The organism is Psychrobacter sp. 2Y5 (assembly GCF_051847375.1).
Lineage (GTDB): Bacteria > Pseudomonadota > Gammaproteobacteria > Pseudomonadales > Moraxellaceae > Psychrobacter.
In genome coordinates this window covers 1-167387 of record NZ_JBPYDA010000008.1, presented here as the reverse complement: position 1 = coordinate 167387, position 167387 = coordinate 1, and the positions used below count along the sequence as shown (strand labels likewise).

139 protein-coding genes, 3 tRNA genes, 1 rRNA gene, 1 pseudogene and 2 riboswitches are annotated in these 167387 nt (G+C 44.6%); of the genes and pseudogenes, 90 read left to right on the top strand and 54 right to left on the bottom strand.

All coding sequences use genetic code 11. The annotated features are described in order from the left end of the window. The first annotated feature begins 207 nt into the window (after positions 1–207). From rrf to ACS8E3_RS09840, 4 genes are all read left to right on the top strand, one after another. Positions 208–322 (top strand): 5S ribosomal RNA (gene rrf, locus ACS8E3_RS09855). 174 nt (positions 323–496) lie between these two features. Further along, positions 497–910: an OsmC family protein gene (locus tag ACS8E3_RS09850; protein ID WP_439243821.1), complete on the top strand. Its 414-nt coding sequence runs from the start codon at positions 497–499 to the stop codon at positions 908–910. Positions 911–923: 13 nt separating this feature from the next. Beyond that, positions 924–1388, top strand: a complete 465-nt coding sequence (locus ACS8E3_RS09845; RefSeq protein WP_439243819.1) for a flavodoxin family protein — start codon at positions 924–926, stop codon at positions 1386–1388. A gap of 36 nt (positions 1389–1424) precedes the next feature. After that, the gene (locus tag ACS8E3_RS09840; protein ID WP_439243817.1) at positions 1425–2069 is read left to right on the top strand and encodes a DUF938 domain-containing protein; all 645 of its coding nucleotides are present in this window, start codon (positions 1425–1427) and stop codon (positions 2067–2069) included. Positions 2070–2109: 40 nt separating this feature from the next. Here the strand turns inward: ACS8E3_RS09840 and ppc are convergent, their stop codons facing one another. Next, on the bottom strand, positions 2110–4878 hold the full coding sequence (gene ppc, locus ACS8E3_RS09835; RefSeq protein ID WP_439243814.1) for a phosphoenolpyruvate carboxylase: 2769 nt from the start codon (positions 4876–4878) through the stop codon (positions 2110–2112). Between the two features lie 136 nt (positions 4879–5014). Continuing rightward, positions 5015–5764 (bottom strand): dienelactone hydrolase family protein, encoded by a 750-nt coding sequence (locus ACS8E3_RS09830; protein WP_439243811.1) that lies wholly within the window; start codon positions 5762–5764, stop codon positions 5015–5017. A 438-nt stretch (positions 5765–6202) separates the two neighbouring features. Between ACS8E3_RS09830 and ACS8E3_RS09825 the strand changes: the two genes are divergently transcribed. Next, a complete protein-coding gene (locus ACS8E3_RS09825) occupies positions 6203–8290 on the top strand; it encodes a catalase (RefSeq protein ID WP_439243808.1) in 2088 nt (695 codons plus the stop codon). 257 nt (positions 8291–8547) lie between these two features. Continuing rightward, the gene (locus tag ACS8E3_RS09820; RefSeq protein WP_439243805.1) at positions 8548–9330 is read left to right on the top strand and encodes an MBL fold metallo-hydrolase; all 783 of its coding nucleotides are present in this window, start codon (positions 8548–8550) and stop codon (positions 9328–9330) included. Positions 9331–9413: 83 nt separating this feature from the next. Here the strand turns inward: ACS8E3_RS09820 and ACS8E3_RS09815 are convergent. From ACS8E3_RS09815 to leuS, 7 genes are all read right to left on the bottom strand, one after another. Continuing rightward, a tRNA-Lys gene (locus ACS8E3_RS09815) sits at positions 9414–9489 on the bottom strand. Between the two features lie 302 nt (positions 9490–9791). Further along, positions 9792–9867: transfer RNA gene (locus tag ACS8E3_RS09810), tRNA-Lys, on the bottom strand. Positions 9868–10320: 453 nt separating this feature from the next. Next, on the bottom strand, positions 10321–12330 hold the full coding sequence (locus ACS8E3_RS09805; protein ID WP_439243802.1) for a MacB family efflux pump subunit: 2010 nt from the start codon (positions 12328–12330) through the stop codon (positions 10321–10323). Positions 12331–12502: 172 nt separating this feature from the next. After that, complete coding sequence (locus ACS8E3_RS09800; RefSeq protein WP_439243799.1) at positions 12503–13888, bottom strand: efflux RND transporter periplasmic adaptor subunit; 1386 nt, start codon at positions 13886–13888, stop codon at positions 12503–12505. Between the two features lie 157 nt (positions 13889–14045). After that, positions 14046–15131 carry a DNA polymerase III subunit delta gene (gene holA, locus ACS8E3_RS09795; protein ID WP_439243796.1) on the bottom strand — a complete coding sequence of 362 codons (1086 nt, stop codon included), beginning with the start codon at positions 15129–15131 and terminating at the stop codon, positions 14046–14048. A gap of 110 nt (positions 15132–15241) precedes the next feature. Continuing rightward, positions 15242–15976, bottom strand: a complete 735-nt coding sequence (locus ACS8E3_RS09790; protein WP_439243793.1) for an LPS-assembly lipoprotein LptE — start codon at positions 15974–15976, stop codon at positions 15242–15244. Between the two features lie 63 nt (positions 15977–16039). Next, entirely contained in the window at positions 16040–18757 is a 2718-nt protein-coding gene (gene leuS / locus ACS8E3_RS09785) for a leucine--tRNA ligase (RefSeq protein ID WP_439243790.1), read from the bottom strand. Positions 18758–18945: 188 nt separating this feature from the next. On the opposite strand from leuS, the gene ACS8E3_RS09780 reads away from it, so the two are divergent. Beyond that, positions 18946–19311, top strand: a complete 366-nt coding sequence (locus tag ACS8E3_RS09780; RefSeq protein ID WP_439243787.1) for an arsenate reductase — start codon at positions 18946–18948, stop codon at positions 19309–19311. A 141-nt stretch (positions 19312–19452) separates the two neighbouring features. Further along, on the top strand, positions 19453–19812 hold the full coding sequence (locus ACS8E3_RS09775) for a hypothetical protein (RefSeq protein ID WP_439243784.1): 360 nt from the start codon (positions 19453–19455) through the stop codon (positions 19810–19812). A 97-nt stretch (positions 19813–19909) separates the two neighbouring features. Here the strand turns inward: ACS8E3_RS09775 and ACS8E3_RS09770 are convergent, their stop codons facing one another. The 11 genes from ACS8E3_RS09770 to ACS8E3_RS09720 all read right to left on the bottom strand — a co-directional run bounded on the left by ACS8E3_RS09770 (position 19910) and on the right by ACS8E3_RS09720 (position 36954). Then, entirely contained in the window at positions 19910–20140 is a 231-nt protein-coding gene (locus ACS8E3_RS09770) for a hypothetical protein (protein ID WP_439243781.1), read from the bottom strand. 32 nt (positions 20141–20172) lie between these two features. Further along, complete coding sequence (argB, locus tag ACS8E3_RS09765; protein WP_439243778.1) at positions 20173–21084, bottom strand: acetylglutamate kinase; 912 nt, start codon at positions 21082–21084, stop codon at positions 20173–20175. 116 nt (positions 21085–21200) lie between these two features. Continuing rightward, on the bottom strand, positions 21201–23111 hold the full coding sequence (locus ACS8E3_RS09760; RefSeq protein WP_439243775.1) for a phosphohexomutase domain-containing protein: 1911 nt from the start codon (positions 23109–23111) through the stop codon (positions 21201–21203). Positions 23112–23204: 93 nt separating this feature from the next. Continuing rightward, positions 23205–23669, bottom strand: coding sequence for a dUTP diphosphatase (gene dut, locus ACS8E3_RS09755; RefSeq protein WP_439243773.1), 465 nt, complete (start codon positions 23667–23669; stop codon positions 23205–23207). 104 nt (positions 23670–23773) lie between these two features. Continuing rightward, positions 23774–25177, bottom strand: coding sequence for a magnesium transporter (locus ACS8E3_RS09750; RefSeq protein WP_439243771.1), 1404 nt, complete (start codon positions 25175–25177; stop codon positions 23774–23776). Between the two features lie 52 nt (positions 25178–25229). Continuing rightward, positions 25230–27263: a UvrD-helicase domain-containing protein gene (locus tag ACS8E3_RS09745; protein ID WP_439243768.1), complete on the bottom strand. Its 2034-nt coding sequence runs from the start codon at positions 27261–27263 to the stop codon at positions 25230–25232. A 352-nt stretch (positions 27264–27615) separates the two neighbouring features. Then, positions 27616–28623, bottom strand: coding sequence for a porphobilinogen synthase (gene hemB / locus ACS8E3_RS09740; protein WP_439243765.1), 1008 nt, complete (start codon positions 28621–28623; stop codon positions 27616–27618). A 230-nt stretch (positions 28624–28853) separates the two neighbouring features. Further along, complete coding sequence (locus ACS8E3_RS09735) at positions 28854–30665, bottom strand: efflux transporter outer membrane subunit (protein ID WP_439243762.1); 1812 nt, start codon at positions 30663–30665, stop codon at positions 28854–28856. Further along, on the bottom strand, positions 30662–33943 hold the full coding sequence (locus ACS8E3_RS09730; RefSeq protein WP_439243759.1) for an efflux RND transporter permease subunit: 3282 nt from the start codon (positions 33941–33943) through the stop codon (positions 30662–30664). The genes ACS8E3_RS09735 and ACS8E3_RS09730 overlap by 4 nt, the downstream gene beginning before the upstream one ends. A 35-nt stretch (positions 33944–33978) precedes the next feature. Beyond that, positions 33979–35361, bottom strand: a complete 1383-nt coding sequence (locus ACS8E3_RS09725; RefSeq protein WP_439243757.1) for an efflux RND transporter periplasmic adaptor subunit — start codon at positions 35359–35361, stop codon at positions 33979–33981. 570 nt (positions 35362–35931) lie between these two features. Next, complete coding sequence (locus ACS8E3_RS09720; RefSeq protein ID WP_439243754.1) at positions 35932–36954, bottom strand: polyprenyl synthetase family protein; 1023 nt, start codon at positions 36952–36954, stop codon at positions 35932–35934. Positions 36955–37431: 477 nt separating this feature from the next. On the opposite strand from ACS8E3_RS09720, the gene rplU reads away from it, so the two are divergent. The 17 genes from rplU to ACS8E3_RS09635 all read left to right on the top strand — a co-directional run bounded on the left by rplU (position 37432) and on the right by ACS8E3_RS09635 (position 57407). Continuing rightward, complete coding sequence (rplU, locus tag ACS8E3_RS09715) at positions 37432–37743, top strand: 50S ribosomal protein L21 (RefSeq protein ID WP_439243751.1); 312 nt, start codon at positions 37432–37434, stop codon at positions 37741–37743. Between the two features lie 126 nt (positions 37744–37869). Then, positions 37870–38127 carry a 50S ribosomal protein L27 gene (gene rpmA, locus ACS8E3_RS09710; protein ID WP_439243748.1) on the top strand — a complete coding sequence of 86 codons (258 nt, stop codon included), beginning with the start codon at positions 37870–37872 and terminating at the stop codon, positions 38125–38127. A gap of 361 nt (positions 38128–38488) precedes the next feature. After that, the gene (gene lolA / locus ACS8E3_RS09705) at positions 38489–39190 is read left to right on the top strand and encodes an outer membrane lipoprotein chaperone LolA (protein WP_439243745.1); all 702 of its coding nucleotides are present in this window, start codon (positions 38489–38491) and stop codon (positions 39188–39190) included. Between the two features lie 794 nt (positions 39191–39984). Next, on the top strand, positions 39985–40596 hold the full coding sequence (gene ndhC, locus ACS8E3_RS09700; protein ID WP_439243742.1) for an NADH-quinone oxidoreductase subunit A: 612 nt from the start codon (positions 39985–39987) through the stop codon (positions 40594–40596). 152 nt (positions 40597–40748) lie between these two features. After that, entirely contained in the window at positions 40749–41417 is a 669-nt protein-coding gene (locus tag ACS8E3_RS09695; RefSeq protein WP_439243739.1) for a NuoB/complex I 20 kDa subunit family protein, read from the top strand. 112 nt (positions 41418–41529) lie between these two features. Next, positions 41530–43305 (top strand): NADH-quinone oxidoreductase subunit C/D, encoded by a 1776-nt coding sequence (nuoC, locus tag ACS8E3_RS09690; RefSeq protein ID WP_439243737.1) that lies wholly within the window; start codon positions 41530–41532, stop codon positions 43303–43305. Between the two features lie 169 nt (positions 43306–43474). Further along, entirely contained in the window at positions 43475–43984 is a 510-nt protein-coding gene (nuoE, locus tag ACS8E3_RS09685) for an NADH-quinone oxidoreductase subunit NuoE (protein WP_439243734.1), read from the top strand. Continuing rightward, positions 43981–45405 (top strand): NADH-quinone oxidoreductase subunit NuoF, encoded by a 1425-nt coding sequence (gene nuoF, locus ACS8E3_RS09680; protein WP_439243731.1) that lies wholly within the window; start codon positions 43981–43983, stop codon positions 45403–45405. Before nuoE ends, nuoF begins: the two co-directional genes overlap by 4 nt. A 10-nt stretch (positions 45406–45415) precedes the next feature. Next, positions 45416–48511, top strand: coding sequence for an NADH-quinone oxidoreductase subunit NuoG (gene nuoG, locus ACS8E3_RS09675; RefSeq protein ID WP_439243728.1), 3096 nt, complete (start codon positions 45416–45418; stop codon positions 48509–48511). Between the two features lies 1 nt (position 48512). Next, complete coding sequence (gene nuoH, locus ACS8E3_RS09670) at positions 48513–49556, top strand: NADH-quinone oxidoreductase subunit NuoH (RefSeq protein WP_439243725.1); 1044 nt, start codon at positions 48513–48515, stop codon at positions 49554–49556. Positions 49557–49610: 54 nt separating this feature from the next. Continuing rightward, positions 49611–50159, top strand: coding sequence for an NADH-quinone oxidoreductase subunit NuoI (gene nuoI, locus ACS8E3_RS09665; protein WP_439243723.1), 549 nt, complete (start codon positions 49611–49613; stop codon positions 50157–50159). Next, on the top strand, positions 50156–50863 hold the full coding sequence (gene nuoJ, locus ACS8E3_RS09660; protein WP_439243721.1) for an NADH-quinone oxidoreductase subunit J: 708 nt from the start codon (positions 50156–50158) through the stop codon (positions 50861–50863). The genes nuoI and nuoJ overlap by 4 nt, the downstream gene beginning before the upstream one ends. A gap of 98 nt (positions 50864–50961) precedes the next feature. Then, positions 50962–51270 carry an NADH-quinone oxidoreductase subunit NuoK gene (gene nuoK, locus ACS8E3_RS09655; protein WP_439243832.1) on the top strand — a complete coding sequence of 103 codons (309 nt, stop codon included), beginning with the start codon at positions 50962–50964 and terminating at the stop codon, positions 51268–51270. Positions 51271–51274: 4 nt separating this feature from the next. Then, on the top strand, positions 51275–53149 hold the full coding sequence (gene nuoL / locus ACS8E3_RS09650; RefSeq protein WP_439243719.1) for an NADH-quinone oxidoreductase subunit L: 1875 nt from the start codon (positions 51275–51277) through the stop codon (positions 53147–53149). A 1-nt stretch (position 53150) separates the two neighbouring features. Further along, positions 53151–54779 carry an NADH-quinone oxidoreductase subunit M gene (nuoM, locus tag ACS8E3_RS09645; protein WP_439243717.1) on the top strand — a complete coding sequence of 543 codons (1629 nt, stop codon included), beginning with the start codon at positions 53151–53153 and terminating at the stop codon, positions 54777–54779. Positions 54780–54782: 3 nt separating this feature from the next. Next, positions 54783–56261, top strand: coding sequence for an NADH-quinone oxidoreductase subunit N (locus tag ACS8E3_RS09640; protein WP_439243714.1), 1479 nt, complete (start codon positions 54783–54785; stop codon positions 56259–56261). A 324-nt stretch (positions 56262–56585) separates the two neighbouring features. Further along, on the top strand, positions 56586–57407 hold the full coding sequence (locus ACS8E3_RS09635) for a ferredoxin--NADP reductase (RefSeq protein WP_439243712.1): 822 nt from the start codon (positions 56586–56588) through the stop codon (positions 57405–57407). Positions 57408–57494: 87 nt separating this feature from the next. Here ACS8E3_RS09635 and ACS8E3_RS09630 read toward each other — a convergent pair whose 3' ends face one another. Further along, on the bottom strand, positions 57495–58280 hold the full coding sequence (locus ACS8E3_RS09630; protein WP_439243710.1) for a hypothetical protein: 786 nt from the start codon (positions 58278–58280) through the stop codon (positions 57495–57497). A 232-nt stretch (positions 58281–58512) separates the two neighbouring features. Between ACS8E3_RS09630 and ACS8E3_RS09625 the strand changes: the two genes are divergently transcribed. Together ACS8E3_RS09625 and ACS8E3_RS09620 are read left to right on the top strand one after the other, a co-directional pair. Then, entirely contained in the window at positions 58513–59469 is a 957-nt protein-coding gene (locus ACS8E3_RS09625; protein WP_439243708.1) for an energy transducer TonB, read from the top strand. A 51-nt stretch (positions 59470–59520) separates the two neighbouring features. Further along, on the top strand, positions 59521–60396 hold the full coding sequence (locus ACS8E3_RS09620) for a mechanosensitive ion channel family protein (protein WP_439243705.1): 876 nt from the start codon (positions 59521–59523) through the stop codon (positions 60394–60396). A 163-nt stretch (positions 60397–60559) separates the two neighbouring features. Here ACS8E3_RS09620 and ybeY read toward each other — a convergent pair whose 3' ends face one another. After that, on the bottom strand, positions 60560–61114 hold the full coding sequence (ybeY, locus tag ACS8E3_RS09615) for an rRNA maturation RNase YbeY (protein WP_439243702.1): 555 nt from the start codon (positions 61112–61114) through the stop codon (positions 60560–60562). Positions 61115–61247: 133 nt separating this feature from the next. Further along, a complete protein-coding gene (locus ACS8E3_RS09610; protein ID WP_439243699.1) occupies positions 61248–62366 on the bottom strand; it encodes a PhoH family protein in 1119 nt (372 codons plus the stop codon). Between the two features lie 434 nt (positions 62367–62800). On the opposite strand from ACS8E3_RS09610, the gene ACS8E3_RS09605 reads away from it, so the two are divergent. The 4 genes from ACS8E3_RS09605 (at position 62801) to ACS8E3_RS09590 (ending at position 66827) form a co-directional block, all read left to right on the top strand. After that, positions 62801–64099: a UbiH/UbiF/VisC/COQ6 family ubiquinone biosynthesis hydroxylase gene (locus tag ACS8E3_RS09605; RefSeq protein ID WP_439243697.1), complete on the top strand. Its 1299-nt coding sequence runs from the start codon at positions 62801–62803 to the stop codon at positions 64097–64099. Between the two features lie 62 nt (positions 64100–64161). Then, positions 64162–65442 (top strand): FAD-dependent monooxygenase, encoded by a 1281-nt coding sequence (locus ACS8E3_RS09600; RefSeq protein ID WP_439243694.1) that lies wholly within the window; start codon positions 64162–64164, stop codon positions 65440–65442. 30 nt (positions 65443–65472) lie between these two features. Further along, positions 65473–66222, top strand: a complete 750-nt coding sequence (locus ACS8E3_RS09595) for an OmpA family protein (protein WP_439243830.1) — start codon at positions 65473–65475, stop codon at positions 66220–66222. Next, positions 66219–66827, top strand: a complete 609-nt coding sequence (locus tag ACS8E3_RS09590; RefSeq protein WP_439243691.1) for an OmpA family protein — start codon at positions 66219–66221, stop codon at positions 66825–66827. Before ACS8E3_RS09595 ends, ACS8E3_RS09590 begins: the two co-directional genes overlap by 4 nt. 116 nt (positions 66828–66943) lie before the next feature. On the opposite strand, the gene ACS8E3_RS09585 is transcribed toward ACS8E3_RS09590, so the two are convergent. From ACS8E3_RS09585 to nadA, 4 genes are all read right to left on the bottom strand, one after another. After that, positions 66944–67855, bottom strand: coding sequence for a LysO family transporter (locus tag ACS8E3_RS09585; protein WP_439243688.1), 912 nt, complete (start codon positions 67853–67855; stop codon positions 66944–66946). A 326-nt stretch (positions 67856–68181) separates the two neighbouring features. Further along, the gene (locus ACS8E3_RS09580) at positions 68182–69153 is read right to left on the bottom strand and encodes a phosphatidate cytidylyltransferase (protein WP_439243686.1); all 972 of its coding nucleotides are present in this window, start codon (positions 69151–69153) and stop codon (positions 68182–68184) included. A 59-nt stretch (positions 69154–69212) separates the two neighbouring features. Continuing rightward, positions 69213–71090 (bottom strand): L-aspartate oxidase, encoded by a 1878-nt coding sequence (nadB, locus tag ACS8E3_RS09575; RefSeq protein ID WP_439243684.1) that lies wholly within the window; start codon positions 71088–71090, stop codon positions 69213–69215. A 1-nt stretch (position 71091) separates the two neighbouring features. Beyond that, positions 71092–72231, bottom strand: a complete 1140-nt coding sequence (nadA, locus tag ACS8E3_RS09570; RefSeq protein WP_439243681.1) for a quinolinate synthase NadA — start codon at positions 72229–72231, stop codon at positions 71092–71094. Between the two features lie 386 nt (positions 72232–72617). Between nadA and ACS8E3_RS09565 the strand changes: the two genes are divergently transcribed. The 4 genes from ACS8E3_RS09565 (at position 72618) to ACS8E3_RS09550 (ending at position 77162) form a co-directional block, all read left to right on the top strand. Continuing rightward, positions 72618–73622, top strand: a complete 1005-nt coding sequence (locus tag ACS8E3_RS09565) for an NUDIX hydrolase (protein WP_439243678.1) — start codon at positions 72618–72620, stop codon at positions 73620–73622. A 284-nt stretch (positions 73623–73906) separates the two neighbouring features. Next, positions 73907–74767, top strand: coding sequence for a carboxylating nicotinate-nucleotide diphosphorylase (gene nadC, locus ACS8E3_RS09560; protein ID WP_439243675.1), 861 nt, complete (start codon positions 73907–73909; stop codon positions 74765–74767). A gap of 178 nt (positions 74768–74945) precedes the next feature. Beyond that, positions 74946–75587: a MarC family protein gene (locus ACS8E3_RS09555; protein WP_439243672.1), complete on the top strand. Its 642-nt coding sequence runs from the start codon at positions 74946–74948 to the stop codon at positions 75585–75587. Positions 75588–75779: 192 nt separating this feature from the next. Continuing rightward, complete coding sequence (locus ACS8E3_RS09550; protein ID WP_439243670.1) at positions 75780–77162, top strand: NAD(P)-binding domain-containing protein; 1383 nt, start codon at positions 75780–75782, stop codon at positions 77160–77162. 157 nt (positions 77163–77319) lie between these two features. Here the strand turns inward: ACS8E3_RS09550 and ACS8E3_RS09545 are convergent, their stop codons facing one another. Beyond that, positions 77320–77922, bottom strand: a complete 603-nt coding sequence (locus ACS8E3_RS09545; RefSeq protein WP_439243668.1) for a LysE/ArgO family amino acid transporter — start codon at positions 77920–77922, stop codon at positions 77320–77322. A 266-nt stretch (positions 77923–78188) separates the two neighbouring features. Here ACS8E3_RS09545 and ACS8E3_RS09540 point away from each other — a divergent pair, with 266 nt between their 5' ends. The 3 genes from ACS8E3_RS09540 (at position 78189) to ACS8E3_RS09530 (ending at position 80324) form a co-directional block, all read left to right on the top strand. After that, complete coding sequence (locus ACS8E3_RS09540; RefSeq protein WP_439243829.1) at positions 78189–78959, top strand: hypothetical protein; 771 nt, start codon at positions 78189–78191, stop codon at positions 78957–78959. 70 nt (positions 78960–79029) lie between these two features. Further along, positions 79030–79647 (top strand): hypothetical protein, encoded by a 618-nt coding sequence (locus ACS8E3_RS09535; protein ID WP_439243666.1) that lies wholly within the window; start codon positions 79030–79032, stop codon positions 79645–79647. A 104-nt stretch (positions 79648–79751) separates the two neighbouring features. Continuing rightward, entirely contained in the window at positions 79752–80324 is a 573-nt protein-coding gene (locus ACS8E3_RS09530; RefSeq protein ID WP_439243663.1) for a hypothetical protein, read from the top strand. A 116-nt stretch (positions 80325–80440) separates the two neighbouring features. On the opposite strand, the gene rluB is transcribed toward ACS8E3_RS09530, so the two are convergent. Then, positions 80441–81358: a 23S rRNA pseudouridine(2605) synthase RluB gene (gene rluB, locus ACS8E3_RS09525; RefSeq protein WP_439243661.1), complete on the bottom strand. Its 918-nt coding sequence runs from the start codon at positions 81356–81358 to the stop codon at positions 80441–80443. A gap of 343 nt (positions 81359–81701) precedes the next feature. Between rluB and ACS8E3_RS09520 the strand changes: the two genes are divergently transcribed. The 35 genes and pseudogenes from ACS8E3_RS09520 to ACS8E3_RS09350 form a co-directional block, all read left to right on the top strand. Then, positions 81702–82775 (top strand): polysaccharide biosynthesis/export family protein, encoded by a 1074-nt coding sequence (locus tag ACS8E3_RS09520; protein WP_439243658.1) that lies wholly within the window; start codon positions 81702–81704, stop codon positions 82773–82775. 45 nt (positions 82776–82820) lie between these two features. Then, positions 82821–83249, top strand: coding sequence for a low molecular weight protein-tyrosine-phosphatase (locus ACS8E3_RS09515; protein ID WP_439243656.1), 429 nt, complete (start codon positions 82821–82823; stop codon positions 83247–83249). A 31-nt stretch (positions 83250–83280) separates the two neighbouring features. Further along, complete coding sequence (locus tag ACS8E3_RS09510) at positions 83281–85560, top strand: GNVR domain-containing protein (RefSeq protein WP_439243653.1); 2280 nt, start codon at positions 83281–83283, stop codon at positions 85558–85560. 119 nt (positions 85561–85679) lie between these two features. After that, positions 85680–86957 (top strand): Vi polysaccharide biosynthesis UDP-N-acetylglucosamine C-6 dehydrogenase TviB, encoded by a 1278-nt coding sequence (gene tviB / locus ACS8E3_RS09505; RefSeq protein WP_439243650.1) that lies wholly within the window; start codon positions 85680–85682, stop codon positions 86955–86957. 54 nt (positions 86958–87011) lie between these two features. Continuing rightward, positions 87012–88061 carry an NAD-dependent epimerase/dehydratase family protein gene (locus tag ACS8E3_RS09500; RefSeq protein ID WP_439243827.1) on the top strand — a complete coding sequence of 350 codons (1050 nt, stop codon included), beginning with the start codon at positions 87012–87014 and terminating at the stop codon, positions 88059–88061. Beyond that, positions 88055–89854, top strand: coding sequence for an ABC transporter ATP-binding protein (locus ACS8E3_RS09495; RefSeq protein ID WP_439243648.1), 1800 nt, complete (start codon positions 88055–88057; stop codon positions 89852–89854). Before ACS8E3_RS09500 ends, ACS8E3_RS09495 begins: the two co-directional genes overlap by 7 nt. A 91-nt stretch (positions 89855–89945) precedes the next feature. Continuing rightward, on the top strand, positions 89946–91010 hold the full coding sequence (rfbB, locus tag ACS8E3_RS09490) for a dTDP-glucose 4,6-dehydratase (protein ID WP_439243646.1): 1065 nt from the start codon (positions 89946–89948) through the stop codon (positions 91008–91010). Continuing rightward, positions 91000–91902 (top strand): glucose-1-phosphate thymidylyltransferase RfbA, encoded by a 903-nt coding sequence (rfbA, locus tag ACS8E3_RS09485; RefSeq protein ID WP_439243644.1) that lies wholly within the window; start codon positions 91000–91002, stop codon positions 91900–91902. The genes rfbB and rfbA overlap by 11 nt, the downstream gene beginning before the upstream one ends. Before the next feature lies 1 nt (position 91903). After that, the gene (gene rfbC, locus ACS8E3_RS09480; protein ID WP_439243642.1) at positions 91904–92494 is read left to right on the top strand and encodes a dTDP-4-dehydrorhamnose 3,5-epimerase; all 591 of its coding nucleotides are present in this window, start codon (positions 91904–91906) and stop codon (positions 92492–92494) included. Next, positions 92484–93386, top strand: coding sequence for a dTDP-4-dehydrorhamnose reductase (gene rfbD / locus ACS8E3_RS09475; RefSeq protein ID WP_439243641.1), 903 nt, complete (start codon positions 92484–92486; stop codon positions 93384–93386). The genes rfbC and rfbD overlap by 11 nt, the downstream gene beginning before the upstream one ends. Before the next feature lie 45 nt (positions 93387–93431). Next, positions 93432–94502, top strand: coding sequence for a DegT/DnrJ/EryC1/StrS family aminotransferase (locus ACS8E3_RS09470; RefSeq protein ID WP_439243639.1), 1071 nt, complete (start codon positions 93432–93434; stop codon positions 94500–94502). After that, positions 94499–95692 carry an ATP-grasp domain-containing protein gene (locus ACS8E3_RS09465; protein WP_439243637.1) on the top strand — a complete coding sequence of 398 codons (1194 nt, stop codon included), beginning with the start codon at positions 94499–94501 and terminating at the stop codon, positions 95690–95692. The genes ACS8E3_RS09470 and ACS8E3_RS09465 overlap by 4 nt, the downstream gene beginning before the upstream one ends. A gap of 64 nt (positions 95693–95756) precedes the next feature. After that, complete coding sequence (locus tag ACS8E3_RS09460) at positions 95757–96302, top strand: GNAT family N-acetyltransferase (protein WP_439243634.1); 546 nt, start codon at positions 95757–95759, stop codon at positions 96300–96302. A gap of 61 nt (positions 96303–96363) precedes the next feature. Continuing rightward, positions 96364–97395: a glycosyltransferase family 2 protein gene (locus ACS8E3_RS09455; protein WP_439243632.1), complete on the top strand. Its 1032-nt coding sequence runs from the start codon at positions 96364–96366 to the stop codon at positions 97393–97395. 179 nt (positions 97396–97574) lie between these two features. Continuing rightward, a complete protein-coding gene (locus tag ACS8E3_RS09450; protein WP_439243630.1) occupies positions 97575–98561 on the top strand; it encodes a phosphoribosyltransferase family protein in 987 nt (328 codons plus the stop codon). A 53-nt stretch (positions 98562–98614) separates the two neighbouring features. Beyond that, positions 98615–99703 carry a glycosyltransferase gene (locus ACS8E3_RS09445; protein ID WP_439243628.1) on the top strand — a complete coding sequence of 363 codons (1089 nt, stop codon included), beginning with the start codon at positions 98615–98617 and terminating at the stop codon, positions 99701–99703. Positions 99704–100048: 345 nt separating this feature from the next. Further along, positions 100049–101347: a DUF4910 domain-containing protein gene (locus ACS8E3_RS09440; RefSeq protein ID WP_439243626.1), complete on the top strand. Its 1299-nt coding sequence runs from the start codon at positions 100049–100051 to the stop codon at positions 101345–101347. 210 nt (positions 101348–101557) lie between these two features. After that, positions 101558–102556: a UDP-N-acetylglucosamine 4,6-dehydratase (inverting) gene (gene pseB / locus ACS8E3_RS09435; protein WP_439243624.1), complete on the top strand. Its 999-nt coding sequence runs from the start codon at positions 101558–101560 to the stop codon at positions 102554–102556. Further along, entirely contained in the window at positions 102557–103726 is a 1170-nt protein-coding gene (gene pseC, locus ACS8E3_RS09430) for a UDP-4-amino-4,6-dideoxy-N-acetyl-beta-L-altrosamine transaminase (protein ID WP_439243622.1), read from the top strand. Further along, the gene (locus ACS8E3_RS09425) at positions 103719–104603 is read left to right on the top strand and encodes an aldo/keto reductase (protein ID WP_439243619.1); all 885 of its coding nucleotides are present in this window, start codon (positions 103719–103721) and stop codon (positions 104601–104603) included. The genes pseC and ACS8E3_RS09425 overlap by 8 nt, the downstream gene beginning before the upstream one ends. After that, positions 104600–105499 (top strand): Gfo/Idh/MocA family oxidoreductase, encoded by a 900-nt coding sequence (locus tag ACS8E3_RS09420; RefSeq protein ID WP_439243616.1) that lies wholly within the window; start codon positions 104600–104602, stop codon positions 105497–105499. The genes ACS8E3_RS09425 and ACS8E3_RS09420 overlap by 4 nt, the downstream gene beginning before the upstream one ends. Beyond that, positions 105496–106251: an SDR family oxidoreductase gene (locus ACS8E3_RS09415; RefSeq protein ID WP_439243613.1), complete on the top strand. Its 756-nt coding sequence runs from the start codon at positions 105496–105498 to the stop codon at positions 106249–106251. The genes ACS8E3_RS09420 and ACS8E3_RS09415 overlap by 4 nt, the downstream gene beginning before the upstream one ends. Beyond that, positions 106245–106949, top strand: coding sequence for an acylneuraminate cytidylyltransferase family protein (locus ACS8E3_RS09410; protein WP_439243611.1), 705 nt, complete (start codon positions 106245–106247; stop codon positions 106947–106949). Before ACS8E3_RS09415 ends, ACS8E3_RS09410 begins: the two co-directional genes overlap by 7 nt. Then, entirely contained in the window at positions 106946–108076 is a 1131-nt protein-coding gene (gene pseG / locus ACS8E3_RS09405; protein ID WP_439243608.1) for a UDP-2,4-diacetamido-2,4,6-trideoxy-beta-L-altropyranose hydrolase, read from the top strand. Before ACS8E3_RS09410 ends, pseG begins: the two co-directional genes overlap by 4 nt. Before the next feature lie 16 nt (positions 108077–108092). Next, positions 108093–108740, top strand: coding sequence for a formyltransferase family protein (locus ACS8E3_RS09400; RefSeq protein ID WP_439243606.1), 648 nt, complete (start codon positions 108093–108095; stop codon positions 108738–108740). Further along, positions 108730–109800 (top strand): pseudaminic acid synthase, encoded by a 1071-nt coding sequence (gene pseI / locus ACS8E3_RS09395; RefSeq protein ID WP_439243603.1) that lies wholly within the window; start codon positions 108730–108732, stop codon positions 109798–109800. The genes ACS8E3_RS09400 and pseI overlap by 11 nt, the downstream gene beginning before the upstream one ends. Positions 109801–109888: 88 nt before the next feature. Beyond that, a complete protein-coding gene (locus tag ACS8E3_RS09390) occupies positions 109889–110788 on the top strand; it encodes a glycosyltransferase family 52 (protein ID WP_439243599.1) in 900 nt (299 codons plus the stop codon). A gap of 234 nt (positions 110789–111022) precedes the next feature. Further along, positions 111023–111871 (top strand): polysaccharide deacetylase family protein, encoded by an 849-nt coding sequence (locus ACS8E3_RS09385; protein WP_439243596.1) that lies wholly within the window; start codon positions 111023–111025, stop codon positions 111869–111871. Next, positions 111868–112686 carry a formyltransferase family protein gene (locus ACS8E3_RS09380; RefSeq protein ID WP_439243594.1) on the top strand — a complete coding sequence of 273 codons (819 nt, stop codon included), beginning with the start codon at positions 111868–111870 and terminating at the stop codon, positions 112684–112686. The genes ACS8E3_RS09385 and ACS8E3_RS09380 overlap by 4 nt, the downstream gene beginning before the upstream one ends. Then, positions 112679–113788, top strand: coding sequence for a glycosyltransferase (locus ACS8E3_RS09375; RefSeq protein ID WP_439243592.1), 1110 nt, complete (start codon positions 112679–112681; stop codon positions 113786–113788). Before ACS8E3_RS09380 ends, ACS8E3_RS09375 begins: the two co-directional genes overlap by 8 nt. Then, positions 113781–114983: a glycosyltransferase gene (locus ACS8E3_RS09370; RefSeq protein WP_439243590.1), complete on the top strand. Its 1203-nt coding sequence runs from the start codon at positions 113781–113783 to the stop codon at positions 114981–114983. Before ACS8E3_RS09375 ends, ACS8E3_RS09370 begins: the two co-directional genes overlap by 8 nt. Then, positions 114970–116058, top strand: a complete 1089-nt coding sequence (locus ACS8E3_RS09365; RefSeq protein ID WP_439243588.1) for a glycosyltransferase family 4 protein — start codon at positions 114970–114972, stop codon at positions 116056–116058. The genes ACS8E3_RS09370 and ACS8E3_RS09365 overlap by 14 nt, the downstream gene beginning before the upstream one ends. A 93-nt stretch (positions 116059–116151) precedes the next feature. Further along, complete coding sequence (locus ACS8E3_RS09360) at positions 116152–117330, top strand: hypothetical protein (RefSeq protein ID WP_439243586.1); 1179 nt, start codon at positions 116152–116154, stop codon at positions 117328–117330. Positions 117331–117555: 225 nt separating this feature from the next. Further along, complete coding sequence (locus tag ACS8E3_RS09355; protein WP_439243826.1) at positions 117556–118701, top strand: glycosyltransferase family 4 protein; 1146 nt, start codon at positions 117556–117558, stop codon at positions 118699–118701. Positions 118702–118852: 151 nt separating this feature from the next. After that, positions 118853–119440: pseudogene (locus tag ACS8E3_RS09350) on the top strand (sugar transferase); the annotation flags it as partial. Here the strand turns inward: ACS8E3_RS09350 and scpB are convergent. The 8 genes from scpB to mrdA all read right to left on the bottom strand — a co-directional run bounded on the left by scpB (position 119430) and on the right by mrdA (position 127342). Beyond that, positions 119430–119990, bottom strand: a complete 561-nt coding sequence (scpB, locus tag ACS8E3_RS09345; protein ID WP_439243584.1) for an SMC-Scp complex subunit ScpB — start codon at positions 119988–119990, stop codon at positions 119430–119432. The pseudogene ACS8E3_RS09350 and the gene scpB sit on opposite strands and share 11 nt — an antisense overlap. Before the next feature lie 42 nt (positions 119991–120032). After that, the gene (locus ACS8E3_RS09340; RefSeq protein WP_439243581.1) at positions 120033–120893 is read right to left on the bottom strand and encodes a segregation and condensation protein A; all 861 of its coding nucleotides are present in this window, start codon (positions 120891–120893) and stop codon (positions 120033–120035) included. Between the two features lie 25 nt (positions 120894–120918). Then, positions 120919–121986 carry a tryptophan--tRNA ligase gene (trpS, locus tag ACS8E3_RS09335; protein WP_439243578.1) on the bottom strand — a complete coding sequence of 356 codons (1068 nt, stop codon included), beginning with the start codon at positions 121984–121986 and terminating at the stop codon, positions 120919–120921. Positions 121987–122123: 137 nt separating this feature from the next. Then, complete coding sequence (locus ACS8E3_RS09330; RefSeq protein WP_439243575.1) at positions 122124–123215, bottom strand: LpxL/LpxP family acyltransferase; 1092 nt, start codon at positions 123213–123215, stop codon at positions 122124–122126. A gap of 311 nt (positions 123216–123526) precedes the next feature. Next, complete coding sequence (gene rpsI / locus ACS8E3_RS09325) at positions 123527–123913, bottom strand: 30S ribosomal protein S9 (protein ID WP_439243572.1); 387 nt, start codon at positions 123911–123913, stop codon at positions 123527–123529. 10 nt (positions 123914–123923) lie between these two features. Continuing rightward, complete coding sequence (rplM, locus tag ACS8E3_RS09320) at positions 123924–124352, bottom strand: 50S ribosomal protein L13 (RefSeq protein WP_439243570.1); 429 nt, start codon at positions 124350–124352, stop codon at positions 123924–123926. Between the two features lie 242 nt (positions 124353–124594). Continuing rightward, positions 124595–125314, bottom strand: a complete 720-nt coding sequence (gene rsmD / locus ACS8E3_RS09315; RefSeq protein ID WP_439243568.1) for a 16S rRNA (guanine(966)-N(2))-methyltransferase RsmD — start codon at positions 125312–125314, stop codon at positions 124595–124597. A 27-nt stretch (positions 125315–125341) separates the two neighbouring features. Beyond that, positions 125342–127342 carry a penicillin-binding protein 2 gene (gene mrdA, locus ACS8E3_RS09310; protein ID WP_439243565.1) on the bottom strand — a complete coding sequence of 667 codons (2001 nt, stop codon included), beginning with the start codon at positions 127340–127342 and terminating at the stop codon, positions 125342–125344. Positions 127343–127918: 576 nt separating this feature from the next. On the opposite strand from mrdA, the gene ACS8E3_RS09305 reads away from it, so the two are divergent. The 6 genes from ACS8E3_RS09305 to adk all read left to right on the top strand — a co-directional run bounded on the left by ACS8E3_RS09305 (position 127919) and on the right by adk (position 134879). Beyond that, positions 127919–129253, top strand: coding sequence for a hypothetical protein (locus ACS8E3_RS09305; protein ID WP_439243562.1), 1335 nt, complete (start codon positions 127919–127921; stop codon positions 129251–129253). Between the two features lie 250 nt (positions 129254–129503). Continuing rightward, positions 129504–131531, top strand: a complete 2028-nt coding sequence (locus tag ACS8E3_RS09300) for a heme lyase CcmF/NrfE family subunit (protein WP_439243560.1) — start codon at positions 129504–129506, stop codon at positions 131529–131531. A gap of 1 nt (position 131532) precedes the next feature. Further along, positions 131533–132126 carry a DsbE family thiol:disulfide interchange protein gene (locus tag ACS8E3_RS09295; protein ID WP_439243557.1) on the top strand — a complete coding sequence of 198 codons (594 nt, stop codon included), beginning with the start codon at positions 131533–131535 and terminating at the stop codon, positions 132124–132126. 32 nt (positions 132127–132158) lie between these two features. Beyond that, entirely contained in the window at positions 132159–132686 is a 528-nt protein-coding gene (locus ACS8E3_RS09290; protein WP_439243824.1) for a cytochrome c-type biogenesis protein, read from the top strand. Next, positions 132683–133963, top strand: a complete 1281-nt coding sequence (ccmI, locus tag ACS8E3_RS09285; protein WP_439243554.1) for a c-type cytochrome biogenesis protein CcmI — start codon at positions 132683–132685, stop codon at positions 133961–133963. The genes ACS8E3_RS09290 and ccmI overlap by 4 nt, the downstream gene beginning before the upstream one ends. A 262-nt stretch (positions 133964–134225) precedes the next feature. Further along, positions 134226–134879 (top strand): adenylate kinase, encoded by a 654-nt coding sequence (gene adk / locus ACS8E3_RS09280; protein WP_439243823.1) that lies wholly within the window; start codon positions 134226–134228, stop codon positions 134877–134879. Between the two features lie 120 nt (positions 134880–134999). Here the strand turns inward: adk and secB are convergent, their stop codons facing one another. From secB to rsgA, 4 genes are all read right to left on the bottom strand, one after another. After that, complete coding sequence (secB, locus tag ACS8E3_RS09275; protein WP_025647134.1) at positions 135000–135452, bottom strand: protein-export chaperone SecB; 453 nt, start codon at positions 135450–135452, stop codon at positions 135000–135002. Between the two features lie 58 nt (positions 135453–135510). Next, positions 135511–135774 carry a glutaredoxin 3 gene (gene grxC / locus ACS8E3_RS09270; protein ID WP_439243551.1) on the bottom strand — a complete coding sequence of 88 codons (264 nt, stop codon included), beginning with the start codon at positions 135772–135774 and terminating at the stop codon, positions 135511–135513. Between the two features lie 285 nt (positions 135775–136059). Beyond that, positions 136060–136512 (bottom strand): rhodanese-like domain-containing protein, encoded by a 453-nt coding sequence (locus tag ACS8E3_RS09265; RefSeq protein WP_439243548.1) that lies wholly within the window; start codon positions 136510–136512, stop codon positions 136060–136062. Between the two features lie 131 nt (positions 136513–136643). Next, entirely contained in the window at positions 136644–137747 is a 1104-nt protein-coding gene (gene rsgA / locus ACS8E3_RS09260) for a ribosome small subunit-dependent GTPase A (protein ID WP_439243545.1), read from the bottom strand. Between the two features lie 150 nt (positions 137748–137897). Between rsgA and orn the strand changes: the two genes are divergently transcribed. Continuing rightward, a complete protein-coding gene (gene orn / locus ACS8E3_RS09255; RefSeq protein ID WP_025647130.1) occupies positions 137898–138485 on the top strand; it encodes an oligoribonuclease in 588 nt (195 codons plus the stop codon). Positions 138486–138660: 175 nt separating this feature from the next. Here the strand turns inward: orn and gcvP are convergent, their stop codons facing one another. The 4 genes from gcvP to gcvT form a co-directional block, all read right to left on the bottom strand. Beyond that, a complete protein-coding gene (gene gcvP, locus ACS8E3_RS09250) occupies positions 138661–141561 on the bottom strand; it encodes an aminomethyl-transferring glycine dehydrogenase (RefSeq protein WP_439243542.1) in 2901 nt (966 codons plus the stop codon). Between the two features lie 140 nt (positions 141562–141701). Further along, positions 141702–142469, bottom strand: coding sequence for a nitroreductase family protein (locus tag ACS8E3_RS09245; protein WP_439243539.1), 768 nt, complete (start codon positions 142467–142469; stop codon positions 141702–141704). A 286-nt stretch (positions 142470–142755) separates the two neighbouring features. Next, complete coding sequence (gene gcvH, locus ACS8E3_RS09240) at positions 142756–143136, bottom strand: glycine cleavage system protein GcvH (protein ID WP_201557195.1); 381 nt, start codon at positions 143134–143136, stop codon at positions 142756–142758. Positions 143137–143256: 120 nt separating this feature from the next. Next, positions 143257–144417 carry a glycine cleavage system aminomethyltransferase GcvT gene (gene gcvT / locus ACS8E3_RS09235; protein ID WP_439243535.1) on the bottom strand — a complete coding sequence of 387 codons (1161 nt, stop codon included), beginning with the start codon at positions 144415–144417 and terminating at the stop codon, positions 143257–143259. 183 nt (positions 144418–144600) lie between these two features. After that, a riboswitch (glycine riboswitch) is annotated at positions 144601–144744 on the bottom strand. A gap of 63 nt (positions 144745–144807) precedes the next feature. Next, positions 144808–144929, bottom strand: a riboswitch (glycine riboswitch). A 270-nt stretch (positions 144930–145199) separates the two neighbouring features. Here gcvT and ACS8E3_RS09230 point away from each other — a divergent pair. The 5 genes from ACS8E3_RS09230 (at position 145200) to ACS8E3_RS09210 (ending at position 150292) form a co-directional block, all read left to right on the top strand. Then, on the top strand, positions 145200–145520 hold the full coding sequence (locus tag ACS8E3_RS09230; RefSeq protein WP_439243532.1) for a YcgL domain-containing protein: 321 nt from the start codon (positions 145200–145202) through the stop codon (positions 145518–145520). Between the two features lie 105 nt (positions 145521–145625). After that, positions 145626–146324, top strand: a complete 699-nt coding sequence (locus tag ACS8E3_RS09225; RefSeq protein WP_439243529.1) for a hypothetical protein — start codon at positions 145626–145628, stop codon at positions 146322–146324. Between the two features lie 253 nt (positions 146325–146577). Beyond that, a complete protein-coding gene (locus ACS8E3_RS09220) occupies positions 146578–147435 on the top strand; it encodes an AAA family ATPase (protein ID WP_439243526.1) in 858 nt (285 codons plus the stop codon). Positions 147436–147516: 81 nt separating this feature from the next. Beyond that, positions 147517–148758: a vWA domain-containing protein gene (locus ACS8E3_RS09215; RefSeq protein ID WP_439243523.1), complete on the top strand. Its 1242-nt coding sequence runs from the start codon at positions 147517–147519 to the stop codon at positions 148756–148758. A gap of 223 nt (positions 148759–148981) precedes the next feature. Then, complete coding sequence (locus ACS8E3_RS09210; protein WP_439243521.1) at positions 148982–150292, top strand: lytic murein transglycosylase; 1311 nt, start codon at positions 148982–148984, stop codon at positions 150290–150292. Positions 150293–150451: 159 nt separating this feature from the next. Here ACS8E3_RS09210 and ACS8E3_RS09205 read toward each other — a convergent pair whose 3' ends face one another. The 4 genes from ACS8E3_RS09205 to ACS8E3_RS09190 form a co-directional block, all read right to left on the bottom strand. Continuing rightward, positions 150452–151501: a glycosyltransferase family 2 protein gene (locus tag ACS8E3_RS09205; protein WP_439243518.1), complete on the bottom strand. Its 1050-nt coding sequence runs from the start codon at positions 151499–151501 to the stop codon at positions 150452–150454. After that, complete coding sequence (locus ACS8E3_RS09200) at positions 151498–152742, bottom strand: hypothetical protein (protein WP_439243515.1); 1245 nt, start codon at positions 152740–152742, stop codon at positions 151498–151500. Before ACS8E3_RS09200 ends, ACS8E3_RS09205 begins: the two co-directional genes overlap by 4 nt. A 50-nt stretch (positions 152743–152792) precedes the next feature. Continuing rightward, positions 152793–154061, bottom strand: a complete 1269-nt coding sequence (locus ACS8E3_RS09195; protein WP_439243512.1) for a glycosyltransferase — start codon at positions 154059–154061, stop codon at positions 152793–152795. Between the two features lie 104 nt (positions 154062–154165). After that, complete coding sequence (locus tag ACS8E3_RS09190; protein WP_439243509.1) at positions 154166–155815, bottom strand: glycosyltransferase family 2 protein; 1650 nt, start codon at positions 155813–155815, stop codon at positions 154166–154168. A gap of 663 nt (positions 155816–156478) precedes the next feature. Between ACS8E3_RS09190 and ACS8E3_RS09185 the strand changes: the two genes are divergently transcribed. The 5 genes from ACS8E3_RS09185 (at position 156479) to ACS8E3_RS09165 (ending at position 161507) form a co-directional block, all read left to right on the top strand. After that, positions 156479–157093, top strand: a complete 615-nt coding sequence (locus tag ACS8E3_RS09185) for a hypothetical protein (protein ID WP_439243507.1) — start codon at positions 156479–156481, stop codon at positions 157091–157093. Positions 157094–157146: 53 nt separating this feature from the next. Further along, positions 157147–158697, top strand: coding sequence for a Dyp-type peroxidase (locus ACS8E3_RS09180; RefSeq protein WP_439243504.1), 1551 nt, complete (start codon positions 157147–157149; stop codon positions 158695–158697). 43 nt (positions 158698–158740) lie between these two features. Further along, positions 158741–159889 (top strand): catalase family protein, encoded by a 1149-nt coding sequence (locus tag ACS8E3_RS09175; protein ID WP_439243501.1) that lies wholly within the window; start codon positions 158741–158743, stop codon positions 159887–159889. A 170-nt stretch (positions 159890–160059) separates the two neighbouring features. Continuing rightward, complete coding sequence (locus ACS8E3_RS09170; RefSeq protein ID WP_439243498.1) at positions 160060–161043, top strand: glutathione S-transferase family protein; 984 nt, start codon at positions 160060–160062, stop codon at positions 161041–161043. Between the two features lie 164 nt (positions 161044–161207). Continuing rightward, entirely contained in the window at positions 161208–161507 is a 300-nt protein-coding gene (locus ACS8E3_RS09165) for a DUF4298 domain-containing protein (protein WP_439243495.1), read from the top strand. Between the two features lie 32 nt (positions 161508–161539). On the opposite strand, the gene ACS8E3_RS09160 is transcribed toward ACS8E3_RS09165, so the two are convergent. From ACS8E3_RS09160 to ACS8E3_RS09140, 5 genes are all read right to left on the bottom strand, one after another. Next, the gene (locus ACS8E3_RS09160) at positions 161540–162154 is read right to left on the bottom strand and encodes a DedA family protein (RefSeq protein ID WP_439243492.1); all 615 of its coding nucleotides are present in this window, start codon (positions 162152–162154) and stop codon (positions 161540–161542) included. Between the two features lie 111 nt (positions 162155–162265). Beyond that, positions 162266–163255: a D-cysteine desulfhydrase family protein gene (locus ACS8E3_RS09155; RefSeq protein WP_439243489.1), complete on the bottom strand. Its 990-nt coding sequence runs from the start codon at positions 163253–163255 to the stop codon at positions 162266–162268. A gap of 366 nt (positions 163256–163621) precedes the next feature. After that, positions 163622–164440: a DUF5020 family protein gene (locus ACS8E3_RS09150; protein WP_439243486.1), complete on the bottom strand. Its 819-nt coding sequence runs from the start codon at positions 164438–164440 to the stop codon at positions 163622–163624. Positions 164441–165116: 676 nt separating this feature from the next. Next, positions 165117–166853 carry a BCCT family transporter gene (locus tag ACS8E3_RS09145; RefSeq protein WP_439243483.1) on the bottom strand — a complete coding sequence of 579 codons (1737 nt, stop codon included), beginning with the start codon at positions 166851–166853 and terminating at the stop codon, positions 165117–165119. A 379-nt stretch (positions 166854–167232) separates the two neighbouring features. Beyond that, positions 167233–167309: transfer RNA gene (locus ACS8E3_RS09140), tRNA-Asp, on the bottom strand. Between the last annotated feature and the right edge of the window lie 78 nt (positions 167310–167387).

Here is a 167387-nt window from a genome sequence, read left to right as displayed (position 1 = left end):
GAAGCGCAGCGATGCGTGTAGCTAACCTGTACTAATTGCTCGTTTGGCTTGACCATACAACACCCAAGTGGTTTGTAGCTATCTATAAGAACTTAGTTTTATAGTTAGACAAGCATTATATCGATATCACCTTTATCCTTGGTTCAGTTAGGATAAGTGATACTTAAGTCATTAAGTAAAACAAACAGACTCATATCTAACCCCTTTGCTGACGACAATAGCACGATGGCACCACCTGATCCCTTCCCGAACTCAGAAGTGAAACATCGTTGCGCCAATGGTAGTGTGGCTCCGGCCATGTGAGAGTAGGTCATCGTCAGCTCTCTATTCCTGAAAAGCCCCCTTAACTTAACTGTTAAGGGGGCTTTTTTTGGCTAAGATTTGTAGTGAATGATTGGTTTAAAGTGTTGTTTCATTGCCCAACGACTAGTCATTACTCAGTCATTCCATTACACTATTTCTATCTACGAATAAATTAGTGAAGAAGGAATATAAAATGACCACTTCAAAAGTAACCTACCAAGGTGACCTGCGTACTACTGCCATACATCTGCAATCAAATAATGAAATCATCACCGATGCGCCGACTGACAATCAGGGCAAAGGCGAAGCGTTTTCACCGACTGATTTGCTTGCTACTAGTTTGGCAAGCTGTATGTTGACCATCATCGGGATTAAAGCTCGTGATATGGAGATAGATATTGCTGGTACCACTGCTGAAGTCACAAAAATCATGACAACCGATCCGAGACGAGTTAGCGAAATACATATCATTATTAGCTTTAATCAGGATCTTGATGATAAAACTAAAAAGGTATTTTATAACACTGCGCTCAGTTGCCCAGTAGCCAAAAGTATTCACCCTGATATTACGCAAAATGTCACTTTTAGAACCGCTAAAACATTATAATATGGTAAACACTATGCCTGCTAAGACATTGTTAATCGTTGCTCATGCACCATCACGCAATACTGAGAAGCTAGCGCAAGCGGCCTATAAAGGCGCTAATCATCCTGATATAGATATCAATGTTATTCTAAAGTCGCCACAAGAGACGCAGCCTGAGGATATATTAGCAGCAGATGCTCTGCTGTTAGGAACCACCGAAAACTTATCTTATATGGCAGGACTGACTAAGGACTTTTTTGATCGCTGCTATTATCCAGTGCTAGAGCATAAACAAGGGATGCCATTTGCCTTGTATATTCGCGCCGGTTTTGACGGTACGGGGACTAAACTCGCTATCAAAACGATTATTACTGGTCTGCGCTGGAACCAAATTCAAGATACGCTTATTTTAAAGGGTGATTGGCAAGAGGCGTTTACGGAGCAAGTAGAAGAGCTGGCGATGACGTTAGCTGCTGGAGTGGAAGCCGGTATTTATTAGGCTAGTTTTTTAAAACGATTATGACAAGATAGTATTATGAACAAAAACAACTTAGGTAATACGGATATTAGTAGCCAAGATAGACTGCCATTTTCACAAGCGTGTGAGAATAATAAACAACCTATCTTAGACGTGCTACAAAAAGAATTACAAGACTCTACTCATGTACTAGAAGTAGGCTCAGGAACCGGTCAACATAGTGTACATTTCGCGCAAAATTTGCCAAACTTGCAATGGCAAACGAGCGATGTCATTGATAACCATCAGGTAATTCAAGCTTGGCATGAGCGTTATCCTGTACCTAATTTACACGCGCCGTTAGCGTTTGATTTGATGACAGATGCCATACCAATCTCGAAAAACAATAACCCTTACGACGCTATTTTTACTGCCAATACTTTGCATATTATTGCTTGGTCTTTGGTTGAGAGACTATTTGAGTTGGCTGGAGAGGTATTACCATTAAAGGGTAAGCTAATAGTGTACGGGCCTTTTAATGAACACGGACATTATACTAGCGCTAGCAATCAACGTTTTGATTTATCGTTAAGACAGCGCGATCCTAATAGTGGCATTCGGCATAAAGAAGATATTCTCGCTTTAGCAAAACAGCATGATTTTACCTTAGACAATGAGTATCAGATGCCAGCAAACAATCAGATATTAGTATTTAAAAAATAACCGCTACCTTATTTGGTGGCGGTTATTTTAATCTAAAAACTTAACCTGTATTACGTAGTCCCGCTGCTAAAGCATTGATACTACGAATTAAGGGATCTTCTACCGCGAGTTTATCTTCTGTCGTTTCTGGTTGTCGCATGCGTTTGAGTAGCTCGATTTGAATATAATTAATCGGATCCAAGTAAGCATTACGCCACTCTAGCGAGGCCGCCAAATCTTGCTGACTGGATAACAGTGACTCTTGATCTAGCAATGAGTTAAGATTTGCGTTGGTCAGTTCATGCTCATCAATGACTGCCTGCATTATTTGCTCGCGTAAGGTTTCATCCTCACATAATTGGCTGTATGCGCGGGCAATACTCATCTCAGACTTGGTAAAGGCCATTTCAATATTGCTGACAAAAGCACTGAAAAATGGCCAGTGTTCATTCATCTCTTGCATTAAACCTTCATCTTTTTTGACACTATCTAGGGCGCTGCCCACGCCATACCAAGCAGGAAGGGTAAAGCGAGCCAGCGACCAGCCAAACACCCAAGGTATAGCCCGAATGGTCGATTTGCTCGGTAATCCTTTTTTGCGATGAGCAGGACGTGAGCCAATATTGAGCAATGAAATCTCTTGTACGGGCGTGGCTTCAGAATAAAATTGATAGAAGCCTTCTGTATTATCAGTAAGTGCCCGATATTGCTTTTCGCCTGCATCTGCCAAACGAGAAAATAATGCTTCATAGCTATCAAGCTGTTTTGGCTGTGCGACAAACCGCGATGAGCTGGCCTTTAAAGCGCCAGTGATTCCCATGGTCAGTTCAAACACCGCCGTGTCTGGATTGGCATATTTGGCGTAAAGTACTTCGCCTTGCTCGGTAAACTTGATTTGTCCGTTTAGTGTGCCAGCAGGCTGGGCAGCAATGGCTTGATGGGTTGAGCCGCCGCCACGACTGACAGAGCCGCCGCGTCCATGAAACAGTCGTGTGCTAATGCCGTATTTGTTGGCAATATTGGTGATGGTTTGCTGGGCGCTATACAGCTGCCAAGCCGAGGTGATAATGCCGCCATCCTTTGAAGAGTCTGAGTAGCCAAGCATGATCTCTTGCAAGTTCCCTGAGTGCTCGAGTAGCTCACGATATAGTGGGTTTTCTAAAATCGTAGGCATGATCTTATCAATGTTTTTAAGATCTTCAATGGTTTCAAATAAAGGTGCAACGGGTAGGGCAGCAAATAAATGACCTTCATTATCGATGCCAGATAAGCCCGCAAAACGCATCAGTAGAAGCACTTCTAACAGTTGACTGGCGTTATTGGTCATGGAGATAACATAGCTACCAAAAGTATCCTCACCAACCAGTTTGCGCAATTTCGCCACAGAGCTCATCAAGTTAAGCTGTTCACGCGTCTGCTCGCTTAAATTATCACTATAAATAAGTGGTGTGCCAGATTTTTTTAGCAAACGCGTTAGCCATTCTTGACGTTCTAATTCGTTGAGATTTTGATAGTCAGGTAGGTTTGATGCATTAGCGAAGATGTCAGCGATAACCTCACCGTGATAGCCTGAGTCTTGGCGAATATCGAGAGATGCTAAATGAAAGCCGCAAGTTTTTACTAAGCGAATGGTATCAAGCAGTAAACCTTCGCTATGAGCCTGATCATGGGTGCTCACGCTTCGTCGAATAAGTCGTAAGTCATCTAACAAGGCCTGCGGTGTTGAGTAGGCATCTTCTGCGGCTTCATCCTCTGTCCCTTGGCTTTGGATATGTTGATTGGTGGCTTTTATTTTGGCAAGGATGAGGGATAATAGCCTTCTATACGGCTCGTTATCATAATCATCAGGGTTATAATAGAAAACTTTTTGATCGAGCTCACTGTAGTCTTCGATACGAGCATATATGTTTGCGTCAATATCGACAATCGTGTCGCTATGAATAAGCTCACGACGTAATTTTCTAATTAACACTTGATAATGACGCAGTACAGTATCGGCATGCATCAAGACAGCCATCTCCGTGGTCTCATAGGTAACAAATGGGTTGCCATCTCTATCGCCACCAATCCAAGAGCCGAAGCTGACAAAGGCGGGTAGGGGATAATCGGTGAGTTCTGGATAAACCTCGACGATAGCGTCTTTGGTATTGCGATAGACTTTGGGAATGGCGGTAAATAAACTGGCATTAAAATAGTGCAAACCGTTATTTATCTCGTCATAGACCAAAGGTTTGCGCGTACGAACCTCATCTGATGACCAAAGCAGATCAATGGTCTCTGCAGTTTTTTGTTTGGCTTGCTCAAAGGCTAGGCTACCTTCGGGATAGTCAATCATAGCATCCGTATGCTCATATAGCGTTTGCAAGATGTTCATGGTGGTGCGTCTACGTGCTTCAGTAGGATGAGCGGTAAAAACAGGAATAAATTTGAGATGATCGATGAGCTCTTTTATTTGTTCAGGTTCGATATTGCGTTCACGGCACTCTAATAAGGTGCGGCGAAAGGAGCCTTCCCAGCTTTGGTTAGACTCGGCACGCATGGTACGGCGCTGCTCACGTAGATAGTTTTCTTCAGTCAAATTTGCGAGGAAAAAGTATATAGAGAACGCACGAATGACATTTTTTAAGGTTTGATTGTCTAGTGAGGCAATAAGATCAATAAGCTGCTGTTTTTTCTCTTCATTATACTCGCGGCGTTCCTGAATAAAGCCTTTACGCAAGGTCTCAATAGTATGGACAGTATCTGCTCCAGATTGGCGAGCAATGGCTTCCCCCAAAAATGATCCTAACAATCTAATACGTGCCCGTAATACTTCATTCCTTGCTAACATGACTGTTTTCCTTACTTGTGATAATGACGATTAGAGTCAACAGACTTTATTTATAAATAAGGCTCGCAAACGAATCTACGAACCCTTGATATGGTTAATATAAAAGAATACACGAATGGTGCGACAATAATAAGCATCATTTATAGGTGTTGGCTAAAAAGTCTAAGTAACGACTCCAAGAACGCTGATCGGCGCGCGCATCATATCTATCAGGGTTATTAAAATCCGTAAACGCATGCACCGCGCCGCTATAAGTGATCATTTCATGCGGTACTTTACTGGCCTCTAAGGTTTTGCCAAGGGCGGTAAAGTCCTCTAAGGGAACCGCTTCGTCGGCCGTACCATGAAAGACTAAAATCTCTCCTTTGGTTTTATCATAAGATTGTCCGGTTGGCGTCTCAAGTCCTCCATGAAAAGGTACAAAAGCCTTTTGTTCAAATCCTGCTCTTGCAAGCTCAAGCGCAACGCCGCCGCCAAAGCAATAACCCATCGTTACGCCTTCGCGGACATTATTGCCTTGCGCCTGTCCTGTATTTAGAGCACCGGCAAGCAGGCGCCGCATTTTACTACGATCGTCGTATAGCTCGGAGGTGAGCCGTTTTTTGTCTTCAAGTTCGGTAGGGCGAATGCCTGCACCAAACATATCAGCCGCTAGTACATTATAACCCTCGCTCGCTAGCATATCCGCGCGCTTTTTCTCATAATCCGTCAAGCCGTCCCAATCATGAATTAGCAGTATAAAAGGAGCGTTAGGTGTATCCGCTTGCGCGTAATATCCTTGGTAAGGTTGGTTGTCTACTGTATAGCTGATATCTTGTGTAGTAATAGCAGCAGCGCTTTGACTAAAAACGAGCGTAAGAGCGCTGACTGATAACCCAATAAGCATAGTTTGAAAACAAGAGTAGCGGGAATGACTAGATTGACAACTATTATTCGATAACATAAGCGACCTCATAAGCGTAGTGAAGAAGGGTAAAAAGACTAAAGCATGTCCTCAAACGGTACTAGAGAGTGGTTAGAGGAAGTACTTAATAAACTAAAAATAACTCTGATTCTGTCATTCTTCGCAAACGGCAAGACAATATTATCTTATTTTATTGTTCGCAAAATTACGGAATGTTCAAAATCTGTTCCGTTGCTATGATTAAAATGACGATATGGCCTAAACAAACAGTCTTTTAATAAAGTACCACAAGCACTTTTTGATAGCTGCAAACTTTAACCAAATATCAACAGGTATTATCATGTAAAACCTAAGTAAGTTCCGTAGAATTAAATTTCGCTCTTATCAGAGTCTAATTCTTATAACTAGCTAGGATGCATGATGAAAACAAATATTGATCATACTGACCCCGCAAAAGACATGAACCCTGCCCGCGGAAATGGTGGCGAAACCCATCAGCGCGCAGACGATGACGCCAAAGCGCTTACCACTCAGCAAGGTGTGGTTATTGCTGATAATCAAAACTCTTTGAAAGCCGGTAGCCGTGGCCCGAGCCTTTTAGAGGATTTTGTATTACGCGAAAAAATCAATCATTTCGACCACGAGCGTATTCCAGAGCGTATTGTTCATGCGCGTGGTAGTGCAGCGCACGGTTATTTCGAGCTGACAGAATCGCTAGAAGAATACACGACCGCCAAAATTCTTACAGAAACAGGGAAGCAGACACCTTTATTTACTCGTTTTTCGACCGTGGCTGGCAATAAAGGCTCAAAAGATACGCCTCGCGATGTCCGCGGTTTTTCGGTAAAGATATATACCGAAGAAGGTAACTGGGATATCGTTGGTAATAATATGCCGATTTTCTTTATCCAAGATGCGATGAAGTTCCCAGATCTTGTCCATGCGGTAAAGCCTGAGCCGGATCGCGGTTTCCCGCAAGCAGCCTCCGCCCACGATACCTTTTGGGATTTTGTATCTTTAAGCCCTGAGACTATGCATAATGTTATTTGGCTGATGAGCGATCGCGCCATACCCCGTAGCTTTAGTATGATGGAAGGCTTTGGCATTCACAGTTATCGTCTGCTCGATAAAGACGGCAAAAGCACCTTTGTACGCTTCCATTGGAAGCCGGTGGCTGGAGTGCAGTCACTAACTTGGGACGAAGCGGTCAAAATCTCTGGCGCCGACCCTGACTATAACCGCCGCGATATGTTTGAAGCGATCAACAATGAGATGTATCCTGAGTGGGAGTTTGGCGTACAGCTCTTTACCGAAGAAGAGGCTAATGAGTTTCCATTTGATCATTTAGATGCGACTAAACTCATTCCAGAAGAATTAGTACCGGTAAAAATTATCGGTAAAATGGTGCTTAACCGTAATCCAGATAATTTCTTTGCAGAAACTGAGCAAGTGGCATTCTGTCCTTCGCATCTACCACCGGGTATCGATTTCAGTAATGACCCGCTATTGCAAGGTCGTCTGTTTAGTTATTTAGATACTCAGCTGTCGCGTTTAGGCTCACCAAACTTTGCCCAGATCCCTATTAATGCACCAAAATGCCCATTTGCTAATAATCAGCAAGATGGTCATATGCAGATGCAAGTACCAAAGACTCGGGTACTCTACGAGCCGCAAAGCTTAGATCCTACTCGTCCGCGTGAAAGCGTGAAGAAAGGTTTTGAGTCTTTCCATGAACAGTTGGACGATGGCGTCAAAGGCCGCGTACGTGCTGAGAGCTTCGCTGATCATTATAGTCAGCCGCGCATGTTTTATCGCAGTCAAACGCCTGAAGAACAGGCACATATCGCTTCAGCCTACGCTTTTGAGCTGGGTAAAGTGGATACCGCGCATGTCCGAGCACGAGTACTCAGTCATCTGATCAATATCGATGAAGACTTAGCTGACCGTGTTGCAACCGCGCTAGGAATGGAACTACCAGAAGCGGCTGAACCTGCAGCACCCGTACAAGATATGGATATATCTAAGCCGCTCCAAACGATTGGACGCACGCCTATCTCATTAAAAGGTCGCTTAGTCGGTATTTTAGTGGCTAAAGATTCAAGCCATGAACAAGTTAAGAGGTTTGAAGACGCAGTCAAAAAACAAGGGGGTATGGTAAAAATAGTAGCCCCTAGTAAAGAGGTTGAGCTGGATGATGGTACTCGCGTACAAGCTGATGAACGCATCGCTGGTGCGCCCTCTGTATTTTTCGATGCTATTGTCAGTATCATAATGCCAGAGCAAGCCAAAAAATTAGCTCAAGATAGCGCGACGCTTGACTGGTTTACGGATGCTTACGCGCACTGCAAAGCGATCGCTTACTGCGGCGCCACGGAGGAATTTATCTTAAGTAAGCTTCCAGTAGAAAAAGATAAGTTTGTCACGCCATTAGCAGAGCTTGATAGCTTTGTTGAGAATGCAAAATCTCGTCTATGGGAACGTGAGCCCAAGGTTCGTGATTTAGCTTAGTCTTATTAAGTAGTTATTTAAACGAAAAAACTCAGCCTAAGCGCTGAGTTTTTTACTTTATCAGCTTATAACCCTCTGAACGGTTCACTTTATGCGGTAATAAAAAGTTTGCTCACAAGCGTTCACTGAATATAGTTTATTACTTGAAACTGAACGCTATAATGGTAAGCAAATGAATAAGTAAAACTATGAGATAAGTCTTAGAATAAATAGTCATTAAAAATAGATCAGTAAATTGTAGTTGATTGAGAGTTGTTATGGATTTAACAAACATTGTAGCGATTGAAGGGTATATTCAGACCACTTATATGGCCGTTTATCCTGATAAGTTATTATTGCTTGATTCAGGATGTCGATGTGATGTCGATAACATCTTGGCGTACATTACCAATGTTTTAGAGCGTCCAATAGAGCAGCTGAAGGTTGTGATGGTTACACATATGCATCCCGATCATGCTGGTGGTGCTGAGCTATTGAAACAAAAAACGGGCTGTCAAATTGTTAGCGCCAAAGCTGAAAAACCTTGGTATCATGGCATTTTAGGTAGGTTTAAACATTTGAATGATTTGGGTTTGTTGTATTATGTCGCCAATAGACAAGGCAAATCTTTTACAAACGCTTGGTATGATCCTATTTTGAAAGCTGATATAACGGTTGGAGAGGGTGATAGTGTGCCCTGTTTTGAAGACTGGATAATTTTGGAGACGCCAGGACATACGGATCGTGATCTATCCTTGTGGCATCCACAGAGTAAACAGGCGTATACGGCAGATCTTATACTGAGTATGAAAGGTAAAATAGTGTCACCATATTTGATTACTTTACCTGATGCTTATCGAGCGTCTTTAAATAAAATCAGAGCATTAAAGTTAGAGAGTTTATTATTAGCACATGATAAAAGAGTCAAGATGAGTAATGAAGACTTCGCTCGATTAATAGAAAAAACACCAAATAATCCTCGCAAAACCTCATTAAAGAATATTTTGGGCACTGCTTTTCTAAGACTCAAATTCGCTCGTAAAAGAGTTAAAACCCCTTAGTCAAAGGCCCAACTGATAAGCAAGCAGTTGATAAACGAATAAAAAAAAGCCCCGCTACCAAAAGTAGCGGGGCTTTTGCAGTATGGTGGACCGACCGCGACTCGAACGCGGGACCAATTGATTAAAAGTCAACTGCTCTACCAACTGAGCTATCGGTCCTGAGCGAGGATAAAACGAAGCACTGCTTCGTCCGAGCGCAAGAGAATTTACATTTTCGTAAATTCTAAAAGCTACGCATCCAAACTAAGGGTTGCAATCATTCGCAAGAGAAAATCCTTTAAATAGGATTTTCTGAAAGTCTTGCTAGCAACTTAAGTCTAAATATTAAGTCTTCGCAAGAATAATTTCCTTAAAGGGAAATTATGTAAAACGTTAAGTTCTAAAAATGTTTGTTTTTAAAACTAAACTTATCAAGCTAATACCGAGTAGGGCAGAATACTTAATAAGAATACTACTGAAAATGGTGGACCGACCGCGACTCGAACGCGGGACCAATTGATTAAAAGTCAACTGCTCTACCAACTGAGCTATCGGTCCTGAGCGAGGATAAAACGAAGCACTGCTTCGTCCGAGCGCAAGAGAATTTACATTTTCGTAAATTCTAAAAGCTACGCATCCAAACTAAGGGTTGCAATCATTCGCAAGAGAAAATCCTTTAAATAGGATTTCCAAAAACCTTGCATCTAAACGCAACGTTATAAATAATGCTGCTTTTTTAGCTCTGCAAGAGAATTTTCCTTAAAGGGAAAATTCTAAAAACTTTGCTAGCAACTTAAGTCTAAATATTAAGTGATTCGCAAAGCTTTCTCTAATTCACATTTAGATAGTTTCTATCCCTAAACGTGAGAGCACATTATATATATTCCTGTGATAATTACAACCCCATGAGGAGCAAAAATGATGAATTGGGCGTAAATTTTATGAATTTTTTAAATCAGTCAACTTTATTAGAAATAGTTTTATGCTATCGCCTTGATAATAGACACCGAGCTAATCTCTAGAGAGCGCCTCCACAGGATCAAGTTTGGCAGCGTTACGCGCCGGCAAGAAACCAAAGATAACGCCAATTAAAGTTGAGCAGACAAAGGCCGCTACAATAGACGTCGTTGAATAAATTACCTTGAAGCTCTCGCCAGCGACGCTATTGATTAGCTCACCGATAGCAAAGGCGAGTCCAATGCCAAGCAACCCACCTAAGATACAAACCAGTATAGCCTCGATCAAAAACTGCTGCATGATATCGTTTTGACGAGCGCCAACCGCCATACGCACACCAATCTCATTGGTACGCTCAGTGACTGAGACTAGCATAATATTCATAACGCCAATGCCGCCGACGATTAAGGAGATAATAGCAATAGAGGAGATCAGTAGGGTCATGGTGCCGGTAGTAGACTCAATCGTTTGGCGAATGGAGTCTGAGTTACGAATACGAAAATCATCGGTACCGTGGCGACCTTCCATTAAGGTGGAAATCGCAGATTCAGCTGCCGATGAGGAAATACTATTATCAATTAAGGCGACAAAACGCTCAATATTGGGACTACCGACGAGCCGAGACATCATCGTAGTATAAGGCATGTATAGAGTAGGCGACTCTACTTGACTACCAAAACCACTGTTATTAGGCGCTAGCACGCCAATAATCCGGCCGGGCACGCTACCGATTAACACCACTTCGCCGATAGGGTTGTCATTATCGGCAAAAAAAGTCTGCTTAGCATTATCATCAATGATGATATCTTGCGTGCGTTTTAAGATGCTTTGTTCATCGAAACCTTGACCTTGAATTAAGGTCTCACCGCTAACGTCAAGGTAGTCTTGACCCACACCGCTTATGCTAGCTGCCTCTTCAATATTGCGATAACGCACGCTCATGTTAGTGTCGAGCTGTGGGCTGACGCTCACTACATAAGGCTGATCAGCGACCGCCTGCGCGTCTTGCGGCGTCAGATTATCATCATTGTACTGACGTCTCGGATCGCCCCAAGGGTAGCCATCCATCACGGTAATGGTATTGGTACCTAAGGAGCTGATGTTGGCCAGTATTTGCTCTTGTGAGCCTTTGCCTAAGCCAACAACTGAGACCACTGACGCGATACCGATAATAATACCAAGCATCGTCAATAGCGTACGCATCTTGTGCGCGCGCATCGCGAGCAACGACATTTTGAACGCTTCAAACAGTCGATCTATAAAGCTACTCAGCCTACCTTTACGATGCTTGTTGAGTATAGGTTCTGGCTGGACTCTACTATCAACTGCGGTCTGCTGATAATGCTTGGTGCGATAGTCTTCAATGATATAGCCGTCTTTTAGCTCAATGACACGTTCGGCCTGCTGAGCAAGACCGGGATCATGAGTGACCATGATAATGGTATGGCCTTGCGACTTTAGCTCGTGCAAGATGGCCATAACGTCTTCGCCCGATTTACTATCCAGCGCCCCTGTCGGCTCATCGGCTAAGATAATATCGCCACCATTCATTAGGGCGCGTGCGATAGACACTCGCTGCTGCTGACCGCCTGAGAGCTGGTTGGGTCGATTGTTAACCTTGTCTGCTAGGCCTAAATCGGCTAGTAACTTCTCTGCGCGATCGCTACGGGCTTGTCCGTCCATCCCTGCATAAACAGCCGGGACAGAGACGTTATCACGAGCGTTAATATCACCTAATAGATGATAGCGTTGAAAGATAAAACCAAAGTGCTCACGGCGCAGCTTAGCTAGCTCATCGGCATCCAAGCGACTAACAGGCTGTCCATATATTTGATACTCACCAGCGGTCGCTTGATCAAGACAGCCTAAGATATTCATCAAAGTCGACTTACCAGAGCCGGATTGTCCGATAATGGCGACCATCTCGCCTTGATGAATAATAAGGTCAATATCATGCAGCACACGTATCGTCTGCTCACCAGCACGAAACTCTTTAATCAGTCCTTTCACTTGCATTAACGGCACATTTGCTGCGCTATTGGCGTTGGTTTTTAGAGGATCCATGGGTTCCAAGACCTATAGTTGTCAAATCAATAGTTATCAAATCAAAAGCTCACTAACTCTCTAAGATTAGAGATCGTCTAATCTTTAGTGTAGGTACTATTTTGCTGAGCTAAAAGTGATGCTTAGTTATGATCAAGGTTGTTTTTAATAAAGGTTTAGTCATTATCAAGCGTTAAAAGGGACGACCACCTCTACCACCGCCATTAGCTGCTTTTTCTTCTCCTAAGATAACCTCATCGCCTGCTTTGAGACCACTCAGAATCTGCGCATTGACGCGGTTATTAATGCCGACGCTCACCGCTTGCTCTACTACTTCACCGTCTGCTTTCAATACGCGAACGCTTGCTCTGGAAGAGTCGATATCTCGATTAGAGTTATCTATAGCTTTATTATCTTTAGCCTCAACGTCTTTAGAGTTGTTTTCGGCTGAGTTAGTTGGTTTTCTAGCTTTGTTAGCAGGCTGTAGGGCAGCAGAAGGGACTAATAGAGCGTTTTCAGCTTCATTAACAACGATGTAGACCTGTGCGGTCATATCAATACGGAAACGGCGCTCAGTATTGGGGACTTCGATATAACCGACGTAATAGATCGCTGAATCAGTAGAGCTGGTGTCGCTAATGTTTTCTGGTGCAGGCTCAATGGCTTTAAGCACCGCATCAAACTTCTCATCAGGGTTGCCAATGACATTGAAATAAACGGGCATGCCCGCTTGCACGTTGATGACGTCCGCCTCAGAGATTTGAGCGTTGATGCGTACAGTCGATAAATCGGCTAAGGTCACGATAGTAGGCGCAGTTTGATTGGCGTTTACAGTAGTGCCTTGCTCGGTAGTGATAGAGACGACCGTACCGGACATTGGTGCGCGAATAGTGGTGTAGCTCAAATCCTCTTGCGCAGTACTAACGTTAGTTTGTGCTTTGCGTAAGGCGGCGCGTTGGCTGTTGATATTGGCTTGAGTTGTAGTAATAGCGGCTTTAGCGGTATCTATAGCGGCGCGAGCATTATCGACCGCGGCTTTTGCCGTTGCCACACTCGTGGCTTGGGTATCATATTCTTGTTGTGAGATGGCATCGATAGCGACTAAGCCCTTAAGACGCGCAAAGTCAGATTGTGTTTGCTTGTATTCAGATTGACGGCTGGCTAGATCAGCATAAGCGCTTTTTAAGCTGGCTTGACGACTCAAAAGCTCGGCTTGGGCACTTTGAATAGCGGCTTCACTTTGTTCAAGACTGGCTTGCTCATTGCTTAAATTGTTCTTTTGTGTGACTTGATCGATTTGGGCAATGAGATCGCCTTGTTTGACCTCATCTCCGACTTCGACATAAAGCCGAGTAACTTCCCCTGATACTTGCGCGCCAACGTCAACCGTGTTTAACGCTTTGACTTTACCGGATGCCATGACGTTGTTTTCGATATCACCTATTTCAGCGGTAGCGGTAATGTAATTAGGAGTCTCTTCTTTGGGTTTGAAAGTTCTGTAAGCCAGCACAATAAGTGCTAGCACAACTAAGGTGATAATGCCCCATTTTACAACTGATTTTTTGGTGATTTTGCGCATGCTCAAAGTCCACTTACAATCAAAACAATTTTGACTATAGTAAAGACTTCATTGATAAATTGAAATGGTTATTAGTTTGCGAAAGGTTAAGGAGAAGCGGGGTAGCTGCAACATAAATATTTATTAAAAAACTGTAGGTCGTTATTTTAGTAAGCCATCAAGTAGCAAACAGCTTTTTCCCCGACAGCTCAAGCGCGGCTTGTAATAAAAGCTCCCAAGCAGGCTGGCGAATTAACCCTTTAATCGCTTGATCACAGCGATAAAGCAGATCCGGCCACAAGGCGGTTTGCGCAGGGGAGTGACGTCGACAAGCTTGGCTATATAGGCTTTGCTTACTGCGCCAAATCCCTAAGCTTTGCGGATCTTGACCGTCCATTAGCGCCATGATTAGCCGCATGTCTTTACTGATGGCCCAAAGTACCAAAGTCGTTGGCTCGTCAGTGGCTTGTAGTTGAAACATAATCTTCGCCACTTGCGAGCTGTTACTCGCGAGCATAGCATCGGATAAGTCAAAAACGCTAAATTGCGCATCGCTGACTAATGCTGCTTGCAAGTCAGTGATATCTAAAGCTAGGTTTTTATGACTGGCTGAGTCGCTATTGTTTTTGTCAGTAGTAGGACTGAGACTGTCACTATCATTTCTCGATAACTGCGGCGCGAACAGATACGATAAGCGCCAAAGGGTTTGATAAGCGCTTAGCAGGTGATGTTCGGTGTGCGACATCAATAATTGCCAAGCCTCTTGCGAAAGCCGTAAGCCGAATTGCTCTGCTTGCACTTGTAATAGCTGCTGACGCGCGCGCTCATCGTATAAGTTACCATCGATAATCTGACCGTACTTGGCAAAAGGCGCAAACCACTTGCTGGCTTGGCTGCGTTTGTCTTGTTTTGGGGTTAACCATAACAAGCTGTGATTATGAGCACCAGATTGCGCATCGATAGCAAAACGCTCAAGCTCGCTAATGATGGCTTTATCAGGCTTATGGTTACCGGTGACAATTAAAGCGCTGGCATCATCGAATAATGATAAGCTGCTCAGCTCGGACAATACCTCTTGCCAAGACTTTACTGATATTAGCTCAATGCGTTTGATGGCATAGTTCTGCTCGCGCCAGTGGGGCCGCAGCGCGTCAATCAGCCATTGCTGAAGTAAAGGCTCATCACCGTGCGCCAGCCACAAGCCCGCCACTGCTACTGAAGGTTGCAGTAACTTAGGGTAGGCTTGGATAAAGGTCTGCTGCATAAAGATAAGCCATCAGTTGCTGATTCAAAGTGCTGATTCAAAGTGCTGATTCAAAGTGCTGATTCAAAGTGCTGATTCAAAGTGCTGATTTAAAATGCCAGTTTAAAATGCTAAGAGGTTGGGGGAGTAATCACTGTGGTCGATGGCGCTGAGCGCTCTAACATAGGTGCAGTTTGGTTAGTCTTGCTAGTATTGGAGGCTACTTTTGGTAAGCTGATAGCGACATATTGATCGGTAATACGGCGCGCTAAGCTATCATAGAGCCAATCGCGAATCTGATCGCCTTGTTGATCGTCAGTGCTGACCGATGCCTCATTATACTGATAGCTGCGCTCTACTTGGATAGGATTAGTCAAAGTCACCGGCTGTCCATTTTGATAAGTGTCGTAGGTCACATCAGCGGAGAGTACCAAACGTATCTCGGTCAAAACGCCTACTAGCTCATAGCGCCTAAAGCGTAGATTATCTACTTTTATTAGCGCAATTTTTTCGGCATCGATATTGTTGGCTTTGCTATTGGCTGCGTTTTCAATCATCGTCATACCATCGACGACGTCTACTCCCAAAGTCTCTAGGCGTCTATTCAATGGCAGCTTCAATGGGAAGGAGAGACGATTGTCTTCAATCACTACCGCTGTTTTTTGGACTTCAAAATTTAAGGGCGCATCAAGCCCGCGCAAATGAAAACCGCAGCCAGTAAGGCTAGTCGCTGTCGCCACTACAGTAACCATAGGTAGCACTGCTAGTAAAGAGGTGGCTAGTGTTTTACCAAGGCTTTTGCTTTTAGCAGGCGTACCCGAGCTGTTCTTACGTGCTGACTGCATTTTTTGCTGTTGATACGCCATAACCTTTATCCTTAATCGCTATAAAAAAGCCTAAAACGTCACCGGTAGATAAAAAACAATAAATTAGCCAACAACGACAATGTTAACTAATTTATTAGGGACAACGATCTCTTTTTTGATCTCACCGGTAAGAAACTTAGCTACGCTGTCAATACTGCGTGCCTGAGCCTTTAGCTGTTCAGGATCACTATTAGGAGCGACGTCCATTTTACCGCGCACTTTACCATTAACCTGCACCACCATAGTGATAAGGTCTTGCACTAAGGCACTCGCATCCATAGCAGGATAGCTCATCGTCAGCGTATTAACGGCCAACTGCTCAAGTAAATACTCGCCAGCATGCGGCGCATAGACGGAGAGCATAATGAGCAAGTCTATCAAAGCTTCGTGCTGCACTTGCAAGTCTTGCTCGCCATTGGCATTAAAACTAGTCAGCTCATTGGCAAGCTCCATCAGGCTCGATACTGGTGTATTCAAGGCCAAACGCTCGCCTAAGTCTTTATCTATTTTGCCAACCGTTTCATGGGTCTTACGCCGTAAATTTTTGGCCTCGCGGCTAAGACCCTCTGTATTTAGAGGCTGATTATTTAAAGTAACAAGCTCTAAATTAGCCGCGCTTAAGGCCTTAATATGATCATGAGCCAGACGCCAGACTTTTTTAACAAAGTTATAAGGACCTTTAAGCGCATCATCAGACCATTCAAGGGTTTGATCGGCGGGGGCCGTAAACAAGGTATATAAACGCACAGTATCCGCGCCGTACTGATCGATAGTAGTTTGTGGGTCGACGCCATTATTCTTCGACTTTGACATTTTCTCGATTTTGCCAATATTTACCGGCTTACCGTCAGCTTTTAAGATAGCTTTGATCGGTTGACCGCGCTCGTTATAGTCGATATCGACATCATCAGCAAAATAATAAGTGGTGCTACCATCGCTATTGATACGATTAAAGGTGCCCGCTAACACCATGCCTTGGGTCATGAGATTCTTGAAAGGTTCATCACCTGAGACTAAATTTTCATCACGCATCAATTTATGGAAAAAACGTGCATAAAGCAGATGCATCACCGCATGCTCAACGCCGCCGACGTATTGATCGACGGGGAGCCATTTGTTAGCGGCCGATTTATTGACCATGTGCTGGTTGTCATTTGGACTGGCAAAGCGCGCGTAGTACCAGCTTGATTCGACAAAAGTATCAAAGGTATCCGTTTCACGCTCCGCTGGATTACCACATTTAGGACAGCTGGTATTGACAAACTCAGGCATGTTTTTGAGCGGATTACCGCGACCATCAGGCACTACATTAGTTGGCAATACTACTGGCAAGTCTTGCTCTTCTACGGGCACCGTACCGCAGTGTTCACAGTTGACCATAGGGATAGGGCAGCCCCAATAACGCTGGCGGGAAACGCCCCAATCACGTAGACGGAACTGAATTTTTTTATTGGCAAGACCCTTTGGCTCAAGCTTCTCAAGCATCGCCGCAAAAGACTGCTCAAAGTCCATACCATCAAACTCGCCTGAGTTGACCAAAGTATTGCGCTCAGTGTAGGCGAGGTTAACCTCAGAACCTTCGGCTTCGGCCTCAGCTTTTGCGGCATCAAAATAACCGGCAGGGACGTCGATGACTTGTTTGATCGGTAAGTCATATTTAGTCGCAAATTCATAATCGCGCTCATCGTGAGCTGGTACTGCCATTACCGCACCTGAACCATAGCTCATAAGTACGTAGTTAGCGACCCAAACCGGCAACTCTTCTCCAGTGAGCGGATGAGTAACGGTTAAGCCAGTATCCATACCGATCTTCTCAGCTTTGGCAAGATCGGCTTCAGCAACGGAGCCTTTTTTGCAGAGCGCATTGAACTGGGCGATGACCTCATCATTTTCGGCAGCATATTTCGCTAACGGATGCTCAGCGGCAACGGCGACATAAGTGACCCCCATCAAGGTATCAGGGCGGGTGGTAAACACATCTAAGGTACTATCTTGCCCTTCAAGCTCATAAGGGAAGTGCACCTCCATACCGGCACTACGTCCAATCCAGTTGCGCTGCATAGTCAGTACTTCTGAAGGCCAATGACCCTCTAACTGATCCAAATCGTCGAGCAATTCATCGGCGTATTCGGTGATATTGAAGTAATACATTGGAATATCGCGCTTCTCAACCGGCGCGCCACTGCGCCAGCCTTTACCGTCGATGACTTGTTCGTTGGCAAGGACGGTATTATCCACCGGATCCCAGTTCACTGTCGCTAGCTTTTTATAGACTAAGCCTTTTTTGTATAGCTGCAAAAATAGCCACTGCTCCCACTGATAATATTCAGGGCTACAAGTGGCAAACTCGCGCGACCAATCGATCGATAAGCCTAATAGCTTAAGCTGCGCGCGCATATTATCGATATTTTCAAACGTCCATTCAGCAGGCGGCGTCTGATTGGCAATCGCCGCATTTTCTGCAGGCAGCCCAAACCCATCCCAACCCATCGGCTGCATGACCTCGAAACCCTTGAGACGATAATAACGGCTCAGCACATCAGAGATGGTATAGTTGCGCACGTGACCCATGTGCAGCTTACCGCTTGGATAAGGGAACATCGATAGCATATAACGGCTGGGTTTGTCGCTTGGCTCATTGCTGACTTCAAAACGCTTATCGGTAGCCCATTTGGCCTGCTGCTGCGTTTCGATCAGCTGCGGTTGATAGAGTGTATTATCGGCAGCTGGAGTAGCGGTATTATTAGGATTAGAGTGGTCAGAGGTTACAGCATGGTTCATAATTGGCTCGAAGTTAGACATTCTTATTAAAGTTTTGGAATTTAAGTTCTGAAAACAAATAATTAGTAAAATTAGATACGCTAGAATAGCGCAAATTGGAAAAAAATGCGATGGTCTAGGGTAATAATAGCGCAGTATTAAAGGACTAAGGTTCTAATTTTTGAGCGAATACCATATAAGGAATAACGATGAGTATCACTATCTATGGCATAAAATCATGCAGCACGATGAAAAAGGCTTTTATTAAACTGGACGACTTAAACATCGACTACACTTTTCATGACTATAAAAAACAGGGCATCGATAAAGACAGCTTGCAGCGTTGGGTTGATGAGTTAGGCATAGACAAAGTGCTGAATAAGCGCGGCACCACATGGCGAAAACTAGATGATGAGCAAAAAGAGGCTGCTGACGCTGATGTTCATAAAGCTATCGATCTATTGGTGGAAAATACCAGTATGATTAAGCGTCCTATCGTTGAAGGTGAGGTTGCTGGCAAGTCAGTATTGCTTTGCGGTTTTGACGAAGACGACTTTGATAAAGTATTTAAATAACAACACAATTTCTCCATCGCTCTCCATACGGTTTAGTGTATTCTAAACTGATAATTTAGCTGAATTAAGTTTGCTCAATTAAAGACTGAACTATTTTGCTAAGCTATCTTAACAAGGGCTTTATGTAATAAGGGGAAGGATATGAAAAAGCTATGGATGGTAGCGGCACTGATTACCGCGCCTTTATTAGTGACTAGTGTACAAGCGGCAGATACTTCTACCAAAGTGACTTTTGCTAAGGATAGTTACTGTGGTAGTTTTGCTGGTAATATTAGCAATGGTAAAGAGTTTCGCTTGTGGTTGATGCCGGATCAAAATTTAGTGATTCGTAACGTTGGTGACGATCAAATCAATGTCGCTTACGTCTCAGGTCCTAATGGCCGTTTGACTGGCGATCGTTATGAAAACGAAACCTCTTATATTACTGAGCGCAAAGGCAACCATCGGATGAAAGTTTATGGTAATAGCAGTTATAGCTCGATAGAGTTCTGTGCTTATTAACTTATTACTAAAACCGTTTGGAATTAAAAGCACCGCTACCATAAATGAGTAGCGGTTTTTTTGATGGAAATAAAAACAGTCTTAAATGAACAACCTATTAAAAGCGAAGCTCAGGCTTTATTACACCGACTATAAACCATATTAAACTAAAGCCCCAAATAATCAGCACGTAAAGCCGGATCTGTTCAGCATTCCAGTCGAGCGCGAACCACTCAATGAGAAAAAAGGACTTCCAGCCTTCTATCCACTTTGCGCCGCCATAGCCGATTATCCACCAACAATACAGGCTCTCAATAATGAAAAGCATACACCATAGGCCTAGTGACATAATAGAGCCATCCTTTATTGCTATTCCTAATATTAGCTCATCGCTGAATCGACTTCACGACTAATCAGCGTACCAACGCCTTCATTAGTAAAAATCTCGAGAAGCGTCGCATGGGGTACGCGACCATCGACGATAACCGCGCTTTTGACCCCACTGCGCACCGCATCTAGGGCACATTGAATCTTAGGAATCATACCGCCTGAAATAGTCCCATCCTCTATCATGGCATCTACCTTTTTCGGCGTTAGGCCAGTGACTACTTTACCATCACGGCCTAATACGCCTTTGATATTGGTGAGTAGCATCAGCTTCTCAGCTTGCAAGAATTCGGCCACTTTACCCGCGACCAAATCGGCATTGATGTTATAAGTATCACCATTGTCATCGACACCAAGCGGCGCAATAACGGGAATAAAGTTAGAGGAGATGAGCATATTAATCACGTCTTTATTGACGCTGACCACATCACCGACATAACCCAAATCTATGGGCGTCTCAATACCAGCGTCATTGGTCTTTTGCATGAGCATTTTTTTGGCTTTAATAAGGTTGGCATCTTTACCGGTCAGACCAATCGCTCTGCCCCCATGTTTATTAATCAGGCTGACGATCGACTTATTAACACCGCCGCCGAGCACCATCTCGACAATATCCATCGTGCTTTTGTCAGTGACACGCATGCCATCGATACGCTCTGATTTGCGTCCGAGCTCTTTGAGTAAAGTGTCAACTTGCGGGCCGCCGCCGTGTACGACGACTGGATGTAGCCCAACTGTCTTTAGCAGTACAATGTCACGAGCAAAAGAGCTTTCAAGCTCAGGATCGGTCATGGCATTACCGCCGTATTTGACGACGATGAGCTTATCGACAAAACGCTGGATATAAGGCAATGCTGTGGTCAAAACCTCTGCAGTGGTTTTGGCATCATTAAAATTAAGGGACATAAAAAACTCCTAAAAGGTAGCTCAAGCGATAGTCAGTTTAAAATAAGTCAGCTTAAATTATAAATTAAGCCTCCAAGTAGCATAGTATCGTTTTACAGCGCTATAGCGATAACGTGTCATTCTGGCTCAATAGCCGCAATTTGCTGAGCCAAGTGGCTATCAAATAGCTTGCACAAAGCGACGAATCGCGCTTGTACTTGTTGCAAATCCTTAGCGCTATCGCCAGCGAAACGTACGGTGAGGTTATGACTAGTATTGGACTCACGCAGCACGCCAAAACCATTAGCAAAATCTAGGCGTATGCCATCTATCAGTGATATCTGAGTATCCGCCGGTATTAGCTGCTGTGCCTGCTCTATGCTGATATTATAGAGAGCACTGATAGGAAGGTGGGTCTCAGTATTAGTACTAGAGCTATCGTTAAAACAGCTACAAGGCACTGGTTTTTTAGACAAATCTTTAGTTCTTAGCCTAGTAGCATCTGCCTTAGTGCTAGCGCGCTGCGCACTTGCTAAATCTTGTAAATAGCAGCAGTAAGCTATCAGATGCTCTAACACGGAAGCTTCACAAGCTTGTGTTTTAGGCAACGGCAGGTAGTGATCAGCGGTGCTAACTAAGTTAGGTAGGTTTTGGGTGATATCTGTCAAATCATAAGGCGGTAATACTGAGCGCAGCTCGCCCCACAAGTCGGTGGTCAGCATAATTTTATCCGTTTGCGCAGCAGTAGGGACAGCGGTAAAAGCTAGCCAGTGTAATAAGCGTAGTCCGGCGTACATCGCGTCATCATAAACGATAAAATAGCCATCATTAAAAATAAAATGACCCGATAACTCACCGGCAAAAATAGCTTGCTTCTGATCGGTTTGTAGTTGCTGGCGTAATAGGCTGCTGCCCGTTCTAGTCATGATCGGCTGAGCGCCTAGAGCGGCGAGCAGTTTGACTAAATGATGAGAGCATTTGACATCGAATAATACCGGCGGCGCAGTAAAGGCATGATCGTTACCACTAGCTTTATCGTCATCAGTAGTATTTTGCCTTGATTGCCGCTCAGAGATCGCCACTTGCGCTAATAAGTACAATAAATGATCGGGAGTGACGACTTTGCCGCTATTATCGACAATCATTAACCTGTCGCCATCGCCATCGAAAGCTAAGCCCATGTCTGCTGAGTTTACAATTACGGTTTGCTGTAACTCTGCGAGGCGATTAGGCTCTGTGGGGTCGGGATTGCCAGTAGGAAAACTACCATCAGGTCGATCATTAAGCATAATGACTCGCTGACAAAAGCGCTCAAATAAAGGCTTGGCAATATTGCTAGTCGCGCCGCTGAGACAGTCTATAACCAGGGTTAAATCTAGCTTGTTGTCTAGGTCTGAAGTAGTCTGAGAGACGTTACGCAGTAATAAGTTCTCTTTACTATGCTTGTGGTTCGAGACTCGCTTATCAGCTGGGTGAATAGCGTGTATCGCTTGTACCATCGTTTCGATATAAGTATTGGCGATCGTATCAGCAGGCAAGTCGGTAGTTGATATTTTATCTTGATGATGGCTATCAATCATAGCGTCAAGTTTATGATTGGCGAGTTGCTGATAGAGTGCTTGAATATCTGCATGACTAGGCGAGGCGTTATGAACCAGCCACTTAATCCCCAAAGTGTCTTTTGCAGAATGGCTGGCGGTGACCATAATGCCGTGACCATCATATTGCTGCGCCCAAAACGCGGCCATAGGCGTAGTGACTAAGCCTAGATTAATAACCTTTAGGCCGTTTGCTTGTAGAATACTCGCTACCGTTTGCGCTATACAGTCGCTACCGTGGCGCACATCATAGCCCACGATTACGGTAGGGCTAGACTGCGTCTGACTTTGAAGGTGGTTTTTGGAATTATGATGCTGAGTCTTATAAAGCTGAGCAAAAGCTTGCGTCAATGCCTGCACAAAACTTGGCGTAAAATAGTGGTGCGCGCCGCGAATATCATAAGCACGGAATAAGGCTTTTTGGGCAGCAAAAGGCGATAGGTGTTGCATCTTTTGACTCCCGTAGCTGTATTATGAGACTTATAATGATGAGTGGTAATACTGCTTATCTGTCAACTGCTTGTTTATCAACAGTACTGACGATTATTGACGACCTGAATGACCAAAGCCGCCGGCACCGCGCGCACTTATATCACTAAACTCTGTGACGACATCGAACTCTGGGCGCGCAACGGGTACCACAACATATTGCGCCATCCGCTCGCCGGGACTCAGCAAAAAATCCTCATTACTACGATTCCAAACGCTCACCATCAGCTCGCCTTGGTAATCGGCATCTATCAATCCTACTAAATTACCAAGCACAATACCATGCTTATGACCAAGACCTGAGCGCGGTAAAATCATCCCGGCAAAATTAGGATCAGCAATATAGACTGCCAAGCCGGTACCTACTAAATAAGTCTCACCTGCTTTGATGGTCAAAGGTTCGTCAATGCAAGCGCGCAAATCGATACCTGCTGAGCCGTCAGTCGCTCGCGTGGGCAGCGCAAAAGCTGGGTCATCAATAACTTTTGAATTTAATACTTTTACTTGCACGGTTTGCATAATTTGTCCTAATACTTTTATCAATTAACAGAGTTGTTTTTAAGTTTATGGTTGAATTCTTTATCAAGCTTGGCGGTTCGCTGACGCTATTAGGGTCTGTTGAGCTAAAGAATCAAAATACTAGCTAGTCCCAAGAATGACATAAAACCGACGATATCAGTGACCGTGGTCAAGATAACGGATGCGGAGAGGGCAGGGTCGATATTCATACGCTTCAGTATCAACGGAATACTAATACCAGAGACATTGGCAGCAGTCATATTGATAGCGATAGCACAGCCAATCACCGCGCTGATTTTGATATCCTCAAACCATAACTGCGCAATAAAGCCCATAATGACGGCCCAAATAATACCGTTTATCGCGCCAACCCACAGCTCTTTATTAAGAAGCCAGACTCGGTTGGAGCCCCCGATTTGACCCATTGCCATGCCGCGAATCACCACCGTCAAGGTTTGCGAGCCAGCGATACCGCCCATACTGGCGACGACTGGCATCAAAATCGCAAGCGCTACTACTTTTGCGAGTACGGCTTCGAATTGACCGATAACGGCCGCAGCCAAAAGCGCGGTGCATAAGTTAATCCCAAGCCAAATACTACGGCTTTTTGCACTATCTAAAATAGGTGCAAACAGCTCATCATCTTGACTGACACCTGCCAAGTTACGCATGGTGCTATCGACATCATCTTGAATGATCTCCATGATGTCTTCGCCGTTTAGCTGACCGACTAGCTCGCCAAACTCGTTAATCACGGGCGCAAAGCGAATATCTTCTGAGCGAAAAATAGCCGCTGCATCGGTAATATCTAAGCGATCATTAATGGTAATAGCGTTATCAATAAAGTCTACTACTAGCGCTTTTTGGTCATGTTTAATCAAGTCAACTAAGCTCAACAGTCCTAATAACTGCTGGCTTTGATCGACTACTAATAGCTCTTGGCTTTGATCATCGAGTAAGTCATCTTCGCCGCGTAGCCAAGCTTGTACTTCAGCCAAACTAATATCATCGCGCACCTGAATAATGTCAGGATCCATATAACTGCCCACTTCCCAATCGGCATAAGTATCTAGCTTATTGACTTGAATGCGGACGTCTTCGTCCAAGGTCGCCATGACTGAAGTACGCACGGTATCAGTAACCGTTTCTAAAATCTCAGAGATATCTTGCGCATCGAGATCTTGGGTGAATAGCGATATCTCTTTGGAGGAGATATTCTCCATTAAGGGCTGACGAGTATCGAAATCGAGTTCGGCTAGCACTTCACCTTTGAGGTCTTCTGGCACCTGCGCCCAAATCTGGTGCCGATCTTGCATAGGGAAGGACTCTAGCAAGTTAGCAATTTCGTACTCTGACTGTTTAGCGAGGAATTCAGCTATCTCTTCGGAAGCGTTTTTAGCGACTAACTCTTGCAAATATAGCAGCTTATATTCTGCGCTATATTCCAATGGATTATAGTCTGCCGGTAAGGTCGTTGCGCGTTCAGAGTTAGGCGTAGGGGCAGACATAGAGGTTCCAAAAGTGATGAAAAGTTAAAAAGACTAGTAAGGCCAAAAACCGTTAACGATTACCTAGCAGCGCCCGAATATTAGCCAAATACTCATCAGCGACAGCAGCAGGATCTTTGGTGGCTTTTTTCTTTTTCGCTTTAGCAGGCCAATCGATATGATCCTCAGGTAGCTCCTCTAAAAACCGCGATTCAGAGGTGACGCGCATCTGACCGCCGGCGCGGCGCTGCGTGGCTAACGTCAAAGTCAGCTCGCGCCGTGCTCGGGTAATCCCCACGTACATCAAACGCCGCTCTTCCTCTACCGTCTCGCTGATTATCGAGTTGCGATGCGGCAGCATCTCTTCTTCTAGGCCCATGATATAAACGTAATTAAACTCAAGGCCTTTGGCGGCATGCAAAGTCATCAGATTAACTTTATTGGTATTTTCTTCTTCTTGTTGCTGCTCGAGCATATCGAGCAAGACTAATTTGCGAATGATAGTATCAATCGTGCGGTCTTCGTCGTCTTCAGCGCGATTGATTAGCGACTGAATACTGGTATAGAGCATCTCGATATTATCCAGACGATTTTTTTCTTGCTGCGGGGTTTTCGCCTCCGAGCGTACCACATCGACATAACCGGTCTCGTCAATCATTTGTCGCACGATAGGTACTGGGTCAGGATGCTGGTCGAGCTCGCGAGTATAATGCTCAATAAAATCACCAAACTCTTTTAGGGTGCCATAAGCCTTGCTCGGTAGCACATGGGTTAGCCCGCCATGAGTACATGAAGCGAGTAACGAGATACTATGCTCCTGCGCAAATAGTCCAAGCTTCTCGAGAGTGGCTGGTCCCATACCGCGCTTCGGGGTATTAATAATGCGAAGAAAAGCACTGTCATCTTCAGGGTTTAATATCAGGCGCAGATAGCCCATGATATCTTTGATTTCACTACGCGCAAAAAAGGACTGACCACCTGATAGCTTATAAGGAATCTGTAATTGACGTAAGTTAGCTTCTAACATCCGCGCTTGAAAGTTACTGCGATAGAGCACCGCATAATCTTCCCACTCATTTCCAAAGCGTAGTTTATGAGTGGCAATCTCTTTGGCCACGCGCTCGGCTTCATCATCGTCATTGCGGCAGTTAATAATGCGAATCTTCTCGCCTTGACCTTTATCTGACCACAGCTTTTTTTCAAATAAATGCTCGTTATTGGTAATGACTGCGTTAGCCGAAGTCAAAATGCGGCTGGTTGAGCGATAATTTTGCTCAAGCATGACGATTTTGAGTTTCGGAAAATCTTCTTTGAGTAGCGCCATGTTTTCAGGTTTGGCACCGCGCCAAGCGTAGATAGACTGGTCATCATCGCCCACTACCGTAAAGCGCCCTTGCGGCCCTACTAGGTATTTAATCATTTCATACTGCGCGGTATTGGTATCTTGATACTCATCGACTAATAAGTAGCGAATACGGTTTTGCCATTTATCGCGTAGCTCACGGTTTTCACGCAGTATCTTAGTCGGCAGTACAATCAAATCATCAAAATCAACGGCATTATAAGCACGCAAATTACGCTCATAAAGCGCATATAACGTAGCAAAAATCATGTCTTCTGGATCATCGAGCGTTTCCATCGCTTGCTCAGGCTCGACCAGATCATTTTTCCAATCGGAGATCATCTTAATCGCTTTACCGACAAGTTCACGGCTCTCTGCGCCTGATAAGTTATCGCGCATCATCAGTTCCATCAGTAAGCGCTTACTATCGTCGCTATCCATGATAGAGAAGTTGCCTTTGAGCGGGGTATGAATCAGCTCATAACGCAAAAACTGAAGACCGAATTGGTGAAAAGTGGAGACAGTTAGCCCGCGGGTTTTTTCGCTGGGTAGCAGTTTACTTACGCGAGCTTTCATCTCACGCGCCGCTTTATTGGTAAAGGTTACGGCGGTAATACGCTCGGCTGGCGTGTTGCACTCTTCGATAAGATAGGCAATCTTGCGAGTAATCACTGAGGTTTTACCTGAGCCTGCGCCTGCCAATACCAGTAGCGGCCCTGATACATAGAGCATGGCTTCTTGTTGTCGAGGATTGAGTTGACTCATAGATTACCTTTTGGACAGGGGTTACGATCGCAAGATGGAATAGCTTTTCTAATTTTAGTAATGAAATTCGGTAGATAGCTGACAGGTGCTATCTAAATTAGGTGAGCTATTATAAAGCAAAAGCGCTTACTTTTGGGAGGAGGTGATGAAAGAAGCGTTTATATAGAAGTCTTTTTATATTCTATTTATTCATAATATTTTTTTATATGAAGTGGTTAAAAATGCTATTTTATAAGCATTTACAAGACTAATTGTAACAAAAACCTGAAAAACACTTAAAGGAATAGCGCTAACCGAAAAGAGTCAATTAGCGCTATTTCAATTTTGTTAGCCTTAATATTTAGACTTAATGTTAAGCGTTGTTCAATTGGCGGGCAGCCTCTAACGCAAAATAGGTCAAGATGCCATCGGCACCGGCGCGGCGAAAACCAATCAAAGACTCTAAGATTACCGCATCAGTGAGCCAGCCGTTTTGGATCGCTGCCATATGCATGGCGTATTCGCCTGAGACTTGATAAGCAAAGGTCGGTACGCCAAAGGTGTTTTTGACTTCGCGGATCAGATCAAGATAGGGCTGACCGGGCTTAATCATCACCATATCTGCGCCCTCATTAATATCCATCGCCACTTCGTGCAAAGCCTCAGCTCGATTGCCAAAGTCCATCTGGTATTGCTTTTTATGGCCACCTTTTAGGTTGCCGGCACTACCGACGGCGTCACGGAACGGGCCATAATAAGCAGAAGCGTATTTGGCCGAGTAGGCCATGATAGCGGTATTAGCAAAGCCTTCTGCTTCGAACGCATCGCGCATGGCTTTGATACGGCCATCCATCATGTCGCTTGGCGAGATGATATCTGCGCCGGCGCGTGCATGGACTAAAGCCTGTTTGACCAGTACTTCTACCGTCTCGTCATTGACGACATAACCGCTGTCATCGAGTAGACCATCTTGACCATGTGAGGTATAAGGGTCTAATGCGACATCGGTCATCACTACCATCTCTGGCAGCGCGTCTTTGAGCGCTTTCACCGCCCGTGCAGAGAGCCCATTTTCATCATAAGCGGACTTACCATCAGGGGTTTTTAGCGAGTTATCGATGACGGGAAAGATATCGATAGTCGTCACACCCTCTGCTAATAATTCTTTCGCATAATTAATGAGCAAATCGATTGATAAGCGCTCAACCCCTGGCATACTAGCGACGGCTTCGCGCTGATTACTGCCTTCTAAGACAAAAACTGGGGCGATAAAATGCTTGGGGTGTAGCTCTACTTCACGAATCATTGCACGCACATTATCGTTGTAGCGTAAGCGGCGCAGACGCGTTTCAGGGAATTGACGGTTAAAGGTATAAGACATTATTTTTCCTTATTTTATTGTAGGACTCATTATTTTTAGACATGACATACTTAAAGGTAGCACATAACAACAAAAAGCCCCACCAAGATGGCAGAGCTAATGGTATGAAAATGAAACATATAGCTATTTTTAGCTCAGACTTTGAATCCCAGTAGTTATAACTTGTAACGATAACTACTAGGATTTGCAGAGACTCTAAGTAATAAAATACTCTAAGTGATAGAAAAACTCTAAGGCTCTATAGTTTCAGTGACAGGCGCTTGCTCTACTGGCGTTTCCTGAATCAATACCCCAACCGCTGCATCTGTATCATTGTCATTATCGATATCAACAATCGCAGTCGGCTCAAACTCAGCAGTTGCAGGCGTTTGTGCTTGTTTGATAGCGACTGCTTCTGGTGCTGTCGCTACTCGTGCTGAGCTCGCCGCATCGATGGCATAAGCCGCTTGCGACTCAGCATCTTTTGTCAATACAGTACCGATTTGTGCCAAGTTAGTATATTGCGGAACCGGAATAGCGACAGGCGTATCGAGATTGGCACCGCCGCCAAGCGCTTGGTACAGCTCAATTTGACTGATGAGCTTTTGTAGTTCTAAATCTAGAATGCCTTGCTGAGTCGAGAACAACGAACGCTGAGCATCGAGGACATCTAGATAGTTTGAGATACCCGCTTTGAAGCGTGCATCAGCGATTTCATAAGTCTGATCGAAGTTATCTTGCAGACGATACTGCGCTGCCAGCTGCTCGCCTAGAGTTGCGCGAGTAGCAAGAACATCGGACACCTCACGGAACGCCGTTTGAATTGAGCGCTCATAGCTCGCAAGCGTCTGTTCACGCTCGACTTTTGCCACGTCGTAGTTAGCATCCAGGCGCCCAGCATCAAAGATAGGAACACTAATATTAGGACCAAATGACCAGCCAAACGCATCACTATCGAACAAGTCGCTCAAGCCATCACTACGGACACCAACACTACTAGCCAAGCTTATGGTTGGGAAATAAGCGGCACGGGCAACGGCGATATTTGCGCCAGCTGCTTTTAGATCATATTCCGCTTGCAAGACATCCGGGCGATAACGTAGCAGCTCACTAGGCAGACCAGCACTAAATACATCGTGGTTGGTGATATTGCTAACCGCAGGTGCCGGAATAAGCTCAGTGGGTACTGGCGAGCCTATCAAAAATTGTAGCGCGTTTCTTGAGGTCAAAATACTGCTTTGGGCACGTAGTACCGCAAGCTTGGCATTCTCTAGGGCAGCTGCAGATTGCAAGGAAGGCAATTTGGGATCGATACCCGCTTCAAAGCGTTTATCCGCGATGAATAAAGAGCGCTCACGGCTCTCAACGGTTGCCTCTGCTAGTTTGAGCTGTGCCAAGCTATAGCTTAAGTTGGCATAGCTCTGCGCGATATTACTAATTAGACTGATTTGAATAGAGTCTTTTGCTGCTGTCGTTGATAAAAATCTTTGTAACGCTTGATCTTTTAGGCTATCGATACGACCCCAAAAATCAAGCTCATAACTAGCAAGGCCAAGATTGACACTATAGCTATCCGTCGTCTGTCTACCGCCAGTACTACCAAAAGGCGTATCAACACGCGGGGAGGATTGACTTTGGCGTGAGTAGTCTGCTTGACCATTGATAGTCGGCAAATCATTAATATCAGTAATACGATACTGCGCGCGCGCTTTTTCGATGGCCAAACGAGCACTCTCGAAATCTTTATTATTGGCAAGGCCTAAGGCAATCAAGCCTTTGAGACGCTCATCGCTATAAAAATCCTGCCAGCGTTGACCGGCAATACTAGGTTGTTCAGAGGTACTGATAGTTTCAGCACCAAAAGCGCCATAAGCCTGCTCAATCGGCAAATTAGGCTCAGCAAGAACAGGTCTCGTATCTGCTTTAGGGATGGTATTACAAGCTGCCATACTCAGCGCCAGCACGCTCAATCCAAGCAGGCGCGATGATTTGCCAGTAGCTAGCAAATTTTTAAAGCGGATTGCTTTTACGGCTGAGTTAGAGGTTAAGAATAGAGAACTCATTGTGTATTATCTCCAAGGCTTACAGGCTGATAACTCTCAGAAGGAGTTAATGATTGCTTATCTTCGGTTGGGGCCGGCGGAGTAGGATCGTCATCACCGCCACCGTTGCCACCATTTGGATGGTTATTATCATCACCTTTGCCATTATGAGCTTCATTACCTTTATAAGGGAACATGCTGCGTACCCAAACGTAGAACATAGGGATAAAGAAGATACCTAAGAAGGTTGCGGTAATAACGCCGCCCACTACACTAGTACCAATAGCGTTCTGACTACCAGAACCAGCACCAGTTGAGATAAATAACGGTATGACACCAAGGCCAAAGGCTAGAGAGGTCATAATGATCGGGCGCAGACGTTGACGAGCTGCGGTCATTACTGCCTCTTTGAGACTATAGCCTTCTTCTTGGTGCTCTTTGGCAAACTCAATAATCAAGATGGCGTTTTTGGCGGACAAGCCTACCACGGTCAATAGACCGACCTGCAAGTAGATATCATTATTAAACCCTCGCAACCAAGTAAAGATGACCGCGCCTAAAACCCCAAGCGGAATAACTAGCAGAACAGAGAAAGGAATAGACCAGCTCTCATAAAGAGCAGCTAGACACAAGAAGACCACTAGAATCGATAGCGCATAAAGCATAGGAGCTTGCGCGCCTGATTTTTGTTCTTCTAGCGATAGCCCAGTCCATTCATAACCAATACCTTCAGGCAGCTGACTGATCATATTTTCCATAGCTGTCATTGCCTCACCGGTACTAAGGCCAGGCGCGGCATTGCCCTGAATGTTCATCGAAGGTAAGCTATTATAACGCGTCAAACGCGGAGAGCCTGATTGCCACTCGCTACTCGAGAAAGCATCGAAGGAAACCATGTTACCGGTGTCACCGCGCACATACCATTTGCCGATATCATCAGGGTTGGTACGGCTACTTGGCTCGCCTTGGATAAAGACACGCTTGATACGACCACGGTCGATAAAATCATTGATGTAGCTTGAGCCCCAAGCGGTAGAGATGACGCTATTGATACTGCCTAAAGACAGACCATAAGCGGCGGCTTGTTCTTGATTGATATTGACTTTGAGCTGCGGCGCATCTTCTTGACCATTAGGGCGTACGCCTGCTACATTTTCGTTTTGGCTGGCCATACCTAGCAGCATATTACGGGCTTCGAGCAGGCCATCATGACCGAGGTTACCCACATCTTGTATCATCAAATCAAAACCACTAGCATTACCAAGCTCGGTAATCGCCGGCGGTACGATAGCAAAGACTTGCGCCTCATTTAACTGAGTAAAGAAATAACCCATCGCTCGATCTGCTACCGCTTGTGCGGTATTCTCTTCGCCAGGGCGATCATCCCAATCAGTTAAGCGTACGAAGGCAAGCCCCATGTTTTGACCACTACCGGCAAAACTAAAGCCGGCGATGGTAAATACTGAGGCAATATTATCTGTCTCTTGGGTATCGTAATAGTTACTGACTTTATCGAGGACGTCTTGAGTCTGATCAAGGGTCGATCCTGCTGGCAGCTGCACTAAGGTAAACATAATACCTTGGTCTTCTTCGGGCAAAAATGAACCCGGAATACGCAAGAACACCACCGCCATAATACCGATGATAGCGGCATAGGCAATCAGATACAGCCACTTCAAGCGAATGCTTTTACCAACCGTCTTTTCATAAGAGCGGCTGAGTTTGAAGAAGCTACGGTTAAACCAACCAAAGAAGCCTTTTTGATTTTCATCATTGCCTTTTTCGTGGCTTTTGCTTCGTTTGAGCAAAGTCACACAAAGGGCAGGGGTGAAGATAAGAGCGACTAATGCAGAGAGCACCATCGCAGTGATCAGAGTAATGGAGAACTGACGGTAAATGACCCCTGTTGAGCCGCCAAAGAAAGCCATCGGTACGAATACCGCAGATAGAATCAGCGCAATACCGATAACGATCTTACTGATCTCGCCCATCGATTGAATGGTGGCATCCTTAATGGAAATATCAGGATCTTCTTCCAAAATACGCTCGACGTTTTCGACGACGACGATCGCATCATCGACCAGTAGACCGATAGAGAGTACCATCGCAAACATGGTCAAAACGTTGATACTAAAGCCTGCGATATAAAGCACGGCAAAAGTACCCAGCAAGACCACAGGAACGGCAAGAGTAGGGATGATAGTTGCGCGCCAGTTCTGCAGGAACAAGAACATCACAATAAATACTAAGCCGATTGCTTCGAGTAAGGTCTTGACGACTTGTTCGATAGATAAGCGCACAAACGGCGTCGTATCGTAAGGAACAACAGAGGTCAGGCCTGCCGGGAAGTTGGCTTCAAGCTCCGCCATACGCGCGCCCACCGCTTCACGGGTTTCAAGCGCGTTCGCTCCGCCTGCCAAGGATATCCCTAAACCGGCTGCTTCTTGACCGTTATACAGTGAGATAACGCTATAGTTTTCACTACCAATCTCCACATCTGCCACGTCACCTAGACGCACTTGCGCGCCTGAGCTGTCTGTTTTTAATAGGATATTTCTAAATTCTTCAGGAGTTTGCAGATAGCTCTGTACACTGACGGTCGCATTGATAACCTGCTGATCGGTGTCGGCTGGCGCTTGTCCTAGCTGACCTGCTGAGACTTGCGCGTTCTGCGCTCGTACAGCACTGACCACATCGGATGGCATCATGTTATAGCTACGCAAGCGCGCAGGGTCTAACCAAATGCGCATGGCATAAGAGGAGCCAAACACTTGGACTTCACCCACGCCTTCCACACGGCTGAGCTGATCGACGACGTTTGAGTTAATGTAATCGGCAATATCAGCGCGATCCATGCTCCCGTCTTCTGAGATAAAGCCTTGCACCATCAAGAAGCTGCTAGAGGACTTATTGACGTTGACACCTTGACGCTGAACAGCCTCAGGCAACGCGCTCATCGCGGCTTGTAGTTTGTTTTGGACTTGTACTTGCGCCGTATCAGAGTCGGTACCGTTCTCAAAGGTTAACGTCACTGACGCGCTACCGTTCGAGGAGCTTGATGAGGAGATGTACATCAGCCCATCAAGACCTTTCATGCGCTGCTCAATAATCTGTACCACAGAGTTTTCGACCGTTTGTGCGTTTGCACCAGGATAAGTGGCGCTAACAGAAACGGTGGGCGGTGCGATACGCGGATACTGCTCAATCGGCAAATTAATAACCGAGATTACCCCGATGAGCATGACCAAAATAGCCATGACCCATGCAAAAATAGGGCGATCAATAAAAAAACGTGACATAGTATATCCCTAGGTCTTCCTATCTTTGAATGGAATTAATTAGCGGTAGTAGCAGTGTCCTGCTCAGAAGTGTCATCAGCTACTGTTTCTGCAGCTTGCTGTGGCGTTTTGGTATTGGGTGCGTTTGCAGGTGCGGGAGCTCCATTAGCGTTTTCTAAGGGCTTGACCACCACCTCCTGCTCGGGCTTGACTTTAGAGCCGCCTATGACCACTAGCTTATCGCCACTACTTAAGCCATCAGTGACCACCCATTGACCATCATAAGTACCGTTAATCGTAACGGGACGGACTTGGATTTTATTATTTTCGTCAACGATATAGACTTGAGTATCGCCTTTAGGCGTACGCATCACAGCGCTCTGTGGCACTAAGGCTGCATTAGGAATGACGCTTTGAGTCAGACGCGCTGAGACATACATACCTGGCAGCAGCACATTGTTAGGATTTGGGAATATAGCTCGCAAGGTCACAGCGCCCGTGGATTGATCCACTTTTGCTTCCGATAGAGCCAACTTGCCACGCACCGGATACACAGAACCATCTTCTAGGACTAGCTCAACAGAGTTCATACCGGCTTGTGCTTTACCCTCAGCTATCTGCTGACGTAGCTGCAATAGCTCGGATGAAGACTGACTGATATCGACATAGATAGGGTCTAAGCGCGAAATCGTCACTAAAGGCTCAGCCTGACTAGCGTTGACTAAGGTACCGGCAGTGACGCTTGAGCGGTCACTACGACCGGTCAACGGCGCGCGGACGATAGTACGATTGAGATCTAAGGCACTAGCATCTAAGTTTGATTGCGCGGTTTTGATCCCTGCCTCAGCGCTTGCAATACCTGCTTGAGTTTGACCAACAGCAGCGCGAGCACTCTCTAACGCCGCTTGCGCCGTACGTACCTGAGTTTGCGCTTGGTCATACTGCTGCTTGGAGATAGCGTCAATCTCTACTAAGCCTTTTAAGCGTTGAAAGTCATTTACTGCTTGCGCTAATGACGCTTGGCGACTGGCTAATTCTGCCTTGGCATTAGCATTATTAGCGATGGCAGTTTGACGGTTGGCCTGTGCTTGCGCTACCGCCGCTTGACCACTAGTAATAGAGGTGGTGTAGTTGTCGGTATTGATACGATAAAGCGGCTGGCCTTCTTTGACGTTGCCGCCTTCACGAAACAGTACTTCTTCAATGACGCCGCTAACTTGGGGGCGCACATCAGCCGTCTGATAAGCGGCAGTACGGCCAGAGAAAGTCTGGACTTGAGGTACGGTATCGAAGCTGACAGTTTGGACGTTGACGACAGCGGGCGGCATCTGCTGCTGGGCGTTTTCACCCGCAGCGGCGTCTTCGTTTTTGTCACAGCCGACCAGTACTGTAGCCGATAGTACAGATGCTATTACAAGCGCAAGATAAGAATGCTTCATCAAGGTCCTCGGTAGAGTAGTAAAAATATAGGATAAAAGATATAGAAGTAGAGCGTATCATAACCAAAAAATAGCTTATTTTTCAAAGAGTAATAATAAACTGAATAGAAGTTTACAGCGAAAAATAAGACGCTATTGATAAGTAGGGCAGTACCGCTAGCTAAATATATGACGTCAAGTAAATTTAATGCGCTATTATAAACTATAGGGCTTACCCTACAGTCAAGCCAAAAAAAGAAGATGACCAGCTTTAGCTGTATGCGATCTCAGAAATCGTTTGCTATTAGACCTTGTAAATAAAAGCCTGCCTACAAAAATAGCTAACATAAGTATGCAACAAGTAAGATGTCAGAAGATTGTTAAGTTTTGTTAATTAACCTCAAAAGGATAGAGTTTATTAAACTTAGAATATACAGGTAGACGTCGCCACCAAAGCAAACATATTAGCAACCCTTAAATGTGACCGTTAATGTTAAAAGGGCTGCTTACGCTATTATAGTATTAGTGCAAGGAAGGTGGTTGCCAATACTAAAGCCAAAAAATAAAGCTAACTTCACCACAAGCTGTACCCTATAGTAATCGCGCGCTAGCCAACTCTGTCAGTTGGTACAAGCCTTGACGATAGCGATTATCAGGTAGAGTGCTTAACGCTTGCTGTGCCAATCTGGTCTCTTCTAAAGCCCGCTGGGTACAATAATCAAGTGACCCTGAACCCCGAACCAACTCGATAAGTTGTTTAGCATTCGGCGTTTTGCCTGTTTGTACTGCAATGCGCAACTGCTCATAACCTTGCTTATCACTGTCTTTGAGCAGCTCAAGCGCCTTGATAGTCGGTAGTGTTGGCTTACCTTCGCTAAGGTCATCGCCTAAGTTCTTACCCATCAGCTCACTATCGCCGCTGTAATCAAGCACATCATCGATGATCTGAAAGGCATTGCCAAAATGCTGACCAAAATCGGCTAAGGCTTGTAGATACTGCTCTTGTCCTTGCAAGATAGCCGCGCCTTGGGTCGCCATCATAAATAGGCGCGAGGTTTTACCGTCGATAATATTAAGATAGTCGGTCTCTGTCGCCGCTGGGTTGTGCTGATGTTGTAATTGAAGTACTTCACCTTCAGCGATATCACAAGTGCCGTCAGAGAAGAGCTGCAACAGCGGTAAGCTTTGAAACCCTACCAATAAGTTAAAGGCGCGGGCAATCAAATAGTCACCCACTAATACTGCAGTTGCGTTATCCCAAGTGGCATTAGCGGTTGGCTTGCCGCGGCGTTGACCAGATTCATCAATAACATCGTCATGTACTAAAGTGGCGGTATGCAGCATCTCAGTAATGGCGGCGAGATGCATCGCTTGTTCGCTTGGCGCATCGTTGAACATACGCGCGCACAGTAAGGTAATGAGCGGGCGCATACGCTTACCACCGGCATTAATGACATGCTGCGAGACACTCATCACCAGCTGAACTTTAGAGTTGAGACTACCAAAGACTTGCTTATCCATAATGTCAAAATCATTGGCAACAATACTTTGAATGTCAGTATAACTAGGCGCTTGAGAAGCAAGGTCTGAAGAAGCTAAAGAGGTGCTGGTCATAATAAAGAGTCGTATTTATTGGGTGGGTTTTAAGATTTGCCTATAATAGCACAGCCTATTTAGTTAATTGGTGACTAATATGTGTTATTGATTATAATGGATAGGCAGCAGATAACGCACTGCTTTTGATAAGATATCGTCATGCCTATGCAATACCTATAAAGTCAGCCTAATAGTAGGGGTAGATATTGGATAGGTATTGGATAAAAGAAGCTGTATGTAATTGATTCAATGAGTTATAATGCTGCTCTTGAGGCTGATAGTGCGCTTATCTTAAAGTCAATTAGACCATCGTTGTAGTCATTAAGTAATTATTAAGATGATAAAACAAAATGCGCGGTCCTAAAACAAGACAAGCGGCTTGCTTTTATCGCTAAGAAAACGTAAAATGACGCCTTTAATTTTTCCCTGTCGTGTTCGTTATTGAAGCGTAGGTATAATATCTACCACGGCACACGGGTTAAACGGAGTCAGACAATGTACGCAGTAATCAAAAGTGGTGGTAAGCAGCACCGTGTCGTAGCCGACGAATTGCTAAGAGTTGAATTGCTTAAAGCAGAGAAAGGCGAAACAATCAAGTTTGAAGACGTTTTAATGGTTGTTGATGGCGATAACGTGAAAGTCGGTCAACCAGCCGTTGATGGCGCAAGCGTAGAAGCGGAAGTGGTTGAACATGGCCGCGGCGAAAAAATCCGTATCATTAAGCACAACCGCCGTAAGCATTATCACAAAGAGCAAGGTCACCGCCAGTGGTACACCTTGTTAAAAATCAAAGCGATTAATGCTTAATTAGCTATTATCAGTTATTGATCGCTAATATCGATTATTGATCATAAATATTAATAGTACATAGCGCACTAAAAGCTTAAGAGTTATCACATCAGTGATAAGTCATATTAACAAGGAGAATTATCCATGGCACATAAAAAAGCTGCCGGCTCAACCCGTAACGGTCGTGACTCAAACCCAAAAATGCTTGGTGTAAAAATCTTTGGTGGTCAAACCATCACTGCTGGTAACATCATCGTTCGTCAACGTGGTACAGAATTCCACGCCGGCGAAGGCGTTGGAATGGGCCGCGATCATACTTTATTTGCACTAAATGACGGTGTGGTAAAGTTCGCAACTAAAGGTAAATTTAACCGTCGTTATGTGATGGTTGAAAACGCCTAATCATTAATATCGCCTGCGTCTTTTTGAGAAAAAATTCGCTCATGGTAAAATGATTAAAAATTCCCTATTGCCTATGTTGGTAGTAGGGTTTTTTTATGACTGGACTTTGATAATCAGCCATTGTATCGGTTACAAGCGTGTATGGCAGGCGTAGTAATTATTGCAAATCATGTCTAGGCGTGTAATAAAAAAACTGGCAGACTGTCTTCACTGTTTAATAGCGCTGCTCAGAAAACAGCTGCTCAAAAACATAAGTGTGCAAAATCAATGACAACACAAAAAAGAACAGTTGCTAGTAAGAATTATTATTAAAAACTAAATGATGACTCATTTTTATTTTATATATTTAGAGAGGATTATTATGATGACAGTTATCAAGCAAATCAAAAGCAAGCAGACAAGTGTAAAACAAAAATTAATGAGTGGGGTTTTAGCAGGTGTGCTAATGACCAGTTTGGGTGTAGCTGCGCCTATAGTCGCGCTGACCCAAACGGCGAATGCTGCTCCGGCCGATAGCCTACAAGCCGCCAAGCGTTTAAATAGCTTGTTGACTAATACCAAAAGCATGAGCGCTAATTTTTCACAAACCACAAAAGGCGCGAATAGCGGCACTTTTAAAGGCTCAATGAGCGTGCAACGTCCAAACAATTTTCGTTGGGAGACAAAATCACCTTCTCAGCAGCTCATCGTCGCTAATGGCAGCACTATGTGGGTTTATGATAAAGACCTAGAGCAAGCGACTAAGCAGACGGTAGATAGCCAAGTTGGTAATACGCCAGCGCTATTATTGTCAGGCGATCCTAGTAAGATTGCGCAGAATTTCAAAATCACTCAGCCTTATGCGAATAAAAACTACTACGTGCTCTATCCGAAAGCGAGTGATGCTAGCTTCAAAAACCTCTCTATGAGCTTTAGTGGTGGTAAGCCGGTGATGATGGTACTCAATGATAACTTGGGACAAACCACTTCTATCAAGTTTAGTAACATTAAACTCAACCCTAGTATGAGTAGTGGCCAGTTTAAATTCACGCCGCCTCAGGGTGTCGATGTCATTAACCAATAAACACTATTTATTGTTTGTGAGTTCATAAAAGTGTTGAGCTCATAGAAGATAACTATTATGTAGAAGGGGCAGACCGATGCAAGGTCTGCTCCTTTTTTATTGATTCGCTTCGTCACACTTGGCAGGTTGCAATTAAGGGGATTTGGTTTACAATACCGGCGTATTTCCAACGCTTAATCTAAGCTTTGGGCGGCCGTTGTTAAATAAAGATATAACCGGTTTATCCGTACTGTTGGTTGCAAGGCTCTGAGGTCTATGGATAGGGAAGTCGGCTAGGATAAACTAGCGCGTTTAAGGAAGAGGGTAAAAACGCTGTAACATAAATGGTGGATGGATTGATATATTTTGTAGCATATAAAATGACCGTGCAATGCAGTGAAAAACTGGCTTTTGAGCGTTGATATGCGTATAGTGTGTAAACCGTTTACGCCAGTTATCACGCCATTGTTGACCATAGGTAATGAGTTATTAAATCAATTAAATGTCGCAATATGATATTGATTTAATAAATTCACTTTTACTTTAGATAGAGGGTTGATGACCAGCTTTTGTCTGTGCCTATGGCTAGATAAATCTAAATTCTGTGTCTTCTCTCTTGACGTCAATAATCTTGATAATTGGCTATTACCAGCACAGTGAACCTGTGTTTTCGTCTGCGTTACGGTGCTTGATAGGATTGTTTGAGGATATAGGCTTTATTGCCTTAGTGGTTATCTTGGTTAATTAAAAGGTCCTTATCCTAACAGTTGTTCATCACGCCCTGACACTCGATTGGGTGAGGAGCAAGTATTATCATGTCTGCCTTTAGTTGGTCAGCAGTTGCCTTTATTTTAGCCGCCATCGGTCTGGTTGTCTTTATGTTGACCGTACCGCGCTTGCTTGGCGGGCGCTCAAAAGGCTTACAAAAAGAAGAAGTGTTTGAGGCGGGTGTTGTCGGAGCTGGCAATGCCCGCATTCGTTTGTCTGCCAAATTCTACCTAGTAGCGATATTCTTCGTTATTTTCGATCTAGAAGCCTTATATCTATACGCTTATTCGGTCTCGGTACGTGAAACGGGCTGGCTGGGCTTTGCTGCCGCTGCGATATTCATCGGGGTGCTCATCGTAGGTCTTATCTATGAGTTAAGCTTAGGGGCTATGAACTGGTCGCCTGCTGATAAACTGCGCAAAAAAGCACGCTTACACGCAGCGCCTGCGGGATTTAATCTGGCAGACATCACCAAGTTCAACGGTGTTGAGGAATTGATGGTCGATCCGACGGGTAAAGTGCCAGCGCAGTCGTCGGGTCAAATTAATGTCTCAAATAGTATTGAGGCTAATCGTCGTCACCTGCAAAATATTGATCATATTAATACCACCGGTAATGTCACTTCTGTGGATTTCGCCGCAGATAATGAATCCTCATAACGGTTTATGCGTGTTATTAATATGCCAGTGAGTTATCACGCTGAAGATAACTTGGGCATCACCCGCTATTTTTTAGCAGTCATAGTATTATAAGCTTGAGAGGCAAATAACCTTATAATCGCTTAGCTGCTCTTCATAAAAGGTTTTATGGTATGAAATATACACTAACCAAAGCCAATCCTGATGCAGATACCTATCCTGCTCAAACTCGTGAAACGGTCAATGATCCGTTAGAGGATGAGGTTCATAAAAATGTTTTTATGGGCCGCTTAGAGGATCTCGTGCATTCGACTGCCAACTGGGGCCGTAAAAACTCACTTTGGCCGTTTAACTTCGGTACGTCTTGCTGTTATGTCGAGTACGCCACTACTTTGACCGCGGTACATGATTTATCCCGCTTCGGTGCTGAAGTTATTCGCGCATCACCGCGTCAGGCGGATGTGATGATCGTTGCTGGTACCTGCTTTATCAAGATGGCACCGGTGATTCAGCGTCTATATGAACAGATGCTTGAGCCAAAATGGGTGATCTCGATGGGCGCTTGTGCTAATTCAGGTGGTATGTACGATATCTATTCTGTAGTGCAGGGCGTCGATAAGATCATTCCCGTCGACGTGTATGTGCCAGGTTGTCCGCCGCGTCCAGAGGCACTGATTCAAGGTCTAATGCTATTGCAAGAATCTATCGCCAAAGAGCGTCGCCCGCTAGGTATTCATGTCAACGATCAAGGAATTTATCAGCCGCAACTAACGGCTGAGCGTGATCGTAAGCAGGCGGATAGAATTGCGGTGAAAAATTTACGTAGTCCAGATAGTATTTAGCCCGTTTAATATACTTAGCACAGTTATGTTAGAACAGTTATGCTTGGCACAGTCTGGTTTTGATCAATCAGCTTCGCTCAAACGTTATGATTAATGAAGGAAGATATCATTCATGGTCACGGTAGTCGAAAACAAAAATCCTAAGATAAAACCGGTACCAGCCGTCATCAGAGAGCTGGAGCATAAGTATGCAGGCAAGTTTGTAGTGCAGCATACTGTTGATGAAATTCCAACGGTATGGGTTGCTCGCAGCGATGTGCTAGACATTTTGTTATTCTTGCGTAAGTTGCCGAAGCCTTACGTGATGCTCTTTGATCTATCGGCAATGGACGAGCGTCTGCGTCAGCATCGCGGTGATTTGCCAGAGAGCGACTTTACGGTGTTTTATCACTTGATGTCGCTTGAGCGCAACAGCGATGTGCGTATCAAAGTCGCGCTCAGTGAAGACGACTTGACTCTCCCTAGCGCCACCAAAATCTGGCCAAATGCCAACTGGTATGAGCGTGAAGTTTGGGATATGTTCGGTATCGTCTTTAGCGGCCATCCGCATTTGACTCGTATTTTATTGCCAAAATACTGGGAAGGTCATCCACTACGTAAAGAGTATCATGCACGCGCGACAGAATTTACGCCGTATTTTTTGAATACCGCTAAGCAGCAATATGAGCAAGAAAACTTGCGTTTTGTGCCAGAAGAGTGGGGCATGAAGCGCTCGGGCCGTGATGAGGACTTTATGTTCTTGAACATCGGTCCTAACCACCCTTCAGCTCATGGCGCGTTCCGCTTGGTACTACAGCTCGATGGTGAAGAGGTGATCGATTGTATTCCAGACATCGGCTATCATCACCGCGGCGCTGAGAAGATGGCTGAGCGTCAGACTTGGCACTCCTATATCCCCTATACCGACCGTATCGATTATCTTGGTGGGGTGATGAATGAGCTGCCGTACATCATGTCGGTTGAAAAACTAGCGGGAATTACTATCCCTGATCGCGCGCAGACTATCCGGGTGATGATGAGCGAGTTTTTCCGGATTACTAACAACTTACTCTATGTTGGTACTTTCATTCAGGATGCGGGCGGTATGACGCCGGTGTTTTATATGTTTACCGACCGCCAAAAAGCTTATGACGTCATTGAGGCAGTCACCGGTTACCGGATGCATCCGGCTTGGTTCCGTATCGGTGGTACTGCTGCCGACCTACCGCGTGGCTGGCAGCGCTTGGTGCGCGAGTTTTTAGAGTGGATGCCGAAGCGCTTGGACGAATATGTCAAAGCGGCGCTACAGAATAGTGTGCTCAAAGGCCGTACGCAAGGTGTGGCTCAGTATAATGCCAAGCAAGCTCTCGCTTGGGGCGTGACTGGTGCCGGCTTGCGTGCGACGGGGGTCGATTTTGATCTACGTAAAGCCCGTCCTTATATGGGCTACGAGAACTTTGACTTTGAGATACCCATTGGCTATAACGGTGATGCTTATGATCGTTGTATGATCAAGATTGAGGAGATGCGTCAATCTATGCGTATCATCCGCCAGTGTATGGATCATATGCCGCAAGGCCCTTACAAAGCTGATCATCCGCTAGCCGTACCACCACCAAAAGATCGCACCTTAAATGATATTGAGACCTTAATTAATCACTTCTTATCCGTGTCTTGGGGACCAGTAATGCCAGCGGGTGAGTGTGCGACTATTGTCGAGGCCACTAAAGGCTTAAACAGCTATTACATTACCTCGGATCGCTCAACGATGAGCTATCGTACCCGTATTCGCACGCCGACGTTTGCGCACTTACAGCAGATGCCATCGGTCATCAATGGTTCGCTAGTCTCAGACGCTATCATGTACTTAGCCTCTATCGATATCGTTATGGCGGATTGTGATCGCTAATCATGTTAAATGATAAGTTTAAGCAGTTAAAAGACTAGTAAAGAAAGAGATCTAGTAAAGCAAAAATAAGCAACATTGATATTATCGCCAACAGGCACACCAAACCGCTGCAGCAGTACAATAAGGGCCTTAGGGCGCAGCGCGATGAGTGAGGATAGAATAGAAGATTATGAAGATTGTTTCTGATAAAACGCCAAAGGTAGATGTCGCCAGTATTTTGACGACAAGCGAGATTGCCGCTATTGATGATTTTATGCATCATTATCCACAAGCGCGTTCTGCGTCTTTGGATGCGCTTAAAATTGTGCAAAAACGCAATGGCTGGGTGGATGATGCGCAGGTCAACGCTATCGCTAATATTTTAGAGGTTCCGGTGACTGATATTGAAGGCGTCGCCACTTTTTATAATCGTATTTATCGGCAGCCGGTCGGCCGTCATGTGATTCTTATTTGCGATTCGGTATCTTGTTATCTAACAGGCTATGAGGCGCTATCCACCGCTTTTAGAGCCGAGCTAGGTATTGAGTATGGCCAAACTACCGCTGATGGTCGCTTTACTATTTTACCGATTTGTTGTCTAGGTAACTGTGATAAAGGCCCGGCGGTATTGATCGATGAAGATACTTATGGCCCAGTCCAACCTGGTGAAGTCGCGCAATTATTGGAGCTATACGCATGAGATTATCCGTTGCAGAGCAAATTGCCCAGCGTCGCCAAGGTAAAGCCCCAAGCCAGTTAAATGAGCAGCGCATTCCCGTTTATGGGGATAAAGACGCAGCAACCAGCGAAACCAAACCTTTGACATGGCGGCTTGCGCACCATGACGCTGTGTTAGATCTGGCTACTTATCAGTCCCTGCGTGGCTTTGAAGCGCTAAAGATGGCGCTGAATCAATCCGCTGGCGATACGCTGAGCACTATTAAAGAAGCAGTAGTGAAAGGCCGCGGCGGTGCTGGTTTCCCCGCTGGTATTAAGTGGTCGCTGATGGCGCCTAATGATGGTGGGCCGCGCTACTTAGTTTGTAACGCTGATGAGATGGAGCCTGGTACCTTTAAAGATAGACTGCTTATGGAGCGTCTACCGTTCCAGCTTATCGAAGGTATGCTCATCTCGGCTTATGCCATAGAAGCGACAGCAGGTTATATCTTTATTCGCGGCGAGTATATATTAGCAGCCGAGCGTCTAAATGCAGCGCTCGATGAGATGCGTGCCAATAACTTGCTCGGTGATAATATTTTAGGCTCAGATTTTAGCTTTGATTTGCATGTGCATACGGGTGCTGGTCGCTACATCTGCGGTGAAGAGACGGCGCTGCTAAACTCTTTGGAAGGTCGCCGTGCCAATCCTCGCACTAAGCCGCCTTTTCCACAAGTGGCGGGCGCTTGGGGCAGACCGACTATCGTCAATAACGTTGAGACTCTACATAATGTCTCGGCTATTATTCTGCATGGTAGTAAGTGGTATCAAGACTTAGCGAAGATCAAAGGCGTAGTCGAGACTCCGGGCACGAAACTATTTGGTTGCTCAGGTTTGGTCAATGACCCAGGACTATGGGAGCTGCCCTTTGGCTATACCGCGCGCGAAATTATTGATGATTTTGCAGGTGGTATGCAGGAAGGTCGTACGCTTAAAGCTTGGTTACCCGGCGGCGCTTCCACTGATTTTTTAACTGCTGAGCATTTAGATACCATTGTTGATTTCGATACTATCCAAAAAGCGGGTAGCCGGATGGGTACTGGTCTGCTTATGGTTGTCGATCAAGAGCAAGATATGGTACCGCTGCTGCGCAATTTAGAGATTTTCTTTCAGCGCGAATCTTGCGGCTTTTGTACGCCGTGCCGTGATGGTCTACCTTGGGGAGTCAAGCTGCTTACTGCTATCAATGATGGCGAAGGGCAAGTCGGTGATGTAGAAAAATTAGAAGGTCTGACACGCGATCTTTGGATCGGTAAGACGTTCTGCGCTCACGCTCCTGGTGCTATGGAGCCGCTGATGAGTGCGATCAAATATTTCCGTCCTGAGTTCGATAGTAAGATTGCTCAGGCGGTCGGCGAAGATGTGATTGAGGCTGCAGGTAATCCACAGCCAGTAGCAAAATAAGGAGAACGGCATGGCAGTCATACATATTGATGGAACCACTGTCGAAGTTGATGGCGCGGATAACTTATTGCAAGCGTGCCTATCACTTGGCATTGATGTGCCGTATTTTTGTTATCATCCGGCATTAGGCTCAGTGGGCTCTTGTCGTCAGTGCGCGGTCAAACAGTACCAAAATAAAGAAGATCTAGAGGCAGGTAAAGGTAAGCTTGTGATGTCTTGTATGGTCGCGCCAGGCGATGACATGTATATCTCAGTGACGGATGATGAGGCAAAAGCCTTTCGTAAGTCGATGGTTGAGCTACTCATGACCAACCACCCGCATGATTGTCCCACTTGTGAAGAGGGCGGTCACTGCCACTTGCAAGATATGACGTATATGTCGGGCCATAATACGCGCCGCTATCGCTTCACTAAGCGCACTCATCATAACCAAGAACTTGGGCCATTTATCGCGCATGAGATGAACCGCTGTATCGCTTGCTATCGCTGTGTACGTTTTTATAAAGACTATGCCGGCGGTGAGGATTTAGGCGTGTTTTCTTCTAATAACCGCGTCTATTTCGGTCGTGAAAAAGACGGACAATTTGAGAGTGAGTTCTCCGGTAACTTAACTGAAGTTTGCCCAACTGGCGTGTTTACAGATAAAACGCACTCTGAGCGTTACAACCGTAAGTGGGATATGCAGTACGCGCCTAGCATCTGTCATGGCTGCTCAGCAGGCTGTAATATCTCGCCCGGCGAGCGTTATGGTGAGCTACGCCGGATTGAGAACCGTTATAACGGCGAGGTCAATCGCTATTTCTTGTGCGATAGAGGCCGATTTGGCTATGGTTATGTCAACCGTGAAGATCGTCCAACGCAAGCGCTTGAGCGTATCAATGATAAGCACGTCAAAATTAATATTGATTATGCGCTAGATGAAACGATCAAACGCCTCCAAGATAAAAAAATCGTCGGCATTGGCTCGCCGCGCGCCAGCTTAGAGACCAACTTTGCGCTAAAAAATCTAGTCGGTTTTGATAATTTCTCTACTGGCCTTAATCACCAACAGCAATCGCTAGTTAATAAGTGTATCGAAGTGCTGAGCACTGAAGGCGTCTATAATCCGAGTATGACTGATATCGAAAGTCATGACGCGGTATTGATACTAGGTGAAGATATTACTCAAACCTCATCAAGAGTGGCGCTATCCGTGCGACAAGCGGCAAAAAACGAAGCCTTAAAAATGGCTGCTGCTGCTAAGACGCAAGCTTGGCTCGCCGAGCCAGTACAGCGTATTGCTCAAGGAGCAGTTAGCCCTGTTTATGTAATCGACGTCACCCAAACGAAGCTTGATGACATTAGCAAGGCAAGCGTGGTGGCAACGCCAGAAGACATTACCCGCTTAGGGTTTAAGGTTGCAGATGAGATCGCTGATTTAGCGAACGACTTAACTCAAATAGCTAATCCAGCTGAACAACAAAGCCAAGCTTCAGCCAGTACTGACAATAGCAATGGCATGCAAGCCTTAGCCAAACAGATCGCTTATGACTTAATACAAGCCGATAAGCCATTGGTTATCGCGGGCACCAGCTTAGCATCTAACGCTATGATTGAAGCGGCGGCGCAAATTACCCAAGTTTTAACTAAAAAACGCGCTAGCATAAAAGCAACTGAGCAAGAGCAAGTCGAAGCTCACAACGCTAAAGTGCGCAGTGCCAAAGTCCAGGCGGCAGAGCAACAAGCGCAAACCGCTCAGCCTGAAGAGGACAAAGAGCTAGCCGCTAAGCCTGCAAAACCAGAAACCGGTACAGACAAACAAGAGCAAGAAGATATCAATCGTGAGCCTGCTGATGAGCTAGAGCTAAAAGAAGCTAATATTAACTATAGCGCGCAGGCCGGTATTTATTTAACCGTGCCAGATGCCAATAGTATCGGTGTCTGTCTGCTTGGTGGGCAGTCGGTAGAAGAGCTACTAGCGACTGATTTCGACGTGGTCGTCGTGGCTGAAAATCAATTGAGCGATGCTATTGCGGCTAGCAAGCTGAGCCAGCTATTGACCGATAAAACGGTCATCGCCCTTGACCATCAGCTGCTAGATTGGCATAAAGATGTCGATATCGTGCTGCCAGCTGCCAGCTTCGCGGAAGCGGACGGCACGCTAGTATCAAGTGAGGGCCGCGCGCAGCGCTTCTTTCAAGTTTATGATAATAACTATTATCATCCCATGAGCAGTATTAAAGAAGGCTGGCGCTGGTTACATGCAGTGCATAATAGTCTACTCGGTAAGCCGGTCGATTGGACGCAGTTGGATGATGTAATTAATGCCTTAATCGCGACGCATCCTAATCTTGCCGCTATTAAAGACGCAGCGCCCGATGCCGATTACCGCATCAGCGGTCTAAAAATAGCTCGTCAGCCGCGCCGCTATTCTGGTCGTACTGCTATGCGTGCGCCCATCTCAGTACATGAGCCGATGCAGCCCAAAGATTTAGATACCGGCTTAACCTTTTCGATGGAAGGCTATAGTGGTAAGCAGTCTAAAGGATCTATGATTCCTTTTGCCAACGCTGCAGGTTGGAACTCACCGCAAGCTTGGAATAAGTACCAAGACAAAGTCGGTGGCAGCCTAAAAGGCGGCGATCCTGGTGTGCGTTTATTTGATCTAGGCGAGCGCTTAGTAGAGCGTCAGTATGTAGCGCCGGAAGCGGCCGCCTCTAACCGCACGAATATTGAGCAAGGACAAGCCAAGCTAGTACCTATCTATAATATATTTGCCAGCTCGATAATGGCCGCGCGTAGTCCTATTGTCGCAGAGCAGCTACCTATCGCTACTTGGCGTATAGGGGCTGAAGATGCGAGCGCCTGGGGCATTAGCGCTGGTGATTATTTAGCTATCGATATCGAGCAGCAGCAGATGACGCTGCCGGTGCAAGTGGTTGATTATTTAGCAGAAGGCTGTATCGGCTATCCGGTTGGACAGGTCAGTATTATTCATCCTTCAATGCTGGCTTCAGTACGCAAGGTCGAAGCGCCGGCCGTTGGCGTTAAAATAAACGGTGACATGGCTGATGACGTGGCCGCCACTGCTGACGATGTCAGTTCTAGCAGCACACAGGAGGTGTAATATGCAAATTACTCGTATCATTCCTGAAGTGCCAAGCTTTCTGGCAAGTAGCTTAACCGTTGAGACTTGGTCCATTCTGTTCTTAGTCCTACAAGCTTTGGTTATTTTCTTAGTCGTGGTTATCGTCGCGGCGGTCATGATTGTTTATGAGCGCCGGATGCTCGCTCTTTGGCAGGATCGTTATGGCCCGAACCGAGTAGGCCCTTTTGGCTCGCTACAATTAGTCGCCGATATGCTGAAGATTTTCTTTAAAGAAGATTGGACGCCAAACTTTACCGATAAGTTTATTTTCACCTTAGCGCCAGCGGTAGCGATGTTCACCGCCTTAGCCTCTTTTGCTATTATTCCCGTCTCGCCGACCCTTGGCGTGGCGGATTGGGACATTGGTATTCTGTTCTTCTTTGCGATGGCAGGTTTGGCTGTTTACGCGGTGATGTTTGGTGGCTGGGCCTCAGCCAATAAGTTCTCCTTACTAGGTGGCCTACGCTCGGCGGCACAGACTATCAGTTACGAAGTATTTTTGGGCTTATCGCTCATGGGCGTTGTCGCTTTGACTGGCTCTTTTAACCTGCGTGAGATTGTCGAGTCGCAAATTGATGGCTGGTATATTATCCCGCAGTTTTTTGGGTTTTTAACCTTCGTAGTAGCTGGGGTAGCGGTAACGCACAGACATCCCTTTGATCAGCCAGAAGCGGAGCAAGAGCTTGCTGAAGGGTATCACGTTGAATACTCAGGCATGAAGTTCGGTATGTTCTTTATTGGTGAATACGTCAACGTAGTGCTGATCTCAGCATTGATGACTTGTCTGTTCTTTGGCGGTTGGTTACCACCCTTCAATATCGATATTCCGTTTATTCCGCCGGCTTTTTGGTTCATGATTAAGACGTTATTCTTTATGACTATGTTTGTCTTAGCACGGGGCTCATTAATGCGTCCTCGCTACGATCAGGTGATGAACTTTGGCTGGAAAGTCTGTCTACCAGTCACATTGATCAATCTATTGATTACGGCTTTGGTTATTTTAATTTTTTCTCCAACGCTGTAGCTGTATGCTGTCTTATAGGTGACGCAAAGAAATGCTGATAAGGATAATAATCCCATGTTAAACGCCATAAAAAAGACGGTCATCGGTATGTTTACCATTGTCCGTACGATGTGGATGGTCAATAGCCATGCCATAAGGCCACGCGATACCATACTTTATCCAGAAGTGCCGGTACCAGTACCACCCAGATTTCGAGGGCGTATCGTATTGACGCGTGATCCTGATGGCGATGAGCGCTGTGTGGCCTGTAACTTATGCGCGGTTGCCTGTCCAGTAGGCTGTATCTCGCTACAAAAAGCCGAACGCGAAGATGGGCGCTGGTATCCAGAGTTTTTCCGTATTAACTTCTCTCGCTGTATTTTCTGCGGGATGTGCGAAGAGGCTTGTCCAACGACGGCGATCCAGATGACACCAGATTTTGAGCTTGGCGAGTATGTGCGTCAGGATTTAGTCTACGAAAAAGAGCATTTATTGATCTCAGGGCCAGGGAAGTATCCTGACTATAATTACTACCGAGTGACGGGTATGGCAGTAGACGACAAACCAAAAGGCGCGGCGCAAAATGAGTCGGCACCTATCGATGTAAGGAGTTTACTACCATGATGGAGTTTATGAATCATCCGGATCTGGTAGGGTTTTATGCTTTAGCCGCAGTGGCTATCTTTGCCAGTCTACGAGTGGTCACTCATGCCAATCCAGTACACGCTATCTTGGCGATGATCGTCACTTTGCTGGCTTTATCAGGTATTTTCTTCGTCTTAGGCGCTCCTTTTGCCGGTGCTCTTGAGATTGTCGTTTATGCTGGCGCCATTATGGTGCTATTCGTTTTCGTTATTATGATGCTCAATTTGGGCATGGCAGATGAGGCGCGTGAAGAGCGGTGGCTCGATGCTAAGACTTGGGCGATACCGACTGGGCTCACGCTTATTATCGCCGTAGTACTGTACGGCATGATCGGTCTCAATCATGATGAGACTGCCGTTATTGGCGGGGTTACTGTCCCAGCGAAGGCAGTCGGTACAGTGTTATTTACCAAATATATTATGCTCGTTGAAGTGGCTGCTTTATTATTGCTAGCCGCCTTAGTTGCCGCTTATCACTTAGGTAAAGAGTCGAATGATGATGAGATCATCGGTAATGATAGCTTAGCTTATCGCCCTTCGGTGGGTAGCATTAAAGAATATGAAGAGGATAAGTCTGAGAGTGCTACTGATGCGGTCGAAATGGCTAAGCCTTATGTTTATGATACGGTTGATCCTAATGATTATGTGGCAGCGCCGCGTAGCAAGCGTAAGGAGCTAGACTGATGGTACAAGCAGTAAGTGTGGCCGGGGAGGTGTCAAGCGTACCCTTTGCGCATGAGGTAGTCGGGTTTGCAGAGCCAGCTATGGCGATGCAAAATACGGTGGGTCTGATACCGATGAGCCATGGATTAATATTGGCCGGTATCCTATTCACTATCGGTCTGTGCGGTGTTATGGTGCGACGCAATTTCTTATTTATGCTGATGGGACTTGAGATTATGATGAATGCCGCGGCATTGGCATTTGTGGTCGCAGGCAGCCGTTGGGTCGATCCAGATGGACAAGTGATGTTTATCTTTATTCTGACCTTAGCCGCCGCTGAGGTCTCTATTGGGCTTGCGATACTATTACAGTTTTATCATAAGCGTGGGCATCTCGATGTCGATAGCGCCAATGAGATGAAAGGATGATGCCATGAGTTTATTACCATTAACCTTTATATTTCCGCTCATTGGCTTTTTAATTTTAGCCTTTATGCGTGACAAGTTATCTGAGCAGGCAGCAACGTTTGTCGGTGTCGGGAGCATGGGGCTATCAGCGCTTTGTACCTTAGTCGCCAGTTTTACCTTTTTAACCAGCTATCCTGCAGGTACAGTGGTGCAAATACCGTTATGGACTTGGTTTCAAGTCGGCGATTTTGCGCCTGGGTTTAGCTTAAGCTTTGATGGCTTAGCGCTGACCATGACAGGCATCATCACTGGTGTAGGCTTTTTAATTCACCTATTCGCCGCTTGGTATATGAAAGGTGATACGGGTTTTGCCCGCTTCTTTAGCTATATGAATCTGTTCGTCGCTAGCATGCTATTGCTAGTGCTCGCCGATAACTTATTACTGTTATATCTCGGCTGGGAAGGGGTCGGTATCTGCTCTTACTTGCTCATCGGATATTATTTTCATGACCGCGCTAACGGTCAGGCGGCGATAAAAGCCTTTACCGTAACTCGTATCGGTGATGTGTTCTTAGCTTTTGGCCTATTCTTACTATTCCGCGAGTTTGGCACACTTAATATTCAAGAGATTATCACCCGAGCGCCGCAAGTATTCGATATCAATAATCCAACCATGATCCTGACGACAATGATGCTTGTTGGTGGCGCTATGGGTAAATCAGCGCAATTGCCATTACATACTTGGCTCGCTGATGCGATGGCAGGCCCGACGCCAGTATCGGCTTTGATTCACGCAGCGACTATGGTGACGGCTGGTGTTTATTTAATCGCTCGTATGCATCCACTGTTTGAGCTGACCCCAGGGATTTTACTCTATTGGGTTGGCGGTGTTGGTGCTTTGACATTAGTGGTCGCAGGTTTCTGTGCTTTAGCGCAAACCGATATCAAGCGTATTCTGGCTTATTCAACGATGAGTCAAATCGGCTATATGTTCCTAGCGCTTGGCGTTGGAGCCTGGCAAGGTGCTATTTTCCATTTGATGACGCATGCTTTCTTTAAAGCCTTATTATTTTTATCGTCAGGTGCAGTGATCTTAGCGGTACATCATGAGCAAAACATCTTTAAGATGGGTGGCCTGCGCAAAAAGATACCTTTAGTATTTTGGTGTTATTTAGTAGGCGGCGGTGCGTTAGCAGCTATTCCTTGGGTGACGGTCGGTTTTTATTCTAAAGAAGCAATTCTTTGGGAGACTTATGCCACGGGTCATCAAGTGTTATTTTATATGGGCGTATTCGGTGCCTTCTTAACCGCGCTTTATACCTTCCGGATGATTTGGATTGTGTTCTTTGGGGAAGAAAAGACGCACGCGCACAAGCTAAAAGGGGTCTCCTACTGGTTACCATTGACGATATTGTTAGTGCTATCCACTGCTGTTGGAGCCCTGATTACGCCGCCGCTACAAGGGGTGCTGCCAGAGAGCTTTGGTCACCTGTTAGAGTTATCAGGTGACGCACATGGCAAGCACACGGCTGAATATATCGCTATGGGCGCGATGCTATTAGGCTTAATCATAGCGGCGCTGTTATATGTCGTTGATAAAGGCCGTATGCTCACTAAGTTTAAGCGCTCGACTATCGGTGGCGGCCTTTATTATTGGTGCTATCACGGTTTAGGCTTCGATGCGTTATTCGATATCGTATTTGTAAAACCCTTTTTATTCATCGGCCGCTTGTTCAAAGCCGATCCTGTCGATAAAAGCTGGATGGTACTACCTATGCTAGCTTCTTTCGGTAATAAAGTATTCTCCCGGACGCAGACAGGGTCCCTTCGTGGCTACGCGGCAAGCTTTGGCTTGGGTGTAGCGGTATTGCTGGTGCTGGTAATGATGACGGTGGTGTAAGATGATAGAGTTACAACAAACATGGATGCTACCGGCATTGATTGCGATTCCGTTTATAGCGGGATTGTTATGTTGGTTAGTTGAGCGCTTCAATAAGCGCTTGCCGCGCTGGATCGCTTTGATCGGCATGATACTGACTTTCGTTTTGTCTTTAGTGCTATGGCATTACGGTGATTTCAGTGGGATGAGTAAACAGGTCATCGCGCCGCAGTCGGCTGTACCTTGGGTCGCTGAATTTAGTGTGCCTTGGATACCCGCTATGGGTATTAGCTTCCATCTAGCGATGGATGGCATGTCACTATTAATGGTGGCTTTGACTGGGTTTTTGGGCGTGGCAGCGGTGGCTTGTTCGTGGAATGAGATTCAGCGCCGAGTTGGGTTTTTTCATCTCAACTTGTTATGGAGCCTAGGCGGCGTCATCGGTGTGTTTTTAGCCATTGATTTATTCTTATTCTTCTTCTTTTGGGAGATGATGCTGGTTCCTATCTACTTCTTGATCGCTATTTGGGGTCATGATGTGGTCGGCGGTAAGACCAAAGAATACGCAGCAACGAAATTCTTTATCTATACCCAAGCCTCAGGGCTTATCATGCTGATTGGTATTTTGCTGCTAGTCATCTTTAACCGCGCCGCGACGGGCGTAGTCAGCTTTAACTATAATGATTTACTCGGCACCTCTCTTGGTGGCTGGGAATATCCGATTATGTTGTGCTTCTTTATCGGTTTTGCAGTGAAATTACCGATTCTGCCTTTTCATGGTTGGCTACCTGACGCGCATGCGCAGGCACCGACGGCCGGTTCTGTCGATTTGGCAGGGGTGCTGATTAAGACTGCGGCGTATGGCCTAATACGCTTTGTATTGCCGCTATTTCCAGCAGCCTCGCAAGAGTTTGCGCCTATTGCGATGACGCTCGGTGCTATCGGTATCTTCTACGGGGCGTGGCTTGCCTTTATGCAGACAGATATGAAGCGTCTGCTCGCTTATACCAGTATCTCGCATATGGGCTTTATTGTCTTAGCGATTTATGCAGGTACTTTGCTGAGCTTGCAAGGCTTGATGGTACAGATGCTTGCCCATGGATTAAGCTCGGCAGCGCTATTCATTATGGCCGGTCAGCTATATGAGCGTTTGCATACCCGCGACATCACTTTGATGGGCGGTATGTGGGGCCAGTTCCGCTATTACGCACCGATGCTGATGTTCTTTTGTGCAGCGTTACTCGGCATCCCAGGCACCGGTAACTTCATTGGCGAGTTTATGATTTTATTCGGTACCTTTGCCCAGTACCCAGTGTTTGTGGTATTAGCAACCTTTAGCTTAGTATTAGCGGGTCTATATTCATTACTCTTGGTTTACCGTACTTTATTTGGCGTGAATAACACTAAAGAAGTGGCGCTAAAACATACTAAGGTGCATGGCCTGCCCGAACGTCCATTAAAAGACTTAGGTAAGCGCGAGGTCACCTTGCTGCTGACTTTAGCCGCCGGTTTAGTCTGGCTCGGACTGTATCCACAGCCGGTTTTGGATACTTCTAGTGAAGCAATGCAGTGGATCAATAATGCCTATATTTATAGCGAAGTCACTCAAGTGGACGCATCGAACCTGCTTGATGCAATGGAGGCACGTTAAGTCATGACTGATATTACGATGAATGATTTGATGGGGCTGATGCCTTACGCACCGATTCTTATAATAGTGATTACCGTGATATTAACGATGATTGCGATTACTATTAAGCGCTCACATTTTATTACCGGTACAATTACCGTAATAGGTCTCAACGTAGCTCTGTTTACTTTGCTTGGCCAGATGACAGGCATAGTAAGCTCAGGCTCGCTGATGCCGCTCGCGGAGCAGATGTTTGTCATTGATAATTTTGCCCAGTTCAATATGGTGGTCATTCTTATCTGTGCGCTCGCTTGCTGTACGTTGTCCTATGCTTATCTTGCCAACCTACAAGACAATAAAGAAGAGCTGTACCTGCTGATTCTTATTTCTACAGTAGGGGCGCTACTGATGGTCTGTGCTCAGCACATGGCCGCGTTCTTTATTAGCTTAGAGCTGTTATCAGTGCCTTTGTACGGTTTGCTTGCTTATACTTTTTCGCGCAACCAATCCTTGGAGTCAGGGCTGAAGTATCTGGTACTGTCAGCGACGGCTTCTGCCACTTTACTGATGGGTATGGCCTTTATTTATGCACAAGTTGGCGCTTTAGGGTTTAAGCAAATTAGCGTTGTGCTCGTTAACGCCTACGATTCACCTTTAGTGATTTTGGGCGCGGCGATGATGATGTTTGGTATCGCCTTCAAACTATCTGCAGCGCCGTTTCATATGTGGACGCCTGATGTTTACGAAGGCGCACCAGCGCCTATCGCCACTTATCTAGCCTCAGTATCAAAAGTGGCGATGATGGCATTAGCCGTGCGTTTTTTACTGGATACCGCGCTGCTAGCGCTGCCTTCAGTACAGATGCTCATCATGGTGATGGCGACTTTATCTATCTTAATAGGTAACATGCTCGCTGTTCGCCAGAGTAACCTTAAGCGCTTATTGGGGTATTCTTCCATTGCACACATGGGCTATGTGCTGATCGTCATCGTCAGTATTGGCGCGGCTGCTGATAGTGTTTCAAGCATGTATATGGCAGTTTATGCTTTTACCTCAATCGGTGCATTTGGGGTAGTGACACTAATGTCTAGCCCATACCGGCTCTCGGGTGAAGCAGATAAGCTGGTGTATTATCAAGGTCTATTCTGGCGCCGTCCGGTACTGACTGCGGTTATGACGATTATGATGCTATCGCTAGCGGGTATTCCGTTGACGGCAGGCTTTATCACCAAGCTGTTCGCCATTTTAGCGGCGGTGCAAGGAGCGCAGTGGTTCTTAGCGGCGATGATTATCTTAGGTAGTGCGATAGGTCTGTTTTATTACTTACGTGTCATGCTGACTTTGTTCAAACGTCCAAAAGCTTATGTGGAGTTTGATGTTGTTGGCCATTGGGGCGTGCGCATGGGTGGTCTGATGGTGATTGCGGTCACTATCCTCATTATCGGCTTTGGTATCTTACCGAACAACATGATTGAGTGGGCAGCGCTTGCACGTATTTGGTAACATGAAACGAGAAGTCATTTAATTAATAAATCAGGTTAGCGCAGGCTAGCCTTTTTTATGACTATTTAAGAAGTAAAACTCAAAGATAAAAATTGTGAACTTGAATATAACGCTCAGCGCCATAATGTATAGCAATGAGAACGCCTTTAGCAGAAATTTAATGAATAGCTGTCTATATAGTTAATCCTAAATTTAAAGAATACAGCGGTAGTAGCACTGTGTTTATTTTATAGTGGATCGGCTATAGCACACTATAATTCTTGAGAAGTTGATAACTATAAATCGATAACAATATTAATCCATAACGATAAGTGATTCTTTATTATGAGCGATAATATTCAAAAAGTAACCGTACTAAGTAAAACCACTTGGACGCCTAATTTATTTAGCTTTACCGTGACGCGTCCGGACAGCTTTAAGTTTACCGCCGGTCAGTTCGTGCGTTTAGGGGTCAATCCCAGTAAGCTTAACTATCATCAGCAGCAGTCGAGTGAGGGCGCTGATGAGGTACTTGATGAAGATATCTTTCGCGCTTATTCTATCGTCTCTTCCCCTTTCGATGAGGTGTTAGAGTTTTTCTCTATTGTCATCGAAGATGGGGCTTTTACCTCTGAACTGCAGCATTTGCAAGTCGGCGATGAGCTGTTACTCAATACCATGCCTTTTGGGTTTTTGACCTTAGCGCGCTATCAAAAGCCGCTACCAAAAGACTTATGGTTACTAGCAACAGGTACGGGCCTTGCGCCATTTTTATCGATGCTACAGGATCTACAAACGTGGCAAGACTATGAGCATATCGTGCTCGCCTATAGTGCTCGCAGTGAAGAGGAGCTGGCGTACGTCGAGATGATTAACCGTTTGCAATCCGATTTTGGTGAGCTGGTGGATAATCCTGCTAAGCTGATATTTGTGCCGATTGTCACCCGTGAGCCGATGGCAGGCGCATTGAGCGAGCGTCTGCCCAAGCTGCTAGTAGACGGTAGCTTGCAAGCAAAAGCTGGCATCGAGCTTGATATCGACAATGCCCATGTGATGCTCTGCGGCAACCCAGATATGGTCGAAGACACCAAAGAGACTTTAAAGTCCTTAGGGATGGTGATGAATCGCCGCGGTGAAGGTAATATTGCGGTAGAAAACTACTGGTAAGCTAAATAGCTCAGTCTATAATGAAAAGCCCCATTCTAAGTATTTAGAGTGGGGCTTTTCTTGAGTAAACAAGGGGTATTATTACTTTTACTCTTGACTGGGTTCGGTGGCATCATCTACCGGATTGATAGGTCCTTGCATTAATTCAGGCTCATCATCAACTTTGTCTTTTTCACTAATAATATCATCGCCATTACTACCTAATAAGTCGCGATAGTTGACTTGGGTTTTGAGTACCAATTGTTCTTCCTCAACTTCACCATAATTGACTTGGACTTTGTGCAGGGCGCTCATTATTTTTTTATTATTTTTTAGCCAGCGATGAATATCCAAATAGATAATCTCGTCTTTGGCCCGAGCAATATTGATATAGGTCAGAATGAAGCCTAGAGGATCTTTTTTTAGTACGCTATGATAAAACCAGATAAGCATTTTGATACCTTGACGCTTGAGAAAGGAGTCACAGTGCAGGTTGAGTACATCAGTATAAGTCTGCTGACCGAAAACGAAGCGCTGGACATTACGATCAAGCTGCACGTGCACTAGGCTGAAGTTACTGGCGACCTCCGCGTAAATACCTGCGACATCGACAGTACAGAACAGGCGAAACCAGTTATCATGCAGCTCTACTCGCAGCTCTAAAATCGCTTTAACATTATCGGTGACAAATTTTTGTAGAGCGTCATTGACGTACTTTTGGGCGACTGGTAGTGGAATCTCATCTTCTAATTTATCAGAGGTTTTGCCATACAGTTTTTTTATCGCAGAAGTTAGGCTATCCCAGCCCTCGTTAAAAGACTGGTTAAAACGCTCTCCTATAGCCTCAGCGAAATCGTAAAAGTCATCAAAGTTGCTAGAATCAGTCAAACTCATTATCCTTGTAGTCATCATTATAAAACAGGCGACAAAACGGGCTATAAAATAGCAAATAAAAGCCAGTATATAGCAAAAGCACTAGGCAAAAAACGTATGCGCGTTCATTTTAGCAAATAACGCTAACAAGCGTTTTTAAAACTATACATTATCAGTCATCGTCTGGCTTGACACTAAATTAAAGCCAACCTAGCGCTAAATTAGATACAAACATTTGCTTGACGCTCGTGTTATGATAGCGCAATTATTTTTTATCTCATTATCCAGTTATCAGATTTATTGGTTTCAGCTGAGAGTGACTGTGGCGCATATCAAAGACTCACAAAGTTATCATTTCTCAAGCCAAGCGCCTACTCGCAGCTTTAGCATGCCGGTCGCGATTATTATCGCGCTTGGCGTGCATGTACTACTTATCTTCGGCATTAGCTTCTCGATGGGTAGTCATCCTGCAGCTATGATGCAGGATGTGGCAAAAGCGCTGACCGATAATATGCAGCCAAACGAAGATGCCTACTACATCGCTAATGCTTCGCAAATAGGCAGTGGTACCGTGATGGAACAAATTCGGCAAGAAAGCGCGCAAACCAGTCCACTCGCAGCTGAGCATATCAGCGAAACCCAAGATGTCATTAACCTGCAGCAGCAAGTGCGACAGCAGCAGTATCAAGAAAGCTACTTACGCACTACTTTGAGCTGGCGGCAAGCGAGTGACAATACAGATAACGATGAGCAGCAGGCAAAAGACGATATACGGGCGCAAGAGGCGCGTTTACGTAAACAGATCGCCACGCTAGAAGCACAGTTATCTCAGCGTCAGCAAGTCTATGCGACAAAATCCAAAGTAGTCACCCTCGATAGTAACTCAACCACGCGCGGCGCGGCGGCTGATTATATAGAGACTTTCCGTGATCATGTCGAGCGCGTAGGTAATCTGCATTATCCGAGACAGGCAAGAGCGCAAGGTATCACCGGTGAGGTGCGCTTGATGGTCATTATCAGTAGCGATGGCACTATTAAAGCCATCCGTTTACTTGAGAGCTCCAATTCCAATATTTTGGATGAAGCTGCTAAGCAATCTGTACGTCAAGCAGCGCCGTTTGGTGCGTTTACCGAAGATATGAGTGATATCGTTGAGCTCAGACTCATTCGCACTTACCGTTACAGTGATAAAATAGAAGTTACTTATTAAGCACACCTATTATTAATATTCATCGACAAGGTTATAAAGAGCAGAGTTATTATGGAATTTTTAGGATTTACTATTGACGTTGCGACATTGACGAGTAGTGCCATCGCTTTAGTGTTTAAAGTGGCTTTTGCACTACTAATCTTCATCATCGGCCGCTGGCTTGCCAGAAAACTAGTCACCTTTAGCAATCGCCTTATGGTGCGTAGCCATTTAGAGACAACAGCGGCCAATTTTTTGAGCCGACTGTTATACGGCGTATTATTGGTCATTATCACTTTAGCGGCGTTAAACCAAGTCGGCGTTCATACCACTTCTGTCGTTGCTATTTTAGGGGGCGCTGCCGTCGCTATTGGTCTAGCTTTAAAAGATCAACTCTCTAATTTTGCTGCGGGTATTATCATCGTCACTTTTAAACCTTTTATTAAAGGGGATTATGTACAGATTAGTGGCTATACCGGTACGGTAGCAGAGATTACGTTAGTCAATACTCATATGACTACGATTAACAACCATGACATTATTATACCCAATAGCGATATCACCACCTCAGCGGTTACGAACTATACCGCGCTACCTAATCGCCGCGTCGATATCACTATCGGAGTGGGCTATGATGCCAATATCAAAACCGCTAAAGATCTGATCTTGAGACTAGCCAAAGAAAACCCGGTCGCTTTTAGTGATCCTGAACCTATCGTACGAGTGACTAACTTAGGGGACAACTCAGTCGATCTAACCCTTAACGTTTGGACCACTAATGACGACTGGTGGGCGATGCAGTGCGATCTACTTGAACAGTTCAAAGAAGTGTTTGATAGTGAGAAAATCGATATTCCATTCCCGCAGCGCAGCGTACATATTAAGGGTCTTGATCAGATGATGAATAATATGGATCAATCGCAAAAGTTGCCAATGGACGAAAAATAATAAAAGAGCTTATCGATTTTAAGTATAGTCGATCCACTATAAAACAAACACAGTACTACTGGGATGAATTTTGCGCAGCATCGAAGGGACGCAGCACGCAAGGAAAATTTATACCAGTAGCACGCTGGCATAGCTGTATTCTTTTTATTTAGGATTAACTATATTAAGACAAATAGGGGTTAGGCAAATTAAGACGAGCTAAGATAGCAATCTCAAACTGCTCCATCTCGTCTTGCTCCGCTTGCCCCAGCTCGTGATCGAAGCCTAGCAAATGCAGGATGCCATGAATGACTAAATGGCTGATGTGCTGCGCTAGGCTTTTATGTTGCTCGCTTGCTTCACGCACTAGTACCTCATGACAGATAATCAGCTCGCCTAGTGGCAGCACTGGCATTAGATCGATAACGCTGGCTGGCAGCTCACTTGGATAAGAGAGAATATTGGTCGCATAGTCTTTACCGCGCGCCTCCAAATTGAGTGCTTTTCCTTCGCTCACATTAGTAATATAGATATCTAAGGCTTTGGGTTTACTTTGCCATACTGCCTCATCAATATCTACGAAGTAGGGTAGGGTCAAACCTTCTTTAATGCGCTCATCGATATGGGTCAAAGTCGCTGACAGGATATTGTGTAGTACTTCTTCGTTGTAAGACTCATCGATTAAATTGTCGTTAATACTGTCATTGACGCTGACATTTATTTCATTGAATTGATTCATTGTTTTAGCTCTGCTTTCAAATCTTTTTTCTTAAGTGTTTTCTTTAAGCATAAAAAACCAGACTACTAATGCTAATAGTCTGGTTGCAGTACGGTTCGTGACTATTTTTATCATTGAAAATTTAGCCGTATAATCAAAGCTTAGAAGCTGCATTAGCGATCGCTTGTTTACGTTCTTGCTCCGCTAAGCGCTGTTGTTTACGCTTCTCATCGATAATTAATTGTTCGCCATCGAAGATATCATAGGCTTCAACGATCTTTTGTACCAGATGATGACGTACCACATCTTTTGAGTCAAACTTAGTGATATGAATCTCTTCTATGCCGCTCAATATATCTAAGGCTTGTGCCAGACCTGATTTGGTACCACGTGGTAAGTCAACTTGCGAGATGTCGCCGGTGATAACGGCGCGCGAGCCAAAGCCTAAGCGGGTCAAAAACATCTTCATTTGCTCAGGAGTAGTGTTTTGCGCTTCATCCAAAATCACAAAGGAGTTATTCAACGTACGACCACGCATGTAGGCCAGCGGCGCAACTTCAATGATTTGGCGCTCAATCATTTTACCGACTTTTTCAAAGCCTAGCATCTCATAGAGTGCGTCATATAAAGGGCGTAAGTAAGGATCGATTTTTTGAGCTAAATCTCCTGGGAGAAAGCCTAGCTTTTCACCGGCTTCGACCGCTGGACGCACGAGCAAAATACGCTCAATCTCATTACGCTCTATCATATCGACCGCGCACGCTACCGCCAGATAGGTCTTACCGGTACCCGCAGGACCGATACCGAAGGAGACATCAGAGGTCAAGACGTTTTTGACGTAGCGCTGCTGATTGCCACCGCGTGGAATGATTTTGCCTTTACGAGTGCGCAGACTAATAGGCGTAAACTCGTCACTTGCATCTAAATCAGCATCATTTTCGCTATTATCAGCGTTAGCATTGTCTTTGTTATCTTGATCGTAAGCCATGTCCTCATCACGAGAAAGGCTGGCTTGAATAATAAGATGCAGCTCTTCGGCGCTGATATCTTTAGAGTTTTGCGCTTCGTCAACTAGCTTATATATAATGCGCTCGCCGCGCTCGACACCCGTGATATCGCCGCTAATACAAAAGTCGGTTTTGCGCTGGCTAATCTTGATATCGAGGCGCTCTTGAATATATTTGAGGTGCTTATTGTATTCACCCAAGACGGTTTTTAGTTGAGCTTGGGTCAAAAATTCAAATTTTATATTGCGGCTAATGGATTCAGTCAAGCGATTATCCTTGTAATAAAAGCCCTTCATTTAGTGGGCAAAAATAATTGAATAAGTTAATAGAGTTCCTTCATTATGGTTGATAATATTTTAAATTCAAGCCTTTGCCGCTATTGGTGGCGACTGTTTTGTATGTTGATTGCAACGATTCGAAGGAAGAGCTGACAGTAGCTATGTGCTAATAGAAGTATTAAATTAGCGCTGTCTATGAGTCGCCTAATAGCGCAACTGACAGTCGCGGTAAATAGCGTTAAGCTCACAGAGTTTATGATAATTTGTGGTAACCTATTGGCTATCTAATTCGCTTACGAATGCTTATGAATTGCTCCTTTAGTATTAACCTTCAAGCAAAAAATCAGTTAAAAATAATGATAAAAACTGAGGCTTTATTTTGAGTTAGTTTGAAATATTTTAGTTTTATAATAGGAATAATTATGCAAAACCCTGAACAACATAGCGCTAAGCTTAATATCAATCCTAAAGCCGTTACCGATCAACAAGTGCTTATCGCTGGTGGCGGTCATGTCGGCTTATCTTTTGCTCTTTTGCTTGCGCATCACGGCATCGCGAGTACCTTACTTGAGAAAAATAGCTATCCTGAGATCGGTCCCGAAGACGATGCCAAGCGTAGCCACTATCTAGACAGTCGTAATACCGCTTTGTCACGGCGAACGGTGCAGATCTATCAAGAGATAGGTCTGTGGGATGAGCTACAAAGCCATGCTTGCCGGATTGATGCGGTACAAATCAGTGAACAAGGCAGCTTTGGGCGCGCGCAGCTCAAAAAGGAAGAAGAAAATGTCGAGTCCTTTGGCCAAGTGATGGAAAACGCTTGGCTGGGCCGCAAGCTATTATTGGCTGCGCAGAACGAGGCACTGATTACTTTAATTGATAATGCTGATGTCATTGCCGTCGAGCAACAAGCGGATGGCGTCACTTTGACCTTTAACTATTATGATGGCAGTGAGGGTGAGCAGCAACTGCAAGGCAGCGTGTTGGTCGCTTGTGATGGGCGCGACTCTACGGTGCGTAAGCTTTTAGGAATAAGCACAACCGATTATGACTATGGGCAAACCGCTATCGTTGGTGTGGTCGAAACATCTATGCCGCATAATCATGTGGCGATTGAGCGCTTTAGCCCCGCTGGCCCCTTAGCCGTCCTACCACTAACTGATCCTGAAGGCGATGGCAATGATAAGTATCAAAAAGGCTATCGCCGTTCGGTGGTTTGGGTCTGCCCTAATGGCGAAGAGCAGCAATATTTAGAGGATGACGCGCATTTTTTGGCGACGCTACAGCAAGCGTTTGGCGAGCGCGCAGGCAGTTTTATCAAAACCGGTCGCCGCGGCGCTTATCCGTTGACACGAGTACTTGCTAACCAGCAAGTTAAAGACCGCTGCGTGATTATGGGCAATGCCGCACATACGCTACATCCAGTGGCAGGTCAGGGCTTTAACCTCTGTATGCGCGACGCTCATGTACTCGCAAAAATGCTAAACGAGCAAGTACAACAAGGCGCAGATATCGGTGATAAGCAGATGCTAAAGCGCTATGAAAAATCGCGCCAAAGCGATCAAAAACGGGTGATTCGCTTCTGTGATGCGGTGGTACATGGCTTTACCCATGCCAATCCAGCCATTAAGCTGGCGCGTAACGTCGCCTTAGTGGCTTTTGATAAGCTGCCTAATATCAAACCATTAGTCGCCACTTATGCGATGGGACTTAAGTCTTAGTTTGCTTTGCTAAAGTATGGATAGCTACTAAATCTAGGAAATATTGTATCTAGGAAGTATTTATGAAAAACAACCATAGCTTAATTATCGGTGGCGGTATCGTTGGTGCAACTTTAGCGCTAAAACTAGCACAAGCGAAAAGACCGGTTACTTTAGTCGATGCGACCTCCGAGCGCGATGAAGCGAATTGGCAACAAGCGTTAACTCAGCGTGATGCGCGGGTTTATGCGCTTAGTCTGGCCAGTATTAATCTACTCAAAGAAGTCGGCGCGTGGCAAAATATTCAGGCTAGCGGCCGTAAAGCCGATTACACTCAAATGCAGGTTTGGCAGCTTAATGGCTTAGGCGAGCTATTGTTTGGCGATAGTGATAATCATGATGGTGTTGATGAGGATAAGGTTAAGGCCGCCGCTATGCTCGGCAGTATGGTCGAGCCGTTAGTCATCGAGCGCGCCCTTTGGCAGCGCTTAGAAGATGAGGACGTTAGCGATTATCTAACGGTTATCAAAGGTCAAAAAGTGGTTGATATGGACTGGCTAGGGGCTGAGCAAGGCTATCAAGTAACATTGGAGAATGGCGAAAGGATTAGCGCAAATTTGCTAGTGGGCGCTGACGGTCGCGGCTCGTTTGTCCGCAAACAAGCGGCTATTGAGCTTGATACTTTGGACTATCAGCAAACGGCGATTTGCTGTGCGATTCAGACTGCAAAGCCGCATCAAGCGACTGCCCGCCAAGCCATGCTACCTACTGGGACGCTAGCGTTATTACCGTTAGCCGATATCACTGATGAGGACAAGGCCAATCCACAACATTGGCAGTCAATCGTCTGGACACTACCACGCAATCAAGCGCTAGCGTTACTAGCAGAAGAGCCAGACTATATCGCTGATAAACTCGCTGCTGCGAGCAATTACGAGCTTGGTGCTATTCAAAAGATAGAATCTATCGCCAGCTTCCCATTAGCCGCGCAGCAAGCCAAAAGCTATATTGCGGATAATCTGGTCTTGATAGGAGACGCGGCACATGGCGTCCATCCACTCGCCGGACAAGGTCTCAATCTTGGCATGCTCGACGTCAAGGCACTATTTGCGCAATTAGAGTACGACTATCAGCGCAGCGGTAATACCCTATGGGGCAGCGCGCAGACGCTACGCACGTATGAGCGCTTGCGTCGTCCGCATAATAGCCTGATGATGCATAGCTTTTCCGCGCTGAATTGGCTGTTTGCTGGCGAGCTTGCGCAAACGCGTCCAATTCAGCAACTGCGTAGCGAAGGTATGTATCGGGTGGGCAAGATTAAGCCTTTGATGCGTCTGTTTGCGAGGCAGGCGAGTGGGGTTTAGGGTGTAAATTTAACTAAAGAGTAAAGTGTGATGAATAAGTCATGGATGACAATAGGTATTATATTCGGCGCTTTGACATTGCCAGCATGTCAGACTCTTTCACTACCTTCTTCTAAGTCAAATTATGTCTCTAAAAGTTCTAATAGTTACGAAAGTGAAAATCATGAACCCCCTGTAACCTTAGTACCACCTATTCCAGATTCAGACTGTGATGGCGTTTTAGACCATATTGATTATTGTCCAAAAACACCCATCAACACTATTATTGATAAAAAAGGCTGCCCAATAGCAAAAAACTTAATGGGACCTCTTGCATTAGAAATTAAGACCTACTTTGAGCAGGGCAGCGCTAAGTTTTCGCGTGAAGGTTATGCTACAGATATAGATAATACTGCTGAAAAACTTATTGAATATGCTGAGTATGATTATTTACCTATAGTTATTTTAGGACATATCTCTATGCCTGAGGCGCAGCTCATGCAAGAGGTCGATGACAAGCAAGCTAATGGTAATTTTTTTATCAATGAACAACTGGCACAGAATCGTGCACAGCTTGTTAAAGACCGATTGATCAGCCGAGGTATCTCTGCCAGTAGAGTTTATACTTATGATTGTGGCACTCATTATCAGATTGCTGAAAATGATACTGAGGCGAATATACATATGAATCAGCGCGTATTTGGTTGGTCTGCTGTAGAGGATGAAAATTACATTGTTCGTACGCACAATTTAGAAGGTTATCAAGAAAAATGTAAAGCGTTCAATAGGGATAAACAATGAAAACTAAGCTGAAACTAGTAACAGTTGTAGTAAGTGCTTTAACTTTATCAGCCTGTCAGTCTTTATCTGAACCTATCTCAAGCAATCAAACAGGCCAAACTAGCAACATACCTGTAGCGACGATTAATAATGATAATGATAGTGATGGTGACGGCATCTCTGATGAATTGGATCAATGCCCAGCCACACCAATGAACGTAGTAGTAGATCGAAGAGGCTGTCCATTTACACCTATTGGTATAGGTCTAAAAATGGAATACCGAGCCTTTTTTGCAAAAGGAAGTAGTAAGCTATCACCAGAGTATCAGCTTGAGCTTGATAAAGTAGCCAAAAAATTGCAAGAGTACGAGACCGCAACTATGCGTATTGAGGGGCACGCTTCAGCAGATGAAGTAGATAAAAGCTCAGATGCAGAGTTACGACCAAATTCTCTAGCCAAAAATAGAGCGCTTATCGTCAAAAACTATCTAATAATGCAGCATCAAATTGATCCTAATCGTCTAAGTATCTTCAGTTATGATGCTGAACGGCCTATAGCCTCTTCTGATACTGAAGAAGGTAAGTCTATGAACCGCCGAGTTTATGGGCTAGCTCAAGAGCCTTAAAGCAACTTGTTTTATATCTCGACAAACGACTCATGTACAGATCAATACGTTAAATTTTAATTGAATTTTATATTGGTCTTACCCATTAGCTGAATTAGCGACTATTAAATCTTTACTTACCCCAACGCCGAAAACACCACCATCAACACCGGCGAGACGATATTAATAATAAAGCCAAAGCTAATCGCCAGTGGCACGACCTTGAGGCCGCCTGATTGCTGAATAATGGGTAAGGTAAAATCGAGACTCGTCGCGCCGCCGAGGCCCACTGAGGCAGACGGATATTTACGCATAAACACCGGTATAAATATCAGCGCAAAGAACTCACGGATTAAGTCATTAAATAACGCCACACTGCCCCAAATTGCGCCATAAGCTTCAGTCATGACGATAGCAGAGAGCGAATACCAACCAAAGCCTGACGCTAGTGCTAAGCCTTTGGTCCATGATACTTCGCTAAATAGCAATGCAAAAACGAGCCCGCCAACCAACACCGAAAAAGTGAAGATAACACTCATCTCCACCCCGCGCTTATTGAGTAGCACTTCTTTCAAAGTAATGCCTGAGCCTTTAAGGCCAATACCGACTAATAAAATCAAAATCATCAGCAGGACAGTCATGGTGTTTTCGGGTGGTAGATAGTTTTCGGGCAACAAATAACCAATGATCATACCTAGCATGACACAAAAAACTTGCGCTAAACTACCGCGAATACTGACCCGATGTTCTTTAGATTTAGCTACTGGTTTTTTGGCTTGCCAAGGTTTTAGGTGATCAAATAGCATCAAGCTAAATAGCCCAGTACCTATAGTCAATATTGACAATATAGTGACATACAGCGCAATCTCACCTATTTGACTGCCTAATCCTTCTACCTGCGACAGCTCAATCCCAATTAAGGTGAGGATAATAAACACCAAATAAGACAAACCTTTATCAGCGAGGGTTGTCATCTTGGGATTAGAAGGAATGGCAAAGCCAATGAACATCGGCATTAACACTAAGACAAGGGTGATCAGGCTTTGCATAGGACAGGCTCGAAATAGCAGGTACTGTTGAACATTTACAACGTTTTTACAAGCCGGCAATTGTACCATAATAAGGAATGAATTTAGCGGATAAAAACGGCTATAGTGGTCAGACGCTAGTTACTTTGCGAAGTATTTGAGGCCATGAAATATACAAAACTGTGCATTTTCAATAAATAATAAACGTAAAAAAGCCATAGGAAGCCAAAGCATTCCTCAGTTAGTAGTCGTGGATAGTACTAGAGGTAAAGGTCTGGCTTTGGCTTTACAGCACAGAACCAACAGCTGGCAGATGACTGTGGTCGTCATAGTAATGCTAAGCCCAATTATCCTAATAACCAATAAGCCACCGTAAATATCGGTACGCCAAGCAATAAACTATCGATACGATCTAATACGCCGCCATGTCCTGCTAACATAGTGCCAGTATCTTTGACCCCATGTTGGCGCTTAAAAGCGGACTCTAACAAGTCGCCTGCGATACCACTAACCGCAAGACCATAAGCGCTAAGCAGGCAAATCCACCAGGCAAATGGCGTCAACCAAACTCCTAACAGGCTAGCTAATAGCGCTGCTAATAGACTACCAAAAAAAGCCCCTTCGATACTTTTATTTGGACTAATCCTAGGAGCAAGGCCACGTTTGAAGAATTTACCTTTGAATAGCTTGCTACATAAATACTGAGCAATGTCGTTAAATTGACTGGCGAATAGCACAAATAACAACACCCCATATTGGCTGCGGTGCCAAGTCAGCTGTTGTAGAAAGACTAGACTGACAATGAGCAAAATAAAAGCGCCACTAAAGAGCCCGTCTAGTAGATTGAGATAGATATAAGGCTGGGTGTTGCTGCTAGCAAGAGGGTCATTAGTAGTATGAGAGCCAGAAGTGCTATTAGAGAATGTGCTGCTTGAGGCTTCTGCTATCAGCTGTTTTTGAGAGACGGGTAATGCTAAGGCATTGGACTGTAAACCACGGGCTTGTAGCTTACTAATCAGTCGGGATTTACTCTCGGAGCGCCACAGACGGCTGATCTCATAGCTACCGCGTAAACCAATGAGCACAAAAAAGCCCACTAACAGCCACTGATAAGGATAATTACTATCGAAGCGATGACTACTGCTGTTTATTTTGGCGATAAGATAGCAGCTGCATAAGGCGGCAAGCATCCACCACCAAGAGCGCGCAATGAGATAAATCGTAGGCAAACGAGCACGTAGCTTCGGTATCGCTAGCAGAGCCCAAACCGAGCTGACGGTAAGCATAAGTAAGATAACAAATAGCGTATCAGTGCTCATTGATGACTCACTCTGTAAGATATTGTATCTTTAACTTACTATACTAGATAAGGCAGCGATTAAATAGGGGCAAGCGTCGCTAAAGACTCATCAGAACCACTATTAGCAAGTATTGACTCAGGAGCATTTATATTTATACAGTGATGGGCGGTTTGCTGAGTGATAAACCTATCATCGGTATGTGGCTGAATAACGCTGACTAGAGGCTTGTCAGCCAAAGTAGGGTAGTCTTGACGATAATGACCACCGCGGCTCTCCTGACGCTGCAGTGCTGCTTGAATGATCAAAGTCGCTAGCTGTAATTGACGCGTTAGCTGAAAAGTGCTGAGGTTTTTTGAAGTTATTAAGCCGTTATTCTCGGCAGGATTTTTGCGCTCACCACTGTGGTTCACTTTTGAAAGTTTAAATCTTTTTTGCCACTGCTGTAATTGCAGCAAAGCTTGCTCAAGACAGCAGGCATCGCGGACAATACCCATATTATTGGTCATCAGCGCTTTTAGTTGCAGAGAAGTATCATCGGTATGCAAATCGTCAACATTCGCATCAATATCAGTAACTGCATTAGCAGACTGATGAAAAAGAGTATCTTCTGAGATTTTGATAGATTGGACGTTTGCGACAGTAGGCGTAGACCAGATATGATCAGTCAAATAGCGTGGTAGGTGTTTAGCGATTTTACGACCAACGACGATACATTCTAATAGCGAATTACTAGCTAGACGATTGGCGCCGTGCAGACCGGTATATGCCACTTCACCAGCTGCGTATAATCCGGGTACATCGCTCAAACCTTGATTGCAGGTGACGATACCACCGCAGCTATAATGGGCAGTTGGCGCGACGGGAATAGGATCAGTAGTAATATCTATTCCTAACGTTAGCAGCGTTTGATAGATCTGCGGAAAGTGCTCACGCAAAAATGGCGCGGGCAAGTGACTGACCTCTAAGTGCACGTAGCCTAAGCCATTATTACTGATTTGCTCGGCAATAGCGCGGGCGACGATATCACGCGGGGCTAACTCAGCACGCTCATCAACCTCTAGCATAAAGCGTTGGCCGGTTATCGGACAATATAAACGGCCGCCTTCACCGCGCAGCGCTTCAGATATTAAGAAGCTCGACTTACCCAAAGCAAGGCCTGTCGGATGAAACTGCACAAATTCTAAATTGGCCAATCGGCAACCGGCTTGCCACGCCATTACCACACCATCACCGACACAGATATCGGGAGCGCTGGCACGAGCGAAAAGTTGACCTAGGCCGCCGCTAGCCATCACTACTGCCTTACTATAAATGGTCCGTTGGCACTGGTTGTTATGATCAAAAACGACAGCGCCTTGGCAGTGATTATTTTTTTCGTCAACTAATAAACTTAAAGCTTCATGAAACTCTAAGATAGTAATATTGCTAGCCGCTTGCGCTTGAATGGTCAAGGCTTCCATCACATAGCGACCGGTCGCATCGTCTGCATGCGCCACTCGCCGACAACCATGCCCGCCTTCTTGGGTTAAATGCAGGTCATCAGTTGTCAGATTGGGCTGTATACGAGAGGCGGTATTGCTACTGTTAGCTAATTGCGTAAAAGGCACGCCTTGCTCGCATAACCATTGCACTGCCTGTTTTCCAGCTTTTAGAATACTCGCGGTACTATCCGCCGCGCACAGTCCAGCACCAGCGATTAAGGTGTCTTTGATATGGTCATCAAAGCTATCGTCTTTAGCTAAGCTAGCAGCGATACCGCCTTGGGCATAATGACTAGAGCAAGCTTGTAGTTCCGCCTTACTCAAGACCGTGATGCTTAGCGATTTTGGCAAAGCTAATGCTGTGCTAAGACCTGCCAATCCTGCCCCTATGATCAATACTTCAGTATGCATAGTATTATCAAAGAGATTGTTTTTAGACAAAATGTTCTGCTTAGCATCAAGGCTATCAGTCATGTTACGCGGCTCCCACTTTTGCAAATAGCGGCCGGTCTTTAACCAGATCACCGCTAGCGGCTACTCGTTGTTTTTTAGCCTCGGCAAAATCTAGCATCCGTTGTAGCGGTTTGCTAGCCGCTGCCGCTAATTCCTCTGACAGCGTGACTTCGCCGCTATTATTAAGCAGGCATTGTTCGATGCCTAGCAGACCGTTCATCGCCATCCAAGGACAAAAAGCACAGCTCTTACAGCTGGCGCTTTCACCGGCGGTCGGCGCAGCTAAGAAGCGCTTATTAGGCGAGCGCTTTTGCATCTCATGCAAAATACCTAGATCGGTTGCGACAATGAAAGTATCGGCATCCAGCTCATAAGTCGCCTGCAACAGCTTACTGGTTGAGCCGACCACATCAGCGAGCGCAACCACGCTATCAGGGGATTCAGGATGGACTAAGACCTTTGCTTCAGGATATTCTGCCTTGAGCTGATTGAGCTCAGTTGCTTTAAATTCATTATGGACTAAGCATGAGCCTTGCCAAAGCAGCATATCTGCGCCTGTCTCACGCGCGATATATTTGCCCAAATGCCGATCAGGGCCCCAGATTATTTTTTCACCTTGCTCGTGTAAATGACGAATGATATCGATGCCGACAGAGGAAGTCACCACCCAATCGGCACGCGCCTTCACAGCGGCGCTAGTATTGGCATAGACCACTACGGTACGATCAGGATGCGCGTCACAAAAGGCGGAGAATTCATTGACAGGGCAGCCCAAATCAAGCGAACATTCGGCTTCTAGGTCTGGCATTAGTACTGTCTTTTCCATGCTCAAAATCTTGGCAGACTCGCCCATAAAGCGCACGCCTGCGACGATGAGAGTCTGAGCGCTATGCGCTTGACCGAAGCGTGCCATCTCCAATGAGTCGCCTACGCAGCCACCAGTGGCTAATGCCAAATCTTGAATAAAGGGATCGACGTAGTAATGCGCCACCAATACCGCGTTGTGCTCAAGCAAGAGCTGTTTAATGTTAGCTTCAACTTGTAGACGCTGAGCGTGCGGCAAGTCAGCAGGTATTTTTGCTTTGGCGTAGTCGATATTGGTTTGTATCGCCATACGCTTGTCAGCGCTTAGTACTGGTGCGTCATAGGGATAAGCTTTCATAAGGGTGAGCCTTATTATAAAAATATTTGATTAATGAAGGGATTAGAATTGGGTAGATAGCTATCTCAAGTAAGGAATGTTTTATATTATGCTCATTTTGAGCATAAATACAAGTATTTTTTATAGTGTAATTTTGCCTGGTTGTTTTGAAGCCTTTTAGATAAGGGCTTATTTAGCGAGATAGAATTACAACCTGAGACTAGGATAGTCAGCAAATCGCGTTATACTGCTATAAGATAATGAGTTGTCCACATCAGAATTTGCATCAGCATTAAATGGAAGTTAAACAGTGAATTCTAAATAAAAATTCATCCCAGTAGCACTGTATTTATTTTATAGTGGATCGGCTATAAACGAAGTTTGTTAAAGGGTAAAAATATAAAACTATGACGTTGTCCTATTCACATGCGCATAAGGAAGGTAGTGGTACTACTGAGGTCGTGGCAGTACTGATAACTATCGCTGATAATACCGCGCAAGTCCTCACTGTCGATCAAGGTAAGCTGTTACCTAACGGACCTTTGATGCCTCTGCATCGCTCGCTACAAGCCGGCGTGCGCCAATGGGTGGAGGAGCAAACGCAGCAGCCGTTAGGGTATTTAGAGCAGCTTTATACCTTCGTCGATACCAATAGGCGTAATGAAGATGGTCATGCTTTGGTCTATGTCAGCTATCTAGGTTTGGTACAGGAGCGGCAAGCCAAGCAAGCGCAGAGCCAAGCAAGCTGGCAGGATTGGTACGATTATTTTCCATGGGAAAATCACTTAGCAGGCACGCCAGAGATTATTATTAATCTGATCCTACCGGCGTTATATACGTGGGCCGATAGCGCAGAGGACGAGGCGATACGGCAGAGACGGCACCAGCGTATCGGTCTATGTTGGGGTGTCGGTCAAATTGATGAAAGCCATAACAACAAAGCAAAAACCAGTAACGCTGATACAAGCGACTGGGTAGCAGAGCATGTACTGCTACGTTATGAGATGCTCTACGAGGCTGACTTAGTACCAGAAGCGCCAAACTATCAGCCAAATAAGCTCGCTGCTAACTGGACACAACAGATAGGCTTACCGATGTATTATGACCATCGCCGAGTCATTGCTACCGCCATCTCAAGGTTGCGCGCCAAGATAGAATATCGCCCGCTCATCTTTGGTCTCATGCCAGATAGCTTTACCTTATCTCATTTACAGCAAAGCGTTGAAGCACTATCGGGTATGCGTCTGCATAAACAGAACTTTCGGCGCTTACTAGAGTCGCAAAACCTTGTCATGCCTACAGGGGAGAGTAGTAGCGCCCAGCGCGGCCGTCCAGCGAAGCTCTATCGGTTTTGCCACGATATAGAACTGCAAAGTTTGCTTATGGATAGCAAGCTACCTAAGCGAAAGTGACTCTATACCCAAGTGACTTTCTATAGTTAATTCTAAGTAAAAAGACTGCAGCTATCGTAGCACTGTATTTATTTTATAGTGGATCGGCTATACCTTAGACGCAATCTGTATCGTTAGTGATTTTGATGTCTTTATTCATCGTATGATTTTTTGGCTCAAAACTTTTTTGTTGAAAATAAAGGTGCATTACGCTATATTTATGCTCATTTTGAGTTTAAGTGTCTAGCGCTTATGTTAAGCGTTTAGATTTTTAGACTTTTAACAAGCATAGGATAGAGCAAACGATGAATACTCACTTAGAGCCTGCGCTGGATAAAGTACTGCTTGAACCATTAGTACAAGCCGCGTTAATAGAGGATTTAGGTCGGCGCGGTGATGTGACCTCGCAAGCTACGATTCCCGCTGATAAACAAGCAAAGCTACAGATTCGGGCGCGGCAAGCCGGGGTAATCTGCGGCATGGACGTAGCCAGGTTGTCGTTTGCTGCGATCGATGAGCAGATAGAGTTTGTCGCGCACGTCCATGATGGTGAGCGTGTCGCCGCAGGTACGGTATTAGCTATCGTCAGTGGTAACGCACGGCACTTGTTGACTGCGGAGCGTACGGCTTTGAATTTTCTAACTCATCTGAGCGGGATTGCTAGCGCCACTCAGCAAATCGTCGATAGCGTCGCAGAGTATCCCGCGCAAATCACTTGTACACGCAAGACGATTCCGGGTCTACGTACCCTACAAAAGTATGCCGTGCGCTGCGGCGGTGGTCGCAATCATCGTTTAGGCTTAGATGATGCGATCTTAATCAAAGATAATCATATTGCCATCGCCGGCGACATCCAAACGGCGATCAAGCAAGCGCAGGATTTTGCTGGTCATCTCATTCCGATCGAGGTGGAGGTCGATACCTTAGAGCAGTTGCAGCTCGCATTAGACGCTGGCGTCAGCTTAGTGCTACTCGATAATATGAATCCCGATGCTTTAGCTAGAGCAGTGGCTATGTGCCAAGGCCGCGCTAAGACCGAAGCCTCTGGCGGCATCACTCCTGAAACCGTACAAGCGGCGGCGAAGACGGGGGTTGATTTTATCGCCATGGGCTATTTAACTCATAGCACGACCGCGCTAGATATCGGCTTAGATTTTAGCGCTTAAGCAACTAGCGATGCCTTAATTAGTATCTTAAAATGAAACACTTAAAGGCAGTTAGTGATTTATTTCGCTTCTCTTCCTATGATATAATAGCGCCATTGAAAAAACACGGGGTCATCGCTGCAATCGCACGATGGCCTTATCTTTTGCCCGATGTTTATCCAAAACAAGCGAGCGCGCCGTGAATACTGAAATTATCAAAATTATCTTAGCTTTTTTGGTGCTGATTAATCCTTTTAGCGCCTTGACCTTATTTTTAGATTTGACTCGCGGTTATTCGATGATTAATCGCCGCAAAGTTGCGCGCATCGCTTGTTTAACTATTTTTATTACTATCAGCTTTTTTACCTTAGTGGGTGAGACTCTACTAAAAGCTTTGGGTATCTCCATCGGCTCGTTTCAACTGGCGGGTGGTATTTTGGTGTTTTTAATTGCCCTCAATATGATGAACGGCGAGGGTAATCCGGTTAAGCCCGATCAAGAGAACTTCGATGTCGATCATGTGCAGAATGCACCGCCGACGACAGCTGCAGCAGTGGTGCCACTAGCCATTCCGATGATGATTGGGCCTGGCGGTATCTCCACCGTGATCATCTACTCCTCGCAAGTGTCTGGCGTTCTGCAGATATCTGCTATCCTCATAGCCGGCGTGCTGATCAGTATCTTTTGTTATTTAGCATTAATGGCAGCTGGCCGCATTAGCCGCTTATTAGGCGATACTGGACTTAATATTATGAGCCGAATTATGGGTATGCTCTTGGCGGCCGTTTCAATTGAAATCATCGTCAATGCTCTGCGTAGCCTGTTTCCTGTTCTATTATAGCTATTCTATCAATTCGTTTATCAGCTCATTTATTAGCGCACTTGTTGATTGATAACGCTTCATGCCTCTGTCTGTTGCCATACGAATTATCCTGCCTTAAGCCCCTGATCCATGACAAAGTAGAGCGGCTAAAAACATGAATTATAAAAACATGTTATAGTAGTGCTCCACTATTATCAGCAGGAGTAAATCTTGAACAAGAAAAAAATTGCTATATTAGGTGCAGGTCCAAGCGGTTTGGCACAATTACGTGCCTTTGAAGCGGCGCGTTTAGCAGGCGCTAAGGACTTACCAGAAATTGTATGTTATGAAAAACAAAATGCCATTGGTGGCATGTGGAACTATAACTGGCGTACTGGCCTAGATAGAAATGGTGAACCCGTTCACGGCAGTATGTATCGCTACTTATGGTCGAATGGCCCCAAAGAATGCTTAGAGTTTGCCGATTATTCGTTTGAAGAGCATTTTGGCGAGCCTATTCCGTCATATCCACCGCGCGAAGTCCTAAAAGACTACATCATGGGGCGCATTGATAAGCAAAATATCCAAAAATATATCCGTTTTGAGTGCCCAGTACGTTGGGTAACTTTCGATGATGAAACCAAGCTATTTACTGTGACGGTAATGAATCACAAGACCGGCGAGCAAGAAGTCGGCGAGTTTGATTATGTGGTGGTCGCGACAGGTCATTTTTCCACCCCGAATATGCCTTATTTTGAAGGACTAGAAGCCTTCCCAGGCCGCGTGTTGCACGCCCATGACTTCCGTGATGCTTTAGAGTTTAAAGATGAAGAGATCTTACTCATCGGTAGTAGCTATTCTGCCGAAGATATCGGCACTCAGTGCTATAAATATGGCACTAAATCGGTCACTATCAGCTATCGTACTCAAGCGCTTGGTTATGACTGGCCTGAAGGTATTAGCGAGAGGCCACTAGTGACGCATTTCGAAGACGATGTGGCGCATTTCGCTGATGGTACGAGTAAGCGCTTTGATGCGATTATTATGTGTACTGGCTATTTGTTCCATTTCCCTTTCTTGCCAGACGAATTACGTTTGCAGACGCATAACTGTCTGTATCCGGCCAATCTTTATAAGGGTATCTTTTGGCAGCCAAACCCGCAGCTTATCTATTTAGGTATGCAGGATCAGTACTTCACCTTTAATATGTTTGACGCGCAAGCGTGGTACGCCCGCGATGTCATCATGGGTGATATCGAATTACCAGATCTTGAGACTCGTCAAGCAGACGAAGAAAAATGGCTCGCCACTTATGCTAAGTCAGTGACGGTCGATGATTCTATTGACTTTCAAGCAGCCTATATCCGCGATCTCAATAACGCGACCGACTATCCTGAATTTGCAGTCGAAAAGCAAGCAGATATCTTAAAGCAGTGGCAGAAGGATAAAGCGGAAGATATCATGAGATTCAGAGAAAAAGCTTACCGCTCCACGCTTACTGGTACGCTAGCACCAGAGCTACCAGAGCCATGGTTAGATATCACTGACGATTCGCTAGAGCACTTTTTGAACCTGAGCTTTATCAAGTCTAAAAAGCATAAAAAAGCGTCCTAGCTGCAGTTATAGCTAAAGCTAAAGGATTTCATTCATAGACTTGAGTGTTTTTTCATTAGCTATTGATTGGATCATGCGAGAACCAAACATACTGACATAGTGTGTTTGGTTTTTTTATGGCTGATTATAATAGTTATAAGAAGAGGCTTGTAAAATACTAACTGTTATATAAATGCCACGCCAGATAAAGCATCAATAGTCCGACTAAGGCATCGAGTATATTCCAAGCCTTAGGTTTAGCAAATAGCGGCCGTAGTAGCTGTGCACCATAGCCTAGTGCAAAAAAGAACACAAAAGAAGCGCTGACGGCTCCAAGAGCAAAGGTTAATTTGCTACTAGCACCGGTTGAAACCATGCCCACTAGCACCAAAGTATCTAAGTAGACGTGCGGATTAAGCCAAGTAAAACCGATGCACAGTAGCAGTGCTTTTTTTAGGCTGCCTATTGCTTGTCCTTCTATATTTAGAGCGTGCGATAATTTTGCACTAGCATAAAGGCTTTGCAGTCCATAAGCGACTAAAAACACCACGCCTGCGAATTTTGCGATAGTCACAACTTGCGGGAAACGAGCCGTTACGGCGCCAAAGCCTGCGACACCCGCTGAAATAAGCAACGCATCACTGACGGCGCAGAACAGACAAATGAGAAACATATGCTCGCGTTTAAGCCCTTGTTTTAGAACAAAAGCATTTTGAGAACCGATGGCAATGATCAGTGATAGACCAAGGAAAAAACCGGAAAAATAGTCAGCAGCAATCATAAATAGGTCGTTAATTGATAAGTAGTATAAGTGGGCTGAAAGTCTTTATTGTTAGTATGAAACTAACCAGGTTGTTAAGGTATTAGGCCACAAAATCTAGACGTTCGCTTACTGGCAGGGATATAAAAAACTGTTAAGATAAGCTATTAATTGGTCGAACGCAATAACGATACTAAAGATGATAAATAGTTATCAAATAGCTAGCGATTAAAAAGCAAAAAAAAGGGCGAGGAGCAGAGTAGGTTATGGTGATAAGTTTGGCAAGAATGTTACAGTCCTTTGGACAGGAGCAAGACGATCTGCCAACATCGGCTGCCAAAAATGCGCAACAAAAGGCGGATCGTATCAGTGCTCAGGCTCAAGATGATAGGCAAAGCCATAAAATGGCTGACGATGACAATACCAATGTTAATGCCAATAATTCACAGTCGACTGCAGTCTCAGCACTTACTGAGCCCAAGCGTGCTGAGCGTATTTGCGCTGCATTAGCGCAAGTCAGTGATATTGGTACGCCAACGCCGCTTACAGATCGTTATTTAGCTAACCGCGCCCAGTGGCGCTCGCCCAATCGACCTCCTTTTGACCCTGATACATTATGGTATCTCAAACATGGACGCTGCCCGATTATGACTGAACTTGTCGATGTGGTTGATGAGGCCACCTTAAACGCTATGCCCATTGAGGCAGTTGCCATCTTGGATCGCATCAATGGCAAGCTTAAGCGCTACCGCGACTGGAGTGACGAGCTGAATGAAGAGCAACAGCAGCAGCACAATGAGCGCCAGTTTGTCATTGATAAGCTCGTTAACGAGAGTATTCCTGAGGCGCTGCGTCATTATGAGCAACTACTGCGTTTTAGTCCGCATCGAACTAGAAATAATATGGTGCAAGGGAGTATGACCGCAGGCGATATGCTGACCGATCTGTTTTTGGAGATTGATTATGAGCTTGATGAGCTCCTTGATGAGCTGCATCAAACGGTGCTCAACCGTTTGGCATCGACTCATCGTTATGTCAAAAGTCGCACGCAAAGTTAAGCGCAACTTACCGATTAACTATAAGCTTTGAAATATAAATACTATTGCAACCCTTTATAAGGATACTGCCATGACTCAAGTGACCGCCATGTTTGTGATGTTCATACTCTACGGCGTGCTCCCAGCGGCGGGATTGTATCTGGGCTATCGCGGTATTAAAAAAGTAACCGCGCCGAAGATGCTTGAATATAAGGCGATGCCGCAGCTAGGCTATATCCCTGAAAAAAGCTTACCAGCAGATGTCAAAACAGCCTTGACGCAAATCAATACTAAAGGGGAAAAACTGTGTTTGATTTATGGCGATACCAATAATGATGGTAAAATCGATGATAAAGACACCGTTACCGAAACTTATATCATGATTCAAAACTTGATGGACAGACATGTTCCGCAAGCGATTGCTGACTATCGTCGTCTTCATGATATGGATGGTCAGCGCGCTGATACCACTAAGATAAAACACTCAGATGTCACTGGTAAAGAAGCGTTATTAGAAGTGCTGAACACAGTAAGCCGTCAATTCGATGACTTACTTGATGCGTCTTATCATCAAGACGGGCAAAAGCTGCTAGTAACCAATCGCTATTTGCAACAACGCTTTGATGCTCCTGGTATTAATACCGTTAAAGCCCCAGATATAATCATAAATGACCAAGCGTTAAGCGATAAAAGCGAGTCGCAAGTCTAATTGTTAACATAAGTTTTTATTAATTCGATTGTTAGATTTAACGACAGACTCATTAAAAGGTATGGTTGAGAAGAGTAGTTTAAAAAGATAGAAGGTTAAATGACATGAGTGTACTGATAGGTGTAGGCATTGCGACGACTGTCGGCGTCATTTATATAGGAAGAAAAAGCTGGCATGCCCTACATACAGCAGTTGGTATTAGCCCTGGAGTTTTGGTTTATAAAGACCCCAACCAATCATTAGCACCCGAAAATATGCACTGGCGTCAGCTCACTTTAAACTCGCAGCATCTGGCAGCGCTTACTCAAACACAACTGCGACAGCTACAAGTTATCGATAATAGGGTAGCCGTATATAGCGACTATCAGCAAAGCTTAGCACAGCAAAACATCACCGCGACTGTGACTGAGCAGCAGTTTGTGCTGCATAAGCTCCTACATACGCGCTTGCCAGAGATGTTAGCTAGCTATTACCATTTGATTAAGCAAAATACAACTCATGATAATACTGTGACCAGTAAACACGCTAAAAGTCGGCAGTACGAAGAAGCTCAGCAGCTACTACAAGCCATGCTAAATAATATTGAGGCAAGGCTAGAGTCATTACTAGAGCAAATGCAAAACCATCATCTGCAAGACTTGCGCGTGATGAAGCAGTATATGGATAGTCAAAGTTAGTTTTCCTGATGGTTCGCAATCTAAAGTCGCAGCCTACAAAGACATAAAAAATGGCCACTGATAGTATCTATCAGTGGCCATTTTTTATGCTTAATTATTGGTTTAATAAACTTGTTTTAACGATCGCTATTACGGCTACGACCTTTACTAGCAGGACTGCCGCTACGCTTAGACTTATGACTAGTATCACTACGTTCAGCTTTGCGATTATCACTGCGCCTTGCTTTTAGCGGCTTATTCTTAATACGCTCTTGTTTATCTTTCGCCGCGCCGTGCAGACCAGTACCATGGCGTGGACGCATAGCGACTAAATCGGTCAAAGTATTAATGTCTTTTTTGTCTAATTCAATATGGCGACCTGTACGCAGCTCTTTGGGCAGATTGATAGAGCCGTAGCGCGTACGTAATAGGCGGCTGACTTTCAAGCCTTGTGACTCAAATAAGCGGCGTACCTCACGATTACGGCCTTCTTTGAGCTTGACATGATACCACTTATTCACACCTTCACCGCCGCCTTCCTTAATATCTTCAAACTGTGCCATACCATCTTCTAGCATTACGCCAGAAGTCAGCGTACGGGCAATCTCAGGCGTGACTTCGCCCAATACTCGTACCGCATATTCACGAGTAATCTCGTTAGAAGGGTGCATCAAGCGATGCGCCATTTCACCATCATTGGTAAATAATAATAGCCCAGTCGAGTTGATGTCTAAACGACCGACCATCACCCAGCGGTCGTGGGTCAGCTTTGGCAGACGCTCGAATACGGTTGGGCGGCCTTCGGGGTCATTGGCAGAGCAGATCTCGCCTTCAGGCTTATAGTAAGCGATGACTCGGCGGCGCTTTTCATTTTCGCTTGTGTATTTGATCTGACGACCATCAACGCGAATCTCATCGCCTGGGCTGACGCGATCGCCAATAGTGGCCGGACCATTATTGACCGTGACACGTCCAGATTTAATGACTTCTTCCATCTGCCGACGTGAACCAAGTCCCATACGAGCGAGGGCTTTTTGTAGTTTTTCATCTTTCATAATATATCCTTGAATCGGGTGGGTAGTTACATTTCTCAATGTAAGTTATTGATTGGTCTATTCTACGCTATTTGCGCCTTATATACACCTCATAGCTTGTGTAAGTAATAAATAACTTTTGTTGCTAATTGATGTCAGATAGTATATAAATAGAAATTATATCCATTAAATGATATATATTTTATATTCAATATTGGATAACAATTGTTTGTTAAGAAACACCTTGTGCTCTCTAGAATAGATATAAACACTTGCAATGATAGTATTTTTATATTCATAATTGTAAATATTTAGAAATCATCAATGGCTGTTATTCATAGCTATAGTTCAAAAGGGACTTATTATGCGCGGATATTTATCTCGATTCTCATTGATAACGTGTGTAGTGCTCTTTACTGTCACATCTGGGTGCACTAGCATCAGCTCTGGACTGCAAGCAGGTGACTTACCGCCTAGGGGCGCTTTTGTTGCAGAAAATGGCATCACCTTCAATGTTCAGCCGCTAAGCGTAGCCAATCTACCCGCTGAACCACTCCCAGTACTCAGCGATGAGCTTTATAGTTTAGTCAAAACCTCAGGACCGATGAACTATCGTATTGAGGCCGGAGATATCTTGAGTGTAGCACTTACGGATTATCCAAATATTAGTGCCGCTACCTCCAGTCTAACCGTTGATCAGCAGGGGTTTATACAGTTTCCGCTGATAGGCCGCCTAAAAGCAAGTGGCATGAGCGTGCCGCAGTTCACGGCCATATTACAGAGTAGGTTACAGCGCTATCTAAAATACTCAGACCCACAAGTCAAAGTCGTCAACTATCTTGGTAGCAAATTCTTTATCGATGGCGACGTTGCTAAGTCTGGCCAGTTCCCCATTGCTGATGCTCCCGTTTCCTTATACGGCGCTTTATCTATGGCCGGAGGGGCAACGACGACAGGCGATTCCAATAATATTGTCTTAAATCGCCGAGGTAAAAACTATACCTTAGGACTGCAGTCATTAAGACAGATGGGGCTATCTGCTAACCAAATCTATATCCAAGATGGCGATTCTATTCACGTCAATAGTCAGGACCGTAATCGAGTCTATGTGTTGGGCGAGTTCGGTCGAATCGCCCCAGTCGCTATCCCTGAGCAAGGAATTAGCTTATCGCAAGTACTGGGAGAATCAAGCGGTCTCAACTCGAATACGGCCGATGCAGCCAAAGTCTATATTGTCCGTGATAATCCAAGGTATAACTATACAGATATCTACTATGTCGATATGAAGACGATTACTAGCTTAGCACTAGCCAATCGCTTTGCGATGCAAGCCAACGATATTCTCTATGTGGATCCTACAGGGCTGACTCGCTGGAACCGTATACTCAGCTCATTATTACCTTCGACCTCAGCAGCAACTAGTCTCTCAGGACTATAGGGGATAACGATATTTTTAATAATAGACTAATAAAAGCTTAATAATATGTTTAACACTATCTTAGTCGTATGTGTCGGTAATGTCTGTCGCAGTCCTATGGCAGCAGCATGGTTAACGGAGAGGTATGCTCAGAAACATATCGAGTCAGCGGGACTATCAGCACTCATTGGACATCCAGCTGATGCTACAGCGCAAGAGGTTATGAGAACAGAGGGATTAGAGATATCTCAGCATATTGCTAAGCAAATCAATGAGCAACTGGTGATGAGCGCAGATCTGATTTTGACTATGTCGAGTAATCAGACCAAATGGTTGGAGAGACAATGGCCGCATTGCCGCGGTAAGACTTTTCGGATTGGTCATTGGATAAATAAAGACATCGCTGATCCTTATCAGCATGACCGAGCAGTATTTGAAAGGACCAAAAAAGATATCGTTGAGAGCTTGGAAACATGGACTAAAAAAATAAGCTGAACGATCAATACTCACGGATGAAGGCATAGTTATGGATACCAACTCAAAAGATTTGTCTAGACAGAGTGCCGACAATGATAATGATCTACTAGGGGTAATTTTTGTATTGCTACGCGGCTGGAAAATTATCGTTCTGTTTGCGATATTGGGCTTAATAATAGGGATATTATATGCTCGCTACGAAAACCCCACCTTCAAATCAGATGCCCTGATTCAGATTGATGAGACTTCCCAAAACGTATCAGGTCTAGGATCGAATATAGCAGAGCTGTTGCCACCGGATGATAGTACCGTGCAGGCTCAGATTGAGCTTATCAGATCGCGTATGGTGTTAGAGCCCGTTGTTGATTTGCTGCATTTAGGTATTCGGTTAAATGATCCTGCAGTGAGTCAAATCGATCGTATCATAAACAATCAAACCAACGTGCAGATGAATACCGCTGAGGGCGTGGTACTTGAGACCAGTAATGGACAAGTACAAGTTGATCAGTTCAATGTATCACAAGACTATCTCGATAAACCTTTTATGCTATCCAGAACCGATACTGGCTTTATTTTGAGTATAGGTAGTGAGCAATTTAAAGGACAGCTCAATAAAGCCCATCGTTTCAAAGGTGACTCTGGTCTCATTGAAATTACCGTCATGGATTTACCGACTGGCGACTATCCTATCACTATTACTAAGCAATCGTTACAAATCACCACCGACTCTATCAATAGCGCCTTATCGGTAGTAGAAAAAGGCACCAAGACCGGGATTATTGAGCTGTCTTTATCAGGACTCAATCAAGAGCAGGCCAGCTTAACCTTAGAACAAGTGGTGCTGTCTTATATCGCCCAGAACCAAAGCCGTAGCTCAGAACAAACGATCAATACTATCGAGTTTATGGAAGAGCAAATTCCAAAATTAAAACAGGAACTAGAAGCCTCAGAAGCTATATTTAATAAGTTTCGTGAGAACTCTGGCACTATTGACGTGGCACAAGAAGCGTCAATATTACTCAGTGAAAATGCAGGCATTGATACCCAGATTGGTGAGCTTAAGCTTAGAAAAGCAGAACTCACTACTTACTACACCAATGAGCATCCTTTGGTCATCCAGATAAACGACCAACTAAGAGTACTGAACGCCAGAAAACAAGAAATCGACAACACTATCAACGAGCTACCAGAAGTACAAAGAGAGTTTTTGACCCTCTCTGAGGATGTCAATATCAATAGAGAGATCTACCTCACTATCCTCAAAAACTACGAGCAACTAAAGATTGTGAAAGCGGGCGAAGTCAGCGATGCTCGTATTATTGATCTACCTATTAATACCTATAGAACGATCACCCCAAAAAAGCAGCTCATCATGCTGCTGTCGACCTTATCAGGGGCTCTGGTAGGTGCTTTATTAGTCTTCATCATGAATTTGCTTAGAAACGTCGTCAAAGATCCTGAGCGTATCGAGTCTAAAACAGGGGTGCCCGTTGTCGCCACCATTCCTCGCTCTACGGTGCTATCGCGCTTAAGCACCAACAAACAATCTGCGCCTCGTATGCTAGCGCATATTGATAATAGTAGTCTGAGCTATGAAGCCATTAAGAGCTTGCGAACGAGCCTGATATTGAGCACGCCAACTGCGGTTGCAGATAGCCAAGAGGCCAAATTATTTTTGGTCACAGGGGAGAGCCCAGGCGTTGGCAAGTCGTTCATCTCTGCAAACTTAGCGGAAGTCTTCGCTCAGCTAAATAAAAAAGTATTAGTTATAGATGCTGATATGCGTATGGGCGAGCTGCATAAGATTTTTGGTCTGTCTCAATATGAGGGCTTAGCGGATTATCTGTCGCTTGACGAGAGTACAGAATCCTCTAGCGGCCCTAACAATAGTAGCGCCGCGCAAATCAGAAAGGAAGTTGGAGTTAAGCATCACTCTGATTTTGCCCTTGAGAATTTCATTCATCCTAGCGGCATGGAGCATATTGACTTTATACCGCGCGGCAAACATCCCAATAATCCGGCCTCGCTACTGATCAGTGACAAGTTCGATGCTTTATTAACTGCTTTAAAGTCTCAGTACGACTACATTATCATCGACTCGCCACCGGTATTGGCGGCATCAGACGCTATGGTGATCGCTCAACACGCCGATCAAGTGCTGATGGTCACTCGATATGATAATTCGATGGAAAGACAGCTCACTTATGCGGTTAAGCAAATGTATAAATCTGATATCCAAGTCGATGGCATCATTCTCAACGATGTCAAACAAGGTCTTATGAGCAAGTATAGCTATCATTACAGCTATGCCTACGGCAACAATAAATAATATAGAGCAGGAGTGTCGCGATTAGATCTGCAATTAAGCTTTAACTAAGCTTATAAATGGGGCTTATAAATAAGACATATCAATTAGGCGTTTTAGAAATAATGAGGTAATAGATCCTTATGATAACTATAAATAATCTAAAAATTGCGGTGATAGGTCTGGGCTATGTGGGCTTGCCGTTAGCCGTTGAATTTGGCAAGCAGCATTCGGTGATAGGCTTCGATATCAATGCTAGCCGCATTGCGGCGCTCGATAGCGGTACCGACCATACGCTAGAAGTCAGTGAGGAAGAGCTGGCGGTAGCGATACATCTGCGTTATAGCTCAGATATCAATGAGCTTAAGGACTGTAACTTCTTTATCGTTACCGTACCTACGCCTATCGATAATTCTAAACAACCTGATTTAACGCCGCTGATCAACGCCTCTAAATCTATAGGGGCGCTACTAAAAAAAGACGACATTGTCGTTTATGAATCGACAGTCTATCCAGGCGCAACTGAAGAGGTATGTATTCCGGTGCTAGAAGAAGTCTCTGGACTCGTCTTCAATAAAGATTTCTATGCTGGCTATAGCCCTGAGCGCATCAATCCAGGTGATAAAGAACACCGAGTGACCAATATCTTAAAGGTAACGGCAGGCTCGACCCCAGAAATCGCCGATTTTATAGATGAGGTTTATAACTTAATCATTACTGCCGGTACGCATAAAGCGGCAAGTATTAAGGTTGCAGAAGCGGCAAAAGTCATTGAGAACACGCAACGAGATGTCAATATCGCGCTGATTAATGAGCTAGCGGTTATCTTCAATAAAATGGGTATAGATACCGAAGCAGTACTAAAAGCTGCGGGTACCAAATGGAACTTTTTACCGTTTCGTCCGGGCCTCGTTGGCGGGCATTGTATCGGTGTCGATCCTTATTATCTGACTCATAAGGCGCAAGCTATCGGCCATAACCCCGAGATTATATTGGCGGGTCGGCGTTTAAACGACAGTATGGGTGAGTATGTGGTGACCCAACTGGTCAAAATCATGATTAAAAAGCGCATCCAAGTCGAAGGGGCGAAAGTTTTGGTCTTAGGGCTGAGTTTCAAAGAAAACTGCCCTGATGTGCGTAATACCAAAGTCATCGATATCGTCCATGAGCTCAATGAGTACAATATCGAAGTCGATGTCTATGATCCGTGGATAGATGCTAATGAAGCTCAGCGAGAATACGGTATTACTCCTATTGCGCAGCCTATCGCCAATCAATACGACGCTATTATTTTAGCCGTCGCTCATGCACAGTTTGTAGAGATGGGAGTAAAGGTAATGAGAGATTTTGGCAAAAATAATCACGTCCTTTATGATTTGAAGTATCTGTTCAGTAAAGAAGAAACCGACATGCGCCTTTAAGGCATTAAAACTAATAACACGCTCAAAGCCATAGGGAATATATTGACTATGACAGTGACCGCCTATCAACAAGTGACGCAAGCGTTAGCCCATGAGCCCAAGACTTGGCTGATCACCGGGGTAGCGGGTTTTATAGGCTCAAACCTACTCGAGACGCTACTGCTATTGGATCAAAAGGTGGTGGGACTAGATAATTTCGCCACTGGTTTTCAGCATAATCTTGATGAAGTACAAGGTTTAGTCAGTAGCGAACAATGGCAAAGATTTCGTTTTATTGAGGGAGATATCCGTAAGCTAACGGACTGTCAGAGCGTCTGCGTCGATATCGATTATGTATTACATCAAGCGGCGTTAGGCTCAGTGCCGCGCTCTATCGCTGATCCGATCAATACCAACGATACCAATATCTCCGGCTTCTTAAATATGCTAGTCGCGGCTCGCAATGCTAAGGTGACAAGCTTCACCTATGCCGCTAGTAGCTCTACTTATGGTGATCATCCGGCCCTGCCGAAAGTCGAAGACACTATCGGTAAGCCATTATCCCCTTATGCGGTGACGAAGTATGTCAATGAGCTCTATGCCGATGTATTTGCTAGTACTTATGGCTTTCATACTATTGGCCTGCGCTACTTCAATATTTTTGGCAAGCGCCAAGCTCCTGATGGCGCTTATGCGGCAGTGATTCCTAAATGGACGGCGGCGATGATCGCCGGCGATGCGGTCTATATCAATGGCGACGGTGATACTAGCCGTGATTTTAATTTTATTGAAAATGCGCTACAGGCTAATATCTTGGCAGCAACCGCTAACGATGAGGCTAAAGATCAAGTTTATAACGTAGCAGTCGGTGGCCGTACGACGCTGAATACTTTGTTTACCGCATTAAAAGAGAACTTAGCGATTAATGGGGTGGATTACGTACGAGATCCTATTTATCGCGACTTCCGTGAAGGGGATGTGCGTCATAGTCAGGCGGATATTAGTAAGATTCAACACGCATTGGGTTATGCGCCGCAGTTTGAGGTGATTGCCGGCATCGAAAAAGCCATGCCTTGGTACGTTAGTTTTTTACAAAACCGCTTGCCGTTGGATAAATTATGTTGACTATCATCAAGCAGCTGTTTGCTCTGCTGACAGATGAGCAGATAAGGCATTTTTATGTCTTACAAGTCTTAGTAGTGATTATGGCTTTTACCGAACTGTTAGGGATAGCTTCTATTGCGCCTTTTATGGCTCTGATTGGTGATATGAGCATACTGGAGACTAATGGCGTTTTTGCCCAGTTGTATCAGCTATCTGGTCTTAACGACCCCATGGATTTCTTGTTTTATACCGGTGTATTTGTCTTAGCTATGCTAACTTTTTCTACGGTGGTTTCTATGTTTACGATTTGGAAGCTGTCTATCTTTGGCGCCCGTATAGGGACGGAGCTTGCTGATCGCCTCTATACTTATTATATGCAGCAAAGCTGGCAATTTCATGCCAGTGGCAGCAGTGCCCAGCTGACCAAGCAGGTCTCTACCGAGGCGGCACGTATTAGTAATGGCATCATACAGCCGCTGGTGCGGATGAATGCCAAGCTGGTTTTGGCGCTGTTTATCTCTGTCAGTATCGTGATTTATGAGCCACTTATTGCCCTTTTAGGCTTATCTATATTTTCGTTAGCCTACTTTTTACTTTATAGACTGGTCCGAAAAAAGTTAGTGAGTAATGGTCAGAAGCTCTCTAATGTGTCGACTCAGCGTTTTCGGCTGATGAACGAAGGCTTTGGCGGTATTAAGGATGTGCTATTGCTCAATCGTAGCCATGATTTTATTGAGCGTTTTTATGACAGTGGTAAGGTCTTTGCCCGTGCGCAAGGGACCAATATCGCTATTAGCCAAGTACCGCGCTACTTTATAGAGCTCATAGCCTTTGGGGCGATGATTTCACTGGTGCTGGTACTGATCAAACTGCACTCGGGTAATTTAGGGGAGGTGCTACCTATTTTAGCGGTTTATGCGCTAGCTGCTTTTAAGCTCCTACCCGCTTTGCAGCAGATTTATGCCAGTGTTTCTACCATTAAAGGTAATGTCGCCGCTTTTGAAGCGGTAAAAGAGGACTTAGAGCGCTCATTCGAGAATCAAAAGACCCTTATTAATACTCCGATGCCGACACCGATTAGTCTGCACAAGAGCATCACTCTAAAAGAGATAGAGTTTCGTTATCCCGGAAAAGAGGTAGCGGCAGTAGACGGCGTCAATATGACTATCCCTGTCAATAGCGTGATAGGTTTGGTCGGTTCTTCCGGCTCTGGCAAGTCTACTTTAATCGATTTACTGCTCGGCCTGCTGACCCCGCAACACGGTAGTCTGTATGTCGATGATATTCGTATTACTGCGAATAACAAGCGGGCTTGGCAAAACTTACTAGGCTTTGTACCGCAGAGTATATTTTTGAGCGAAGGCACTATTACTGAAAATATTGCCTTCGGTGTTCCGAAGAAAAATATTAACCTAGAGCAAGTCAATAAAGCGTTAACTCTAGCCAACCTCAATGAGTTAGTTGAGCAGCTGCCAGAAGGTGTCAACACAAAAGTAGGCGAGCGCGGGGTAAAGCTCTCAGGAGGTCAACGTCAACGTATCGGCATTGCGCGCGCGCTCTATCATGAAGCGGAAGTATTGGTCTTTGATGAAGCCACTAGCGCCCTTGACGGCATAACTGAAAAGATAGTGATGGATGCTATACATGAGTTCAGTGGCAAAAAAACCATCATTATGATTGCTCATCGCCTAAAGACGGTACAGAAATGTGATCTTATCTACTTTATGGAGCACGGGGAAATAATAGATCGTGGCACTTATCAAGATCTAGTAGTACGTAACTTAAAATTTAAGGAGATGGCGAAACACGCTTGACGAGACTAACGGCAGATCTAGAAGCTATCTTTATGCTCACAGTTGCTCAGAGCGCTTATTTTAGGGGTATATCAATAAGAGGGTGGAAGCTATGAAGATATTAATTACTGGCGGTGCAGGCTTCATCGGCTCTGCGGTGATCCGCCATATTATTAACAATACCGATAATGAGGTGTTAAACATCGATAAGCTGACTTATGCGGGTAATTTAGAGTCACTAGTAGATATCGACCAAAACGCCAGGTATCAGTTTCAACAGCTAGATATCTGTAACTCCCAAGCATTAGAGGATGTCTTTAATCGTTTTCAGCCTGATTTGGTGATGCACCTTGCCGCTGAGTCCCATGTCGATCGCTCCATTGATGGTCCAGCAGAGTTTATTACTACTAATATTGTCGGCACTTATACTTTACTAGAGGCTGCTCGTCAGTATTGGCAAAGCCTTGATGAGGCAGATAAATCTCGTTTTAGGTTCCATCATATCTCAACCGATGAGGTATATGGTGACTTAGCAGGAACAGAATCGCTATTTGTTGAGTCTACTCCTTACGCACCAAGCTCCCCTTATTCTGCCTCAAAAGCCAGTGCCGATCATCTGGTACGGGCATGGCACCGTACTTATGGTCTACCTATTATTGTTACTAATTGCTCAAATAATTATGGGCCGTATCATTTCCCAGAAAAACTAATTCCTTTAGTTATCTTAAACGCTTTGGATAATAGCGCCTTGCCGATCTATGGCAAAGGTGATCAGATCCGCGATTGGTTATTCGTAGAGGATCATGCGCGGGCGCTTTATAAAGTGGTGACAGAGGGCAAAGTCGGCGAGACTTATAACATTGGTGGCCATAATGAAAAACAAAACATCGAAGTCGTCACCACCATCTGCCAAATCTTGGATCAAAGACAGCCTCGTGCTGATGGCGCTAAATATGAGTCACTAATCCGCTTTGTCAAAGATCGTCCTGGTCATGATTTGCGCTATGCCATCGATGCTAGCAAGATGGCCAATGAGCTGGGATGGACGCCGATAGAGACTTTTGAGAGTGGTATTGAAAAAACGATTAGCTGGTACTTAGAGAATCTAGCATGGTGCCGGCGAGTACAAGACGGTAGCTATCAACGCAAACGACTAGGAGTACATCATGAGTCATAATACGAAAGGCATTATTCTAGCGGGCGGTTCTGGCACTAGGCTCTATCCTTTAACTCAAGGGGTGAGTAAACAGCTAATGGCAGTCTATGATAAACCTATGATTTTTTATCCGCTCTCAGTGCTGATGCTAGCGGGTATCAAAGAGATTTTGATTATTACTACGCCGGAAGATGCCTCACAATTCCAACGCTTATTAGGCGATGGTAGCCAGCTCGGTATTTCATTGCAATATGCGCAGCAGCCAAGCCCTGATGGCTTAGCGCAAGCGTTTATCATTGGTGAAGAGTTCATTGGTAAAAGTGACGTTTGCTTAATACTAGGGGATAATATTTTTTATGGTCATGGCCTAGTCAAAATGTTGCAGCAAGCCCAGGATAATGTACGAGATCACCAGTATGCAACCGTATTTGGTTATTATGTCAAAGATCCCAATCGCTACGGCGTGGTTGACTTTGACGATACTGGCAAAGCTTTGAGTATCGAGGAGAAACCTGCAGCACCAAAAAGCTCTTATGCCGTAGTAGGCTTGTACTTTTATCCAAACTCAGTGATAGAGATTGCCAAACAAGTCACCCCATCACAGCGCGGCGAGTTGGAGATCACCACAGTAAACCAGACTTATCTAGAGCGTGGACAGTTGCATGTCAAGCTTATGGGCCGAGGGTTTGCATGGCTAGATACGGGAACTCACGAGAGTCTAATAGATGCCAGTAACTTCATCCAAACGATAGAGAATCGACAAGGGTTAAAAGTCGCTTGTCTTGAGGAGATTGCTTTTGAAAAAGGCTATATAAACCGTGAGCAGCTACTGGCATTAGCCGAACCTCTGCATAAAAATCAATATGGCCAATATCTGATCAGACGAGCTAATGAAAGAAAGGTAGGGTACTAATATGCAGATTATAAAGACACATATCGCCGACGTTATTATCATCGAACCTAAAGTGCATGGTGATGACCGCGGCTATTTTGTCGAGACCTATCGTCAAGATATTTTGGAGCGCTTCGTGGGTCATAGTGTCGATTTCATCCAAGATAACGAGTCCAAATCTGAGCGCGGGGTACTGAGAGGTCTGCATTATCAAACAGGCGATAGTGCCCAAAGTAAGCTAGTACGGGTCATTTCAGGGCGAATCTTGGATGTCGCTGTCGATATTCGTAAGGGTAGTCCAACGTTTGCTCAGCACGTTGCTATTGAGTTAAGCGCTGAGAATAAAAGGCAAGTGTTCGTACCAAAAGGCTTCGCTCATGGGTTTGTGGTGTTAGAAGATAATACTATCTTTAGCTATAAAGTCGATAATTACTACAGTCCTGCAGAGGATAGGGGCATCGCTTTTGATGATCCAAGCCTAGCGATTAACTGGCAACTGCCTACTAGCCAGCTATTATTATCAGCGAAAGATCAACAACAACCTTTGCTAGCTGACGCCGAGCTATTTAGCTATCAGAGCAATTATTATCAGACGAGTGATTATGAGTACTAATATTTTAGTGACAGGCGCAGGCGGGCAGTTAGGCTGTGAGCTGCGCTACCTCAGTGAAAGTAACAGTGAAAATATCAGTGACAACGAGCTTAGATTGAGCGAGGACGTAGCTTTTATTTTTGCTGATAAAAGTCGCTTAGATATTACCAATAAGAGCGCGATTGAGCGCTTTTGTAGTATCAATAGCGTGAGCCATATTATTAATTGTGCCGCTTTTACTGCGGTAGATAAAGCAGAGAGTGAAGCGGATAAAGCCAATACTATAAACCATCTTGCGGTCAAATACTTAGCTGAAGTAGCAAAAAAGCATAATATAGCTGTGATCCATATCTCAACCGACTATGTCTTCGATGGTAATAGTAAGCAAGCTTATCAAGAGACAGATATCCCTAATCCAGAAAATGTTTATGGCAAAAGCAAACGACTAGGTGAGCAAGCACTGCAGGATATTAGTCCCGCTAAAAGCATTATTATTCGTACTTCCTGGCTGTATTCTTTATTCGGCAGTAACTTTTTGACCACTATGCTCAGGTTAGGGCAAGAGCGAGAGCAGCTAAATATAGTGAGCGATCAAATCGGATCACCGACTTATGCTCGCGACTTAGCGAGAGCGATTTTACAGATTATCCCTCAGCTTAGCCGCACGAGTAAGGGTGTAGAAATCTATCACTATAGTAATCAAGGCCAGTGCAGTTGGTATGATTTTGCCAAAGCTATTTTTGCAGTAGCCGATATCGATTGTCGCGTAAAGCCGATACCTAGTAGCGGCTATCCCACGCCTGCCAAGCGGCCCAGTCATTCAGTATTAGCGACCGCAAAGATCCAGCAGGAGTTTGGAGTTGATTTAGTGCAATGGCCGCAAAGTTTAAGGAGCTGCTTAGCCCGTTATTGATTCAACTAGACAGAAATAAATCATATTCGCATACGAGAGAATATCATGATACCCGTCACGAAAGCTTATTTGCCCAATAAAGACAACTATCAAGACTACGTAGAAGGTATTTTTCGTCGTGGCTGGCTGACCAATAATGGGCGTCTGGTAAAAGAGCTAGAAAATCGTTTGCAGAATTATTTGGGTGTCAAGCACTTGATAGTAGTAGCCAATGGGACGCTGGCTTTGCAGCTGGCCTATAAGGCATTGGAGCTAAAAGGCGAGGTCATCACCACACCTTTTAGTTTTGTTGCGACTACCAGCAGCTTAGTGTGGGAGGGGTTGAAGCCTGTTTTTGTCGATATTGATCCTGCTACTTTTAATATAGATAGCACTAAGATTACGGCAAAAATCAGCAAAAACACTAGCGCCCTTGTCCCTGTACACGTCTTTGGCAACCCTTGTGAGGTAGAGCAGATACAAGACATCGCCCAACAGCACAATCTAAAGGTGATCTATGATGGCGCCCATGCGTTCGATACCCAATATAAAGGTGAAAGCGTGTTAAGTTATGGCGATATCAGTACCTTAAGCTTTCATGCCACTAAGCTATTTCACAGCACTGAAGGTGGGGCCATCATCACTAATGATGATGAGCTGGCGGGCAAGATAAGACTGATGATGAACTTCGGTATCGCTAGTGCCACCCAAATCAACGCTATGGGTATCAACGCGAAGATGAACGAGTTTGAGGCGGCGATGGGGTTATGTGTATTAGATGAGATAGAGCTCATTAAAGATAGCAGGGCTAAAGTGTGGCGTCTCTATCAAAAAGCTTTGACCCAAAAAACGCTAAGCTTTCAGCGCTGGCATAAAAACAGCAACAACAACCACGCTTATGCACCCATACTCTTTAGCTCAGAAACAGAGCTATTGAGAGTGGAGGCTAAGCTGAAAAAAAATAATATCTTTCCAAGACGCTACTTCTATCCTAGTTTGGACACTTTAGACTATCTTGATGATAAGCAAGTCTGCAAACATTCAAGAGACATTGCCAGCCGAATTCTTTGCCTACCGTTATTTACCGGTCTAACAAAACAACAGCAAGATAAAATCATTGTGTGTATTGAGTCATGACAGCCAAAACGATACTGATCTTAGGCGGCTCAGAGTTTCAGGTTCCTTTGATTCAAGCGGCGAAACAGCTAGGCTTGTATGTGATCACATGCGATTATCTCCCTGATAATCCAGGCCATGCTCTCGCAGATAAATACCTCAATGTCAGTACCACTGACAAAGATGCGGTACTGCAAGTGGCTATCGATCATAAAATTGATAGTATTGCTACCTTTGCATCAGATCCGGCTATTCCTACTATAGGCTATGTCGTCGAGCATTTAGGCTTACCTGGTATTAGCGCCCGAGCAGCTGAGAGTTTTTCGCATAAAGGCTTGTTTCGGCAAGTGTTAAAACAAGCGGGTCTAAAAACGCCAAGTTTTTATCTGACTGAGTCAGCTTCTATCCCACTTGGGCTACACGATAAGAAACCGTATATCGTCAAGCCTGTTGACAGCTCGGGTAGCAAAGGCGTCAGGTTAAGTACGGGCACTCAAAGCAATATTGTAGAGTGTATCAAGTACGCGTTGAGCTTCTCGCGCAGCCATAGATGCATCATTGAAGAGTATCTAGAGGGTCCGCAAGTTCATGGCGATGGCTTTTTGCAAGACGGTAAACTGATAGCGGGCTATTTTGGGGATCAGTACTTTTATACCCAAAGTGATAGCTTCATTCCTATCTCAACTCGGTGGCCGACAGTGCATGCTGATATTCACCAGCAATTAAAAAGACAGCTAGAGCAGCTAGCAGCCCATACTGGGTATCTCAATGGCCCTATTAATGTTGAAGCTCGGCTCAACCGTGACAACGAGCTGTACCTGATCGAAGTAGGCGCTAGAAACGGCGGCAACTTTGTACCTTTGCTGCAGCAGCGCTTAACTGGGTTTGATTATGTCGACGCGGTGCTCAAAACAAGCCTTGGACAACAGGTAATGCACGATGAGTCTTGTCAGCAAACTCAGCGCAAGATCGGTGCTTACTATGTTCTGCATGCGCAAACAGACGGCATTTTTGCAGGAATAAAAATTGATTCCTCTCTAGAGCCTTATATCTTTTATAAAAAGCTATTTAAGGAAAAAGGCGAAGCTGTACAGCAGTATTGCGGCTCGCATACCTCGATTGGGGTTTTACTGTTAGCTTTTCCAACGGTTGAGTCAAGAGACCAGCAAATGGATGAAATAGCCGATTTAGTCAAAGTGTTATATGCATAACCACAGAGAATCAGAGGTTAGCGACAACGCTTAATAACCAAATCAAGCTGACAGGGGGATGATGATGCTAAAGAATATGAAGGTTTATCTAAGAGCTTTAGAGTTAGAGGATTACCAGACCTCTATCGCATGGAGGCAAGATCCAGAGATTTGGGATATGGTAGTCGGCCGGCGTTATTTTGTCTCAAGTGAGTTTGAGAAGAATTGGGTGCAGCAAGCGGGCGACTTGCCGGCGCAGTTGAAGCTAGCTATCTGCGATGTGCTCACAGAGGATTATATCGGTAACATATACCTCAGTAATATCGATTTTTTTAATCGAACCGCCAACTCAGGCAAGCTCATTGGCAACAAAGCCTACTGGGGCAAAGGATTTGGCACTCATGCTACGTTACTCCTTTTGTATCACGCCTTTTACGATTTAGGCTTAGAGAGAGTAGAGTCGCGTGTTTTACTGAGTAATCAAGCATCGATACGAGTACTAGAAAAGTGTGGCTATAAAACAGAAGGAGTCATGAGAAAAGCGGTGTTTAAACAAGGCCAGTCACAAGATTTGGCTTTGATGTCCGTAATTCGAGAAGATTACGATGAAGTGATTAAAATATACCAGTAAGTAGATTATAGATTTGAGTACGCTAAAGGCTAGTTGCAGCATTTATCACAAGGGTTATAAAGTGAATACTAACGTAGATAGCTCACAGATTAAGGACATAAATTTATCACCTCCTGAACCTAAATCAGAGGCAGAAATAATGGCTCATTGGCAAGAGAGCTATACCGTGCCTTTAGTGTCTGTTGTCTGTATTACCTATAATCATGAGCCCTATATTCGCGATGCTTTGAACGGGTTTTTGATGCAAAAAACGGACTACCCCTTCGAGGTGTTAATTCATGATGATGCGTCGAGAGATAATACTGCAGATATTATTCGCGACTATGAGCAAAGATATCCCCATATCATAAAACCTATTTATCAAACTGAAAATCAGTATTCCAAGGGTATAAAAATCAGTCCGACTTTTAATTTTCCAAGAGCGCAAGGGGACTATATCGCTTTATGTGAAGGCGATGATTTTTGGACTTGTCGCGATAAGCTCAACCGGCAAGTCTTATTCTTACGCACAAACCCTAAAATCTTCTTGTCTATTCACCGTGCCTATATCTGTATGGATAATCAAATCACTGAGATCTCTACTAGCCACGGAGAATCTGAGACCGTGCTGCCCTCAAAGTTAGTTTATACCACAGCTGGGCAGTTCTGTCCGACCGCTTCTATGGTCATCGCTAGAGAAAAAGTGGCAGTGATGCCGGAGTTCTTTGATAGGGTTCCCATTGGCGACTTTTTTTTAGAGGCCATGACCGCTATTGGCGGCGTGCATTATTTACCAGAGGTTTGTAGCGTATATCGCCTTGGTAGTAGAGGTTCTTGGACAAATAGGGTAGTCAGTGATGATGAGAAGTTCTTTAAAAAAAGCGAGAAAATGCTGGTCAGTTTAAAAGAACTAGAAGCCTATTTGCAGGCTCCTGATAGCCAGTATGTTCATCATAAAGCGACGGCTATACATCTTAATTTAGCCAATAGATATCTGCAGCAAGGGGATTTTAAAAAATACAGAGAAAATTGGTTTGCTTCTTTTAAACCTATAAGGCGTCTACAAAGAACAGACATAAGACTGTTCTTAGGTCTATTAAGAATTAGGTTCTAAAGCGCTAAGTGCGCCTATCAGCTAGATCTAGAATCAGATCAGAATTATATTCGAAATAAAGAATATAATTCTTTACAATAAGTAAACGCTATAGCATACTTATGTTAACTATCTGTTATATGTATCAGGGCATTAATCGAATTTGAAAGACATAACATTGAAAATTTGCGAGAAAAGCTATGAATTATAAATCTTTTGCAGACCTCTCCATTGATATCAATAACAACTTATTCAAATTAAATAATGAAGACTATGATCTGATTGTCGGTATTCCTCGTAGCGGCATGATACCGGCATATATGATAGGGCTTTATTTAAACGTTCACGTTACTAGCCTAGATTCATTTATCAATAACGAGAAGCTAACTTCCGGAGTATCCAGGAATACCAAAACGCCTCTCGTTTTTGCTATGGATGCTCAAAAGATTTTATTGGTAGACGATAGTATCGTAACCGGTAAAGCCATGCAGCTAGCATTAGCCAGAATTCCAAACAATATTAAAGAAAATATCACTACCTGCGCCATTTATTCAGATAAAAAAAACAAGCCTGATATCGACATCTATTTAGAGTATGTCAAAAGGCCGCGAGTCTTTGAGTGGAATATTTTTCATGCAAGGCTGATGAAAAACGCTTGCTTAGATATAGATGGCGTACTGTGTATTGACCCTACAGAAGACGAAAACGATGATGGCGACAACTATATCCATTTTATGTTGAATGCCAAACCACTCCATATACCCAGCACCAAGATAAAAGCTTTAGTTACTAGTAGGCTGGAGAAATATCGCCCGCAGACTGAGCAATGGCTCAATGCCCATAACATACAATACGATGAGCTAATAATGCTAGATCTACCTAGCAAAAAAGAACGTCAAAAGCTGGGCTTACATGCCGAACATAAGGCTGCCTACTATAAAAAGTCCGGGCTCGATCTTTTTGTAGAAAGTGCGCCTACACAAGCCTTGGCGATTATGACCGCCACAGGCAAGCCCGTTTTCTGTACGGATAATAATCAGATGTACGCTCCCAATATAAGCCGAGCCTTGATTAAGTCGCCAACGAGCTTGTTAAAACAGTGGGAACATTCAATCGCTATCAAGCTACCTGTCTCACTAAAAAGAATCATCAAGCCGATTTATACTACATTGCTAACGCGAAACTAATGACTTAAGTGAATGCTAGTGCTATAGGCGCAACTCAATGATACGGAGCTATTTTGAAAAAAATAACGATACTTCTTCCTGATATGCGCGAGGGCGGTGTTGAAAAAATGCGCCTGATCTTAGCTAAGGAGTGGCGGTCTCAATACGATGTCGAGTTTCTACTGCTATCGAAAAGAGGCGGGTTACTTGAGCTTATTCCTAAAGATATTCGAGTAACTGTGCTCAACATAACTAGATATAGAAGGCTGCTTCCTAGCTTAATGCGTTATATTCGCCAAGAAAAACCACAGGTTATTTTGGCGGCGATGTGGCCGTTGACGGTTGTTGCTGCACTGGCAACTAAACTGAGTCTACAAAAGACTATTTGTGTGATCAGCGATCATGCTATTTTGTCAGCTCAATATCAGCCTAAAGGTAAATGGCATGACTTGGGTCTCAGAGCAAGTATGGCGCTCTCTTATCGGCTGAGTAATGAGGTGGTCGCTGTTTCAAAAGGCGTAGCCAAAGACATCGCTTTATTATCCTCACTACCTTTAGAGTCGATCAAGGTTATCTATAATCCCGCCTCAAAAATAGAGCTAAGTAACTTTCAAGTCAAAAGTCCCTTTGCGGTCGGTGATGGACTAGCTATCATAGCGGTAGGACGTTTTAAAAAAGTTAAGAACCATGTGCTACTAATTAAAGCCTTTGCGCTAGTCAGAAAACAAGTAAAAGCTAAGCTTTATATCGTAGGTGATGGGGAATTAAGGGATGAATATGAGGCATTGATTGAGTCGCTCAACTTACAACAAGACGTTGTTTTAACCGGATTCGTCAATGACCCTTCTGCCTACTATATTCATGCTGATCTATTCGTCCTGTCATCCAACTACGAAGGTTTTGGCAATGTCATCGTCGAGGCTATGGAGACGGGAACTCCCATTGTCGCCACTGACTGCGAATCTGGTCCTAGAGAGATTCTTGAAGAGGGGAAATACGGCACGTTAGTACCCGTGGGGGATGTTAAGGCTTTAGCTGACGCTATGCTTGCATCATTAGAACAAGAGCACGACCATGAAGCGCTAAAGCGTCATGCCGCTGACTTTTCAGTAGCCAAAATCTCCGCTCAGTATTTGGCCGTTATGTTTCCTGATAGCGGCTAAACTAAAGCCCAATACAAGATATTCTCTAGAAAGCTAAATTTTATCAATTTTTGCCTGTAATTACGGGTAAGTAACAAAAACACTGCTATTCAAATTAAGATTTAATCGAATCAGTAGTAGCTATAAACTCAATAATATGTAATATTATGGATATAAAGAGTACAATAATTACACGGTACAGTATCATTTGCGTAGCAAAAATTTGTAATTGCTAGGCTTTTAATCAATAAGGTGGCTATCTAAAAAACTTATTGGGTGATTATATTTTAATGCAGCGTTGCTTATGTAATATTACTTGTACAGTATTATTAGGGTAGTGATTACTACAGCTAGCAAGGATGACATATGGAAGCTGTTATAGATACAGGCGTCAGCATGCATGAGCTTTGCGAAAAGCTGTTTTCTATATGTCGCAGTATAACGGGTGATGGCTTTCGTGAGTCTTTAGCGATAATAAAAAACGATATGCAACTGGATAACTTGCAGTTTTTTGAAGTCGCCACAGGTACTCAGTGCTTCGATTGGGAAGTGCCCAAAGAGTGGAACATTAGGGATGCTTATATTCTGACTCCCGATGGTGAAAAGATTTGCGATTTTAAAGCCTCCAATCTGCATGTTGTTGGTTATTCCACGCCAGTGAATCAAGAGATCTCGCTTGAGATGCTGCAAAACCATTTGTACTCATTACCCAATCAGCCCGATGCTATCCCTTATATTACCTCATACTATCAAGAGCGCTGGGGTTTTTGTCTCACCGAGCAGCAAAGAGAGACGCTTGAACCTGGCACTTATCAAGTGTATATCGATAGTGAGTTAACAGCGGGCAGCCTTACTTATGGTGAGTTGGTCATAGCAGGTGACACAGAGCAAGAAGTGTTTTTGTCCAGTTATTTATGCCATCCTTCGATGGCCAATAATGAATTATCAGGTCCAGTTGTCACCGCCTTCTTAACCAAATGGTTGTTAAGCTTACCCTCTAGAAAATATACCTACCGCATTATCATCATCCCTGAAACCATCGGTTCTATTACGTACCTCAGCCGCCATTATCAAGAAATGAAAAAGAACATCATCGCGGGCTTCAATATTACCTGCGTAGGTGATGATAGGACTTATTCATACTTACCTTCAAGAACCGGCGATACGTTAGCCGATCAAGTCGCCAAGCATGTTCTAGCCCATACCTATCCTGATTATATGAGTTATTCGTTTTTAGACAGGGGCAGTGATGAGCGGCAGTACTGTAGTAGCGGGATAGATCTACCTGTCTGCTCTATTATGAGAAGCAAGTATGGCTGCTATCCTGAGTATCATACCTCCTTAGATGATTTAGAATTGGTAACCGCTAATGGCTTACTTGGTAGCTATCAGGTACTAAAAAAAGCTATCCAATGCCTTGAGGCCAATGAGACTCTAACCTCGACAGTACTGGGTGAGCCTCAACTCGGTAAGCGCGGTCTATACCCTACTATCGGCACTAAAGAGGGAGGCAAAGTAGTACAGAATATGATGGACTTTCTGGCTTATTGTGATGGGGTCAGTAGTAACTTGGAGATAGCAGAAAAGATAAAGGTACCACTGTGGGAGCTCAACGATATTATAAATCAATTAAAAGCTGAGCAATTACTAAAAAGTATTCACTAAGTACTTGCGCAAAGTCCACAGCTCAAGGTATTCAGTTGTCTTTAGTATTCAAAACTAGCTACAGTTAATAATGATTTCAGTTATTTTATTTTTGTCATTTATATATTCTTTATTTAACATATATATGTGTTATAGTTTTGTTAAAGGGATTTTAATAAACAAACGTCAAATAGTGCATTATCGAGCTTGCAACTAGTAGAGGGATTTTACATGTTGAGTAATAGCACCATTCTTATAACTGGCGGTACAGGATCTTTTGGTAATACCTTCGTCAGGATGACCCTTGAAAAGTATAATCCAAAAAAAATAATTATCTTTTCACGGGACGAGATGAAGCAGTGGGAGATGGCCAAAAATTTTAAAGATGATGAGCGAGTGCGCTTTTATATTGGCGACGTCCGTGATAAGGAGCGACTATACCGCGCTTTAGATACTGTCGATTATGTCGTACACGCTGCGGCTACTAAGATTGTCCCTACCTCAGAATACCATCCCTTTGAATGTGTAAAAACCAATATTCATGGCGCCATGAACCTCATTGATGCTTGTATCGATAAAACGGTCAAAGGCGTAGTAGCGCTATCTACTGATAAAGCCAGTAGCCCGATTAACCTGTATGGCGCGACTAAGCTGGTATCAGATAAGCTGTTCGTCGCTGGCAATTGCGGTTCTGCGGAGCATGGTACCAAGTTTTCAATCGTTCGCTACGGTAATGTCATGGGCTCTCGTGGTTCAGTAATTCCATTTTTTATGTCGATTAAAGACACAGGTGTAGTGCCGATTACCGATCCTCGTATGACGCGTTTTATGATCTCGTTAGAGGATGGGGTGAGGTTAGTATGGCACGCGTTTGAGGATATGGTCGGTGGCGAGATTTACGTCAAAAAAATACCTTCGATGAAAGTGGCAGACTTAGCTCGAGTGGTCGCTCCAGAGGCTAAGCAGCAAATAATAGGTATCCGTCCAGGTGAGAAGCTGCATGAGCAGATGATTAGTAGTGAAGATGCTTGCTACACCTACGAGTACCCTGAACATTTCAAAATCTTACCCATGATTAATAATTGGGCCTCCTGTCCAAAACGTATCAAAGATGGCAAAAAAGTCTCGCAAGGTTTCGTTTACACCAGTGATAGCAATCCAGAATGGATGACTGATGATGAGCTGCAAGGATGGATGGAAATCAACCATGAAAAAATAGGGAGTATATAAATGATTCCTTATGGTCGCCATACTATCAGTCAGCAGGATATCGATGCCGTGGTTGAGGCGCTACAGTCAGATTTTTTGACCCAAGGGCCTCAGGTTCCCGCATTTGAGCAGGCCATTACCGAAGCTTGTGATGCGCGATATGCGGTCGCGGTAAACAGCGCAACCTCTGCTTTACATCTAGCTTGCCTAGCATTAGGTTTGGGTCAAGGGGACTGGCTGTGGACAACGCCAAATACCTTTGTGGCGACGGCTAATTGCGGACTGTATTGCGGCGCTAAAGTGGACTTCGTAGATATCGACCCGCGCACCTATAACCTTTGTGCAGAGGCATTAGAAAAAAAACTAATCGCCGCAAAAAAAGTGGGTAAGTTACCTAAAATAGTGATTCCTGTCCATTTCAGTGGTCAACCTTGCGATATGCAAGCGATAGCTAAGCTGGCAACAAAGTATGGTTTCAGCGTCATTGAAGATGCCTCACATGCGATCGGCGGTAGATATCAAGATGCGCCTATTGGTAATGGTCGCTATAGCGATATTACCATCTTTAGTTTTCACCCTGTCAAGATAGTCACTAGCGCTGAGGGCGGGGCTGCAGTGACCAATTGCGCAGGCCTAGTAGAAAAACTGCGCTTGCTACGTAGCCACGGTATCACTCGCGATGAGCCGCTAATGACGCAGGCCATCGACGGCCCTTGGTATTATGAGCAAATTGATCTGGGCTTCAACTACCGCATGACAGAGCTGCAAGCGGCTCTTGGCTTATCGCAGCTGCAGCGGCTAGCAGAGTTTGTTAACAAACGTCATCAGCTTGCAGAGCGTTATGATAAACGACTCCAAAACCTACCGATTATATTGCCATGGCAACATTCAGACAGTTATTCTGCTATGCACTTATATGTCATTCGCATACCTTTAGAAAACCATACTACTAGCCATCTTGCTGCTTTCAATGCCATGCGCGCTGCCGGCATTATGGTCAATTTGCACTATATTCCTGTACATAGGCAGCCTTATTATCAACAGATGGGCTTTACGGCCGGTCAGTTTCCGCAAGCTGAGCGCTACTATAAAGAAGCGATGAGCCTACCTATGTATCCGGCGCTGACTGAGAAGCAGCAAGACCAGGTTTGCTCGGTACTCAAAGCCATACTGGGGGTAGAGGATGCATAGCTTAGCGCCCAGTCACAAGCTTGCCCTAGGAACCGCGCAATTCGGCCTGCCCTACGGCGTTGCTAATATGACCGGTAAAGCCTCAAGCGCTACGGTTAAAGAAATAATAGATATTGCCCGCGCCGCTGATATCACTATGCTTGATACCGCCATTAGTTATGGTGATAGTGAAGCAGTGTTAGGGCAGCAAAATCTGACGACATTCAATCTAGTCAGCAAGCTACCTGAGGTGCCGCATGATTGTCTAAATATAGAGAAGTGGGTAAGAGCGCAAGTGCGCGTTTCATTAAAGCGCTTACAGGCCAGCAAATTACATGGTTTATTACTGCACCGGCCAGCCCAGCTGCTTGAACCAGTCGGAGAAGCGCTATATCGGTCGCTCTTGAGACTTAAAGAACAAGGGTTAGTCGATCATATTGGCGTTTCTATCTATAGTCCTAATGAGCTGTTTCAGCTGCTAAAAAGCTTTGATTTTGATGTGGTGCAAGCGCCTGTAAGCCTATTTGATAGGCGAATGGAGCACACGGACATGCTTAGTCAACTCAAAAAAGCAGGCGTTGCCATTCATAGCAGATCGGCTTTTTTGCAAGGTCTGTTACTGATGCCAAGCGCTAAGATTCCAGTATATTTTACGCCATGGTTGCCACTTATTAAGGCCTATCACGACTGGTTGGCCGAACAAAACCTCTCTGCATTACAAGCCTGCCTGAGCTATCTGACTCAGCAAGTCGATATTGATAAAGTTATAGTTGGGGTGGACAACGCTCATCAGCTGCAACAGATTATTACCGCCAGTAGTCTGCCTAAGATAGCCATTCCTGAGCGTTTATACTGCACAGATGAGGATTTACTTAACCCATCGAGGTGGCTGCTATGACTTTAAGATTAGGCGTCATAGGATCCTCTGAGGGTAACGGCCATCCTTATTCGTGGAGTGCTATTTTTAATGGTTATGACATCATGGCAATGGAAGAGTGTGGCTATCCTGTTATACCGCGCTATTTGCAGCAACAGGACTGGCCTGCGAGTCAAATTAGCAGCGCTAAAGTCACTGCAGTATGGACACAAGATATAGCGCTCTCTAAGCATATTGCCAAAGCGGCCAGAATCGAGCAAGTCATGTCTTGCTACACCGATATGATCGGACAAGTTGATGCCATTCTTTTGGCACGTGATGATGCTCACAATCATTTACGAATTGCTAAACCCTTCTTAGCGGCAGGCCTACCTATTTATATCGACAAGCCCATAGCTTTATCTATTGATGGGTTAAATCAGCTTTACGCTTTAGAGAAATACCCAGGGCAGATTTTTACCTGTTCAGCGCTTAGATATAGCGAGCAGTTAGCACTGAGCGCAGCAGACAGGCAAAACCTAGGGGATATCAAACAGATTGCCGCCTTTACCCCAAAGCCTTGGTCTAAATATGCCGTTCATATCATTGAGCCGGTACTAAATATGCTGTCCAAGGGAGACGAGCCAATCGAGATGACGGTTCCTATTACCAATAGAGGTGATAGCTCAGGTAGTCTAAAGGTTTCTTGGAGCAGTGGTATACAGACTAGCTTTTTTGCGCTGGGTGAGGTGCAAACCCCAATATTTATTAGAGTATTTGGTACTAATACTTGGCAAGACTTTACCTTTACCGACTCATTCTCAGCTTTTAAAAGCGCTTTGCAAGCTTTTATACAAGGTATCTTAGACAACAAGGTAATGTCAGATAGAGCATTCAATACCACAGTGGTGAAACTGCTTGAGAGAGGTTGCCAATGACAACGTCAATCTTAATCACGGGCGGTACCGGTAAGTTTGGTCGGCAATTTGTTAAGCATTTTGCCAATAAAGGCTGGCAGGTGTTATTTACCACTACTTCTCAAAATAATGCCGATAGTTTAATAAAAGAGCTGGCTGATGACAGTCGTCTGATTTCGCTCATAGTAGATTTCACTCAACCGCAAGCAGTACTAGAGTTGGTTCAGCGCATTAAAGATGACGGATATCGCGTCAATCACTTAGTTAATAATGCGCGTAGTCGCTCATTTTTGCAGACCGACTCATCAGGTCAGACCAGCCGCGAAGACTTTTTGGCCGAGTACTTGCTAGATGTGGTGGTGCCTTATGAGCTGTCAATGGCGCTGTTCAATATTCAGCCAAGCGAGCTTGTCACAATCACTAACATAGGTTCGCAATACGGTATCGTCGCTGCCAATCCCGCTTTATACAAAGACTATCCAAAACAGTCGCCTATTCAATACGGGGTTGCTAAAGCGGCCTTGATACATCTAACCAAGGAGCTAGCGGTACGCTATTCGGAAGCAGACATAAGGGTCAATTGTATCGCCTATGGCGGGGTCAGCGGACGTGTTGATGAGAGCTTTGAAGCCAGATATGGGAAGCTTACTCCCAGTGGCCGCATGCTATCTGAATCAGAAATTATAGGACCTTTAGATTTCTTAATTTCAGCACACTGTAAGGCGATTAATGGGCAAACTATCCAAGCTGATGGCGGGTGGACCTTATGGTAAAACCTAGAATTGCTATTATTCCGGCTCGCGGCGGCTCAAAACGAATCCCGCAGAAAAACATCACTGATTTTCATGGTCAGCCAATGATTGTGTGGACGATTAAAGCGGCGCAGGATTCAGAGTTGTTTGATCGCATTCTAGTATCTACAGATGACTCGCTGATAGCTGAGGTGTCCAGAATTGCTGGTGCTGAAGTACCTTTTTTCAGAACAGGCTGCGCCGATGATTATGCTAGCGTCAGCGAAGCCACTATTCTTGCTTTACGGCAAGCTATGGCTCATTGGCAAGAAGAGTACCAAATGGTAGTGCAATTAATGGCCAACTGTCCACTGCGCACCAGCGAAGATATAAAAAGCTTGGTTTCGGTATTTGAGACTGAGCAGCGTAGCGCGCAGATCAGCTGCTTTGAATATGGCTGGATGAATCCATGGTGGGCGGCAACTATTGATGAAATCGGTAGACCTGCACAGATTTTTTCTGAAGCATTGACGCAGCGCTCGCAAGACTTACCAAAGCTTTACTGTCCGACGGGCGCAGTATGGATATCGACAGTGCAAGCTTTGCTGACTCATAAAACCTTCTATTCACCCCATCATACCTTTGAGCCGATGTCCCAAAAAAGCGCCATAGATATAGACGATTATGATGACTTAAAGATGGCACAGGCATTAGTACTAGCCAGTGAGTACTCGCTATGACTACACGCACTATTAAAGAGCAAGGCTACAAAGTTGGGTTCCGCTGTGACGCTTCTATCCAAATAGGCTCTGGCCATGCAATGCGCTGCCTAACATTAGCGGATGAGCTCGCTCGTCAAGGAGCTCAATGCTTTTTTATCTGCCGTCAGCATGAGGGTAATTTAATCGAGGTTTTACGGCAGCAGGGTTATCCCGTGTATGCGTTGCCTTTGGAAGATAGCTTAACTATTGAGTCACAAGACCGGTCATCTCTTGCTCCTACACTCACTCATAGTCACTGGTTAGCAAGCTCGCAATACCGAGATGCTGAGCTTAGTCGCTCGATAGTAGAGGCGCTACAACCTGATTGGCTCATCGTTGATCACTACGCTTTAGATGCGAGATGGGAGAAAAAACTGCACCCCTTTTGCAAAAAGCTGATGGTTATCGATGATCTGGCAGACCGAGAGCACGCTTGCGAGGTATTACTTGACCAAAATTTCGGCCGCAATCTACAAGACTATGCCGCCTTGATTCCCGCAGAGTGTCAGGTACTCTGCGGGTCTATGTATGCCTTACTCAGACCTGAGTTTGCTAAGTGGCGAGAATATAGCTTAGAGCGGCGACAGCATAATAAGCTTACAAGTATTTTGATTAATTTAGGCGGCGTCGATAAAGACAATATCACTAGTAAAGTCTTAAAAGCGCTGCAAACAAAAGCGCTGCCTGATTATTGCACCATTACTGTAGTTATGGGTTCGACATCGCCATCGATTGCAGCGGTAAAGCAACAAGCCGCAATCATGCCGTGGCCTACGGTGGTGAAGGTAGCAGTAGATAACATGGCTGAGCTCATGGCCAATAGTGATTTGGCTATCGGCGCGGCAGGGTCGACCTCATGGGAGAGGTGCTGTCTCGGACTGCCGACGATTATGTTAGTACTAGCAGATAATCAACGAGTTATTGCTGACGCTTTAGAGGAGGTAAGCGCTGCACAGCGCTTTGATTTAGCAGTACTAGAGGCTGAGCCCTCAGCACTTGGGCATTGTATAGCGTCAGTTGTAGCTAAGATGAGCGAGATGGGTAGGGTGGCTAGTAGCATTAATGATGGATTAGGAGCATCACGTCTCGCAAGGGTTTTGTTTTAGGTATAAAGGAGAGACTATGAGAGTCAGTTTCCTATGCAGTGACTCAAGACATCCTATCAATGTCTATCTATACGCTTGGATGCAAGAGAATAACAGTCAGCATGAGATAGAGCTAGTACATCAGAAACAGGATCTGTCCGGCGGTGACTTGTTATTTTTGTTCTCCTGTACAGAGATTATCACTAGCCAAGAGCGCATGGCTTATACCAGCTGTTTAGTACTGCATGCTAGCGACTTACCAAAAGGCAGAGGGTGGAGCCCTCATATCTGGAGCATCTTAGAGGGAGAAGAGCAGCTCACTTTGAGCCTATTAGAAGCTGCTGACAAGGTCGATAGCGGCAAAATATGGCAGAAGCTAAAGTTTCAAGTTCCCAAACATGCACTATGGAACGAGATAAACGAGCAGCTATTTACAAAGGAGATTGAGCTGATTAATTTTGCTATTGATCACTTTAATAGTGTCTTAGCTAAGCCGCAAGACCCAAATATAGCGCCGACCTATTATCCAAAGCGTACTCCAGCAGATAGTGTAATTGATCCTTTTAAGAGTATAGCAAGCCAGTTCGATAAGATACGAGTCTGTGATCCTGAGCGCTTTCCGGCATACATCGACCTATATGGGCAGCGATATAAGATGACTTTGGAGAAGGCAAATGATGAGTAATATCCATATCAATGGTCGGGTGATAGGCCGTCGGCAAGCGCCTTATATCATCGCCGAGATGTCAGCCAACCATAATGGCCAGCTTGAGGTGGCTTTGCGTATTATTGAGGCGGCCAAACGCGCCGGCGCCGACGCGGTAAAAATACAAACCTATAGACCGGATACTATTACTTTAAAGTCAAACCTACCGGATTTTCAGATCACTGAGGGGCTGTGGGCCGGGCGCACTTTATATGATTTGTACGAATGGGCTCATACCCCTTGGGACTGGCATAAGCCGCTTTTTGATTATGCTCGTAAGATTGGTATAACTATCTTCAGTTCACCTTTTGATAATACTGCAGTCGATCTGCTAGAGGATCTAGGCGCTCCTGCTTATAAGATAGCCTCTTTTGAAGTCGTTGACTTAGCTCTGATCAAATATGTCGCGGGTACGGGCAAACCGATGATCATGTCTACGGGTATGGCTAATGCCGAAGAGATAGCAGAAGCGATAGAGGCGGCGCGTGTCGGCGGCTGTAAGCAGCTTGCTATTTTGCACTGCGTCAGCGGTTATCCTGCGCCTGCGGCAGATTACAACCTGCGTACCCTAGCAGACATGATTGAGCGCTTTAGGCTGGTCACAGGTCTGTCTGATCACACTTTGGATAACACCACAGCGATTACTAGCATTGCCCTTGGCGCCTCTATCATCGAAAAGCACTTCACCCTCGATCGTCATGGCGGTGGTCCTGATGATAGCTTTTCGCTGGAGCCTGCAGGTTTGAATCAATTATGCCGTGATAGCAAAACCGCTTGGCAAGCGCTTGGGCAGGTAAATTACAGCCGAAAAGCCAGTGAAAAAACCAATACCAAGTTTCGGCGCTCACTGTATTTTATAAAAGACCTAGATGAAGGCGACATCATAACTGAGGACTCTGTCCGTAGCGTACGCCCAGGTTTTGGCTTAGCGCCGAAATATCTGCATGAGATTATAGGAAGAAGGCTTAAACAAAACGTCGAGGCGAATACCGCGGTGACTAGCGATAGTATAGCGGGGCTATTCGAGTCTGAGATGTAGTCAATAATAAATATACATATCTCATATTAGTAGCCGAGATCAGCAGAATTATTAAGCTTAGCAGATGGTGACATAAGGGGCGATTAAGATGAATATTTTTATGGTAAGAACCAGACTGCAATCTCTGATTATAGAAGAGATTCTCAGTGTTGAAAAAGTAAGCTCTTATATTTTAGTCATTTGTTATTTTGATCATAAAAACGAAGATGCGCCTGAAGTTTATGCGACCTACGATAAAATTAAAAAAAATGCGGTTTTTAGTATAGATGTATTTGCTAATGATAAGTTTTTGAAGAACGTTGCTAAATATATTTTGATGCAGATGATAGCGTCTTTGACAAAAGGGAAGGTTTTTTTGGCCGGTGTTGATAGTTTTACCTTTGCCCTTGCCGCTAAATTATTCCCTTTTGCTCAGATTAATACTTTTGATGATGGCTCCTATAATGTTTTAAAAACATCAAAGTATTTTTGCGAGACGCCTTTGGCTAGGCCAGGTCTTAAAGGGCTGCTTTCTAAACTATTATTTCCTAAGGGCGGCGCTAAGTACTTAAGAACTAGGAGTAAGCGGCACTACACAGTATTCGCTGATTTAGAAAACATTGTCGAAAAAGATAGAGTAATGACTCTGCAGTGGGATTGGAGCAAGCTATTAGATCAAAGAGATTTAGATAAGCTGCCAGCACAGGTTAGCGCTATCCTTTTAGGCACCGCCTTTCAAGACTTTAGTGAATGCCAGCAAACGAAGTTAAGACGAAAAGCAGTAGAGCTAATGGCGAGCACTGATTTGTACATTATGCACCCGCGCGAAAAGCTTTGGTTAAACCACGCAAAAGTCATTAGGCTTAATAGTCCAGCAGAGGCGGTTTTAAACTATATGCAGTGCGTTAGCAAAGACGGATTAACTGTCTATCACTACGATACCACTGCTGCATATTCATTAAGAGGTCATAAGGATATTAATTTCATTGACTTGCTGGGTGATGATTAGCTCAATAGCTAGTGAATAATCATCCCGAATTATTAATTATCCCAAAGCCTGTATAAAATATCCGCACGCTTTTTGTGGTATAAAGTATATAAGGGTAAGTGAATTTAATAAATAACGAGAGAGATTTAAGCAATGAAAAGTTACTCGCTCAAGACCCTCGCATTTCGTACATTGACAACGACGGCTAGATTGCGCGCTAGAAAAAAAAGACTAGTGAGCAACGAGGTGGTTACGGTGCTGAATCTTCATAGAGTCTCTCCTAATAACGGCAGTACCTATAATGCGTTAGCGCCAGCGCTATTTGACGAGCTTATTAACTATTTAAAAACAGAGTTTCATATTTGCTTGTTTGCTGACTTTGAACAGATACAAACCCGTAAACCTAAGCTTATCCTCTCGTTTGATGATGGCTATAAAGACTTTATAGAGTATGCAGTGCCAGTACTAGATAAGCATAAGATACGTGTTAATCAAAATGTCATTCCTTATTGTATTGAAACGGGCTTGCCTCCTGTCAATGTGCTACTGCAAGACTTCATTGGTAAAGCGCCTACTGAGCTACTAAAGAAAATACCTTTAGAAATAGCTACCGATGGCGATAGACATGAGGTAGGCCGAAAAGCATCTTTTGCGATTAAATATCTGCCAGCGGCGCAGTTTATCCCGCAAAGAGAAATACTACTAGATTTTTTGTTGAATTATCCGGAGTTTCTATGTGCATCAGCCATGAGCAAAAAAGACATCTTAGAGATCTCAGCTGTACATGAAATCGGCGCTCACTCTTATGAGCATCTGTCGATGGAGCATCAGCATGAAGCATACTTTCTAGAGGATATAAAAAGGTGTAAGGCGTATTTTTTAGAGGAGCTATTGCTTGATTGTAATATTTACGCCTTTCCCAATGGTAGTGCGACACAGCAGCAAGTACATCAGGCAAAAGGGCAAGGGGTTGATCATATATTACTGGTAGGGGATAAATATAGTACCAGCAAGAGCGGGGTGTTCAATCGGTTTACCTTTGATGCTCATACTATGGATGAAGCGAAGTATAAATCCTTTGGTAGGAGGGCTTTAATCACATGAAAATTATAGCGCTCATAGGCGATCAGCCTAATCATAAGTATTTATGTGAACGCATAAATCGTAAATTTGCTTTAGATGCAGTAGTCATTGTGAATAAAAAAAGCACTGCAAAAAAGGCTATAAGAAGTCGTCTTCTATCTCAAGGAATGAAAAAAATACTGTCTTTGCCGCTCGCTATTGCCTGGCGAAAAATGCAGGCGAGCTTTCAACAAGATCTCAGCGCCCTGAGCTCGGTTAAACGTTTAGTGGTTGATGATGTCAATGCGCAGGCCGTTGTAGACTTAGTAGCAGCAACCAAACCTGAGTTAGTCGTCGTCTCAGGAACCAACCTATTAGGTGCGGAGCTGATAAAAAACATTGCTCTTAGTGGCAAAATAATGAATCTGCATACCGGTCTCTCTCCTTATGTCAAAGGCGGTCCTAATTGTACCAACTGGTGCTTAGCAAACAAAGAGTTTCAGCTGATAGGCAATACCATTATGTGGCTAGATGAAGGCATAGATAGCGGTAATTTGATATGTACTGAAAGAACTTTGCTACTCGGTAATGAGAGCTTACTAGAGTTACATCAAAAGGTGATGACCCACGGCCATGATCTGTTGCTGCAAGCGATTGCAAGCTTTACGCGCAATGAGGACTTACCTAATGTTAAGCAAGATGACATTGATAGCGGTCGGGTGTTTTATAGCAAACAATGGACAGCAGCGAAGGCAGCTAGCGCTTATGCCAACTACTTGCTTCATTATAGAGTCAATAAGCTAAATGATATTCAAGGTCTTGACGTTATCACTATAGGAGACCGCAAAAGTGAGTGATAAATGCAAAAGAAAAATAGCCATATTTTTGCCAAACCTCGACGGCGGTGGGGCTGAGAAGGTGTTTGTGAGTTTATCAACTGCGTTTATTCAGCGGGGCTTTGCAGTCGATGTGATCCTTATTCAAAAGCAAGGTGAACTATTGGATACTTTAGATGAAAGGGTTCGTGTCATTGATATCAATAGTAAAAAAATAAGAGGGTCGTTTGCGCCTCTTTTGTCATACTTAAGAAACAATGATCCTGAAATACTTATTGCGGTTATGTGGCCTTTAACCGTGATAGCCACTATTGCATTTCGACTGTCAAGATGTAGGGGGCGCGTGGTAGTCAGCGACCATACTACTTTGTCGCTTTCAACTGCTGAATATAGTAAGCATAGAAAGAAGATATTAGCGCAGACTATTAAGTGGGTCTACCCTTTAGCTGACGTACGCTTGGCAGTTTCTAATGGGGTGGCAGCAGATATCAAGCAGTTGGCAGGGCTTGCTAACACTAAGTTTAATGTGATTCATAATCCGATTGATATGCCTATAGAAGACAAGGCAGCAGAAAACACTATTAAACAACGTTGTAGAGTAATTAATGTCGGCTCACTTAAATGGCAAAAAAATCAAGCTTTACTGATTAAAGCCTTTGCTAAGCTTTTAGAGAACATCGATGCTGAGCTAGTCATAGTCGGCGATGGAGAGCTAAGAAGTCAGTTAGAGGAGTTGATTGCAGGGCTAGGTTTACAAGACTATGTGACTTTGGTTGGTTTTAAAAAAGATGTCGCTGCTGAGTATATACGAGCAGATCTATTTGTTTTATCGTCTAATTGTGAAGGATTTGGCAATGTCATAGTAGAAGCTATGACTGCCGGTGTTCCTGTGGTTTCTACCGATTGTCAGTCTGGTCCGAGAGAAATTCTTGCAGACGGAAAATACGGAACGTTAGTACCTGTTGACGACGTTGACGCGTTAGCAAAAGCCATGCTTGAATCCTTACAGCAATCTCATGATGGACAAGTACTAAAGAACCGAGCCGCTGACTTCTCGCTAGAAAAAATAGCCAATCAATATTTAGACGTCATGTTTCCTGAGGGGATAAACAACTATGTCTAAAATAAAAGTGCTTTATCTCTCTTATACGGGCTTACTTGAGCCTTTAGGTCGCTCGCAGATATTGGCTTATCTGTCACGTCTCGCTGATGAATATCAATTCACTATCATCAGCTTTGAAAAGGCTTCGGATCTAGCAAAGACTGATGAGCTGCAAGCGCTAAAAACAGAGTGTGAGCACTATGGCATTCACTGGCAGCCTAAAACCTATCATCACAAGCCTAGGTTATTAGCGACGCTATGGGATTTATCGGCTCTGCTTTATTACACTTGGCAGTTTTCGCGCTCTAATCGCGCGCACTATATCCATTGCCGTAGTTATATACCAGCGATAGCAGCTTGGGTGGTGGGTAAACAAACCCAAGTGCCTTTTATTTTTGATATGCGCGCTTTGTGGCTTGAGGAGATGATAGAGGCCGGCCGGCTAGTTCGTCATAGCGTGGTCCATAAAGTACTGGCATGGTTGGAGACCAAGCTCCTCAAAGATGCCGCGCATGTGGTCAGCCTTACCGAAGCGGCGGTTGATTATTTGCAACAACAACAGCCGCAATTAAGGACTCAGAAGTTCTCTGTCATTACCACTTGTGTTGATCTGGAGAGATTTAAGTTATCTACCATCGCCATAGAGGATAGAAAGCTTGGCACTATGGGCACGGTCATCAGTGGCTGGTATCACTTAGACTGGCTGTTTTTATCGCTAAAAACGCAATTGCAAAAAGATAAAAGTGCAACTTTTAAGATTGTGACCCGAGATTCAGCGCAAACGCTACGGACAATGGCGAGAAAGTATGAGATCGAGCCCTCAAAATTAGAAGTTTTCAGCTCAAGCCCGAATGATATTGCAAAAAATATTGCCGATATCAAAGCGGGGTTACTATATTTTACCGCAGGCATTAGTAAGTTAGGGTCAGCGCCAACCCGCCTAGGAGAGTTTTTGGCTTGCGGTATTCCGGTCATTGGTAATCGGGGCGTAGGAGATATGGCAAGCCTTATCGAGAGGTATCAAGTCGGTGTCGTTATAGAGGACGGCAGTCAACGCGCTATTGATGAAGCGTTAGAGAAGTTGGACATCCTTTACCAAGATAACCAGTTAAGTCAACGCTGCAGAGATGCTGCCGATGATTATTTCTCTGCGGATAAAGGCGCTGAGCGCTATCGTCAAATCTATAGGGGGATAACCTCTCATGAAAAAAGATAAAGTACTCAAAGTGGCTTTATTCTCTAGGCATACGCGTATGGGCGCTAGTAGTCGCTTACGTTCTATGCAGTATTTACCCTTTTTAGAAGATAAAAAAATAACGGTTGATGTCTTTCCACTTTATGACAGTGACTATTTACATCAGTTGTATGCTGGCAAGGGTCGCTCTACCGCCAAAGTATTGCAGTGCTACTTAGCTAGGCTGTATAAGCTATTTACACTCAAAAGATATGATGTTATTTGGATAGAAAAAGAGCTTTTTCCTTATCTACCAGCTTGGGCAGAGGCTCTCATCGCTAAGTTAGGAAAGCCCTATGTCGTCGATTATGATGATGCTGTTTTTCATAATTATGACTTCTCGAACCATAAGATGGTCAGGCTTTTATTATCGAATAAAATTAGTAAGGTTATGCATAATGCCGCGACAGTTATCGCGGGGAACGCTTATCTTGCAGAGCGTGCCGCCAGCTCAGCAAGCAAGAAGGTGGTCATTATCCCAACGGTGCTCGATAACCGCCGCTATCAAGCTATAGAGACTGATAACGAAGTCCCTATCATTGGTTGGATTGGCTCGCCAACCACTGAAAAATACGTTTTAGAGTTAAAAGAGATGTTTTTAGAGCTACAAAAGAAAGTCAGCTTTAAGATACATTTGGTCGGCTCTACTCAGCAAATGCAAGATAAGCTTGATGGGCTAGAGGTTGAGATACTCTCTTGGAGTGAGAGCACAGAGGCAAGCTATATTGAGCAATTTGATATTGGGATTATGCCATTGATAGACGGTCCGTGGGAGAGAGGGAAGTGTGGTTATAAACTCCTTCAATATATGGCCTGCGCCAAGCCAGTAGTGGCTAGCCCTGTTGGGGTCAATGTAGATATCATCACTAGCTGTGAGTGTGGTTATCTAGCCAATAGCCTAGAGCAGTGGGATAGGGCATTGTATAAATTATTACACTCTAAAGAAAGGCGACAATTACTCGGCGATGCCGGCAAGAAATCAGTGAGAGACTTTTACTCTTTACAGGTGCAGGCGCCATTATTAGCAGATGTTTTTAAACTCGTATCTCATAGATGATATAGAGCGCCGCTTCAATTATGGTTAGTCTGCTAAGTATTATTAGTCTGCTTAATATTTACAATATTCAAAAAACAACATAGAGAAAATCTAATGACAGACCCAAGCTGGATTTATTCATATGGATTTTTAGGGATTAGGCTCTTTGATTTGCCTAGCTTTTTGATATGCTTGTTATTGATTGTGATTGCTGGTTATAAGTTTCGGGTGCCCTCTAACTATCAAGTCGTCCTTGCCTTACACTGTTTGCTACCTTTCGTCTTAAATGATGTGCTATTTAGTACGTCCTATATGGGCGATCAGTTCCGGTATTGGCGCGGAGTCAATGCGATAAGGACGGGCGAGATAGGGATTATGGAGGCGCTAACGAGTGGTGAAAACGTGTTGCAAGCCAGTGCTTTTTTTGCCTTCATGCCATTTCCTACTCCCGTTTCTGCCATTAGTTTAGGGTTTTATAATACCTTTCTTTATATCGTCTTATTCTTAGTTTTGTATGTCAAAAATATCTTTACTAAGGTATCCGTATGGTTTTATCTGTTGTTTCCTAGTGTTGCTTTATATACTGCTTTGAGCTTACGAGAAACGCCAATCTTCTTTTTTATGATTTTATCGATCGTTTTTGCTCGAGAATCTAAGTTTATTAAAAGTGCTCTTTGTACCATTCCCGTCTATCTAATCAAATTTCAGAATTTTTATATTTTAGCTCCTATAGTCCTGCTGTACTTTATTTTTAATGTCGCAAAAAAGGGTATGGGATTGGTCAAGGCTTTGATCATCGGCGCAATCAGTCTTGCCGCTTTGCTGCTCTCCGCGCCTGTCGCTATCCCGTTAGTCAATAAGTTTAGGGTCGCTATGTTTGTAGAGGATGGCGGTGATCCAGATAAGATCAGTCTCATCTCAGGAGCATCCGACTTTGTCTTTCAAGGGTTAACTTCAGGGCTGTATTTCTTATCAAAACCCTTTGTTTGGGAGGCGAGTAATGCTTTACAATTATTACAGTCTTTTGAGAATCTATTTATTCTTGCTATTTTATTTTTGATCACGCGTAAAGCTTGGTTAAAAAGCCCTGATAAACTAGCATTTTGGTTGTTATTTATGGTGCTATCGATGTCAGTCTACGGCTTAGTCGTTGCAAACTATGGTACCGCGGTTCGATACCGCTATGTATTTGTCGTGATTTATGTCTTATTCGTCTGCGCTGATTGTGACATTCGTACTTTATTCGAAAACAAAAACCCTGCTAAACAAAACTCGTCCACTAAGATAGATTAAAAAACCTCTCAATAATTTCTCTCTCAAGACATAAATAGAAATATTATTTATGTCTTTTCTATTGTAATCCTTAGAAATATTACCTATAGTATATTCATATATTTAAATATACGAATATACAAATACAAACGCTGATATAGGTCTTAGATTGTTGGTTTCAATAATAACCTTCACAACTGTCCTTTCAATATGACTCAAAACTAAGTTGAAGACATTATGACTACTATGAAAAGGTTTTTAATATTTTCTAACTATTTGCCTCACGTCTTAAATTTTAGAGGCAAGCTTTTGGCGTCTATTGCTCAATTAGGCTATGAGATACATGTCGTTGCTCCTGCCTTAGAGGACTATGCTACAGATCATAATACGCTCAAAGGCCTCGGCTATCACGTTCATCAGATCACTATGCAGCCCGTTGGAACTAATCCAATAAAAGATATAAAGACGCTTTTGGCCAGTTATCAGATCCTAAACAAAATCAAACCACAATATGTACTTTCTTACACCATTAAGCCTGTGGTGTACGGAACGTTAGCCGCATGGCTTGCCAAAGTACCTTATCGTTTTGTGCTGATATCGGGCTTAGGGTATACCTTTCAGCAAGTAGAAGAAACCAATAAGCGCAGCGTATTCCAGAGGTTTGTACACGCGCTATATCAACAAGCATTAGCTAAGTCTTCTAAAGTGTTTTTTCAGAATAAAGATGACTTAAATTTATTCAAAAAACTAAATATAGTGCAGTCAACTATTCCAACAGTAGTGGTCAATGGCTCAGGCGTTGATCTACATGACTTTGAGGTGTTGCCGTTACCAAGAGATGAGTGCAATCGCGTCAAACCTTCTTTCTTATTAATCGCCAGACTCCTCAAAGATAAAGGGGTGTTGGAATATATTGAAGCGTCCAAACGTATAAAAAAGGATCACTGTAATGCTGAGTTTCATCTTGTGGGCTGGATAGATGACAATCCAGCAGCGATTGAGCAGGCACAGTTAGATCAGTGGATAGCGAACGGCGATATCACTTACTGGGGAAAACTTAGCGATGTTCGTCCTGCTATAGCAGCAAGTTCGGTGTATGTATTGCCATCTTATCGCGAGGGTACCTCACGCTCGGTGTTAGAAGCTATGTCCATGGGGCGAGCAATTATTACCACCGATGCTCCGGGCTGTAGAGAAACGGTGGTCTCTGGCAAAAATGGGTATTTAGTTCCTGTGCAAGCAATTAATGAATTAACAAGTGCCATGCGCCAGTTTATAGACCATCCCTATCTGTATGAACAAATGGGCTTAGCTTCTAGAAACATCGCGGTAGATAAGTATGACGTCAAAAAAGTAAACACTCAGATGATAGCGGAGATGGGCTTAGGTTAGATTTTCACAATACAACGAAATTATGAGTCATCGTTTTAAGAACAATCGAATCTAATTGCTCTTTATTTTTACATTTACATGTCCTGATATAGCTGATTAAAAAAGAGGTATAGCGGCTTTAGGAGATGTCAAAAACTGATGAGGTCTAACTATGTTTAAAAGAACCCTCGATTTCAGTCTTGCTCTTACGGTCTTAATTCTACTGTTGCCTGTGTATCTTTTGGTAGCGTACAAGGTTAGGAGGAATTTTGGATCGCCTGTTATATTCTGTCAAACTCGGTCCGGCCTTAATGGTAAACCCTTTAAAATCTTTAAGTTTCGCACGATGAGTGACGAAAAAGATTCTGAAGGTAAGCTATTAGCTGATGAGTACCGATTAACTGATTTTGGTAAGAAACTTCGAGCGAGCAGTCTCGATGAGTTGCCACAACTATGGAACGTGCTCAAAGGTGAGATGAGTATAGTAGGCCCACGTCCTCAGCTTATGGAGTATTTGCCCCTATATAACTCAGAACAGTTTCGCCGGCATTTGGTGCTGCCAGGGGTCACAGGTTACGCGCAAATCAATGGTCGCAATAGTATCAGTTGGCAAAAGCGTTTTGAGCTTGATACTTGGTACGTTGACAACCAAACACTGTGGTTGGATCTCATCATATTGATTAAGACGGTTAAGATGGTTATTAGTATGCACGGTATATGTGCAGAAGGCGAAGCTACCATGAGCCGGTTCACGGGTAATGCGAAGCCGCGTCGCTTATCGCGGAAAAATCAGGCATTGGTGGTAGCTCGTCCAAAGCTGTCAATCCAAAAGCGTCCAGAAACTGCGGGGTAGTATGCAGTAGGGCTGGACGCCCTAAAGTGTCTTTATAGCCGTCTTCCATAATCCAGCCTTTATCGAACAGCTGCCTTAACAGACTACTCGACAACGTCACTCCGCGCACGTACTCGATGTCGCTACGAGTGACGGGCTGCTTATAGGCAATGACGCTTAGTGTCTCAAGCAGCGCTTGGCTAAGACGCTGTTGCCGCTGTGGAAACACACGCTGAATAAGCGCGCTATAATCATCAGCAATTTGTAGCCGATAGCCACTTGCGGTTTTATGTAGTCTTAACACACTAGAGGTTAAGCGCTGTTGTAATTGCACTAAGGCCAGCTCCAGCTCTTTATTTGATAAAGATAAATGCCTTTTTAGCGCTTGCTCAGTGAGTGGCGCATCTGAGGCATGTAGCAGCACCTCTATCTGTAAGCTATGGTCTTTAGCATTAGAAATATCGTTATTTTTTACCATGTTTGCTCTGTTTAGGGGTAAGTTTAACTCCAACCGCGAACCCTACACCAACCATTGTAAAGTTAACGAGTTTATTTGGCTGGTCTCTTTATCACCTTCTGCATCACTATTAACCACACCCACTAACTGTCTTTTCATCAGCTCTAACACTGCCACAAAGCTTACTACTACGCCGATTTTTCCTTGAGATTTGTCTAATAGCTGATAAAAGGAGCGAGCACTGCCAGTGCTTAATTGGCGACTGATGCTAGCGATCCGATCAGATAAAGGTACCGCATCGACTTTGATGCTATGCATTTGATAATCAGGCTGCAATTGCATCTTAAATAAGCTATCGATCAGTAGGGTGGGTGAGTAGCTAGGTAGTTCAGCTTGCATCACTTCAAAGCTCGGTAGACTGACCATCGCTAAGAATACATCGCGCTCCAGGCGAACTAGCGCATCTAAGCGCCGGCTTGCCTCCTTAATCTGCGCGTAGGCCTCTAAGCGCTCAATCAGCTCAGCTTTGGGATCGCGCTCATCGGTTGGGGTTTGCGCTTTTGGTAGTAGTAGCTCTGTCTTGATCGCAATCAAAGTCGAAGCCATTAATAGGTAGTCGCCTGCGAGTTCAAAATGATCGCTATCAAGCTCGCTGATATAAGCCAAATACTGCTCAGTAATCGGCAGAATATCCATCTGTGTTAGATCGACATTGTTTTTTTTGACTAAATACAATAAAAAATCTAACGGCCCTGCGAACTGCTCAAGCCAAATGGCAAACGCCCCAGGCGGCACATATAGGTCCTCTGGCAGGTTTGCTACTGGCGTTTGATAAATTCGCAGCGTGGCATCAGCTGCATGAACATAACCTTGGTTGGTTAAATCAGAGGCAGTATCAGGCGCTAAACTAATCGTTGAAGGCATCTTTATCGGCTGACTAGCTAACGGATTATTTGAGTTTAGCTAGCGGGCGAATACCGATGGCGCGGCGCGTTTTATCTAACTGTTTACGGCTGTGACGGCGGGCCTTGTCTGCGCCCATTTGCAAGATTTCTTCTAGCTCTTTTGGATTGGCCATTAGCTCTTCATAACGCGCGCGGAAGGGTGCAATCTCATCGTTTATTTTATCAAACAAGACTTGCTTGGCATCACCCCAGCCGATACCGGCCGCAAATTGCGCGCGCATATCAGCGATCTCTGTCGGCGTTGCAAAGGCTTTATAAATCTCAAAGATAGCTGAGGCATCAGCGTCTTTTGGCTCATCAGGAAGTTGTGAGTTAGTGACAATTTTCATGATGGCTTTGTGCATTTGCTTCTCTGAGCTCACTTGCCCATTAGCCTCACCAAATAGCGGAATGGTATTGCTATAGCTCTTGCTCATTTTGCGGCCATCAAGGCCAGTAAGTAGTGGGATGTCGTCATCGACCACCGCACTTGGTAGCGTAAATAAAGGCTTGTATCTATGGTTAAAGGTGCCGGCGATATCGCGTGCCATCTCGATATGCTGGATCTGATCGCGGCCTACAGGGACATGAGTGGCGTTGAACATCAAGATATCAGCTGCCATCAGCACCGGATAGCCAAACAGACCCATCGTTATTCCTTGATCAGGATCAACGTCCGCTTTTTCAGTATTGATATCGACCGCCGCTTTATAGGCATGGGCGCGGTTCATAAGCCCTTTCGCACAAGAACAGTTCAAGATCCAAGCTAGCTCGGTGATCTCAGGAACATCGGACTGCCGATAAAAAGTCACGCGCTCAGGGTCAAGACCGCAGGCCAGCCAAGTCGCGGCAATGGCTTTAGTAGACTCATGAATGATAGCGGGATCATAGCAGCCGATAATCCCGTGATAATCTGCTAAAAAGAAAAACGCTTCATCATCGCTGTTTTGAATGGACTCTATCGCTGGACGAATAGCACCAACATAGTTACCTAAATGCGGAATGCCGGTTGGTTTTATACCAGTCAAGATGCGTTTGCTTTGTGGTGAAGAGGCCGAATTATTATCGCTCATAAGAAGTCCATTGTGTTGATACTAGTTTTTATTAGAGGGGATACCTACGCTTACGCGCAAAATATCAGTAGCAGAGTATAGCAAATTTAGCAGCGATATTGAGGGTGCAATAACACGCTGTTAGGTGATGAAGCCTTTTATTTATAAATATCCGTGCGACCCTTTGGACCATGTTTGAAGCGCCGATGAAACCACATCCACTGGGTCGGATCGATACGGATTAGGCTCTCTAGTATCTCATTGACCCGTGTGGCATCGGCGATCTCATCATTGCTTGGATAGTTCTCAAGCTTTGGGGTAATAGTCAGATGATAATGCGGGCGTTTACCCCGAGGTAGATTGTCAGGGGTCTGACGATAAGTATGCAGCGCCATTACTGCTGGTGGATGGGTCTTACTGCCAAGCTTTGCCAAGCGTCTCGCCATAGTAATAGTGGCGGCTGGTACCCCAAAAAATGGTGCCATCACCCCTTGCTTGAGACCGTAGTCTTGATCGGGTGAGTACCAAATCACATGACCCTCATTGATCGAATCAACTAAGCTGCGCATATCGCGGCTAGAGATCTGCTTACCAAAGATAGTCGTGCGACCGTTGTAGATGAACCAATCCAGTAGCGCGTTATTTTGCGTGCGATACATACAGTCGGTGGCAAAGAACTGAGTACAGAGCAAGCCGCCTAAATCGAGCATGGTGTAGTGAGCACCCAATAAAATGACCGCGCGCCCCTCATTTTGCGCATTAACCAGATGCTGCAACCCCGATATCGATACCGTTTTAGTAAACACATTAGGCCGAAACCAAGCACATAAAGTCTCAAACACACCGATACCTTGATTGACAAACACTTGCTTGGCCATCAGTGTCCGCTCAACTTCCGGTTTTTCTGGGAACGCAAGCTTTAGGTTAATCAGCGTATCACGGCGACGCGAGCCCGCTACTTTATACACCAAAACACCTAGCTTACGGCCTAGCCAAAACTGATAACGTAGTGGCAAATAGACCATCGGTAATACTAGCGCTAAAGCTAACCAAATACCCCAATACTTCGGCAATAAAAACTGCCACTGAAAAGGCTTTTTTTCAGCTTGAGCGGTTTTTTTTTGTGTCTCAGTGATGGTTGGCGTACCCACAGCTAGAGCCGGCGATTTTGCTGGCTGGCTAGAGACGCCATGTTGCGGGTTGGCTTTATTTTTAGCTTTACTAGGATCGTATTGTTCAGGGGCTTTCATAATAAGGATGCTGTAATAAAAGTTGCTATTATGATGGGGTAGATGAGCTTGCTTTACAAGATGAGTTTTGCTTGCAGCAGAGTTTTGTAGGCTAGCGCTTTAACTCAGCGCATTTGTTTATACCCTTAGCATTAAACGGCAGGTTACGCTTGAGCCAAGCCAGTTTATCGACCATTAGCTCTCTTCCACAAAAAAACCTTATAAGCAGCGAGCTACTTATAAGGTTGTGCAAATCTATGCTAATACTAGCTGCCACTCTTAATACTATCTGACGAGCAATAGAGTAGCAAACCAATAAGCAATAGCTTTGATTAACGTTTTGAGAATTGTGGGCGCTTACGTGCTTTACGTAGGCCGACTTTCTTACGTTCAACTTGACGTGAGTCACGAGTCACAAAACCAGCTGCTTTTAGTGCAGGCTTGTTGGTTTCGTCAAGCTCGATTAGGGCACGAGTGATACCGTGGCGAATCGCGCCTGCTTGACCACTGATGCCGCCGCCTTTTACAGTGATGTAAAGGTCGTAAGCAGTAGGGGATTCAAGTAGCTCTAATGGCTGACGAACAACCATGCGTGAGGTTTCACGGCTGAAATATTCATCAAGTGGCTTGCCGTTGACAACGATGCTACCGTTACCTTTCGCTAAAAATACACGAGCGGTAGACGTCTTGCGGCGACCAGTTCCGTAATTGCGTTCCATAAAATTATCCTTAGATGTCTAGTTCTTTAGGTTGCTGAGCTTCATGTGGATGCTCTGTACCCGCATATAGTTTCAGCTTCTTGATCATCGCATAGCCAAGAGGACCTTTTGGAAGCATACCCTTAACTGCTTTGTGTAGAACATCTTCAGGCTTATGTGCAAGCAGCTTATTGAAGTTGGTTTCTTTGATACCACCTGGGTAGCCACTGTGACGATAGTACTTTTTATCTTGCGCTTTTTTACCCGTTACTGTGATCTTATCAGCGTTGATGACGACAATGAAGTCACCAGTATCAACATGCGGAGTAAAAGAAGGCTTATGCTTGCCACGTAAGCGAGTAGCGATTTGCGTGGCTAAGCGACCAAGGGTTTTGCCGTCAGCATCGACAACATACCAGTCATGGGTCACTTCAGCTGGTTTTGCACTAAGTGTTTTCATGATAAAACCTTAAATTTAGAATTCGTTGAGAGTTTAGCTGGGAACGGGGCTCTCAAAAAACAGACTGCACATTATAAGCAGTAGCGCTCCTGCTTGCAAGCGCCAATGGGGTTTATTTTGTCCTGCATTACATTAAACAGTCATATTCAGCAGGTTTTGTACTTTTTGGCATTAAAGATCTTAACACATTATCATTATTTCTTGATGAGATGTTGTGACAATAGTAAAAAGCAGTGAGATGATTATGACGCTGACAGCTGATAAAGTCCAGCAACAACTTGACCTACTTTGCTTTGTTTTAGACAAGTAAAACCAGTTATTGACTGCACATCCTTATTATCACTTAGAGTCTCGGCTAATTGCGCCAATTGAACAGTTAAGTCTTTATCGGCTTCCAAATAAATCAGGGTTTCGCTTGTGAGCAGTTCTTGCTCGATTAGCGTACTCAAAATAGGCTGCCACAGATCGTCTGCGTACGGCGGATCGATAAAGATAATATCAAACGGTTGGGTGAAATCCTGTTTTTGTGTCAGTACATTTTCAGCTTTACCAGACCTTATGCTAAAGCTGTCCGCTTCTAGACGTAGCTGCTCAGCATTCTGTGAGAGCCGCTGTGCTTGTGCTGGGTTGGCTTCAATAAAAGTGCAATGCGCCGCGCCGCGAGACAAAGCTTCAAAACCTAAGACGCCGCTACCCGCGCAGCTGTCTAATACCCGCGCGCCATGAATATCCGCTAGTAGCCAATTAAATAGCGTCTCACGCAGGCGATCTGGAGTTGGACGCAGGCCTTCACCATCGATAAAGGTGACATTACGCCGCTTAAACTGACCACCGATGATACGGACACAACCTGCGGCTTGTGGTTGCGCTTTTGATGTGGCGTCTTTTGATCTACCAGTCTTTGATTTTGATACTCTTGCTTTTTGGGCTGGCGACTGGCGTACTGCTGAGGATTTTTTCATAATAAAAAAGGTTAAATCAAGGTTGTTTTAGAGAGTAGGGGTAGCGGCAGTTAGCAGAGCCTTTTCTTCCAAAGCCGCAGCCTCCGCTTCGGCTGCTGCTTTCGCCTCCGCTTCACGAATAGCATCAAGGCGCGCTTTTTCTATCGCTTTATGACGCTTGATGATTTTTAGCTGATCTGCGGTCGGCGGTATAATAGGGTCTTTACTGCGCTGCATCACCCAGTAATCAAAGAGCTCTCGTCCGATAGGCGCGGCAACAGCACTACCGCCGCCGCCATTTTCAACCAGTACCGCTAGTGCAATGCTTGGATTCTCTACTGGCGCAAAACCGGTAAACCAAGCATGATCCCAATGGCGTTTATCGAGAGCCGATTTATCATAACTTTTACCCTGCGCAATGGATTTTACCTGAGCGGTTCCGGTTTTGCCCGCGATACGATACTTCTTGGTGTAGATACCACGTGCGGTACCACTCTTCACCGTGTCTTCCATAGCATCATGCATGCGTAGCCAGTCGGATGGCTTACCATTATAAGCAATCTTGCCATCAGGTTTGCTAATGACTTTGACTGCTGCTGCACCTTCACTGCTTTTTAGTAGATGCGGCGTGATATGATTGCCTTTGCTAGCCGTCATCGCGGTAGCATTAGCGACTTGTAACGGTGTTGCTAAAAAATATCCTTGACCGATACTCACCGAGATCGTCTCGCCCGGCAGCCAGTCTTTATCATAGCGATCTTTTTTCCATTTAGGCGAAGGCATAATGCCGGACTTTTCGTTAGGCAAATCAATACCGGTGCGCTCGCCAAAACCAAACTCAGCCATCCAGTCATGCAGGCGCTGAATACCCATCTCATAAGCCAGCTTGTAATAATAAGTATCGACAGACATCATAATCGATTTTTTAAGATCAACGGTACCATGACCGCCGCGTTTCCAATCGCGAAAACGATGTGAGTCCCCGGGCAAGCTAAAATAACCGGGGTCATAAATAGTGGTTTCCCAATTACGCAGACCGTAATGGATACCGCCTAACCCTGCAAAAGGCTTAATAGTAGACGCTGGTGGATACATACCTTGCAAGGCACGATTGTATAGTGGCTGATCGATATCGTCGCGTAGTGCACCGTAATCTTTAAACGAGATACCAGAGATAAAAGGATTGGGATCGTAGCTTGGGTTACTCACAAAGGCTAGCACATCACCATTTTGAGGATCTATGGCGACGATAGCACCACGCCTGCCGTCTAGCTGCTCTTGCGCTACTTTTTGTAGACCATAATCCAAGCTCAAGGTAATGTCATTGCCAGCGATAGGCGGCTTAGTCTCCAACTGACGGAGAATATTACCATGGGCGTCAGTCTCCACCGACTGGTAGCCGGGCTCGCCTAGCAAGATATCCTCGTAATAATCTTCGATACCGATTTTGCCAATCAGATCTGTACCCGCATAACGATCCTTATCGATACGCTTGGTTTCTTTATCATTAATCCGGCCAACATAACCGATCACATGAGCAAACAGTTCATCATAAGGATAAGAGCGGGTAAGCTTACTTTGAATAGTCACACCCTGAAAAAAAGGCTTACGCTCACTAAACTGTGCTAGTTGGGTCTCCGTTAAGTCGATTTTGACGGTGACAGGGTCTCTTTTGCTTTTATTTAACCGCGCTAAAATATCGGTAATATCATTCTCGCTCAAATCAAAAATAGGAGCGAGTAGCGCGAGAACGCGTTCAGGATCTTCGACAACATCAGGGTTAATCATCGCGGTAAATACCGGCTGATTATCCGCGAGCAGAATACCGTTACGATCATAGATATAGCCGCGGCTAGGCGGGGCAGAGATCAGCTTAATACGGTTATTGTCCGCCTGCGTACTGTACCGATCGTGAGCATAGACCTGTAAAAATCCATAACGCACTATCAAGCCGCTCAAACCCAAAAAAATCAGCACTCCAAGGATAATAATCCGCCGCATAAATATGCGATTGACCTGTTCAGTATTTGGAGTGAGCGGTTTGTTCATAGAAGATCGATACCTAAAACGAAAGGGGCAGCACCTAGAGCGCTTAACAAAAACAGATGGCAGCAAATATATAGGATACTGACAAAAATAACAATAACAATTTCAATCACATAGCGAGTTAACCACGCTAACTATCAGGGTCAGTGAAGCTGCAAGGCGCAGATTATAACAGAGACCGCTCGCTAAATATAAAACGATATAAACGCTGCAAACCATAGGTTCACTAATAAGTGTTCATTAATGAGTGTTGGATAAGAAAATTAATGAGCAGTGACGCTAGGGAATGACTGCTGTAAAAGGCCGATAGTCTTACCTTTAACTTTACTTTTAGATGCTGACTCTACCTCACTATTTTAAATCAGTAGAGCCAACTGAGCTTCACTAAAAGTGTCGCCTACGGTCATAACTTCCATAGGCTATATGGGTGCTAAAAAATAGCAAGTATGTTAAAATCAGGCGGTTTTATGGCCGGTATCAAAATGGTATCAACGCCCTAATAAAAACTTACTAGTATAAACACAACAGTATAAACGCAATAGACTGACAATAACCTTTATATAAGGGACGTGCAAAGTCATGGACGTAACCTCAATATGGCAGATGCTCGCTGAGCATCCAGAATTCCTTGCTATGCTGACTATTCCGCCAGTGACCGCTTTTGTCACTTGGGTACACGTATGGATGGCATTGAAAATGCTGTTTTATCCTATAAAGTTTTGGGGTATTCGCATTCCTAACTTTCCCTTCTTTGGTTTACCAGGGATAGGATGGCAAGGTATCGTACCGCGTAAAGCGGGGAAGATATCAGGGGTTATCGTCGATCAGACGCTCTCAAAGCTTGGCTCATTAGATGAGTTTTTTAAAGCGATGGAGCCTGAGCAAATGGCGGTTTTTATCACCGAAAAGGTCGATGAAAACCTTGAGACGCTCATCGATGAGATTATGCTTGAACGCTCAGAGACCTTGTGGGGTAATATTCCTTACGCCATAAAACGCCGTATTTATAATCAGGCGCACAAAGCCCTACCAGAGATTATGCAGTCTTTGGTATTGGATTTGACCAATAACGTCGAAGACTTAGTTGATATGCGCCAGATGATCGTCAATACGATGGAGAACGATCGACGCTTGATGGTCAATATGTTCTTACGGGTCGGGCAAAAAGAGATTAACTTTATTTGGCATATTAGTGCGCTCATTGGCTTAGTATTCGGCCTGATTCAGATGTTTATCTTCTTAGTCGTGCCGCAGCATTGGACCGTTCCTTTCTTTGCCGCTATCTGGGGCTTTTTGACCAACTGGATCGCTATTTGGATGGTATTCAATCCAGTAGAGCCACGCTTTATTCCTTATGTGAAGTTTTTTAAACGCAGTAGCCGCTTTCCCTTCTTAGTGCCACAGCTACCGCATATCGCTCAGTTTCGCTTTCAAGGCGGCTTTATGAAGCGTCAAGAAGAGGTCTCTGAGGTTTTTGCTGAGATTGTCGTCAAAGACTTAGTGACACTTGAGAACATCATGAATGAGATGATGTATGGTGCGCGTGCAAATGAGACACGCATGTTGATGAAATCGCACCTTTATGAATTGTTAGAGTCGCCTGTCATCAAGACTTCCTTACGTGTGAGCTTAGGACGACGCGAGTTTGGGAAACTCAAAAACACCATTATCGATAAGTCGATTAGTGCCACGATGGTACCGATACGCGATCCTGAGCTTAATGAGAGCCGCGCTAGTAAGATTTTTGGTCTATTTCGCGACCGCATTCGCGCTTTGACCCCGCATGAGTTTCAAAACTTGCTGCGACCCGCCTTTCGAGAGGATGAGATGACGCTGATTGTACTCGGCGGTTTGACTGGGTTTTTAGCCGGTTGGCTCCACTTAGTATTGGTGTTTTTCCCCGCTGTGGGTTAGGTCCTTTATATCCAAGTCAGGATAAAAACTGCGATAAACAACGCCATAATCAAAAGACAATATAACGAATAGCGATCGCTGCATTTATTGAGCAGTTATAAATTCTTGAACCGTATTACACTCACGGCGACAAAAAGTAAACGACAATGTTATCAAGCAAAACCTGAAAGATAAGCAGCTAAAGATGGTGAGCTTATGCCGCTTAATGGCGGTTTGAGGTTTTGCGCTAAAGTAGACAAGGTTAGACTGTATGTTGATCACAGAATTGGGTTATTTTGCCTTGCTTGCCGCTTTTGTATTGGCAATATTGCAAGTCGTATTACCAACCATTGGCGTTATGCGTCATCAAGTCGCTTGGCAGCGCTTGGCTCCAAGTCTGGCTTGGGCGCAGCTTGCCGCTATGATCGTGTCGTTTGGCGCGTTGATGGCAGGCTTTTATTATAATGATTTTACTCTGGTCTATGTGGCTCAGCACTCCAATACTTTGCTACCTTGGTACTATAAGCTATCCGCGACATGGGGCGGGCACGAAGGCTCGCTACTGCTTTGGATGACTATCATGGCCACATGGTGCGCCTTAGTTTCCTACTTTAGCCGCGGTCTGCCGTTATCTATGCGTGCTCGAGTGCTAGTAATATTAGCAGCGGTACAGCTAATGATGCTCGCGATGCTGATCTTTACTTCATCGCCATTTGAGCGCACTCTGCCTAACCTACCAGTAGATGGCGCTGATCTAAACCCAGTGCTACAAGACTTTGGTCTGATTATCCATCCGCCTATGCTCTATATGGGCTATGTTGGTATGGTAGTACCTTTTGCTTTTTGTATGGCAGCACTATGGGAAGGTCGTCTGGATGCGGTATGGACCCGTTGGTCACGGCCTTGGGCGCTAGCAGCTTGGGGCTTTTTGACGATTGGTATCGCCCTTGGCTCTTGGTGGGCTTATTATGAGCTTGGTTGGGGCGGCTGGTGGTTTTGGGATCCGGTAGAAAACGCTTCCTTGATGCCGTGGTTGGCAGGGCTTGCACTGTTGCACTCGTTGGCGGTAACTGAAAAGCGCGGCGTGTTTAAAGCTTGGACCATCATGCTCGCTATTTTTGCTTTTGCGCTGAGTTTATTAGGGACATTTTTGGTGCGCTCTGGGGTTATTACCTCAGTGCATTCGTTCGCTGCTGACCCAACTCGCGGATTAGTGATTTTGGTGATTTTGGGTATTATTATTGGTGGCGGCTTACTGATGTTTGCGGTACGGGGTTGGCGCTTGACGGTTGAGAGCCAATATCAGCTGATATCGCGAGAGTCGTTTTTGGTTATTAATAACGTCATTATTTTGATCTCAACCTTAGTAGTGCTGTTGGGAACGCTTTATCCTATCATCGCTGACGCCTTTAATTTAGGTCAGGTCTCTGTAGGCCCTCCTTATTTTAACGCTTTATTTGTCCCCTTAACTTGGCTGCTATTGATAGCGATGGGTATGGGCTCTAATATTCGCTGGAAAAAAGACAAGCGGCCTTTGTTAGGCGTGGGAATGGTCATTGCAGTCAGCAGTTTAGTCCTAGCCGCAATTATTGCCTACTTTGCTCATCCGTCCTCTATGCTCAATATCGGCGTGACTTTAGCGGTGAGCTTTTGGGTACTCTTATGGATGGTAATTGATTTTAGAGATAAGACCAAAAACGCACCTAATGTCTTTAAAGGTTTACAACAACTACGCCTAAGCTATTGGGGTCAGCAAGTCGCTCATATAGGCGTGCTGATAGCAGTGATTGGGGTGGCTTTTACGACCACTCTGAGCATCGAGCGTGATGTTGCTATGGCTGAGGGCGATACTGTCAATGTTCAAGGCTACGACTTTAGCTTGAGGGACTTTCGTGAGATCAAAGCCAGTAATTTTGATGCGACGCAAGCAGAAGTGGCTGTCAGTAAAAACGGTCGGGCAGTGGCGACGCTAACGCCCGAAAAGCGCACGTATATTATCAGTACGATGCCGACCACCGAGGCGGCGATTGATGCTAGCTTAATGCGTGATGTCTATGTGGCACTTGGCGAGCCTATCGCTGAGGGTAGTAATGAGTGGGCCTTGCGTATCTATGTCAAGCCACTGATTCGCTGGATCTGGCTTGGCGCTATTATCATGGCCTTAGGCGGACTACTCAGTATGCTCGATAAGCGTTACCGTATCAAAAAACCGAAAGGCTCTTTATTAGAGGCTAATAGTACCGGCGCTGTTCGTACGGTAGAGACGGCAACACAAGCAGCAAGTGCGGAGGAGAGGTAAGATGAATAAAAAACAGCTAAAAATATGGTTTTTGATTCCGCTGCTAGTGTTTGTTGGGGTGCTTTATCTACTAGGAAACCAATTAGGTAAGCCGACTGAAGTGGTTATGAATACCGCGCTTGAGCGTCCAGTGCCTGACTTTAAGCTGCCTTTATTATCAGATACTAGCCGTATTATGACTAACGAGAATTTGCCTGACGAGCCTTTTTTGATGAATGTTTGGGGCTCTTGGTGCCCAACTTGTATCGTTGAGCATCCTTTTTTGATGGAGCTTGAGGAGCGCGGTGTTAATCTGGTTGGTGTGAATTATAAAGATGAGATCGGTAATGCGCTGAGCTATCTAAACCGCGGCGGCGACCCTTTTTCGATGTCTATTCAGGATTCATCGGGTCAGTTTGCTTTAGATTTAGGCTTAACCGGCGCCCCTGAGACCTTTGTGGTAGATGGTAATGGCGTTATTCGTCAGCATATTATTGGTGAGATTAATGAAGCCAATTGGCAAGACCGTATCACTCCTTGTTTGATGGTCCTCAATGAAGCCAATAAGACCAATGCCATTCCTGGTGCCAGTCAAGTTGCGGAGGCCTGTCAGTGATGATTCATATTCTACTCAGAGTAGCCAGTGTCATGTTAGCGTGTCTGCTGAGCCTAGCGAGCTTACCGAGTTACGCAGCTATTGATGTCTATGATTTTGACTCCCCGCAGCAAGAAGCGCAGTATCGTGGTCTTATCGAAGAACTGCGTTGCCCAAAATGTCAGAACCAAAACTTGGCAGGCTCAGATGCCCCTATTGCCCAAGACCTAAAGCAAAAGACCTTTGACTTAGTCAAAGAGGGCCGCAGCGATGGTGAGATACGCAGTTACATGCAAGAGCGCTATGGTGACTTTATCAGTTATAAGCCGCCAGTCCGTCCTTCCACTTGGATTCTATGGTTCTTTCCGCCTTTATTGCTGATTGTATTAATCGGCGGTTGGTTTTGGCAAAGTAAACGCCGACAGGTTGCGGCCCGTGGCCAAAACCGAGTAAAGGTTGAAAGTACGACTGCGGCACTCACCCCGGCAGAAAAAGCAGAACTAGATCGTCTATTATCGCGTGCCAATACCAGTACTGATAGCATCGATCATGATATCTCAAGCCCAGAGGACAAAAAATGACCCTATTTTCTACTATCGGCTTATTTATTGCTCTAAGCTTATTTATTGCGCTGATTTTTGCGGTTATCGCTATTACGCCGTGGCTACGCGCCGCGCGTATTAAGGCAAATCCGGTAGACAATCAACTGCTAGATATCAACGCCGCCGTATTTCGTGAGCGTTTGGCTGAACTAAAAAGCGATAAAGACAACGGAACTATCGACGACAGTCATTATCAAAACCAAAAGCTTGAGCTTGAGCGCCAGTTGCTAGATGCTCAGCGAGAAGTTACTCCTATGGTTGCGCCAGGGATCAAAAGCCGTTTAATCGTGATGGTTTGGGTGCCAGTATTAGCCGCTATGGCTTATCTATTGATCGGCAATCGTACCCCGGTATTTGAACTATGGACCGCTGAGGACAAAGTTGGTCAAGTCGCTGATGATCTTTTAACCGGTAAAATTGATCAGCCACCCGCTTGGGCGATTGAAGATGGCAGACAGCTCATCAGCGCGATGCAGACCAATGTCTATCGCCATGCTGATGACCCAGATCGTTGGATGCGTCTATCAGAGCTATTCTTATCATTAGAAGCCACACCTTCCGCGATAGAAGCGCTGTCTCGCGCCTATCGCTTATCGCCCGAAAACGAAGAGATCGCGACGAGTTACGCGCAGATTAGTTTCTTCGCCAATGAAGGTCAGCTCGATGCCAATATTCGTAGAGTATTGCAAGACGTACTTGTCGAAAACCCGCAGCACGAAGGCGCGCAAATGCTGATGGCAATGGGCGAGGCGCGTAGTAGTAACTTCGATGAAGCTCAAGGCTGGATTAGCCGTTTGCGAAATAGCATTGCCGCTAAGCCTGGCGATCATAGCCGCGCACTAGCCAGCCTAGATGAATTGAGCGCTAATGTTAGCGCGCAAAAAGCGCAAGCAGCGCAAGGTATCGATGTCACGGTTATGATCAACTCGAGCTTATTGCCATTAGTGAAAGGGGATGATGTGGTCTTTGTGGCGATACGTGATGTCAACGGCGGACCACCTTTCGCTGCTAAGCGTCTGCCTATTTCGGTGGTTAAGCAAGGCGAAGCAAATGTTAGCTTAAGCGATCTAGATGCTATGATGCCTGAGCGTACTTTAGCCTCTGCACGCGCGAACAAGACGCAGCTGGCAGTGATTGCCCGTATTAGCCATAGCGGTAATGCGGTTGCTGAATCTGGAGACTTATCTGGTAATCCGGTCGTGATCAGCGCCGATCAAAATCAAGTCAATGTCGAGATTAATCAGCAAGTTCCTTAGATTATTGAGCAAGTGTCTTAGACAAATTCGCCTTAATTTTATTACGAACAGCGTGTCAAAGCTAAGTGTTTTACTAGTCGCTTTGGCGCGCAATTGCTTTACATGAACAGTAAAGTCATAGCAACTTTGGCAATATAAGACAAAAAAACTTGAGCTTTATAAAAGCACAAGGTAAGGTATGGCTTGCAATTCACCAATCCCTATGTCTTGTAAATTTTTCTAGAACTTTCAAACCCCATCTATTGAGGAGAAACGTATAATGATGCGTATTATTTTGCTAGGTCCCCCTGGCGCCGGTAAAGGTACCCAAGCCCAGTTCATCTCAAAAGAGTATGATATCCCGCAAATCTCCACAGGTGATATGCTACGCGCTGCGATCAAAGAAGGTACTGAGCTTGGTAAACAAGCGCAAGGCGTGATGAATGCAGGCGGTCTCGTTTCTGATGACCTAATCATCAACTTAGTCCAAGAGCGTCTCGCTAAGCCTGACTGCGCCAATGGCTGTATATTAGATGGGTTCCCGCGCACCATTCCACAGGCGCAGGCCCTTGCTGAAGCGAATGTCGCCATCGACCATGTGATTGAAATTAGCGTTCCTGATGACGAAATCGTCAAGCGTTTATCCGGTCGTCGTCAGCATGCCGACTCAGGTCGTATCTATCATATCGATCATAATCCGCCAAAGGTTGAAGGCGTCGATGACGTTACCGGTGAGCCGCTTATTCAGCGTCCAGATGATAAAGAAGAGACCATTCGTGAGCGCTTAGCCACTTATCATCAGCAAACCTCTGCTTTGGTCGGTTTTTATCAAGACAAAGCCAAAGAAGGCGCGGATACTCCTGATTACGATAAGTTTGACGGTACCCAAGCGATTGATGAAGTAAGAGAGCAGATCTTAGCCGCGTTAAAAGACTAAACGGCTAGCAATAAGCTAATACTTGCTTATATCAGTGCATAAAAAAACCGCCTAACTCATGAGTTAGGCGGTTTTTATTTTATCAATTGATTGGTTCAATCAAGTCTATTCAATGTAGGCTTACGCTTTACCTTGCGCATCGACTTGAGCTTGCTCTTGGCTTTGGGCATAAGCTTGGTCGAAGTTGACCGGCGCGAGTAGCAACTGCGGGAAGCTGCCACGAGTGACGATATCGCTGATCACTTCACGCGCATAAGGGAACAAAACATTAGGGCAATATGCGCCTAGGATTTGTCCGATTTGATCTTCTGGAATATCTTTTAATAAGAAAATACCGGCTTGATGCACTTCCGCGATAAACGCTGGTGCTTCTGCGTTTTTGGCATTGACACTTACGGTTAAAGTCACTTGGTAATGATCGTCGTCTAACTTCTCAGCATTGCTTGATAGATTGATGTCTAGCTCTGGGTTCCACTCTTTGGTGAATACATCAGCGCCAGGCACTTCAAGTGACATATCTTTGACATAAATGCGCTCTAACGCTAGTTGGGGTTGTGCTTGTTCTTCAGCCATGGTATTTCCTCTAAAAATTAATAAAATAATTACTCAAAAAGATGCGAAGTTATGCCGTTTAACCAGCTAATAGCTCGTCAAGCTTGCCTTGCTGGTTGAATTGATTGAGCTCATCAAAGCCGCCAATAAAAGTATCACCCACAAAAATCTGTGGCACCGTGCGGTAATTATTGGTTTTTTGCATCAAAGCGCGGCGCTCATCGCTGCTAATATCGTGCATGCCAATCTCTTCATAATCAACGCCTTTAGATTGTAATAGTTGTTTGGCGTTTGAGCAATAGGGACAGATTGGAGTGGTATATACTTTAACAGGAACGGTCATAATAAATCCTTAATTATAATAAATGAGTAGTCATAACGCATACTAGCCGCCATTACTGAACAGTCTAGTTTTTATTATCTTCATTTATGAAGTGGGGCTCAAGGTGATAAATTCAAGCGGATACCGATAAATGTAATAAAAGTTCACAAGAATCGCAATTGTTATTGTCATAAAAAATTATCGCCATAAAAAAAGACATCATAGCTTTGGATAACAGCTCTGATGTCTTTATATCTAACAAATATAGGACTGTCTAAGTTAAAAAATTGTCAGACCCGATGTCCGCTACTTACTGAGCTTCGGCTTAGATTTACCTTTTTTAGCTTGCACATCCTTTGGACTCACTAGCGGCATACCAGCGCCTTGCCAACCGCCTACGCCGCCTTCTAAGCGATAGACGTTGTCTTTGCCGATCATCTGTATCGCCGCACCCGCTTGCACGCCCATATCACAAATAATAATCACAGGCTGCTCGATCGCGCGTATTTCCTCTAAGCGATCTTTTATTTCGGTGAAAGGAATGTTACGACTGCCTTGAATATAGCCAGTCTCAAATTTCTTTTTGGCACGAATATCGATCAATTGCGCATTTTGCGAGTTGACCATCATCCCAAGTGTATTAGGGGATATTTTTTTGCCACTACGTTTATTTTCAATGGTAAAAAATAATATGGCTAATACCGCCAAAATACCAAATAAAAAGGGGTGATTGCCTACAAATTCAAGCGCACGATCCACAACAGACCTCCAAAAAATTAGGGCTCTAGCAGACTGCGAATACAGTCTAACCATATTGAACCAGGCGCTATTATACCGATAAGACTCGTTATAGTAAACGGTCGATCAAAGCAAACCCGCCCTGGTGTGGCTTAGTATGGCTTAGTATCTGCCTCTTGCCTTAAGGTGACTAAGTTCTCAACGCGGCGCTGCAATACTTCACCATCCGCTACCGCTTGCCATAGCGCGCAGCCTTTAGAGTTATGAGTGTGGCGACAGTCGCGAAATTGGCAATAACCTGCTAGAGGTGCCAACTCTATAAAGCCTGAAATAATATCTTCAGGAGTTAGATGCCAGATACCGTATTCTCGAATACCGGGCGTATCGACGATACCGCCAGCCGTTAAGTTATCCGGATTAAAAGGCAATAGCCGACTGGTAGTCGTGGTGTGCTGACCCAATTGGGAGTTCTCAGAGATGATATTGACGCTTTGAGCAGACTCTGGCAGCAGCGCGTTGATAAGGCTGCTTTTACCAACACCAGACTGACCGGCGAAAATGACTAGCTTATGATCGATATAGCTCTTTAGCTCGCCTAAGCCTATTTGCTCGTCATTCTCCGCGATATTTTCGGGACAATCAACAGAGGTCAAGACACTCTCGTAGCCTAAAGCGGCATATTGAGTAAGGAGCTCATGGGTATCAGCATAGTCATCTTGAGCCAATAAGTCTGCTTTATTTAGTACCAGTAGTGGCTTAACACCAGCGTGATGACAAACGACTAAATAGCGATCGATCAAAGAAGGGGCGGCGGCTGGCAGGGGCGCAAAAACAATAGCCAAAATATCGACGTTAGCGGCGACAGGTTTGAGCTTGTGATAACGATCCGGACGCGAGACCAACGAGGTGCGCGGCTTTACGGACTCAATACGTCCAAAGCCAGTATTAGAATCGGCAGTCCAGCGTACTTGATCGCCAGCGGCTAGCATCGGCAGATTCGTACGCACATGACAGCGCCAAATATCACCAACTACGAGCTCTTGCCAAAAAGGCTCAGGGTCATCGGGACCAATCTCTGGCTGCTCAGCGATAACGGCGGGCAAGCTGGTGACTTGCACTTCTAGCTGCTTACCGTAGTGCGCCATGACTACACCATCCATCAAACTATCATCAATACTATCTTGACTCTCTAGTTGCTGCTTGTCTATGCGGCGAATCTGCTGTTTGGTGAGTTTGCGTTGCCGAATCAATGCCATGAGTGCTGCCTATATCGAAAATATTGCTCAGTGTAGCGCGAAAATTTGCTAACATACAGCTTAAGCTTAACAGTGGTTTTGTAAAGTTGTAAACACCATTATAGCTAAAGAAATCATGAGATATTTTAAACCTTAATAATAGGACGCCTTATGAGTAGCGATGACCATCCCAACAAGATAAAAATTAAGAATCAAGGCAAAAAAGGGCTGGTCTGGATAGACCTTGAGATGACTGGACTAGATACGCTCAATGACGAGATTATCGAGATTGCTACCGTGGTCACTGATGAGGATCTGAATGTTTTGGCTGAAGGGCCGGTATTTGCGATCAAAATATCTGATCAAAGACTCAATCAAATGGATGAGTGGAATACCAAGCAGCATGGCCAATCAGGCCTAGTGGATCGAGTACGCCGTAGTAAAGTGACTTTAGCAGAAGCCGAAGCGGAAACTATCAAGTTTCTTAATAAGTGGGTCGATAGTGGTAAGTCGCCGATGTGTGGTAATTCTATCTGCCAAGATAGACGTTTTTTGGCCAGACAGATGCCGGAGCTTGAGCGATTTTTTCATTATCGCAATTTAGATGTGTCGTCGGTCAAAGAGCTGTGCTTTCGCTGGCGTCCTGACATTCTAAAGAATTTTGAAAAGGGCGGTAGTCATTTAGCGCTAGATGATATTCGCGACTCTATCCGCGAGCTGAAGCACTATCGCCAGCACTTTTTTAAGCTAATGGAGTAGTGCAAGCTTTAACTTAGAGCACTTATTTTATCTTATAGCAATGCTAATTATAGCAGCGCTAACAAAAGCAGCTTAACAAGAAAAACCTCCAAGTCAGTAGCTGACTTGGAGGTTTATTTTATTCTAAGTATTAAGAACTACATATAGTTTTCGATGCCGTCTATCATATCAAAAATTACATATAGTTTTCGATACTAGGGCATGAGCACATGAGATTCTTATCGCCATAAACATCATCGATACGGCCGACGCTTGGCCAGAATTTGTGCGCGCGCACGTAAGGTAGCGGGAAAGCAGCAGTATCACGGCTATACGGATATGACCACTCTTCATTAGTGATGACAGAAGCGGTATGCGGAGCGTTAACCACTGGGTTGTTCTCTAATGTCCAGCTATCCTCACCTGCTTTGGCTTTCATAATCTCCGCTTTAATAGATTTAAGCGCATTGATGAAGCGATCTAGCTCTTCTTTAGACTCAGACTCAGTTGGCTCAATCATCAGCGTTCCGGCGACAGGGAAGCTCATCGTTGGCGCGTGGAAGCCATAATCCATCAAGCGCTTAGCGATATCGCTTTCAGTGATGCCCGTGTCTTCTTTTAGCGGACGGATATCAATGATACATTCATGCGCCACTCGGCCGTTTTTACCCGCATATAAAACGGGATAGTCGGACTTGAGCTGGTCAGCGACATAGTTGGCATTGAGCAGAGCAAGATTGGTCGCCTCAAGCAAGCCATCGCGGCCCATCATCGTAATATACATCCATGAAATCGGTAGGATGCTAGCTGAACCATAAGGCGCTGCGGATACCGCAGAACATTCGTTTGGCGCGTTATGTACTGGGACAACGGCATGGTTGGCTTTAAACGGAGCCAAATGCGCCTGCATACCGATAGGGCCCATACCAGGGCCACCGCCGCCATGCGGAATACAAAAAGTCTTATGCAGGTTCATGTGTAGCACATCTGCGCCGACATCAGCAGGCTGCATGATAGCGACCTGAGCGTTCATGTTGGCGCCATCCATATAGACTTGACCACCATGGTTATGAATGAGGTCGCAGATGTCACGGATACCTTCTTCAAAGACGCCATGGGTCGATGGGTAGGTAATCATTAACGCGCCTAGATTGGCGCTGTGCTCTTCACATTTCGCCGTTAAGTCATCGATATCGACGTTGCCATTGTCATCGGTTTTGATCACGACGACTTGCATACCCATCATGATAGCGGTCGCTGGGTTGGTCCCATGCGCTGACATAGGAATGAGGCAGATATCACGATTGGTCTCGCCTAAAGACTCATGGTAGCGGCGAATGGCTAACAGACCAGCATATTCACCAGAGGCACCAGAGTTGGGCTGCATAGAGATATCATCGAAGCCGGTGATGGCTTTGAGCTGCTCTTGCAAACTATCGATCATCTCGATATAGCCTGAGACTTGATCTAGGGGTGCAAAAGGATGCACATTGGCAAATTCAGGCCAAGTAATCGGTAGCATCTCACTTGTGGCGTTTAGCTTCATCGTACAGCTACCCAGCGCAATCATACTACGGTTCATCGCCAAATCTCTATCTTCTAAAGATTTTAGATAGCGTAGCATTTCATGCTCAGTGTGATGCGAATTAAAGACCGGATGACTCAAAATATCATCGTTACGTAGATGCGTCTTGTCTAATGATACGCTAGCGGCTTCTGGTAGCTCATGAGAGGTACTGACAAATAATTGAGTCAATACTTTAAAATCCTCTTCGTCACTGGTTTCACTGAATGCAACGCCGATCTTAGTATCATCAAAACGCCATAAGTTATAACCGACATTATCGGCGTTCTCAAAAATTTGGGTCGCTAGCTTTTCCGAGCCGCAATCGACGACAACGGTATCAAAGAACTGATCGTGTACGACGCTAAGCTTATTTTCGCCCTTAGCTTGATTGATAACCTGCGCGAATGCCGTAGCAAAAGCATGAATACGCGTTGCAATACGTTTGACACCGCTTGGGCCATGATAGACAGCGTACATGCCAGCGAGGTTGGCGAGTAGAACTTGTGAGGTACAGATGTTGGAGTTGGCTTTTTCGCGGCGGATATGCTGCTCACGAGTCTGTAGTGCCATACGTAGCGCGGTATTGCCTTGCGCATCTTTTGAGACACCAATGATACGGCCAGGCGCTGAGCGTTTGGCTTTGTCAGAAAAAGCAAAGTAAGCGGCGTGTGGGCCACCATAGCCCATCGGAATACCGAAACGCTGCGTGCTACCTAAAGCGACATCTGCGCCCATATCGGCAGGCGACTTTAGCAGCACGAGGCTCATGATATCGCTGACGACACTGGCATAAGTCTTTTTTTCTTTAACCGCGCTGATGACGTCGGTTAGGTCCTGAACATCACCTTCTTTACCGACATACTGAAAGATCGCACCGAAATAATCGCCTGATTTGGCTAGCTCAAAGTCACCAACGACCACTTCCCAACCAAAGTACTTGGCGCGAGTTTGGATAACGTCCAGCGTTTGCGGATAGATACGCTCGTCAACGAAGAACTGCGTTGACTTGCTTTTACTCATACGCTTAGACATCGCCATCGCTTCAGCCGCCGCCGTCGCTTCATCAAGCAGTGAAGCTCCTGCCATCTCAAGACCGGTCAGGTCAATACAGACTTGCTGGAAGTTTAGTAAAGCTTCTAGACGGCCTTGGGCGATTTCGGCTTGATACGGAGTGTAAGCAGTGTACCAACCTGGGTTTTCGAGCACGTTACGCTGAATGACTGCTGGCATACGTACAGGCGAGTAGCCCTGCCCAATATAGCTTTTATTTACAGTAACGTTATCTGCCATTTTGCGCAGTTTGGCTAAAGCGGCATGCTCGCTCATTGCTAGGGGCAGATTAAGATCTTTATGCAAACGTACTGGCTCTGGCACCGTATCATCGATAAAGCTTGCCATGTCTTGATAGCCAATGGCGCTTAAGAGATCAGCTTGCTTGATTTCATTAGAGCCTAAGTGGCGATAGACGAATTCAGACTCATTAAATAGACCTTTAAAGGTATCGAACGTTGGTTTTTGAGAAGTAGTCATGACAGTCCTTATTAGTGTTTAGAGTAAGGGGTAGAGAGATAAGGTCATTTATTAAGTGACTTATAATTAGTAGTTTGGTGGCAAATATGAGTTGAGAAGAGCAATACCGCTATGGTTCATAATGCGATTTCGCTCTTATATTAGACGTAATGCACGAATTGCTCTTGCTCAAAGCGAAATTGTGAGCTGTAGATGCCGTTGTCAGCGCGCTCACCCGCTCCAATCATCATGACGATATGATGATCATCGGTCAGCTTAAGTAGTCGCTTCATCGCCGGTTCATCGAAACCGCCCATCGGACAGCTATCAAACCCGTGTGCTCTGAGAGCTAGCATGAGATTTTCAGCGGCGAGGGCGGTGTTGTTGGTCGCCCAGTTTTTGACATCGTCAAAGGTATAATAAGGCGTCTTGATAGGGCCTTTGATTTGTCTAAAGACTTTGGTCGCGCTCCATTTGGCAGCAGAGATAACATTGACAGGGCCGCGCAAAAAGTCTAAAGCAACCACTTTGGTATAGTAGTCTTTAACCTTTTTCGGTACCGGCTTATCTGGATATTCATCGAGGATTTGTTTGGCGTGATCGTGCCAAATATCGGTACGTGCCACGACGGCGATCAAGCGCGCGGAAGTTTTAGCCGCGTTTTGATTCATGCAATTCTTAACGGCGCGTTTGCGCTTGTCTGGGCTGTCAATGACATAAAACTCCCACGGCTGCAAGTTACTCGAGTTCGGCGCTAGCATCGCCAAACGCAAGCAGTCGGCCATAACCTCATCAGTAATTGGCGTATCGGTAAAGCGGCGTACTGAGCGACGCGACTCTACTACTTGGGTAAAAGCTTGGAGTTGAGGGGTGTGATCCGGCATGGCTAAGGTGTCTTTATTGTTGGCGCTTGTATTATCAGTGCTCATGTCAAAGTCCGTGCTAGTGTCGTTAGAGTGGGCAAAATGCATAAGTCGGCATGCATAGATAAGATAGGAAATAGGCAAAATCGCTAAGCTGCACTTATAATAAAACTTGATAAAGCATAATTTTTAGATAATGCTGCTATAGCCTAATTTTCTAATAGTAAGGTATTTAGCAGCTCACGCTTAAACGTTTTAAAAAGGTTTAAAAATAAGGGCAAATATTGATACCAGTAGCTACTGATATCAATATCTGTAAAACCTTCTAGCATCAGTAATTAGAGCTTAAAACTTACAGCTCGTTCTCATACTCTTCAGCACTCAATAGGGCTTCATAATCGTCCATATTGTCAGGCTTCATTCTAAAGAACCAACCTTCGCCATACGGGTCTGAGTTAATGATTTCAGGATCATCTTCTAACGCTTCATTGATAGCAACGACTTCGCCTGAGATAGGGGCATAAACATCAGAGGCGGCTTTGACAGACTCAACAACTGAGATTTCATCATCAACGGCGATGGTATCGCCAACGTCAGGTAGCTCAACGAATACCACATCGCCTAGCAAGTCTTGCGCATGGTCAGTGATACCGACAGTGATAGTGCCGTCATCTTCTAAACGAAGCCACTCATGGCTTGCGATATACTTCAGTTCTGCTGGGACATTACTCATAGTTCTCTCCTAAGGGGTAGAGGGTGGTTTATAATCAATTCAAACTTTATAATCAGTTAAAGCTGATAGCCAAAGCTGACTGTAATATTATCAGTGATAGGACTAGCAAAACAAACAGTATTAGTCGAATTGCTGCTGACCGTTACGCACAAAAGGTAGCTTTAGCACGCGTACATCGACGAATTTACCTTTACCGCGCAAGTCGATCTGTACCGTATCTTCCTCTGAGAGGCTTGCAGGTACGCGGGCGATGGCGATAGAGTTTTTGAGGCTAGGGGAGAATGTACCACTAGTGATTACGCCAGTTTGCTCATTGTCAGTGCCTTGATTGATAGTCACTTCCATACCTTCACGGAGCACACCGCGGCTGGTCATGAGAAGGCCGACTTGCTTCATCGCTGTATGGTTGTCTTTTGCCTGCTTACGCTTACTGACTAAAGCTTCGCGGCCGACAAACTCACGCTCATCTTTTAGCGCCAGCGTCCAGCCCATGTTGCACTCGTAAGGGCTAACCTCGTCGTTCATATCATGACCATAAAGGTTCATACCCGCTTCCATACGCAGCGTATCGCGAGCGCCAAGGCCAGCAGGCTTGATGCCATTATCTTTTAATAATTCAAAAAAGGCCGGCGCGTCATCACCGTGCATGATGACTTCAACGCCATCTTCACCGGTGTAGCCTGTGCGCGCAACGAACCAATCTTGGCCTTCGATATCAGTCAAATCCGCACCAACGAAAGGCTTCAGACCTGACAATGTCTCTGACCAACTTGGCTTGGCTTGTGCTAATTTCTCAACCGCTTTAGGACCTTGCACCGCGATCATGGCAAGCTCTGGGCGCTCAGTTAAAGTAACGTCAAAACCTTCTGCAACTTTATGGAACTGTACCATATCTTTGTCACGAGTAGCGGCGTTGGAGACGATACGATACTCAGTTTCGTCTGCATTTATTAGATAGACGATTAAATCATCAATAATACCGCCTTGCTCATTTAGCATCGGCGAGTACAGGGCTTTGCCAACGGTTTTTAACTTATCGACATCGTTGGCTAGTAGCTTTTGCAGCCAAGCTTTGCTGTCTGGGCCGGTGATATCAACTACCACCATATGCGAGACGTCAAACATCCCGGCATCGGTACGCACCGCTTCGTGCTCCTCGATTTGTGAGCCATAATGAATAGGTAATTCCCAACCCGAAAAATCGACTATTTTTCCGTCGCTATTAACGTGTGATTGATAAAGAGGGGTGCGCTGAGGGGCTTGAGTAGTAGTGTCGGTCATAACAAATCCTTGTGTTTAGGCCATCTATACTGTAAATAAATAATTAAATAACGAGCTAATTATCTACAGTATAGAATAAGCATTTAAACAATAGTGGGAAGCAAGAGTGTAAGGTGCAAACATTACAATAAAGGGTGGCACAAAATAAAGCTACGCAAAAACACTGGTAGTGTCAATTGCATATAAGCCCTATCTGTCCTGTGACCTGAGATTTTCAATACGCTATTGCGGCATCACCTATTGTAGTGATAGGGCCGTAATAGCGTATTTTCTCCCCTTCGGTGGGTGAAATTTTATAGGTTTTCACCGCTCTCCAGATTTGTTATGCCCGGTTGTGAGTCATGATAATAGATTAGCGGTTCGAGCTATTATCAAGCTACGATATTAGGCATGAGTTTTTCAGTCCTTTTACCTGAGCGATTGGCAGGGTGGATGCGCCTTCGGTGGTCTTGTCGTTGGCCATAGCTACAAGCTATTGTCTCAATGACAAAACTCTCTCCTGAAAAACCCTTTTATTATGAAAGGTTCCCCGCTGTTTTACAAGGCATCTAACCGTTTAATTAAGCGTTTAAACAAAATTAATTTTTATAACCGTCTTTTTTCCTGTGAGTTAAGAGGTTATTCGGACTTTTACAGCTGTTGTTTTAGGTTTAGCGGTACTTTAAATAGCTGATCAACTGTTACCTTTACCGCAATAAAACGTAAAGCCACTACTGATAATTAGTCAAATTATGCTAGGCTACTGCCATAACTTTGATAAATATTTTAGATAGGTAGTCGTTATGCATTGTGACATTTATAAATTTCCCAAACATCCAGATATGTACGTTTATATAGCACGCCCTGATTACCCTGATGATACCGATGAGATTAAGGACTGGCTCAGTGTGTTACCCAAAGACTTCCGATCAGGACTAGGTACGAGCAAGTTTGTGATGCATTTAGACATTAGTACTACTCAGAAGTTGGCGAGAGTCGATAAAGAGGAAGTATTGGCTAAGCTGCAATCACAAGGTTATTTTGTACAAATGCCGCCACAAGATGTGATGCGCAGGCAAGCTGAGATGCGAGCAAAAGAAGCTCAAGATAAGAAGTATGATTAGAACGTGTTGTACATTCACAAGTCGTGATAAAATAGTTTTTTAACATAGTTTTAACTTAGACGTCGTTTGACACCGACATCACTAAACGCAGGTGATTGAATAAGCATGGATTGGTTGAAAGGTATTTTAAATTTCTTGCCACTAGAGCAGCTCAGCGAGATTCTCGGTGAGATTGTGATTTGGTGGAGCCAGATGGTCAAAAACGTACCACCTGCCGACTTACCTATGTACGCTTATCTAGGCGGTACGGTCATCGTTTTGCTGTTATGGATTTTGGTCGCGCGCATTATGCCAAAACCGCTCGGCGGTATGAGTTGGATGGTTATCTTTGCAGTGTTGTTAGCGCCAGGCACCGCGCTTGGCGAACAAGGCGAGATCGCGCCTGCTAGCATCGGTGTGGTTTACGCGCTGATGATGAAAGATACCACGTCAGCCGTTAGTAGTGCGCTGCCTATTTTGGTGGTTTTAGTGGTCGGTTTGTTTATCGGTTTTGTCTGGCAGCTGATTCGCGGCGCTTTTGAGTCGAGTCTCGATAAGGCGCGCCGTAACAGTGCTGAAGATACTGAAGCCAATATGCAATTGGCATCAGGCAACTATTTAGAAAAAACGCCTAGCGAGCCGGTACCAGCAGCACAGACCGCACAGAACGCTCTGTCAGATAGCTTAGCGGCTCAACAAGTAAAAGCTGCCGATACGACGACTGATACCCTCACAAAAAAGCCTGTAAAAGGGTTTTACAGCAAAGAACCGAGTGATGAAGCGGCAACGAGAGTAGATAAAAACAATGATGGTGATGGTCAGTAGTTTTGTCAGTTGACTTTGACGGAGCAGTAAAAGACACAAAGCAGTGTCTTTTTTTTGGTTTAGCTTAGCGACTGTTTAGCAAGCTCGACTAAGCTTTAGGCATAAATACACCTATCGACTAAAAATGACAAACGCATGAGTATTTTGGCATTAACAGTGGCTGTGCTAATCTTAAGCAATAAATTACATCGCTTGACCTGTTTAATACTTCGAATCAACCCTAGTATTTATCACCATAATTGAGACTATTTTTATGACAAATGATAGTAAAAAAAGCTTTACCGGTACCAATACTTATATCGCCACCGACGATCTACAGCTAGCCGTTAATGCGGCGATGACTCTACAAAAGCCACTGCTTATAAAAGGCGAGCCGGGTACAGGTAAGACTTTACTCGCTGAAGAAGTGGCCGAAAGCTTAGGTATGCCTTTGATTACTTGGCATATCAAGTCGACGACCAAAGCCGAGCAAGGCTTGTATGAGTATGATGCCGTATCGCGTTTGCGTGACTCGCAACTCGGCGATGACAAAGTCTATGATATCGGCAACTACATCAAGCCCGGTAAGCTGTGGGAGGCGTTTACTAGTGAGCAGCGCAGTGTGCTCCTCATTGATGAAGTGGATAAAGCTGACATCGAATTTCCCAATGATTTGCTGCATGAGCTAGATAAGATGTCTTTTTATGTCTATGAGACGGGTGAGACCATCTCAGCTGAGCAGCGTCCGGTGGTCATCATCACTTCGAACAACGAAAAAGAGTTGCCCGATGCCTTTTTGCGTCGCTGCTTCTTTCACTACATCGACTTCCCAGAAGAGCAAACTATGCGCCAAATTATTGAGGTGCATTTCCCTGACATTCAAGAAAAACTGGTCAATGATGCGCTCGACATCTTTTATAAACTGCGCAATCTACAAGGGCTTAAAAAGCCGCCTTCGACTTCAGAGCTGGTCGATTGGCTGACCTTATTACTAGCTGACGACATGGCGCAAGAAGAGCTAGAAGAAAACTTGCGCGGTGAGAAGTCTATTCCGCCATTATATGGGGCGCTATTGAAGAATGAAGCCGATGTTAACTTATTGCAGCGCTTTGCCAATATGATGCGCCGCTAATAACGAGCTTAGTAGTGTGTTTACGATGTACTCGTATGAGCCATTTTGCTAGCTATGCCAGTCAATAAGTGAGAGGTAATCATGTTTATAAAACTCTTCTATACGCTGCGGACTTACGGCGTGCCGGTTACGACCCGTGAGCTGCTCGATCTCAATGCCGCGCTCGATAAAGGGCTGATGATGCAGCCGCATCCTGAGAGTTCAGCAGATTCAGAATATTCTGAGCTGCAGACTTTTGCCAGTCGCGAAGATATGTATCGGCTGATCAGACTGTGCATGGTCAAAGACGAGCGTCACTTCGATAAGTTTGATCGGGCGATGGCGGATTACTTCGAAGGCGTGGATAGCTTGAATATCGACGAGCTGATGAACAAGCTGACCGATATCCCTAAAGAGTGGCTCGATCTAAAACTGGACCCCAAAAACTTAACCGATGAGCAACGCCGTCTGCTAAAGAAGTACGGCTCGCTAGAGGAGCTGATGAAAGCGCTTGAAGAGCGCCTTAAAGAGCAAAAAGAGCGCCATCAAGGCGGCAGTAAATGGGTCGGCACTGGTGGTAGCTCACCCTTTGGCGCTTATGGCGACCATCCGGAAGGCGTACGCGTCGGCGGTGAGTCACGTAAGGGCAGCGCGGTCAAAGTCTGGGAGCAGCGCAAATATCGTAATCTCGATGATGATAAGCAGCTAGGCACGCGGCAAATCCAGATGGCTTTGCGTAATCTGCGTCAGTTTGCGCGTACCGGTAGCGAGGATGAGCTCGATATCCATGAGACCATTAAGCGCACCGCTAAGAAGGGCGTGCTCGATATTCACATGCAGCCTGAGCGTCGTAACCGTGTCAAAGTACTGATGCTATTCGATGTCGGTGGCAGTATGGATATCCATGTCGAAGCCTTAGAAAAGCTGTTTTCAGCGGCGAAAAATGAATTTAAAACCTTAGAGTTTTTCTACTTTCATAACTGTCTCTACGACTACGTTTGGGAAGATAATAACCGCCGACATAGTAACCCTATGCCAACTTATGAGCTGCTTAATAAATACGGGCGCGAGTACCGTGTTATTTTCGTTGGTGATGCCTCAATGTCCCCCTATGAGCTGTTTTCAGTCGGCGGTAGCGTCGAGTATATGAATAATGAAGCTGGAGTAGTATGGCTGAAGCGTATGCTCGCGCACTTCGATAAGGTCGCTTGGCTTAACCCAGAAGAAGCAGCGTTTTGGTCCTATACCCAAACCATCACTGAGATAAAACAGATCTTCGACAACCACATGTATCCGATGACTTTGCATGGGGTGGAGGATATGACCGCTTATTTGGCAAGGTAGTTTCTTGTCGCAAAAGTATAACCATAAACGTAATGGTATAAAGGTCGTTATCCAAAGATAGCGACCTTTTTTATAATTTAGAATATTTACTGATATTATCGACTTTATTATTATTTATTGCTAAAGTGATTTTTAGCTGGCAATGGACTGTCCTACTGCTGCCTTCGTTCTACCTTGTTCTATATTTGCTTTATTTCACCTGTTATTAATACTCGAGACGCTCATGACATTTAAAAAACATCACATCGCTATCTTACTACCTGCGCTTATGATTGTAGGCTGTAGTACCCAAAAGACAGCGCCTCAACCTGCTAAGCCTGTACGTCAAGGTAATGTGCAAGTCACCCAAACACAGACCATCACCGTTAAGCCCAAGCCAGTCGTCAGACCACAGGTAGTGACGCCGGCGCCAAAACCAAGCTATACTAGTTTCTCAGACTGGAAGTCAGATTTCACTATGCGCGCGATCTCTGCAGGCAAAAACCCTGCTAATATTCAGCGTTTATTAGCGTCAGCTAATCTAAACCAACAAGTTATCTCACTGGACTCCAGCCAAGCTGAATTTTCAAAAATGCCATGGGACTACGCCGATTCTGCGGTATCAGATGGTAGGGTCAGTACTGGTCAGCGCAAATTTAACGAACAGCGCACTTATTTATCCAGCCTCGAGTCGCGTTATGGCGTCAATGCGGAGATCATCGCGGCCATTTGGGGTATGGAGTCCTCTTTTGGCGCAGTCACAGGTAACAGCTATATTCCAAGCTCGCTGGCGAGCCTCGCTTATGATGGACGCCGCCAACCGTTTGCTGAAGAACAGCTATTAGCCTTGTCGGACTTGTTAGAGCGCGGTGATATTTCTTGGTCGCAGCTTGATGGTTCATGGGCAGGCGGTATGGGCGAGACTCAATTTATCCCTAAGACTTGGTTAGATTTCGGCGTCGATGGCGATTATAATGGTCATCGTAACCCTTGGTCCACTAAGGATGCCTTAGCCTCTACGGCGAACTATCTAAATGCTTCCGGATGGGTACGCGGTTTGGCGCCGTTTTATGAAGCAACGCTTCCCGCCTCATTCGATTACTCTTTAGTCGGCACTAAGCAAACAGCGGCAAGATGGGCGTCAATGGGTCTTGACACCATAGAAGATGTCAATCTAGATGCCAATACCGAAATGGAGCTGTGGTTACCAGCGGGTAAAGATGGTCCTATCTTATTACTGAGTCCAAACTTCGATGTGATCAAAGTCTATAACAATTCCTCCAACTATGCCTTGGGAGTGAGTTTGCTCGGCAAAGCCATAATGAACCAAAGTGGCTTACGCAAGTCATGGCCGCGTTACGAGCGTCCGTTATCTACTTCGCAAGTCACCAATCTGCAGCGGCGTTTGACTAGCTCTGGCTACGATACCAAAGGCGCTGATGGCATTATCGGTACCAATACGCGCAAGGCTTTTCAGAGCTGGCAGGCCGCTAATGGGCAAACGCCGGACGGTTTTATCACTCAGCGTAGTGCCGTGTCACTGACAGGTTGGTGAGCGGATCTGATCATGCCTTTTTTTAAAAGTGACTATTGGCATAGATTAAAGCTTAAAGACTAAAAATGACTCTTTAAAAACGGTTAAGACCTAAAAAGCATCCTAATGAGGATGCTTTTTGCATTACAAGGTTAAACTGATACTATTTAAATAGTAAACTTAAACATAAGGCGCATCAGGGTAACACGCAGCCTCAATTTCACTATCTGTTGGCTGACGAATGATAGTAATCGAGTTTTGCTGCTCAGGCTGCCAGTCGATAAGCTGCATATCCGTAAAGCTCGCAAGCCAGCCGCCCATGGGCCAGTGCTGCCACTTATCATAAAAGCGATTGGCATTGATAACGATGCTTGAGAGATGATTGAGCGGCGGACGATAGACGCTATGCTGCTGATGAAAAACCACATCGCTGGTGAGATAAAACTCAATATTTAGCGCGCGCGCCATAAAAGCAAAGTCCGTGTCTTCTGCGCCATAACCGATATAATGAGTATCAAAACCGCCTATATGTTGAAACTGGCTTTGGGTAATGGCAAAGCATAAACTCCAAAATGCGCCGTAATCTTGCGTACACTCATAAGCGCTTTGAGTTTGATCGACTAACTGTGATTCGATTTCATTCGTTTGTTCGACAGCTTGATTAACAAGATTATGACGATAAGGATTCGTCACCGCTAGAGCGTTTAATGGAGTATTACCGAGATTACCTTGTTGTGATTGTAGAGACTCCTCGTCAGTGAGTGGCCTCGTTAGATATAGCGGTTGACCCATGAGCAAGGCGTCGGGATGCGCCGTTAGCTTTGCGCTTAAGTACTCGATAAAAGTTGTCGATACGATACAGTCGACATCCAAAAATATCAGCTGCTCATGACTGGCTTTTGCTGCACCAAGATTGCGGTTACGGCCAATATCAAAGCCTGTTTTACTGCCTCTATTACTGACTTCATTACTAACCTTATTACTGACCTCATTATTTTCAATACTTGCTACTAACTGGCTTTTAGAAGTCGGAATTTGCACGATATTGAGCGGATACTGAGCTAAGCGTTTAGGGTCAGCGTCATCATTGACGATAATGACCTCGCTTGGGCGCACGCTACTATTGGCTAAACTACTCAGAAGATTGTAAAGATGGCGATTACGACCATAGCAAGTAGTGATCACACTGATATCGATAGTTTTGTACTGGGTTTCGGTTGTAGGATTCATAGTTTATTCTTATTATTTATACGCTCAGGTGTCAGATTTAGTTGCGGTAACAACCACTTCTCAAACCAGGATTTGGTAGCCGTATAGTCAATAAAGCTATCCATTAAAGCTTGGGCCGCTATTTTTATATTTAGGTTGTTACGAGTTTGATAAATGTCCGGTTTAGCAGATAAGGTGAGTAAACTGTCAGTATTTTGAGTGCTGTTAGATTGCTCAACAAATTGCTGCCAACTCAATGCTCGCCCTTGTGCAATCAAAGCTGCAGCCATCACTTCTTGCTCACGATGCGGCCTTTCGTCTGGCAATACCACTAATGGCGTCTCGTGATGATAAGCTTGCGCGATACCATTTAAGCCACAAGCCATTATCAACAGATCGCTGTGCATGAGAAAAGGCGAAACGTCGACTACTTGGGTGGCGATATCGACATAAGCGCGTTTATCGTCAGCGATTGGTCCGAGCGATATAATTAAGGCTTTAAGTTGCATAGCACGTAACTCAGGTAACTTAGCATCAATCGCCTCGTGGCCGCCATAACCTTTAATCACTGTGATAATTTTTGGTTTTTGTTTGCTATTTTCACTAATATTAAATTGTCGAGTTAATTTAGAACTCACTTTATTTCGTTCATTATCATCTGTCAAATTAGCGAACGAAGCTATAAATTCATTATAGGAGATAGACTTAGAATTCTTATCAGGCAAAAAATCTAAGTATAAGGTTTTCTGTTTAAGCCAGTCGTTAGTTTCAGCGGCTTCTAAAGTTTTAGGGTAGGGCGCAAGCAGGCCAAGTGCTCCTGCAAAAGCGTTAAGATGCGGCGTATCATCGCGAATACCAGCAAGCCTGACGTAGAGATAGGGCACGCTAGCAGCGCGACACAGCATAGCGACTTCGACACTGACGTCGATAATCATTAGATCAATATCATGCTCTTGAATAGCATTTAAAATTTGCCAGCTACGAGTTTGAATATCGCTATTACCCACCGGCGAGTAGTGCAAACTGGCAGGCTGCCAATGTTGGCCTGCACGGCCTAGCAGAACATCGTCCTCTCGTTCATCCTCTGGGTTAAGACGAACAATTTGACTTTTAGCTACAGTATTAAATGCGTAGGCATCAAGCGCTAAGCTAGTAAAGACGATAAAGTTTTTGCATGAGCTTGCAGGTAAGAGAGCCGCCAATTTATCTGCTTGCCGGCAATGACCTGAGCCATGATGGTGAGCATAATAGCCAATGCGCATAACCGGATTTCCGAAAATAAGTTATAAAAGGTTTAGAGTAAAAGTTAAGACTAAATGGCCTTTTGCTTACTGTTATGACCATTACTTTGTAGAGGCTGAGCGTCAAAATTGAAGTCACTAGCCTTGGATATAGCAGCCGCTGTTGGCGTTTCTGACAATAAAGCCTGCTTATATAAATCAACATAACCGTCGACCATTGCCACTACCGAACAAAACTGCTCAGCACGCGCGCGACAAGCTTTTCTTGAGATCGTTTTGATGCCATCAAAAGCTGCTACAAAGGCTTGCTCATCACACTTAGGGACAATGATGCCTGTCTTCTCAGTGATAATCTCAGCGCCAGCGCCTACATCGAAGCCTATTACTGGCGTTCCACACGCTAAGCTTTCCGCTAAGGTCAAACCGTAAGGCTCATCCCAAGTGCTCGTAAATAGCATAGCGGTTGCTTGGCAGAGATAGTCGTTGATTTGCTCTTTGCTTAAGTGACCGACGTAAGTAAATAGCCTTTCGTTATCCGCTTTATTGGCATCAGCGGCTAGTAGTGGCGCGACCTGATTATCAAAGTATTGTTGATTACTCTCAGGGCCTGCGATAATTAAACGCTTACCTGCTGCCTGACAATATTGCATAGCTAGATGCGTGCCTTTTTCGGGACAAATACGCCCATACCAAAAATAAACCTCCTCATTAACCGGCTCAATATTGGCGCTAAAAGAGTCGACATCGATACCGTTATAGACCACATGGGACGGTACAAACTCAGCAAATAGCTGCTGCTGATGAGCGCTGATTGCGGTAAATTGAGTAGTGGTTCCTTGTTGCAAGGTTAGCAGCGCCAAGCGAATATGCGGAAAAATAGGCGTATGAAAAGTAGTAAAACAGCGCTTGCCAAATACCTGTCCCGTTAGCATCGGCACATGATAAAGACTATGGTTATGGACGATATCAATCTCACCACGATTATCTCTGGCGATGATATCGCCGAGCGCTTGCTGATAAACTAAATACTGATACATATCCTCACGGCTCATACCAACAGAATCATGCTCATTATCATAAACTAGAGCATCAAATTGTTTGCGAGTCATTAGAGGCACTAGGGTTGCTTGTGTTTGACTGTCCTCATGGGCATAGAGCAAAACCTGATGACCGCGCGCCACTAGCTCATCACATAGCAACTGAGTAATCATCTCAAGTCCGCCTGCATAAGGCTGCGCAATCGGATACAGCGAATGAGCAATAATAGCGATCTTTAGAGGCGCTTCGCTACTGTCTGCGCAGGTTTTTTCTATTGAAGGCTGTGGATTTGTCAGTGACATAAAGCGTTCCATTAAGTGCAAGTAGTTATAAAGTTAAAAGGTGATAGCTGTCAGCTTAAAAAAGGCTTAAATAAAAATAGTCGCTTTTTTCAAGGCAAACCTAATTAAGAATTGGCCGCTTTATTATCTTTATAAGGGTTGCTCATAGTGCGCGGATTAATAGAGTTTACTTTCGATAATGAGAGTGCTGTTTTATTTAGCTTGATAGCGCTTTTAGGACGACTACGCGGCTTAAAATTGATAACCTGCGCCTCTAACTGTTGATAGCGATAGTTCTGTAGTACCACGCTTGCGGCTAATACTTTTATCAAACAGATAGCTAAAGCGGCTGTAAATAACACAGGCGAATAGAGGCTAGATAAAGGCGACACCAGCAGCAGAGTTATTAAATTAAGGACTAACAACAACTTAGGTAGCGCCTTAATATTGGCTATAAAAGTCGAGCGAGTGCTGCTACTAAGCGCTTGTTTCGGGGTACAAATAAAAGGCTTGTCACGACCCCATAGCACTGGCATCCACGATAGAGCGCCAAACTCCCAAAAGTTTAGGTGCAGCAGCCAAGCTCGCGTTTGTCTTTTTAACTGTTTAAGTTTCTGCAATGGCGAATTAGCATTGTTACTAGCATGTTTAGAGTGATGCACTTGCTGATTAAGGGGTGAGCTATCCTGGCTATAAGCCCAAAAACGTCTAGCTAAAAATAGCGCATAGCTTGCGTAAACTGCGTAGAGCGGCGCTAATAACGGTTGCATATTAGCCTCAATATTTAGCACCAAAGCACCAGTAATTATTAGCACACACGTCAGCTGCAATAGAATAAATACTCCGGTGAAGTTCACCCAAGCGCTAAGCTGCGAGAGATGCGCTCTAATATAAGATAAGCGTTCAGATTTTTGCTGAGCTTTAAAAGGCAATTTATCCGCTATTAATCTTTGCTCATCCCTAGCAAAATAAGAAGTCAGCACTTGCATATTGCCGTAGATCCAGCGCTGTCTTTGGCAAATAAGATCAGGCAAAGTAGTCGGCAATAAACCCGTCGCTATCACTTTAGGAATAAACTCACTTTTTAGACCTTGCCTATGCATTAAGACGCCCATCTGTGCATCTTCAGTAATAGAGGCGCCAGACCAACCGCCTAACTGGGTAAGCGCCTGCTTACGAATTACCGCAAATGTACCTGTCGATAATGCGCGCTGACGATTGAAAGGACGGTACAGATGGTAGTTAAAATAATGATTGAGTTCGCTATGCACATCGACAAGACCTTTATCGCGATAAAACTGCGGGAACTGCAATAGTGCATGCTCAGGATGATATTTGATAGCATCAGTGATAGCCACTCTTGCGTGAGACAACGCCTGATAGTCACTATCAACCACCACGATATGGCTACAACGCTTATCCATCCATTGTAAAGCTAAATTCAGCGCTCCCGACTTAAAGTTATCCACTTTATCCACGTGATAAAAACGCACTTTTAGTCTGCTAGCTAAGCTTGTGCAGTAGGCAGCTAAAGGTTCATACAAGGCTTTATTAGTGTGGTTATTATCAATAACCAAAACCTCATCATCAGCCGATTTTATCGCTAGCAGAGACTCAATAGTCGCTACGACCACTTCTAAAGGCTCAGCGCGGGTCATAATCTGAAAGCTTAGACTAACGGTATCGTTATCACTGTCTAAACTTGCACTACTAGAGTTAGGGCTATGCTGATTATTTAAGTTAGGCGTAAAAGTAGTCACTTTATTCACGGTCATGTTCTATCCTTGAGCATTCAGGTAATTTGTGGCTAATAGTGTCAGTCGTAGAGAATTAGAGTTTTAATTTATTTTTATAGTCTTAAGCATAAGTCAGTAATGCAGCAAACAAGCTAATGCTTAGATAGAAGCTCATAATAATATGGTTTGATAAGGGGGATTAGGCGAAAAGTGTGGCAAAAATAGCCTAAGTGTAACGTTGGGTAATTTAGGTAAAAAAGTGTTATGTATTAAGTGTTTAACGTCCGAATTAACCTCTTTATCGTCTGCTATAGTCTTTATGGGTTTTCGCAAATACTAATATGAGTACTGAGAAGTATGGTGGATAGTAAGAATATTAGAATTAGCATTACTCTCTATATAGCTAATCCACTATAAAATAAATACAGTGCTACTGTAGTTGTACTCTTTTTATTTAGGATTAGCTATATAACTAGCAATAAGGTTTGGAGTTTTGTGTTGTTATTTGTTGAATTCGCTTACTAAGTTGGATTTAGATAAGGGGTTTTTGCTAAGGTAAGACCCATAAGGTTCGAGCTATATTTTGTAGCATCAAAATGATTTGAAAATGGCTTAACTTAATATCGCTTACAGATTGGATAGCGTTTACTCAGACAATCATAAAATGAGGGTCTCGATAAATAATTAAAAAAGGAAAATAATATGAGTAATGATAATCACAACAAACCACAAAACAATAATTCAGAAGACCTAAAAGACAAATTTACCGAATCGTTAGATGCTTTTAAGCTGCGAGCAGAATTGCTAGTCGCCAATCTAAAAGAGGGCGGCGATGATGGCTATGACCATTCAACGACTACGGCAGGCGAGAAAGGCTTGAGATCAGGCAAAGTATCAGAGTTGACCGTTATTGCGCCGTTAAAAGAAGGCGGCGCTGAGCGCTTAAAAGAAATCCTAAAAATCGCAGGCGGCAATCTTAAAGGAGCGACGCGCGTAGGCACTTTACATGACTTGCGCTTCGTATTTATAGATGACGATACAAGAGTGCTGTTCTGTACCGCTTATGATGGTGATTGGGACCCTTATATTGATGATTTCGCTACCAAAATTCCTGAGCTGATGGATATCTTATTCGGTAACGTCAAAGGTTGGCCCGGTATCAAAGATCCTAGCGTCAAGCAATTTATATTAGACCACCAAATCACTGCTGCAGGTTGGTATGTTGGTGTGCCGCATCTTACCGTACAAGATATACGCCGTAATGAGCGTATTGTAAAAGGAGTTAATAAAGCACTAGATGAAGCACAAGCGAATTAATTTTGAATTTTAAAATTAAATAAATAAGAAATATTCAAATAGTAGGCTTAGACATGAACAATAATAACAACAATAAACCGTTATCAGGATTGACTGATAAATTGCAGGACTTAAAAGACGAGTTTGGCAATCGTATCGAAAATGGTGATTTTGAGACTTGGCTCAAAGGCGTCAAAGCAGAGGTTGGCGATGGTATAGAGCTGGTGAGTCGCAAGGCGCGCGGCGTCTTCAATCCAAACCTAGTCACTATGCAATTAGAAGACATCCAGTCCATCATCTTGCGCGAACGTCCGACGCCTTATTACGGAACCATCATCGCTTTTAAGGTCAATAACGCCAAAGTGGGACGGCAGATGCTAGCGCAAGTGTTATCTGATGTGACGGGCAGCAAAGAGTGGCATAAAGACATGCAGGCAACCCTCTCTATCGTCATGACTTATGAGGGTCTAAAGGCGCTAGGCGTGCCGCAGTCCTCGCTTGATAGCTTCCCTGAATCATTTAAAGCAGGCATGGCGAAGCGCGCTGATAAATTACGCGACTTCGATATCAATGCTCCCGATAACTGGATGGCGCCTTTTGGAGACAAAGGTGATATTCATATTGGCGCTGCCGTTATCGCTGATAGTAAAGAGAAATGGCATGCCAAATTCAAAGAGCTAAAAGAAACCATCAAAGATCATATCAATTACGATAAACCTGCCGATGGCGATATTGAGATCTTGATGGAGCATGACTTTGGTTCGGACGATAATGTCAAAAACGTCTTTGGTTACCGCGATGGCATTAGTAATCCTGAGATTCAAGGTAGCGGTATCCAGACGCCGCCTAGCCGCGATGGCGAGCCAATTGCCGCCGGCGAGTTTGTACTGGGATACGAAGGAGAAGCGGGGACTGTCGCACCGATGCCGCAGCCTGAAATATTAGGTAAAAATGGCTCGTTTATGGTACTGCGTGCTTATGACAGCCATGTCGCCGCTTTTAATAAATTTCGCAAAGACAATACCGATAGCGAGGAAGAAGCTGAGCTATTAGGCGCGAAAATGTGGGGGCGCTGGCGCTCCGGCGCACCGCTGATGTTATCTCCTGATAAGGATGACAAGGAGTTGGGCGATGATCCAGGTCGTAACAACGATTTTGGCTATAAAGATGATCCTTACGGTAAGAAGTGCCCGTTTGGCGCTCATGTCAGACGTATGAACCCTCGTGATAGTAAAGACTTTATCTTATCAGATGTGCGTATTCACCGTATTGTTAGGCGCAGCGTGGGATTTGGTGACGTTTTGCCATCTGATGTGACTGAGGACGACGGCAGAGAGCGCGGTCTATTCTTTATTGGGATTAATGCTCATGCGATGGAGACGGTTGAGTTCTTGCAATCGCAGTGGATAAACGACGGCAACTTTATGAGCTTAGGCGAAGAAAAAGACCCGATGGTCGGCCTACATCATAGTGACAAAGACAGCGATGCCGATAAATTTACCGTGCCTGCTGAACCTATGCGTAAGCGTTATCATGGTATAGAAACTTTTAACACTTTATATGGCGGCGAGTATTTATTTATTCCAAGCTTATCAGCGCTTAAATGGATTAGTGAGTTGTCTTAATTTTTAATGAATCTTTCATAAACAATAAAACTCAGGAAACGCTATGCTAAAAAAATTATTTAAGCCAAAATACGTCCCCTACGATCCAAAGTATATCGAGCTTAGCAGCGATGACGAGCGTAACATACGCACCATTATTGACGATATCAAAAGCTATATCGCTCGTAGTGATAAAGCCAGTAATGTTGATTATCACACTCGTGATGCCCATGCCAAAGGCTACTGCGCATTAAAAGCTAAGTTTGAGATTTTGGATAATATCCCTAAAGAGTATGCGCAAGGCTTGTACGCTAAAGCAGGCATTCATGATTCCGTAATTCGCTTCTCTAATGGCTCCTCACGAGTTTTCGCTGATCGTAAGCTTGGTTTTGCGCAAGGTCTTGCGATTAAGGTTTTTGATGTGCCGGGCGAAAAGCTAGCACCAGGCGAAGAAGATAGCACCACTTTTGATTTTAACTTTATTAACAATCCGGTGTTTTTCTGCAATAGAATCCAAGAATACACTTATCTCTCGCGTCTGTTTTTAGACCTGCCAAAATACACGGAAAATGGCGCTATTGGTAAAGGGAAATTAGCTTTTAATTGGTTGACCAATTATGGCTCAAGATTGCCCACTAAAGAGTCTATCAAAACCTTTAAAGCAGTGATTGGTTTTACCACTATTGAGCCCAAAAATACTTTGCTATACGATTTTCATTCACAAGGCGTGGTGCGTCACGGTGACTCCATGGCAAAAATTAGAGTCACACCGACGGCTGAGTCAGATAAAAAGGTCACTCGCCGTGAAGTCGATGTTGAGGCGCGTGAAGAGGCGATTCGTCCGCTTATCTTAGAGGAAATACGCGAGCACGATTACCAGTTTGATATACAGATTCAGCTGTGCCGCAACCTAAAAAAACAGCCGATCGAAGAGATTACTACTGAATGGAAAGAGTCGGATGCGCCTTTCGTTACTGTGGCTCGCTTAACGATTCCTTGCCAAGACGTTCCCGACGATGGTCACTTTGAGATTATGGAAAACCTATCCTTTACGCCATTTCGCTGCCTAAAAGAGAACCGTCCTATCGGTAATTTGCAGCAGTCACGCCTCAAGGCTTATCAAATAGCGTCAGAGACGCGCCATCAGCTCAATGACGTCAAGCGCCGTGAGCCTAAGAGCCTGAAAGAGACCTTTGCGAAGACGTTTTTCTAAAGGCTAGTCGCTGATAGCAATTGATATTCATCATATTGTTATTGTAGGCAGTATAAAAAGTTAGCTAATTATGAACAATGGCGGTGGTTGATTGATGTTACTCTTTACTTAGACGACAGTTTACTTTGATGACAGTTCAGTCAATAGATAGCTTTTAAGAGGAAAATATAATGGGATTATTAGTAGAAGGACAATGGAAGGACCAGTGGTATGATACGGACGCTACTGGTGGGCGCTTCAAACGCGAAGAGTCCGGTTTTCGCAATTGGGTAACCGCCGATGGTAGTGCAGGGCCAACGGGAAAAGGTGGTTTTAAAGCCGAGCCAAATCGTTATCATTTATACGTCTCCTTAGCTTGTCCTTGGGCGCATCGCACTACAATATATCGTAAGCTTAAAGGGCTTGAGGACATGATATCGCTGTCCGTCGTGCATCCTTTTATGCGCGATTATGGCTGGACTTTTAAAGAGGGCGCAGGCGTTATTCAGGATCCAATCCATCATGCTGACTATATGCATGAGGTTTATACAGCGGCGAAACCTGATTACACCGGCCGCGTGACGGTGCCTGTGCTGTGGGATAAAAAGACCAACACTATCGTCAGCAACGAATCCTCTGAGATCATTCGTATGTTCAATTCGGCGTTTGACGAGGTAGGGGCAAAATCGCTTGATTTGCTACCAGAAGACTTGAAAGACGAGATCGATGAGGTTAACGAGTTTGTTTATTCAGCCGTCAATAATGGTGTCTACAAAACAGGTTTTGCAACTACTCAGCAAGCTTATGAAGAAGCAGTCATTGAACTGTTTGATGGTTTAGATAAGTTAGAGGCGCGTCTGGCAAAGAGTCGTTATCTCGTAGGCGATAGCGTCACTGAAGCCGATTGGCGACTATTTACTACTTTGGTAAGATTTGATGCCGTTTATGTCGGTCATTTTAAATGCAACATTCGCCGTATTGTTGATTATCCTAACCTTTGGAATTATCTAAAAGAGCTGTACCAGATGCCAGGTATTAGCGAAACGGTCAATATGGAGCATATCAAGGCGCATTATTATACCAGCCATGATAATGTTAATCCGACTGAGATCGTACCGCTTGGCCCTGTTATCGATTTTAATGAGCCGCATAACCGCGAGCAAACCGTTGGTTAAATGCTAATTTTGCTTCGATGATCTTTATAAAACAGTCCGCTAAAGTCTTATAGTTTTAGCGGACTATTTGCTTGAAGTTATCATTGGCAAAAAGCAGTATAAAGACAAGTTATTAGCTAATTCGGGTAATTTTTTAAATTTCAATTATAAATAGGAGTTATATTATGACTGACACTGTCGATCCACAGGATATACAACAAAAATTTGAGCGTTGGTCTGCTCTACAGTCAAAATTACTACAAGCGCAGCAAGAGTGGAGGGAGGCGGAGGCGTTGCTATCTGAGATACAGGCCTATTATCTAAGCCCGCAGTGGATGCAAGATCGTGAGGCTGATGTCACCATTGAGCACTCTGGTGAGGCCTATTCTATCTTTAGTGAAGATGGTATTTGGAACGCTATGACGGAACATCAAGAGCAAGCTATAGAATGGATGCGCTTAGGCTTAGACGCTATTGATAAATAGGCTAAAGCGTCAGCATTTAGCTTCTATTGGCTTTAGTGTTTATTAGATAAACGACGCTTAACGAACCAGCCAATAATAAGCACCACGATTATAATGCCAATCCCTGTCGAGTAAGGAGCGAGTGTCGATTCAATCACCTCGTAGTTCTGACCTAAGTAGTAACCTGCGAGCGTCAGCCCAGTTGTCCAAATGCTGGCGCCAAGTGCAGAGAGTCCCAAAAAGGGCAGCATCGACATGTTATTCATGCCTGCAGGAATAGAGATAAACGAGCGAATACCAGGTACCATACGCCCAAAAAATACCGCTTTTTTGCCATGTTTATCGAACCACTCATTAGTGGCTTTGATATCGTCAGGTTTTACAAAAACAAATTTGCCGTATTTTTCGGTAAAAGATATTAAGCGTTCTTCATTAAACACCCGGCCTAGATAGTATAGCGGTAAAGCGCCAAGTACCGCGCCAAGTGTCCCTGCTAGTATCGCGAGTATGAGGTTAAGCTCGCCGTTGGACGCGGCAAAACCAGCAGCGGGCATGATGACTTCTGAGGGAATAGGCGGAAAGACGTTTTCGGCAAACATAGCGAAGATAATGCCAAAATAGCCAAACTTCGCCATGATAGAGAGTATCCAGTCACTGATCTGACCCATGAAAAACCTTTAAAATAGAGTTGTTTAAAAAATCCAGTTATTAAGCAAAGAAGATACTAGCCCATTGCTGTTTTTTCAATTTAAAAGGTTTTATCCGCTGTGCTAGTTTCGTTAACGTATATCTAAATCCTCTGCGTAGGCAAATAACGCAGGCGCGCCGCCGGTATGCCAGAACAACACAGTATCCTCTGACTTGATTTGCCCTGTACGTATCATGTCAATGAGTCCGCCCATAGCTCGTCCCGTGTAAACCGGATCTAACAAGATGCCTTCGTTTTGCGCAGTCATTGCGATGGCTTCATTTTCAAGCTCGCCAATCACGCCGTACCCGTCGCCGACATAGTTAGAGTTGAGTATCAGATCGTTTGCAGTAAACTGATAATCGGCTTCAATCAACTGAGCAGTGCTATTGGCTAAGCTAATAATACGCTCATCAAACGGCACTTTGTCCATTTCACCCTTATCAATATTAATACCGACTAGCTGACAATTCGTCTCTAAAATTTTATTACCAATAATTAAGCCAGCGTGAGTCGCGCCAGAGCTAGAAGCAAAGATAATGTGAGTAAAGGTTACATTCAAGTCTCTACGCTGAGAGTCTAACTCTTTATAAGCCTCAATAAAGGCCACAGCACCAAGCTCGTTGGAGCCGCCATAGGGAATGATATAGGGTTTTTTACCCTCAGCTTTTAATTGTTCAACGAGGGCTGGGATATCTTCACCTTTACGGTTTTCGCCTGCCCAGTGGATATGACAACCATATACCTTATCAAGCAGTAAATTACCTTGTGGCTGAGTAGGCTCTTCGCCGCCCAATACCAGATGGCACTCAAGCCCTAAACTTGCCGCAGCGCCAGCAGTTTGCCGGCAATGATTGGACTGAATAGCGCCTGCGGTAATCACGGTATCCGCGCCTTTAGCTAAGGCATCACCCATGATGTATTCAAGCTTACGGGTTTTATTACCGCCGAGTGCCAGTCCGGTATTATCATCGCGCTTCATATAGATTTTTGGGCCGCCAAGCTTTGCGCTTAAGCGTGTCAATTCGATCAAGGGCGTAGGGAAGTAGCCTAGCGAGGCTTTAGGGAGATTGTGAGTCATAGAAAGTCCATTTTTAGGAGTGGTTTATAGTCATTCAAAGCGAAACACACACTTAGTATTTGCGTTAGATATTAGCTGCTCGCTACACTTAGTATTCTACAACGATAAGCATCGAGATTCAGAATTTTACTTATTTTATGAGATTGTAATCATAAAAAACCCTCATTCGACCATAAGGCTTGAATGAGGAGTAGACGTTATCTAACATTATTTAAATAGTACTAGAGTAGATTCAATATAAAAATGTTGTAGCGCTACAGAGATGGATTTTGCGCAGCCTCTGTGTCAGCAGCACGCAAGGAAAATTTATACCAGTAGCGCCTTTCAATTTATGACAGTTTTATTTTCAATTAACCATACTGGGACTTAGAAATGCACTTTTACTAAGGCACTAGGAACGCTCTGATTGACGCCATCTAGACCGAATTTATTTCTCCAATAACTGTACTCTATACCGACTTCGATACGATTATCGATGCCTAGTGCTTGTTGTAAGTTGTACTTAATCTGCGGATTGATATGTAGCTGATCTTCTAAGTCATCATTGTTGAAGGAGTAATCAACATAGCCATCGATGACGAAGTTGTTTTTCTCCCAGCCATAAGTCAAAGTAATCTGCTGATCATCGGCGTCATTAGGGCCAGAGTTGTTGTTAAAGACGTGATATAAGGAGGCAGAAGCATATTTCATACCTGGGATAGGTACGTCCAAATCAGCACCGACCCCAACCATATAGTTGTCTTGGCTAAAGCCGCTGGAGTTGGAACCAAACTCATATTGAGCGGCGAAGTTGACTTGCTTGATATAGCTATCATCAAAGGTCGCCACTTTGAACTTAGGAGCCAGCTCGCCGTAGATATCTTTGGCTCGGCTTTTCTCGTTATCGCTAGCGCCTTGCAGGCGATCAACAAAGAAGAACACCCCGCCCCAAGTATGCGTGGAAGCATGCTCAAGAGTGAGCGTGGTCAGCTCGCCATCTTTTGCCAACTCGTAATCCTCGCCGTACAGCAGTGAGACGCTTGTATCTGAGAATAATACCTTGGCTTGTGAGTGGCTCATACCTGCTAGAGCCATCACTGCGATGAGAACAGTGGTTAAAGGCTTGGCAACAGAGCGCTTAACATTTAAGCGAGGCTTTTTGAGTTGGGCCACAGAAGGTAGTTTGATTGAGGTGTGATAACGCACAGTAATACTCCTTTATGTACAGTCGTTGGGTGTCATTTTTGCCTATCGTGAGCTGCTTCAATGTACAAAAATTATTCAATAAAAAAGCTAGTCTTTAGCTTTAGGAACGAAGTTTTTGTTTTGCCATAACGGCTAATAATCATGACAAGCCGTTGGTTAATAGCGGCGAAGAATACTGATAATTGCTGCAAATGCTAAAGACGGCAGTACTTTAAATAGCAGCCAGTTAAAAGATTATTGAGTTACTCGTTGCAATGTTTGTTAACAATCTGAAACAGTTAATCACGTTCTAAAGGTGCTGACAATACTAAATTAACGAATGAAATCAGACATATAGATAATTAAAGAAGAGGTCGATTGCTAAGTTTATGATTTATAAAGAATAACTGACCAAATGGTCAGCTTTATTTTTTTGTAAACAAGACAGAGGCTTTAGTGATAGTAAAGAGATTTAATTATTCTTTAAAAAGAATGATGAAAATATTCAGCTGTACTGAGGTAATTAAGGGGATGCAAAATGTTGAACTAGGGAGGAGTCAAAAGGTAGCTTGAAAGAAAGGTGGGCTTAAAAAAAGAATGGATTAAAAGATAGCCCATTAAATAAGAGCAAAAACCCCAAGTAGATCACTACTTGGGGTCAGAAGAGCTTAAATTCGATATTGTTAGATCCAAGGCTTTAGGACTTACGCGCTTGTATGAGATCGACAATAAGCGCTTTTAATAAGCTAATCGCCATTAAGATAATAATAAAAGAGAAGGGCACAGCCGCAATAATCATGGCAGAAGTAATGGCATCTAGTCCGCCTGCAAGAAGCAGTGCGGCAATCACTGCGGTCAGGGCGACAATCCATATCAGTATGTGCTTGGCTCTATTCTTGACTTTGATTTTACCTGCCGCATTGATAATATTGACGACTAATATCGCAGAATCCGCTGAGGTAACCAAATAAGTGAGTAGTAGTACCACTACCATAGCAGAAACGCCAATAGCCATAGCCGGCTGTAGCATAAAGCCGATGATCTCAAACAGTTGTGCGGTTACGCCTGAGTCGAATATCTGACCTCCTGCGATACCGCTTAGCTCCAAATCGATACCCGTACCACCGATTAAAGAGAACCAAATAAATAGCGTCAGGCTAGGGGCCACGATACCTATCAAGCCAAACTCACGAATGGTACGGTTTTTGGAGATACGCGCTAAGAACATACCAACGAATGGGGCAAAAGCAATCCACCACGCCCAATAAAAAATAGACCAGCTGGTTTGCCAACCGCCAAGCTCTGTACTTGGATCCCAAACCGTAAACATCATCGCCGGTAGGTTGACGATATAGTTAAAAATACCTTTACCGAGCATTTCTAAGGCAAACATCGTCGCACCGAAGATCAAAAAGAAAGCCAGTAGTAGGATAGACAATACCATGTTTATATTACTGAGCCATTTTACCCCGCGTCCCACTCCCGATAGAGCCGAGGCAGTCGATAAACACATGACTATAAATAAAGACAGCAATAACGCGCCAGTCGTGGGCTCTGGGCTGACTGTGCTAGTCACTAGCCACTCCGCTCCGGTAATGCTGTACAAGCCTGACGCAAAGGTGCTGAGCCCAACGCCAATGGTTTGCGAGATACCAAAGATAGTGGCAATCACCGCCGAGATATCGATGATATCGCCAAGCTTGCCCTCTAAATGCTTGCCAAATAGTGGCGTGAGAGCAGAGCGCATCGTTAGTGGTAAGCCACGGGCGTAACTAAAAAACGCCAAACAGATACCCACTAAACTATAAGTCGCCCAAGCAGCAACGCCCCAATGCAAAAAAGAATAGCGATAAGCGGCTGTTAAGGCCTCCGCGCTTCTCGGCATCACTACGCCCTCAATAGGCGCTATCGTGTTGGCCGCAATTTGCTCTTGATAAACAGCAAAGACATCCGCCCCTTCAGATAGCTTGATGTTATTACTATTTAGCGCAGCCATAATTAGATCTTTTGACATGATAGTCTCAGGGTTACTGGCTAGATGCCAAAGCGGCTCGGCAGCACTATAAGTCAATACCCCAATACCGATACCGGCACCAAAAATCATCGAAAACCATGAAAAGTTTGAAAATTCAGGCTTACCCTTGGGATCATTGCCAAGTTTAGTACGCCCAAATGAGGGCCAAAGTATGACGGTTAAACAGACAATAATATAAAAGGCGATAGCGTAAGTGTAATAACCATTGAGATTGGCATAAGACCAGTTTTTTATAGCGCTGAGCGTAATACCAGAGCGCTCGATATCACTTAATATCCAAGCCACTACTAAAGTCACTAATATTAGAGCGGTCAAAACCACAAAGCGATTGAGACCCTCAAAAAACCCTGTATCTTGAGTCTTGATATGTAACTGTTTTAACGGGGGGCGAAAAGCCATAGCGTTTCCTTGACATGTGATTATACTTATCACATGTTTTGATTGTCATATAAAAAGACTAGCCAATGGTTGCGACGTGAGCAGCTTTATTTTGCGCTGCTGATTACTCAAAAATAGGTGAGTCACTATTGGCTAAGATGAAATAGGGCTAATTATTTTAAAAAAATATTTTAAGGTATTGATAGTAAAATTCTGAGAAAAATATTGATTCACTAATACCGTTAATGTCCGATACTTAGTGTAATAGAAGAAGTGACCCTATTATAATGAGTACGCCTCGTTCATAATGCATTAAAACTTAAAAACAAAAAAACCCCAAGTAAACTAATACTTGAGGCGAAACTTGCTTAAACTTAACCGTTTAAATTCGTTTTAAATATGGCGCAGCGGACGGGACTCGAACCCGCGACCCCCGGCGTGACAGGCCGGTATTCTAACCAACTGAACTACCGCTGCTTAGGTCGTCTAGCATTTTGTCTTTATAAAAGACCCACTTGCTAATAAGTGGTGGGTGATGACGGATTCGAACCGCCG

Coding starts and splice junctions, on each gene's coding strand:
- ACS8E3_RS09850 (WP_439243821.1), top strand. CDS start 497: ATGACCACTTCAAAAGTAACCTACCAAGGTGACCTGCGTACTACTGCC.
- ACS8E3_RS09845 (WP_439243819.1), top strand. CDS start 924: ATGCCTGCTAAGACATTGTTAATCGTTGCTCATGCACCATCACGCAAT.
- ACS8E3_RS09840 (WP_439243817.1), top strand. CDS start 1,425: ATGAACAAAAACAACTTAGGTAATACGGATATTAGTAGCCAAGATAGA.
- ppc (WP_439243814.1), bottom strand. CDS start 4,878: ATGTTAGCAAGGAATGAAGTATTACGGGCACGTATTAGATTGTTAGGA.
- ACS8E3_RS09830 (WP_439243811.1), bottom strand. CDS start 5,764: ATGCTTATTGGGTTATCAGTCAGCGCTCTTACGCTCGTTTTTAGTCAA.
- ACS8E3_RS09825 (WP_439243808.1), top strand. CDS start 6,203: ATGAAAACAAATATTGATCATACTGACCCCGCAAAAGACATGAACCCT.
- ACS8E3_RS09820 (WP_439243805.1), top strand. CDS start 8,548: ATGGATTTAACAAACATTGTAGCGATTGAAGGGTATATTCAGACCACT.
- ACS8E3_RS09805 (WP_439243802.1), bottom strand. CDS start 12,330: ATGGATCCTCTAAAAACCAACGCCAATAGCGCAGCAAATGTGCCGTTA.
- ACS8E3_RS09800 (WP_439243799.1), bottom strand. CDS start 13,888: ATGCGCAAAATCACCAAAAAATCAGTTGTAAAATGGGGCATTATCACC.
- holA (WP_439243796.1), bottom strand. CDS start 15,131: ATGCAGCAGACCTTTATCCAAGCCTACCCTAAGTTACTGCAACCTTCA.
- ACS8E3_RS09790 (WP_439243793.1), bottom strand. CDS start 15,976: ATGGCGTATCAACAGCAAAAAATGCAGTCAGCACGTAAGAACAGCTCG.
- leuS (WP_439243790.1), bottom strand. CDS start 18,757: ATGAACCATGCTGTAACCTCTGACCACTCTAATCCTAATAATACCGCT.
- ACS8E3_RS09780 (WP_439243787.1), top strand. CDS start 18,946: ATGAGTATCACTATCTATGGCATAAAATCATGCAGCACGATGAAAAAG.
- ACS8E3_RS09775 (WP_439243784.1), top strand. CDS start 19,453: ATGAAAAAGCTATGGATGGTAGCGGCACTGATTACCGCGCCTTTATTA.
- ACS8E3_RS09770 (WP_439243781.1), bottom strand. CDS start 20,140: ATGTCACTAGGCCTATGGTGTATGCTTTTCATTATTGAGAGCCTGTAT.
- argB (WP_439243778.1), bottom strand. CDS start 21,084: ATGTCCCTTAATTTTAATGATGCCAAAACCACTGCAGAGGTTTTGACC.
- ACS8E3_RS09760 (WP_439243775.1), bottom strand. CDS start 23,111: ATGCAACACCTATCGCCTTTTGCTGCCCAAAAAGCCTTATTCCGTGCT.
- dut (WP_439243773.1), bottom strand. CDS start 23,669: ATGCAAACCGTGCAAGTAAAAGTATTAAATTCAAAAGTTATTGATGAC.
- ACS8E3_RS09750 (WP_439243771.1), bottom strand. CDS start 25,177: ATGTCTGCCCCTACGCCTAACTCTGAACGCGCAACGACCTTACCGGCA.
- ACS8E3_RS09745 (WP_439243768.1), bottom strand. CDS start 27,263: ATGAGTCAACTCAATCCTCGACAACAAGAAGCCATGCTCTATGTATCA.
- hemB (WP_439243765.1), bottom strand. CDS start 28,623: ATGTCTTATACCTTTAACCGTCAATTCCCTGAAACGCGTCTGCGCCGC.
- ACS8E3_RS09735 (WP_439243762.1), bottom strand. CDS start 30,665: ATGAGTTCTCTATTCTTAACCTCTAACTCAGCCGTAAAAGCAATCCGC.
- ACS8E3_RS09730 (WP_439243759.1), bottom strand. CDS start 33,943: ATGTCACGTTTTTTTATTGATCGCCCTATTTTTGCATGGGTCATGGCT.
- ACS8E3_RS09725 (WP_439243757.1), bottom strand. CDS start 35,361: ATGAAGCATTCTTATCTTGCGCTTGTAATAGCATCTGTACTATCGGCT.
- ACS8E3_RS09720 (WP_439243754.1), bottom strand. CDS start 36,954: ATGACCAGCACCTCTTTAGCTTCTTCAGACCTTGCTTCTCAAGCGCCT.
- rplU (WP_439243751.1), top strand. CDS start 37,432: ATGTACGCAGTAATCAAAAGTGGTGGTAAGCAGCACCGTGTCGTAGCC.
- rpmA (WP_439243748.1), top strand. CDS start 37,870: ATGGCACATAAAAAAGCTGCCGGCTCAACCCGTAACGGTCGTGACTCA.
- lolA (WP_439243745.1), top strand. CDS start 38,489: ATGATGACAGTTATCAAGCAAATCAAAAGCAAGCAGACAAGTGTAAAA.
- ndhC (WP_439243742.1), top strand. CDS start 39,985: ATGTCTGCCTTTAGTTGGTCAGCAGTTGCCTTTATTTTAGCCGCCATC.
- ACS8E3_RS09695 (WP_439243739.1), top strand. CDS start 40,749: ATGAAATATACACTAACCAAAGCCAATCCTGATGCAGATACCTATCCT.
- nuoC (WP_439243737.1), top strand. CDS start 41,530: ATGGTCACGGTAGTCGAAAACAAAAATCCTAAGATAAAACCGGTACCA.
- nuoE (WP_439243734.1), top strand. CDS start 43,475: ATGAAGATTGTTTCTGATAAAACGCCAAAGGTAGATGTCGCCAGTATT.
- nuoF (WP_439243731.1), top strand. CDS start 43,981: ATGAGATTATCCGTTGCAGAGCAAATTGCCCAGCGTCGCCAAGGTAAA.
- nuoG (WP_439243728.1), top strand. CDS start 45,416: ATGGCAGTCATACATATTGATGGAACCACTGTCGAAGTTGATGGCGCG.
- nuoH (WP_439243725.1), top strand. CDS start 48,513: ATGCAAATTACTCGTATCATTCCTGAAGTGCCAAGCTTTCTGGCAAGT.
- nuoI (WP_439243723.1), top strand. CDS start 49,611: ATGTTAAACGCCATAAAAAAGACGGTCATCGGTATGTTTACCATTGTC.
- nuoJ (WP_439243721.1), top strand. CDS start 50,156: ATGATGGAGTTTATGAATCATCCGGATCTGGTAGGGTTTTATGCTTTA.
- nuoL (WP_439243719.1), top strand. CDS start 51,275: ATGAGTTTATTACCATTAACCTTTATATTTCCGCTCATTGGCTTTTTA.
- nuoM (WP_439243717.1), top strand. CDS start 53,151: ATGATAGAGTTACAACAAACATGGATGCTACCGGCATTGATTGCGATT.
- ACS8E3_RS09640 (WP_439243714.1), top strand. CDS start 54,783: ATGACTGATATTACGATGAATGATTTGATGGGGCTGATGCCTTACGCA.
- ACS8E3_RS09635 (WP_439243712.1), top strand. CDS start 56,586: ATGAGCGATAATATTCAAAAAGTAACCGTACTAAGTAAAACCACTTGG.
- ACS8E3_RS09630 (WP_439243710.1), bottom strand. CDS start 58,280: ATGAGTTTGACTGATTCTAGCAACTTTGATGACTTTTACGATTTCGCT.
- ACS8E3_RS09625 (WP_439243708.1), top strand. CDS start 58,513: ATGATAGCGCAATTATTTTTTATCTCATTATCCAGTTATCAGATTTAT.
- ACS8E3_RS09620 (WP_439243705.1), top strand. CDS start 59,521: ATGGAATTTTTAGGATTTACTATTGACGTTGCGACATTGACGAGTAGT.
- ybeY (WP_439243702.1), bottom strand. CDS start 61,114: ATGAATCAATTCAATGAAATAAATGTCAGCGTCAATGACAGTATTAAC.
- ACS8E3_RS09605 (WP_439243697.1), top strand. CDS start 62,801: ATGCAAAACCCTGAACAACATAGCGCTAAGCTTAATATCAATCCTAAA.
- ACS8E3_RS09600 (WP_439243694.1), top strand. CDS start 64,162: ATGAAAAACAACCATAGCTTAATTATCGGTGGCGGTATCGTTGGTGCA.
- ACS8E3_RS09595 (WP_439243830.1), top strand. CDS start 65,473: ATGAATAAGTCATGGATGACAATAGGTATTATATTCGGCGCTTTGACA.
- ACS8E3_RS09590 (WP_439243691.1), top strand. CDS start 66,219: ATGAAAACTAAGCTGAAACTAGTAACAGTTGTAGTAAGTGCTTTAACT.
- ACS8E3_RS09585 (WP_439243688.1), bottom strand. CDS start 67,855: ATGCAAAGCCTGATCACCCTTGTCTTAGTGTTAATGCCGATGTTCATT.
- ACS8E3_RS09580 (WP_439243686.1), bottom strand. CDS start 69,153: ATGAGCACTGATACGCTATTTGTTATCTTACTTATGCTTACCGTCAGC.
- nadB (WP_439243684.1), bottom strand. CDS start 71,090: ATGACTGATAGCCTTGATGCTAAGCAGAACATTTTGTCTAAAAACAAT.
- nadA (WP_439243681.1), bottom strand. CDS start 72,231: ATGAAAGCTTATCCCTATGACGCACCAGTACTAAGCGCTGACAAGCGT.
- ACS8E3_RS09565 (WP_439243678.1), top strand. CDS start 72,618: ATGACGTTGTCCTATTCACATGCGCATAAGGAAGGTAGTGGTACTACT.
- nadC (WP_439243675.1), top strand. CDS start 73,907: ATGAATACTCACTTAGAGCCTGCGCTGGATAAAGTACTGCTTGAACCA.
- ACS8E3_RS09545 (WP_439243668.1), bottom strand. CDS start 77,922: ATGATTGCTGCTGACTATTTTTCCGGTTTTTTCCTTGGTCTATCACTG.
- ACS8E3_RS09540 (WP_439243829.1), top strand. CDS start 78,189: ATGTTACAGTCCTTTGGACAGGAGCAAGACGATCTGCCAACATCGGCT.
- ACS8E3_RS09535 (WP_439243666.1), top strand. CDS start 79,030: ATGACTCAAGTGACCGCCATGTTTGTGATGTTCATACTCTACGGCGTG.
- ACS8E3_RS09530 (WP_439243663.1), top strand. CDS start 79,752: ATGAGTGTACTGATAGGTGTAGGCATTGCGACGACTGTCGGCGTCATT.
- rluB (WP_439243661.1), bottom strand. CDS start 81,358: ATGAAAGATGAAAAACTACAAAAAGCCCTCGCTCGTATGGGACTTGGT.
- ACS8E3_RS09520 (WP_439243658.1), top strand. CDS start 81,702: ATGCGCGGATATTTATCTCGATTCTCATTGATAACGTGTGTAGTGCTC.
- ACS8E3_RS09515 (WP_439243656.1), top strand. CDS start 82,821: ATGTTTAACACTATCTTAGTCGTATGTGTCGGTAATGTCTGTCGCAGT.
- ACS8E3_RS09510 (WP_439243653.1), top strand. CDS start 83,281: ATGGATACCAACTCAAAAGATTTGTCTAGACAGAGTGCCGACAATGAT.
- tviB (WP_439243650.1), top strand. CDS start 85,680: ATGATAACTATAAATAATCTAAAAATTGCGGTGATAGGTCTGGGCTAT.
- ACS8E3_RS09495 (WP_439243648.1), top strand. CDS start 88,055: ATGTTGACTATCATCAAGCAGCTGTTTGCTCTGCTGACAGATGAGCAG.
- rfbB (WP_439243646.1), top strand. CDS start 89,946: ATGAAGATATTAATTACTGGCGGTGCAGGCTTCATCGGCTCTGCGGTG.
- rfbA (WP_439243644.1), top strand. CDS start 91,000: ATGAGTCATAATACGAAAGGCATTATTCTAGCGGGCGGTTCTGGCACT.
- rfbC (WP_439243642.1), top strand. CDS start 91,904: ATGCAGATTATAAAGACACATATCGCCGACGTTATTATCATCGAACCT.
- rfbD (WP_439243641.1), top strand. CDS start 92,484: ATGAGTACTAATATTTTAGTGACAGGCGCAGGCGGGCAGTTAGGCTGT.
- ACS8E3_RS09470 (WP_439243639.1), top strand. CDS start 93,432: ATGATACCCGTCACGAAAGCTTATTTGCCCAATAAAGACAACTATCAA.
- ACS8E3_RS09465 (WP_439243637.1), top strand. CDS start 94,499: ATGACAGCCAAAACGATACTGATCTTAGGCGGCTCAGAGTTTCAGGTT.
- ACS8E3_RS09460 (WP_439243634.1), top strand. CDS start 95,757: ATGCTAAAGAATATGAAGGTTTATCTAAGAGCTTTAGAGTTAGAGGAT.
- ACS8E3_RS09450 (WP_439243630.1), top strand. CDS start 97,575: ATGAATTATAAATCTTTTGCAGACCTCTCCATTGATATCAATAACAAC.
- ACS8E3_RS09440 (WP_439243626.1), top strand. CDS start 100,049: ATGGAAGCTGTTATAGATACAGGCGTCAGCATGCATGAGCTTTGCGAA.
- pseB (WP_439243624.1), top strand. CDS start 101,558: ATGTTGAGTAATAGCACCATTCTTATAACTGGCGGTACAGGATCTTTT.
- pseC (WP_439243622.1), top strand. CDS start 102,557: ATGATTCCTTATGGTCGCCATACTATCAGTCAGCAGGATATCGATGCC.
- ACS8E3_RS09425 (WP_439243619.1), top strand. CDS start 103,719: ATGCATAGCTTAGCGCCCAGTCACAAGCTTGCCCTAGGAACCGCGCAA.
- ACS8E3_RS09420 (WP_439243616.1), top strand. CDS start 104,600: ATGACTTTAAGATTAGGCGTCATAGGATCCTCTGAGGGTAACGGCCAT.
- ACS8E3_RS09415 (WP_439243613.1), top strand. CDS start 105,496: ATGACAACGTCAATCTTAATCACGGGCGGTACCGGTAAGTTTGGTCGG.
- ACS8E3_RS09410 (WP_439243611.1), top strand. CDS start 106,245: ATGGTAAAACCTAGAATTGCTATTATTCCGGCTCGCGGCGGCTCAAAA.
- pseG (WP_439243608.1), top strand. CDS start 106,946: ATGACTACACGCACTATTAAAGAGCAAGGCTACAAAGTTGGGTTCCGC.
- ACS8E3_RS09400 (WP_439243606.1), top strand. CDS start 108,093: ATGAGAGTCAGTTTCCTATGCAGTGACTCAAGACATCCTATCAATGTC.
- pseI (WP_439243603.1), top strand. CDS start 108,730: ATGATGAGTAATATCCATATCAATGGTCGGGTGATAGGCCGTCGGCAA.
- ACS8E3_RS09390 (WP_439243599.1), top strand. CDS start 109,889: ATGAATATTTTTATGGTAAGAACCAGACTGCAATCTCTGATTATAGAA.
- ACS8E3_RS09380 (WP_439243594.1), top strand. CDS start 111,868: ATGAAAATTATAGCGCTCATAGGCGATCAGCCTAATCATAAGTATTTA.
- ACS8E3_RS09370 (WP_439243590.1), top strand. CDS start 113,781: ATGTCTAAAATAAAAGTGCTTTATCTCTCTTATACGGGCTTACTTGAG.
- ACS8E3_RS09365 (WP_439243588.1), top strand. CDS start 114,970: ATGAAAAAAGATAAAGTACTCAAAGTGGCTTTATTCTCTAGGCATACG.
- ACS8E3_RS09360 (WP_439243586.1), top strand. CDS start 116,152: ATGACAGACCCAAGCTGGATTTATTCATATGGATTTTTAGGGATTAGG.
- ACS8E3_RS09355 (WP_439243826.1), top strand. CDS start 117,556: ATGAAAAGGTTTTTAATATTTTCTAACTATTTGCCTCACGTCTTAAAT.
- scpB (WP_439243584.1), bottom strand. CDS start 119,990: ATGGTAAAAAATAACGATATTTCTAATGCTAAAGACCATAGCTTACAG.
- ACS8E3_RS09340 (WP_439243581.1), bottom strand. CDS start 120,893: ATGCCTTCAACGATTAGTTTAGCGCCTGATACTGCCTCTGATTTAACC.
- trpS (WP_439243578.1), bottom strand. CDS start 121,986: ATGAGCGATAATAATTCGGCCTCTTCACCACAAAGCAAACGCATCTTG.
- ACS8E3_RS09330 (WP_439243575.1), bottom strand. CDS start 123,215: ATGAAAGCCCCTGAACAATACGATCCTAGTAAAGCTAAAAATAAAGCC.
- rpsI (WP_439243572.1), bottom strand. CDS start 123,913: ATGGAACGCAATTACGGAACTGGTCGCCGCAAGACGTCTACCGCTCGT.
- rplM (WP_439243570.1), bottom strand. CDS start 124,352: ATGAAAACACTTAGTGCAAAACCAGCTGAAGTGACCCATGACTGGTAT.
- rsmD (WP_439243568.1), bottom strand. CDS start 125,314: ATGAAAAAATCCTCAGCAGTACGCCAGTCGCCAGCCCAAAAAGCAAGA.
- mrdA (WP_439243565.1), bottom strand. CDS start 127,342: ATGAACAAACCGCTCACTCCAAATACTGAACAGGTCAATCGCATATTT.
- ACS8E3_RS09305 (WP_439243562.1), top strand. CDS start 127,919: ATGGACGTAACCTCAATATGGCAGATGCTCGCTGAGCATCCAGAATTC.
- ACS8E3_RS09300 (WP_439243560.1), top strand. CDS start 129,504: ATGTTGATCACAGAATTGGGTTATTTTGCCTTGCTTGCCGCTTTTGTA.
- ACS8E3_RS09295 (WP_439243557.1), top strand. CDS start 131,533: ATGAATAAAAAACAGCTAAAAATATGGTTTTTGATTCCGCTGCTAGTG.
- ACS8E3_RS09290 (WP_439243824.1), top strand. CDS start 132,159: ATGTTAGCGTGTCTGCTGAGCCTAGCGAGCTTACCGAGTTACGCAGCT.
- ccmI (WP_439243554.1), top strand. CDS start 132,683: ATGACCCTATTTTCTACTATCGGCTTATTTATTGCTCTAAGCTTATTT.
- adk (WP_439243823.1), top strand. CDS start 134,226: ATGCGTATTATTTTGCTAGGTCCCCCTGGCGCCGGTAAAGGTACCCAA.
- secB (WP_025647134.1), bottom strand. CDS start 135,452: ATGGCTGAAGAACAAGCACAACCCCAACTAGCGTTAGAGCGCATTTAT.
- grxC (WP_439243551.1), bottom strand. CDS start 135,774: ATGACCGTTCCTGTTAAAGTATATACCACTCCAATCTGTCCCTATTGC.
- rsgA (WP_439243545.1), bottom strand. CDS start 137,747: ATGGCATTGATTCGGCAACGCAAACTCACCAAACAGCAGATTCGCCGC.
- orn (WP_025647130.1), top strand. CDS start 137,898: ATGAGTAGCGATGACCATCCCAACAAGATAAAAATTAAGAATCAAGGC.
- gcvP (WP_439243542.1), bottom strand. CDS start 141,561: ATGACTACTTCTCAAAAACCAACGTTCGATACCTTTAAAGGTCTATTT.
- ACS8E3_RS09245 (WP_439243539.1), bottom strand. CDS start 142,469: ATGAGCACTGATAATACAAGCGCCAACAATAAAGACACCTTAGCCATG.
- gcvH (WP_201557195.1), bottom strand. CDS start 143,136: ATGAGTAATGTCCCAGCAGAACTGAAGTATATCGCAAGCCATGAGTGG.
- gcvT (WP_439243535.1), bottom strand. CDS start 144,417: ATGACCGACACTACTACTCAAGCCCCTCAGCGCACCCCTCTTTATCAA.
- ACS8E3_RS09230 (WP_439243532.1), top strand. CDS start 145,200: ATGCATTGTGACATTTATAAATTTCCCAAACATCCAGATATGTACGTT.
- ACS8E3_RS09225 (WP_439243529.1), top strand. CDS start 145,626: ATGGATTGGTTGAAAGGTATTTTAAATTTCTTGCCACTAGAGCAGCTC.
- ACS8E3_RS09220 (WP_439243526.1), top strand. CDS start 146,578: ATGACAAATGATAGTAAAAAAAGCTTTACCGGTACCAATACTTATATC.
- ACS8E3_RS09215 (WP_439243523.1), top strand. CDS start 147,517: ATGTTTATAAAACTCTTCTATACGCTGCGGACTTACGGCGTGCCGGTT.
- ACS8E3_RS09210 (WP_439243521.1), top strand. CDS start 148,982: ATGACATTTAAAAAACATCACATCGCTATCTTACTACCTGCGCTTATG.
- ACS8E3_RS09205 (WP_439243518.1), bottom strand. CDS start 151,501: ATGAATCCTACAACCGAAACCCAGTACAAAACTATCGATATCAGTGTG.
- ACS8E3_RS09200 (WP_439243515.1), bottom strand. CDS start 152,742: ATGCGCATTGGCTATTATGCTCACCATCATGGCTCAGGTCATTGCCGG.
- ACS8E3_RS09195 (WP_439243512.1), bottom strand. CDS start 154,061: ATGTCACTGACAAATCCACAGCCTTCAATAGAAAAAACCTGCGCAGAC.
- ACS8E3_RS09190 (WP_439243509.1), bottom strand. CDS start 155,815: ATGACCGTGAATAAAGTGACTACTTTTACGCCTAACTTAAATAATCAG.
- ACS8E3_RS09185 (WP_439243507.1), top strand. CDS start 156,479: ATGAGTAATGATAATCACAACAAACCACAAAACAATAATTCAGAAGAC.
- ACS8E3_RS09180 (WP_439243504.1), top strand. CDS start 157,147: ATGAACAATAATAACAACAATAAACCGTTATCAGGATTGACTGATAAA.
- ACS8E3_RS09175 (WP_439243501.1), top strand. CDS start 158,741: ATGCTAAAAAAATTATTTAAGCCAAAATACGTCCCCTACGATCCAAAG.
- ACS8E3_RS09170 (WP_439243498.1), top strand. CDS start 160,060: ATGGGATTATTAGTAGAAGGACAATGGAAGGACCAGTGGTATGATACG.
- ACS8E3_RS09165 (WP_439243495.1), top strand. CDS start 161,208: ATGACTGACACTGTCGATCCACAGGATATACAACAAAAATTTGAGCGT.
- ACS8E3_RS09160 (WP_439243492.1), bottom strand. CDS start 162,154: ATGGGTCAGATCAGTGACTGGATACTCTCTATCATGGCGAAGTTTGGC.
- ACS8E3_RS09155 (WP_439243489.1), bottom strand. CDS start 163,255: ATGACTCACAATCTCCCTAAAGCCTCGCTAGGCTACTTCCCTACGCCC.
- ACS8E3_RS09145 (WP_439243483.1), bottom strand. CDS start 166,853: ATGGCTTTTCGCCCCCCGTTAAAACAGTTACATATCAAGACTCAAGAT.